This window comes from Tatumella ptyseos, from assembly GCF_030552895.1.
Classification (GTDB): Bacteria; Pseudomonadota; Gammaproteobacteria; order Enterobacterales; family Enterobacteriaceae; genus Rosenbergiella; species Rosenbergiella ptyseos_A.
On the sequence record NZ_CP130649.1, the window covers coordinates 807,402 to 1,038,087 of the forward strand.

Consider the following 230,686-nt stretch of genomic DNA (forward strand, 5'->3'; position numbering starts at 1 on the left):
ATAGTCACCGATAGCGTGCTGTTTCCAACGAATGGGATCATGTAACGTATGGGTTCGTGCATTACGCCAATGGCGGTCGAGACCATGCCGCAGTAGTGTTGCGCGGCTTCCTCCCCACTCTATTAACTTTTCACTGGCGCGTAAGGCGATCTCAGTAGTAAGAATTTTTGCCTCGGCTACCGCTATGGATGCTTGCGCACAGTTTTGAGCGTTAAGTGGAACCGCAGCGATACGGTCGAGTGTTTTCGCTGCACGAGTTAACACGGCATTGGCCGCGCTCAATTCGGTGCTCAGTCGTCCGACATCGGACAGTAGATAGGGATCTTCTGCATTACGTTCTACGGCGGCATCTATCCATGGGCGAGAACTTTTGTGAATAAAGCTGAGTGCATCGTTAAAGGCCCCTTCAGCGATCCCGGCATCAATAGAGGCTTGGATGAGTTGAGAGACGGCACCCCGTAAAGTGGGCTTATCGGGACTAGGTTGAGTAATGATCCAGTCGGGGTGGATTAAGACGTTAGTGAGTTTCACTGTTCCACTGGCGGTTGTGCGCTGGCCTATGCCTGACCAATCATCGATAATTTCAATACCCTTATCGGGTAACGGAATAAACACCATGACCGGTTTACCGTGAAAATTTGCCGCAGTCACGAGCGTATCAGCAAATAATGCGCCGGTTGAATAGAACTTCTCACCACTAAAGAGCAAACCAGCTTTCGTCTCGGTAATCTGCGCTTGTACCTCACGGGTATGACGACTATTTTTCTCAGGCCCACCATTACCAAATCGCTTTCCTGCAAGAACACCTTGTAAAAGATGTTGCTGTTGAGAAGGAGAGCCTTCAGCAAGAATAAATTGAATGATTCCAAAGTGGTTTTGTGGAATTTGTCCCAGTGAAGGATCACTAGCGGAAATAGTACGAAACACGTCGGCAAGCGTCTGAAAGGAGAGTCCAGCACCACCTAATGTTTTGGGAATTGTGATACCGCCTAATCCTGACTCTGAAAACTGTTGTAAGAGTTCAAGCGGATAGAGGCGTTGCTGATCACGTTCAATGGCGCCTTGTTTGGCTTGTTCGGCAATATGCTGCGCGACAAGCAGTGCATCCGCGCTATTTTTAAAGACGTTAACGCTTTTTGTCGCAGTCTCACTAGGAATCGTCATGATTGCTATCACCACCAGAATAAATATCAATGATTCTCACGCGGTGTAACACGTAAGTTTATGAGAACCTAAGGTAGGATTTGGATAGTAATTACAACAATAAACCAAGTAAATAGAATCACTTATGATATCTTTAGCATTCTAAATCATCTATTGAGCTAAGCCGGTGGTGTCCTAGATAAGGGGCCAGTCGGGAATGACAGTTCACTAGCTGCCAGGAAAAGTGGAGATTGCTAAGGGCAAGGTTTACCCAGCTGTTTTCATTGATCAAAAACTATGTCAGTTTATGAGTCTACTTAGGCTTTAACTAATGAGACGGTTTTGAACGAAATTATCATAGCAACAGTCGGGCTTATTACCGGTATGACCACCATAATGTTTGGTTTTGGCGGCGGCTTTGTGGTGGTACCTTTCGTTTATCAACTTTCTTTACGGCAACCGGCTATCGCCCCTAATGCGCTACATATTGCCGTGGCGACCTCAGCGGCGGTGATGATTTTCAATGCGGGATGGTCAACTTACATCCATCAACGCCGCGGAAATTTGTCCGCTAAACTTCTATTCCCTCTAACGCTTTTTATTGGCCTCGGTGCAGTGATCGGATCATTATTGGCGGGACTCTTCAGCGAAGCTACGATTCGCCACCTTTTTGTCCTCTATATGCTGGTCACTATTTTTGATTGTCTTTTCAGCCGCTACTTTCTTCAAGGGAGCGAGGCCCGCGCCTTATCGATGCTGACTAAAACGGCTGGTGGCACGGCGATAGGCATCGTAGCGGCCATGCTAGGAGTGGGGGGGAGTGTTATGACAGTTCCGCTGCTACGTAAACATGGCTTCAGTATGAAGCACTGTATCAGTCATGCTAATCCACTTTCTCTTCCAGTAGCCTTATGCGCAACCCTTGCTTACATAATGAGTGGCTGGGGGAAAATCCCAGAACACGGTTTTATGGGTTACGTTAGCCTGAGTACTCTCGCTATTTTAATCATAGCAGGGGGGCTAGGGATCTCGATTAGCCAGCGTTATTTTCCAAAGATCCCCGATAGGTGGCATGCCCGGCTTTATGTTTTATTGTTAATAGCGGTACTGGTGGCAATGCTGGTGTAAACCTCCAGTCAGTCTATGCCTAACTCTCTGGATAGCCTGGGAAATTACGGCCATAAAAGTTAAAGGTTTATCGGCATAAGTGAGTTACATAAGAGCACAGGAAAAGATGAAAAAACTTGGTCTAATTGGTGGTACAGGTCCATAGTCAACACTGCTCTACTATCGTAAATTTGTTTATCAGGCTAACAAGCGTAAAGGCGCATTATTTTTTCCTAAATTAACGATCGATAGTGTCAATGTCTACGACGTTCTGGCGATGTGTGAGCAACAAGATTACCGTGGATTAGTAGGTTATTTGGAGCAAGCAGTTCAGAATCTGGTGGCTGCAGGTGCAGAAGTGGTCGCCTTAACCGGAAATACGCCGCATATCGTATTTGATGCGTTGCAGGACCGAGTTTCAGTACCTATGGTCAGTATTATCACTTCGGTTAGCCAAAGGATTCGTCAGCGAGGTCTCCGCACTGTTGGGCTGATTGGTACTGGTTTTACTATGCGAGCGGATTTCTTCAAAAAACCGCTCAGGGAAGCAGGAATTAACGTTGTTATCCCTGCTGAGCATGAGATCACCTATATTGCCGATAAGATCCATGATGAACTTGAGCAAGGCATTATTGATCTTGAAACTAGAGATGAATTTATCGCTATTATTAAGAGAATGGCAGAGGAACAGGGGATTGAAGCCATTATTTTGGGCTGCACCGAACTTCCATTACTGTTCGATGGAATAAGCTTGCCTGTCACGCCGTTGGATACTGTCGAGATTCATATTGACGCGCTATTTAACGCTCTCGAGCAGTGAGTTTATTAAGGAGCACAGGAAAAAATGTGCTCCTCTCCAGATTTATTGAGGCCGCCATAAATCCATTCGTTGCGCCTCGGAAATACCGTAATACGCTGAAGGCCCTCCAGCACGCAGAAGCGGCATCGCCTCGACGGTTTGGTAAATACCTTGGTTGTCTAATAATGAGGTATCGATATGAATCATCACCACTTCGCCCAATACCAACCAACTTTCAATAGGTTTATCGTCGGTATCTCGCAGTTGAATCAATTGAGTTAGACGGCATTCAAAATGAACTGGGCTTTCAACGACCCGATCAACGTCTACGAGTTGGCCTTTTTCGGATGATAATCCCGCTAGGGTAAATTCATCTTGATCATGTGGTAGCGGGGCAGAGGTTTGATTCATTGCTTGCGCTAAGGGCTGTGTCACCAAATTCCATACAAACTCTTTGGTTTCGGCAATATTCGCTACGCTATCTTTCCATCCGCTACTGGCGAAACCGATGATAGGTGGATCATAGTTGAAGAGATTGAAAAAACTATAGGGTGCCAAGTTTCGTTGGCCCGCTTTACTGCACGAGGATATCCAGCCAATAGGTCGCGGCGCAATAATAGAATTGAGGGGGTCGTGGGCCAAGCCGTGACCCTGTTTGGGTTGATAACTGTGGGTTGTTCGGGTCACTGTTACGTTTCCTTTTTAGCACTTAAAGAGTAACAAAAGTATAGTGCAGACTGAAATCATAAGGCTAGTTGGAGCGAATCTATTCCCAAGGCATAAAACTATTGATAATGCTTTGAAAGTGAGCCAACTGCTCTGCATGGGGCGAGGGAGACGCTAGCGATAAGATCACTACATTTTTTTTGTAACGGTTAACCTCAGGATGCAGCGGAAGATGAATGAAGGCACAATATTGTGTAAACGGACAACCTTCATATAAAAATTTGTGTGTCTGCTGAATGATCGCACATTGTGCCGGTCCCAAGGTCGTAGGCGATGAATTCGCTTCTAAACAAAAGTCTGGGACTTGTCGCTGCATCTTTTCTACCTCTTGCTCGACGAATTGCGGTAAATCTTGGTTATCGGCTAAACGTCCGTGATTAATAATAATTTGATAGGTGACACCCTGCTTATCGATAAAATACAGCTGATGCACACTGCGGTTATCGAGGGGGACGGGAGTAAGAAAGTATCCGTCGGCAAATGGGTATTTAGAGGTTTGACCTTCCATGGTTAATCTTCCTTAAAGTAAACAATAAGGCCCGTCTTGCTCAGACCAAGGCCATTCGATAATAATTCCCCAACCTAACGCTTCCCACCAGCAGCCAAAGCGTATCAATGTGGGGGGACGATTAGGGGTAGACCAGCATTCAATAACGACTCTGCTAGCCTGCGCCATAATCTGCGAAGGCGTGTAGATGGATTGCATCAGCCGTGGTGTATTTAGGCCATAGAGATGGACAAACAGTTTATCGGGTAAAGCTGTACCAAAGAGCTCAGAGACGTCAACCTGCTTATGGTGATAAATACGGTGGGCATGGTTCCAAGCAACGTCGTCGAGCGGAAGTGGATAGATACTGCAAAAATGGGGGGCTAAACAGTCGACATAACAACTGGCTAATTGAAAATGTAGGCCGCACTGATATTCAAATTGCTGGCGTGTCCGCAGGGAGCCAAGCCTTTTCCCCTCTCTTGGAGGCTCAAGAGAGTGAGGCAGCCCTAATAACGCCTTAACATGTTCTCGCGAGAGAAATTCTCGTTGAATCCACACTAAGGGAACGTCGCCAGCCTCCTGTGCCGCGAGACTGTGATCGTGCCAAATCCGTGGTACATCGTCGCGAGTGTAGTGATGCCATAATGCGGGGAGGGTAGGATGATAAATATCGTACCCCCAACTGAATGCGCGCAGGGAAAGGGTGATTTCTTCACCCTCGAAAAAAATAGTAGGGTCATTACCGACTTCAGTGACAAAAGTGCCTTGAGTAAAAATAAATCCCGCGACTAAATAACTGCCTCTTTCTAAGTGTACGCTGGTGGATGCACGGTTAGCGAGAGTCGGTAACCCTTCTGCATTGAAGCCATTGAAGGTTACACGACTTGCCTGCTGGGCAAAAACAATCTGTCCTTGTGCAGTGTAATGATAGCTGGGAGGGTAGCTGCTCATCACTGGCTTTTCACTCTTTTGGTAAAGCTTAGTTAGCGTTTCAATCAGGTAATTATCCCAATGGTGCGCAAATAAGCTATGGGCATCAATCTGTAGAAACCATTGTTCCTGTCGAAATAACTTATCACAGAGTGCACGAGCAAAGCCTGCTCCCTGAGCTTGTTGATAAGGCATCATAATCAGTTCAACTAGTGCTTCACACCCCTCAAGTCGATAAACCTGGTATTCAGTGATTGAGGAAGATTCGACCGGTTTCCAGCCTTGTGACACAAGTCGATTACTATCGTTATCGTCTTGCCAACAGATAGCAATGTGTAATCGACTCGGTTCCGCTGCTTCAGTCATGAGGCTATCTAGCGTCTGCCAGAGTTCTGGATCGCGATAGCTGGCGATATTAATGAAAATGCGATTATCCATTATGACGTTACTCGATAGTAAACTGGATTTCTGCATAGGCGGTGAAGGGGCCGGCAGCCGGTGGACTTTTCAAGCCTGGTCTCAATACTGCCTGCCAAGAAAAATTAGCATCGCCGTTACTCGCGATATTGTTTAGGGCTTCCCCCGTCGTCCCATCGACAAAAAGTAGATTTTTATTACTGTCATACATCGAAATACGGAGTCGATCATCTTGACCTGCAGCATCGGTAACTTTTATGGCTTGGTGGTCACTACTCGGTGTTTGTGTACTGACCGAGGCACGGGTAGAGAAGCGTTGATAATCACTGCGGCAATTAATTTTAAAGTTGATATCTCGATAAACGCCTGAGGCTAGGCTGCTCGCATTGACACGATCGAAGTCGATAGTCTTACTCGAGTCCAGAGTACAAGTTGGGATACTCTTAAGAGTGATGGCACCTAAATTTAACTGCATTGAGTAATTGCTTGGCGTTGGAGTAAAAAGATAGTTATAAGCAACTATTCCCAGTGGTAGCAGTTGTGCGCTAGCGTTGCTCGATAGCGAGAGCGTTTCAGCGACTTTATAGAACTCTAGTCGGTAGGCTGAGCCAGGTTCATAATCGAATGTGCCTGTAGGCAAATTATTCTGGAACACCATAGTTTGTTTTTTCGGGTAGCCTCCATATTTTCCGCTACCATTGGTCCACAACACTTTTACCGCAATACCAGGTATATCAGTCGTATAGATTTGATTGCTAATCTCGCGATTTGCAAGATAAGTCAGTTGTCGTCCATATTCAGTCCCCCGATAGCAATCGTTATAGCCAATATTCGCCGTGATGGGTAAGCTATCGATTCGTGCAAAGGGCTGGTCTAAGCTCACGGGTGCATCAGCATCAATGGTTAAGGTTTGAGCCGGAATGGTCACAGTGGTTGGGGTGCCTCGAGCTATGTAGCAGGCGGCGTAGCTGTAGTTAGTCACAAACATGAGTAATAAAAATCCATATAACCCTTTCATTCTAAAATTCCTTCTTCAAGCGTGATCAGGGCGATTAATTCGCGCGGAAAACGTCGGCTAACCTGTTGATAATCGAGCCCAATACTGTGTTCTGCGAAGAATAAAAGCAGACTCAATGGGCTACTTGGCTCGTAATAAGCGAAGTTTTCACGGATTTCGCGTAATTTCGCTCTTGCTTCACTGCGGTACGCTAAGCTGTCCAGGGGTAAATGACCGTCAGTGATAAGCGGTAAACTGGGGGCGTCATCATTGTGGAGTAACACTGCATGTTGCTGACGCTGATGAAACTGACAGAAAGTATTGAGTAGTGCAGAAAGATGAGGGAAGGAAAGTGATTCGGTACCCAAACTACTAGGCATTAATAGTGCTAGCTGATTAAGTTGGTGTTGCGCGTCGATACAGGTTTGGAAAAAGCTGAGATGGGAAGCATAATGTTGCTGCAGGCGGGCCTTATCAGCCGAGGACAATGTGTTATCTCCAACTATCCATTGTTCGAGATTTGACAGGCAACATCCTTCTACTTCAGTAGTGGGGAAAGTGTAGCGTCGTAGTTCTGCGACACACCCCTCAATATCATCTAAGTCAGATAACGCGTTACTGCGAAATTCCGGGACATATTCACCTTCATCATCGCACTGTGGGTGTAATGCCTCCGGCCAACGTTTGAGCAGCCTAATTAATAGTGCGATGCCCTCTACGACAGCCGTCATCCCATGATGGGCTATATGCGCTCGGATAAGCAGAATAATCAGGCGAATATCTTTAGTTTGGGTACTTAAACGCTCAAGATCAGGTAATAAGGATGACCACTTGATGATTGGTGGGGATTGTATAAATGTGCCGTATTCAATTGATTGTGTTGAAGAAACCTGTTGTTGTAAAACTAAAAAATCAGGGTGGTAATCAATAGCCGGGCCGCAAGGTGACTCATCATTAACAGGGTCATCCAGCCATGAATATTTTGCGAAAATAGAAGGTAAAGCTGACATATTCTCTTCCTTGAGCCAATGCCGCGTGTTCACTAGTCGGCGCTAAGACGTGAGGTATAAATCATTCCTAATTGCGGAATATCCGTCGCTTCGTGCATTAACCAAGCATCGAAGCCGAGTTGTCGGTTACCCGAAAGGGTTGTCGAAAGTGTGTGAGGGACGGCGAGAACAAGATGTATATCGTAATGGTAGTTACCTCCTGTAAGGCGTTGGATAGTGTTGGAAATAGAGGCTAATTTCGGTTTGTCGGGGTGTAGACTGCAATATTGTTCATAACTTAAGGGACCACACCAAACCTTGAACCGGTGACCGGATTGGTAACTGGCTTCACCTAAGACAGCATTGATCCCTAATTGAGCCTGATGCGTTAGCTGACTCTGTTCTTTACCATTAAGATCAATCCAACCAGCTTGGAACTCTTCAATTTCGAAAGGTAGATGAAATAAGGCTTTAAGTGTCGAAACAAGGTCTTGCGGGGCGCAATTCTTACGTGCTAGGTGAAAAGCGGTGGAGAGTAACTGATGCTGCTCTCGCACTGGGGAAAGGGTATCGGATAACGATAACCCCGTTAAACAGCGAAGGTAAAAAGAAAACCGATCCTGAGTGGGGCGATCTAAGGATGCAGTATCTTGCGCGGCATGCCAGGCACGAAAGAATATCGCCATGCTACGGTGATGAAAGAGATCGATAAAGTCTATCAGTGCACTATCTTGCTGCTGAAAACGCGTTAACGCTAATTCTGAAAAATGCAGTGGCAACGGGCCCTGTGGCCCCCATACCCCTAGACTGAATAACTTGATGGCCAACTGATTCCTTTGCCAGCACATCGATGCCACCTCGCTGGCGGGAAACGCGAGGCTAACCGCTTGGCTTAATCGAAAGTTCTCCTCCTTACAGCTTAATGCATTGCCAGGTATAGGATTGTCCTGAGCAAGTGCTGAGAGTTGGCGTAACGTAGCGAGAAAGTTAGTGGCCCATGGCGTATCAAGGGGGAGATATTTTAAGGCTTTGGGTAAGAGAGCTGAAGATTGAGATGAACTCATAATCTCCCCCGTTGGCCAATAATTGCAGGCCAGCAATGCAGAGTCCCTCGTTGTAAAGATAAGAGTTCCATTTCTACAAAGCTATTGATAGTAGAATGAGTTGAGAGAAAGAGTGCGATAACGTGGCCAAATAAAAATGGACTATGACTCGAGAATAAACTCTCATCCACGGTAAGCTGGCATTTTACTCCACGGCTATTAAGTAATAAGTCATCTTGAGCTAATCGTTTCACAATGGGTTGGCAAGTCAAGCTCACCACACTGCGGATTATACCGTCAGAAAAATTATCTCCCTGACGTAGAAATAATTTTAATCTTTCTCGTAACTGCGTTGCGTTCTCTATCGGTTGATCGGTATCAAGAGGTTGATAGGTGCACTGTAAAAGATTAATCAATTTCCACGCTGAATCAGAATAGGCGAGTGAATCATAACGACGGCTGATAGCACTGACAAAAATCGCCCCTTTAGCCGGTATACTCTCCTCCAATTGAAGGTCATATCCTTCGTCATTGGGTTGTGGCAGCTTGCTTGGAAGATGGCGATTCGAGACTAAAGCGTCAATATGTAAACTTGCTAATCGCGGTGAGTGTGGGGGCTGTGACTGATCGACAAGACTGAGCCACACACCGCACTCTGTCGAGTGGCGCTCAGTTATATCGCCGATTAGGTGTGGGGTTCGCTCGACAGAAAAATAGCGGCCCTCATTATTTTCGCTGGTGACCGGTCCCTGATATAAGGGAGAGAATTTCGCTAAGAGTTCTCCTTCACTGCTAAAGCCGCTTACAGAACTCACTAAGCACACCTCATAGTCGGCAGGGCGAGTACGATCCACAATAATAGGGTGCTTTAGGGTGTTAGAACGCACATTCACTCTATCGACTTTGCCGGGAAAGAGATTAATAACCGGAACACAATGTAGACTAAAACGTTCAGCGTTAATGACCGACACGAGTTCGGCAGGAAAACAATCAAGTAAGAGTAAGATATCAAGCTGACTATCGTGACAGTGGTGTAATGCCGTGACGAGAGGTTTGATGGTAAAGAAATAAAACTGCGAGCGACAATCGAAAAAATCTTTTAGACATCGATAACCATGATGACCTTGCCATAAGGAAGAAGTTGCGGCGTAATTCTTGGGGTGGGCATCGACCAACGGCCCTGTGAGTTGCTTAGAAAAGTGCGCGCTGTATGAGGGAGACTTCACAACAATCCCAGAATAGTGACAGGCAATCAGCTCAAATAAATGGGAAGAAACTTGTTCGTCCCCTTTTAGGTAGATAGGAAGCTCATCACAATTTTTGAGCTGTGAAAAGCAAAGTTCATGAGAGAGTGACAAGGTTAGGCGGATGGCCGCTTTAGCAGTGAGTAGTGTGTCAGCTTGGCCTATTGCCGCCATCTCTTCAGGAGAAATTTGAGTCAAGACCGCCTGCTGTAGAGTGATGGGCCAAAGAGTGAGTGGGCGACATGTCCGAAATTCACAACGCGTACTTGATTTATCGACTGCCCGGCTCATCAATGACGTATTAGTAGGCAGGGTATAGCCTGCTGTTAACTCACCTTGCAGGGCGGAAGGAACTATGGCAACGACAGATTTGGCCGGTGTCGGCATGGTGTATTCTGGGGAGAGGCTGTTAAGTAGACGTTGAGTAAATGGCTCAAACTCAGCATCAATTTTTAACTGTGTTCTCGCCGTTAAGAAACAGAAAGAATCGATAAGGCGCTCAACCCAAGGGTCAGCAATCGTAGTACCGTGAATATTGAGTCGCTTAGCAATTTTCGGATGTTTGAGTGCAAAATCTGCCGCAATCTCTCGCATGAAAAGTAATTCTCTACGGTAGTAATTAAGAAACCGCTGGTCCATAAAATATTACTCCTAATAAAACAAATAGCGATTCTTTTATCTAAACCCTAAAAAGCTAAATAAACATCATGCATTAATCAATATATTAATGGTTTTTTGATTTTAATTAGGAATTTGAATCGGGCTTTTTTCTTAAATTACTGGTTTTATATGATTAGTTCTTTATCTTCTGGAAGTGTTGAATATTATCTTATGCCGCGGCTAGAGAAGTTGTGCTTATATCTATGGATTGAGTATAGATAGCTTAACTGGTGCGCAACCCTCCCTCATATTAATCGAGGGGTGGGAATAGAGTATATGAAATTATTTAGACTTATTATTAAAAAGGAATGCTTCTTTGTATTCTTGAAAGAAGTATGGTGAATACGTTATTCAAAGGAATGCTACATATGTCAAAAGCAAAAATTTTATTGTGCACCACACTACTATTTCCACTTTCACATTTTGCGCATGCCGCTGATCCAACGAAGTTAAGTGATCAGCAGGGACTTATTACTTTTACTGGTGAATTGACCGGTGAGACCTGTGAGATTGATGGCGCAAAAAACTTTACTGTTTTATTACCCAAGCTCTCAACGAGTACGCTTAAGGTCTCTGGTGCTGAAGCAGGCTCCAAAGAGTTTATCATCGCGGTTAAAAACTGTTCGAGCGGCCTGAAAAATATCGCCGTACATTTCGAAGCTGTTGGCGGTAGTGATAAAGACTCAGTAACGGGTAACTTAAAAAATAGTGTAGTCAGTACGAATAACGGGGCTTCGAATGTTCAAGTTCGCCTTTATCAAGAGCAAAAACAAATACGTTTAGGTGAGACGTCTTCACCGGTAGCACTGGTGAATAGTGCCGCAAAAATGAGTTTTGCTGGCGGATATTATGCGACAGGCGTGGCGACGGCAGGGCTTATTGAAGCTAAAGCTATCTACACCATCGCTTACCCTTAAAAAACTATTTACTGCCACCGCTTAGTGCTGTGGCAGTTTTATTTTACCGGAAATTGTTATGCAGCAAGCGATTAGGAACAGAGTAAGAGCATCAACACTTTTTTTTATTGTCAGCAGTCTATTATGGAGTCACTGCTACGCTGGGGTTACCCTTACGGGAACTCGTATTGTTTTTATTGAGGGACAACAGGAAAAAACGGTACGAACTTCTAACAAGGGAGATTCACCTGCACTCGTACAAGTGTGGATAGATGAAGGGCAACCAGCGATTGAGGGAACTGAACAAGAAACGCCTTTTATGGCCATTCCACCGCTATTTCGCATGGAACCCGGTAAAGGTCAGAGCGTCAGGGTACGCTACCTTGGGGAAGCACTCCCTAAAGATCGTGAGTCGCTGTTCTGGTTTAATTTACTTGAAGTGCCACCGAATAGTGCTCAAGGAGAACAAAGTGAGCGGCTTTCTTTAGCTTTCAAAACGCGTATTAAGCTCTTTTATCGTCCTGCAGCGTTAAAAGAGAATAGCGCTGACCAAGGAACAAAAATTGAATGGAAGCTTAATCGTAACGGCGCATTATGGGTTTCCAACCCGACGCCTTATTATCTCTCCTTTTATTCTGTTGAACTGAGTGCCGGAACGCAGAAGTACGATATTCCACTCACAATGCTCAACCCTTTTTCTGAGCAAGAAATACCGTTACCGGCAGCGCTAGGTAATAAAAAGGTAACACGTATTGCTTTTGAGCTTATTAACGACTTTGGTAATGGTAGCCAATATCAGGGTGGATATAGTGACGGTAAGGGATTTATTACTAGTAAAAAATAGTCACCATTGATTTATTAATTATTCAGGATGATGCATGGCTATGGATGAGCTAAAGCAGAATAGTGGGACTATAAAATTCATTAATAGAAGCGATATCGTTACGCGTTTCTCATGGCGAACAATGGTGTTAACTAGCCCTATCGTTGGTGGGCTGGTTTTATCTCCTATAGCGTGCGCAGTTGAGCAGCCTTTACCATCGATAGACTTGTCCCTTGAACAGAACGAAAAGCTATCCTTTGACTCACACTTCCTTCATGGGCAAAAAGTTGACTTAGGGGCTTTCGAGCATAGTAATCCAGTCACTGCAGGCGATTATCAAGTTTATATTACGGTTAATGGTCAACCACGCGGACAGTTTTTAATTACATTCCGTTCCACTAAAGGACAGCCAGAAGGGCGTGCTCAACCTTGCTTTACCCTGGTAACGCTCCAAAAATTAGGCATTATCCTTGGCGCAGCGAAGGAGAACAGTGTCAATACAGGTCAGTGCTCCAGGCTTGAACAGTGGATACCACGGGCTCGAACAAACTATGAAAGTGGTGATTTTTTACTTGAACTCACCGTTGGGCAGAAATATTTCCGACCTAATCAACCGGGTGACATTGCCCCTGAGCGTTGGGAAACGGGAAGTAACGTCGCCTTTATTGACTATAATTTCGATAGTTATAGTCAACGCACTTCGGCGTCAAACACTTCTTCTGTTACACAACAAAAAACCTTCAGTTTCAATTCGCTACTGGGTATCAATTTCGAAGGCTGGCGCCTGCGTTATAGACAAATGAGTCGTAAAGTCCACAATAACCCTTGGCGGTATCATGGTCAATCAGCCTATGCGGAGCATGATCTTACGGCACTAAAAAGCCAGTTTAGAGTGGGAGAAACGTGGTCTTCCGGAGAAGTGTTCGACAGCGTAACTTTTCGAGGTGCGCAGTTGCGATCAGATCATCGAATGCTGTCCTCGGCATTACGCTCTTATACGCCGCAGTTCTCTGGGATAGCTGAGACTAATGCCAAAGTTACGCTTTGGCAGCAAGGAGAGATAGTTCTACAAACCAGTATCCCTGCGGGACCTTTCGAGCTTGATTCCCCTAGTGTAGGGGGCTATGGCGGTGATTATACAATGGTGATAGATGAAGCGGATGGCAGAAAAAGAGTTTTTATTATTCCTAATTCTGCCCCGCCATTAATCCTTAATAAATCAGTCATTAAATACGAAGTTGATATAGGAAAAGTGAGTGGGATAACAACTTTACGTTCTCCTTATTTTTTTCAAACCAATTTTTTCTATGGATTAACTGAGAATTATACGCTGTATAGCGGAATACAAGCAGCAAATAGCTATCAAGGTTTCGCCATAGGTAATGCCGTGAATACCTTTTTAGGGGGGATTGCACTGACGGGTAATTTATCGCAAGATAATCGCATAAAACCCAGCACTAATAGTAAAGGTTATAAAGTTAACCTTTCCTACAGCAAATATCTCCATGATACCCAAACCAGTATTACTGCCTCAGTAGACCGAATCGTTTCCGGAAATTATCGAACTATCAATCAAAGTAGTAATGATAAAAGTGACTTAAATTATGGAATTTATCCTGTAATAAAACAACGGACATCACTTTCTGTAGGCCAGCCGCTGACTGAAAGTGTTAGCGTAAACCTTACCGCATCCGCCTATAAATACGTAAATCGTGAGTCTACTTACCATTACAGTTTTTCCATTAATAAGCAATTTAGCTCATTCAGCTTAGGTGCGGTGTTGTCTCGTAGTCATACCTATCAAGGTACCCCTGACAATACCCTTATGCTGTCACTTAATATTCCATTTGGAACGGGGCGTCAAACGCAACCACTATTTGATTCACTCTATAGCACTTATACACGTAATAGTGATAAGACGATGACGCTACAACAGACTATGAATGGCCATCATGGCGATGAAAGTAACCTGATGTATGGTGTGGGAATTAATAGTGAGAAAGTACGCACACAAAAGATGAATAATGGTTTACAAGCCAATATTGCCTATAACGCCTCTCAAGGACAATACAGTTCTTCTTTCAGCCGTAATCGTGGGTATCAGCAATATTCGTTCTCTGCTAACGGGAGTGTGGTTGCCCATTCAGATGGGGTACTGGCCGGAAGAACTCTGGGTAATAACCCTTTTGCTATCATCCAAGCTCAGGGGGCAAAAGGTGCGAAAATTATCAACGGACATGGCGCGACTATCAACCGTCAGGGTTACGGAATTCTGCCATCGCTCTCTCCCTACCAAGAAAATCGAATCGCCGTTAATCCAGAGGGGTTACCCCTGACAGTAACTATTGTTGAAAATGAAGTCACCGTTGTACCCAGGATGGGGGCTGCAGTAAAAGTTAAAATGAAAACTCAGTTAGGGAAGCCAATTTTATTGAAAGTCCGAGATAGGCACCATAAGCCTTTTGCCATGATGAGCCAGCTTTTTACCGAGCAATCCCCCCATTTAGCTTTTATCTCTCAAGCAGGCAGAGCCTTTATACAAGGCTGGGATCCTGAGCATGAAGCGCTCTTTGTTCGCGATAGTGTGACGAAAGTAACTTGTCAGATTCATGTGAGTCCAGACTTAATAGAGCAAGTGAATAAATCGAATACTGAAATTATTTACAAGGAGGTTAGTTGTCAATGAAGAAAAATAAAGTTATCGGCCATTGCAGTATTGGGATCATTTTACTCTTAACTACCTCGTCATCCATTGCCGTGACTACGACTTGTCGTGACAACTGTAAAATAGAACTATTGTTCAAAGGTCAATATGTAGCTGAGACCTGTCGACTAACTATCAACCAATCTTCTGCTCAAGAGACTATCAAACTACCCGATTTATCAATAAGTCAGTTCACCGCACAAGAAAATGAATTAGGAATAAAGCCCTTCACTATTCAATTAACTAACTGCCCTGAAAAACAGACCGTATTATTATCACTGCATGCTGAAAACGCATTTTATGATGCGTTAACCAATAATTTAAAAAATAGCCAAGGTGTAGGGATGAGTGAAAACATTCAAGTTAGAATTCGTAAAGAAAATGGTGAACAATTAAAAATAAATCAGCCTAATACCGGTCAGACTTATCAGTATGCAAGTGGGACAAATATCGAATCTCATCAATTTACAGCAAGTTATTATTCAACAGGGTTAGCCCCTACAGCGGGTAAATTAATGGTTAAGGCAACCGTTAATATCAATTATCCCTGAAATAATAGGATGTTGAGTATTTAATCACAAGGAGAGTTATCTATGAGCCATAAGGATTCTCAGAAATTTATTGCAAGAAATCGCGCGCCGCGTGTTCAGATTGAATATGACGTAGAAATTTACGGGGATGATAAAAAAGTCAATCTCCCGTTTGTAATGGGTGTCATGTCAGATCTTTCGGGTAAATCACTCATTAGCCAGCAATCGCTAAAGGAAAGAAAATTTCTTTCGATTGATATAGATAATTTCGATGATCGCATGAAGGCCCTACAGCCCAGAGTTTTGTTTAATGTTGAGAACACCTTGAGCGGTGATGGGCAATTACTTGTAGATTTAACCCTAGAGAGATTGTCTGATTTCTCGCCAGAGAATATTGCTAAAAAAGTGGCACCTCTCGCTCAATTACTAGAGGCTAGGACGCAATTAGCCAATCTACAGACCTATATGGATGGGAAAAGTGATGCGGAGAGTTTAGTGATGCAGTTTCTAAATGATCCTGACTTACTCACGGCGCTGGCTGCTCTCCCAGCTAAAGAAACGAGAGATAATCATGTTGTGCAAGAGGGCGAGTAAAAGATGAAACATGCTATTACGGCCCCCTTAGAGCAGTCACATCAGGTCTCGTCGGAGCTTCCGGCTCTACTACAAAAAGCTTTTCGTCCACAAACTGATGTGGCTCAACAGGCGGTAGAATCTGCGGTCAAGACCTTGGCACAGCAGGCATTGGAAAGTGCGGTTATCCTTTCAGAGGATGCCTATAAAAATATCGCCGCATTAATCGCCTCAATCGATCAGAAAATATCGGATCAAATTAATGGTATTTTGCATCATCCTGAATTCCAGAAATTAGAAAGTGCTTGGCGCGGCCTGCATTACTTAGTCACCCATACAGAGACTGACGAACAACTAAAATTACGTGTTCTTGATATTTCTCGCGATGAGTTAAGACGTAACTTGAAACACTATAAAGGGGCGAATTGGGACCAGAGTCCTATTTTTAGACTGATTTACGAAGAGGAGTATGGACAATTAGGCGGAGAGCCTTATGGCTGCCTAATGGGAGATTACTATTTCGACCACTCGCCAGAAGACGTTGATTTACTTACCTCGTTAGCAAAAATTGCCTCTTCTGCACATGTCCCTTTTATCTCTGGTGCAGCACCTTCAGTGATGCAGATGCAAAGCTGGCAAGAATTGGCAAACCCACGCGATATTACGAAAATTTTCACCCAAAATTTGGAATATATTGCGTGGAATAGCTTGCGCCAATCGGAGGACGCGCGTTACTTAGGATTGGCAATGCCAAGATTTTTAGCACGGTTACCTTATGGCGCACGGTCGAATCCTGTCGACGCTTTTGCGTTTGAAGAGGATACGGCAGGGGCGGATCACTGTCACTATATTTGGGCTAATGCGGCCTATGCGATGGCGGTTAATATTAACCGTTCTTTTAAACTGTATGGCTGGTGCACGATGATCCGCGGTGTAGAGAGTGGAGGTGTCGTGGAAGGACTACCATGCCATACCTTCCCAACGGATGATGGTGGAATTGATCTCAAATGCCCGACAGAGATTGCTATTTCTGATCGCCGAGAAGCCGAATTAGCAAAGAGTGGTTTTATTCCTTTAGTCCATCGTAAAAATACCGATTATGCCGCCTTTATCGGTGCCCAATCCCTACAAAAGCCTACTGAATATAATAATGATGATGCTACAGCTAACGCGTCGTTATCAGCACGACTTCCTTACCTCTTTGCTTGCTCGAGGTTTGCCCACTATTTGAAATGTATCGTGCGCGACAAAGTTGGTAGCTTTAAATCTCGTGAAGAGATGGAGCGATGGCTTAACGACTGGGTGATGAATTATGTCGATGGTGATCCTACAAACTCCTCTCAGCAGACTAAAGCGCGGCGTCCCTTGGCGGCGGCGGAGGTGAACGTTATGGATATCGAGGGCAATCCAGGTTTTTATCAAGCGAAATTCTATCTACGTCCACATTTTCAATTAGAGGGCTTGACGGTGTCACTGCGTATGGTGGCTAAGCTGCCTTCGGTCAAAGAGAGCCTTTAAATCTCTACAATAACCCTTAACAAGGAGTGTTCATGTCTCAAGATATTTTTATTAAATTTGATGGTATAGAAGGGGAGTCTCAAGATGCTCAGCATAAAGGAGAGATCGAGGTCTTAAGCTGGGGCTGGGGGTGCTCACAACATTCCAATATGCACCAAGGTTCTGGCGGCGGAGCAGGCAAGGCAACTGTCGATGACTTCTCCTTCGAGCACTATATTGATAGAGCCAGTCCAAATCTTTTAAGTTATTGCTTATCAGGTAAGCATATAAAAAACGTAAAATTCATTATTCGTAAAGCAGGTGGCGATCCACTGGAATATCTGACCATCAGCTTTAGTGATGTCATCATTACTCGCCTGACTAACACCGGTTCTTCTCAGGAAGAGGTTAGAGCGAGAGAGCAAGTGAGTTTTTCGTTTACGGCAGTAACTGAAGATTATGTCATGCAAAATGCTGAAGGCAGTAAATCGGGAGCGGTTACCGTTAGCTATAATGTGAAATCTAACACGCTGAATTAAAAGTCCTTAGAAAGAAATAACAGATTTCTAATTCTTTTTTGGAATCTGTTATTTCTCTCTCTCCAAATAAAGTTTTTATTCATATTTTTGTGAAGGGGGATGCTGTGCCTTTATTTTATTGCTGTATGTTTTTGCTACTATTTTTTCTCTCAGGTTGCACAATTAAACCGACAACCTATTCAAAAATTGACGCTCAGTTTCTTGCCGCGACGGATATTAATAAAAATACAAAGGGTCATCCTTCCCCGGTACAAGTTTTCATTTATCAGATATCGAATCTTGATAACTTTAGTGCCGAAAATCCACTCATGTTGATGTCATCGATCCCTATTAAGGAGAGTCATGATTATCGGCGTATCGGTGAGATCATCTTACAGCCAGGGCAACAAAAAACCGTAGCGATTCCGCTCGAAACCGGACGTAACACCTTGGCCTTTGTCGCGGCATTTCGGGATCTCTCGTCCCAACAGTGGTCGGTAATCCACACAATAGATAATCCTCAACGATTTTTTTGGGAAATATTCTTCAGGGATCGCCTAGCTCAGCCCGTCATTTTACTACAAGCCTCCACTCTCTCACTTTCAAAACAAGGTAAATGATGAAAACAAATAAAGTGGTTTGGAGCGAAGGGCTATTTTTAAGGCCTCAACTGTTCCAACAACAAGAGCGCTATTTTGAACATTTTGTTCATCAACGTGCGTCGATCCTTACGCCTTATCATTGGGGTTTTTCACATCTTAAGATTGATCAACAAGCGCTCAATTATGGTAAATTGATGATTAATTCGGCGAGGGGAATCTTCCCAGATGGGACGCCTTTTGCCTTCCCTGAAGAGTGTCCACCCCCACAACCCCTGACATTACAGCCGCAGTATTGTGGCCAACAACTTTGTATTGCATTGCCTTTGGCCATTCCAGGGCACGATGAGACGTCATTATCTTCTGCACAAGAAAATTCGTTGGCACGTTTTGTTGCGACAGAGCAGCTGGTCCACGATAGCAATGCCATACATCGGGAACCTCGGCATCTGTTAATGGCTCATCTGAATTTGCGCCTATTACCTGAATCAGAACTGAATGATACTTGGATCGGTATCCCTTGTACTAAGCTAAAACATATCGAATCGGATGGTAGGGCCATCCTAGTCGAAGAGGAATTTATTCCCCCCATTATCGATTCCCGCACCAGCACCACATTGATGAATGGTATTCAGCAGATCGCTGGACAGCTTAAGCATCGGGCTGATGCATTCGCTTCACCTTTGAGCGAACAAGGCCAGAGCGATGCACTCGCGGTTAAAATCGAGGAATACCTACTTTTACAATTGTGTAATCGCTATCAGGTCATTCTTGATTACTTGCTGCAACGACCTCTAGTACATCCGGAGAACTATTTCCGAGAGTTAAACGCCTTACAAGCCGAGTTAGCGACTTATTTAGGTCGTCAGCGGCGGCCACCACCAGAGGGCTTTCGCTATCAACATAAACAGTTAGCAGAGACATTTCGCCCTTTAATCGACGATATTAGTCAGCAACTTAATCTGTTACTCACCAAAGCGGGGGAATGTTTTGATTTTCAGCGTCAGACAAATGGGATTTGGGTGACAAGCAATCCGGACCTGAGGTTAGAAGATTATCAATCCATTATCGTGGCGGTAAAAGCTTCCGTTCCCCATCAGCAGATCATCAACCACTTTATTCAACAAAGTAAAGTGAGTGCCCCACGACAAATTTTTGATTTAGTCCGCTCCCACTTACCCGGTGTTGCGCTACAGCTCCTTGGGGCTCCACCTCGTCAACTCGCACACTGTTCAGGGACCCATTATTTCGAATTGGTCAAGCATGGTCGTGATTGGCAAAAAATTCTCGAGGAACAAGCGGTAGCACTCCATGTTGCGGGGAGCTTTACTGGGTTAACCCTTCGGCTATGGGGGCTACGTGATAGATGACCAAACTAGAATCCTTATCGACCGCCTCACTGAATACATCGGGTAGGGTAACGACTACCCTCGATACCATTGATAATGGGATAGAGAACATCACCCTAACGAAAAAGCATTTTATCGGCGAAACAGTCAGTCAACGATTAGCCCAAGTACAAATGAGCCAGTTTCCCTTATACCGTCTTGCGAAACCGCTGCTTAACGTCCTTAGCGAGCTACCCTCAAAGATTGATCCACTTACGTCAGTAGAGACATTACGGTCATGGTTAATTTATGAAGTCACGCTTTTTTCACAACTGTGTGAGCAAGTGAATATTCCGTGGCGGAAAATGACCATTGTGCGCTATTGCCTCTGTACCGCCATGGACGAGGCGATTCATACCACTGAGTGGGGAATAAAGAGTGGCTGGCCACAACAAAACTTATTGAATTATTTCGAAGAAGATAACGATGGAGGAAATAAATTTTTCCTCCTAGCGGGACGCTTGGCCATGAACCCCACTGAATACGCTGATGTGCTCAGGGTGATGTTACATTGCCTGAATTTAGGCTTTGAAGGTCGATATAGTATCCAGCAAGAGGGTAAAAAGCAGCTAACACAAATCCGACAACAGCTTTATAGGTTAATCGAACCTTACTTGGACCCCCCAACAACTCTCTTTACGGATTCCCCCCGATTAGCACAACCCACTCAGCTAAGACAACGATTATCCCGACGTGGGGCGAGTTTACTCAGCCTACTATTCGTCATGGGACTTTATGCTGCTTATCGATTACCGCTGGATTATCGACTCTCTCAATTGACGAACACCGCTTTACGTCTTTCTGACCACCAGCAATGGCAACCGATACAACAGGCAGCGTTGACCCTACCACAATTACTCAAGACGGATATCGAGCAAGGCAAGTTGACAGTAGAGAGGTTAACCCAAGGGGATCTCGTGAAAGTAGTCGATAGCGCGATGTTCGCTTCGGGTAGTGCCAAACTCCTCGCTCAGCATCACGCTTTAATTGCCCGCCTTGCGCAAGCGGTTAAGACGTTAGACGGAAAGGTTACCTTAATTGGCCATAGTGATAGCCAGCCGATAAAAAGCCAGAAAAATACCTCTAATCAGCAACTCTCTCTACAACGGGCAGAGGAGGTTGCGCAGATATTTTATCGCCATGGCTTTACTGACAGGCAATTACAACCCGTTGGCGCCGGTGAGCGCCAACCGCTTACCGCTAATCTTAATGCCGCACAGCGTAATCAAAACAGGCGTGTAGAGTTTTTTATTACTTATTAGGGAGAGTAGACAATGGAATTGTCGACGCCGGTGTTCACTAAGATCATGAGTCGATTCGCGCGAGTAAGTAGTGTGATAGCCGTTTGCCTTATTGTTGCGATCTATGGCGACCAATGGGCGATAGGAGAGGCTTATCCTCTTATCTCACCTTTTCACCGTGCGATGGTGATAGTGACGATTTTATTTATTGCGCTGACCTTTACCTATGGTTGGCCGCGATATCTGTTTATGGCATTGGTCTTAATTAATGTGGTGTGGTGGCTAGGGCCCTTTCTCACCTTAGGGACATCAACTCCCTTGGGACCTTTTTTATTAAGGCTGCTGATTTGTTCGTGTATTGCGCTGCTAGCAATAGGTTATTTTATTGCGAAACGGTTTGATGTGCTGCCGCCAAGGTTAACCTCATTCCCTTTTTTGCGGGGATCATCACCCACTCGTTTCCCTGAAATAGTTATTGGTCTAAAAGAGTGGCGCGCAATGCGACGTCACGCTAAGCGACAAATCCCTTTATATAAGCGTCTATTTTTCCGTACCGAGGCGTCGACGCTGCAACCCTGTGTGGTCATTGTTGGGCCGTCGAAAAGCGGTAAAACTGCAGCGTTGCAGAATGCGGAGCTCATCTGGACTTCACCTTCTCAGCAACAGGACGCGCGACACTCTTTAAGTATGACTAAGCATCCTCAGTTGTGGTGGGCGGAGGACGCCCTGTGGTGTGACACGCCCGGGCGATATTTTGATCCTGAGCAGATGACAGCCGAGACGTCAGAAGAGTGGCAAGCCCTCACTCAGCAACTCGTTTCACTGCAACCTGTTGCACGTATTGAAGCCGTCCTTTTTGTTATCGACTCTCCCCGCTTATTAACGTCAACGCCTCAACAGCTCACAGAATATGCGGCGCTGTGCCGCGCTCATTTACGGGAGTTATCGTTGAGCAGTGATCGACAACTTCCTCTTTACATTATGGTGAGCCAAATTGATCAGTTATCCGGTTTTCAAGAGTACTTTCATGATATTTCCTTAAAAGAGCGCTATCAGTTGTTAGGTGAAACATTTTCTCTCGACGCGAATAAGCCCATGTCGATAAAGACTATCCATCAACAACTCATCTCGATGAGTCAGCGAATTGAACACCAGGTATTGAATAAACAGCATCATTGCGAAGAGGCCGCAGATCGGCGGGGGATTGAGCGTTTTCCTGTCAATATTGATGCCTTAGTCACAGCATTAATGTGTTTTATCGAGCCGTTAGTCACTTGTCGTACTGAGCGCGTAACTCAGGACACTCCGGTCTTACAGGGCATCTATTTGGGCTGTAGCATGCTGAGCCAAGAAAGTCGTTATAGTCATCCTGATTCCTTGATTGCACAATGGTTAGACGATACTGACGGCAATGAGTCGGCTATCGCTAGCAAGCCGCCCGAGTCTCTTCCTGATCAAACGATGGAAACCTCACGGCCCTTATTTCAACACTATCTTATCAAACACCTTTTCCAGTATCGGATTATTGACGATTTTCGGCTACGCCAATCGTTATATCTCCATCGGTTTACCACCCGTTTTCGCCATAGTGCTGTCTTTGCGATAATCATAGTGGTCAGTACGCTAATGGTTTATGGCCTTACCCAAGCGTATTACGCGAATCAGCGCTTTCTCGCCGATTCTTGGCTGGCGTTGAACAGATTAGAGAAACAATTAATGTCGACGCAGATTCCACTGGATTCAGCGCTTAATAAACTTAATCAATTAGCCATGGCCTCTTATCCATCTCAGGTCCAGTCTCCTTTACGACTCAGTAATTGGGGGTTAGCGATGGATAAACGGTGGGCGGAGAAAATAGATTCTGTTTATGATCAGTGGTTACTGCAGCATTTACTTCCGATGCTGGAAAAGGTTGCTCATGAAGATTTAGCAAGGCAGTTAACCAAAGGTGAGCCACAGACATTATTGATAACGCTCAGCGCCTATTTGATGTTAATCGGTGAATTAGAGAGTGATCGCAGTTTTTTAGCAAAGCGGTTTTCTTCTCATCCGGCGTTGCTGTCGGTTGTTGAACGTGAGGACACTCTTCCACTTTTACTCCAGCGACTTTTTCGTATTAAAGGATGGCAAAGCTCCTCTCGCACTGTCGATAAATCGTTGATTGAGTCTACGCGGCAACAATTATTATTGCAGCCAGTCTCCGGCTATCTTTATTACGATATTCTGCAGCAACTTAAGGAGGTACCTTTACCCATCGCCGATCTACCTAAGCTTATTACCACGTCGCACCCCCTCCTTTTCGCTTTTCAGGGAGCTTCAGATCCTGCTGCTGGGCTCTACAACTTACAGGGGGTACAATATTGGGATAATCATGTCCCAACTAAACATTTTCCTGAATCTTTACGTCGTGTAGGAAATATTCTTTACGGTAAAAAATTGTCACCTCTTGATAGTGTGGTGCAGCAGCATTGGCAGCAAGTGTCACTGTTATTTTTACAAGCTTACCGGCGCCATTGGCAGGATTTTTTGAATGGGGTACAGCTCAGCTTTCCGCTCAATGAATACGACGCTAATCAAGGTCAGGGTAGCAATCGTATAGCATATGTCTTGAAAGATTTTACTCGGCAAGACTCTCAATTACGGCAGTTACTTATTAATGTTGCTAATCAGACGCAACTTACCGCGGCCCTAGGTAGGGATAACCCAAAGCTTTCTACAGATTGGGGGAAGCAGGGGGATGAAGAGAGGCAGCGGCGGCGCGATAATGTCGACCACTATTTTATGGCATTACATCGTTTTGTCGAACCACCTTCCTCAACGGTTACGTTTTCATTAGCGCAATTGGAAATAGCCTTGACCCAGCTCTATCTTACTCTTCAAGCGACCGGGATAGCGACGGAACATCAGTTTCGTGCATTAATGACTGAACAGGCCACTATACCGGGGGGGAATACGCTACTGCGTCATCTTGACCAGCTTCCACCACCCTTACCACGTTTATTTAACACATTACTGTCCGTTGCGCAGCGTCAGGTTACCCAGCACGCGTGGGCGATCAATGCTGAACGGATTGAGCAGGAAATTCTGCATCACTGCCGTCAACATTTGATGGGACGATATCCCTTTGCTTCATCAAATATTGAGGCCGATCCGGTTACGGTGGCAGAAATGTTTTCACCACAAGGGAAATTAGCCCGCTATTTCACTCAATATTTGGCCGATAAAGTCGATACCCATCATCGTCCTTGGCGTTTCGTGACAGCAGATCATGCTATCTCGCCACAATTATTGACGCTGTTTGAGCAAGGTAAGAAGATCCAGCAGTATTTATTTCCCTACTCTTCATCACCGCTAAGCGTGAACTTAACGTTATCTATCCACGAGCTGGCTAACGGTATAACTCAGTTAATGATTGATAACGATAAACAACACTTTCGTTATGTTCACGGTCCACTCTTGACGCACAAGATTCACTGGCCAGTTGCTAACCCTGCTGCCAGTTTTCAAATACGCGCCGTTGCCGCTGAAGGACGTTCCTTATGGAGTATTGAAGAGACGGGATTTTGGGGAGTATTGCGTTGGCTTGAGCGCAGTAAAAAAAAGTATGAGCCTCGTCGCCGAGAAACCGTTGTCACCTTAGGAGACGGGATGGGACAGGCTCGTCTCAAAGTAAATGGTTTAGGGACATCGGTGCCTTATCTTATCTCGCTGTTTCGGCAATTTGATTGTACGACCGCAGAGTAACCCTTAGCGCTTATCAAGGAAGAATATGGACAGAATACTCACATTAATTAATCATTCTGAGCACTCTCAACGGTTAATTATCACACGCTTAACAGGTAGTGAGGCGCTCTCAACATTGGGGCAGTATACCCTACAAGCCGAAACGGTCAGCCGGACAGGGAACGACCAAGATGATGCTACGGATATTGATTTACAGACGTTAATCGGCCAATCCGTTAGTGTTCGTATTGCATTAGAAGCGGAGCGACAGCCTAGCTCGTCGCAACCACCGATACGATGGATTAACGGGATAATTGAGAAGGCTCGCTATCTTGGCCACGATGCGCAACATTCACAATATGAACTCGTAATCTGCCCTTGGTTCTTTTTACTGAGTAAGACGATCGATTTTAAAATTTATCAGCAAAAATCTGTCGTCGATATTTTACACGATGTACTCAAAGATTATGGGTGCCCTTATGAGTGCAGACTGAGCGAGACCTATCCCTCTTTGGATTACCAAGTGCAATACGGGGAAAGCGATTATGATTTCGTGCAAAGATTGCTGGAGAAGTGGGGGATTTATTGGTTTATCGAGCATACCGAAATGAACCATAAAGTGGTCTTTGTCGACAGTCCGCATGCGCACCCACCTTTTAGTCATGACGGTTATCAGACACTGCCCTATCTTGCGCAGTCTCCTGCTTATCAAGCACCTTATATCCATACTTTCCATTATCAAGAAGCGCTAACGAGCGGCCACTGGGTAACGTCGGATTACGATTTCACCGCCTCCCGTAAAACGCTGTTGGTGAGTGAATTACAACCAAGAAATACTCATTTCAATAGTATGGAGATCTATGACTGGCCAGGAGACTTTACTGATACTGGGGTAGGTGAACATCTGGCAAAAATTAGGATTGAGGCATTGGGCGCACTGGGCCATCGCTGTACAGGGACGGCCGAATTAAGAGGGATGACGTGTGGAACTCAATTCTCCCTCTCGGGTTATCCAGTTGAAAAGGCCAATCGACCCTATTTTATTTTAAGTACTGACGTGGACATTGTGAATAATCGCCAGAGTTCCACCCTAGCCAGGGGTGAAACGACCTGTCATTTTACCGTTCAGCCACTCGCTAAACGTTACCGTCACCCTCAACTTACCCCCAAACCGAGAACTTTCGGACCGCAAACGGCGAAGGTCACTGGCCCTGCTGAGAAGGAAATTTGGACCGATCAATACGGGCGCGTAAAGGTGCGGTTTCAGTGGGATCGCTACGGTCAGAATAGTGAAGCCGATTCGTGTTGGTTACGCGTTAGCCAAGCTTGGGCCGGTAATCGCTTTGGTGGCATGTATATTCCCCGTGTCGGCCATGAGGTCATCGTCGATTTTATCCAAGGCGATCCGGATCGGCCTTTAATCATTGGGAGCTTATATAACGACAAATCGATTCCCCCTTGGACGTTACCCAATCATGGTAGCCAAAGTGGACTGGTTAGCCGAAGTGTAGGAGGAAATGACGCTAATTATAACGGTATCCGTTTTGAAGACCAGTTAGGACAGGAACAATACTGGGAACAAGCAGAGCGCAATATGCACCGTTTAACAAAACAAAATGAAGTACAAGTTATTGGTGCATCACAACAGATTGAGGTAGGCCAGGATCATCGTTCTACCGTCGCAGGGTCGAGTAACTATGCTATTGGCGCATCGCTAGGGGTGACTGTCGGCGGAGCACATCATACTACGGTCGGAGGCCTAATCAGTACCAATGCGGGGGCGGCAATTGGCATTAATGCAGGAGGGGCAATTGGAATCAATGCGGGAGGAGCGATTGGTATTGCGAGTGGCGGAGCCATGTCAATGGTAACCGGAGGAGCCATGGGTTTAGCGGTAGGCGGAGCATTAGGCTTAAGTTCCGGGGGCGATCTCGTTATTTCTGCTAGACGAATTCGGATCATTGCCGATAGCCAAATTATCTTACAAGCAGGACAGATTGATTTTAATCCCGGTGATGCTGGCCCACGTGGCGGAGGCGGAGGGGGCGGTGTCATTGGCCTGCCGGGTATTACTCCTACGGCAGGGTTATTTATTGAGAAGACATTACCACTACCGATCCCAACCATGACGGGAAGTATTAACCCCGATGTTTAAGTTTATAACAGGAGATGACTAATGCTAATGGCGAGGGTGGGTGATATCACTACACATGGTGGTACGGTAATCAACGGTTGTGTTGCAGTACGATGTATGGGGCTCCCTTTAGCACTAACGGGCGTGAGCCTCACAAGTTGCGCACTTTTACATGCGACAAGTCCAATAGTCACGGGCTCTACCGCAGTCTTTGTAACAGGCATCCCTGTTGCGCGGGTAGGGGATACGACAGGTTGTGGAGCGCAGATTATCAGTGGAGCAATCAATGTATTTATTAGAAATTGAACTATTGAGGCAGGAAAATCTTTTTCGGCAACACCAGGGGAGGAGCAGTTTTTGTGGAGAAGGCGACTATTATTTGGAGAGCTCTGGCGCTAAATATCCTTTACAGCAACTGGCAAGAGAATACTGGATATATCAGGAGCAGCCCTCTTACCAAAGTCGCACCTCGAGCTCGACACTTGAAGCGGATAGTGAGTCTTGTTTCCAGCAACAAATTAAAGCGTCAGCTTATCAACTGGTGACAACCCTCGCGCAAGCACCAGAAACGATTGCCCAGATCCTAAAGAGCCTTGAACAAGAGCTTCCAGAAACACTCCCCCTTGGTCTAGTAACGACTGGCAATGATATTTTAAACATTATTGAATGTCAGGGTGCTTTCGCCGATCTGGCATTAACAGTAAATAGAGGGAAATTACGATGAGTAATACCCAATGGTGTACACCTGTAACCTTATTTAAGTTATTAGATGATGTTCACTGCGATGATGGGGCTTTTTCGGTTGATGCCTCGATGATAAAGCAAATCCTCACTGAGGATTTAATGCAATTATTGAATAGCCAACCCCCAGAGCTACCTTGTCTAACTCGTGAAGAGCCTTTGATTGAATCATCGGTACTTAATTACGGATTGGGCATCACTATTGGTGAGGCCATCTCATCTCAGTGCTTTCCACAAATCGAACGGGCAATTAAAACGGCCATTATTCGCTTTGAACCTCGTATTGATTCTCAAACTCTAACGGTCTCCGTTGCGTCACTCGGTACGCCGGCACACTCAATGTCGCAACTGACATTAACGATCACTGCTCAAATCCTTTTTTACCCACAAAATATAACACTGCACTTAGCAGGTACTTATGATACGGCTTCAGCAAAGGCTTGGTTTGAATGAGGGGGTTAAACATTATACATATGAGATTATTGTATTCGGAATAATGAATAATAAATAAATCCTATTTCCATATATCTTTTTTTAATCTACTCTGGCTAACGTTTGTTAATTATTTTTAGGGGGTTATATTAATTTAATTAACATGTAAGGGCTTGTGGGTAAAAATGGAATCATTAATTGTCAGGGTGGTAGGTAATGATGCTTACTTCAAATTTGGGATTGTTTCATTGGTAATTGGACAATGGCGTGAAGGGATTAACGGAATAAAAATTGCTCCTGATGACTCGACAAGCTTCCACCTTAGTTTTGATTGTCGGGAAGAGGTCGTTATTATTAACCTCGCTGACATGATAGGCATTAGCAGTTTGCCTGAAGATAAAAAAATATACTGGGAGAATATTTATATTCCATTTAATTGCCGCCGAAGTACTTTAACGCAAATCGATGGTAAAATTTCGAGAATTTTGGCAGTGTTTAGTTGGAAAATATCGACTCATCTAGAGTTGGTTGATCTTGTTGCGCAAAATGATCTTAAACGCTATCAGCAATTGTCACCCACTGAGTTCAGGATCATTAACCTTATTGGCCAAGGGGCTGATTGCCATTTGATCGCAAAAAAAATGATGCGTTCTATTAAAACAGTTCGTACGCATTATCGAAGCGCTTGTCGCAAGCTAGGTTTTGATAACCAAGCAGATCTTTTCAGATTTGCTAGATATATCTCAAATAATAACTGCGGCTCAATTAATACGCTCTGCTTATAAAATAAGGACGTTACGATGAACAAAGGAATTTCATCTAGTACTAAGCGTGGGAGTTTAACAAAAAAACATCTCTTCTACTGTATGCTTTTTTTAGGACCTATTGAAGTCTCTGCGGAGGTTTATGAAAAACTCGTTATTGATAAGTCTGGATATTGGAAAGATATAGTCATAGATAATACTTCAACCACTAATGGTGCGCTTTTAATCCAGGACGGTGCAATAGTCAATATGCATAATGCCGACATTACAGTGGGGTTAATCAGTGGTACTGCAATAAGAACCTATTATGGAAATTTCTCTGCTGAGAATTTAAAAATAAAAGTTAAAGACAGTCAGGGAAGGGCGCTAGGGATTAGTATTGGTCCGACCAGTCAAGTTAACTTGAATAATATGACCTTGGTTAATGAAGGCAAAGGTGAGGGGATTTTTTTTAATACTGAAGAAAATACTCAATCGGGATTAAACCTTTCTAACAGTTCTATAGAAACGACTAATGGTGCTGGGATACTTTCGATGTTTGGTATTTTGGCAGTGAATAACGTCGACGTTTTAGCACGAGGTGATTTCGCTCACGCTATTAATATGAATACCGGTACGACAGACCTCACCATCTCTGATAGCACATTAAGCACGACGGGGGAGGAAAGTTATGGGGTCTGGATGATCCATAATGGCGGTAAAATGAATGCAGAGACGACATCGATAAGTACCTTAGGACGAAAATCGCATGGGGTTGTGTTACAGCGTACTCAGCCTACTGCGCCACTGAGTGAAGCCGTGCTAAAGAATATAAATATTGAAACCTCTGGAGAGGGAGCGCATGGTATTTACAGTGAAGGTAATATTGATGGCTCGAATATTTCTTTTCATACTTTCAATAAGGGATCTTACGGCGTTTTCTCTGTGGGGGAAGGTCGAGTAAATTTGAAAGACTCATCTATTTTCACATACAGAGATGATTCTTATGGCGTTGCTCTACTCAATGGTTCGAAGTTTGAAGGGGGCTCGCTCTATATTGTAACGCAAGGGAATGCTTCCCATGGTATTTACAACGATCGAGGCTCTTTTAAACTGAATAATAGTCATTTATTTATAATTGGAGGAAAATCTGCGGGAGTATTACTCAGTAGTGATAGATCAAAAAATAACTTTTCTTACACCGATCTCAGCCTCTTATCCCCTACAGCTGAAATTAATAATACATTAATCGAAACAAGTACAAATAACGCAGGAAATGGTATTGTAGTTGTAAACGGTGCATCATCGGTTAAATTAGTCGGGAGCAAGATCAATTATCGACAAGGTTATGCTCTCTCTGCACTAACGACCAGCGATAACCAGAATAACTCGTTCTCTTCAGCTCTATATGTTAATGCATTAAATAGCGTTATCTATGGAAACATCCTTGCTACAGATAATAATAAAATCTATTTGGATCTTAAGGGGGACGGAGGGTACTTAAGCGCCGCTGTTACTAATGTTGAGTTGATAAATTTACAACAAAGTCATTGGGACATAACCGGTACCAGTCAGGTTAAGTCGCTCAATAATGATGGTGATATTCGTTTTGATTCAGATAATCTCTCTGATCAGTTAATCATCGAGGGGAATTATAGTGGCAAAGGATCACTCTTGATGCGGGCAAACTTATCCGGTGACGATTCACCCGCTAATAAAGTGATTATTAAAGGGGACGTTTTATCGGGAAGCTCTACGGCGGTTAGTGTAGAAAACCTAGGGGGTTTAGGGGCAGAGACGATTAATGGGATTGAGTTAATCTCTGTCGGCGGTACTTCTTATGGCGAGTTCACTCAAGAGGGAAGGATTGTTGCGGGGGCTTATGAATACCACTTAACGAAACAAGCCGAAAGTTGGTATCTTCGTAATGACTCTCCCAAGCCGACGCCAGATCCTCAGCCACAACCGACGCCTGATCCCCAACCACAACCGACACCTGATCCACAGCCACAACCGATACCTGATCCACAGCCACAACCGATACCTAATCCACAACCACAGCCCCATCCAGATCCGACATATCGTGTTGAAGCAGGGAGCTATCTAGCCAATTATATTGCGGGTAATACCCTATTCACTACCTCACTGTTTGAACGAGAGTCCGATCCTTTTGACCATGAACAATCGCTTCTTGGCCAAAATAGCGCGACTTTATGGCTAAGACAGATGGGAGGACGCAGCAGCTGGTCTGACAGCAGTGGGCAACTAAAAACCAAGTCTAATCGTTATATCGCGCAATTAGGCGGGGCTCTACTACATATTGAGACACCCCAAGGTGGGCGTTGGAGCACTGGGGTTATGGCGGGTTATGGCCATCATCGTAATTCGACAATCTCTAACCGCGTTTCATATCGTGCAAAAGGGAGTGTGAATGGTTATAGCACGGGATTGTATTCAACTTGGATAAATGATAATTCCGGCAAAGGGGGGTACGTAGATAGTTGGTTACTTTATAACTGGTTCAATAATTCCGTTAAAGGGGATCAACTTCGTCCACAATATTATCGTTCCAAAGGGATTACCGCCAGTATTGAGGCAGGATATTTGTCTGAAGTAATGAAATTCAAAGGTAGTCTAGGATCCGAATACCGTTGGTTTATAAAACCGTCGGCACAACTCATCTATCAGGGCGTTAAGCACCACGATATCATTGAAGATAATAAGACACGCATCAGTAATGTGGGTAAAAATAACCTTCAAAGTAAACTCGGTTTTAGAAGCTGGATACGCGGTCGACATATTCTGGACGAAAAGACTGATCGTTATTTTCAGCCTTTTGCAGAGATTAACTGGATACGGAATTCAAAGCGTCATGGCGTTAAGATGGACGCAACTAAAGTGGAACTCGCCGGTGCAGAGAATCTGGCTGAAATGAAGCTGGGTCTTGAAGCTACTCTCTCTAAGCAAGCGAGCATTTGGGCGAATACGGCAGTACAGGTCGGTAATTATGGCTACAACGATAGCCGACTCACTGTAGGCGGTAAATGGCGTTTTTAAATAATCGCTATCTGTAGCGCGAGGGCGGAAATAGACTGTATAAGAAATATCCGGTTAATGCAGAAAGTTTCCGCCTTTTATATTATGCTAGGACACCAATATTCTTGCTTTCTTACTAATAAGAAAGTCGATGTTCTCGCTAGTGGAGCGCGCATGCGATTTAATTATCTTATCGTACCTATAATTACTCTTCTCTGTTCATGCAGTAGCCACTCGCACCGTTCAGATAACCAAACTGCTCCGCAAGGTGGCTTTTTATTGAAGCCTGCAACCTTGACCCAAAATGACTTAACCGGTGATTTTGCAGGAAATCCGCGAGCAGAACAATTCATTGATATGATGGTCGAAAAGCACGGGTTTAATCGCCAGCAACTTATCGCTTGGCTAAGCCAAACTCGCCGCTTGGACTATGTGTTGAGATTAATGGACCGTCAGGCACCTAATTACACGCCTGCCCCTGGCCCTAACGGCGCATGGATCCGTTATCGTAATAAGTTTATCACCGACTCCAACGTACAAAATGGCGTCGTTTTCTGGAATCAGTACCAAGATGCGCTGTCCAGAGCTGAAATCCAATATGGTGTCCCGGCAGAAATTATTGTTGGTATTATTGGGGTGGAGACACGTTGGGGCCGTGTGATGGGTAAAACACGCATTATCGATGGCCTTGCCACGCTCGCTTTTGATTACCCTCGCCGAGCAACCTATTTTAGTAGTGAATTAGAAACCTTCTTATTGATGTCGCAACATGAGCAAGATAATCCACTAACGTTAAGAGGTTCGTTTGCGGGCGCTATGGGGTATGGCCAATTTATGCCTTCAGCGTACAAACAGTTTGCGGTCGATTTTAATGGTGATGGCCATGTAAACCTGTGGGATCCCGTTGATGCGATTGGTAGTGTTGCACATTATTTCCAACAAAGCGGTTGGAAAACAGGACAACCTGTCGCAATTGTCGGCACTGGGCAAGCACCAGGTTTAGAAAACGGTTACTCAACCCGTTATACCGTTAGCCAATTACAAAATAGCGGATTGACGCCTCAACAAGCACTTCCTGGTTCACAAAAAGTCAGTCTATTGCGCCTCGATATGGGGAATAGTTACCAATATTGGTTCGGCTTACCGAATTTCTATGCGATAACCCGCTATAACCATAGTACACAGTATGCGATGGCCGTCTGGCAACTAGGTGAATCAGTGCGTGCTTCTAGACAGAACAACCTGTAACAGGAATCAATAATTGCGTGGCGACTAGTCAATTTTTTGTTCGCCACGTTGTTACTATTTCATAATGAGTAAATAATCGCCGTGACCACGGGATGAAGGAGAGGTTATGAGTGATAAAGTGACCCAGTTAAGTGAGTTACTCGGGCGCCACCTTTTACAATCTCACTCATCGATCACCACTGCAGAATCTTGTACGGGTGGGGGGATTGCCAAAGCGCTAACTGATATCAGTGGCTGCTCCTCGTATTTTGAGGGCAGTTTTGTCACCTATAGTGAACAGAGTAAACAGCGTTTTTTAGGCGTATCGTCCGCAACGCTACACCAATATGGTGTCGTCAGTGAAGCCATAGCTAGAGAAATGGCAGAAGGCGCTTGCCAAGCATATTCGGCCAACTATGCGATATCGGTCACAGGTTATGCAGGTCCAGGCGGTGGAAGCACGGATAAGCCTGTGGGAACGGTGTGCTTTGGATTTGCCTCAGTCACAGAAAAGACTAGCACTCGCCTCTGTCATTTTTCCGGTGATCGTGAGGCGATTCGCCAACAGGCAGTCGCTTTCGCCCTTGCCACAGCCTTGGAGATATTTTTCAAAATTAAACTTGATACTGTATGACTATACAGTATAATTAATCGCGTAGATGCATAAGCATAAAATCCCCTTGCTGGCGAAACCAGTACGATTAGGAGTTGAAATGGCTATTGACGAAAACAAACAAAAAGCACTTGCCGCTGCCCTAGGACAGATTGAGAAGCAGTTTGGTAAAGGCTCTATCATGCGTTTAGGTGAAGACCGGACGATGGATGTAGAAACCATTTCAACGGGATCATTATCTCTAGACATCGCATTAGGGGCTGGTGGCCTGCCAATGGGACGTATTGTTGAGATTTACGGGCCTGAGTCATCAGGTAAAACAACGCTAACCCTACAAGTCATCGCCGCTGCGCAACGTAAAGGGAAAACCTGTGCCTTTATTGATGCTGAGCATGCATTAGATCCGGTTTACGCTAAAAAATTAGGCGTGGACATTGATAACCTGCTTTGCTCTCAACCTGATACGGGTGAACAAGCCCTTGAAATCTGTGATGCCTTAGCGCGTTCAGGAGCGGTCGATGTTATTATCGTTGACTCCGTCGCAGCGCTGACACCGAAAGCGGAAATTGAAGGCGAGATTGGGGACTCTCACATGGGCCTAGCGGCGCGTATGATGAGCCAAGCTATGCGTAAATTAGCGGGTAATCTAAAACAATCCAATACGCTGCTTATTTTCATCAACCAAATCCGGATGAAAATCGGTGTGATGTTTGGTAACCCGGAAACAACTACCGGTGGTAATGCGTTAAAATTCTACGCCTCTGTTCGTCTTGACATCCGCCGTATCGGTGCGATTAAAGAAGGCGAAAATGTGGTAGGGAGTGAAACCCGCGTTAAAGTAGTGAAAAACAAAATTGCAGCCCCTTTCCGTCAAGCTGAATTCCAAATTATGTACGGTGAAGGGATCAACTTCTACGGTGAATTAGTTGATTTAGGTGTGAAGCACAAGTTTATTGAAAAAGCGGGTGCTTGGTATAGCTATCAAGGTGACAAAATTGGTCAAGGTAAGGCCAATGCAGGGAACTACCTACGTGAAAATCCGCAAATTGCCGCGGAGATTGAACAAAAACTGCGTGAAACCTTGTTAAACAATCCTACTCATGAGGGTGACGCTTCCCCAGAACATGAAATGTCTGGTGAGAATGACGAGCAAGATGAATTTTAATCTTGTATTCTGACCTGAGTAACGGGAGCCTGCTTATGCGGCTCCCGTTTTTCGTTATGGGGATTAAATGAAGAGGACATCAAATGGAGACTAACGTCCAGCAGAAAGAGGTAACCTATACAGAACTGTTGCAGCGCGCTGTATGGCTACTTGGTCAACGTGACCATGGAATCGAAGAATTACGGGAAAAGATACGACTAAGCGTGGCAAGGAAGTCATTGCGTGAACCCTCCTACCAGTTTTGGGCAGCCGAAGAGACGTTAGAAAGCGTTGTGCAATGGTGCCTGGAACAAGGCTATTTAAATGATGAGCGTTTTTGCAAACTATTTATTGTTCAGCGAAGTCGCCGGGGATACGGGCCTCAACGAATCAGCCTAGATTTGAAACGTAAAAAAATAGACTCTTCGACCATACAGCATGCCTTGCGCCATACCGACGTTGATTGGCAACAATGCACGCAAGAGGCTGCACAGAAGAAAGTCGGTCGACATTGGCCAACCAACTATCCAGAAAAGGCAAAATTACAACGTTATCTTTACAGCAGAGGCTTTCACAGCGAAGATATCCGTGCTGTTTTTGAAAATATTTCCTCGTGAATAAGATTGAGATTTTACTTCCCGGCAAAGAAAACTTATCTTATTGAGACTTTTAGTTCCCTATCATAAGTCGACTGTGAGCATTCCAGTGACCTAGATGTAACGGGACATCTGTTAAGCATGATACCAGGACATTTATGAGCAAGAGTACTGCAGAGATCCGCCAGACGTTTCTCGATTTTTTCCAAAGCAAAGGCCACCAAATTGTTGCTAGCAGCTCGCTGGTACCAAACAATGACCCAACGTTACTCTTTACTAACGCAGGGATGAATCAGTTCAAGGATGTGTTCCTCGGTCAAGACAAACGTGATTACTCACGCGCAACCACTTCACAACGCTGTGTCCGCGCCGGGGGGAAACATAACGACCTCGAAAACGTTGGCTACACGGCTCGCCACCATACTTTCTTCGAAATGTTGGGTAACTTCAGTTTCGGTGATTACTTCAAACGTGAAGCTATTTCCTTTGCCTGGGAACTACTGACCAGCGCGCAATGGTTTAATTTACCTAAAGAACGTTTATGGGTAACTGTTTACGAAACTGATGATGAAGCATGGAATATCTGGGAAAAAGAGATAGGTGTACCTGCTGAACGAATTATTCGTATCGGTGATAATAAAGGTAGTGCTTACGCATCAGATAACTTCTGGCAGATGGGCGACACTGGCCCATGCGGCCCTTGTAGCGAAATTTTTTACGATCATGGCGACCATATCTGGGGTGGTCCTCCAGGTTCTGCAGAAGAGGATGGTGATCGCTACATTGAAATCTGGAATATCGTCTTCATGCAGTTTAACCGTCAAGCAGATGGGACTATGCTGCCGTTACCTAAGCCTTCTGTCGATACAGGGATGGGCTTAGAGCGTATCTCTGCGGTACTGCAACATGTTAACTCTAACTACGATATTGATTTATTCCAAAAACTAATCTCTTCAGTCGCTAACGTGACTGGAACACAAGACCTAACTAATAAATCGTTACGCGTCATTGCAGACCATATCCGCTCTTGTGCATTTTTAATTGCCGATGGTGTGGTGCCATCTAACGAGAACCGCGGTTACGTGCTTCGCCGTATTATTCGTCGTGCCGTCCGTCATGGAAATATGTTGGGGGCGCAACAAAGTTTCTTCTACAAATTAGTTCAGCCGCTAATCGACGTGATGGGCAGTGCAGGTGACGAACTTCGCCAACAGCAGCAACACGTAGAGAGTGTACTGAAAGCTGAGGAAGAGCAATTTGCGAAAACCTTAGAGCGTGGCTTAGCACTACTTGATGAAGAGCTTGCGGCATTAAAAGGCGACACTCTACAAGGTGAAATCGTATTCCGTCTTTACGATACGTTTGGCTTCCCTGCCGATTTAACGGCAGATGTCTGTCGTGAACGTGATTTGAAAATTGATGAAGCAGGGTTCGAAGCAGCGATGGAAGCCCAACGTCAACGCGCTCGTCAAGCAAGTGGATTCAGTGCTGATTATAATGCGCAAATTCGTGTCGAGAAAGATGCTGAATTTAAGGGGTATGATCAGTTATCTTTCCCCGCTACGGTGAGCGAAATCTTTATTGACGGGCAATCCGTTCAGCAGCTACTTCCTGGGCAATCAGCGGTAGTGATCCTCGATAAAACGCCTTTTTATGGTGAATCGGGCGGTCAAGTCGGCGACACCGGTGTTATCTCTACTGCGCATGGCGAATTTAAAGTAGAAGATACTCAAAAATATGGGAAGAGCCCAGGTCATTTAGGACACCTCACTGCAGGCGAACTGAAAGTGGGGCAACAGGTTAATGCGCAAGTTGATGAAGACAGACGTGCTAAAATCCGCTTGAACCACTCCGCAACCCACCTATTGCATGCGGCGCTTCGCCAAGTGCTTGGGCCACATGTTGCTCAAAAAGGGTCTCTGGTCAACGATAAATACTTACGTTTTGATTTCTCTCATACCGAAGCAATGAGCGAACTGCAATTACGTCAAGTAACGGAAATTGTTAACCAACAAATCCGTTTAAACCTGCCAGTTACAACTGAAATTATGGACATTGAAGAAGCCAAACAAAAAGGGGCGATGGCCTTATTTGGAGAAAAATATGACCAGCAGGTAAGGGTGTTAACCATGGGCGACTTCTCTGTCGAACTCTGTGGGGGGACTCACGCACAGCGGACCGGTGATATTGGTCTTTTCGTATTGGATTCAGAGTCGGGTACAGCTGCGGGTGTACGCCGTATTGAAGCCTTCACCGGTGAGCGTGCATTAGAGACGGTATTTGCCGCCCAGGACCAACTGACGCAAATAGCACAGCTGATCAAAGCGAATAGCACTAATCTTAATGACAAGGTGAAAGCGCTAGCCGAACATACACGTGTGCTCGAAAAACAAATCCAGCAACTCAAAGACCAGCAAGCGGCTCAGAAAAGTGCCTCTTTAGCCGATCAAGTCACTGAGATTAATGGTGTAAAAGTACTTGTTAGCGAGCTACCTTCTATCGATCCTAAGCTTCTACGGACGATGGTTGACGATCTGAAAAATCAATTAGGCTCAGCGGTTATTGTTTTAGGGACAACCAGTGATGATAAAGTTTCATTAATCGTTGGTGTCACTAAAGATCTGACAGACCGAGTTAAAGCGGGTGAATTGATTGGACTCATTGCACCAAAAGTTGGGGGCAAAGGGGGCGGTCGACCGGATATGGCACAGGCAGGCGGTAATCAACCTGATGCGTTAACGGCTACGCTGGCTGAAGTTCCTGAAATTATTTGTAATAAATTACAGTAAGTTAACAAGGTTTTACTTTTAGCCCAACAGCTACTGTTGGGCATATTGTAAAATCATTTAATGAATCTCTTGAGAAAGTCAGGTAAGAACTGCGTATTTCGGCTAAACTATTATTTAGCATGAGTAATCAGGGATAGAATGAATTTTATTAATAAAATACTGTCCTAATTATTTAGTGTATTCGATGGATGTGCCGGGTTGCGCAGAGACCCGACTCTTTTAATCTTTCAAGGAGCAAAGAATGCTTATTCTAACTCGTCGAGTTGGTGAAACCCTCATGATTGGTGATGAGGTTACAGTGACAGTACTCGGTGTCAAAGGGAACCAAGTGAGAATTGGTGTTAATGCACCTAAAGAGGTTTCGGTGCATCGTGAAGAGATTTATCAACGCATCCAAGCTGAGAAAACTCAGGATCCTGAGTATTAATTTATCTGCACTCACCAGGGGCAGGTTATAAGACGGCTGTAAAACATCATTGTGTTTGCAGCCGTTTTTTTATGCATTATAAAAGAAAAACGTCGAGTAAATGCGCTAATTGCTGCGGTTTTGTGCAAACAAACAATCTTCTCGAAAAAGTGTTTGACTTATAAGTCGGGGAAAGTAATATGTGCGCCAACGCAGCAACGAACGGCAACGTAAGTTTCCTTAGATGCTAAGTTAAGAAGTAAATTGGTGAGGTGGCCGAGAGGCTGAAGGCGCTCCCCTGCTAAGGGAGTATGCGGTCAAAAGCTGCATCGAGGGTTCGAATCCCTCCCTCACCGCCATTTACGCATCCGTAGCTCAGCTGGATAGAGTACTCGGCTACGAACCGAGCGGTCGGAGGTTCGAATCCTCCCGGATGCACCATAATGGTTGTTACACGCTTCTTTGGTAAGTTTGTTACCTGTCAGTTACAAGAATTCTGCAATGCATCCGTAGCTCAGCTGGATAGAGTACTCGGCTACGAACCGAGCGGTCGGAGGTTCGAATCCTCCCGGATGCACCATTACTCATGTAGTTCCCCAGGCTATAACTCGCATTACCCCCTTTACTCTGCATCCGTAGCTCAGCTGGATAGAGTACTCGGCTACGAACCGAGCGGTCGGAGGTTCGAATCCTCCCGGATGCACCATACTCGTTGTAAATTTAGTACTACCCCGTTTTACCCCATACTCTGCATCCGTAGCTCAGCTGGATAGAGTACTCGGCTACGAACCGAGCGGTCGGAGGTTCGAATCCTCCCGGATGCACCATTTGCTTATCTTCATCTTCCCTAAAGCTATAATCTTTATTAAATAATTCAATTGTTCTGCGTTAAGATAGCTTTTTACAGTCATAGCATCTAAGGTTTACTCATGTCCGCGACAATTGGCTGACAATCGGCTAGAGTACTGTCTGACTAATGATTGAATTACAAAGACTTTCACCAAGGGAGGTGTCAGTGTTACCTGACGTTACTAACGCGTTACGCTGGCTACAACAACAGCCACAGCTCTTAACCGGGATTGGACGAGGCATCGAGCGGGAATCGCTACGAGTTCGGGCTGACGGCTCATTATCAGAACAAGGCCATCCTAAAGCGCTTGGATCAGCACTGACCCACGATTGGATAATCACTGATTTCGCTGAATCATTAATGGAATTTGTTACTCCTGTCGATCGCGATATCCCGCATCTGTTGACCTTTCTGCGTGATTTGCACCGGCATGTTGCGAAAAATATTGGTGATGAGAGACTCTGGCCGTTCAGTATTCCAGGCACGATCACTGATACGGAAACTATCGCATTAGCCGACTATGGTTCATCTAATCTCGGCACAATGAAGCATATTTACCGCCAAGGCCTCAAACACCGTTATGGCTCGCTGATGCAAGTTATTTCAGGCATTCACTATAACTTCTCCTTACCTACTGCTTTTTGGGAAGCGAGAGCTCTGGCCGATAACGATATTCGCCCTGTGCATGAAATCGCTTCTGAGGGCTATTTGCGGCTTATTCGTAACTATTATCGCTTTGGTTGGATAATTCCATATCTGTTTGGCGCTTCACCTGCTGTCTGCGAAAGCTTTTTAGGAGACAACCCCGTAGCCAAGGAGATGGAAAGCGATGGACAAGGGGCTCGTTGGTTCCCTTACGCAACATCGTTACGTCTTAGCGACCTGGGTTATACCAATAAGTCACAAAGCGGTTTGGAAATCTCTTTTAACTCCCTCGATAACTATGTCTCGGGCCTAAAAAAAGCCATTGCAACGCCTTCAGAAGCTTATGAGAAGATGGGATTATTTGACGCTCAACAGCGCCGTATCCAACTGAATACCAATGTCTTGCAAATTGAGAACGAACTTTATGCTCCTATCCGGCCCAAGCGTGTTATCCGTCGAGGGGAAGCCCCTTCGGATGCATTGAAGCGTGGAGGAATTGAGTATATTGAAGTACGCTCATTGGATATTAATCCTTTCTCTGCTACCGGCATTAGCGAAGAGCAGGTACGTTTTCTGGATTTATTCTTAATTTGGTGTGCATTGATCGAGTCGCCTGAAATGGATCAAGCACAGCTAAGCTTTGTCAAAGGCAATTGGAACACCGTCGTGTTAGAAGGGCGTAAGCCAGGCCTGACACTGCAAGCGGAGTGTGGGAAGCAGGATTTCACGCTGCAGGAGGCTGGATTAGCACTATTTGAGGGATTAACCTCAATTGCGAAAATTCTGGATCAGGGAACGGATTCAGCTTATCAGACGACTTGCCAGACATTACGTGGCATGATTACTGATCCTGAAATGACTTACTCAGGCAAAATCTTAAGTGTTATTAAACAAGAAGGGTTTATCGGTAGTGGGATAGCCTTGGCAGAGAACTACCGTCAAACGTTACTACAAGAACCTTTGGAAATCTTGAACGAAGCTATCTTCGCAGAGAAGGCTGAAGAGTCGATCGTTGAACAGCAGAATATTGAAGCTAACGATACGCTCTCGTTTGAAGAATATCTTGCTTCTCGTAAGGGTTAGCCGAAAAGCAGACAAGAAAAAGGCCACTTCATTGTGGCCGAATAACATCTTAGTTGTCAGGATGATGATAACAAATGCGCGTCTTTCATAAATTAAGACGTCGTGAATTGTAAAAAGTTCATCAAATCGAAAATTTTTTTTAGCGAGGTGAAATATGCCGTTATTGGATAGCTTTACAGTAGACCACACCCGTATGGCTGCGCCAGCAGTACGTGTGGCAAAAACCATGAATACTCCACATGGCGATACCATCACCGTATTCGATCTTCGTTTCTGTATTCCTAACAAAGAAGTCATGCCAGAACGCGGTATCCATACGTTAGAACATCTGTTTGCAGGCTTTATGCGTAATCATCTAAACGGTGATGGTGTAGAGATTATCGATATTTCGCCAATGGGATGCCGTACTGGTTTCTATATGAGCCTTATCGGTACACCAGCAGAGCAGCGCGTGGCGACTGCCTGGAAAGCTGCCATGGAAGATGTGCTGAAGGTTCAGGACCAAAAGAAAATTCCTGAATTGAACGAGTACCAATGCGGAACCTATGAAATGCACTCGCTGAGCGAAGCGCAAGATATTGCCCGCCATATCATTTCTCATGATGTGCGTGTCAATCATAACCAAGAATTAGAGCTTCCTCCAGAAACACTGAAAGAGTTAGAAATCTAACGCTTTTCAAGCTTAGCATTCAGTGATGAGCCGCGATCGGGAGCTACCGACTCGCGGTTTTTTTAATGATGCTCATAAACGGTGAAAATAACTATTATATGAGTTGTGAGTAGCCTGCTTAATATGCTTTGTAGACGAAAACGTGCAAGGCATGCACTGATCTCTGGCGTTACCAACACTTGTGGAGCACAAGGATGTTTACTGAATGATGATTTCCTCGCCTATACCCTCTTATTCGCCGAATCCTTATTTACTGTGGTGTAATGGTTATCTCACAAATGAGTTTGTGCTCTGCTGCGCGAGCCGCTACTGCACAGTGCGCAGAAATAAAATTCAGCTTGAGCCTGCAGGCTTCATTTGAGCGCCAAGCATGTGATGCCAGACTAACCTTACATAATGCTAGCCCTTTACCTCTGACCGACGTTAAGGTCGAATTACGCTTCTTAGATACGCAATTACAACCCGTTCTGGCTTCGATAGAAAGTGTATCAAGCCAGGCGAGTTTTTTATTAGTTGCTTGCTCCGACGACGGGTTTATCTACGGTTACGGCTCAGCACGTGGAGATGCGGCATTGGCAATTAATTCCGACCAAAAGGGCGCGGTGAGTGCCACGACGCGTGACTATCTGGCAGCAAAAGTCAGCTATATCCAAGGTGAAAGCCGAGAAGAGTTTGACATCCAGCCAATTACTATCGTGGTGAAGCCGCTGAAAATAATATTAATATTTGGACTGCGAAAGATAGGCATTAACTTGGTACTACGCCAGAAAAAGTGCACAATTCAATACTGCTAATATACATAATGTAAGGGGGCTAGTTAAGGAAGCATTAACTTCACCGAATGCTAAATTTATGGTTAATAATGAAGATAATTCTCTCAGGGTGGTCGCTGATATGGGTAGAGTAATTGGGACTTAAAAACAGATATCTATCAGGATTTCAATCGTGAGCGACGGTAAAATAGGGAATGCATTTCCTATCAATCATCATTAGTTAAGGATTACAATAATATGTATATAGGGGAGTTTAACCCTACTAATCAGATTTATTGCGAAGTCGATGGATGCGTTAATAATCTCTAAAGGCAATGAATATATTTTTTTTCAGAGGAAAATATCCTACTATTAGAATTTGTAAAAGCCTTAAATGCTTGGGGTAAGCAACCTGATCCAAACTTTTAGTATTACTCAATCGATTATGAGGAAGGGTCAACCGTTTATTTCAGACATGCAACCTCACAAAGTTGTTGTGTAGGAGCGGTTTGGCTGGAAGGTTTTTTACTATAAGTTTTGAAAGTGTAGAGTTAATATTGACGGGTGATGGTTTTGTTTGAAAAATTTTCAACGACCTCTTTCTAGAATAATTGAAATTTATTTTTTAATTTAATTTTTTCTATCAATTTAAAATTGTCACACTGATATAGCAGATGATTGAAAATTAAATTTTTATTTAACCACAATGAATATATTAGATGGTAGTGATTATATTGGGGGCAAAGGAAGTATTTTGGATTAAGTAGGGGGTATTGAATAAATTAAAAAGGGTGGGGGAGAAGGCAACCATAAAAAACCCATTAGGTAAAATTATAGCCATAAATTCTAGTCAATAAAATCGTCCAGTAAAAGCCTCTTTCCCTAGCACAAAATCATAGAAATTCTAGTTTTTATAAGGGATATTTTTTTGTTTTTTTTCTTAGCACTATTAAATTCTGTACTACACTTTTTGAGTGTTCAAAATAATCCCTTAAATTAATGAGGACTCTCAAATGGTAACTAAAGCTCAAATCCTAGATCATGCAGAAGTAGTTGATAAGAATGGCGACTTTGTGGGCGTTGTCGACCATTTTGAAAGTGAAGATCAAATTAAATTAGTTAAAAAAGCACCTAACGCAGACGGCAGCCACCACTTAATTCCCCTCGCGTGGGTAACCAGCGTGGACGATAACAAGGTTATCTTGTCTAAGACGCTACAAGAAGTTGAACAAGAGTGGAAGGCAGTATAAAGACTCTTGCTACCCGCCTTGGCGGGTAGCACCCTCTCTAACAGCCAGACAGCGGCTGATTACCTAGCGCTTGCGCCGCACAAATTAAAGCTAAATGACTTAATCCCTGTGGCAGATTTCCTCGCCATTCTCCGGTACGAATATCAAACATTTCATTGAAGGTCTCGACATTCCCTCTGTCACACAAAGTCTCAAGAATCGTTTCCATGTTTTGCTCGGCCAGTGCGTTTTCATCAAGCGCAGCCAGCGCCTCGACCATCCAAAATGAGCAGGCAACAAAAGTGCTCTCTTCTTTCTCAACATGACTGTAACGATAAAGATGTGGGCCGCCGTGCCCGAGCTCATCTATCATTGCACGATAGGTCGCAAGCATCCGTGATTTATTGATCCGGTCACCATAGCGATAGACCAAAGTTAAGGCTGCATCCAATTCATCGTTATCACCAGCATAAAACCGATAAGCTTGACGTGTTTCGGACCAGCAATGCTGTTCGACCCATTGTGCGATACTGTCGCGTTCAGTTGCCCAACGCTCGCGCCATGTCGCTTCAAGATGCCCCGCATCGGCAAGCTCTACTGCTACGTCCAAGGCTAACCAGCAGGCCATCTTAGAGTGTGTATAATGCTGCAATGTTGGCAATTCCCACATACCAGAATCTTTCAATCGCCAGCGATCGGCACATTGATTCGCTAAGCGACTCAATAACCGCGACGTTTCTAAATCAAGAATATGACCCGACTGGACAAATAATTGCCCGACGGCCAGCATATCTCCGTACATACTCAATTGACGCTGGTCACGAGCGTTATTCCCTTTGCGTACGGGTTGCGAATCCTTATAGCCTTGTAATGCTAAGTAGGTTTCAGCAGGAACCTCCCCTCCCTCTAAGGTATAGCAGGTGAGTAGTTCTTCGCCGTGACGCATAATCGTTTTCGAGAGCCACGAATAAGCAGCTTGGCAATCTTCTAACGCGCCTAAATAGACGAAAGATTTTATGATCAGGCAGGCATCACGGATCCAAGCATAGCGATAGTCATAGTTTTTCTCCCCGCCGATCCCTTCAGGTAGCGATGTGGTGGCAGCAGCAGCAAGGGCACCCGTTGGTGAAAACCAGAGAAATTTCAATGCGAGCGCGGAGCGGATAACATGTTGTGGGTAGCTTCCTTGATAATTCAAATTTTCTACCCAATTTTGCCAAGCTAGATGACTGGTCTCGATACGCTTATCAATCGCGTCGATGGTCGGAACAGCCAATGGCTCAGCTTGAGAGACGAGTAGGGCGCAGAGCGATGAGCTAGCAGGCTGGGTGGTGAATTGAGCGAGGACGCTATTGCCTTCACAGGTCACCATCTGGAAATCATCACTGCAACGTAGCATCACCATCAAGTCACCGATATGGAAAACATTACCTTGCGCGGTTGTATCGAGCCAAGGTGAGCGAGTTTCGACTTGGGTCCCAAACCGGATACTAAGTTGAAACTCAACGTTACCCTCTTTCCCCTCGATTCTTCTGGCTAATTCATTCCAAGGAAGGGGACCAGCGAGATTACTATTAATGGATTCAGTCACTAATGCCCGACCCGATGCAGTGATGAACTCCGTTTCCAAGATATTACTGTCTTCGCGATAATGTCGTTGAACGCGATACTCCTCAGTGGGAGTCAAACTGAAATAGCCACCAATATCGTTATCCAATATGCGGTCAAATAATGCAGGTGAGTCCATGTGAGGGACGCACCACCAGTCGATACCGCCATCCGGTGCAATCAATGCGACGGAACGGCCTTCGCCAATGGCGGCGTAGTCGCCAAGCCCGATAGTACCTTGCTGACGTACGGGGGAGTGATATTGACTATTCTTCAAGAGTTTCTCCTTGTGACGCGCGAACGAACTAAGTGAAATCTGATTTTTCGTTAAGTAAGTTAAGCATGGCACAGAAAGTGGGTTTGTCTTGAAAACAGCTTGGGATTTCGAAATAAATAAAAAACGCGACAGTATCGTCGCGTTTTAAGGAGAGGATTAACTTTGTTTAAGTGGCTTATTCGGGACGACTCGAACTTGCTTAACCATATTATCCTGTACATCGAGGATATCGATAGCAAAGGTTCCCAGTTTCACTTTAGTATTGGTCTCTGGGATCTCTTCGAGGAACTCAAGTAACATACCATTAATCGTACGTGCACCATCCTCTGGTAGCTCCCAATTGAAGGCTTTATTGATTTCGCGGACATTAGCGCTGCCGTCAATTAACACTGAGCCATCATTTTGTGGCATCACTTCTTCAGCTAAAGAAGGGGACATCGAGGTGGTAAAATCACCCACAATTTCTTCTAATATATCTTCGATAGTCACCAAGCCCTTAATATCACCGTATTCATCGATAACTAGGCCCGTTTTTTTCTTATTGCGTTGGAATTTCACTAACTGTTGGTTTAGCGCGGTGCCCTCAGGAATGAAATAAATCTCATCTGCTGCTCGTAATAAGTTCTCTTTAGTAAACTCACGCTTATCGTTCATGGTACGCCAAGCTTCGCGTACACGCAGCATACCGACGCAATCTTCAAGCGTGTCACGATAGAGCACCAAACGCCCATGAGGTGAGTGAGTGAGCTGACGACTCAACGTTTTCCAATCGTCGTTAACGTTAATGCCGACGATTTCATTACGGGGAATCATAATATCGTCAACAGTGACTTTTTCTAGGTCTAACACGGAAAGCAACATATCTTGATTACGGCGTGACATGAGATTACGTGACTCGTAAACAATGGTTCTCAGCTCTTCTTTGCTGAGTGCTGAACTCATTGACGTCTCGGTTTTAATGCCGACTAAACGCATAAGAAAGCGGGTAATTGTATTCAACAACCAGACGATAGGCAGCATGATGGTCTGAATAGGACCGAGTAACAGGCTACTAGGGTAAGCAACTTTTTCAGGATATAAGGCAGCAATTGTCTTAGGTAAGACTTCTGCAAAAATCAAAACCACGAAGGTTAATACGCCAGTGGCGATGGCAACACCGGCATTACCATACAGACGCATTCCGACAATGGTTGCCAGCGATGAAGCGAGAATATTGACTAAGTTGTTACCGATAAGTACCAAGCTAATCAACAAATCAGGACGCTTTAGTAGTTTCTCAACACGTTTAGCGGCTCGGTTTCCCTGCTTAGCATGATGACGCAATTTATAGCGGTTAAGCGTCATCATGCCGGTTTCAGAACCGGCGAACCAAGCAGAAACTAAAACCATAACAACTAAAATAATAATCAACGACGTGGTCGAGACAGAGTCCACTGAAACAATCCTTAATGAGTGAGTAATTGCTGGAGTACGCGGCTACCGAAATAGGCCATCGTGAGCAGAAGAGCACCACTACAGTTAAACCAGACGACGCGGCGTCCTCGCCAACCTTTTTGGTAATGCCCCCAAAGTAAAATGAGATAAACAAACCAGGCTAAGAAAGAAAGGATAGCTTTATCCATGTTCTCAGCACTAAAGAAATTCTGTAAGTAAAAAATACCACTGGCTAACACTAACGTCAGTAAGACAAATCCGACGGCTGTGATATGAAACATTTTACGTTCCAATACCATTAATGGCGGCATTTCATGATTAAAAGAGAGCTTCTTATTCTTAAGCTGGTAATCAATCCATACCAGTTGCAAGGCATACAACGCCGCGATGATCAGCGTTGCGTAGGCAAATAACGCTAAACCGATATGGACTAAGATGCCTGGCGTCGCTTCAAGATGCGTTAAGAAAGCATTCGGGACGAACGTAGCAAAAGCAAGGTTGATGAGGGCGAAAGTGTAGACAAAAGGGAGTAATAGCCAGCCGCGGTTACGTGAAGCAACGATGGTCATTACCGCACAGATAATCAGGCTTATCACTGAACCAATATTCAGTAGGCTAAAATTCTGACTACTTTCGAGATTAAAGATCCGTTGCTCAATCGCGACGCCATGACAAATAAGCGCCACAATCGCAGAAAACATAGCCATCATCCGCCAGCCATTACTGCGAGTCAGCAGGCTAGGTATGATTAGCGCAAGACTTAGGGAATAGGCGAGTAACGCCACTATCGCAAACAAAGACATAGATGATGGATTCGTTTAAATATTGCCAGTAAACGTCCAGTATAACGTTACCTGCTGCCTGCGCCAAACGATCTCAGTACAATTGCAGAGATCTCTGTAACTTCATGCTATGATACGCACAATATGTCTCACAGGCGGCTTCGCCAGCCTATATCTGAGTAGTGGATAATGTTTGATAACTTAACAGATCGATTGTCGCAAACATTGCGCAATATCAGCGGTCGCGGCAGGCTGACCGAAGAAAATATTAAAGAAACTCTGCGTGAAGTCCGTATGGCATTGCTTGAGGCGGATGTGGCGCTTCCCGTTGTGCGCGAGTTTATTGCCCGGGTAAAAGAGAGTGCAGTCGGGCATGATGTGAACAAAAGCCTTACCCCGGGACAAGAGTTCATCAAAATTGTACGTGATGAATTGGTCGCGGCGATGGGCGCGGAAAATAACGCCTTAAACCTTGCGGCACAGCCTCCCGCGGTAATCTTAATGGCTGGCCTACAAGGTGCGGGTAAAACTACCAGTGTCGGTAAACTTGGTAAGTTCCTGCGCGAAAAGCAGAAGAAAAAGGTTTTAGTCGTCTCTGCCGACGTATACCGCCCGGCAGCAATTCGCCAGCTTGAAACCTTAGCTGAGCAAGTGAATATCGATTTCTTCCCTTCTGATGTCAGTCAGAAGCCTGTAGATATCGTGAACCAAGCACTGAAAGAAGCAAAATTAAAATTTTATGATGTATTAATCGTCGATACCGCAGGGCGTTTACACGTCGACGAAGCGATGATGGACGAAATTAAAGAGGTTCACGCAGCGCTGAACCCAGTGGAAACACTGTTTGTCGTCGATGCCATGACGGGACAAGATGCGGCGAACACGGCAAAAGCCTTTAACGAAGCGTTGCCGCTAACTGGCGTGGTGTTAACCAAGGTTGATGGTGATGCGCGCGGTGGTGCTGCACTGTCAATTCGTCATATCACGGGTAAACCGATTAAATTCATGGGTGTCGGTGAGAAGACCGAAGCCCTAGACCCGTTCTATCCAGATCGTATTGCCTCGCGGATTTTAGGCATGGGCGACATGCTTTCTCTTATCGAAGATATTGAAAGCAAAGTTGACCAAAAAGAAGCCGAAAAACTGGCGAAGAAGCTTAAGAGTGGCGATGGTTTCGATTTAGATGACTTCCTGCAGCAATTAAAACAGATGCGTAACATGGGTGGACTGACTAGCCTGATGGGCAAATTGCCAGGCATGGGCCAGCTGCCAGATAACATGAAATCGCAAATGGACGATAAGGTGTTGGTCCGTATGGAAGCCATCATCAACTCCATGACGCGCCAAGAACGTGCTAAGCCTGAGATTATCAAGGGATCACGTAAACGCCGTATTGCGACAGGCTGTGGCTTACAAGTTCAGGATGTGAATCGTCTACTTAAGCAATTCGACGATATGCAGCGCATGATGAAGAAAATGAAGAAGGGTGGTATGGCCAAGATGATGCGTGGCATGAAAGGCATGATGCCACCTGGATTCCCTGGGCGCTAAGCCCAAAACGAAAAGACTCGAGCGATTTTACATTATCGGTTGCTTTTTACGCCAAAATAAGTAAAATTTTCGGGCTTTTATATTGCACCTGGGCCCCGTTCCTCGATGGGGCCCAGTTGTTTTATTAACTCAAGAGGATGTTATGGTAACAATTCGTTTAGCACGTCACGGCGCAAAAAAGCGTCCGTTCTACCAAGTGGTTGTCACTGATAGCCGCAATGCACGTAACGGTCGTTTTATCGAGCGTGTTGGTTTCTTCAACCCGGTTGCTTCTGGCCAGGCTGAAGGTCTGCGTCTTGATTTAGATCGCATTGAACACTGGGTTGGTCAGGGTGCAACTCTGTCTGATCGTGTGAATGCACTAGTCAAAGAAGCAAAAAAAGCAGCTTAATCTGTCACGGTGGTGAGCATGACCAAAACTAACTCCGCACAGCCTCCTGCTAACCCACTTATTTTGGGGAAGTTGGGTGCGCCCTACGGGATTCGCGGTTGGCTCAAAGTGTTTTCCTCCACCGAAAATGCTGAAAGTATTTTTGACTATCAACCTTGGTTTATTCAACACGCCGGTAAATGGCAGTTGATCGAACTGGAGAGTTGGCGTCATCACAATCAGGATCTGATTATCAAGGTCAAAGGTATTGATGATCGTGATGCAGCAGCCCAATTGACGAATGCCGAGATATCGGTTAACGCTGCTGACTTGCCTGCGCTGGATAATGGTGATTACTACTGGAAAGACCTAATGGGTTGCAAGGTGGTTAACCTCCAAGGCTACGAGATGGGGAAAGTCATTGATTTGATGGAAACCGGATCGAACGACGTATTAGTCGTTAAGGCAAACCTGAAAGATGCTTTTGGTGCGAAGGAGCGGTTAATTCCGTTTCTTGATGAACAGGTTATCAGAAAAGTCGATCTCGATACTTCAACCATTGAAGTCGATTGGGATCCTGGTTTTTGATCTCCGGATATCACGGTAACTGAGCAACGAAATATGTGGATTGGTGTTATCACCCTGTTTCCTGAAATGTTTCGAGCGATTACCGAGTACGGGGTAACTGGCCGAGCGGTCAAAAATGGCCTGCTAAACATTCAATGCTGGAGTCCTCGTGATTTCACGCATGACAAGCATCGTACCGTGGACGATCGTCCATATGGTGGGGGGCCTGGAATGTTAATGATGGTTCAACCTCTACGGGATGCCATTCATGCAGCACGTGCCGCAGCGGGTGATAACGCGAAAGTGATTTATCTCTCGCCTCAAGGTCGCAAACTTGATCAACAAGGGGTTTGCGAGTTAGCGACACAGCATAAATTAATTTTTGTCTGTGGGCGTTATGAAGGGATTGATGAACGTGTAATCAATGCCGAAATTGATGAAGAATGGTCAATTGGCGATTATGTGTTAAGTGGTGGGGAGTTACCCGCTATGACGATGATTGACTCAGTCTCCCGGTTTATTCCTGGAGTATTGGGTAAACAAGCGTCGGCAGACGAGGATTCTTTTTCTGAAGGTTTACTCGACTGTCCACATTATACCCGACCTGAGGTGTTAGAAGGTGAAGAGGTCCCAGCAGTATTGCTGTCGGGAAATCACGCTGAGATAAAGCGCTGGCGCATGAAACAGTCGCTAGGACGTACTTGGTTAAGAAGACCTGAACTTCTGGAAAACCTGGCTCTGACTGAAGAGCAAGTAAAATTGTTGAATACGTTCCGTAAGGAATATCAACAACAACATGATGATGAGGAAGTCTGACTTCCCTTAATATCAGTTTACCCAGGATAAGAGATACAATTATGAGCAACATTATTAAACAAATTGAACAAGAGCAGATGAAACAGGACGTACCTTCCTTCCGTCCAGGTGACAATGTGGAAGTGAAAGTATGGGTCGTTGAAGGTTCTAAAAAACGTCTGCAGGCATTCGAGGGCGTGGTTATCGCTATTCGTAACCGCGGTCTGCACTCTGCATTCACTGTTCGTAAGATTTCAAACGGCGAAGGTGTTGAGCGTGTTTTCCAAACTCACTCACCTGTTATTGACAGCATTACTGTCAAACGTCGTGGTGCTGTACGTCAAGCTAAACTGTACTACCTGCGTGAGCGTACTGGTAAGTCTGCTCGTATCAAAGAGCGTCTTAACTAAGGTCTCGCTAACGCGACATCGAAAAGTTAATAATGAACAAGGGGTTGGCCACTGGCCAGCCCCTTTTTTTTGGGATTAGAAATAGGAAAGACAAAATCAATAAATTCGAAATTAATAAAAGATAAGTAGTAGCGATCTTATAAACGAATACAGTAGGCAGTTGTAAGTAAATTACGCATTATTGAGAATCTTCTTACAATATTAAAAGTAAGAAAAAAGTGAAAAATAGAAATATCGGTTACTTAGTTTTTGATAGAAATTAATAATAGTAAGATAAGTAAAAAAATTAAAATTTTTAGTGAATATTAATGAAAATTAAAAATGGCCAATTATTATAAAACAATGGCTATACTACATTGATGATAATAATATATAGCTTAAAAATGAGATTAATAATGATATTAACAATTAAATTTTAACTCAATTGATATTTTAACGCTATAAAATCCATTTAATAATAAAAACAATAGGAATGGGCATTAATATTTATATAAGAAATAAGATTACGCAATAAGGAATTTATTATTTTATAGTGATTTAAGTTATGAATTAATTAGTAACTTAGTATTGGTTTTAAAGATAAATAATAATAGATTAGTTAATTAATTAAGCAATTAAAAATAAAGATAGAATCAATGTTTATTTGTAAAATTCTTATTTTAAAGATTACTACCTTCGTGTAAAGTCCGAAATTCTAAAAGTGGATTACAAAAAAATACCTTTATAATTGATATTATATTATTTAATACAAAGGTAACTATTATTTTTATGTCTATAAAAATCAGCACTTATATAGATGGTTAGAATGTATTGTTAATTAGATAATTTAGATAAGGAATCATATGAATTTTAAAACTAAGGTTGTAGTACTTTCAGCATTAATTACAGCATCTTTATTCTCAGGAAGTGCAGTAACAGCCAAGGATGGAACTATCACCTTCACTGGGCAAATATCGGATGCAACTTGTGATATTTCAGGAGGCGATGAGACCAATGCTAATCAAGGTCCAGATTTCAAGGTTACACTACCAACAGTCAGCACTACGGCACTCAAGGAAAAAGGGCAATATGCGGGCGATACTCCTTTTTATATCAATTTATCGGGGACTAAATGCCCTGAAGGGAAATTAGCAAATGTAGTATTCGAGCGAGCACAAAGTATGAATATCGATACTGAGACTGGTTTCTTGAAAAACCATACCATAACCGGTGCTGCTAAGAATGTTCAAGTAAGGATACTCAACAAAGATAAAAAGGCACTAGATCTAAATAAAATTAATGCTAGTCATCAACCAGTTACAATAAATAATAATACTGGAAGATTCGAATACTGGGGGCAATATGTAGCAACAGGGCAAGCTACGGCGGGTACAGTAGAAACGAACGTAGTATACAGCATCTCTTATAATTAATAGATAGAGGGGGAAACCCCTCAAATGTAGAGGGATCTACTATGAAAAGAATACTAATAGTATTAGTAATTTTGCTCGTGCCTTTTTATACAGTCGCATCAATTAGAATAATGACTACCCGAGTTATCATTAATGAGGCAGATAAAGAAAAAACATTCATAGTACGTAATATCTCAGAAAAAAATCCATCGCTTATACAAGAGTGGATATCAGAGCTTGAAGATACTGGTATGGATATTAACGAAAATGTTCCCTTTTTAATCACTCCTCCTATCGCCAAAATTAATAAAGGGAAAAGTAAAACATTACGAATAATACCCGTAGAAGAGCTTAGAGATAAATTACCTAAAGATCGAGAAAGTTCATTTTGGATAAATGTACTTGATGTACCACCGAGTAGTGACGTTAAAAATGATAATGAGATCAACCTTGCTTTCAGAACAAGAATAAAATTGTTTTACAGGCCCTCTACACTCAAAGGCTCTACTATAGAAGCTGTCGAGGATATGAAAGTTGATGTCAAAAAAAATTTAACAGGATATACCATAAAGCTGACTAATACACAGCCATACTTCATATCATTCGCAGGATTTAACTTAGTAAATGACAACAAAACAGTAGCCAGCAAACCAGGAAAAATGTTATCCCCCTATTCAGAGCTGTATCTAAACTTTGAAAATATTACAGAAAACGATCTAAAATTCAAAATTGAATATATCACTGAGTTAGGGGCATTTGTTGAGAAGCATTATAAATGAAAAAGATAAAAAAAAATAATTTAGTAATTAAATATAAAGTGTTATTAAACTTAATTCTAATATCTTTTTCTAATAATCTGTATGCAACTGAGAATGAGAGTAAAAAAATAAAATTCAATACCAGTCTACTAACAGATTTCAATAAAAATATAGATGTATCTTGGTTGGAAAACGACAATATACCAGATGTTTTTGGAAAACAGGATGTGGATATATTGTTGAATGGAAAAAAAATGGGTCTGTTTAGTATTCAATTTATAAATAATAAGGATGGTGTAGTTAAACCCTGTATACCAATAAAAATACTAAGGAAAGTGAATTTAAATCAAGAAGCATTTGAAAAAATTAAGAGCGAGAGTTGTATTATCGTCGAGGATGTGCTTCCAGGTGCAAGGAGCCACTACGAATATGATGACGAAAATGTAGAAATAACATTACCGCAGATATATCTCAAAGAGACTCCTGAGGGCTATGTTGATCCTGCATTATGGGAGGACGGTATTAATGCTTTGACGACAAACTATACGTTAAGTGCAAGTAATTTTTTTCAGAGGCAGAATAAGAGAGATAGCGCATATTATGGAAATGTCTTTAGTATTTTGAGATTTAAACAATGGAGATTTTTTTCTTATGACACCTTCAGTGGAGGTAACCAAAGAGAAAATAGAATAAACCATTTACAGACCTATGCTAAAAGACCAATTAGATCATTACGTGCGGAACTTTCCTTGGGTGACTTTTCGTCAACAGGCGAAAGATTTCCAAGCACTGCACTACGTGGCGTAGCACTCCAAACTGACGAGCGTATGTTTCCTTGGACACAAAAAGGCTATGCACCAACAATAAACGGTATAGCAAATAGTAATGCGGTGGTCACGATAAGTCAGAATGGTAATACATTATATGAAAGAAGCGTTCCACCGGGTGAGTTTAGAATAAATGATCTTTATGCATTGGGTTATGGTGGAGATCTGACAGTACAAGTGAAGGAGAGTGATGGCAAGGTAAATATTTACACCGTTCCATACAGTAATCTGCCTCAGCTTCTAAGGAAAGGATTCTATAAATACAGTCTAGTGAGTGGGAGGCTAGCGAATAAAGAAATTGAGGGTAGTACCATTGTTAATGAAGCAACCATTAGTTACGGAGTCTCGAACCAAGCCACTATTTTCGGAGGAGTGCAATATGTAACAGATAATACTTACAAAGCTGTTAATTCTGGCGTCGCGTTCAACACACCACTGGGTGCAATAAGCGGAGAAATGACACAGTCTTGGAGCGATAAGATAGAAGAAAAAAGTGATGGTAATAGTTTTAAAGATAGGACGTTATTTAAGATTAGTTTGGCAAAAGTTTTTGATGATACTAAAACAAATTTCAATATTGCCAGCTACTATCTATCGGGAAAGAACTACTATAATTTAAATGATGCAATATATAAAAGAAAATTATTATATAAAGATGAAAGTTGGGATGTTGATCGTTACAGAAATAGGTTTGAAGTTGTGCTATCTCAACAACTAACTGATTCACTTGGTAGTTTTTCTTTAAGCTATTTAAGAGAGAAGGGAAATTATTCCGGTAAAAAAAATGATAAAAAAAACTCTTATCTTATAGGTTACCGTAATAGTTATAATTCTCTAAGCTATAGTATAGGAATTAACAAAGCATTTACTAGTAATGGATATAATGAAACACAATATTATTTAAATCTATCAATGCCATTTGGATTTAAAGCTACACCAAGACCATCGTTAAATATGGGGTTGAGCTATAATAGCGACAACTCAACAGTCAGAACTTCAATTAACGGTACAGTGCAGCATCAATCTTCAACATCTAGTTTAAGTAGCTACTTTAGCCAATCATCAAAATACGGACCGGATTTTGGATTTAGCATAGGTAATACAGATTCATATTTACAAAAAAATATAAACTATAGTCAAGGTAAGCAAAGTTATTCTCTAGGGGCAAATTTAAGTGGGGGAATATTGATTCATTCCGATGCAATACAATTTAGTTCATATCTACCTGATACGCTAGCCCTAATAGAAGCTAAAGGTGCCGAAGGGGCAAAAGTTTCTGGAAATACACATTCTAAAATTGACCATAGAGGATACGGAATAAGTGGCGGTATTACTCCCTATCAAGAAAATATAATATTTTTACAAACTGAAGGTTCAAACCTGAGTTTTGATAGTAACGAGGATAGCCAATTGGCAATCCCAACTGCATCTTCGATAGTGAAAAAAACGTTCTCTAATAAAAATGAAAAAACCTTGGTTGTGAAAGTAAAAGGTAAAGATGATAAATGGTTACCTTTTGGAACTAATATTTATAGTGAAGGAAAGCTCGTTGGCACTTTAAGTCAAGGTGGCCTAGCACTTATTTCTTTAGATCATGGGATTGGTAATCTTAAGGTTAAAGGTATAAGAAATGGTCATAAGTTTGAATGCGATTTATTAATGGATAAAATTTCAATCGAGAAACTTAATGCTGTAAGTGGTTATAGTTTTAATTTATTAACTTGTGAATAGATTCGTAGGGGTTGATATGAGGCGATACAGTATTATCGCTTGTATGTTAATTATAATAATAAGTTATAGTCAAAACATACAAGCAAAATGTATGATTATGAGTGATGCTAAAACAATTTATTTTCCAGCAGTGACTTTATCAGCTTCTGAGAAAGGAACGGTTAATACTATATTATATCGATACTCCCTACCAATGAATGGTTTAAGCTATACTTGTGGGCAGGCCATAGTTTCTACTTGGAAATCTGAATTTTTAAGACCTGAATTTAATAGTACTAATATTCAAAATACATATACCACTGGAATACCAGGTATTGGAATAAGAGTAAAGTGGCCTGAGAGTCGGGGACAAAATGCATGGATACCAGGCTCATATAGTTGTACAGGATACTGTATGGAGCAACCTGATAATATTATAATCGAATTTATTCAGACAGGGACTATTAGGTCTGGGATACTGCAGGCAGGTGAATTAGCCAAAATCTCTCTTTTTGCAAATAATAATCCACAAGACAGTATATTAATGATGAATATTAATATTGGACAGGTCGACGTAAACGTCAGAAGTTGCTCGATATACGCGAGCAATAATTCAATAAACTTAGGTGATTATGTACTGACAGATGTTAAAAAAAATGGATTTCAAGGGGAAATGAAGGACTTCTCAATTACGTTAGACTGCCCTGAAAGGTCTTCAGCAAAAATTCAATTTGATGGTACGAATCCTTGGGGGATGAGTGGAGGGACGCTAGTTAGCAATGGTACAGCGAAATATGCTTATACACGCCTCTATTCTAAATTGGGAAGTCGCTATAAAGAATTAACATTAAATAGCTTGATAAGTTTTGGAAGTGTTGCCACTTTCACAGGAAGTAGACAAGTAGAATACGCTGCACAAATGTATTTTGATGACTCTAATAGAAGCGCAGTCACAGCGGGAAATGTGAACTCAAGTGTAGTCTACACGCTATCAATCGATTAAAAGGAATTATTGATGAGAAGCATTGCGTTTAAAATAACCTTCTGTATTGGGTTTATTATATCATTGCCAACTAATGCAGAATTATTCACGAGTGAAAACGATGCTAAGAGGAATATAGATCTCCTTGAAAGGCAACGATTACGTGAACAAGTAGAAGAAGAAAAAAAGCAAGAGAGAGAGTATTTAGAAAATAAAACCATCGAAAAAAACACTTTTAATAAAAACATCGGTGGTAATAACTATAAATTTAAAGTTACAAAAATAGAATTACTGAATGATAATGTTTACAACCTATCGTCCCAACGAAGTAATATAATAGAAAAATATATTAACACCGAGATGGGGAACGCAGAGATATTTAACTTGATTGCGGAGCTGACTAATTTTTATATAAAGAAGGGTTTTGTCACCACTCAAGTAACTGTTGTACCTAGCACTTTAAAAGATGGAGAGCTAACCCTACGTGTTTTATGGGGTACATTATTAAATTTCCAACATAACGGCAAAAATCCTGGAGTGAGAGAAAAAATTCGCTTATTTTCAGCAATGCCTTTTGCTGAAGGTAAACCTCTAAATATTTCAGATATTGACCAAGCATTAGATAATATTATGCGAGTTTCCCCGTCAGATCGATTACAGATAGCTGCTACTGATAAGACTGGGAAGTCAATCATTAATCATATAAGTGAACGAAATATTCCATTATCACTACATATGGGAATGAACAATTCAGGCTATAAAGATAGCGGTTGGAATCAGTACTATGCAAGTTCCACCTTAAAGAACATTGTGGGTATTAACGATCTCCTAAATTATTATTATTCCTATAATGACTTAAATAATAAAAACGATAAGCAGAACTCTAAAAGTATTTCTTATTCATTCCCTTTCGGATACTGGGTTGCTGATTTCTCCTATTACCAATCAAATTATATCAAGACTATAGGAGGAATGTATAATGGTGGTTATAAATCTGATGGGAGTTCAAGACGCTATACTTTAAAGATTTCTAATACTCTGTTTAGAAATGATAAAGGTAAGGTTACTGGATATCTAAAAACTGAGAGTAGAAAGAATAGTAATAATATAATGAATGTTCCAATCTCTGTATCCAGTAAAAATTATAGCAGCGTTAGTTCAGGATTGACTTGGGTTGGTCCATTTTCTAACGGCTGGGGATATACCGATCTAAGTATGACAATGGGTCGTCCCTGGTTCAATTCTGCATGGAAAAATGATCCGGATCTAAAGGGATTTGATATAAATTACAAGAAAATAAATGGAATTTTCAACTGGAACAAAAATCTCTTCGAATTAATTCCTGGTAAAGCAAGTATTGATTATGAATTTAACGGTGCATTTCAATATACAACTGATCAGCTTGTAAGTGATGCGAGATATACCATTGGTGATGAGTATACTATTAGGGGATATAAAGAGAATTCAATCTCGGCTGAACGAGTGGCATGGATCTCTAATACCTTTAAAATTCCAGTGAACGTCAATTACGCTACAATATATAAAATATCTCCTTTCGTAGGTATTGATCTCGGCATGGCGAGAAAGAATTGTTTATCAGATTCATCGTGCGATAAAGATTATTTAAGTGGTGCTGCAGCGGGTATTAAATTTAATAGTAAGTATTTTAATAGTTCTGTAAGTAGTGGTTGGCCGATGAAAAAGCCAAAATCTCTGCAAACGACTAAGTTAGATAATTATAATTTATATTTCAATTTCGACATTGGTTTCTAATCGATTATTTGGTGACAATAAATGAAAAGCCCTAAAAATTTTAAAGTTTCTCCTCTGTTTCTATCAATAACCTCTTTTTTTCCTATTTACGTTGATGCTCAAGTTATCGTTGATAACAAAGGGGCTAGTAATACATCAATAACAACTGCAGCGAATGGTGTTCCGGTAATCGATATTAATAACCCAGATAATTATGGTGTGTCACATAATAAATATACGGATTTCAATGTCGGTAAAGAAGGGATTATATTTAATAATAGTACAAAGGAAGGCGTCTCGCAAATTGGTGGTTTCGTTATTAATAACCCAAATATTAACAGAGAAGCTTCGGCTATCATTAATGAAGTCACTGGTGTAAAGGGGACTCAATTAAATGGAACAATGGAAATTTTTGGGCGTAAAGCCGATCTCATCATCGCAAATGAAAATGGGATTTCTGTTAACGGCTTAGCGACACTTAACACGAATAATCTTACTCTCTCAACAGGTAGCCTGCATCGAGGCTCAGATGGAAGTATCCTATTATCTGTCGAGCGAGGAAATATTTCCATTGAAGGTTTAGGCGTTAATACTGTAGGTGTCTCTTATTTTGATTTGATTAGCCGTACTGCTTTGCTTACCGGTGAAATTAACGGTCAAGCAAATTTAAAAATCGTTACTGGTAAGAACGATTACAATATTGAAAAAAGAGAACACTCCGTACGTGAACAGACTGCTGAGGATTCGCCAGCAGTCGCAATCAGTGCAAGCCAATTAGGCTCTATGTATGGAAATCGTATTCAATTGATAAGCACTGAAAGTGGGGCTGGGGTCCACCATGAGGGGAGTATAATCGGGGGTAAAGGTATTGAAATCACCGCTAATGGTGATATCCATTTAACTTCCTTAGCTACCGATGAAGGCAGTCTGCATGTAAGCGGAAATTCTATTTCTTTAACTAATAATGATACAGCAAAATTGGGTGGTATTAGTGCCCAGAATGATATTATTCTAAAAGCTCTATCTACTATAGATCTTAGGTCAGACATTGTCTCACATCAAGGCATGATAACTATCAATGCTAATGATTTGTTACAAACTTCAGCTAAACTCCTAGCAAATAAAGGTCTTACTAAGTCTAACGATATTCCTGGCATTAAAATTAATGTTGGCAATAAGTATTCACTAAAAGGGGATTTATATGCTGTAGACAGTAGTGGAAAAAAATTGAATGAAGCAAAGATAATATTAGAAAATGGTAATTATATAGTCAGCGTAAATAATGTAAAGATTACTGACGCACTAGTGTATTCAGATGCAAGTATTAGCACTTTAAACTCTAACATTGAAGTTACTGCTAACCACTTCGACAACCAAAGTGGGGTTATTTCAACTCGTAATGGTACGTTGGAGTTAACTATCAACGAAACACTTTTGAACAATGGTATTGTTCAAGCCAAGGGTTCACTAATCCTACATGGTAAAAAATTTAAAAATAATGGGGTTATAAATACTACTGGTCGATTACTATTCAAACTCGGTAGTTTAGATAATAACGGCTCGCTATTCGCTAACAATATAGATATCACGACGAATAATTTAAAAAACTCTGGAGTATTACTCTCTGAAAATGGTGATATTTCAATCGATGTGTCAGGTAGTGAGACTTTTGAGAATAGTGGTCTATTAAAAGGGAGTAACGTTAACTTAGCAATATCAGGGGAGTTAATAAATAGTGGCAATATTAATTCAAATAAGAACCTTTCAGTCAAGTCTAAGGCTTTAAAAAATACCAATAAAATTATTTCAGATAATGCGATCGATATTACTATTGATAACGGTCTTGTTAATAGTGGGAAAGACGCTTTTATCTCCTCAGGTAAGAGCCTTTCCATTGTAAAATCCAATAACGATAAAACGGCAAGTCTCTTCAATGATAGCCAAGCAGTACTACAGTCTGGAGGAGTAATATCAATTAATAATATTAATAGTATTACTAATGAAGGGTTGATCGCTGCTCAGGATAAGTTAGCCATGAATAATGGTGAAGAATTATCTAATGATAAAGGCCGTTTACAAGGTTCGACTATTAATATATCCAATTACGATGTTTTTTCTAATAAGGATAATGCTAAAGTTTTAGCTGCTAATGATATTAAAGTAAACGATGTCGATGTGGTTATAAATGATAAGTCGACTATCGCAGCCTATAACAATATTCTTATAGCGAATATCCTGGAATTTAAAAATAGTTTATCTGAATTATCAGCCACCTATCAATTGAATCTAAATAACATAGATAAGTTAGACAATAAAATATCAAGTGTATCCTCAACTTCTGGTGATATTTTTTTAAATTCGATTCATGAAATTAATAATACAGTTGGCAGTGTTTTATCTGCAGCCAATAATGTTCTTATAAAAGATAGTGGTGAAATACGGAACTCTGAAAATTCTTTTATTCAAGCCAATAATAACATCGAAATCAGCAATATTAATAATTTAAAAAATTACGGAAACCTTCTAGCACAAGCAGGCATGATAGTAAGAGATGTTACTAATTTAATAAACTCTGGCGATACAGCAATTATCCAAGCAACAAATATTTTGCTTGAAAAAATTAAGATAATTACCAATAAAAATACCGCTTCTATTTTGGCAGATAATACTCTCAATGTAGAAAAAACAGAAACTCTTTTAAATGATTTGTCAGCATTAATTCAAGCCAGTAAAGCAAATATCTCTGTCGAAGTTCTAAAGAATCAAGGTTATCAATCTTATATTATCTCAGATAGTGACCTTAACATCACTGCTGATTCAGTTAGTAATGAAAATGAAGCTGGTATTTTTTCAAATAATCTATTACATATTGAGGCTGCCGATGTCATCAACGGGGATAATAGTGATATCAATAGTTATCAATTCTCGATAGTATCAGATAATCTTGTCAATAAAGGGACAATATCCTCCCAAAATTCAATGTCAGGTGATGTGATCACGACTAGCTCTTTCGATAATAAATCAGGCAGAGTTTTATCTGACGGATCTCTCACTATTAATACCGGGGATTATATTGCTAATGATGCGAGTAGTATTTTTTCAGCGAAGCTATTATCTCTAAATCTCGTTAAGGATTTTAATAACGATCTAGCCGGTAGATTGACAACTAATGGGATGCTAAGTATTTCAACTTTAGGTGATATCAATATAAATAAAGTCATCGAGTCCCATGGAGGAGTAACGCTATCTTCTTCGGTTATTAATAATAATGCTGCTATCGTGAGTATGAATAATATCTACCTCAATGCAGCATCTATTATTAATGATATTAATTCTTTATTGTTTTCAATGAAAGATATCTATATTGAAGCTAAAAATGATGTCACTAATAATGCTGGTGCTAATATTCTAAGTCAGGGCAACCTAAATATTAAATCAGATGTTGTTAAAAACATTGCAGGCACAATTCGATCCCAAAGTGACGTTATTTTTGATGTTAACCAGTTAGATAATATAAGTTCATATAAAAATGAAAATTGGGATACCGGTTCTTTAGAGCAAGGTCGCGGTAGCTGGGTCTATAGTGAACCTTTTTATACTGAAAAGATTTATGCTACGGTCAATTTACCGATGCTCGTGTCTGATATTTCTTTAGATAAGAAAGCAGAAATTTCTGCAGGAGGTAGTCTTCATTTCAATAGCTTTAGGAAAGACGAGTCGCTAGGCTTATTAAATAATAGAGGTGGCATAATTCAGGCTAAGAAAAATATCAACATCTTAGGTAATGTGACCAACACATCTGGTTATTTATCTACTAATTATTATGATATATTGAAGTTGTCGAGTGGTAAAAATATCCAGCTATCTTTTGAGCATTATCAACCTTTTTATGACAATCTAGGTACGTTATCCTTTTCGAATATGTTTGAGGTTTTACGATATATTTATGGAAGAGATGGTAGTCATTCTGCAACGGGAGGGACAATATCGTTTAGTGGGAGTTATGGAAAATTCCACAATGCTTTAGTTGATTTGTCAGCGCGTCATTCTCGCTTAAACAATGTAATGAAAAGTATATTTGGAGAGTATTGGCGAACGGATAAATTTGATAGTTTAGTCGCTAAGTGGAAAGATCTTTCAACTAATTCTTTTCAAAATCTCAAAGATAAAAAATATTATTTTTTACCGGCAGACAAAGGTGAAATATCTGCCGGTGGTCATGTCGTAATTCTTGGTGGCAAGTTAAATAATGGTATTGATGCACAACTGGGTAGTGATATAAAACAATTAAATAACATGATTAACGTCGAGGTCGGAGATAAATCGGTATCTACCTTGGAACAGGGTTATGAGGTTGCTTTTAGTACTAAAAAACTTGAGGAAATCAAACAAGGTGTCAGTGTGTTACCCGCACTGGAGGATTTGATAAATATTAAGGGGTTGTTCCAACAATCGCAAGCCTTCCTCAATTTGGAAGATCTAACTATCAATACTGCAAATCGTAAAGACTCTATCATAGTCCCAATGTATGAAACACGGATAGAGATGATCGATATGAGTAACTATTATGGCTCTGATTATTTTTTCAATAAAGTGGGTTATCATCCTGATAAGCCTGTGATTGTTATTGGCGATGATTATTTCATTAATGAACTATTACGTCGCCAAATTAATAATACACTCGGCGCTGAGCTATCCAAAAAGTTTGGAGTTGAAGGTGCAGATTTAATAAAAACTCTCTTCGATAATACTGGGGTCTTAATCAAGTCTAGTAACAGTGGTTTTGAGGTCGGCCGAGCTCTAACTGCGGATCAAATTGACAATCTAACACAAGATGTCGTGTGGTTTGTTACTGAGAGTATTGATGGTATCGATGTACTTGTCCCGAAAATCTATTTAGCTAAAGCTACAATCGATTCATTATCTGACAACAATTCTTCGGGTGCTGCATCCATACAGGCCGGAGGCAATATCTCTTTAGAGGTAGAAGAATTTAATAACTATAATGGTTCAGTGAGTGGTTCGGGTGACGTTAATATTCAAGCTAAAGGTGATATTAATAATTCAAGTAGTGGGATGAGTTCGGGTATCAATGCTGGCGGTTCTGTTATGATGACAAGTACCGGAGGCAATATTAATAATAGTGGTGCTTATATTAAAGCTGAAGACACAATCAGCCTCACTGCCGATAGAGGTGATGTAAGTCTCATTTCAAGCGTTGGTAGAGATGCTAAAGGTGATCAAGTTATTGGCTCATACGATGACGGTGTTTCTGCAGGAAAAAATATTGATATCACTGCAAATAATATCGATGTTACTGCTGTTGAGTTAAGCACCGGTGACGATCCCAATAGTGTGATCTCTCTTACCTCTACGGAGGGAAGTGTCAGGTTTAATGATATTCATGAATTAAATTCAACTAGTGAACATTCCAACACACAAATAGATTTTCTTAGCCATAGAACAATCGATGAAATAGATATTTCTGCAAAATCTAAGGCTAGCTCTGTCAATACTAAAGGAAATCTTAATATCAACTCTAGTGAAGATATTGTTTTTACTGGAGGTGAGTATAATGCTGGAAGTGCCATTATTTCCGCAGATAAAAATATCACGGTAAAAACCTCGCAAGATCACCATATACATGAGAAAACGGTAACTGAAACGGATTTTGTTATCGATCTAAATCTTGATTTACCGGGAATGTCAAAAAAAGGATTAACTCACTCGACTCTTGATGGCACGACATATACTAATTCTCAAGATTATCAAAGTGGTGGTTCTACCGCGGAACTTAACACTGCGAGTGCTAAACGTCCTGGCGCAGCACCTACCGCTGATACAGCATCATTTAAAATTGGTGCGCAAAGCACGCAGTCAAAAACGACTGAATCGACAACTACCAATACCAACACTCAGTTTAATTTCGAAAATGGTACTTTGATTAAGGCTGGAGAGACTGCTGATATAGGAGGTATGGATCTTACTGTTTCTGACGCAGCAGCAGCCACTATCATGGCAGGGGATGTTCAATCTACCAAATACAATGACACCTATACCAAAGAGGACAGTTACAAAGAGACATTTGTTGGAATCAAGTCTGAAGCCCATAGTGCGATAGTTGATGCAGCTAATAAATATTCTAATCTTGGTAATAAATCAGAAAATCAGGATATGGAAGTTGATGCATGGCGTACAACGGCACAAGTTGTTGGAGATGTTACAAACCTCGTCACAAACGATTTAGCCGGTGGTTCCATCAAAGCAGGGTGGTCGGAAGTGACAACATCGGAATCTCAATCTAGTTCAGTCGAAAACAAAAACAGTATCACAGGTGGTCAGATAAATATCATTAGTGATAAAGATATTGTATTACATGGTACTGATGTCAATGCCGCACAAGTTAACATGAATGCTGGCGGCGACTTAACGCTTAAAGCGGCTGAAAAAATGGCAACATCTAGTTCAGCTCGCGCTACACATGATGCGGGAGTGAGTGTTTCAGCCGGTGTTTCCGCGATGGGTGCTGGAGTGGGTGTTTCCGTTGATTATTCTGGATCTGTCTCGTCTGGCAGTTCGGAAAGCAAGTCTTATGATAATTCAAAAATAAATGCACAACAGGTTAACGTTACTACCGGTAATAATGTCACCTTAGAAGGTGCCAATATTTCCGCAGTGGAAGCAAATATGGAGATTGGTGGTGATCTGACCATCCAGTCTAAACAAGATACAACGCTAGTTAAGGGAAATAGTGAAAGTTGGGGAGTTTCAGCAGGGGCGAGTGTGTCTACCTCTGGAATTCTTCCCAATGCATCCGGTCAATATGGGGGCGGGAGTGAGCGTCATGAAAGTGCTCTTACAAAAGAGCAATCAGGTATTGTTACTTCAGGCAGCGTCGATATACACACTCAAGGCAATTTAACGATGGCTGGCGGCCATATTATTTCGGGTAACGGCACAGGTGCTGTCACAGTCGAGGGGGATGTTAATACTTCGGTAGTCAAAGACTATATAGATTCAGAGGGTATGTATCAAGGCGGCGGCGGAGGTCTCAGCTATAAAGGTATGCCAACGGGTAACTATTACAATGATACTCTAGACGAAGTCCATATTAAAGCCGATCAGAATAATACAATAAATGTGAACACTAGTGTGAGTGGGCAAGTACAGGGTCACATTAATACCGATCTCGATAAGGCAGCGGTTATCACCGAAGAGAGTAAAAAAGCAGGCAATAATATATCTGTTACCCTAACTGTCCCTAACCTGACTTCCAAAAAAGGGTCCTATGACGTTAATACTGATAATATTCCTTCAAAATCTAGCAATGGCACTGACCAGAAAAAACCAAGTTCATCATCTAGTCAGAATTCAAACCAAGGGCAGGGCTCTAAAACATCCGATGCCTTACAAAGTTCAACACAATATACGCCAGCTCAAACCTCTACAACCTACTCAAATGTAGAGTATTCATCGATCAGTCATGGAGCAAAACCGAGCCAGAAACCCTCAACGAGCACGTCTTCTATACAGCATGGGAGTGTGACTACTCCACCTAAAAATGATAATAGTCATACTATTTCTCAAAATGGTACTTCACAACCTATTCAGGGAAGTTCTACGCCTTCCAAGGGTAAATGGCCAACGGTAAATCCTAGTACTGGGTATATTGGCGGTACAGGAAGTGCTTCGCGTCCAGATGGGATGAATTCAGGTAAATCTACGTCGACGAGTCACACTAGTTATTCATCGAACATTAGTGCTAACCCTTCCTCAGCGGTGAATAACAGTGCTAAGAAGCCGAGTTCGACACAAAACCGTCCTACTGGAGCCGATAATGCTGTAGTGACTCAAGGTAATAACTCAAAGCAAACTCCAGGTTCAACTTCAACTGATAAGGGTAAATGGCCAATCGTTAATCCGAGCACCGGGTTTATTGGCGGTACGGGAAGCGCATCTCGCCCTGATGGAATGAATTCAGGTAAATCTTCGCCTAACAGACAAAATGTTAACACCTCGAATGTGAGTGGAAGTCATACACTTTTCTCATCGGGTAATAGTAGTGCTAAGCAACCGAGTTCGACGCAAAATCGTCCTACTGGAGCCGATAATGCAGTAGTGGCTCAAGGTAATAACTCAAAACCGACTCAAGGTTCAACTTCAACTGATAAGGTTAACTGGCCAACCGTTAATCCGAGTACCGGATTTATTGGTGGTACGGGAAGTGCGTCTCGTTTAGATGGAATGAATTCCGGTAAATCTACACCTATCAGACAAAATGTTAACACCTCGAATGTGAGTGGAAGTCATACACTTTTCTCATCGGGTAATAGTAGTGCTAAGCAACCGAGTTCGACGCAAAACCGTCCTACTGGAGCCGATAATGCAGTAGTGGCTCAAGGTAATAACTCAAAACCGACTCAAGGTTCAACTTCAACTGATAAGGGTAAATGGCCAACTGTTAATCCTAGCACCGGATTTATTGGCGGTACGGGAAGCGCGTCTCGTCTAGATGGAATGAATTCAGCTGGAACTAAAATAGCAGCTCCTCACAATCCATCATCAAATTCGTCAGTGAAAAAAGGCAATATTACCGATAGCGTTACATCGGAGAATTCCACGCTTCAATATCGAGCAATTTCATCCAAGCAAAAGCTTCCATCACAAACATACGATGGTAAAAATTGGCCGTCTGTCACTGAGTCAAATAAGCTCATTGGAGGGACGGGAAGTTCATCTCGACTAGATGGAATGAATAGTAGTCGAATAAAAACGGGTGATAAAAATAGAAAAATAGAAATTGAGTGATCATAATATCAACTATTAGCCGTTTAATTGTTAAATAGATTGCGGGGGGTGATATAACTAATAATATATCGCTGATAAATATTTTTTTAGGAAATACATCGCGCTTTATTTTGTTTTATATTTTTTTAAATCAAGGGTTGTATTTTATTAATAAGTGACTTAGCATCGTCTTAGGTTAATTAAGTAATCGGTTCTAATTTTTATGATTATATATCATAAATCATGTGGATGCTTATTGTTAAGCCCACTATACTTTGAAGTTAAATATATAGGAGAAGTATTATGTCTAAAATGGAAATGACTTTAGAGCAATGCCAAGAGATTCGTGGTGGGGGTTGGGTTGGTGCGGCAATCGGTGGTGCCACCGGCGCGGTGCTTGGTGCAGTGGTAGGCGGAGGGCTAACCTTTGGAATCGGCACTATTGCTGGTGGTTTGGCTGGTACTGCTATTGGTTGTGCTGCAGGTGCGGGTATTGGAAATAAGACGGGTAAATCTTAATTAATTTCTAATTAATAACTAAATTGAGGTGTTTATAAATAACACCTCAATTTTTCTTATATTGGAGTTTGCCCAGGTCCAAAAGATGAATAATGAGTTAAGTAAATGTTTGGAAAAGTCTCCAATAGGTATTGGAGTATATACTTCTTTGCTTTTTTTTATTACATCAATCTTTATAGTTATCCTATTTAAAGGGAGCTACGGAAAGCAAGAGTTAGTGAAAGGGATAATTCGTCAGGAGTCTTTTTACCGTGTAAATTCTGATAAAGTGGGTAATGTTATCGATGTTTTTGTTCAAGAAAAAGATGAGGTAAAATCTGGAGACCCTCTATTTAAAATAGCATTGCCTTGGCAAGATGTTATCGATGTAGAGAGTGGTAACAGTATGTATACAGGCTCAGTGCAACGGCTCACCGAATCAAAGAACTATTTAACAAAAGAACAACAAGCTTTAGAAAAAGAAAGAATCAATTTGACCAAAAGTAAGCAGAACTTTGAGGATCATTACGCATCTAGGTTAAATGGCTTATCTGAAATTGAAGAACAATATAAAAAGAAAGGTGTTATTTATAGCACTCAATTAAAAGAACTGAAAATTTTATTAAAAAGTAAAGCTATAAATAAAACTGAAATAGAGTCTTTGAAACAAGCAATCATTGATAATGATATAGCCTTAAAGAAAATTATTGCGGATAAAAAAATATTCGCACAAGAGTTCAACGATAAAAACGATTATTATTTGCGCGCCGAACGGGAATTACTACAAAATGAAACATCTATTGAGCGACGTAAACAAGAAATAATAAATGACCTTAATAGGTTTAGATTACAGAAAGAGTACATTGTTTCGTCTCCAGTAGATGGAGTTATACACGATGTAGGAATTTTGAAAGGCGATTTTGTTGACGGTAATATTCCATCGATGATAATTACAAGGCCTAAAAATAATACCCACCTTGCTATTCTTTATCTGTCATCAAGCCAAATAGGACTCATTGACCCTAAAATACCGTTAACGTTGCGAGTTGACACTTTCCCATACGAAACCTTTGGAATACTTAAAGGGACTGTATTAAATATAGCCTCCACACCTACCCATATATCCATTGATGATAAAGATTCTTGGTTTCGAGTGAAGGTTAGAATCCATGATAACGAACCCAATACAAAGATCCCTTTAAACCAACTTGCTGATGGGATGACAGTCACTACGACGCTAAGAGAACCAAAGCAATCACTGATAGAATGGCTATTTTTGCCTGTTAAAAAAGCATTTATTCGTAATCCGGATTTTACTCAAAGATGACTAAAAAAATATACGTTAGCGATGTAATTCAGGATGAAGCCGTCGAGTGTGGGCTTGCTTGTGTGAGTTATATTGCGCAATATAATGGGAAAAAATTAACGTTACAGCAACTACGCCGTCAATACGAAGTCACTGCCGATGGGTTATCTTTTTTTCATTTAATGAAGATTTTTAACGATCATCAGCATGTTGCGACGGGTATTAAGGTCGATGCCGCTGATCTTAAAGAGGTGGCGACACCGGCAATTCTGCTTTGGAATAACTGCCATTTTGTAATATTGAAAAAAGTCACCTCCCGCTATATTGAAGTGATGGATCCTGCTGTCGGTAGCAGGAAGTACACCACTTCGGAAGTTAAACTTTTTTTTTCTGGTGTTGCATTAGAAGTCACCGTGAGTAGCGACTTTGTCCCATCACACCCCTCCGAGTGGCAAAAGAAGGAGTTAAACAAAGAACACTTTTATAGTCTGTCTAATTTTCGGAAAGGGATTGTTAAGTATTCAGCCTATATGATACCGCTAACGCTATTGGCAATACTGATTCAAATGACCAACGTTGCAATTCCTAAATTCATGACGTTGATATTTGATGAGGTCCTACCTAATAACGATAAAGACTTCTTGTTTTTATTGATTTATATTTTCTCCTTTGTCTATTTGTTGCAGTTATTGACTCAGTATTTAAAGGTGATTTTATCTCAGCGCCTAAGGCGTTATATTTCTCAATTTGAAGGGCTAGACATAGTTAGTCGAATGTTCTCAATGAATCTGAATTTTTTCAGTAAAAGATTACCGACTGATCTGTTGAGAAAAATTAAGTCTGTAGATGTGTTTCACGTTATTTTTACTCATGGTTGGATCGATATACTGATTGAATCTGTGTTTATTATCATATTCATTACTCTATTATTATTGATTAGCTTTAAGCTTGCCGTTTTAACGTTACTTGCAACCTGTGTAATGGTCTTTATACGTTTACTGTTCATTTCCCCCTTGATGTCACGACAATATTCATCGATTGATGCAGAGATACAACGTGATAACTCGTTACTTGAAACTATCGAGAATATAGATCAGGTAAAGTTAAATAATTCTGAGTCAGTTAAAATTGCTGACTGGTTTACTTATCATTCTCGTTTAGAGGATAACCGTGCAGGGATTGAAAAAATTCAGTCTCTTCTTGAGTTATCGCTGACTGGAATATCACATATTCAGACAATAGTAATCATGGGATACGGTGCATATTCCGTATTACAAGGGGAGAATACTGCGGGTCAATTGATTTCATTTATTTTCTATAAAGGATGTTTGATGGACAACATTCGCAGTGTTGTTGAAAAACATGTTTCTCTAAAACTATGTTCAGTAGAGGTGAATCGGTTAAACGATCTTATTGTTGAAAATGAAGAGGCCAAATTACTAGACAAAGCGGGTTTTAAATCCTCTGCCCTAACATTGAGAGAGGAGTTTACATCGATAGAGGTCAAAGAGTTAGTCTTTGGCTATACTAACCTAGAACAACCGATCCTAAGAAATATTAACTTTTCCCTCACTGAAGGACAGAAGTTAGTTATTACCGGGCCTTCGGGATGCGGTAAAACCACGCTAATACAAATTATTTCCGGTATGATTTCACCGACTAGTGGCGATATCCTCATTAATAACTTATCACTCCTACAGTTTGGTATAAAACAATATCAGGCGCAGATTGCCCACGTCTCAGTTAACGATAGCATAATGAACGGAAGTGTTATTGATAATATAATATATGAATGCGGAGACTATGATATGGCGCTATTGGAGTTCTGTATCGAGCGGTCAGGATTAATTGAAGTTATTAGGTGCCTTTCTGCAGGATTGAACACCCGTTTAGGCGTTAATGGTGCTCGTTTATCATCAGGGCAGACACAACGTCTATTAATTGCTAGAGCATTGTATCGGCGCCCACGTTTACTGCTTCTCGACGAGCCTACTTCACACCTTGATGAAGAGAGTGCGGATATTATCATTAATTTAATAAAAGGGTTACCGACTTCGTGCTTGATTGTCTCTCACGACAATAGACTAATTAAAGAAATTGGTAATGTATTCAAGTTGCCATCTCTGATCAGGGGGAAAGTATGAAGTTAAAAGAATTAATAGATAGGTTTGTTATCTTTTTCATTAATAACTCTTTTCACTTAATCATTAAGTTAACAAAAAACCTCCCCTTGAAAGGGGTTATGTCGGTTTTATATATTTATGGGGGGTGTTTTCTTGCACACTTTAGAAAACAATTTCGATCCGACAGTGCTAAGTTTCATGCCATTGAAATATGTCAAATACCCAGTAATAAGTTCATTTTGGAACATATTAGAAATCAATTATTCTCACAATATTTAAGAAGGTATTTATTTTTTTATCCAAAGAGTAAATGTGAAAGATTTGTACAGAGAAATATCGAGTGTTTAGTGGAAAAACCAAATGCGATTGCCGTAAAGCTTTACCTTTGCACTCATAGCGGTGACTATTGGCTAACTATCCTAAATATTGCTTACCAATACAGAAACAACTCATCGTCTATCAAGCAGTTAATTGTTCCGATCTACGAATTGATCACTGAGACAAATCGTGAGGTTTTTGCAAAAATTGAAATACCTGGTTTTGAGGTTATTTTTATTCATATCCATGAGCCGGGCGCATTGAAGAAAATCATGGCATACCTTCGTGATGATATCTCTGCTGTGGCGATATTTTATGATTTGTTTTGTTATGCTGCGGGTACATTGAATGGGGCTGTTGAAAATGTGCTATTTTTTGATCGACAAGCCTATATGACAACCGGCTTTTCGTCATTAATCGTACGTTTTAATTTACCGACTGTATTCGTTTCAACGCATTACTGCGCGAGGAATGGAAAGTTTATTACCTCGTTATCATCGGTTAAATATTTTGATAATGTAAAGGTATTAAGAGAGGAAATGGTAAGTTATATTGAAGAGTATATTAAAAAGTATCCAACACAATGGCACTTTATTTCTCACCTAGATACATTTTATCACTATCCTTTTATACAGTTAAAAAATTCTCAAGAAAATAAAATTAGTACCTATCTCCGCTTGCAGCATAAATATTTTGCATGAGATATCGAAATGAATAAAAATATTCTGTTGTGTTTAGTATTGACGACTCAAGGGTGTACTCTTTCACCACAATACATTCAACCCAGGACTGTTATTGACGATCAACATATTTTAATGAGCGGAAAATCCTATCAAGCATATCATTTCAAAGATTTATTCCAAGACGATCAGGCTTTGCAGGCATTGCTCATTGAAGCGTTGAAAAATAATTATGATTTACAGCAAGCGTTGATGAATATTCGGGCAGCAAATATCCTTAAATTATCTGCTTTATTTGATCTTATTCCTCAAGTGAGGGCTAGCGTTAATCATAGTACGCTGGTGAATACCCAAACTTCGCCATTCACGGGCGTAAAAGCGAAAACAAAAAATAAGTTATATCAAAGCTCACTTGGGGTCGATTCTTATGAAATCGACATTTGGGGACGCAAACAAGCATTAATAGAATCTAAAGGATTTCAAGAACAGGCAAGTTTAATTAGTTTTAACGCGGCTAAGTTAACCCTCTTGAATGAGTTAGCAAGTAGCTGGTATGAAACGCTTTCTTATATAAAAATTTGGCATTTTTTAAATGACAAACTTGAACGGATGAATGATATCCACCGGAAAATGCTTGTAATTGAGATTAGTGGACGTCTTGACCCCGTTATCCAAGCAAAATTCTTAAGGGGAAAGGCTACAGATGAGAACTCTAAACGTAAAATTGAGAAAGAAATTATCACACGCTTGCATAAATTACATTACTTAGCAGGGGCGGAGTCTGACTGGTTAAACCTATCTACATGGCGGACTATTGACCCAGACTACAGCATCAAAGACATTCCACAACAGATTTCATCTCAAGTCATATTTCAACGCCCCGATATAGTTGTCGCCGAAATGAATATTCGAGCGGAAAATGGCAATATTGGGGCAGCAAGATCAGCATTTCTTCCTATTTTCAATTTATTCGCTATGGCTAACCAAACTAGTGAGGATTTCGGTCATACTCTTGCTAACTTATCGAATAACTGGACGTTAACACCATCCGTATTTTTTCCGATTTTTAATATCCCCTCTAACTACGCTACGTTGCGTTACGCCAAGATTAAAAAAGAGTCCACGGTAATCGAATATCAACGTAGAGTTTCCGAAGCACTACTCGATATTAAGAATTCTGTGGCCAGTTTACATTCCGCTACCGAGTCAAGACTAGGACTTGAACACGAAGCAAAACTGCAAGCCGACGTTTTCACCAAAGTTCAAGCGAGACTCGATGCTGGGTATCTCGATCTTTATAGTTATTATGAGGCAATGGATATGAAATCTTTAGTGGATATTGAGCTTGAGTACAGTCGTCAACAATGCATGTTAGCCACTATAGTGTTATTAAAGGCGATTGGTGGATGATTTGACTAACGTCTTAAGTCATACCGGTAGCATATTTTAGTTAGTGAATTTTTTTTATTAAAAATACTAATATTTCAATCTTCGCAATTTGATCTTGATCAATCTAACTGAGGCGTAAAGACGTAGAGTGAAGGTGAATTGTTAATCACATTCACTGAGAGGTAGAGAGATGAAAGCTGCTGTAGTCACTCAAGATCATCGAGTCAGTATTGAAGACAAACAACTTCGACCCTTAGAGTATGGTGAAGCCTTACTTACCATGGAATGCTGTGGTGTTTGCCATACCGATTTACATGTGAAAAATGGGGATTTTGGCGATAAAACAGGCGTCATTCTTGGTCATGAAGGAATTGGTATTGTGAGTCAGCTGGGGCCAGGCGTTACTGCGCTTAAGCTTGGTGATCGGGCCAGTGTTGCATGGTTCTATCAAGGTTGTGGGCACTGTGAATATTGTAACTCTGGAAGGGAAACGCTTTGTCGCTCGGTAAAAAATGCGGGTTATAGCGTGGACGGGGGAATGGCGGAGCAATGTATTGTTCATGCCGATTACGCGGTCAAGGTGCCGGATGGACTGGATTCGGCTGCTGCCAGTAGTATTTCTTGTGCAGGAGTGACCACTTATAAAGGGCTCAAAGTCAGCGATATTCGGCCAGGAGAGTGGATTGCTATCTATGGTTTGGGTGGCTTAGGCAACCTTGCACTGCAGTACGCCAAAAATGTGTTCAACGCCAAAGTCATTGCAGTAGATATTAATGAGCAACAGTTAGCTTTAGCGTCTTCACTCGGCGCAGATATGGTAATCAATTCTCGGGATCAGGACGCCGCTAAGCTTATTCAAGAAAAATGCGGCGGAGCCCATGCCGCGTTAGTGACCGCAGTAGCAAAATCTGCATTCCAGTCAGCGGTATTTAGTGTGAGGGCAGGGGCGAGAGTTGTGGCGATTGGCCTACCGCCAGAATCTATGGCGTTGGATATCCCTCGTTTAGTTCTAGATGGGATCCAAGTCGTCGGATCATTGGTGGGGACTCGAACCGATTTGGCAGAAGCCTTTCAGTTTGCCGCAGAAGGAAAAGTGACCCCCAAAATTACATTACGCCCAATTGAAGCTATCAATTCGATTTTTGACGAGATGCACGCGGGAAAGATCACGGGTCGAATCGTTATTGATTTTAAAAATAAGGTAAACGCTTAGCTGAGGTTGAAGAATGGCTAATCACTTCTATACTGAGTGAAACATACTTTTAATAGGAGTGGTTATGACGATTCTGAAAAGTGGTTCAGCGCATTGGGAAGGTCCAATCAAAGAAGGTAAAGGCACTGTGAGCACTGAAAGTGGTGCATTATCGGAACAGCCTTACGGATTCAACACCCGCTTTGAAGGTAAAACGGGCACCAATCCCGAAGAATTACTCGGCGGTGCCCATGCTGCCTGCTTCTCAATGGCGCTGTCATTGATGCTTGGTAACGCCGGACATACTCCGAATAGCATTGATACCACCGCGACAGTGTCGCTGGATAAAGCAGGTGAAGGCTTTAAAATTACTAAAGTCGCGCTAAAAAGCAAAGTTGCTCTTCCAGGGATTGATGCGCAAGAGTTCGATAAAATTATCAACCAAGCCAAAGAAGGCTGTCCAGTTTCACAACTGTTCGACACTGAAATTACCCTCGACTATACGCTTAACGCCTAGTCTTTTAAGTGACGCTTAGGCGTCACTTTATTCTTCTCGTCCTCGTAATTTGTACTCTCTTAACCGAGCAACTGTCGTTGAGGTTGATATCAACGCTTTAGGCCTTTTCACGACTTTACTCGGGTCGGCTGCAACGTAGTCTAGCGTTGGTGAGCAATAGTAGGGCAGCCATCCACCATAGCTACTTTCCCATTCCCAATGTACCGGACAGGGCCAAAGCAGCCCCTCTTCGAGTGAGTAATATACCCAATGACCAGTAGGGCGACGTGGGCGGCGAGTCATCGCTTTCACCTGGTGGTATTCCGTGCCTTGCAACGAATCGTCAAACATAATTAATCTGGGTGGTCCCGATGAACCTCACCGCATAACAGCACAACATTGGGTCTTACCTTATGGACACGTGCTTCCATTTGTTGACACATTACAAGAGTCGGGTAAATAGTCTCTGTTACGGGTAAGGCATCGCAAGCATCATTTCCACAAGCACTCACCAGTAATACAAATCCTATTAGCATACCTGACTCCTGTGTGGGTTTTGGGGAAGACTCATTATGATAGAATAAGATATTCAGATTTTCACTGTCACTATTCTGCCAGAAAAGCGTCAATTGAGTTACACTATCCTTGCCATTACGATTAAGAAAAGAAGGTTTATTATGTCGGAGTTACCCCCACGTCCATTAGACAACGAAAATATTGCCCACCCAGATAAGCACCCTAAACAAGCCGCCTTGCAATTAGTCGTTGAACTAGTTCGCGCCGGAAAGTTGAGCCCTTTGCAAGGCGATGCCAACAACATGTTGTCTCTTTATGAACAGTTCAAAAAACATTTTGAACAGGATAGCGATCATTAATTTTTTTACTCGGGAGCCAAACGGACTTATCACTTAACTCTCGAGTGAGCTAACGTTTTTTTGAGGCCTTTATGAAACGTTTAACGCTAAGATTATGTTTTATTTCACTTTGTGCGGTACTTAGTGCTTGCAGCCATTCAGAAAAGAATACGAGTCCCCGCTATTTACCTGACGATGATATGTGTAGCGCATCGCAGTTTCAGAACTATGTAGGTAAACCTTTAACCACAGTTGATGAGTTACAACTCGAACAGCCTGTAAGGGCGATTCCCGCTTATGCTTCGGTTTCAATGGATTTTGTTTTACGTCGAATTAATTTTTTGGCCGATGATAAAGGTATTATTACCCGAGTGTATTGTGGTTAATGGGTTAACAGTGCAAGCATTGCATATGCCAAGTGTCGGTTTTGAGTAAAGTCGGGTTATAAAGTATTAACCTAAATCAGTTGCAGATTTTTCTGGTTCGTTCTCGAGATAGAATTCAATTTCTGAGAAAAAGAAGGATGTGCAGATGAAAACATTAATTAAATTTGTATCGGTGCTGGCACTCACCGTCAGCTTAAGTGGCTGCATTTTACCTCCTTGGGGAGGCCCAGGTGGTGGAGGCGGCGGCGGTGGTCGCGGTCCAGGTGGACCTCACTTTGGCTATAGCCAATCACGTTAATTAACAAATAGTTTCTTCGAAGCTTCATAAAACTTATGTATTCTGTTAAATAATTCTACAGGGTATCTGTGAATTACACTATTGACTCATAAGGAGAAGTAGAATGAAACAGATGTTAATGACGCTTGCCTTAGCAACGACCTTAGTCGCAGGTTACGCTTCAGCAGCTGAAAAGACCGCTCAACAACAAAAGATGACGGTTTGTAACCAGCAGGCGAGCTCGCAGAGCTTAAAGGGCGATAGCCGTAAAAGCTTCATGAGTAATTGTTTGAAAAAAGACAGTAAAGCTTCAGGCTTGACTGCTCAGCAGCAGAAAATGAAGACCTGTAATGCTACCGCTAAAGATAAGAAATTAGCTGGAGCGGAGCGTAAGTCATTTATGAGTAGCTGTCTGAAAAAATCTTAAAACTTAATCACCCAATACGAAAGACTTCGCATTGGGTGATTTCTTATAAGGTATCGGTAAAACCATGAGGATCAGTTGATACTGTATCCGCCACCTATTTCCCGACCCTTATTTTTTGCTAAGGGCATCTGACTTTTTAATACAGGCTTGCATTGCTTGTATAATTGATGAGCGGAATCCAGTCTCTTCCAACATTGCAACCGCTTCAATTGTCGTGCCGCCTGGTGAACAGACGTTATCTTTTAATTCACCGGGATGCTTTCCACTTTCTAATACCATCTCAGCGGAGCCTTTTACTGCCTGAGCAGCAAATTGATAAGCTTTTGCTCGAGGCATGCCCGCTAAGACCGCTGCATCGGCCATGGCTTCAATTAATATATAAATGTAAGCAGGTGCCGAACCACTCACACCGACCACGGCATGAATTAACGATTCGCTGACAACTTCTGCTTTACCGAACTGGCTAAAGATGGACAGTACCGTTTCAGTCTCTTGCTCGGTGACGTTATTATTGGGGGTGATAGAGCTCATTCCTTCGCCGACCAAGCATGGAGTATTTGGCATCACACGAATAATTTTTTGCTCTTTCGGCAGTGCAGAAGCTAAAGACTCCAAGGTTACTCCGGCAGCAACCGAAACAATGACGGTTTCTTTACGTAGATGACTAGAGAGCTTATCAAGTGTATCGAGTAAAGCGTTAGGTTTTACTGCAGCGATGAGATAGTCGGCTTTTGCGGCTAATTGGTTGGCGCTCTCCATCGCAGTTACCCCGAATTGGTCATGGAGAGCACTATTGGTTTTGGGCTTTCGGTCAAAGACGAGAATATTTTCAGCGGGTACGGACTGACTCTTGATCAAACCGCTGATCATCGCGCTGGCCATGTTGCCGCATCCTAAGAACCCGATCGTTACATTTTTCATATAGCTGTTAGACCTTATCTATGACAAATCCACAAGAAGTTATTACTATACACAATTATCTTTCACCATAAGTATAGATGGAGAATAAACATGATATGGGTTGATGCTGACGCTTGCCCAGTGGTCATTAAAGAAGTGCTTTACCGCGCTGCGGAAAGAACGCAAACGGTAGTCACCTTCGTCGCCAATCAATCTTTACGCGTTCCTTCATCAGAGTATTTACGTACGTTACGGGTCGCGGCTGGGTTTGATGTAGCAGATAATGAAATAGTGAAGCGTGTGGGACCGGGAGAACTCGTTATTACGAGTGATATTCCGCTCGCTGCAGAAGTGTTGGAGAAAGGAGGGGAAGCGCTAAATCCGCGTGGCGAACGCTATTCCCGTGAGACAATAAAACAACGGCTAGTGATGCGCGACTTTATGGAAACGCTGCGTTCCAGCGGTATACCGTCTGGCGGGCCCGCAGCGTTAAGTCAAAAAGATCGTCAGCTATTTGCTAACGAGCTTGATAAGTGGTTTCGTGCAAGGTAAGTCTCAGTCGTTAACTTATAAAAAGCTATCGTCGTCGTCACCGAAACTGCTATCGCCAAAGAAACTACTGTTATCGTCATTCTGTGGTGATTCCCAATCATTATTGAAATCACTGGAATCGGCTTGCTGATTGAACGTATCTAAGTTCTGATCGTAATTAGGTTGTTCAAGGGGAGGCTCATTAATGATGTTGACGATCTCCTCTGGTTGAGAGTGGTGGAACATGCTGGTCAACATATCTGCCATGACTACCCCTCCAGCCACACCTACCGCCGTTTGCAATGCTCCCCCTAAAAAGCCAGTGCCTCGCGCGGCGGGCTGTTGGGGGGCATTACTATAGCCCTGCTGTGGAGCAGCATTTTGAGTATTGCCCCCCCAGCCACTATTTTGTTGAGGAGCGCTTTGTGGACGGCTGTTCCCACCGCCAAACAGGCCAGAAAGGAAGCCACCACTACTTTGTTTAGGTTGTTCCGCTGCTTGGCGCTCGAGTTGTGCCACGCGATCATTCAATTTTTTTAAAGCGGCTTCTTGGATAATAATGGCTTGTGCCATGTAGTAAGGGGCATCTGGCTGGGACTGTAAATGCTGTTTTATACGCTGTTCTGCACCGCTATCACGTGCGCTGGACTGCGTTTCAGCTTGTTGCAGGCGACCAAACAGGTCATCGATGAGTTTTTGTTCTTCAGTTTGCATCAGAAACCTCTCTTTTCTTAAAACAACAAGATACTAAGGCACTCCTGCACAAGGCTGGAACGCTCTGCTTAGCTGATGATATGGGGATAATTAATTTAAAGGAAAGGGTTGAGGCGTAAATAAATGTGTTTTCTTAACCTAAGCGGGATAGCCGTTCACAATTAATCCAGTTATGATGCCTACAGATCACTTACTATGGAGACGTCCGCCAGCTGGCGGTAGAGGATGTTCTGATTATGTCATTTCCGGTATACCTAATCGGTGCCCGAGGCTGCGGTAAAACGACGGTAGGTAAAATACTCGCTCGTCAACTCAGTTATCATTTTTGCGATACGGACCAGCAATTACAGCAACAATTAGAACAAAGTATCGCAGACTACGTCGCAGAACATGGCTGGGATACCTTTCGGCAACAAGAACATCACGCACTGCTTACTGTGACGTCAGATAATACCGTAGTCGCCACGGGTGGCGGTATAATTCTTCGCGACGATAATCGTCAGCATATGCGTCAAAGCGGAACGGTCATTTGGCTAAGTGTTGATCATCAAGTCCTGGCTAACCGATTGACGGCAGATCCTGAAATAGGGCAACGCCCAACCCTTACCGGCAGGCCCATTACCGAAGAAATTTTTGATGTTCTACAACAACGGCTGCCTCTTTATCAGCAGGCGGCTCATCATACTATCGATGCCAATCAACCGCCGGAAAAAATAGTTATCGATATTCTAACGGCATTAAGCCGAGATTCATTGACGGCCTAATGTTAAGCACGCCCTGAAATCATTTATCTCTCACCCTTATTTCTAGAAAGGAAATAGTATGCTTAAAGCGAACGAGTATTTTGAAGGTAAAGTTAGATCGATTGGATTTGCCAATAGCCTTGCAGGCGAAGCCAGCGTGGGAGTGATGGAGACGGGTGAATACACCTTCGGCACAGCTAAAGCGGAGGAGATGACGGTCATCAGTGGTGCACTAAAAGTACTATTACCGGGAGAAACCGAGTGGCAGTGGTTTGAAGCGGGTACGGCGTTTAATGTTCCCGCACACAGCGAGTTTCACTTACAAGTGGCAGAGCCTTCGGCTTACCTTTGTCGCTATCTGTAAAGAAAAAATAGGCTGCCAACTTAAGGCAGCCTACTGTGAGGGATTAGTGTTCGGCCTCACCACCAAGACTTTCGGTCAATGAATCGATAAACTCCGCCAATTCGCCGGTCATTAGCACGAAATCAGCATCAAATCGTAGGTCAGCCTCTTCGCGGCTAATATCATCATTTTGCTCACGCAGTGTATCGCTAAACTTAATACGTTTGATTGACGCGTCTTCATTGAGCAAACATTGCATACGCTCTTGCCAATCAATGCCCAGTTTGGTCACGCGTTTTCCCGACTCTATATGATGGGCAATCTCGTCACACACTAACTCCTGTTTCTTACAGCGAATCACGCCACCTTCTTCTAAGGTCGCTTTTAATTCAGCCTCGTCCAGCAAAGTAAATCCAGCACTTGGCGTGCCAGAGCGTACCCACTCAGTAAGCGTAATCTCTATTGGAGTCTGAAGGGTAAGCGGTACAACTGGCAAAGAACCTAGGCTTTTACGTAATAAGGCCAACACATCTTCAGCTTTTTTAGCGCTACCACTATCTACGATAACGCGCTGATGTTGAACATCAATCCAAATCCATGTCTGGCTGTAGCGACTGAATGCACGGGGTAATAGGCTATGGATAACCTCATCTTTCAGAGAGTCTTTTTCTGCTTTCTTTAAACGGCGTTGTTGCTCCGTTTCGAGTTTCAACACTTTGGCCTCAAGCGCTTGCTTGATCACTGTGGCCGGTAGCATTTTCTCTTCTTTACGTGCACAGAGCAGAAGCTGACCTTGGCTAGCATGGACTAAGGTTTTTCCTTGTGGACCAAGGGGAGAAACCCAGCCCATAGCCAGTTTATCTTGGCTTGTGCATGGTGTGAACTGACTAGACGCTAATTGCGTTTCAATCTCTTCAGCAACTAGAGGGATCTCTCGGGTTAATCGGTAGACCATCATATTTTTAAACCACAACATTTTCTTTCCTCTGTTTGCTTTTGGCTGCGCGTATCATACTGAAATTACTTGGCGGTTTCAGCCACTATAGCATGGGCTTATTGGGTGATAGCCAAGGATGAAAAGCCTAAGCCATTCACCTTTTTAACGTTAATCTGGATCGGAATACGTTCTTTCATGGCCTCTACATGACTAATCACGCCAATCATTTTCCCCGAGGCATTAAGACTATCCAGCGCATCTAGCGCGGTATCCAAGGTGGCGGGGTCAAGCGTACCAAAGCCTTCATCTAAGAACAGCGAGTCGATATGATTTTTTTCACTCATTAAGTCCGATAGGGCTAGAGCCAGTGCAAGGCTGACTAAGAAGCTCTCCCCTCCTGAAAGGGTTTTAGTATCACGACACTCGTCAGCTTGCCATTGATCCACCACTTGTAATTCGAGTAAGTCTCGTTCGGTTCGTTGTAAACGATAACGGCCATGCAAGCGTTCCAACTGCTGATTGGCGAGCCACACGAGGTGTTCAAGCGTGAGACCTTGAGCGAAGCGTCGGAATTTATCACCGCTGGCGGAACCAATTAGCTCGTTAAGGTGATCCCAAGTCGCTAAATGAACTTGTCGTTCAGTGATCATCGCGATGAGGGAGGATTGCTGCTGAGTGAGTGTCTCGTCGGCTTGAAGCTGCTGAGCCACCTCACCTTGCTGAACTAATACCTGCTGATAACGCTCTTGTTGCTGGTGGCGTTGCGCGGACAGTATCTCGCCAGTCTCTTGCGCGAGAGGAGGAGGGGTTTGGTTGTGTTGCACTACCGCTTGTTCAGCTTGCTGCAGTCGCGTTTTAGCGCGGTCAATCTGCTGTTCAGCTTGTTCGATTTTATGCTGGTAGTCCTTAACGACCGATTCCGGCAGGATAGCCGCCATAAACTGTTGTTGGTCGGCGAAGCGTGACGCCTGTAAGGCTTCTACGAACTGTTGCTCAGTATGTTGACGCTGAGTCATCAGACTCTCGAGTTGCGTGATAAGCTGGCGCATCTCGCCATGAGTCTGTTGTTGTTGGTCCTTACAGCTTTGCCAGCGCTGCCGATGTTGCTGTTCATCAAGCCGATATTGCGCAGCACGTTCTTCGAGTGCTTGGCGTAATGCGCCGACTGACTGATCACCGACCAATGCCTGACGCTCTGTTCGGCATTGTTGGTAAGCCGACTGACCTGCAAGCAGCTGTTGCTCACGGTGGTGGATTTCCATTTCACGCTGAGTCTGTTCGCGCTGTAGGGATGCCAGCCGTTCTGTCAAAGTATGCAGGTCTGTTTCACAAGCGAGGCGTTCTTTCTGGTGTTCTTGATAGGTTCGCCAAATTTGTTGGTACTCGGTTAAGATCTCAGTCAGTTGTGCGATCGGTAGCGGCGGTAATTGATACTGTGCCAAATGTTGTAAGAGACTCTCCAACTTCTGTTGGAAATCTTCCTGTGCGCTGTGAGCCTGCTGCGTTAGCGTATCGAGTTGTTCCTGTTCTGACCGAGAGTGCTGGTCGGTTAACGCTGCAGCTTGCTGTTGCTGCTGTAGGTTTTGTTGATGTTGATAAAGTGTTTTCTCGAGTTGATTGCGCTGTGCGTGACGACGCTGTTGCTGTTCCAGAGCCTGCTGGTAACGCTGCTGAGAATCCTGCTGTTGGGCATAAGCCTGCTCTAGTTCTTCACGGTTCTCAATACTCAAAGGAATGCCATGTTGTGCGGTTTCCTGTTGCCATGTTGAGCGTAGGGCGATAATACGCTCCTCCCCTTGAGCAAGTAGCTGACGTTGATGCTGTGCCTCACGCTGACTATTGTGGCAGTCAGCCTCCAAGCGGGTAAGCACTTGCTTAATCCTGTCGACCGCTTCTCGCTGCTCATCACGGGCAGAAAAATGGTTGGAGGTAGGAACATTATCCGCGCTTTCTTGGTGACCTGGATGCGAAGTTGAACCACACACCGCACAAGGCTCGCCTTCTTGCAAACTTTCGCGCAGACGTTGTAAATCTGCAACCTGTTGCTCTAAAACACAGAGTTTCTCTAAAGCGTTGAGGTGCGCGGTTTCGGTTTCCAGCTGCCGTGTATGCTGGTTATGCTGCTGTTGCAAAGTGCTCAGCTGTTGTTCGCTATGAGTAAGCGCTTGTTGCGCCTGCTGAGCAGCGGATGTCTGCGTTTGCCACTGTTCAGAATAGCGTAATAATTGTTGATAGCAGGGCGTTAATTGTCCCTGTTGTTGGTGCCATTGCGTTAGGGCCTCGAAAGCCGACGTTTCCTCTTGTGCCAGGGGATGGTGTAGAAATGCAGTTAAGGCCGATTCGCTCGCGTTAACCAGGTGTAGCGCGTCATCAATCCGTTGCTGTTGGCCTGACCGTTCACGGCTTAGCGAATGCAGTGTGCTTTTTCGCTGTTCAATTTGTTTTATCATGGCTTGATGGGCGTTTTTCTCTCGCAACAGCTGCTCGGCTGTACGCTGCCAGCCACCCAGTTCCGGCCCCCAATCACTGAGCGTCGGATAGCGGTTTTGCCAATCCTTTATCACGCCTATACGTTGCTGCAGAGTTTCCGCTTGTTGCGTTATTAAGCCCAACTGCTGCCCTATCTCCTGATAGGTCAGTTGCAAGGGACGTTGATGCTGTTCGAGTTCGAGCTGTTGCTGAGCTAACTGTTTAATCCGTTCATCAAGGGGGATGATCTGTTCCACCAGTAATTGCTGTTGCTGCTGATGGTAGCCTTGGAATTGTTGTTCCGTTTGAACGCTATTTTGCCAGGCTTGATAGTGGGTCAATAATTGCTGTTCTTCTTGTTCCATCTGTTGTTGTAACGATGCTTGTTGCGTACGTGTCACCGTTAAGCTATGGGTAGATTGCTCCAAGGCTTGCCAAAAGGGTAATAGTTGCGCTGCAGGTTGGTAGGCGGCAAGTTGGTCTCGTAGCGGGACGACGGCCTCTGCTTGCTGTTGCGTCGTGATTAACGCCTGCTGGCTATCAGTGGCGTGTTGAAGAAGCTGTTGATGATAGTGTTGCCAATTCAGTGCATGGTGTAGCTGTTCAATGTGTTGATGTAAGGCATCACGTTCTTGTGCTAAATCTTTACGTTGTTGAAACAACGCGTCACGCTGCGAATCGTTAAGTAGCGTAACGCCAGAGAGCTTGGCCTGCAGTTGATCGAGCTCGATCTTATAGTGCTTATGCCGCTCATAAACCTGCTGTGACAGACGCCCATAGATATCCGTCCCTGTCAGTTCTTCAAGTAATTCAGCCCGTTCGGAGACGGGAGCGTTGAGGAAGGCGGCAAACTGCCCTTGAGATAGCATCATTGAACGAGTGAAACGCTGGAAATTGAGGCCAGATAAGGTTTCGATTGTCTTTAGTTTATCCGACACTTTATCCGCGACAATTTTATTATCGGCGCAGCGAGCCAGCTCTACTTTTGGGGGTTGTAACTTACCACGATGATCGTTTCTTGCTCGATTTTGACTCCAAAAGGCTCGCCAAACTTCCCCTTTAATCTCAAACTCAACTTCTGCTAAACAATCGCTGGTTCCACGGGTCATAAGCTGATTTTGTGTAGGGGAAATAGCCCCTAAACGAGGCGTCTGATGATAAAGCGCTAAGCATATTGCATCCAGTAACGTGGTTTTGCCTGCACCGGTTTCCCCAGTAATAGCAAATAATCCATTGTCGCTAAAAGGCGGTAAGGTAAAGTCGATAAACCATTCCCCGCGCAGGGAATTTAAATTTTTAAGGCGTAACGTTAATATTTTCATGATTTATCCCTGTTCCTCATTTAACTGGGCTGAGACTTCTCGGAACAGTTGTAGCATGCTGTGATATTGCGCCTCGTCCAACGGCTCTTGGGCTAAACGTCGGCGAAAAACTTCTTCTGGCGTAAGTTCATTCAAGGTTTCTTTCATTTTTATATTAACCGCTAGCGAGGACTGAAGTCGTTTACGCCGCAGTAAGAGAATTTCCACGGCGAGGCCCTCTGCCATTTTTTCTACCCGTTGTTGCAAATCGCTGAGATATTCCTCGTGGTGGATCTCGATATCAAGCCAGATTTTCTGCCCAGATATCGGCGCTTCTAAAGCTGCTAGCTGATCAGCAAGCTCACTTAAGCTTCCTTTCAAGCTGCGCATCGGTTGAAAACAGGGAATATCGACAGTTTGCCACTGTAATGGCTGGTCAGCTGTTAGGGTGATTAGGGTGATACTCTTTGACGAGCCGAGTTCGTCAAAACTCAACGGAATCGGTGAACCCGAATAGCGAATCGGTTTCTCGCCGCTAACATTTTGCGGGCGGTGGATATGGCCTAACGCAATATAATCCGCAGGCGGAAAGGCATTTGCAGGGAAGGCTTCCAAAGAACCAATGTAGATATCGCGAACAGAATCGCTCTTCGTCACGCCGAGTGCAGTAAGGTGCCCGGTTGCAATGATAGGTAGGCTTTCAAGCTGATGCTGCGCCGAGTAATCACAGGCTTGCTGGAAAATATCATGATAATAGCGCGTGATAGCTTGTAACAGGTCTTGTTGTTTCTCTTTGCCTGAAAGTCCGGCTTGGCTCAGTTGAATATCACGCGGGCGTAAATAAGGAATGGCACAGAGAATTGCCGCAATATTCCCGTTTCTCTCTTTCAAAGGAAAGAGAGGTGAGCCACCTTGCTCATCCGGACCCGTAATAATATGGGTATTAAGGCAGGCAACGAGTTCTCTTGATTCATTGAGCGTAGCGACTGAATCATGGTTACCTGCTAAAAGATAGAGCTGACAGCCGGTTTCTTGCAGGGACACAATAAATTGGTTTAAGAGTTCTCGGGCATAACTTGCTGGGGTGGCTGTATCAAAAATATCACCCGCCACTATGATGGCATCAACCTCTTGGTCGATGACTAACCTCTTCAGCCAGTGAAAAAAAGCCTGATGTTCTGCTGCACGACTTCGAGCATAAAAGAACTGGCCCAAATGCCAATCTGAGGTATGAACTATTTTCATCAGGCTTCGCTTTTTAAGGTTTAAAGGCAGGAGTATAGCCTTTACAGATAAGGCAAAAAAACACCTCAGGACAAACTTGCAATCATTAAGGGAAGATGATTAGTTACTATCGTTATTCATAAAACTGTAATAAAACTGACAGATAATGGCGAGCATATCTAAGTAAGTGGTTAATTTTGGAGATAAAATGGCCAAGCGGATCTTAGTAGTAGAAGATGAAGCCCCCATTCGCGAAATGATTTGTTTTGTACTTGAACAGAATGGTTATGAGGTAATCGAAGCAGAAGACTATGATCGTGCTCTCCGACAATTAATAGAGCCTTGGCCAGATTTAATCTTGCTGGATTGGATGTTACCAGGTGGCAGTGGTATTAATTATATTCGGCATCTAAAGAAAGAAGCCTTAACCCGAGATATCCCCGTGCTCATGCTGACGGCGAAAGGGGAGGAAGAAGATCGCGTTCGTGGACTTGATGCCGGAGCCGATGATTACATGCTTAAGCCTTTTTCCCCAAAAGAGTTGATCGCACGAATCAAAGCGATTATTCGCCGGACCTCACCCATGCCTGAAGATGAGGTTATTGATATTCAAGGACTGGTTTTAGACCCGAGTTCACATCGCGTGATGGTAGGTGAAATGCCAGTTGATATGGGGCCGACAGAATACCGCCTGTTACACTTCTTTATGTCCCATCCCGAAAAAGTCTATACCCGCGAACATCTATTGAATCAGGTCTGGGGGACAAACGTCTATGTGGAAGATCGAACCGTAGATGTTCATATACGACGCTTACGTAAAGCGCTGGAAGCTTCAGGTTATGAAAAAATGATCCAAACGGTACGCGGCGCAGGTTATCGTTTTTCGATACGCTATTAAAGGATGATGCGGTGCTTGATAAATTATCACTCAAAACACTTTTGCTTGAGCTATGTCTTGTTCTTATTGTAGCCTCGGTCATCGGATTTTTTTTTCATCAACCCGCCATTGCAATAATCATTGGGCTTTTGGGGCTTCTCGGGTGGCATTTTAAGCAACTTCTACGTCTCTCGCATTGGCTTTGGATGGATCGAAGTATGACTCCACCATCGGGGCGTGGCAGTTGGGAACCGCTCTTCTATGGTCTCCTCTTGATGCAACAGCGCAACAAGCGCCGGCGCAGTGAATTACGTTCCTTAATTCAGCGGTTTCGAAGCGGAGCCGAATCACTTCCTGATGCCCTAGTCTTGGTCACGGAAGAGGGGAATATTTTTTGGTGCAACGGCTTAGCACAACACTTACTTGGATTACGCTGGCCCGAAGATAATGGTCAAAATATTCAAAACCTCTTACGTTATCCTGAATTCACGCGCTATTTGCAGCAACGGCAATTTACACATCCCTTAGTACAAAGCTTGAATAATGGTCAACAGGTAGAGTTCAGAGTGATGCCTTATAGCGATCAACAATGGTTGATTGTTGGCAGGGACGTGAGTCAAATTCATCAACTCGAAAATATGCGTCGAAATTTTTTTGCCAATGTCAGTCATGAGTTACGAACCCCACTCACTGTACTCCAAGGCTATCTGGAGATGCTTGAAGGGGGGGCAATGCCGCCGGCAAGCCAGCAAAAGGCACTTGCCTCGATGCAAGCGCAAACGCATCGTATGGCTGAATTGGTCAAACAACTTCTGACCCTTTCAAGAATCGAAGCAACCCCCGCTTATGAGATGCGCCAACATATCGATATTCCCCGACTTCTCGAGCAGGTTTATCAGGATGCCATCGCACTTAGCGATGGACGTCACCAGTTGGTTTACGACGTAGATCAAAGCTTAACGGTGCGAGGAAATGAAGAGCAATTACGTAGTGCACTCTCTAATCTCGTGTTTAACGCAATCAACCATACGCCAAGCGGAACTGAAATTACGATCCGTTGGCAGAAAATTGCCACCGGTGCTGAATTTACCGTGAGTGATAATGGACCAGGAATAGCGCCTGAACACCTCTCTCGACTGACCGAACGTTTCTATCGTGTCGATGGATCACGATCGCGGCATTCTGGAGGAAGCGGATTAGGCCTAGCGATTGTTAAACATGCCTTAAGTCATCATGGCAGTAAGTTACGAATTGAGAGTCAACCTCATCATCTAACGCTATTCAGTTTCCAGCTGACGAAATCCTATATCCTCAATGACGAGTAATGATTTTCGAGAAAATCAAACCGGCACCTCGATAAAAGGGGCGTGGGGTAGAGGCTTTTCAGTACTGAAAGTAAATTAGATTTAGTAATATTAATCGCTCGTTGAGCCATGATGAACATGAAATGGCGGAACGCTATGGAAGTCTAAAAATCTGGGGGCAGAGTCTGTTCCCAGTCTATTAGGTTAATCTGGACAAAAAACACTCATATCATTTTCTAAATGTTTCACAATAGACTTGGCATAATTACTGCTTTATCCATCTTTTTTAGAATATCCTCCTGCTTTGTACTTGCTCTGTTGCCTTTGTTTGTTATAAAAGATTTACTTATGACCTTGACGGGGCTTGTGGCTCAACGCCATCTCACTTTTTATTCCCTCTGGCGTAAGCCTTTAGAAGGGAAAGTGATCGTCAATAAACTATAACTTTTATAAACGACAGGGCGACATAGAGTATTTATGATGAAACGTTTAACGACTAGGGACATTTTAGCGCTGGGGTTTATGACCTTTGCGTTGTTTGTCGGTGCCGGTAATATTATTTTCCCTCCAATGGTCGGTATTCAATCCGGCGAACATGTGTGGGTTTCCGCTATTGGTTTCTTGATTACAGCAGTAGGTTTACCCGTTGCGACCGTTATTGCACTGGCCCGGGTCGGTGGTGGGGTGGATAGCCTCAGTACACCTGTCGGTAAAGCGGCCGGTATTGTGTTGGCAATGGTCTGCTATTTAGCGGTTGGCCCACTCTTTGCGACGCCTCGTACCGCAACAGTTTCCTTTGAAGTGGGGATTGGCCCACTAGTAGGTGAGAATTCAATGGCACTGGCTATCTACAGTGCGATCTATTTCTGCCTCGTTATCGTGATTTCACTATTCCCTGGCAAACTTCTTGATACTGTTGGTCATTTCCTGGCTCCGGTTAAAATTGTTGCGCTAGCGATTCTGGGCATTGCTGCATTAATGTGGCCAGCAGGAAATAATCTCCCTGCAACAGAAGTTTATCAGCATGCGGCATTTTCTAATGGTTTCGTGAATGGTTATCTGACCATGGACACCTTAGGGGCCTTGGTATTTGGCATTGTTATTGTGAATGCTGCGCGTTCTCGGGGTATCGAGAGTCCACAATTACTGACGCGCTATACTGTGCTAGCAGGATTAATTGCTGGTGTGGGACTGACACTGGTTTATCTATCACTGTTTAAATTAGGTTCAGACAGCGGGAGTTTAATCAGCCAAACCGCAAACGGTGCAGCAATTCTTCACGCGTATGTGCAACATACGTTCGGTGCGGGTGGCAGCCTGTTCTTGGGAGTGCTGATCTTTATTGCCTGTATGGTGACTGCAATCGGCCTAACCTGTGCCTGTGCTGAGTTCTTTGCGCAATACATCCCACTGTCCTATAAGACGTTGGTGGTGATCCTTGGTGTATTTGCCATGATTATTTCAAATCTTGGTTTAACGCATCTGATCGCTATTTCGGTACCCGTGTTAACCGCTATTTATCCGCCGTGTATCGTATTAGTCCTACTAAGCTTTACCCTTAATTGGTGGCAAGAAGCGGGTCGAATCATCAAACCTGCGATGGCAGTTAGCTTAGTATTCGGGATTATCGATGGATTAAAAGCCAGTGATTTTAGTTCAGTCGTACCAGCAAGCCTGCAACATTTACCTCTGTCCGAACAAAATTTATCATGGTTACCTCCAGTGTTAGTCGTTATTATTGTGGCGGCTATCATTGATAGAATGAAGGGCAAGGCTGTCAGCGTGAAAACCACGCAGTAAACAGTGTTGAAGTGAACAACCACGGGCTAAGGCTCGTGGTTTTTATTTGTGGAATCGGAAAATTATGCAACAAAAAAATACCCTAAAACGGGGATTGAGTATTCGGCATATCCGTTTTATGGCACTAGGTTCGGCGATAGGAACGGGCTTATTTTATGGGTCTGCGGATGCGATTCGTATGGCTGGGCCAAGTGTCCTGTTAGCCTATATTATCGGTGGACTCGTCGCGTATATTATTATGCGAGCCCTTGGCGAAATGTCGGTCAATAATCCTTCAGCCAGTTCCTTTTCACGTTATGCCAATGATTATTTGGGGCCTTGGGCGGGGTATTTGACCGGCTGGACCTACTGTTTTGAAATCTTGATCGTGGGTATTGCCGATGTCACAGCATTCGGCGTTTATATGGGAGTTTGGTTCCCAGAGGTGCCCCATTGGATTTGGGTACTGAGTGTCGTCTTTATTATTGGCGCGATTAACATGATGAGCGTCAAAACCTTCGGTGAAGTCGAGTTTTGGTTCTCCTTCTTTAAAATTGCCACCATTACGTTAATGATTATCGCTGGCTTCGGTATGATCATTTGGGGCATAGGTAATGGGGGGCAGCCAACCGGTATCTCTAATTTATGGACACATGGCGGATTTTTTGCGCATGGTTTAGTAGGGATGTTACTTTCGTTGCAAATGGTCATGTTCGCCTACGGCGGAATTGAGATTATCGGGATCACCGCCGGTGAAGCCGAAAACCCCGAAAAATCAATTCCTAAAGCGATCAACTCCGTTCCTTGGCGTATTCTTGTGTTCTATGTCGCGACACTGTTCGTGATTATGGCAATCTATCCTTGGAACCAAGTCGGTACTCAAGGCAGTCCCTTTGTTCTAACGTTCCAGCATTTAGGGATTGCCGCAGCAGCCTCGATCTTAAACTTTGTTGTCATTACCGCTTCCCTTTCTGCCATTAATAGCGATATTTTTGGAGTAGGGCGTATGCTGCACGGATTGGCAGAGCAGGGACAAGCGCCTGCGATTTTCCGAAAGGTTTCCTCACGCGGCGCCCCAGCAGTGACAGTAGTCGTCATGATGGTGGCACTATTGGTTGCGGTATTGCTCAACTATTTAATGCCGGAAAAAGTCTTTTTAGTGATCGCTTCATTAGCGACCTTTGCGACGGTGTGGGTATGGATCATGATCTTACTTTCGCAAATTGCTTCACGGATCAAAATGGGGAAAGAGGCGGCTAAATCGCTGAAATTTGCTCTGCCTGGCGGTGTTATGCTGTCCAGTATAGCCGTGATCTTTTTGGTCTTTATTATCGCGTTGATTGGCTATTTCCCTGATACTCGCTTGTCATTATATGCGGGTGCAGTTTGGGTAGTGTTACTGATGCTAGGCTATCCATTGACCCGTCGTAATCGCTAGACGGGAAAGGAGTCGCTGCCGACGGTTCGGCAGCGATTTTTTTTAAGCAGGAATACGCAGCGATTGACCTGGATAGATTTTGTCGGGATGCGACAGCATCGGCTTATTCGCTTCAAAGATTTTATTGTATTGGTTAGCGTCACCGTAAACTTGCTTGGCAATACCACTTAGCGTGTCGCCTGACTTCACGGTATAGAACTTGCTTTCAGTCCCAGTATCGTTTGTTTTCACGTTATCTTCTACGTTACTAATCCCCGCGACATTACCAATAGCGACGAGTATTTTCTCTTTCAACTCTTGGCTAATTCCATCGCCATTAACGGTTGCTTTGTCGCCATCAACATTGACTTGCACTTTGTCAGCATCAGGAATCCCGAGTTTTTTTAAGTGATCTTGAATTTTGGTTGCCGCATCGTCGTGTGAAGAGACTGAATCCCAAATTTTTTCACCCGCTTCTTTAACAAAATCAAATAAGCCCATTACCAACTCCTGTTTTAGGTTATGAAAATTGAGAATGTTTCATCGTAAAGCATAGACTATTTACTTAACAATGAGAGATATCTGGCTGTAGCGAATAAATTTAGTGCTAAACGTTTCTGTCATCAGGGGTTCGCGCTACACTAGTTGACCCTACTGCCTCAGTTTAGGAGACACCATGTATTGCCCTTTTTGTAACGCTGTCGATACCAAAGTCATTGATTCTCGTTTAGTCAGCGAAGGGTCGTCAGTGCGTCGCCGTAGGCAGTGTTTACTTTGTAGCGAACGCTTTACCACCTTCGAAATCGCTGAGTTGGTGATGCCACGTGTCATCAAAAGCGACGAGGTTCGAGAGCCTTTTGATGAAGAAAAAATGATGCGTGGGCTGATGAAAGCCTTAGAAAAACGTCCAGTCAGTGCCGATGCTTTGGATAATGCAGTGCACCGAATCAAAGCGAGATTACGTGCGACCGGGGAACGCGAGCTGCCAAGTAAGGTGGTCGGGAATTACGTCATGGATGAATTGAAGCTATTGGATAAAGTCGCTTATATCCGCTTTGCTTCAGTCTACCGCAGTTTTGAAGATGTCCGCGAGTTCGGTGAAGAAATCGCTAAGCTGGGGAGCGAGTGATGTCAGATAAAAAATTTATGCAACAGGCTTTGCAGCTTGCCGCACGGGGACGTTTCACGACAAGCCCTAATCCTAATGTCGGATGTGTGATCGTTAAGGACGGCGAAGTCGTTGGTCAAGGCTGGCATAAAAAAGCGGGTGAGGGGCATGCAGAAGTGAATGCATTGCGTGAAGCCGGGGATAAGGCCCAAGGGGCAACAGCTTATGTTACTCTCGAACCTTGCAGCCATCATGGTCGAACCCCGCCCTGTTGTGAGGCCCTCATTGAGGCAGGGATCGCTCGAGTCGTCGTGGCGATGCAAGACCCCAACCCACAAGTAGCGGGCAGAGGCTTGCATCGTTTACGCCAAGCTGGGATTGAGGTTGAATTCGGCCTATTTGCGCAAGAGGCTGAAAAATTAAATCAAGGTTTCTTGAAACGGATGCGAACAGGCTTTCCTTGGGTACAGCTGAAAATGGCTGCTTCCCTCGATGGTCGCACCGCCATGGCAAATGGCGAAAGCCAGTGGATAACCTCTGCCGCCGCACGCCAAGATGTGCAAACGTTTCGCGCTCAAGCGTCAGCTATCCTCACTACCAGTAAAACCGTCCTCGCCGATAATCCGAGTATGAATGTACGCTGGGTAGAATTAACCCCTGAAATACAAGAAGCCATTGGTAGCGAGGAAAAGCTTCGCCAACCGGTACGTGTCGTACTGGATCGCCATCGCCAAGTGAACGACGATCAGACCCTATTTATGACGACTGAATCGCCGACTTGGCGCGTGGTGACTGAGCCTGCAGCAGATGCTTCATGCTGGGATAAAAGCCTGGTGGTTCCTGAACACCAAGATAATATCGACCTTGTCGCGTTAATGATGGTTCTGGGAAAACAGGAAATTAATAGTGTATGGGTTGAAGCCGGCGCTACCCTGGCAGGGCAATTACTCCATGCTGGTGTGGTGGATGAATTAATTTTGTATATGGCTCCCACCCTAATGGGAACCGATGCTCGTGGACTTTGTGTGCTGCCGGGCCTTGAGCACCTTGCTCAAGCCTTACGATTTGAGATACTAGATATCCAACAAATTGGCCCTGATATTCGTATTATTTTACAGCCAATTTCAGTGTCTGCGTAAAAGCCTAAGCAGTTCGTCAAACATTATGCTAGAATTCGCGCCCTGTTGGGCGTCTAACTCTTAACCTGAAGGATATTTATGAAAATTATCGAAGCGCCGGTTGCTACGCCAGAAGCAAATATTGCGATTGTTATCGCTCGTTTCAACAACTTCATTAACGATAGCTTGCTTCAAGGTGCAGTCGATGCGTTAAAACGCATTGGTCAGGTCAAAGACGAAAACATTACTGTTGTGTGGGTACCGGGTGCTTATGAACTGCCACTCGCTGCACGGACGTTAACCCATACTAAAAAATACGATGCCGTCATTGCGTTAGGTACCGTAATTCGTGGTGGTACTGCACACTTTGAATTTGTGGCAGGAGAAGCCAGTTCAGGTATTGCCAATGTGGCCATGAATAGCGACATCCCAGTTTCCTTTGGGGTATTGACGACCGAAAATATCGAGCAAGCTATTGAGCGTGCTGGAACTAAAGCGGGTAACAAAGGAGCAGAAGCTGCTTTGACCGCACTTGAAATGATTAACGTATTAAAAGCGATTAACGCCTGATTCTGAGGGGATTTTTGTGAAACCTGCTGCTCGCCGCCGCGCCCGGGAGTGTGCTCTCCAAGCACTTTACTCTTGGCAATTATCGAATAACGACATTGCTGATGTTGAATATCAGTTCCTAGCTGAAAACGACGTCAAAGACGTCGATGTGCTGTACTTTCGGGAGATCCTGACAGGCGTAGCGAACAACAGTGATTACCTTGATAAGCTGATGCAACCTCATCTGAGCCGTCGCCTTGATGAGCTGGGTGAAGTTGAAAAAGCTGCATTACGTATTTCGCTCTACGAGCTCAGTAAGCGTGATGATGTCCCTTACAAAGTTGCGATTAATGAAGGGATTGAACTGGCCAAAACATTTGGCGCAGAAGATAGCCATAAGTTCGTAAATGGCGTATTGGACAAGGTTGCTCCACAAATTAGACCTCGCCGTAAATAATGCTATGAGGCCGGATATTCCGGCCTTTTTTTATGGCTCAGTAAGATGAAAAGGTAAGCGTGATGGCTGGCGGAGAATTTGAGATTATTAGTCGTTATTTCAATCGTAAAACGACTTATAGACGAGATGTAGAAACAGGGATTGGTGATGACTGCGCATTATTAAATCTTGCTGCCAATCAGACATTAGCCATTAGTGTCGATACATTAGTAGAGGGTACTCATTTTTATCATGACATTGCCCCGGACGATTTAGCCTATAAGGCGCTCGCAGTTAACTTAAGCGATTTGGCGGCAATGGGAGCCGATCCGGCTTGGCTGACCTTAGCCATTAGTCTGCCAAATATCGATCACTCATGGCTTCAAGCTTTCAGTGATGCGTTATTCGAACAACTCGATTATTACCATATGCAATTGATTGGTGGGGATACCACGCGCGGTCCACTCTCTATGACTCTTGGGATCCATGGGGTAGTTCCTGCAGGTAAGGCGTTGAAACGAAGTGGTGCGCAACATGGTGATTGGATTTTTGTTACGGGGACCTTAGGCGACAGTGCCGCGGGACTGGCCCTGCTACAAGATAAATTATCGGTGGCGACCGTTGAGCAGCGAGATTATCTTTTGAAGCGGCATCTACGTCCTACACCGCGTATCTTACAAGGTCAGGCGTTACGCGACTTAGCCTCCTCTGCGATCGACATTTCAGATGGATTGTTGTCCGACCTCGGACATATTCTGCAAGCGAGCGGCGTTGGAGCGAAAATTGAACAGGATCATCTGCCACTCTCCACAACACTTCAAGATGTCGTGTCACGGGAAGAGGCAATTGCCTTTGCTTTGAACGGTGGCGAAGACTATGAACTCTGCTTTACGGTCCCGGAAGTGAATCGAGAAGCGATCATAGTCGCCTTAGCCAATTTAGGCGTGGAAGGGCACTGTATCGGACAGGTTCTACCGGCTTCTGAAGGGATAGCCTTATTTGATAACGGTAAGAAACTTCCCTACCAACCCAAGGGGTTTGATCACTTTCTTGGATAAAAAAAGCGCCGTTAGGCGCTTTTTTTTAGGCTGACCACTGCTTGTAGCTGTTGATAATACCTTGGCTATCTAAGCCGAGCGATGTTCTCACCTCTTCCTGCGTTCCCTGTGCAATAAATTCATCGGGTAATCCCAGGTTGAGGACCGGACGCATAAGTCGATGAGCCATCAGCAGTTCGTTGACTGCGCTACCTGCACCGCCTTTAATCGCCCCTTCTTCTAAGGTGATGAAGGTAGTATGTGTCTGGGCGAGTGTCAGGACTAACTGCTCGTCGAGAGGTTTAACAAAACGCATATCGACTAAGGTTGCACCTAACTGTTCAGCTGCGACTTTGGCTTCTTCAAGCAGTGTACCGAAGTTTAAAAGCGCGACATCTTCACCTTCTCGTACAACGTATCCTTTACCAATGGGTAATGTGCTTAAGGGACGTTCTGCTAAGCCGATACCGTTTCCGCGGGGGTAACGTACGGCGCTAGGACCTTCACGGTACTGGTAACCGGTATAAAGCATTTGACGACACTCGTCTTCATTGCTTGGTGTCATGATGATGAGATCTGGCACACAGCGTAGGAAGGCGATATCAAAAGCACCTTGGTGAGTCTGTCCATCTGCACCAACAATACCGCCACGATCGATAGCGAACAACACGGGTAGCTTTTGAATAGCGACATCGTGAATCAACTGATCATAAGCGCGCTGTAGGAATGTCGAGTAGATAGCAACCACTGGGTGGTAACCCCCAATGGCTAAGCCTGCTGCAAAAGTGACGGCATGTTGTTCAGCTATCGCGACATCGAAATATTGTTGGGGATATTCACGAGAGAAGCGAACCATTCCAGACCCTTCACGCATCGCGGGCGTTACCGCCATCAGCTTTGGATCTTGCGCGGCAACTTCACATAACCAGTCGCCAAATACTTTCGAATAGGTTGGCGCAATACTTGGTTTACTAGCGGGTAATACGCCACTCGCAGGATCGAATTTCGGTACAGCATGCCAGCTAATCGGATCTTTTTCTGCTGGAGCATAGCCTTTACCTTTCTGCGTGATGATATGCAGAAATTGCGGACCTTTCAGCTGACGCATATTGGTTAACGTACTCACCAGTGTTAACACATCGTGACCATCGACTGGGCCAATATAGTTAAAGCCTAACTCTTCGAACAAGGTTCCGGGAGAGACCATCCCTTTAATGTGTTCTTCGGTACGTTTGAGCAATTCTTTGATTGGAGGGAAGTTATCAAAGGCACGCTTACCGCTTTCACGCAGCTTAGAATAGGTTCGACCTGAAAGAAGTTGAGCGACTCGGTTATTGAGCGCACCCACATTTTCAGAGATAGACATATCGTTATCATTAAGAATAACTAACATATCGGGTTTGATATCACCGGCATGGTTCATAGCTTCGAAAGCCATTCCTGCGGTGATTGCGCCATCTCCAATGATACAGGCTACCTTACGGTCTTTCTGTTCTTTCTGCGCGGCGACCGCCAAACCAAGACCCGCACTAATTGAGGTTGAGGAGTGTCCGACACTTAATACATCATGTTCACTTTCTGCCCGCCAAGGGAAAGGATGTAGTCCATCTTTTTGACGAATAGTACCGATTCGGTCACGACGACCTGTCAATATTTTATGAGGGTAGGCTTGATGGCCGACATCCCAGATCAAATGGTCGAATGGCGTTTCATAGACATAGTGTAGTGCGACAGTAAGTTCAACGACACCGAGGCCAGAGGCAAAGTGCCCACTCGATTGACTCACACTATTGAGCAAATACGCGCGTAATTCTTCGCAAAGCTGTGGCAACTTCTCTTTAGGAAGTTGGCGTAATTGCTGAACAGTTTCAGCCAAGGCCAGAGTAGGATAAAGGGTATTGTCAAAACTCATCAGAGACTCATCATAAAATTTATTTATTACGCTCAACGATATAACTCGCTAACGCCTGTAATTGCTGGGTATTAAAGCCATGCTGTTCCAGCTGAGCCAAGGCATCAATAGCCTCTTGATAAAGCTCTTGGGCTTTACTTCGCGCTTGGTCAAGCCCTAGTAGTCCAGGGTACGTACTTTTGCCGTGAGCGATATCCATTCCTTGCTGTTTACCGGTGATTTGGCTATCACCGGTAACATCCAAAATATCGTCCTGCACTTGAAAGGCAAGGCCAATTGCCTCGGCGTAACGATCGAGTACTGGAAGATGTTGCCGGCTCTTTTCCCCGGCACTTAACGCGCCGAGGCGAATGGCGGCACGAATTAGCGCACCAGTTTTATGTCGGTGGATAGTTTCAAGGGCCGATAAATCCAACGTTTTACCTTCTGCCTGTAAATCCAACGCTTGACCAAGCACCATTCCCGCAGCGCCACTGGCACGGGCTAATTCGCTCACCATCGCAAGCCGTGTTTTATCTGAAACGCCTTGCATTGGGTTATCGCTTAAAATGGTGAATGCCTGCGTCAATAATCCATCGCCCGCTAGAATTGCGGTATCTTCACCAAAAGCAATGTGACACGTCGGCTGCCCACGGCGAAGGCTATCATCATCCATAGCCGGTAAATCGTCATGAATCAGAGAGTAAGCATGAATAAATTCAATTGCCGACGCTGGCACATCTAACACTTTAGGGTCGATACCAAACATCTCTCCAGTCGCGTAGACCAGAAAAGGACGCATTCTTTTCCCCCCTAATAGTACGCCATGATGCATAGCTTTATATAAGGGAATAGACTGAAAAGTAAGATTCTCTAAACATTCTTCGAGTACACGATCAATACGGGCACGATAATGTGTTAAGGTTGTGGCGAGATCCATGGTCACTTTTCCGGTGTGAACGTTGATAAATCAGCATGCTCGTCTTGAGAGAGGAGAATCTGCACCCGTTGCTCGGCTTGCTGTAATTGCTGTTGGCCTTGGCGTGCAAGCGTTACCCCTTTTTCGAATTCATTGAGGGCATCCTCTAGCGGTAATTGACCGCTTTCTAAGCGTTGGACAATGGCTTCCAATTCGGAAAGGGATTGTTCAAAGCTGATCGTCGACGCAGGTTTTTTAGGCATATACAGTACCGGCTTGGTGGGTGAACGATAATTGGGATATATGTTAGCTGACTAGAGGGTTTTCGCAAAATACTCTGTACCGCACGACTAAAACAAGCTATGACACCGTAATGATGATATACTGCGCGCGCTTAAATCAGCGGGTAACCCTGAAAACTATTTTAACATATAAACGATTAATAATTAACGTTTATTCCCACGTAAGTTAGTGTCATTATGAAGTTTATCGTAAAATTATTTCCAGAAATAACGATCAAAAGCCAATCTGTACGGCTGCGCTTTATCAAAATTTTATCCAGTAATATACGAAACGTGCTGAAAAGTGTTGATGAAGATATTGCGGTAGTCCGTCTATGGGACCATATTACGGTTCGCACACGCAAGCCAGAGCTCAGCTTGGCTGTAGCCGAAGCGCTGACCCGCATCCCGGGGATTCACCATGTGCTTGCTGTAGAAGATCGTAGTTTTACTAGTCTGCATGATATCTTTGAACAAACCTTGGCGATGTACCACACTCAACTTGAGGGGAAAACCTTCTGTGTACGGGCTAAACGTCGCGGTAAGCATGAGTTCACCTCACATGAAGTAGAGCGGTATGTCGGTGGGGGACTCAATCAACATATTGAGTCCGCCTCAGTTAAATTACAAAACCCAGATATGACGGTACACCTAGAGATTGATCAAGATCGTTTACTCCTGATCACTAACCGTTATGAGGGATTGGGTGGTTTCCCAATAGGGACACAAGAAGATGTTATCTCGTTAATCTCGGGCGGCTTTGACTCAGGTGTTTCGAGTTATATGCTAATGCGCCGTGGTAGCAGGGTACACTATTGCTTCTTCAATCTTGGCGGTGCGGCTCACGAAATTGGGGTTCGCCAAGTCGCTCACTACCTATGGAATACCTTTGGTCGCTCTCACCGTGTGAGATTCATCGCGATTGATTTTGAGCCCGTGGTCGGTGAAATTTTAGAGAAAGTTGATGATGGCCAAATGGGCGTTGTCCTTAAGCGAATGATGGTCCGTGCGGCATCGCACATTGCGGAGCGTTATGGCGTCCAAGCATTAGTGACGGGTGAAGCACTTGGCCAAGTTTCAAGCCAAACGTTAACCAATCTTAGATTGATCGATAATGTCTCAGATACGCTTATTCTACGTCCTCTTATTTCACATGATAAAGAACACATCATCAAAGTGGCTCGTCAAATCGGAACCGAAGATTTTGCGAAAACCATGCCTGAGTATTGTGGTGTGATCTCAAAGAGTCCAACCGTCAAAGCGGTTAAAGCTAAAATTGAAGAAGAAGAGAATAATTTTGATTTTAGTATTTTAGACCGTGTCGTTTCAGAAGCGCGTAATATCGACATTCGTGAAATCGCCGTCGAAACAACCGCTGAAGTGGTCGAAATTGAGTCTGTGAGCGAATTAACCGATCAGGATGCGATTCTGGATATCCGTTCAATCGATGAGCAAGATGATCAGCCACTCGAGCTCAGTGGTGTGGAAATCAAATCGATACCTTTTTATAAATTGAGTACTCAATTTGGTGATTTAGATCGTTCGCGTACTTGGTTACTGTATTGCCAGCGCGGGGTTATGAGTCGCTTACAAGCCCTATATCTGCACGAGCAAGGGTTCACTAACGTTAAAGTGTACCGACCCTAATAAATGAGGCCTCGATGATGAGGCCTTTTTTTATTCTTGATGATTATAAATCCCAATGGGGATGGCGAGATCGTGGGTAATGGCATGAGCATCTGCCTTACCTTTCAACAGCTCTATAATTTTTAGCGACATATCGGTCGCGCATAACGGCCCTTGGCCGCTTAGTAAGTAATAGCGTGGATCGACCACTACACGTCGCTCTTGCCATTGCGTCTGGTGTAGTAAAGTCTTTTGTTGTGCGAGGCAAGTCACATTCGCCCCTCGATAAGCGTCCAATTTATCGATTAATCCTGGCACGATATGGCTCATGGCCGCTACGTAACGTTGGCTAGCGCTGAATTGCCTGATGGATTCAATAATTAAGTCGCTTTCGGAGTATGTTTTACAACTCTCTTTGCCCCCAAGTAAAAGGAGTATGTCGTGAGCTTGATCGACTGCTTGGCAAAGTGGAATATCGGCTTGGAAAGTCAGTCCTTCTGCGCTGCGAAGAGTCAGTGCGCTATCCCCCTCGACACTCGCGACAGTGATATGAATGCCAGCACGCGGAAGTAAACTTAAAAATGTAGTAATCTCAATAGCATCATTACCATGAGCGAGGCAGAGTAGCACTGAGGGCATCGCCGACATATTCTGATTCCTTTTGTTTAATCCACTGGTATAGCGCCGAATGCTGGGGCAATGTTAACCCATAGCAGCGCGCCCGTCTAAGCAGATACCCATTGATATAATCGATTTCTGTTACGCGTTTTGCATGGATATCTTGTCGCATAGAGCTGCTATTCTCTGCGGTAAGTTGAATAACATTGACGACTGACTCGTATAACTGCTTGGCATCGGTATGAATATTTTCACGGTTCATAACCGTGGTAAGCTCATCACACAACCCCCTCACTTCGTCTAACACCGTCAGTAAATCACCATTATGACAATCATATTTCACCGTTAAAGGATTAATCACCGCATTGACCGCTAATTTCTTCCAGCCAGAAATTTTTATCTCATCATACCAAGCAACATCGGGTAGAGCTTGGTGGAGTATATCAGCGAGATGACTGACTGAGTGCGCTGCTGGATTTAACGGCCCGATTTGCGTTAATCCCCAGGCTTTATGGCGTGTTGCTGCTGAGGTACGGTAAGCGGCTTGTGTGGTCACCGCATGACAAAGTGGCTGAATGATGGTGGGAAGATCATCAATAACCCCCAGCCCGTTATGCATTAGGACGATAGGGCACTTTTCAGGGAGCAGAGGCAGTAGCGGTGTTAACCCTGATTGCAGTTGTTGAGCTTTCAGTGTAACCAGTAACAATTCACACTGTTGCAGAAGCGAGGCATCGTTAACCGTAACACTGTGCTGATAGGAGTCTTGTTCAGGACTAAAGACCTGTATTTGAAGCTGTGATTGCGGCACCTTTAGCCACCCTTGCACGGTATGGCCTTTTCTGGACAGAGCGGATAACCATATCTGACCTAAGGCTCCACAGCCCAAAACTGTTATTCTCATAAAAATTCCCTCGCAATCCATTGCCATTTTTTGCTGAATAGTTGTGTCGTCATTACAGATAGGTATTATGCATGTCAACGATTTAAGAGGAGAAGAAAATATGCCATCTTTCGATATAGTTTCAGAAGTTGAAATGCCAGAAGTGAAAAATGCGGTTGAAAATGCGAATCGTGAACTCTCAACGCGTTTTGATTTTCGCAATGTCACAGCAGAAGTGTCATTAAATGAAAAGAATGAAGTGATCACGGTGAGTAGTGAGTCTGATTTCCAAGTGCGTCAAATTGTCGATATTTTGCGCGAAAAGATGTTAAAGCGTGGTATTGAAGGGGCTGTGCTGGAGGTGCCTGAGGAGATTACCCACAGTGGTAAGAGCTGGAGCCTAGACATTAATATGAAAAAAGGCATTGAATCAGATATCGCCAAGAAAATTGTTAAAGCTATCAAAGATGCCAAATTGAAAGTGCAAACTCAGATTCAGGGTGAATCTTTACGTGTAACGGGGAAATCGCGTGATGATTTACAATCCGCAATGGCGACAGTCAAGGCGGCTAATTTGGGGCAACCTTTCCAATTTAAAAACTTCCGCGATTAAGAGTCGTTACCACTTACCTGAGCAATCGGTCAGGTAAGTGGTCGAGAGGGGAGGGGATTAATTTTCTGCGATCAACGCTTCAATTTCTTGGCGATTAGTCGTCTTACTGTCTATTTTAATGTAAGCCGCGCGCTCTTCAGGGATAATCAACACATTACTCACACCCGGTGCTTGGCGTAAGCGCTGTTCAAGCGATTGAGCGTTATCCGCACGGTCGAGCACCATGCGAAGACTGCTTACGTAAGGTGGCTCCTGCATGGTTAGACTCACTAATAACCATACGATGGCAATTCCGGCGCCAAGTAAGAAAACGGCTTGCGCATCCACATGTTGGAAAACCCATCCACCAACACTGCCGCCGATAGCAACACCGAGAAATTGGCTAGTAGAATAGATCCCCATTGCAGTTCCTTTATAGCCAGCAGGGGATTCTTTACTAATTAGTGAAGGTAAGATGGCTTCCATCAAGTTGAAGGCGAAAAAGAAAAGCTGAACCCCTACCACCAAAGTCCAGAAGTGTGCACCTGCTTGCCACAATACCAACTCTGCAATCAGCAATAGCACTACGCAACTCACAAAGACTAACTTCATTTTACGCTTAACTTCAGCGATGATGATAAAAGGGACCACACCGACGAACGCGATCAACATGGTGACTAAATAGACTTTCCAATGCTCGGAAGCTGGGAAACCGGCTTGTTCGAATTCACCAGGCAGCGCGACGAAGCTCGACATCAATAAGATATGTAGGAATAAGATACCGGCATTAAGTTTGAGCAGTTTAGGATTGGCGAGGACCTTACGAAAACTACCTTTTACCATGCCTGATTCACGGTTAAGCACATGCTCTGTCGTCGAGGGAACAATTAATAAGGTAATAATGATCCCAAGCGTTGCCAGCACGGCAATCATCCAGAACAGGGCGTGTAAGCCGAGAAGATGCGTCACTATTGGTCCTACCACCATCGCAATGGCAAAGGTTACTCCGAAGCTGACGCCAATAAATGCCATGGCTTTCGTACGATTTTGCTCGCGTGTGAGATCCGATAACAGCGCCATCACTGCGGCGGCGATCGCGCCAGAACCCTGCAAGGCTCGACCTAAAATAATCCCCCAGATAGAGGTAGTCGTCGCCGCCACAATGCTTCCCAACACAAAAACCAGTAAACCGCCGATGATGAGAGGCTTACGACCAACGCGATCTGAAAGTAAACCAAAAGGGATCTGAAATATCGCCTGTGCAAGGCCGTAAATACCAATTGCAAGCCCGATTAATCCTTCAGTCGCTCCTTGCAGAGCCATACCATAGGTCGTTAATACAGGCAGTACCATAAACATGCCAAGCATGCGTAAAGAAAATACCGTTCCCAATCCCCAGGTTGCTCGCAACTCGAGTGGGGTCATTTTATTATCGTTCATTACAACCTCTAATTTAATTCTGTTTATAGTCTAAGGAGTTGTGTAGGTTGGGTAAATGAATAGATCTTAAACTTACGTAACAAAAAGAAAAGGCGCGAAATTCGCGCCTTTAAAGCTAAGAGTGGGATTAGCGCACGTAGGTCAGTAACTCTGGAGAGCCAGGCCCCATAAAGTCGACAGACATCATTACACTCAGTGCAGTGATGGCGACAATGGAGAAGACAAATAGTTTACGCGCCCACACACGGTCATCATTTTCTGATTTATAGCCTGATAACGCCATGCCTAACCACCACAGGCTGACTGCTGCGGCTACCACTAAATATTTGTAGCCTGCATAGCCCCCTAACGAGAGCATTAATGTTGCCACCATAAACGCGATGATATACAGCGTGATATGGTTTTTGGCGACGGAGATACCTTTAACGACAGGTAGCACCGGAATATTAGCCGCTTGATAATCTTTAAAGCGGAAGATAGCGATGGCATAGGAGTGAGGCATCTGCCATAAGCTGAAAATTGCTAATAATATCAATGCACCGGCATCGAAATTGCCCGTGACGGCACAATAGCCAATCACGGGAGGTGCGGCGCCAGACAAGCTTCCAATTAACGTTCCGTAAACGGAATTACGCTTCATATAGAGGCTGTAGACACCGACATAAACCACGAAACCCATGACCGCTAGCCACATGGCTAACGGATTAGCACCAAAGTAGAGTACCGCAAATCCAGCAATACCTAACAAGGTGGCGTAGGCCAAGCTCACTTTTGTTGAGATGAGCCCCTTCACCAGAACTCGGTTTTTCGTTCTTTCCATCTTGTGGTCAATATCGCGGTCAATCACGTTGTTATAAACACAACCTGATGCGACAACGAGCGAGACGCCAATCAGTGAGACGAAAAATAAGCGGAAGTCGATGCTGCCTTTAGAAGCCAGCAGAAAACCCCCGATCACAGAAATTAAATTTCCGAAAATAATTCCTGGTTTTGTCACTTGTAGGTATTGCTTAATCATTACGGTTAACTCAGTTAGTGGGGCATCATGTTGTAGTTAAGGTTCCACATGATCCACAGTGAGCCGACCACAACAATCAAAATGATGATTGCTGAGAAGACAATGGCTACTAGGTTCCAACCGCCCTCAGACTTACTGTCGAGGTGGAGGAAATAGACCAGATGGACAATAACCTGAACTACGGCACAAATCACCACTACCGCGAGGGTAGTGGAGTGTGCAGAACTTCCATCCATTACCATCCAGAAAGGAATTCCTGTCAGGATGATAGAGAGGATGAAGCCAATCATGTACGACTTCACGCTACCATGCGATGCGCCATGTTCGGTTGCTGAGTGACTCATTACATGACCCCCATCAGATAGACAATGGTAAACACACAAATCCACACCACATCCAAGAAGTGCCAGAACAAGCTCAGACACATGATACGGGTGCGGTTAGTCGCGGTCAGACCACGTGTTGCGATCTGGAACATCAGGACCAACATCCAAATCAGACCACAGGTTACGTGAAGTCCGTGGGTACCGACCAAGGTAAAGAACGCAGACAGGAAGCCACTACGCTGAGGACCGAAGCCTTCAGAGATGAGGTGATGGAATTCGTTGATTTCCATACCGATGAATCCTAGACCGCAGAGGAAAGTTAAGACTAACCAAGCATTAACCGTTCCTTTATTACCTTTGTTCATCGCAATCACGGCCATGCCGTAGGTAATAGAACTCAGGAGGAGTAGGGCGGTTTCACCAAGAACATATGGCAGTTCAAAGATGTCACGTCCTGCAGGACCGCCTGCGGTGCTATTCATCATTACTGCATAGGTTGCAAACAAGGTTGCAAAGATAATGCAGTCACTCATCAGGTAGATCCAGAAGCCGAAAATCTTATTGGCTCCTGCATCGTGATGCCCATGCTCTCCATGGGCGTCGTGGTGTTTAGATAGAGAAGACATTATTTCACACCTGCTTTGCTAAGTTCTTCAAAGTGTTTGTTCTCAATCTGTTCGATTTCTTTAACGGTAACGTAGTAATCCACGTCTTCGTCAAAGCTCTTGATGATCCAGCTCGCCAAGATTCCAACAAAAGAGACAACCGCCAACCACCAGATGTACCAGATCATTGCGAAACCGAAGATAGTTGCGAAGGCAGCGATAACCACTGCAGCACCACTATTTTTTGGCATATGAATTTCTTCATAGTGCGCAGGTTTCTTGTAGGCTTCACCTTTTTGCTTCATTTCCCAGAAAGAGTCACGCTCATTGATTTCTGGAATCACCGCAAAGTTGTAGAAAGGAGGTGGAGAAGAGGTTGCCCACTCAAGAGAACGGCCACCCCATGGATCCCCAGTCAGGTCACGATTTAGTTCACGGTCACGGATAGAGACGTAGAACATGATCAGCTGGCAAAGGATACCCAGTGCGATCAGGCCTGCACCACAGGCTGCAACGACTAGCAGTGGGTGGAACTGTGGATCGATGTTTTGGCTTAAACGACGGGTCATACCCATGAAGCCTAATGCATACAGCGGCATGAAGGCAACGAAGAAGCCAATGATCCAGAACCAGAAAGAGCGTTTGCCCCACTTTTCGTCAAGCTTGAAGCCGAACGCTTTCGGGAACCAGTAAGTGACACCTGCCATACAACCGAAGACTACACCACCGATAATAACGTTATGGAAGTGAGCAATCAGGAATAGGCTGTTGTGTAATACGAAGTCAGCACCCGGTACCGCTAACAGAACACCCGTCATACCGCCGACCGAGAAGGTCACGATAAAGCCGATGGTCCACAGCATAGGCGCAGTCATTTCGATACGACCTTGGTACAGCGTAAACAACCAGTTGAAGATCTTAACCCCTGTAGGGATTGCGATAATCATTGTCATGATACCGAAGAAGGCATTGACGTTGGCACCTGACCCCATAGTGAAAAAGTGGTGTAACCAAACGATAAATGACAGGACGGTAATCGCAACTGTTGCCCACACCATTGAGGTGTAACCAAACATGCGTTTTTTAGCGAAGGTTGCAGTAACTTCAGAGAAGACACCGAACACTGGAAGCACAAGGATATAAACTTCTGGATGTCCCCAAACCCAAATTAGGTTTACGTACATCATCATGTTACCGCCCATTTCGTTAGTGAAGAAATGGAAACCAAGGTAACGGTCCAAGGTCAGCAGTGCTAAGGTTACTGTCAATACTGGGAACGCAGCGATAATTAGGACGTTAGTACACAGCGCGGTCCAGGTGAAAATTGGCATTTTGAACATAGTCATGCCAGGGGCACGCATTTTCAGAATGGTGACGAAGAAGTTAATCCCAGTCAGCGTTGTACCAATACCTGATAGCTGTAAACTCCAAATCCAGTAGTCAACCCCTACGCCCGGGCTGTATTCAGCACCCGACAGAGGAGGGTAGGCCAGCCAACCGGTCTGCGCGAATTCGCCCACACCTAATGACAAGTTTACCAAGATGACACCGATTGCCGTGAACCAGAAGCTTAAGTTGTTCAGGAATGGGAAGGCAACATCACGCGCACCGATTTGCAGCGGTACAGCAATGTTCATCAAACCAACAACGAAAGGCATCGCTACGAAGAAAATCATAATCACGCCGTGCGCGGTAAAGATTTGGTCGTAGTGGTGCGGCGGAAGGAAGCCTGCTTCACCAGCTGAGGCAAGAACCTGTTGGCTCCGCATCATGATGGCATCGGCAAAACCACGGAGCAACATGACGAAAGCCATGATGCAGTACATGATGCCGAGTTTTTTGTGGTCAATAGAGGTGAACCACTCTGTCCACAAGTACTTCCACTTACCGTAGTAAGTGATGGCGGCAACGAGTGCCAGACCAATAAGGATAATAGCGGAGATGGTCACCATGACGATTGGTACGTCTAGGGGAACCGCCGCTAATGTTAATTTTCCTAACATGATTATTCCTCTGCTCCGGCTGAAGCGGTGTGATTCATGTCCATACCAGCGTGAGCAGGCATGTTCATTTTTCCGTGGCTAGACATAAACTTGTCGACAACTTGTGTAAACAGTTCAGGGTTAGCATTTGAGAAATATTCTACTGGATGGTTTTCGCTTGGCGCAGCCAACGTCTCAAACTGATCCATGGTAGTCAGTGTATTAGGTGCAGTTTTGACCTTATCTACCCACTGCTGGAATTCAGCATTAGTGTTGGTTGCAATGGCTTTAAACTTCATGCCAGAGAATCCGCGACCACTGTAGTTAGATGAGATACCATCAAAAGTGCCTGCTTCATTAGCAATTAAGTTCAATTGCGTTCTCATTCCAGCCATCGCATAGATCTGGCTACCCAGAGTAGGGATAAAGAATGAGTTCATCACAGAGTTTGATGTGATATTGAAATGCACCGGAGTGTTAGCTGGGAAAGCGATCTCATTAACTGTTGCAATACCTTGCTCAGGGTAAATAAACAGCCATTTCCAGTCTAAAGCAACGACATCAATTTCGACAGGTTTTACATCAGAAACGAGAGGCTTGCTTGGTTCTAGAGAGTGAGTACTTTTCCAAGTCAGCACGCTTAAGAAGACAATAATCAGGATTGGAACCGTCCAAACTACAGCTTCTATTTTGTTAGAGTGTGACCAGTTAGGTGAGTATTTAGCATTTGTATTCGATGCCCGATATTTCCAGGCGAATGCAATTGCCATGAAGACTGCTGGAATAACGACAATTAACATCAAGCCGAAGGCTGTCAGTATTAATGAACGTTGCTCCAGTGCAATCTGACCTTTAGGATTTAAAAGTGCACTATCACAACCACTCATGAGCAAAGTGGCTGAAATTAATGACAAAATCCCCAAACTATTTTTGTATTTCTTGAGTCTCATTTAACGACCTCAATGACAAAGGGCTGTATTGTCGTTTAAGTGTATCTGTATTTTACGGTAACGTTGATGTAGTGTAAACCTGCTTGAGGTTCTGTCAGTAAAGTGTAGATGGTTATTTGAGACATTTAACAAATTTTATTCACGGAACGAAATTATCAACCGCATCAATCAGTTGGCTTTAATATAACAAAAGCCTATTGATTCTCTTCTTACTTCTTTTTAAGAGCTATAACCACGAAGTTTGTGTATCATTTTTTTAACATAAAAAATCATTTGTTGTATCATTCATTCACATTTTATTATCCCAATAAGTATTGAGCTGCTATTAAAAGGTGAATGAATAATAAGTTCGATAAATTGAATTTTTCCTAAGAATAAAAAAAATAGCATTTTATGCTGCTTTTTTCCGCGACAAGATATCGAGTGTGACGCCTACCAAGGTAGCGATGGTTGCGAGGATTAACCCATAGCGAATCAATGGTTGTGTAATAAACCACTCGGGTAGGTTGAACAGGAAGGCGATTAACATTGTCAACAACCCGAGCAGTGCCATAAACGCCCCGAGAAGAAATCCTTTAGTAGTCATCGAATAGCCATGGACATAATGACGTCGAGGCGCAAATTCAGAGGACTCAGCTAATTGAAGGAGTGAGGTTTTCGCCGCGCGTAACAGGAGCAAACCCGGCAGAGAGGCGAATACGGTAAAGGCGTAAAAACCTGACCAGTTCCATAACTCTACCAGCCAGCCAGCGATAGGTCCCACATAAACACGCCCCACCGCACTGAGTGCAGAAAGTAAGGCGAATTGCGTAGCAGAAAAACGGCGATTACACAGCGACATTAATAAGGCGACAGCGGCGGCAGTACCCATTCCCCCACATAAATTTTCGATGAAAACGGCGCTACCCATCGACCATAAATGGCTAGGGATCACGGTCAGGAGCCAGTAAGCTAAATTACTCAGAGCTTGCGCAATACCAAAAACCATCAAAGCTCGATATAAGCTCCACTTTCTCATGAGTGCACCACCTATCAGGGCACCTATAATCGTAGCGGCTAGCCCTAAGGATTTATTGACCAGACCCACATCGCCCGCGCTAAATCCCAGACCTCTGATTAGAAAAGAAGTACTCAGCGCACCGGCAAAGGCATCGCCCAATTTATAAAAGATGATAAGGGTAATCATTAACCAAGTATTGTTGCGCGTGAAAAAATCTTTCAGTGGGTCAACCACCGCATGTCGGAGTGATAAGGGTGCAGCGATAGATTGTTCAGGTTCTTTGGCAAGGAGCGTTCCAAGCAGGCCAAGTAACATCAGTCCAGCCATAAGAAAATAGACTTGATGCCAACCGAGGTAGCGGTCGGCGAGCCACAGTGCGAGGCCTCCAGAGACCAACATGGCAAGACGATAACCGAGTACCGTCAAGGCAGCCCCATTTCCGCGCTCTTCAGCAGACAATACGTCCGTTTTCCACGCATCAAACACAATATCTTGGGATGCTGAGCAAAAAGCGACTGCGACAGCTAATATGGCGAGTACCCATAGTCCAGATGTTGGATTAACGGTTGCCATCGTGGCTATCAAGAGGAGGAGTAAAAGTTGGCATACAGCAAGCCATCCGCGTCGGCGTCCGGTGAAGGGGAGAGAGTAGCGGTCCATCATGGGAGCCCAGAGGAATTTAAACACATAGGCTTGGCCGACCATTGAAAAGAAACCAATGGTTTTCAGGTCGATATTCTCCACCGTCATCCATGCCTGGAGGGTGCCGGAAGTAAGCGCTAAAGGGAGCCCCGAAGAGAAACCGAGCAGAAGCAGGACTAGAGTCGTACGTGAAAATGGGATAAAGCGTAAAGGTGAGGTCATGGTGAATGGCTGTATGCAGAAAACATACAGCCATTCTATCAGTTAGTGAGCGTTTTGTTTAATAAACTCATGAATTGAGGTGTCATCTGCCATATCGCTAATCACATCGCTTAGTGCACTATTTACAGCGGAAGTGATTTTGGCATTCGTTGCACTGAAAGGCCCCTGAATGCTATTGCTTTGACGATAGGTTTTCACCTGCTTGTTACCATTTTTCGCGGTTGCGATAATGGAGATGTCTGCTTGGGTAGTAATGCTGTATCGGACATTACCCTGAGTAACATCTGCATAAAGTTTGTTAACAATAATCTGCAGATCGACGGCGCCTGAAGGGCCAATCATATACCCACGCGCGGTCATTTGCTTTTCTAACACTTCTTGTAATAGAAAACGCAGATCGCGTGAAGGTGTCAAAGTCACTAATTGGCCGTCTCGATTCACTTTGGCCAAGGCTTGGTCAGAGCGCTGATCGGCACCATTAATACTAATAGTGACACCCATCAAGCTAGGATCTTGCTGAGGTAAACGGATTTGGGGAGTTACATCAATGGTATTGCTTGGTGCTGCGCAACCTGCCAGAAGAAATAAGGCGAGCAACGGAAAACCAAACTTTTTCAAAAGAGCCATGAATTTGCCACTCAATAGTTCATAAAGGAATTAAACCGCTTATGCGGAACCAGCACTAAAATAGCACGTTTTTTTTTCGTAAAAGTAGTATGTAACAAGAAATAAACGCTACAATTTATTAAAGGTCATTGGATGCCTTATTAGCGAGGGACTTATTATGATACGTCAGACGATCGAAGAGAAATTATATCAGGCTTTTTCACCTACTCATCTTGATGTACAGAATGAGAGCTATCGCCATAACGTACCAGCTGGTGCAGAAAGTCATTTTAAGGTGATTATTGTGTCAGAGCAGTTTGCTGACCAGCGTTTTTTGGCTCGGCACCGCTCTATCTATAGTGTGTTAAGTGCTGAATTGGCAGGTGGTGTCCATGCGTTAGCATTACATACCTACACACCTAAAGAGTGGGCGGGATTACAAGATACCGTATTATCTTCACCTGACTGCCGCGGTGCAGGAATGATTGCTTAAAAAAAAATCAGTTTGATCGATTATTTTCTGATTTGTCTCAAAATATACCTTTTATTGATAAAATTTTCGCAGAATCTCCCCTCGAAACCCTGCCAAATCTCGACTCATATCGTTGATGCCGCTATAATGCGGCGTCTATTTTTCCAGAATGTCTTCGTGACGCTTCTGGTAACAGGGATGTTGTTCAAACCGTATCAACATATTCTGTTGTTGAACAGTGAGGGTTCTTGCTGTTCTCCATGAAGCCAATCGAGCACGTGATTTTTTGAGGTAACAAGATGCAAGTTTCAGTTGAAACAACTCAGGGCCTAGGCCGTCGCATTACCATGACTATCCCTGCCGACAGCATTGAAGGTGCGGTAAAGAAAGAACTGGTTGATATCGCTAAAAAAGCGCGTATTGATGGTTTCCGTAAAGGCAAAGTGCCAATGACCATCATTGAAAAGCGTTACGGTGCTTCTGCTCGTCAGGATGTTCTGGGCGAACTCATGTCTCGTCACTTCATTGACGCGATCATCAAAGAGAAGATCAACCCAGCGGGCGCACCAAACTATGTGCCAGGCGAATATAAGTTAGGTGAAGATTTCACTTACTCTGTTGAATTCGAAGTTTATCCTGAAGTTGAATTAAAAGGATTAGAGAACATCGAAATCGAGAAGCCAGTTGTTGAGGTTAACGACGAAGACGTTGATGCAATGCTGGACACTCTGCGTAAGCAACAAGCAGATTGGAAAGAGACAGATAAAGCTGCTACTGCTGAAGACCGCGTTACTATCGATTTCTCTGGTTCAGTTGACGGTGAAGAGTTCGAAGGTGGCAAATCTTCTGACTTCGTTCTGGCGATGGGGCAAGGTCGTATGATCCCAGGCTTTGAAGAAGGCGTAGTCGGTCACAAAGCAGGTGAAGAATTTACTATCGACGTTAAATTCCCTGAAGAGTACCACGCTGAAACCCTGAAAGGGAAAGACGCTAAGTTCGATATCGTTCTGAAGAAAGTTGAAGAGCGTGAACTGCCAGAACTCACAGAAGAGTTCGTTAAGCGTTTCGGCGTTGCAGACGGTTCTGTTGATGGACTGCGTGCAGAAATCAGCAAAAACATGCAACGTGAGCTGAAAGGTGCGGTGCGTAACCGTATTAAGACCCAAGCTATCGACGGTCTACTGGCGCAAAACGAGATTGACGTTCCAGCCGCACTGATTGACGGTGAGATCGACGTATTACGTCGTCAAGCCGCTCAACGCTTTGGTGGTAACGAACAACAAGCGCTAGAACTGCCGCGCGAGCTGTTTGAAGAGCAAGCGAAACGTCGCGTTATGGTTGGATTACTGTTAGGTGAAGTGATCAACACTAACGAGCTGAAAGCTGACGAAGAACGTGTTAACACCATGATCGCTGATATGGCTGCAGCGTACGAAGATCCACAAGAAGTGATCGAGTACTACAGCAAAAATAAAGAGATGATGAACAACATGCGTAACGTTGCGCTAGAAGAGCAGGCTGTTGATTTCATTCTTGAAAAAGCTAAAGTTACTGATAAAGCGACTAAGTTCCAAGAACTGATGAACCAACCAGCTTAAGACGTAATAGTTTAGCTATTGAATTAGGCTCGTGATTTCAGGTCACGAGCCTTTTTTTTATGCTGCCCCCTTGAAAAGAATTTTCTGAACCGCAGTAATCTACTTCGCGTATTAATCAAAACCTTGTTATGCTTGAATGAATGTAAAATTACACTGCATTAGTGGCTGCTGTTAGTTAAGGCGACAAGCGTTGCTTAAGAAATTTACCCAGGAGATGGTTTATGTCATACAGTAATCAACCGGAAATGACGCCTGCCCAAATGGCTCTGGTACCAATGGTTGTCGAGCAAACCTCGCGTGGCGAACGTTCTTACGATATCTACTCACGCTTATTAAAAGAACGCGTTATTTTCATGACCGGTCAGGTTGAAGACCATATGGCAAACCTGATTGTTGCACAGATGCTCTTTCTTGAAGCCGAAAACCCTGAGAAGGATATTTATCTTTATATCAACTCGCCGGGCGGTGTGATCACGGCAGGCATGTCTATTTATGATACGATGCAATTCATTAAACCTGACGTCAGTACCATCTGTATGGGACAAGCCTGTTCTATGGGTGCGTTTCTATTAACAGCGGGTGCTGAAGGTAAACGTTTTTGTTTACCGAACTCGCGTGTAATGATTCACCAACCGTTAGGTGGTTATCAAGGACAAGCGACGGACATTGAAATTCACGCTAAAGAAATTTTGAAAGTTAAACAGCGCATGAATGAATTAATGGCCAAGCATACGGGCAAAACGCTGGAAGAAATCGAGCGTGATACTGAGCGGGATCGTTTCCTCTCGGCTGCTGAAGCCGTAGACTATGGTTTAGTCGATTCCATCCTGACTCATCGTAAATAGTGGCGCTAAGCTAAAAAATAGACCTAAATGCAGGGCATTATTGGTACTCGATGATGCTGGCATTGATAACACTGAAAAGAGGCTAACTGATGACTGATAAGCGCAAAGAGGGTTCAGGTAAATTGCTGTACTGCTCTTTCTGCGGCAAAAGCCAGCATGAAGTGCGTAAGCTAATTGCCGGACCGTCAGTGTATATCTGTGACGAATGTGTTGACTTATGTAATGACATTATTCGTGAAGAGATAAAGGAAGTTGCTCCACATCGCGAGCGCGATGCACTGCCGACGCCACGTGAAATCCGTACCCATCTCGATGATTATGTAATCGGTCAAGAAAAGGCTAAGAAAGTCCTTTCTGTAGCGGTCTATAACCACTACAAACGTTTACGTAATGGTGATACCTCCAATGGCGTGGAATTGGGTAAAAGTAATATTTTACTTATTGGGCCAACCGGTAGTGGTAAAACCCTACTCGCTGAAACGCTGGCGCGCTTACTGGATGTCCCCTTCACCATGGCTGATGCGACAACCCTGACTGAAGCCGGTTATGTGGGTGAAGATGTTGAAAACATCATCCAAAAGCTACTACAAAAATGTGATTACGACGTTGAGAAAGCTCAGCGCGGTATTGTCTACATCGATGAGATTGATAAAATTTCACGCAAGTCAGACAATCCTTCTATCACTCGTGATGTCTCGGGTGAGGGCGTGCAACAAGCTTTACTTAAGCTCATCGAAGGGACGGTCGCAGCAGTACCGCCACAAGGTGGTCGTAAACATCCACAGCAAGAATTTTTACAAGTCGATACCTCAAAAATTCTCTTTATTTGTGGGGGCGCGTTTGCTGGGTTAGACAAAGTTATTGCGCAGCGTGTTGAAACAGGTTCAGGTATTGGATTTGGTGCGACGGTAAAAGATCCTTCTAAGAAAGCAGCTGAAGGGGAATTATTAGCGCAAGCTGAACCTGAAGATTTAATTAAATTTGGATTGATTCCTGAGTTTATTGGTCGTTTACCTGTAGTCGCGACCTTAAGCGAACTGAGTGAAGAAGCCTTAATTCAAATATTACGTGAACCTAAGAATGCGCTAACCAAGCAATACCAAGCTCTATTCAATTTAGAAGGCGCAGAGTTAGAGTTCCGTGAAGAAGCCTTAGTGGCGATTGCTGAGAAAGCAATGAGCCGTAAGACGGGCGCACGTGGACTGCGTTCCATCGTCGAAGCTGCATTACTCGAAACCATGTATGAACTTCCTTCTATTGAAGGCGTTGAAAAAGTGGTTATTGACGAGAATGTTATTGCGGGTACCTCTGAACCGATGCTCATTTACGGTAAGCAAGAAGCGCAAGCCTCTGGCGAGTAATTGACGACGTTTGTAGAGTGATACGTTAATAAAGGGGAAATTTCATTTCCCCTTTATTTTTCTCACGTATAGGCCGTTGAATATCATAATATCATCCCCATATGTTGATCATCTAGACGTGGTAAGTCACAGAGTTAGGACTATCACACTCCAGCGGAAATTAAACTAAGAGAGAGCTCTATGACTTCTGAGCGTTCCGAACACATTGATATTCCCGTGTTACCTTTACGCGATGTAGTGGTTTATCCGCACATGGTGATACCGTTATTCGTGGGTCGCGAAAAATCTATTCGCTGCTTAGAGTCAGCGATGGATAATGATAAGAAAATTCTGCTGGTGGCGCAGAAAGAAGCGACAACTGATGAACCGAGTATTGACGATTTATTTACTGTCGGTACGGTGGCTTCGGTCCTACAGATGCTAAAACTTCCTGACGGTACGGTAAAAGTCCTCGTTGAGGGTGTACAGCGTGCAACACTCACCTCGCTTGATGATAGCGAAGAGTTTTTTACGGCTCAAATTGAGTATATCGAAAGCCCTGAAATTGATGAAAGTGAGCAAGAAGTATTGATTCGTGCTGCGGTCAGCCAATTCGAAGGCTACATCAAACTCAATAAAAAGATCCCACCGGAAGTGTTAACCTCTTTAAACAATATTGAGGATGCGGCACGTCTGGCGGATACCATCGCTGCTCATATGCCGCTTAAATTGGCAGATAAGCAATCAGTACTTGAAATGTCAGATGTAAATGAACGTCTTGAGTACTTGATGGCAATGATGGAATCGGAAATCGATCTGCTGCAAGTTGAGAAGCGCATTCGTAACCGTGTTAAAAAGCAGATGGAAAAAAGCCAGCGCGAGTACTATCTGAACGAGCAAATGAAAGCGATTCAGAAAGAACTTGGCGAAATGGACGATGTGCCAGATGAGTTTGAAGCACTGAAGCGCAAGATCGATGAAGCGAAAATGCCAGCGGAAGCTAAAGAAAAAGCAGAGGCTGAACTTCAAAAGCTAAAAATGATGTCACCAATGTCTGCTGAAGCGACAGTGGTACGTGGCTATATCGACTGGATGGTACAAGTTCCTTGGGTAGGCCGTAGTAAAGTTAAGAAAGACCTACGCAAAGCACAAGAAACCTTGGATAAAGATCACTTTGGACTGGATAGAGTCAAAGACCGGATCCTTGAGTACTTAGCGGTACAAAGCCGGGTTAATAAGATCCGTGGTCCTATTCTTTGCTTAGTGGGACCTCCTGGTGTCGGGAAAACCTCATTAGGCCAATCTATTGCGAAGGCGACGGGGCGTAAATATATCCGTATGGCACTTGGTGGAGTGCGCGATGAAGCAGAAATTCGTGGACATCGCCGTACCTATATCGGTTCTATGCCGGGTAAATTAATTCAAAAAATGGCGAAAGTTGGTGTTCGTAACCCACTATTCCTGCTCGACGAAATCGATAAAATGTCAGCAGATATGCGTGGTGACCCAGCTTCGGCACTATTAGAAGTGTTAGATCCTGAGCAGAATAATGCCTTCAACGATCACTACTTAGAAGTAGATTATGATCTGTCTGATGTGATGTTCGTTGCGACCTCGAACTCGATGAATATCCCAGGTCCTCTCCTCGACCGGATGGAAGTTATCCGTCTTTCTGGGTATACCGAAGATGAGAAGTTAAATATTGCTAAAGATCATTTACTTCCTAAACAGATGGAGCGTAATGCGCTTAAATCGGGTGAACTCACGGTTGAAGACAGTGCAATCATGGGCATTATTCGCTTTTACACCCGTGAAGCAGGCGTCCGTAGTTTAGAAAGGGAACTCTCAAAACTATGCCGTAAAGCTGTTAAAGCCTTGTTGCTGGATAAGAAGCTGAAGCATATTACGATTAATGCAGAGAATCTCAGTGAATATCTTGGTGTTCAACGCTTTGACTATGGCCGAGCTGACGAGAAAAATCGTATCGGTGAAGTAACCGGTCTGGCGTGGACCGAAGTGGGTGGGGATCTGTTAACGATTGAAACCGCCAGCGTACCGGGTAAAGGTAAACTCTCTTATACCGGTTCTCTGGGTGAAGTAATGCAGGAATCTATCCAAGCAGCGATGACGGTTGTCCGTTCGCGTGCAGAATCATTAGGTATCAATAATGATTTCTACGAAAAACGTGACATTCACGTCCACGTCCCTGAAGGTGCGACGCCAAAAGATGGTCCTAGTGCGGGGATCGCGATGTGTACCGCCCTCGTATCAAGTTTGACAGGGAACCCGGTTAAGGCAGAAGTTGCCATGACGGGAGAGATCACTTTACGCGGTCAAGTTCTACCAATCGGTGGTTTGAAAGAGAAACTTCTCGCAGCTCATCGTGGAGGGATTAAAACCGTATTAATTCCTTTTGAGAACAAGCGTGATCTGGAAGAGATCCCGGATAATGTCATCGCTGATCTGAAGATTCACCCTGTAAAAAATATCGAAGAAGTCTTAAAGTTAGCGTTAGAACGAGCTCCTGAAGGGATTGAAGTTGTCACTCCCTCAGCATAATATGGCTTATCAGTCGAATACCCTAAGGGTATTCGACGTAATAAATAGACTTTTGCAGGCTAATAAGAGCATTTACGTTGTTTCAAACGTCGATGCCTGCTATAACAAGCAGCTCATAAGTGAGAGAGGATACTCTCTACGACATGAAATAATAAAGGGGATGTTAACGTGAATAAATCACAATTGGTTGATAAAATTGCTGCTGATGCAGATATTTCCAAAGCAGCTGCAGGACGTGTTTTAGACGCATTTATCGGTGCGGTAACTGAATCATTAAAAGCTGGTGATGACGTTGCTCTAGTCGGTTTTGGAACTTTCGCGGTAAAAGAGCGTGCTGAACGTACTGGCCGTAACCCGCAAACAGGTAAAGAGATTACAATTCCTGCAGGTAAAGTCCCTGGCTTCCGTGCAGGTAAAGGATTAAAAGACTCAGTTAACTAAGTCTTATCCACATGGAACTATTTCTTCCATTGAATGAGGACGTGATAACGCTTCTCATGTAACATAGAGGCACATCAAGCGATGTGCCTTTTTTTCTGGCAAGTCATACTGTTTGCCCAAGGCCACATCGGTCAGCGTTAAATTTACACCACAGCGGAGTGTTGCCAAATCATGATGGACAATTTACGCTCAGCGTCTAATCACGTTGTGCTTAAAATCATACTGGGAATAATCATTATTTCGTTCGTACTGACAGGCGTCAGTAATTATTTGATCGGCGGAAATCATGATTATGCAGCCAAAATTAACGGTGAAACAATCAGCCGAGCGCAATTCGAAAATGCGTACAACAATGAACGTATGCGTCAGCAGCAACAATTGGGTGACCAATACGCACAGTTGGCAGGTAATGAACAATTTATGCAACAGCTTCGTCAACAAGCGCTTTCTCAACTTGTGGACCAAACGCTTTTACAACAATATGTTCATTCACTGAATCTTGCCGTGACCGATGAACAAATTAAGCAGGCTATCTTTGCTGTGCCGCAATTCCAAACTAATGGACATTTCGATAACGCACTCTATAACTCTGTATTAAGCAGTGTTAACTACACACCGGATAGTTATGCGGCATCATTGCGTAAAAGTTTGGCGAATCAACAATTGGCTCAAGCGGTAGGCAACACAGACTTCGTGCTAAAGAGCGAAGCAAACCGTATAGCTGATCTCGTTTCTCAGCAACGCCAAATCCGTCAAGCAACCTTAAACGTTGATACGCTAGCGGCTCAGCAAAAAGTCAATGATGCTGAGATTAAAGGCTATTATGATGCGCATCAAGATACGTTTAAGCTTCCTGAACAGTTCAAGGTTAGCTACATTAAACTTGATGCTAAGGCAATGCAGAAAGCGCCAACTGAGCAAGAGATTCAGGCATGGTACGATAGCCATAAAGCAGACTATACACAGCAAGCTCGTCAGCGCTTTAGCGTTATCCAAGTCAAAACAGAGCAACAAGCTAATGAGTTGCTCAAGCAACTACAGCAAGGTGCTAATTTCGCAGAAGTTGCCCGTCAACAGTCTCAAGACTCAGTCTCAGCAAAGCAGGGCGGGGATTTAGGTTGGATGGAACAAGATTCAGTTCCTGACGAATTGGCCTCAGCGAAACTCACTGAGAAAGGTGCGCTGTCGGGAGTAATCAAAAGCTCTGTAGGGTATCTCATCGTCCGGTTAGATGATGTCCAACCGGCACAACAACAAGCTCTTGCCGCTGTTCACCAAGCCGTTGCAGATAAAGTTCAACAAGAAACGGCAATTAGTCAATTCTTTGCACTGCAACAAAAAGTGAATGATGCAGCTAGCAACGATAATGACTCCTTAGCCGCTGCGGAACAAGTTGCGGGAACAAAAGCGGTTGAGACTTCATGGTTTAGCCAACAATCAGTACCTGATGCGTTGAATTTCGATCAAGTAAAAGAAGTCATCTTCAACGGTAGCTTACTTGGTGAGCAAGGCACACCAGGTAGTAATTCAAGTATTATCACCGTTGATGGTGATCGCGCGTTCGTCGTTCGTATCTCAGCGCATGAGCCTGCTAAAGTAAAACCTCAAGCTCAAGTGACTACAGAGATTACTGCTGCCATCAAACATGATAAAGCGGTTGCTGAAGCCAAACATCAAGCAGAATCTATCGTGACTGAGTTGCGTCAAGGGAAACAAACCCTTTTCACTCAAGCAGGACTCGCATTTGGGGCAGTACAGACCTTACAACGTAATCAACAATCACCTCTATCTGAGACCGTTTTTGGGTTAACGCCACCGAAAGGGACATCACCTAGTTACGGCTTTACCCAAGATAACAGCGGTAATATTGTTATTATTGCCTTGGATAAAGTGTTAACTGGCGAAATGCCGGCTGCTCAGAGAACGCAGATGATTAACGGTATTGCGGATAATAATGCTCAGCTTGCCTTCACCGCTCTACTCCAGCAATTACGTCAGGAAGCGAAGATTAAATACGGTGATGCAGTACAACTACAATAACGCTCACAAAAAATCTTTACCTCGATGATAACTTAAAGGCCGCTTATGCGGCCTTTTCCATTTTCAAGCTCACTTGCTTGGTATGTTTTTCCTTTCTGCATAGCCTGTAACTCCAATTAATAGGAGAACATCTATGACACGACAACAACTCACCCTCTTGGTCTTCTTATTCGCTACCTGTAGTTCCTTAACGCAGGCTGCCACGGTAAAGAAAGAGGGTAAAAATACCGAGGCTATCCAACAACAGGTTATTGATAAGGTTAATCTTAATACTGCAGACGCCGCAACCTTAGCTGCAAAGCTAAATGGGGTGGGATTACGAAAGGCTCAAGCTATCATTGAATACAGAGAAAAATACGGCTTATTCACGGATGTAAAGCAGTTAATTGAAGTGCCCGGTTTTGGTGAGAGCCTCGTCAACCGAGTCATATCTAAGCTGACTTTATAGCAAGCAAGGGGTTACCGTTGTAACCCCTATAGCTAATTAAGCTGATTTTTTTGCTTTAAGCTTTTCAAGGTTTCTTCCGGCGCCTTGAGGTATTCTTCAAGGCCTTTAGCCCGTAAGTGGCAGGCCGCGCAGTCACCGCATCCAGAACCAGCGATACCGTTATAGCAGGTTAACGTATGCGCTTTAACTAATGACAGTTGTCCCCAATAATCGGCAAGGGCCCATGTTTCGGCTTTATTCAGCCACATCAAAGGCGTTTCGAAACGAACATCTTTAGCCATTCCAAGTACAACAGCTTGATTCAGCGCTTTAACAAACTCATCACGGCAATCTGGATAGCCTGAGAAATCAGTTTCGCATACACCAGTGATCACCGCCTCAGCTTCAACTTGGTAGGCATAAATCGATGCTAAGGTGAGAAAAAGAATATTACGGCCCGGAACGAAGGTACTGGGAAGTCCGGTGGCATCGGGTTGGTACCCGGGTACAGGAATATTGTCGCGTGTCAGACTACTGATTGCCAATTCATTGAGCAAGGTCACATCCATAACCTTATGGGCTGCGACACCTAACCGTTCAGTCAGCTGCTTTGCAATATCGATCTCTTGTTGATGGCGTTGTCCATAATCAAATGTAATACAGTGCACTTCATCATAATGTTGCATGGCCTGTACTAAACAGGTGGTTGAGTCTTGGCCACCACTAAATACAACAACTGCCTTTTTCATCTTTTAGGCCTCTCAGTAAAATTTTGGCTATTTTACCTCGATCAGGGGAGTCTCAGCAAAATTAGCAGTATGATAGAACATATCGGCCCTGATGGTAGGCATATTTATGATAGATAAAATTGATCGTAAGTTACTTTCTCTCTTACAAGAAGATTGTACCCTTTCCTTACAAGCACTAGCTGACGCGGTAAACTTGACCGCAACTCCCTGTTGGAAACGGCTAAAAAAATTAGAGGAAGAAGGGGTGATTCTTAGCCAAGTAGCGCTACTGAATCCTGAAAAATTGGAACTCACCCTCACTGCCTTTATGTTCCTTAAAACCTTGCATCATAATCGTGAATGGTATGTCGATTTTGTTCAGCAAATTAACATGATGCCAGAAGTTTTAGCCTGTCATCGACTCACGGGTGAATATGATTATCTTTTGCGTGTACAGGTTAAGGATATGAAATGCTACGACAATTTTTATAAAATGCTGGTTAATAGCATCGATGGCTTGAGTGTGGTGACATCAAGTTTCTCAATGGAGGAAATTAAATACACCACGGCATTGCCATTATAATAGCATGCACCAAAATCGAGCTTATCACCCCAGTCTCGCACCAATCTGGTGCGTATGGTTTCCCCTTAGTGTTTCCCCTTAGTATAGTGCTAACGAGCGCCTATCATCCTTATCTTAATAATAAGAGTCATTAACAAGCTGGCACGCTTATTGCTTCGTAATAAAGAAATTGGGCAGGCTGTATGGGGATATAAATGAAACTAGTGACGGTAGTGATCAAGCCTTTCAAACTTGAAGATGTACGTGAAGCGCTATCTTCAATCGGTATTCAAGGATTAACAGTAACGGAAGTTAAAGGTTTCGGTCGCCAGAAGGGCCACGCTGAGCTTTACCGCGGTGCAGAGTATAGTGTGAATTTCCTGCCGAAGGTCAAAATTGATATTGCGATTGCTGAAGACCAGTTAGAGGAAGTCATTGAGGTCATTACCAAGGCAGCTTACACCGGAAAAATTGGAGACGGTAAAATTTTCGTCTCCAATTTGGAACGAGTTATTCGTATTCGCACAGGCGAAATCGATGAGTCGGCTTTGTAATTTTACGCAGCGATTGGGGAATAACATGAAAAAAATAGTTTCACTGCTAAGTTTATTTGCTGCATTAGGGCTGCCTAGTTTAGCCTTTGCTGCGCCTGAGCCTACTGCCAGTGGCGCAGATAACGGCTTTATGATGATTTGTACCGCGCTTGTCTTATTTATGACGGTTCCTGGTGTTGCCCTGTTTTACGGTGGTCTTATTCGGGGTAAAAATGTTTTATCGCTCATGACTCAAGTCTCCGTGACTTTTGCCTTGGTCTGTGTGGTCTGGGTGGTATATGGTTACTCACTGACCTTCAGTGAAGGAAACAACTTTTTTGGCGGTTTTCAATGGACGCTTTTAAAAGGTATTGAACTCAAAGCGGTGATGGGAAGTATTTATCAATATATTCATGTCGCCTATCAAGCTTCATTTGCCTGTATTACGGTAGCGCTAGTTGTCGGGGCGTTAGCGGAACGCGTACGTTTCTCTGCAGTATTAATATTTTCGCTGCTGTGGGTAACTTTCTCATATTTCCCTATCGCTCACATGGTTTGGGCTAACGGTCTTTTAGCAAAAGATGGCGCCTTGGATTTCGCGGGAGGAACGGTTGTGCATATCAATGCAGCAATCGGTGGCCTTGTGGGGGCTTGGGTGTTAGGTAAACGTAGCGGTTTTGGTAAAGAAGCTTTTAAACCTCACAACCTCCCTATGGTCTTTACAGGAACGGCGATTCTCTATATCGGCTGGTTTGGCTTCAATGCAGGCTCTGCAGCATCAGCCAACGAAATTGCGGCGCTCGCCTTTGTGAATACTATTGTGGCTACGGCTGGTGCTATTCTGTCTTGGACATTTGGCGAGTGGGCGATACGAGGTAAACCTTCACTGCTAGGTGCTTGTTCAGGGTTCATTGCCGGATTAGTCGCAATCACTCCAGCCTGTGGCTATGTTGGAGTGGGTGGCGCGCTAGTGATCGGGGTAGTAGGTGGATTGGCCGGTATCTGGGGTGTGACAGGATTAAAACGTTTCCTTAGAGTCGATGATCCATGTGATGTTTTTGGTGTACACGGCGTTTGCGGTATCGTTGGCTGTCTATTGACCGGCGTCTTTGCTTCATCTTCTCTAGGTGGAGTAGGCTACGCGGAAGGTGTAACAATGGGGCACCAAGTATGGATTCAGTTGTTAAGCTGTTTAGTCACTATCGTCTGGTCGGGTGTCGTCGCATTTATTAGCTTCAAAATTGCAGACATGACGGTTGGATTAAGAGTGAGTGAAGACCTAGAGCGCGAAGGCCTTGATGTGAACAGTCATGGCGAGAACGCTTACAACCAATAAGCATAAAGTAAAACCTTACTTTCAGCCTGGCATCAGTCCAGGCTGAATTTTTTTAAGATATTGTAACCCGCTGCCGTACAACGCCTTCCTGAGCGGTCGAGGCAATAAGATCGCCATGTTTATCGTAGAAAGCACCTCGCACAAAGCCACGACTATTTTGCGCTGAAGGGCTGTCGATATCATAGAGTAGCCAGTCGTTGAGATTAATGGGGCGATGGAACCAAATTGAATGGTCAACCGTCGCAACTTGCATATCCTCTTCTAAAAAACCTTTGCCGTGAGGTTGTAAGGCTACTGGAAGAAAATTGAGATCGGAGGCATAACCTAACAGGGCACTTTGAATGAACGAATTTTCGTCAATATGACCGTTCACCTTCAACCATAATTGACGCTTTCCTTCACTGACGTGGCCTTTTAAAGGATTGTAAGCCTGAACTGGTCGAATTTCTAAGGCTCGTTCTGCACTAAAAGCATTAACAAATCGTTTATTGATAGCGGTCGGCGAGAGTTGTCTTACAAGTTCTTGTTCAGTGGCCAAAGAGAGCGGGGGAGGGGATAAAGGCATCTCGGCTTGATGTGAGAAACCAGGCTCAACAGTATGAAACGAGGCGGTCATCGTAAAAATCAACTGTTCATTTTGTAGTGCTTTAACTCGTCTTGCGCTTAAGCTTCTGCCATCACGTAATATTTCTACTTCATAATCAATGGGTAGAGAGCTATCGCCAGGGCGTAAAAAATAGCTATGGCAAGAGTGAATGTGGCGTTCATCAATGATTGATTGTTGCGCCGCGCTAATCGCTTGAGCAATAACCTGCCCGCCGAAAACTTGGCGTAGTCCAAGATTCTCACACTGGCCTTTAAATTCCAAGGAACCGACTTTTGTTAGGCTAAGTAAATCGGTTAACGCGTTAAGTGCTTGGCTCATTACTTTATCCTCTTGATAACTCATCCCGCATTGCCTTAATTAAAATCAAAAAATAGCGGATTTAACAGGCATATTTTCGATTATGTGCCACAATTATTTTGTTACGATAGTTACTCTATTGGCAAAATTAAAACAATATTGTGATTAGATTGGTTCAAAAGGAGAAGACATCAATGAAAACTAAACAGATATTGGGCGGATTACTTATCTCATTAGCAGTCACATCCTGCGCGAGCCACAGCGGTTCACCTGTACCAATTGCTAACGATCCAACAACTAAAGCAGTGGCGCCATTCTCACTCAACGGTTCGGTGTTTGTTCGTCAACGTATGGCAATTCCAGCTAATGCTGTGTTAACCGTAACCTTATCTGATGCTTCAGGCGGGCCAGGGCAAACCAAGGTACTTGCGCAACAAGTTCAAACCTTATCCGGTAAGCAATCACCCTTTAATTATGTTTTACCGCTACAAGGTGTACAAATCGGAGCAACGACTCAAGCATTGCTAACGGCAGCAATCACCTTAAATGGTAAAGTTATTTTTGCTTCTGACCAATTGCAACCTATTACTAGCGTGGCAAGTCAGAAAAAAGATATCAACTTGGTGGCTGTTCCACAAATCGCCTTACCTGTCGCAGCGCAATAATTTATCCTCTTGCATCGTTGGTGGACTCTGGCCGCCAACGATACTTCTTCATATCTATTCTGCCTGTTTCGCTGATTACGATCCCTTCTTTGCGCAATACATCGCGCTGTGTAGCGCCACGTTCTCCTGATAACGATATAGTCCCCTGTTGGGCAATGACTCTATACCAAGGAAGCTGAGAGTGGCTAGGGAGATGCTTCAATATTCGACCTACTTGGCGTGCTGCGCGAGGGTGCCCTGCTAAAAGAGCAATGTCACCATAACTGGCAACTGTACCATAAGGGATAGCATCGAGGACGAGCCAAACGCGTTGTTCAAACGAGGGGGCTAATGAATACATTGAAGATGGCACCCGAATTCATTGGTATGATTAATAAAACAGCGGTCAGTGTGACTAAGCTTGCATTTCTAACGCCCATCTACCATAATCTCATTCGCTCTTAGGAGCAACTCAATGGGGACCTTGTTGGTTCTCCCGCAATGTTAACCTGTTAACCCGGTCAGGTCCGGAAGGAAGCAGCCGCAGCAGGTAACACATGTGCCGGGATGTCGCTGGCAAGGGCCCCACCCAATCAGCCACTCGTAATTATTCCTACTTTTACTATCACGGCATCCTTGCCTGTATATTCCAATCTATCGATGCTTAGCGAACGTATTTCCATACGGTTGCAGGAACTTTATCGTAGAGTTTGTTCATGGTTAATTCGGCAAGACGATGATCCGCGGCAGAGTAGAAAACTACCAGCTCGTCATCAGATAATTCGTATTTATTCTTCTCAATTACCCTTTCTAAGGTCTCGATAGAGCGGCAGCGTCTAAGACGCATTAAGTAATCATTCTTAGTCAACGGCAAAGTGTTGGTATTCATTATAATTAGTTACTCATACTTATTTATCGTTTTATTAAAAAATTGGAAAAGTGTTGCGGACAATTGTTTCCATTCTTTGATTTCTTTGGGTGTAACACCATAATTTCCCAGCAGCTGGGAAGAATGGTCTAAAAACTGATCAAGCGCTTCGATTAGTGCAGTATCTTGTGAATATTTAATTTTATAATTGATTCCTACATTAGCGATATGTTCAATAAAATCGTTTAATAATAGAGATTCTGTGGCAGTAGGATCGTTCACAGTAAATTGCGTATTTTCGCTGAGTAACGACTCACATTCGGTATAGAGTTTTTCACAAAGATATTCGAGTTGTGCCCTATCGAAATGTTTTGGCGTATATTCATCCATCATTCACCTCTTCATCTGCTGATTGAAAAGTGATCGCTTTAGTCACACCAAATATAATCGGTCATTCTCTCAGTGAATTAGGGATAACGATTAATTAAATCACTGACAATACTACTTCGATTATAGACGCTTTAATTTTCCAGATAGATAGATTTTAACTATCAACCACTACCATTTATTATAAACCACTTAACCAAAATCAAAAAGCTTCAGCCGAAATCCTCACTGTCAGATTAGTATATCGTGACCTTACTGAGAAGTATAAAAAAGGGCTGCCGGAGCAGCCCAATATGACAAGGAAGGAGGATTACTGCTTCTTCTCTTTTTGTCCACCGAAACGACGGCGAACCACAACGAAGAAGACAGGAACTAAGAAGATTGCTAAACAAGTAGCGGTTACCATTCCCCCAATAACCCCTGTACCGACAGCATTCTGAGCACCGGAGCCAGCACCTGAACTGATAGCTAACGGTAGAACCCCTAGCATGAAGGCCATAGAGGTCATCAAGATTGGACGTAAACGCATACGTACCGCATCAAGAGTTGCTTCCATTAGGCCTTTACCTTCCTTCATCAAGTCCACGGCGAATTCGACGATTAATATCGCATTCTTAGCCGAGATCCCGACAGTGGTTAAAAGCCCAACGACAAAGTAAACATCGTTACTCATTCCGCGCATCGTTGTGAAGGCGAGTGCACCGATAACCCCGAGCGGGACGACCAACATTACCGCGAAAGGTATTGACCAGCTTTCATATAGCGCAGCAAGACAGAGGAATACCACGATTAAGGAGATCGCATACAACGCTGGCGCTTGGTTTCCTGACATCCGCTCTTGGTATGACATACCAGTCCACTGGTAACCAATACCTTGTGGTAGCTTGGAAGCCAATTGTTCCATCAAGTTCATCGCCTCACCCGAACTCTTACCGGGAGCAGCTTGACCAAGAATTTCCAGTGAAGGTAAACCGTTATAACGCTCTAAACGTGGAGAGCCATACTGCCATTTAGCGCTGGAGAAGGCAGAGAAGGGCACCATTTCTCCATCGCCATTACGGACATACCACTTATTAATATCACTAGGTAGCATACGGGAGTCGGCTTGACCCATTACGTAAACTTTCTTCACCCGTCCACGGTCAATAAAGTCATTGACGTAGTTCCCCCCCCAGCTTGCACTGAGCGTAGTATTGATATCAGAAATGGATACGCCTAACGCACGGGCTTTCTCTTGGTCAATAATGAGTTTGTACTGCGGAGTATCTTCTAAACCATTTGGACGCATGCCGACTAATACATCAGGATGCTGAGCCGCCATACCAAGTAACTGGTTACGGGCTTGCATCAACTTATCATGTCCTAAGTTGGCATTATCGACCAATTCAAAGTCGAACCCTGTTGCGTTACCTAATTCAATAATGGCTGGTAAGTTGAAGGGAATAACGATGGCATCTTTAATTTTACCTAAAGCAACCATTGCGCGCCCAGCGATAGCATCCACTTTATCGGCGGCAGCTACACGATCTTCCCAAGGTTTTAAGCTTAAAAACGCGATACCGGTGTTTTGTCCACGTCCAGCAAAACCAAACCCATTTACGGTAAAGACGGATTTAACTGTGTCTTTTTCATGAGTTAGGAAGTAATCAGTAACTTGATCCAATACCTTTTCAGTACGCTGTTGCGTTGCACCGGCAGGGAGTTGCGCCTGAACCACTAATAAACCCTGATCTTCTTCAGGTAAGAAGGAGGTAGGTAGTTTCATAAATAGCCATACCATACCCGCGAAGATCACCACGTAAATGATCAAGTAGCGGCCAGTACGGCGAATAATATGACTAACACTGTTTACATAGTGGTTGGTGCTCTTGTCGAACATTCTATTAAACCAACCAAAGAAACCTTTTTCCTTATGGTCGTTATTATCATGTTTTTTGAGCAAGGTCGCACAGAGGGCAGGGGTTAAAATCATCGCAACCAGTACTGATAAGACCATTGCAGAAACAATGGTGATCGAGAACTGACGATAGATAACACCAGTAGAGCCTCCGAAGAATGCCATCGGAATAAAGACGGCAGATAATACAAGGGCAATACCAACGAGTGCACCTTGGATCTGCTCCATTGAGCGTTTAGTCGCCTCTTTAGGATCTAGTCCATCTTCTTCCATCACCCGTTCGACGTTCTCTACGACTACGATGGCATCATCGACCAACAGGCCTATGGCCAGGACTAGCCCGAACATGGTGAGGGTGTTTATCGAGTAACCGAATGCACTAATGATGGCAAATGTTCCCAATAAAACGACCGGTACGGCGATAGTAGGAATCAACGTAGCACGGAAGCTTTGTAAGAACATGTACATCACTATGAATACCAGTACGATGGCTTCGAATAGTGTTTTAACAACCTCAAAGATAGAGATTTTAACAAATGGTGTTGTGTCGTACGGGTAAACCAACTTCATGCCGTGTGGGAAGAATGGCTCCATCTCCTTCAGGCGAGCCTTGACCGCATTGGCAGTATCTAATGCGTTAGCGCCAGTCGCGAGCTTAATCCCTAAACCTGAGGCAGGATGTCCATTATAGCGGGCAATAACCTCGTAGTTTTCCCCGCCCAACTTGATAGTTGCTACGTCACGAAGACGGACCGTTGAACCATCTGTATTGGTCTTTAATAAAATTTTCCCAAACTCTTCAGGACTCGTCAGACGAGTCTGCGCGATGATCGATGCGTTTAACTGTTGATCGGCAACCGCTGGCGCTCCCCCCAATTGTCCAGCCGAAACTTGGGCGTTTTGGGCAGTAATTGCGGTAATGATATCACCGGGAGTGAGGTTATAATTCACAAGCTTTGCTGGATCCATCCAAATCCGCATCGCGTATTGCGCACCGAACAGCTGCGTGTCACCCACACCGGTTGTCCGACTGATAGGATCTTTGATATTAGAGGAGATGTAGTCGGCAAGGTCGTTCATATCCATACTACCGTCTTCGCTCACAAACCCTGCAACCATCAAGAAGCTACTAGAGGATTTTTGAACATTAATCCCCTGTTGTTGCACTTCTTGTGGAAGTAAAGGCATTGCCAGTTGTAGTTTGTTCTGAACTTGAACTTGCGCGATATCCGCATCGGTTCCTGAAGCAAAGGTCAGTGTTAATTGTAAGTTACCAGAAGAGTCACTGTTGGAGGACATATAGAGCAATCCGTCCAATCCGTTCATATTCTGCTCGATAACTTGAGTAACAGAGTCTTGCAATGTCTTTGCATCAGCTCCCGGATAGGCTGCGCGAATTTGCACGGCAGGGGGAGCAACTTCAGGGTACTGCTCGATCGGTAATTTCATGATCGAGAGCGCCCCGACCATCATAATAACGATGGCGAGTACCCAAGCAAATATGGGGCGATCTATAAAAAACTTAGCCATATGTCAGTGGCTCCTGTTAACGCATAAATTATTCAGACTGCGTCGAGGCAGCATCATCTTTCTGGTCGGCACTTACTTCTTTCGGTGACACTTTGGCACCTTGAGCAGCACGTTGAACGCCTACAGAAATCACTCGGTCACCTGCTTTAAGGCCTGAGGTCACCAGCCATTTGTCACCAATCGCCTCTTGAGCCGTTACTTGGCGAACATCGACTTTATCCTCGGCATTAACAACCATTGCGGTTGCATCACCTGTTGGTGTGCGAGCAATCGCTTGTTGCGGCACCAGAAGGGCATTTTGATTCACGCCTTCTTCTACGCGCGCGCGGACGAACATTCCTGGAAGCAAGCTATGATCAGGGTTCGGTACGATAGCTCGTAACGTGATAGAGCCCGTAGTTTGATCAACGGTTACATCAGAAAACTCCAACGTACCCTTTTGTTTGAGGGTCGTACCATCGTTCAAGATGATAGTGACTGGCGCTTTTCCTTTACCCTGAGTCAATTCACCGGACGATAATTGGCTACGCAAGCGCATAAAGTCATCACTGGATTGCGTTAAGTCGACATAGAGCGGGTCGAGCTGCTGAACTGTCGCTAAAGCAGTAGTCTGACCGTTTTGTACCAAAGCACCTTCAGTAACCGCTGTTTTCCCTATCCGACCGGAAATGGGTGACGAGACTTTGGTATAGGCGAGATTAATGCGTGCATTTTCTACCGCTGCCTGAGCGGAGCGGACGGCTGCATTATTTTGTGCCAAGGTAGCCGCGGCCGTATCGTAGTCTTGTTGGCTGATATATTTAGTACCTAACAAGGGTTTATAACGGTTAAGGGTAACTTGTGCGATGCGTGCATTCGCTTGAGCTTTAGCCAGATCGCCGACTGCGCTGTTATAGGTTGCTTGATACGGTGCAGGATCGATTTGATAGAGAGATTCACCGGCTTTGATATCGGTTCCCTCTACAAAATTACGCTTTAAGATAATGCCAGAAACCTGAGGACGGACTTCGGCTACACGGTAGGCAGAGGTTCTTCCTGGTAATTCAGTCGTCATATTGACTGGGGCGGCTTTTAAGGTGACAACTCCGACTTCAGGCGCAGATTTTTGTGCAGATTGTTGTGATTTATCATCACAACCACTTAACACAACTGCACCTGATAACATCAGGATTGCTGCCAGAGGTGTTAATCCTCTGTTCATTTTCATAGTAAAACCTCTACTCGTCCGGTATTAGGTACCCGACAATAAATGGTGTCGAGAAATGTGTGTAAAGATAAAGCGTGTTATAGTACATATATACACGAATGTATGTAAGCATTAGTGCAACAATTATTCTAACAATAACGCAGAATTTAAAGCTAAATTATTCACTATGGCACGAAAAACCAAAGCACAAGCGCAGGAAACCAAATCATTACTTATTGAAGCCGCTATCGATTGCTTTGCAAGTCGAGGCGTTTCTGCGACATCGTTGTCGGAGATTGCTGAACATGCAGGAATGACGCGGGGTGCTATTTACTGGCATTTCAAAAATAAGACAGAACTTTTTAAAGAGATTTGGTTGAGCAGCGACCAAGAAATTGATCGTCAGCACCTCGAGTTCGCCTCCCTCTATCCTAACGATCCCCTCGGCCAATTAAAGCACTTTTTAATCTACTTTTTGCAATCTTTAGTTCTAGACGAGCGGCGGCGCAAAATTATGGAAATTATTTACCATAAATGTGAGTTCGTAGGGGAGATGCAATCTATGAACCAACTTGATCAAAAGTTAATTTTAGAAGATTACCCTAAGATTGCAGAAAAATTATTACTTTGTGTTAACGCTCAGCAATTGCCTTCCAGCTTGGATACTCAGCGTTCAGCGGTGGTGTGTAGGGCTTATATTACCGGTGTCATTGAAAATTGGCTATTCTCACCGGCCAGCTTTGATATGCAGACACTTGCCCCAACTTTAGTGCAGACCATGATCGATCTTTTACTTTACAGCCCCTCTTTACGGAATGCCCCGCACTAACAATCGGTGGATGAATTTTCCTGGTTTAACTTGCGCTGAAAGTCTTTCTCAACGATTTTCAGCGCATCCAATACGGCCTGTGTTGGGAGATTATGGTTCTCCAATAACATAATAAGATCGATCGCGAGTTGCGTCTCTAGCGGGGCGGATTGTAATGACATAAGCAAATTGCCTGCAATATAAAGAGAGTTCGAAGTCCATCGTCACCGATATGTTCCGGTTTTCACCGTCACACTTTTCTTCCAAGAATAGTCTTTTTGCGCCGTTTGACAACGCTGAAGACGCTGTTGAGTGATCGCCAAGTTCGCAAGTAGTTGTTGTTGTTCTTGAAAACCGCTCGCTGTCGCCACTTGATACTCCAGATCGTTAACCATTTTTAATAGTCTGCGTTCGTAATCGGCAAGCTCTTCCTGACGAGTAGGGGGCCGCTTAGTGGGGGCAGGTAAAGTATTAACTACCTTCTGAATTGCCTGACACTGTTCTACCAGATGTTCAAGTTGCCACTGATACGAAGGCATACTTAATGAGTGATGCTCAAGCTTATTCAGTGTATTGACGCATTCTTGGAGATAATCGTTTAGCGTTGAATGATGATTTTTAAAGAGTTGTCGTTCGAAGTCGAGTGTTTTTAAGCGTGGATTACCCAGATCGCTAACCTGACAGCTAAGGTACGTTAAAAGTTTACGCAGCTGGTTAATGACGACTTTCTGGTTCATAGAGTTGCATTTATCCTTTACTTTGCTTAAATTTGACGGTTTTGATGCGTTAGCGGCAATCTTTACTTCGCATTTATCCTGTTTAGTACAGGGCGCCTCACACTTCACTTGTCACCAGGCATATTATCATGACCACTACAGACCACGCTCAACTCGCACTGATCAAAGACAGTATTTGCAGTGTACCCGACTATCCTAAGCCAGGCATACTCTTTCGCGATGTCACCAGCTTATTAGAAAATCCTCAAGCTTATGCGGCAACGATCTCGATGATCGCTGAACGTTATCGCGATAAAGGGATCACTAAAGTCATTGGCACTGAAGCGCGAGGATTTCTATTTGGCGCACCGGTCGCGTTAGAATTGGGCGTTGGTTTTGTTCCCGTACGCAAACCTGGCAAACTCCCCCGCGCCGTCTGGCAGGAAAGTTATATCCTTGAGTACGGGTCAGATGCTTTGGAAATCCATCAAGATGCCCTAAACGAAAACGATAAAGTCCTCGTTGTCGATGATTTACTGGCGACGGGGGGCACTATCGAAGCAACGGTCAAGCTCATTCGTCGTGCTGGCGCTTTGGTAGAGGACGCTGCATTTGTGATCAACCTTTTCGATCTTGAGGGTGAAAAAAGATTGAATCAGGTTGGCCTCAACTGCTTTAGTGTGGTTGATTTTCCCGGTCATTAATCCCCTGCGCGCGAACCTTAAAATAGATGGGCAACGCGCGATCAGACTGCTAAACTGAGTGCATTACGTAACGGTAAGCATCGTCATGTGACAACCGCGCGACGCGCGCGGTTGTCGATATTTAACTCCTATCAAGTGATACGATCTCCATGAGTTATCAGGTTCTCGCACGAAAATGGCGACCACAAATTTTTTCTGATGTTGTGGGTCAGGAACATGTATTAACCGCGCTAGCTAATGGGCTAAACCTTGGCAGACTGCATCACGCTTACCTTTTTTCTGGTACTCGCGGTGTAGGGAAAACGAGTATCGCCCGGCTTTTTGCCAAAGGCTTAAACTGCGAAACGGGTATTACTGCAACGCCTTGTGGAAAATGCGATAACTGCATTGAAATTGAGCAGGGGCGTTTTATCGATTTAATCGAGATCGATGCCGCGTCGCGTACGCGTGTCGAAGATACTCGTGAGCTTTTGGATAACGTGCAATATGCACCCGTCAGGGGACGCTTCAAGGTTTACCTGATTGACGAAGTGCATATGTTGTCGCGGCATAGCTTTAATGCTTTGCTTAAAACTCTCGAAGAACCCCCTGAGCATGTAAAATTTTTGCTCGCGACCACGGATCCGCAAAAGCTACCAGTTACTATTTTATCGCGTTGTCTCCAGTTTCATCTTAAAGCGTTAGATACCGAACAGATTCAGCAGCAACTTTCGCATATCCTCAATAGCGACCAGATCCACTTTGAGACTCGAGCACTGCAACATCTTGCTCGCGCGGCACAAGGGAGTTTGCGTGACGCTTTAAGCCTACTTGACCAAGCGATTGCTGCGGGAGATGGGCAGGTTACCGATCAAGACGTTATGCAAATGCTCGGCACCCTTGATGATGAACAACCGCTCGGATTAGTGGACGCAATCATTAAAGGCAATGGGGAGAGCGCCCTCTCGCTGGTGGCTGAGGCTGCAAGGCGAGCAACGGAATGGGATGCTTTGCTGGCAGAAATGCTCAGAATTTTACATACCATTGCCATGCTTCAACTGTTACCCGATTCCTTGAACGATGCCTATCGGCAGCATGAAACGCAATTACGTGAACTCGCGCGGCGTGCACCTCCTGAAGATATTCAGCTCTATTACCAAGTTATCCTTACTGGACGTAAAGAGTTACCCTTGGCGCCAGAAGCGCGTATGGGAATAGAAATGACGCTGCTACGGGCCTTAGCCTTTCACCCATTGAAGGTTGATGCACCTAAGGCCGCTCCCGCACCACAATCGCAAGCAGTCATCCCGGAAAGATCTGCTGTGGCAGTACCTGTGGAGGAGCCCACCCCATCACCAGCAGTAGGCAATGATGCAACGAGCCAATTATTGCAAGCCAGAACGGCATTAATGCGGCAAGGAGCTTCCCAAGCAAAAAAGAGTGAGCCGGTTGCGTCAAGTTCGCGACCGGCACAATCAGCGCTCGAGCGATTAGCGACGCTTACTGAACGTAAAGCGCCCGCAGCAGGTAAGTCGGTAAGCGAAAAAGCGGTTAAGAAAAAAGAGAGTTACCGTTGGACCTCGCAACGTACTGAGGAGCCTACTGTTCTCCCTGTTGCAACGCCTAAGGCGCTGCGTACGGCATTGGAGCACGAGAAAAATCCGGAACTGATGCAGCAATTGATCACTGAAACTTGCCAACGGGATCCTTGGGCCGCGCAAATTGCGAGGATGTCACTACCAAAATTGGTGCAGCAATTAGCCCTAAATAGCTGGAAACAGCAAGTTGAACAACAGATAGTGATCAAGCTACGCAGTCATCAGAAACATTTAAATTCGAACTCGGCACAGCAGGTATTAACCAACGCCTTCCAGCAGTTATTGGGAGAAACGGTTGAACTCACGATAGAGTCCGATGATAATCCTGAGCACTTAACGCCATTAGAGTGGCGTCAGGTCATTTATGAAGAGCGCTTATTACAGGCTAAAGAGGCTGTGATAAATGATTCACATATCCAAACCTTGCGTAAAATGTTTGATGCAGAGGTGGATGAAGATAGTATACGTCCCGTTTAATACCGCTACAGGTCATCATAGGATGGCTGTGGCCTTAGCAGAGAGAGAGCGATATGTTTGGTAAAGGTGGTCTGGGCAACTTGATGAAACAAGCCCAGCAAATGCAAGACAAAATGTCACAAGTTCAGGAAGAGATCGCTGCGTTAGAAGTAACGGGTGAATCCGGGGCTGGTTTAGTCAAAGTCACCATCAATGGTGCGCACAACTGTCGTCGCGTTGAGATCGATCCTAGCTTATTAGAAGATGATAAAGATATGCTAGAAGACCTAGTGGCCGCGGCCTTCAACGATGCAGCACGTCGTATCGAGGAAACCCAAAAAGAGAAAATGGCTTCAGTCTCTAGTGGGATGCAATTACCTCCCGGCTTCAAGATGCCATTCTAATGCAATCCAGCCCATTATTGGAAACATTGATGGAGTCCCTACGCTGCTTACCGGGCGTAGGGCCTAAATCTGCACAGCGAATGGCGTTTCATCTCCTACAGCGTGATCGTAGTGGGGGCATGCGCCTCGCGCAAGCACTAACCAATGCTATGTCGGAAATTGGTCACTGCCAGCAGTGTAGAACCTTTACTGAAAAAGAGGTCTGTGCAATCTGTACTAATAGTCGTCGTCAAGAAAACGGGATTATTTGTATTGTGGAAAGTCCTGCCGATATTCAAGCGGTCGAACAAACAGGGCAATTTGCTGGGCGCTATTTCGTATTGATGGGGCACCTCTCACCTTTAGACGGGATTGGTCCTGACGATATAGGCTTAGATATTCTTGAGAAACGGCTACAAACCGAGACGTTAACCGAAGTGATCCTCGCGACCAACCCCACCGTTGAAGGTGAGGCCACCGCAAACTTTATCGCCTCACTTTGTCGGCAGTATGGCGTGGAGGCTACGCGCATCGCACATGGTGTGCCAGTAGGGGGAGAGCTCGAGTTAGTGGATGGTACGACGCTATCTCATTCACTTGCTGGGCGTCAAAAGTTTAAATATTAATCACTTGCTGATGTTATTACTGACATCAGCTTGAAAAGCCTAAAACTGTCCCCATTTCCTTAACAACAATAATTAACCCGTCATTTTGTTGAGGATGAATAAAAAATGAAAGGACAAGAAACCCGTGGCTTCCAGTCAGAAGTAAAACAACTTCTGCACCTGATGATCCATTCTCTCTACTCAAATAAAGAAATTTTCCTCCGTGAACTGATATCCAATGCATCCGATGCTGCAGATAAATTACGCTTCAAAGCACTTTCTGATGCCAATCTTTACCAAGGTGATGGCGATTTACGTGTTCGTCTCTCCGTCGATAAAGAAGCCCGTACGCTAACCTTAAGTGACAACGGTATCGGTATGACCCGAGAAGAAGTCATTGAGAACTTAGGGACTATCGCAAAATCTGGAACAAAAGCGTTCCTCGAATCGATGGGCTCAGATCAAGTTAAAGATAGCCAATTAATTGGCCAGTTTGGTGTGGGCTTTTACTCTGCTTTCATCGTCGCCGACAAAGTTACCGTTCGTACGCGTGCGGCGGGTGTAGCAGAAGACCAAGCGGTTTACTGGGAGTCTGCAGGTGAAGGCGAATATACGCTAGCCGATATTGAAAAAGCGGACCGTGGTACTGAAATTACACTGCATCTGCGCGAAGGCGAAGACGAGTTTTTAGATACTTGGCGTGTTAAAAATATCGTGGGTAAATATTCCGACCACATCGCGCTTCCTGTAGAAATCGAAGAAAAAGATGAGGAAGCCGATACCACAACGTGGGAAAAAATTAACAAGGCTCAAGCTCTTTGGACCCGCAATAAATCAGAAATCAGCGAAGATGAATATAAAGAATTTTATAAACATGTTTCGCATGATTTTGCTGATCCCCTGATCTGGAGTCATAATCGTGTTGAAGGGAAGCAAGAATACACTAGCTTGCTCTATATCCCCGCTCAAGCACCTTGGGATATGTGGAACCGCGATCATAAGCACGGCTTAAAACTCTATGTCCAACGTGTGTTTATCATGGACGACGCTGAGCAATTTATGCCGACTTACCTTCGTTTCGTCCGCGGACTCATTGACTCCAATGATCTGCCACTCAATGTCTCTCGTGAAATCTTACAAGATAGCCGTGTTACACAAAGCCTACGCACAGCATTGACTAAGCGTACGCTGCAAATGCTTGAGAAGCTGGCGAAAGACGACAGTGAAAAATACCTGACGTTTTGGAAAGCATTCGGTATGGCACTGAAAGAGGGCCCTGCTGAAGATTCCGCGAACTTACCGACTATCGCGAAATTACTTCGCTTTGCTTCAACCAAAAATGATAGCGCTGAGCAAACTGTTACGCTGGAAGATTACGTTGCGCGTATGGCCGAAGGCCAAGAGAAAATCTACTTTATCACTGCAGACAGTTACGCGGCGGCGAAGAATAGCCCGCACTTAGAGCTATTCCGTAAGAAAGGGATTGAGGTATTACTCCTCTCTGACCGTATCGACGAATGGATGATGTCTTACCTCACGGAATTTGACGGTAAAATGTTCCAATCTGTGAGCAAAGCGGATGATTCTCTAGAGAAATTGGCGGATGAAGAAACTGACGCACAGAAAGAGAATGAAAAAGCGCTTGAGCCATTCGTTGAACGCGTGAAAACCTTACTGGGTGAGCGTGTCAAAGATGTGCGCTTAACGCATCGTCTTACGGATACCCCGGCTATCGTGGTCACTGGTGCAGATGAAATCAGCACGCAAATGGCGAAGCTTTTCGCTGCAGCGGGTCAAGAGGCCCCTGAGGTGAAGTACATCTTCGAGATTAATCCTGAGCACCGTTTAGTCAAACAGGCTGCTGAGACGCAAGATGATGCACACTTTGCTGACTGGATTGAACTTCTGCTCGACCAAGCGCTGTTCGCTGAGCGTGGAACCTTGGAAGATCCAAACCAATTTATTCGTAGAATGAATCAGTTACTCCTCGCGTAGTCCTCCTTCAAGGCGTCGTGAAAGCGACGCCTTATCTTGTGGTCAATGCAACATAGTGTTATTTTCCCACTTCATAAGTTTAAAGCAATTCGCAAGAGGTATTACGCAATGCGTATTATTTTGCTCGGAGCTCCGGGCGCAGGTAAAGGTACTCAGGCGCAGTTCATCATGGAGAACTACGGCATTCCACAAATTTCAACGGGTGATATGCTTCGTGCAGCAGTGAAAGCAGGGTCTCCATTGGGCCAGAAAGCTAAAGCGCTGATGGACGCTGGTAAGTTAGTGACCGATGAACTGGTTATCGCCTTAGTTAAAGAACGCATTGCCCAAGAAGATTGCCAAAAAGGGTTCTTACTGGATGGTTTTCCTCGCACAATTCCGCAAGCGGATGCAATGAAAGAAGCAGATATCGGAATTGATATTGTTCTAGAATTTGCGGTGCCTGATGAGGTTATCATCGGTCGTATCGCAGGTCGCCGTGTCCACGCTCCATCTGGACGAGTCTATCACATTGCTTATAACCCGCCTAAAGAAGCGGATAAAGATGATGTGACAGGTGAGCCGCTGACTATCCGCAAAGATGATGAAGAAGCTACGGTTCGTAACCGTCTCGTTGAATATCATCAAATGACTGCACCGTTAATTAACTACTATACTCAAGCTGCGGCAAACGGTGAGACGCGCTATGAAAAAATCGACGGTACTCAACCCGTCGCGCAAGTCAGTGCCCAACTTAAGTCGTTACTCGACTAATCTCCAGTGCCGGACTGTCATTAACTGTTCGGCATCTCACCACTCTTTGCCTTAACTGATTCGCTTTTTTTAAACCAGGAAAAGTATATGACCGTAGATAAACCGGGCGTGTTATTAGTTAATCTAGGCACACCCGATGCCCCAACGACTGCCGCGGTAAAGCGTTATTTAAAACAGTTTTTGAGTGATAAACGGGTTGTCGATGTGCCTGATCTGTTTTGGCAACCTATTTTGAGAGGTGCAATTTTACCGTTCCGTTCACCAAGAGTCGCCAAGCTCTATGCCTCGGTCTGGATGGAAGGGGGATCTCCACTGTTAGTCTTTAGCCAGCAACAGCGTGATGCCTTAGCGCAAAAAACCGATATGCCGGTCGCGCTGGGGATGAGTTATGGTAATCCTTCATTACAACACGCGGTAGATACGCTACTTGATCAGGGCGTAACGCGACTGATTGTATTACCGCTCTATCCACAGTTTTCGTCGTCGACAGTTTCCGCAGTATGGGATGGTCTCTATAACACGTTTCGTAAACGTCGCACCATGCCAGCGATTAAGTTTATCCGGGACTATGCAACTCACCCTCTCTATATCGAGGCACTTAAAGATTCTGTACAGCGTAGCTTCGCCGAGCACGGTAAACCTGATTTGTTACTACTATCATTTCACGGTATCCCTCAACGCTTTGCCGATCAAGGCGATGACTATCCCAAACGTTGTGAACAGACCTACCATGCTTTAGCAACAGCTTTAGGTTTAACGCCTGAGCAGATTATGATGACTTATCAATCCCGCTTTGGTCGTGAGCCGTGGCTAACGCCCTACACTGATGAAACTATCAAGACTTTGCCAGACAAAGGGATCCGTCATATTCAAGTCATGTCTCCTGGATTTTCCGCGGACTGTTTAGAAACTCTTGAAGAGATTAATGAACAAAACCGTGAGTTTTTCCTACACGCAGGGGGTGAAAGTTTCCACTATATTCCTGCGCTGAATGCCGATCCTTTGCATATTGATATGATGTTGGCATTGGTAAATCAATTCAAATGATCTCAACCTAACGAGATCACTTAGTAAAGAACAGGGGAATTATGCTACTATTCAGCGCCTATTTCCCCTGATTACACTGTACTATGAAATTTCCTGGTAAACGCAAATCAAAGCACTATTTCCCCGTCAACGCTCGTGACCCATTACTAATATCAGTACCTGTTGAGGCCGAATCGATGGGATGGTTGGTCGGCATCGATCAAACTATGGTAGATATTGAGGCCAAGGTCGATGATGAGTTTCTCAACCGTTATGGGTTAACTGGGGGATATTCTTTTATCCTTGAGGATGATGTCTCTGAGGCGCTCTACCAAGAACTTCGCGAACGTAATCTTCTTTCTCATCAATTTGCTGGCGGCACAGTCGGTAACACACTCCACAATTACTCTGTGTTAGCGGACGACAGGTCAATTTTACTAGGTGTTATTTGTAATAATATTCATATTGGCGACTATGCCTATCGGTATCTTTGTAATACCTCTAGCCGTATGGATCTTAACCACATGCAAGGGGTTGATGGGGCAATCGGTCGCTGTTACACCTTGATAAACTCAGCAGGGGAGCGTACTTTTGCTATCAACCCAGGGGATATCAATCAACTGCGGCCTGAAAGTATTCCCGAAGAGGTGATTGCAGGTGCTTCAGCCTTACTGCTCACCTCTTACCTTCTTCGAGCCAAACCCGGTGAGCCGATGCCTGATGCCGCCATGAAGGCTATTGAGTATGCGAAAAAACACCAAGTACCGGTAGTATTAACCCTTGGTACACGCCATATCATTGCTGATGATCCACAGTTCTGGCGCGATTTTTTACAAAATCATGTTTCCATTTTAGCGATGAATGAAGAAGAAGCGCTAGAACTGACCGGGGAAAATGATCCGCTATTAGCGACAGATAAAGCGTTAGACTGGGTGGATCTCGTGCTGTGTACCGCAGGGCCAGCTGGCTTATATATGGGCGGTTTTACTGAGGAAGCCAGTAAACGTAAAACAAATCTGCCACTGCTTCCGGGGGCGATTGCTGAATTTAATCAGTATGAATTCAGCCGGGCAATGCGAGCGAGCGATTGCGAACAGCCGTTAAAAGTCTACTCTCATATCGCTCCGTATATGGGGGGACCTGAGAAGATTATGAATACTAACGGGGCAGGTGATGGGGCATTGGCGGCTCTACTGCATGACTTATCGGCGAATATTTATCATCGCCAAAAAGTGCCTAATTCGAATAAACATCAGCACGCATACTTAACCTATTCATCCTTATCGCAAGTGTGTAAGTATGCCAACCGGGTGAGTTATCAAGTACTCAATCAACATTCGCCGCGATTGAGTCGTGGTTTACCCGAACGTGAAGATAGCCTTGAAGAGGCTTATTGGGACCGTTAAGTGATAGCTCCCGCCTAGCGGGAGCTATGTTAGTTTAGTGGGCAGAAGGCACTTTGTTGCTGAGGCAGCGTGCGTTGTACTGCTTGTTGGAGTCCATACGCAATTTCTCTTTCCCCCATCACGATATGGTCGCAGCCGTGAGCTTGGAGGTAGTTAACCTCATCATCATGGTGAGCTCGAGCGAAAATAGCGAGGTCAGGGCGCTTCTCGCGTGCGGTTGCGGCAATCTCTCCCGACTCATAGCCATTAGGAATAGTCAGTAACAACCATTGTGCGCAATCGAGTCGCATTAGCTCCATCACTTCAGGCCTCGCGGCATTCCCATAGATCGTTAAAATCCCTTTTTCACGCATTTCATCAATTCGACTACGATTATTTTCGACCACTACTACGGTCAGACCATCAGCGATAAGTTGTTCATAGAGCAGTCGACCGACTCTACCATAGCCTACAATCAAGGCATGATGACAAAGCGTGAGCGGAACTTGGGGTAACTCTTCCACCAATTCCACTTCTTTTTCTTCCTTGGTTTCATTCTTTTCTCGCTTCATCCAACGCTCTGCCAGGGTAAAGAGGATCGGGTTAAGCATAATGGAGAGGATTGCGGCGGCTAAAACGAGATTTTGTCCCTCTTTACTCAGTAGGTTAAGCGTGATCCCAAGCCCTGCGAGAATAAAGGAGAATTCACCGATTTGCGCTAAGCTGACAGCAATAGTCATGGCGGTGCGATTTGAGTGGCCTAAAATTTTCACGAGTAGCCATGCCGCGACGGATTTACCGAACAGGATGATCGTTAGCGCACCAATGATCGCAAAGGGGCGCTCTATAAGAATATGGGGATCGAATAGCATCCCCACAGAGACGAAAAACAGCACTGCAAAAGCATCTCGTAAGGGGAGGGTATCGTGGGCCGCGCGATGACTTAGTTCGGATTCGTTCAATACCATACCCGCAAAAAACGCTCCGAGCGCAAAGGAGACATCAAAAAGCTCAACGGCACCAAACGCAATACCTAAGGCAATAGCGAGTACCGAGAGCGTAAATAACTCTCTTGAACCCGTCGCTGCGCTACGTGAAAGGATCCAAGGGATAAGCCGACGCCCGACTATCATCATTAATAGCATGAAGGCGATCACTTTCCCGAGAGTGAGTAGTAGATCCCCTGCGAGCAAAGCAAAGTTGGCTTCGCCTTTTTCAAGTACTCCCGCCATGGCAGGGAGTAAAACTAAGGCTAAAACCATAACCAAATCTTCCACAATCAGCCAACCGATGGCGATACGGCCCCGCTGACTGTCTAGGAGTTGTCGCTCTTCTAAAGCCCGCAATAACACAACAGTACTTGCGGTAGATAAACATAGCCCGAAGACGAGCCCACTCATCAATGGCCATCCGAGTAATGAAGAGAGACCGATCCCGAGAAGCGTGGCGACAATAATTTGGGCAATAGCACCAGGAATGGCTATCGATTTTACCGACATCAAATCTTTGAGTGAGAAGTGCAGGCCTACACCAAACATCAATAAAATTACGCCTAGTTCAGCGAGTTCAGGAGCGAGATTGGTGTCAGCAACAAAACCTGGCGTGAAGGGGCCAGCCAGTACGCCTGCAAGTAAGTAACCTACTAAGGGAGAAATGCGCAGACGGTTGGCAAGCATCCCCAATAGAAAGGCAAGCACCAATCCGCCTACAAGTGTTGTGATCAAGGGGGTGGTCGAATGCATCTGCCTCTCCATTTTGCAGGGAATAATGTCATACCTTAGCAAAAAAAAGCGTTTAACAGGCGGTTGCGTGAGTAAGTATAAGTAAAGGTTACAAAGTGTGACATCTATTGAAACTTATTATTCAGTGACTTAATGACTCTTTACCGGCCTGCGTTCTAAGTAGTAGTTCACTGCACTGTCCCATATCCAGTTGAATAGATAAGTGTAAGGTAAATAAAACAGAAGTAGACCAATATCCATGATCAAAGCCTCTTTGAGAGACATATTCATAGACCATGCCGTTAACGGTAAGGCCATACTCAATAATCCCCCTTCGAAGCCGATTGCTTGCAAAGAGCGAACATAAAAGTTACGTGGCGCTCTGGGTGGATAAATACGATCAAAAAAACTGTTAAATACCATATTCCAAGCCATGGCTAACAGAGCGATCGCGAAAACGGTTATCCCAATATGTCCAACAGGACGTTGCAAAATAAGCGCTGCGCCTGGGATGGTGATCAATAGCGCGGTAACTTCATACCCCAGGGCGTGTAATACTCTTTCTTTAAGTGATTTGTGACTCATTGTGCCTCCCAGTTGATGAGCGTTATATTTTTAACTGTGAAGGTGTATAGTACAAATCAGCTAGTATCGTAAAAAGCGATAGGTAAACTATGTATTATTCTCCGGAATCTCTCGAAGCTTTTGTTCAATCTGTCGCAAGTGGCTCTTTTTCAGGTGCTGCGCGTGCGCTGAGTAAAAGCCAGTCAACCATAAGTGTGGCAGTCTCAAGTCTTGAGGATCATCTTGGTTTTGCACTCTTTGAACGCACGTCTAGAAACTTAGTCCTAACGGAAGAGGGGCGGCGCGTGTTAGCGCAAGTAAGAGAGATTTTAGCGGCAAATCAACGTTTGGACGATGTGGCTTTACGTTTGGCGCAAGGGATCGAACCACGGGTGACCTTAGCCATTTCCGACCATTGGCCAGCAGGGCATCACGATCAATTATTGAGCCATTTTGCGCATAAGTTCCCAGAGGTCGAATTTGAATGTTTAATTGCTGAAAATGAAGATGTTATTGAGCTTCTAAAAAATGGCCGTGCACAACTTGGCTTGATCACTAAGCAACCTAATAGTTCAACCGAATTGATAAGCCGAAGCCTGGCGATTTCAGGCCATACCGGTATTTACCTTGCTAAAAACCACCCCTTGAGCCAGCAAGGAGCAGTGACGCTCGATGATCTAAAAGGCATCCGTCAACTGCAACTGAATACTTGGAGCCGAGCGGGTATCCAACGCAGTGAAGGGCTGGTCTGGTCAGCCTCTTCTTATATTCTTTTGTTAGATATGGCACAGCAGGGTTTTGGCTGGGCAAAGTTACCTTGCTGGATGGTCGACTACTTTGGGAATGAGAGTCTAACCCTACTTCCGATAGCAGGCTGGCCGCAACAAATTAATCTTGAGATTATTTGGTCGGCTCGTCACGGTGTTGGCCCGGCCTGCTTGTGGATGATCGATCAACTCACTGCTGCTAAGGATTAGCGCTCGCGAGCAATATCGATGAAGTGAGCGCCCAGTTGGGCAGCTAAATCTTGTGGGGAAAGGCTGATATCAAGCCCTCGCTTGCCGCCAGAAATATAGATTACCAGTTGGTGTTCAGCACTGCTATCTATCACCGTCGGTAGACGCTTCTTCTGACCGAGTGGACTTATCCCCCCCACTTTGTAACCAGTTATTTTCTCCGCAATATTCGGGTCTGCCATATCGACTTTTTTACATCCTAATGCCTTTGCCACTTTCTTTAAGTCTAGCTGTGACGAGACAGGGGTTACGGCTACCGCTAACTGCTTAATATCGCCATTTATGGCGACTAACAAGGTTTTAAAGACGCTCGAGGCGATAAGGCCCAACTTTTCAACGGCCTCATCACCAAAGTGAGTGTTACTGGGATCGTGTTCGTAATGATGCTGTTGGTAAGCGATCTGCGCTTTCTCGAGTTGTAAAATAGCCGGGGTCATAGTGACGCTTCCTGTTTTGATGAAGTGATAAGGTCAATTAAATTATCGGGACCACTCAAATGAAGGGCGCCGACAGCCACTAGATATCGTCCTGGAGGAAGTGCGAGTAATTGTTGTACCCATTGTTTATTACGCTGGATAATAAACCTCTGTTGCAAATCGTTGCCAAAACTACGGGATAACGCAGGTAGTGGTGAATACGAGAGGTGATTTTTTGATAACCACCATTCGATCATTTTCTGTAACTGACGAGCATTGCTTCGCCAATGCGCCAAGCTATCGACCAGTAAATCGAGACCATGGTTAGGTAAGGTCGTCAGTAGCTGAAGTTGCTGTTGCTGACTTTCCAGAGCAATCACCGGTTGGTCTGCATGATGGGCAAGACTTAATAATTGATGATCCACGCCGAACTCCGGCCGGAGCCCCAACATCTGGGCTTGTTTCTGTTGTAAAGTCAGGCCAATTTGCCAAGCGGGATACTGGGCAAGCGTTAGGGGATCAAGCTGACACTCTTGGCAAGCTGCTTCAAATTGTCGCCATTGCTCGGTAGTTAACTGTTGCTGCAATATTGGCCCTGACGTTGACGATCCTATTTCTAAATTTTGGCTCTGTGTAAGATCGGCCTCAACGACTAATGCATGACAGTTTCGAAGCAATTTACGAAGGGCGTAGGGAAGGGGAGCCATCGCCGGTACGCCCATATGGATACTGCCAACAAGAATAAACTCTCTCTCTTTCAGCGGGCAGGTAAGCGAGAGCCATTCTTGGTTCGGCCCAAACCATTGGCGAATTTTTGCCAGAACGGAAGCGTTAGTCATCAAGGTGGGCGTGGTAGCCTTCGTCATCAATCACATCAATCAATACTTCCGGTGATGCAGTACTCACCACGGTAGCATGGTCGATACTTACCTGCGCCGAAGTGACATCGGAGCGTTGTTCGAGTATCTTTTTAACTTGTGAGACACAATGGTTACAAGATAGACCGCTGAGAGTGAATTGTAATGTTCTAGACATAGTCGCTCCTAATTCAGAGGGTGTTAAGTTTGTAGTGTAGACCTTACCCTTAGGGGGAGGTCAAGCCTTGCGCACAAATCTAGGAGTAAAAGATGAATATTAGCCAAGTAGCACAGCGGACGGGATTGACCAGCAAAGCGATTCGTTTTTACGAGGACAAAGGATTATTCACACCGCCCCCCCGAACGCTCAATGGCTATCGAGATTACCATGACCAGCATATTGAGGAATTGACCCTGATTAAGCAGGCCAAGGCCGCGGGATTTTCTTTAGATGAGTGTCGTGAGTTCGTTGGGCTTTATCGTGATCCCCATCGTCGGAGCGCGGATATTAAAGCGCGAACACTACAGAAAATTGAACAGTTGACACGTCAGCTCGAAGAAATTACCCAAATACGAGAGCGGTTAATGACTCTCGCGGCAAGCTGCCCTGGAGATGATAATGCAGAGTGTCCGATAATTTCTGGATGGACTAAGGGCTGTCATCAAAACACCCCTTAGTCCTGCGGTGCTAGTAAAGCAGAGAGTAAAGCTGGCGGCGGTAACGTGTAGCCAGTGCATCTCCGGTACCTAAAGCAGCAAGAATTTCTTGGAACGTTTTCCTTACTTGGCCTTCACCACATGCGAGATCTTTGCGTAGCAGGTTAAATAATAATTCTAACGCCTCTTCATGGCGACCTACTTGCTGTAATTGGATCGCAAGCTGGTTTGCAATATTTGCATTATCTGGGGCGGCGGCAAGCTCTGTCTGTAGCTGTTGAATCTGTGGCGAATCAGCCGCTTGCTTGAGTAAATCTATCTGCGCGAGTAATCCTTGGTAGCGACTATCTTGGTCTTGTAATGGCACGACATTCAAGACGTCTTCGGCTTCTTCACTGCGGTTCAGGTCCAGCAGAGTTTGTGCATAGAGGAAACCTATTTCACTGTTCTTTTCGCTTAGTTGCCAAGCATCACGCAGTAGGGGCAGAGCCTCCAGTGGTTTATTTTCAGCAAGTAATGCTTGTGCTTGTTGGACTTTAAGGTCTTCTTCGCGAGGTAGTACCTTAGCGAGTAATTCGCGAATAGTCGCTTCAGGTTGTGGTCCTTGAAATCCATCGACAGGTTGGCCATTTTGAAAGAGGTAGACTGTCGGAATTGCACGCAGACCAAATTGGCTCGCGATATGCTGCTGTTGGTCACAATCAAGGCGAGCGAGAATAAATTGTCCAGCGTACTCATTAGCCAGCTTTTCTAACACTGGGTTAAGCTCGAGACAATGTTGGCTCCGCTCCGACCAGAAGTAAAAGACCACCGGGACTTGAGCAGACTGCTGTAATACCTGTTGAAGATTACTCTCGTCGATTTCAATAATCGACGCCTGGGGTGACATCATAATATTCCTCATCTATTAACTCTTCGCTTAACGCTAAACATGGGGATCATTGGGCTCAGCTTCAAGCTATATTCACGATTTCTTACTTCGATTATTGAGAATTCTATCCATCAGACAGCTTGGTAGCAGGCGCTTGGCGATGGCCATCGCGTAAGTGACTAAGGTAACAGGATAGCGCCGGAGAGGGTAACGACTTTCCAGAGCATGACGGATTTTTGGAAGTAACGCTTCGGGGGGCAGAGCGAATCGTGCGGCTATGCCGGGGTTTTCGACAGGATTGGCGTGGTCACCTTGCTGAACATTACTCGAGAAAGCCGTGGTAATTGGCCCAGGTTCCAGTAAGCTCACCGTAATCGAATGTTCGGAGAGTTCCATTCTCAGCGTATCTGACCAAGCTTCTAAGGCATATTTGCTGGCAGCATAAGCGCCACGTCCAGGGGTAGCAATAAATCCCATTACGGAACTGGTGTTAAGTATACGCGAATGACCATTCGCTTTAAGCAGCGGCAACAAACCAAGGGTCAGCTGATGGACCCCAAAAAAGTTGGTTGAGAACTGACGTTCCATTTGTTGCCGGCTAATCGACGTTAACGGACCATATTGGCCGTAACCTGCATTATTAAACAGGGCAAAGAGTCTCCCATCCGTCAATGCTTTGACACTCTCGATGGCCTGTTCAACAGAGGAAGGATCATCCATATCAATCTGTAATGGCGTTAACCCCAACGCTTCTAGTCGAGACAAATCATCAGGTTTACGACATCCGGCAATAACACGGTAACCACGCTGATGGAGGTCGAGGGCGCTAATTAGCCCGATGCCGCTTGAGCAGCCAGTAATAAGGATATTTTTTTGCACGGGTCTATGGCTCATGAGGATGATAATCCTGCTACGCTAGCATAGAGGAAGGGCTAAGTGCTAGTTATGCTGGGGGGATCCCCCCAGCAAGGGTAACTATTGTTTTTTCGCCCATGCTAGCGCTGGGGCATACTCGGCGGGTAGCAAGCTAGCAAGTTGGGATAAGCTCTGTTGCAAGGCAGGCGCTTGTGCACTACTGAGAGTTAAGTGGCCGACTTTACGGCCCGCACGAACCTCTTTATCGTACCAATGTAAATGGATAAGAGGATCGACTAACCAACGATAATTGAGCTCACAACCAATGAGGTTGATCATTACCGCAGTCGACTCGACCACGGGACGCGGTAGTGGTAATCCACAGATGGCACGAAGATGCAGTTCAAATTGACTAATTGACGCACCATTTTGCGTCCAGTGGCCACTATTATGAACACGCGGAGCTAATTCGTTAATCAATAATCCATCAGGTGTGACAAAGCATTCCATCGCCATTACGCCGACATAGTTTAATTCTGTCAGGATAGCGGTCAGCATCGCCTCTGCTTGATGTTGATGAGCAGGGCTAGGCTGTGGGTGAGCGACGCTGGCAAAAAGAATCCCCTGCTGATGCAGATTATGCGTCACGGGATAAAATACAATTTCTCCCGCGGCGTTTCTCGCCCCGACCAGTGAAAGTTCCCCAGTGAAATTGATCGCTTGTTCAACAATGCATTCGCCATAACATTCTTTGGGCAATTCTTGGGTTGTCTGGTAAGTGAGCCGCCATTGTCCTCGACCATCATAGCCACCAGTTCGCCGCTTAATAATCGCCAGCTCTCCGTAGGCGGCAAAAATAGTCGGCCATTGCTCAGCAGAACTGAGTAATTGCCATGGAGCGGTGGCGAGACCTAGTTGATCCAGTAATTGTTTCTGAGGTAATCGGTCGGCTAATCGAGGAAATATATCCCGATTGATGAACGCATCGTGCAAGGCTAATTCGCGAGTAAGAGGGGTTTCTGGCCACCGTTCAATTTCAGCCGTGATGATACTTTGCTTAATGGGGAGTTCATTAGGGTTGGCATCAATCCCTACCGGATAAACGGCAATCCCTAAGGGTTCACCCGCTTGGCGCAACATCCTGCCTAATTGACCATTGCCGAGTACGCAGACTGACTTCATGCATCCTCCCGCGGATCCGGGTGTTGCAGTACGGCATCGGTCTGTTTAACGCGCCACTCAGCCAAACGTGAAGCGATCGGTGAATCATGCAGGGCAAGAATTTGTGCAGCTAATAACGCAGCATTCGCCGCACCAGCTTTACCGATTGCCAGGGTCCCGACGGGAATGCCCTTAGGCATCTGTACAATTGAGTAAAGGCTGTCGACACCACTCAACGCCGCGCTTTGTACCGGAACGCCTAAAACGGGAACGAGGGTTTTCGCTGCTAACATTCCAGGCAGGTGCGCTGCACCGCCTGCGCCGGCAATGATCACGTCAAAACCTTGCTGTTGAGCGTTTTCGGCAAAACTAAACAGTTTATCGGGGGTGCGGTGGGCGGAAACGACTTCTACGTGGTGGGCTATACCCAACTCAGTGAATACCTCAGCGGCAGACTGCATCGTAGCCCAGTCACTTTTTGAACCCATGACTATTGCGACTTTAGCGGGGGCAGAACTTAACGACATGAACTCAACTCCTCGATCCTAAAACGTACACAAGCTTCTCTGACTCGCGATAATTAGGGCGCAAGAATAACATGCCAACTCCGAGAGGAAAACGGTTGCGTAGTATTATTACCAAGGAAAATGGCTAAGGGTTAAGCCTTGTTCGCTCCATTCGATCAGCCATCCTTCATGGTGCCAAGCACCGAGTACGGCGCGTTGAGCTGACGAAGAGATCTCAGGAACGGGATGGATAGCTGGCTGGTGAGTATGACCATGCACGAGTAGGGTTGCGCGATGGCGCTGGAGAACCTCAATAACGGCTTGCTGATTCACGTCCATGATCGCCATGGCTTTATGTTGATTCGCCTGCTGACTGTTTTGTCGCATTTTACGAGCGATACGGAGCCGTAATGCAAGCGGTAAACGTAAAAAAAGCCATTGGATCCATGGAGTATGGACCTTTTTACGAAAGGCCAGATAGCCGACATCGTCGGTACAAAGTGTATCGCCGTGCATGATGACGAGTCGTTGACCAAAGCGCTCTAAGACGACTTCTTCAGGGAGTCGTTGCATACCAGCCTGCTGTGCAAACCGCTCACCCACTAAAAAATCACGGTTTCCATGAATAAAATAAACTGGGATAGGTAAAGCGGCGATAGCTTGGGCGATTTGCTGGTGGAGTGGCGCGGGATCATCATCACCAATCCAGGCTTCAAATAGGTCACCTAAAATATAGAGCTCACTACAGGTTAAGGCTTGATTGGAGAGGAAATGCAGAAAACCGGCAGTAATTGCCGGTTCTTCCTGACACAGATGGAGATCTGCGATAAACAGGATTCGTGACATTACTCAGTCACGATCGCTTTTTGAATCACAACATCTTCTTTTGGTACATCTTGATGCATACCACTACGGCCGGTTGAAACGGCTTTGATTTTTTCAACCACGTCCATACCTTCAACTACTTCCGCGAACACACAGTAACCCCAGCCTTGAACGCTTTCGTCACGGAAGTTGAGGAAATCGTTGTCCGCTACGTTAATAAAGAATTGTGCTGTCGCAGAATGCGGGGCAGAAGTACGAGCCATCGCCAGTGTACCGCGGGTGTTTTTTAGGCCATTGTTTGCTTCATTACGAATTTCTGCTTTGGTATTTTTCTGCTGCATACCAGGTTCAAATCCGCCGCCTTGAATCATAAAGCCATTGATTACACGGTGGAAAATGGTGTTGTCGTAAAAACCTTCGCTGCAGTAGCTTAAAAAGTTTTTTACTGTCTCTGGTGCTTGCTCATCAAAAGTTTTGATGACGATATCGCCAAAATTCGTTTGGAAGGTGACCATAATGATTTCCTGTCAGGGTTAAAATAAATACTTACTCGGTTTCTCTGGCCTTATGTGCCGCCAGAGACCCTATTTTATAACATAAATTGATGCATTACGTCAGTATTGTCCAAGACGCGGCGACAGGGCTTGCATTCATTCGCCCGAGGAATAAAAATACGGCACACTACGCAAAAAAGTCGCGACACATCATTACGGAAGAGTTACATGCTGAAAATTTTTAATACGCTAAGTCGACAAAAAGAAACTTTCACGCCAATTCATGCGGGGAAGGTTGGAATGTATGTCTGTGGCATTACGGTTTATGACCTCAGTCATATTGGACATGGTCGGACTTTTGTGGCGTTCGATGTAATTTCACGTTATCTCCGTTATAGCGGCTATCAGCTTAATTACGTACGCAATATCACTGATATTGACGATAAAATCATCAAACGCGCTAACGAAAACAATGAAACGATTGAGCAATTGACTGATCGAATGATTGCGGAGATGCACAAGGATTTCGCGGCACTGAATATTTTGCCACCCGATAGTGAACCCCGTGCCACGAAACATATCGATGACATTATTACGTTAACTGAGAAATTATTGGCGCGTGGCCATGCGTATGTGGCAGATAATGGCGATGTGATGTTTGATGTGATGACCAACAAAGCTTACGGCGTCCTCTCTCGTCAAGATCTTGAGCAGTTACAAGCAGGGGCTAGAGTCGAGGTTGCTGAAGTTAAAAAGAATCCTATGGATTTTGTACTGTGGAAAATGGCTAAGCCAAATGAGCCTGGTTGGCACTCCCCATGGGGGCTAGGTCGCCCAGGTTGGCATATTGAATGTTCTGCGATGAATTGCCAGCAACTCGGTACGCACTTTGATATCCATGGCGGAGGATCAGATCTGATGTTTCCTCACCATGAAAATGAGATTGCGCAATCGACCTGTGCTCATGATGGCCCTTACGTTAATTACTGGATGCACTCTGGTATGGTAATGGTTGACCGCGAAAAGATGTCTAAATCGTTAGGGAATTTCTTCACTATACGCGATGTGTTACGCCATTTCGATGCCGAAACGGTCCGTTACTTCCTGATGTCCGGGCATTACCGTAGCCAATTAAACTACGGTCAAGAGAACCTAGAACAGGCGAGAGCGAGCCTAGAGCGCCTCTATACGGCCTTACGTGGCACAGAATTACAGGCTACACCAATGGCCGACGCAAGCTATGAACAGCGTTTTCGTGAAGCGATGGATGACGATTTCAACACGCCAGAAGCTTATTCAGTCCTGTTTGATCTGGCGCGTGAAGTTAATCGCCTAAAGAATGAAGATATGGCATTAGCGAATGCCGCGGCGGCCAAACTTCGAGAACTTGCTGGGATACTGGGTATATTACAACAATTACCTGAAGTCTTCTTACAACATGGGACGCAAGAGGAAGATGTCGCGGAGATTGAGTCACTTATTGTGATGCGTAATCACGCTCGTCAAACCAAGGATTGGGCGCAAGCTGACATTGCACGTGACAGATTGAATGATCTAGGCATTATTTTAGAAGATAGTGCTCAAGGCACCACTTGGCGTCGTAAATAATCGTTCAAGCCATTCAAGGTTAAGCGACCTTGAATGGCTAATTCATTGCCATCCATTTCTCATTAGTCCCTCTGTTATTTCTCTCTAAATTTTCGTTTATTGCGAAGCCTCATCAATACAAATTATTAAAGTTGATGATAATTTATGTCTTAGGCCTTTCTGATATTCTTTTTATAGGAATAATCTTATACGCTTAAGGGCTTTTTAATTTTTTCAGTACAATCTTTTTGGGTTGGACTGTTTATTTACGGGATTTTATGGATATGAATCAGACTGCATCGCCAAAATTCAGCTGGAAAGCTTTAGGGATAGCACTTCTCTATTTTTGGTTTTTTTCTACGTTTTTACAGATTGTTATCGTTGCAAGCGGTTATAGCGGAACAAATGGATTACGGGATTCTCTTTTATTTAGCTCCTTATGGCTAATTCCCATTTTACTCTTTCCCCGTTTCACTAAGCTTTTGGCTGCACTTATTGGAATTGTGTTGTGGGTGGCTTCCGTTGCTGCCTTAGGCTATTACGTAATCTACGGGCAAGAATTTTCACAAAGCGTTCTTTTTGTCATGTTCGAGACAAATGCGAATGAAGCCAGTGAATATTTGAGCCAATACTTCAGCCTTAAAATGATTACAGTGGTAGTGGCCTACACCCTTATCGCACTATTTTTATGGAGCCGTTTACGTCCGGTTTATTTACCAAAAATTTGGCGTTGGGGAGTCAGTATTGCTCTGCTGTATGGCTTGATTTTAAATCCTATCGTTATCGATACGGGCATTAATCACAAGCCGATCGATAATACCTTAAATAATTTGGCATCACGGATGGAACCGGCTGCGCCATGGCAGTTTGTAACGGGATATTATCAGTATCGCCAGCAATTAACTGAAATGGATAAGCTGCTCAGTAAAAATAATCAGCTGCCCCCGCTAGCCAACTTGAGAGATAGTTCAGGTAACGCGCCGCGTACCTTAGTTCTAGTGATTGGTGAGTCAACGCAACGTGGAAGAATGAGCCTGTATGGTTACCCTCGCGAAACCACGCCAGGATTAGATGAATTACATAAGACCGATCCACGGCTTACGGTTTTCAATAACGTTGTGACCTCTCGTCCTTATACCATTGAGATACTACAGCAAGCCCTGACCTTCGCTGATGAACAGAATCCCGATCTTTATCTGACTAAGCCATCATTAATGAATATGATGAAACAAGCAGGATACAAGACCTTTTGGATTACTAACCAGCAAACAATGACCGAACGTAATACCATGCTGACAGTATTTTCAAAACAGACTGATCAGCAATATTATATGAATCAGCAACGGACGCAGAGTGCACGCGAATACGACACCAATGTATTAGGGCCTTTCCAAAAAGTCCTGAACGACCCCGCACCGAGAAAATTTATTATCATTCATTTACTCGGTACGCATATCAAATATAAGTTCCGTTACCCTGAAAATGAAGGTGTATTCGATGGCAATACCCAGCACCTTCCTGCTGGCCTCACCCCGGAACAAGTGGCAACCTATAATGATTATGATAGTGCTCAACACTTCAACGATAAAGTGGTGACACAGATTATTAAAGATTATCGTGCGACCGATCCGAATGGTTTCTTATTGTACTTTTCTGATCACGGTGAAGAAGTTTACGATACGCCACCGCACCAAACTCAAGGTCGTAATGAAGAAACGCCGACTCGGCATATGTATACCATTCCTTTCCTGGTCTGGACATCGACGTCTTGGCAAGCGACGCACCCACGTGATTTTTCGTCAGATATCAATCGCCAATACAGCAGTTCGCAGTTGATTCACACATGGTCTGATCTCGCAGGACTCAGCTATCAAGGCTATGATGCCACGCGTTCTATCGTTAGTCCTGAGTTTGTGAAAGTGACCCGTTGGATCGGTAACCCTTATAAAAAGAATGGGTTGAAGGACTACGATGCTTTACCTTTTGGTGACCAAGTCGGTAACCAATAAAGACTTCCCCCCTGCAAGGGGGGAATCATTCACAAAAAATGCACTAAGTTCCCCAGCATCTTTACTTTCGCACTTAATGTGTAACCTCGAAATTTTCATTTTTTACACTCTTAGTCATAAGATAAATCTGTTTATTTGGTGTTAAATATGAAACTTACCGAACCTCCATTGGTGCTTTCCGACTCGTTGTTAATCGCTAAAGGCCGCCATCGCGCCTGTTACCAACATCCCAAGCATCCTGAATTGTGTGTCAAAGTTCATTTAAACCCTCATGACGATTTAGAAACGCTGAGAGAGGTGCGTTATTTTAAATGGCTACATAGACGTAATGTTAAGTTGAATAGTATCGCTGACTATTGCGGGAAACACGCCACGACATTTGGGATGGGCTATGTGTATGAGTTGGTAAGAGATTACGACGGACAAGTTTCGAAAACGTTGGATCACTATCTAAGAAACTTTGAAATGACTGAACCACGAATCCATGCACTCTCTTCGGCTTATCAGGAGTTTAAACAGTCCTTTCATCGGCATTACATTACGATGATGAATTTAAAGGCCTATAACATAGTATTTAAACGCGAAAGTGAAACTTGTGGTCATTTCTATCTTATCGATAATTTAGGCTCTGCAAATTTACTACCCTTAAGTTATTTTTTTAAATCGATCGCTACTCGTATGCTCCAGCGTAAATTTATGCGTTTCGAGTCTTTGGTTCGAGAGCGCTATCATTTTTCAATTAATTCATGATGCTTAGGGAGCATGCTCCCTATCACTGCAAAATCCATCGTGGAGGTTGATCGGCCTAGTTCACGGCATGATTCTAAAATTGATAATTCTTGAGAGATTTTATTCTTTCAATATATGCTTTTATTAAGCATGCATTTTTATCAGTGTAAAAGGCAAAGCTTTCTATTTCATCTAAATAAGCTTGGGCCAAGCACTCTTGATCGATGAAATTTTGCCAATGTCTTTCTGATGTCGCCACAGCGTTTATAAAAAGAGTGTAGTTGTGGAACTGATCTTTTCGTTTCCAAGCATTCTCTAATAGGAGGTGATATTGTTTATCGTATTCTTGTTTTTTTTTATCAGATAGGTAAATCATGCAATTTTGCACAGCAGCTGACATCTTCTTCTGATAGCAACTCTCTAGTGTTTCGTTTTTAAAATAATCGCCATCCTTTTTTGCAGCGTAAGTGTTTAAGGAAAAAACCAGGGCGAGTAACAGTAATAAATTTTTTTTCATTTTATGGCGTTCTCTAAGAAACGGACTCTTTGCCGTCCACCTTCGTCAGAAGAAAGCTTGGCGCTATGAAGTATGAGGTTTATCACTCTATCAATCTCATTTTTTCCAAAAATGGGTATCATCGAGATTGCTAACCGACCTTGATATTTCATATCAATTAACACTTCTTTAAGTGGAGGTTTTAAGTTTTCCTACGTCACGCAATGAGGGCTTTTATATCGATGATAAAACCTTTGTGAATCATTGCTGTAATGAAGGTAAGTTTTTTCGAAAAGCCGTATTTGTTGAATTTCTGTTATTGCCTCAATAGCATCTCTATTTTTCATCACAAATTCGTGTGCTGAGCAATAACTTTTTTTAACTCCTTTTGCTATTTTTTTTGCTTTCTCTACACTGATACCTGAAGAGGTTAAGTCACTTATTACTTCAAGCTCAGTACGATATTTTAAGTCATAGCCTCTGCCTATGGTAACTCCGGAACCAAACTTCGAACATTGTGCGGCGTTACCAGGCCAGTGAATTTTTCTTGAGTAATACTTGCTGTGGGGGATGTTATCTCCCTCAGCCATATAGGTAAGTATTCCTTTCTTTGGTTTCATTGCAACAGTCTTCCTTGATAATAATGGTTAATTCCCTCGTTCCATTTTTCGAGTGGAAGAGTTTTTGCCTGTATAGGTTATTTTATCGCGCTACCCCTATGGTGCACTGGGTTAACGCGATATCGCGGTAATTGCTTACTTCGAGAATAATATTAGCGTAAAAATTGATCGAGCAGACTGACTGATCCTTGACCAAAATCAATCTTTATCCTGGTGCCTAGCGGCAAGGTGAGCATGGGGTGGGTATGGCAACAATCGAAGCCATTTACGATTGGCAGTTTTTGATCGTTAAGGACTTCTCTAAGTACATCGATAGGCTGTCGACCACTCCCTGCTGCATCAAAGAGCTCATGTTTACCTAGGATAATGGCGCTGACTTTATCGAAAATACCACTTAGCTTTAGGTGAGAGAATGAACGTTCAACGGTAGCAATGTTTTTTAAACTATCTTCAATAAATAGAATATCACCCTGAGCAATGTCTGGCATCCAAGGTGTACCAAAAATACCCGATAAAGTATTTAAGTTTCCGCCCAGTACACGTCCTTGAATAATGCCACTACCGATGAATTCGCAGTGATTCTTGTAAAGTGTTTTAGCTCTATCGACTTGAATATGATCCCAATTCAATCGCTCATCGGTCCAGTATTCCGGTAGTGAATAGCGATAGGGAAGGTTGGGGCGATTAAGGCAGAGGGAATGAAAACTTTGGTAGGTCTGTTCAACCAACGGAGCTCGCTCACCGAATGAGGCCACTAAAGCCGGACCATAAAAGGTAATTAGTCCGGTTTTGGCATAAATACCTGCCAACAACGCTGTGACATCTGAATAGCCAATGATGATTTTTGGGTCCTGGCGCAATGCATCGTAGTCGATATAGGGGAGCAGGGCGTTACTATTATTTCCGCCGATAGTCGACATAATACAGCGGACGTTGGGGTCGCGAATCAGTTGGTTTAGCTCGTCGGCACGTTCTTGAATGGTTCCCGAACGATAAAAATCGGCTTGTTCAGTGAGTCGTCCTGCCTGCAACACAAAGCCTTTCTGCTCCAAGAATTGTTTGGCACGTTTGAAACGTTCTGGTGCGGTAACGGTTACCGGAGAAGAGGGTGAAAAAAAGCCAATTGTTTCACCTAACGATAATCGTGGTGCGAGTAATGGAGCAGGTATGGACAAGGTTAAACTCTCAACGTCATCGACTAATACTTTCACCCTATAGTAGGCAGTCACGACAGTAAATAGCTAATGATGGGTTAGAGGGGATTTTAAAAGGTGCCGATAAGGGTAATGATTCGGTCCGAGAATGATCGTGCCGCTCTGCGGTTTATTATACACTAGGTTTTAGCATGGATTTCTGACCCTAGGATTTTTGTATGTCTTTAAAAAAGCTTTTGCATTCACCTCTAGCGGCTGGGGTTTTACTTATTATCACCTCTTTTGTCGCCATCATACTTTGTAACACTGGCGGCGAATCCTTCTACGTGAGCTTAATCCACAGCTCGATTGCTGGGATACCGGTTGAAAAATTCGTTAACGATGTCTTAATGAGCTTGTTTTTTTTAATGGTAGGCTTAGAGATTAAACGCGAGTTTTTAACCGGACAACTTGCAGAGTGGTCGCAGCGTATTTTACCTGGGGCAGCAGCAGTAGGAGGAATGATCGTCCCTGCCGCCATCTATTTATTAATTAACCGCGAACATCATCAAACTTTATCAGGGTGGGCAATTCCCTCAGCGACTGATATCGCTTTCTCTTTAGGGATATTATCGCTTCTCGGCAGTAAGGTGCCGACCTCATTAAAGGTCTTTTTAGCTGCCTTAGCCATCATTGATGATTTAGGGGCAGTCATCATTATCGCGTTATTTTACACGACTGGGATAAATATCGAGATGCTTAGTGGCGCGCTGATCACCACTATTGTTTTGGTCTTACTCAATCGCCGTGGCGTGATTGCCTTACCCATCTATTTAGTGCTTGGCGTTGTGTTATGGTATTTCATCTTTCAATCGGGGGTCCATGCAACAGTGGCAGGTGTGATCCTCGCTCTCTGTATTCCCCATTCTGGGCAAAAATTGGGCCAAGCGTCACCACTGCTTAGAGTAGAGCATCGTCTTGCTCCTTGGGTAAGCTTCCTGATCATCCCGATTTTTGGTTTCGTAAATGCCGGTGTCAGTTTCATCCATGCGACGTCAGAGCAACTCTTTAGTGCCGTGCCCTTAGGCATCATGCTTGGGTTATTCATTGGTAAGCAGGTGGGTATTGGACTTATCTCGTTTATATTAATCCGTCTTGGTATCGCACAGCTGCCTAAAGGGGCAACAAACCTCCAGTTTTATGGGGTGGCGATACTTTGTGGAATTGGCTTTACCATGAGCTTATTTATTGGTGGGCTAGCCTTCCCGAATGATCCTTTACTTTTGGACGAGGTGAAAATCGGGGTGCTAGGTGGGTCGTTACTTTCGGCATTGGTTGGTGTGGCGTTGCTTAACGTGGCTTACCGACGCAAAGAGACGGAGTAACATACAGGGGCTGATATCATTAGCCCCTTCTTATTGAAGGTACTCCTGACGCGGTGATTTATACCATAGGCCGCAGGTACGACACAGAAGGATCACATCGTCAGAAGGTGAAATATCTGTCACTAGAGCATGGCGAAAAGCGTGGATCCCTAACAGCTGTTCAATATTTCTTATCATAGAATCAGCGATTGGAAAGATGGCTCGAACAAACCCGCTGGAAAGCTTTCCATGGTGAGAATGAGTGAAATCACTCGTTTGAAAAAACGAGTTAAGCCTTTTTGCTCCACAGGCAGTGATTTTTTTACTGTTACATATCTGACATTTTTGCATCATGGTTACCTCTGTCGATAACCATAGTTGAATAAAAAATTATTACCAGATCTAAAGAATACAAATCTGATGCCCAACGCAAATAAGCGTAATATTTCTTCTTTAGCTGCTTGAATCAATTCAATTAGTGCAGCTAAGGAGTAATAACCGGTACTCACGCTGCGGTTAATACTGCTTGGAATTTTGTACAGGTCTATATTAATAATTGCTTTCGATTCCCAGCACATCAGCGTATCGTTTAAAAAAAGTCATTGATTACGTGGAGTAATGGTGCGGAAGGTGAAAAATAAGCAAAATTCTATCAGTCGTCGATTACGAAAACGCCAGCGAATAATGCACCGTCTCCTTACACGAGATACGGCATCCATTAAAATATTACTGTTGTCTGTCATCGTGGGGTGTTTGGTAGGGGGGATAGGCGTCGCTTTTGCCAAGACGGTAAATTATATCAGCTTTCACCGCGAACAACTCATCGAAGTAAGAGCAGGAGACACCTTGCAATGGGTACTCTTGGCATTTGTTACCTCATTTTTAATGGGCGGCCTGGGCTTCTTTTTGGTGAAGAAATTTGCCCCAGAAGCCTCAGGTTCAGGGATCCCTGAAATAGAAGGGGCACTCGAAGAGTTAAGACCTGTACGCTGGTGGCGAGTATTACCTGTCAAATTTATAGGCGGTATGATGACGTTAAGCTCAGGGATGGTACTCGGTAGAGAAGGGCCGACGATTCAAATGGGCGGTAACCTTGGACAGTTAGTTTTTGACCTCTTTAGGGTAAAAGATAAAGAAACACGACATAGTCTACTCGCAGTAGGGGCTGCCGCGGGACTGACTGCAGCATTCAATGCCCCGCTGGCAGGGATCTTATTCATTATTGAAGAGATGCGTGCACAGTTTCGCTATAACTTAATCTCGATAAAAGCGGTCTTTATTGGGGTAATTTGTGCGACGATCATCTATCGCTTATTTAATAGCGATCAACCTATCCTAAATTTAGGACAACTCGGGCAAGCGGGCACAGACAGTTTATGGCTATTTTTAGTTCTTGGTGTATTGGTAGGCGCAATAGGTTACTTATTTAATAAGCTTATTTTTACGGTACAAGATACTTTTCGGGCGATCTGCGGTCAACGACTTGTATTAAGTGTCATGATAGGCGCTCTGATTGCGGGGCTTTGCGGTGTGACTGTACTCTTCTTTCCCGCTGTGGTGGGAAGTGGGCATATGCTGATCCCGCAAGCGGCATTAGGCTTAATTTCCCTGCAGTCGCTACTCCTGATTTTAGTTGTGAGGATTTTTACAACGGTCGTCTGCTTTTCCTCTGGGGCGCCAGGCGGTATTTTTGCTCCTATGCTGGCGTTAGGTACGCTGATAGGGAGCGCCTTTGGTACTATAGCCCATCACCTATTTCCGTTTTATCACTTACCGATCTCGATCTTTGCTATCGCGGGAATGGGGGCGTTATTGGCTGCCTCGGTACGTGCCCCCCTTACCGGCATCGTCTTAGTTCTTGAGATGACCGACAATTATCAAATTATTTTAGCAATGATTATTACCTGCTTAGGCGCGACATTAATGGCGCAATTCTTGGGAGGAAAACCGCTTTACTCAGCAATTTTAGCCAGAACCTTAGCTAACGCTGAAACCGATATCTCAAAAGAAAATCGTCAACCTGCAAGCTCATGACATTGCCTATATCTTGGTCCCGAAAAATCCAGTGTAAATAGAAAAAATAGGGTGATAGTTATTGGATAATTAAATTAAGAAGCAGGATTTTTTGTAATCAGTAGCAGTTGGTGAACCGTTCGCAAGCAATACGTAGAGAGTCACGATATAGGGTTGATCCTGATCAGCGATCTTCTAATCGCGTTCAATACGACAGGAAAAACATCCTTGCTTTGCATTGTGCGCGAGGATGAACTCAACCTTATCATTGCTCAGCAGTGACAATATCTGTGCTGTAGCCTCTCCTCGCTGGGCCAAGCGGGCATCGATAAGCATGTCTTGACTATCGAATCCACGCAGAGAAAGTATTCTTCGTTCCATGATTTCAGGAAGGATATTTGAATACCTGCCCGCATCGAATTGTCCTTCCCAGATAAAGATTGCATGGGCACCTTTATAAGGCGATTGGGTATCTAGATACTGATGATTGAGTAATAGCGCGTTCTCACCCACGGGGATATCGCGCAACGTGATGCGATCTGGGAAACCGGGGTATTGGTCAACGCTTACCCTTAACGCACCTTGAGCAATAAGATCGTCACTGTTCAGTCCATAGAGGTGACTAAATTGATGGCCACTTAAGCCTGTAATAATAAATGACATCGCTCACTTCTACGCTTTAAAAAGAAGTGATAGTAGCCATCTCGAAGGACTTAAAAAATCCGTTTCTTAATATCTTCACGGTGATGATGAGGGGGAAGGACTCAAGAAGTTATATTCAAAGTATTTTATCGATAACTGAACGATTTTATTTTCTCATCATCAAAGCATAATATTCACACTGAGAAAAATGATCAGTTATACCACGCACTACTTTCTTTATATTGAGTAATAAAGTTGTTGATTAGAAAAGAAAGAATAATTTGTAGAACAGGTGTAAGGTAATTATTTGAACAGTTTCACGTCAGGGCAAGGGGGGGGTAGGGTAGGTGGTAAGGTAGGCGATTAATAAATTTTTTCTAAATATAGTTCCTGTAAAATTCAAATCTTCTAGCCAGTCTTCTATTCGCTATATAAGTTTTCATTTCAGTTTGTTACCAGCGCATAGATATCTCTCAGAAAATAACTACCATCATGGCGGAGATTCATCATTGTATGGCCATAAATGACTCATAACGTAGAAATCGTAAAAAAATTCTCAATCTATCTTACAAATAGATAATGTATAATCCTTAATCATTTTATAGAAAAGGGATTAATTTAAAATGAAAGAAAGCTACCAAAGACTGGTTATCTTCACTACAAAAAAAAGATTTAATGACAGAAATACCGATGATATGCAAAGTGGTGATATGGATGTTGATTTACTCAAAAGGCATTACCATCTCGGGCAAGTATCAACTTTTATCGATTGGACTACTTTTGTACCCTCCTATCAGCATCCTGCTACTAACTCTATAAAGCCAGTTAGCAGAGATAAAGCGATTGCGATGCTATATGATGAGCTACGATCTCAGTCCTATGTCTTTTCTTTGAGAGGGCCTTATCAAGGCTTAATCATGAATCTTTTGAATCACATGCAAAGTAGTAATGGAAATGACTTTCAACATCCTTTAATGAATAGTGCCTACAAAAATCTCATTTTGAGTGACCGCTCTATTGATAGCACATTATCCGTAATTAAAAAAACTCTCGAGCAATTTGATTTCAACAAGGGCCGATTGACGCAAGAATATTTTTCAACTGTATTATCTAAAAGTCATTTACCAAAATACACAAGATGGAAAGATTTCATCAATGGAATGGGCATTACTGTCCATGATATAAACAGCACAGAAATCTCTATAGAAAGATTGAGCTTCCATGGTAATAAATATATTGCGACTATCAAATACAGAGCACAAGATCATTTTGGATTAGATAAAGAAGACATCTTAAAATTTAAATTTAACTCTATTGCTTTCTTTAGAATATGGTTCGTTCTACAGAGAGCTGAGCACTTTGCTCAAAAGCCTTTTTTCACAAATTTCGACGCTACTATAACATTGACAGGAGAAAACAATGTTTAATTTTAAAAGGATTGCAGCGATTATAATTTTTTTAATAGTAGCGTATTGTATATCGATTGCTGCAAGACCAGCCAAAATAGTCAGAGTGGATAATAGTACGGTTTTTGTACAACACTTACCGATGACTGTAGAAGGAAAACTAAAGTGGTGGTTGAAAAATAGAGAATTACTTCAGAAGGAATATCAAATTATCGGTACCCCTGATAACTTCACAGTTATCATCATGAATTTCAGTGGTTATGAACGGTTACCAACCGGAACTCGAGATGGTTCCGTTGACGACTATACCTGTTTTGATGATGCTGACGATGGGCATAAAAAATGTGTTTATAACAGCATTGCAATTGTTATTAGAGGAGGCGTTGATAGCAAGGTGTTTGTAAATATAGGTGATAAAACCTATACACAAAGTTCTGATGGGTGGGTAATCTTAAAATAGAATCATTTATTAGAAAATCGCTTAATAATTGTAACGATCTTACCAAGTAAGCCAGGCTAATTTAATATTTGGGGACAGAGCCCTTTTTTAAATTTAACTTCTGTCCATTCTACGGAACGAATTTCAATCGTCCTGAATCCGGTCAGCATTAGAAGCTAAGTAGTGATTTCAGCAATTTTATTAGACTAAAAGTTTTCTAGATGTTTTGGAGCTGCCCTAGCTCATCTACTATATTGTGCTCTGCCTGAAATGACTGCATAGGTAAAGATTAAACGACATGCCTAGCGAGTTTTCCCGAGCTTATCGAGCATATTCTTTTTATTCATAAAGCGTTCCTGCTCTAGTCTTGGCCTCACAGCATTAACCAAGTAATAAAGCTTCGGCTGGCTGCGGTGTTGATTTTCGCTATATAGAGAATACGGGGATTTATCTTTATTCAGGGATATATTCGCTCAACACCCCCTAAATCTATCTATGTGCCAATGGAATACAGTGGGTATCGCTGGACGTTAGTAGACAAGGGATTGGCTAAGATACTTAATTTTATTAGGGAGAGTGGAAATTACTGGAGGGGTGTGGAGGTTGAAATGGTACGCCCTATAGGATTCGAACCTATGACCTACGGCTTAGAAGGCCGGTGCTCTATCCAACTGAGCTAAGGGCGCCCTGATTTCAGTCACGGATTATACGGCTGAAGGGTCTTGAGTCAATCACTTTACGCCTAGAATCAGTTTATTGCTGAAGCTTTGAGCATAATTAGCAAATCTTAACCTGACAGCGTAGCTTGCTTCTGACAAAATACAGTTATCCCCCCCAATAGCTTAAAAGTGGATTTTATCCGGATGTCAGCGAAAATTATTGATGGTAAAACGATTGCGCAGCAAGTTCGTGCTGAAGTAGCTGCAGGAGTTCAACAACGTCTTTCTGCGGGCAAGCGTGCACCTGGACTTGCCGTGATCTTAGTCGGGAGCGATCCTGCTTCCGAAATTTATGTCGGTAGCAAGCGGAAAGCTTGTGAAGAAGTGGGTTTTATCTCCCGTTCTTATGATTTACCGGCCACCACCAGTGAGCAAGCGTTACTGGAGCTTATCGACCAACTGAATGAAGACCAAGCTATTGATGGCATCTTGGTTCAACTTCCGTTACCCGAAGGAATTGATAACGTTAAGGTTCTCGAGCGTATCGCGCCGAGTAAAGATGTTGATGGATTCCATCCTTATAATGTGGGTAGACTTTGCCAACGCGCTCCTATTTTACGTCCTTGTACTCCACGGGGAATCATCACATTACTAGAGCGGAACAATGTCGATACCTTCGGCTTAAATGCGGTTATCGTCGGGGCGTCTAATATTGTTGGGCGTCCTATGGCGCTGGAGCTGCTGCTTGCAGGATGCACCACAACAGTCACACACCGTTTTACCAAAGATCTCCGTTCTCATATTGAACGCGCCGATCTGCTGGTAGTGGCGGTAGGTAAAGCTCATTTTATCCCTGGGGAATGGATCAAGCCCGGTGCCATTGTGATTGATGTAGGGATAAACCGTTTAGAGAGTGGAAAAGTAACTGGTGACGTAGATTTTGATTTGGCGTCTGAACGAGCCTCTCTGATTACTCCGGTTCCGGGGGGCGTTGGTCCAATGACCGTCGCCACATTGATTCAAAATACGTTAGAAGCATGTGAAAAATACCATAGTGGGAGTGATCAATAATGCAGCAATTTTCCTTAGGAAAACATCCACATGTTGATCTTTGTGATCTATTAAAATTGGAAGGCTTGACTGAGAGCGGGGCGCAGGCAAAGATCGTGATCGATGCCGGAGAAGTGACCGTAGATGGGAAAATTGAAACCCGTAAACGCTGTAAAATCCATGCAGAACAAGTAGTAAGCTTCGCTGGCCAGTCTATTCAGGTGATTGCTTAACTTCATGTAAACTACCGGTAAGTCACCTTATCGGTAGTTCTCTCAAAATGACGTCAGTTCAATTCAAAATCCACACTCTGCGCTATCCTAATTAAACAATATTGTTATAAGATTGTTTTAACTTTTAAACAGAGTCGGATAACCCAATGAAAAAGCTACTCTCTTCTTTGTTAATGATTGCAGCGGCAGGTAGCAGTGCCTATGCAAGTGCAGCGCCCTTTGTATTGACCTCGCCCGACTTCTCTTCAGGAAAACTCTTACCTGCTGCCGCAGGCGGTAAACCGGGGAATGATCCAGCCTGCCATGGGCAAAATATTTCTCCCTTACTGGCGTGGCAAAATGCACCAGCGGCTACCAAGAGTTTCGCGCTAATCATTCAAGACCCGCAAGGAAAAAATGGTTTGGGTGTGACACATCTCGTTGCCTATGGCATTCCAGCGACCACACAACGTTTAGAACGCACTGCATTGAGTAACGGTAAAGGGTTCGTGGGAGGATTAAATAGTAAAGGTAGCGAAGCCTATGTTGGACCTTGTCCTCCCCCTACACTCGATTTGCATTACTACACCTTTACGCTGATTGCGACCGATCTGCCGGCGAATGCCCTGCCCGCTGGATTATTAAGAGAAGAGTTACTTCATCGTTTAGAGGGGCATGCTCTGGCTGCAGCAGGTATGGTTGCAGGCTATCAAGCTAAAACCGCTCAATGATGCGCTAAGTGAGACTGCACTTGTGCTGATACTTTTAACGTTTTTAAGTAGCCTGTTATTACTATTAACTCTCGCACCGCTTTCGCACTGTCGTTATTGGTGGGTGAGGGTATGGGATTTTCCAAGAGTTCAATTATTAGCTATCGCGATAATGCTTGCATTGGCGTCTAGCTATTACGAGTTTGAGGCACCCTTATGGGTAAGTAGTCTACAAGTTATCACGCTAGGTTGTGCGGCTTATCAGCTCTTTTGGATCTACCCCTACACGATATTTTCTCGTAAACAAGTTGAAAATGCGCAGCCCGATTGGACAGGTACCACTTTAAAAATCATGGTATCCAATGTACTGACTCCTAATCGTCAAGCGAACAAACTACTGGCGTTAATGGAACAGGAGAAACCTGACGTCCTAGTTGCGGTAGAGACCGACCAGTGGTGGGAAGAGCATCTCAAGCCACTCGAACAGGACTATCCTTGGGTGATTCGCTGTCCACAAGATAATCTCTATGGCATGCATGTTTATTCGCGAGTAGAAGTCCGGGATGCGAAAATCCAATTCTTGGTCGATGAAACAATTCCTTCAGCTCATCTACTTTTAGTGATGGAGGATGGGCTTGAGGTGAGTTTACACTGCCTGCACCCAATGCCTCCAAGTCCAACAGAGAGCGATGATTCCATCGATCGTGATGCAGAATTAGTGATGGTCGGTAAAAGTGTTGAGCAACGAGATATACCCGTCATTGTCACCGGTGATATGAATGATGTGGCTTGGTCGCGGAGTACGCGTCTGTTTCTGAAAGTCAGCGGTTTAATGGACCCACGGCGGGGTAGAGGGATGTTTTCGACTTTCCATGCCAGTTATCCTTTTTTACGTTGGCCACTGGATCATGTTTTTCATAGTAAAGATTTTGTTCTTAAGGATCTGAGGCGTCTTTCTAGCGTTGGTTCAGACCATTATCCTTTCTATGTCGAGCTGCTTTATCATCCACAACAGGGCGCACAGCAGCAAAAGCTTGCGTGCACTCAGGACGATGAAAAACGGGCTAAAGAGGTATTGAGCCAAGTTGGCGGGCATGAACAACATGTTCATCGTCCTGGTGAATGAATAAAAAATCCTAATGACCAGTGATGACGGGAATGGGTTCGGTTCCATAAAACGGGCTTTTCACTGGGTGAATATCAATCAATTGCACAAAAAAACGATATTTATCACTTTTTCATCAGATCTTACTGGACAAATGGCTCCGCAATTGGTGTACTAGATACCGACACAGATTTAGTGTCTTTTTTAATGTAAAGGTAATATAGATGTCTAAGATTAAAGGTAACGTTAAGTGGTTTAATGAATCCAAAGGATTCGGTTTCATTACTCCTGAAGATGGCAGCAAAGATGTATTCGTACACTTCTCTGCTATCCAGAGCAATGGCTTCAAAACTCTTGCTGAAGGTCAACGCGTAGAGTTTGAAATTACTGACGGCGCTAAAGGCCCATCTGCTGCTAACGTTATCAGCCTGTAAGTTAACAGCCAGAATTTCAAAAACCCGCCGCTCTGGCGGGTTTTTTTTTACCTTTACGTTAAGTAGATGTTAATACGCAATCTGTTACAGATCATAATTGTGTTATAATCCTGTTCTATCATGATAGATAGAGTGTCCTGCTAAGTATTGAGGTTGAAAGAGAGTTATGGAAGGTATTAGCTTAGCCAAGTTGTTAATCATCGGCGCACTAATCGTTTTATTGTTTGGTACGAATAAGTTACGTTCTCTTGGTGGTGACTTAGGAAGTGCAATTAAAGGCTTTAAAAAAGCGATGAAGGATGATGACAGTGCGGGTAAAAATGCTACGGCTGAAGAGGTCACCGCAGACCGCGTTACTCATAAAGAGTAATTAGCCGATTACTTACTGTTTAGTGTAAGTAAATATAAAAAAAGCCAGTGCTCTGAAGAGGACTGGCTTTTTTGTATTTGGCATCAACTTATTTGATCTCGATACCCTGTGCCTGCATATCGGCATGGTATGACGAGCGAACAAACGGGCCACAAGCGGCGTGAGTGAAGCCCATTTCCATTGCTGCTTCTTTCATTTCATCGAACTCGGCAGGGCTGACATAACGTTGAACAGGAAGGTGATGGCGACTAGGTTGCAGATATTGACCTAGCGTTAGCATCGTTACACCATGTCGACGTAAGTCACGCATAACTTCAATAATCTCTTCGTTAGTCTCGCCAAGACCCACCATTAATCCAGATTTTGTTGGGATATTCGGGTGTGCCTGCTTAAATTTTTCGAGCAAGGTCAACGACCATTGATAATTGGCGCCTGGCCGTACTTGGCGGTATAAACGCGGCACGTTCTCCAAGTTATGGTTGAACACGTCCGGCGGTGTGGCCGAAAGGATCTCTAATGCCTTATCCATGCGACCACGAAAATCAGGGACCAAGGTTTCAATTTTTATCGTTGGGCTCTTCGCTCGAATTGCCGTAATACAGTCAGCAAAGTGCTGTGCTCCGCCATCCCGTAAATCATCGCGATCCACTGAGGTGATAACTACATAGCGTAACGCCATATCAGCAATCGTCTGACCCAACTTTTCTGGCTCATTGGTATCAGGTGCAACGGGTCGGCCATGGGCAACGTCACAGAAAGGACAGCGTCGGGTACAGATGGCCCCAAGGATCATAAAAGTTGCTGTACCATGGTTAAAGCATTCTGCAAGGTTAGGGCAGGAGGCTTCTTCACAAACCGAATGAAGACCATTTTTACGCATCGCAGCTTTGATGCCTTGAATACGGCTTGAATCAGCAGGAAGCTTGATCTTCATCCACTCGGGTTTACGCAGTATTTCTTGGCGTTCGGTTACCACGGTCTTCACCGGGATCAGTGCCATTTTATCGGCATCCCGATATTTAACACCGCGTTCCATTTGTATTGGTTTGCTCATAAGGTATTCCGCGTCACTGTCAGAAGAATCATGCTCGCAACCTCGCAGATTCAACTTTTCTGATAAATTTGCAAAAGTATATCACTCGGCCGCTGCTTAGACAGCTTTAAGCGCACAAAAGTTACAAAGTTGTAAAGGAAAGCGGGTGTTCGCTCGGCAGGGGGGTGTCACTCACCACCTGCTGATAAGGGATATAGTGGGTGAAATGCTTCACTAAATCTTGCGAGACTTGCGCTATTTTTCGCGAACTTCCATGATCTCTCAATTGCGTCATCGTTAAGTCAGCGTAACCGCAAGGGTTGATACGTGTAAAAGGGGAAAGATCCATATCAACGTTGAGAGCTAAACCATGGAAAGAACAGCCATGACGAATACGTAGCCCAAGTGAACAAATTTTCTGTTCAGCAAGATAGACACCGGGTGCGTCAAGTCGAGCGTAGGCTTGGAGTCCATCTTCGGCCAAGGTATCAATAACCGTATTTTCAAGTGCCGTTACAAGCTCACGTACCCCAAGTTTGCGACGGCGAATATCGATTAAGACATACATAATTTGTTGCCCTGGCCCATGGAAAGTCACTTGGCCGCCTCGATCGCTTTGCATGACAGGAATATTGCCTGGCGCTAACAAGTGCTCGGCTTTACCCGCTTGCCCTTGCGTAAAGACAGCAGGGTGCTCAACCAACCATAGTTCATCCGCGCTAAGAGCTGTCCGGTTATCAGTGAAGTGATGCATCGCCTCGGAAACCGACGCCCAAGGTTGTTGACCTAGTTGGCGGACAATTAGAGGGGGCAGCTTCATCGTCGTGGTTGGTTGGTCATGACACATTACATCACCATACGGACAATTTCGATATTCCCTAACTCTTCGTACAGAGTTTCAACTTGATCGATATGCGTTGCATTAATGGTGATAGAAACTGAGTGGTAGTTACCCTTACTGCTTGGGGTTATGGTTGGAGAATATTCACCCGGAGCGTGGCGCTGTACCACTTCAATAACTTGGTCAACAAGTTCAGGTTGTGCGAGACCCATCACTTTATAAGTGAAAGGGGTCGGGAACTCTAACAGTTCATTTAGTTTAGTTTTCATAATCACTCCAAATCAAAAAAGACTCCCGCAAGCGCGGGAGGTTATATTAATAATTATGTGGGGGCGAAGCGAAGAAAATCAAGCACTCTAGCCAAACCAATGATGGAACATCAGTTTGATATGGTCGACAATTTTACTGAAGAAACCGCCCTCGGGGACGGCGTTGAGCACCATTAACGGACGTTTATCAATAATTTTCCCGTCCAGTTGGAAATTAATGGTTCCCACTACCTGATTCTTTTGGAGTGGTGCGTGAAGTTCGCCTGAATCGAGCACATAGCTAGCTTTGAGATCTTTCATGCGTCCGCGTGGTACGGTGATGTACACATCTTTATTGACACCCAGCTCAGCTTTATCAGTATCACCAAACCAGACGGGTTCGGATGCGAAGTCTTTACCTGCTTTGATAGGGGAGATGGTTTCGAAAAAGCGGAAGCCCCAGGTCAGGAGTTTCTTACTTTCAGTTTCCCGGCCTTTATAAGTGTGGCCGCCCATGACTGCCGAGATCAGACGCATTTGACCTTCGGTTGCTGAGGCAACCAAGTTAAATCCGGCGGAATCAGTGTGTCCAGTTTTAATGCCATCAACATTCATGCTGGTATCCCACAGCAATCCATTACGGTTTTGCTGGCGGATATTATTAAAGGTAAACTCTTTTTCGTGATAAATGGCGTATTCGTCCGGTACATCTCTAATCAAAGCTTGGCCAATTAGCGCCATATCGCGAGCTGAACTATATTGTCCTTCAGCATCCAATCCGTGTACCGTTTGGAAGTGCGTATTTTTGAGACCCAATGACCTTACATAGTTGTTCATCAGACCGACAAAGGTCTCTTGACTGCCAGCAACATAATCAGCCATCGCTACACAAGCATCATTACCTGATTGCAGTACAATTCCGCGAGTTAGTTGTGAAACAGGTACACGATCGCCTGGCTTGAGGAACATTAATGATGAACCTTTAAAAACAGGATTTCCTGTCGCCCATGCATCTTGACCTACAGTCACCATATCATCTTGGTGGATCTTACCGGCTTTAACGGCTTGGCCGATAACATAACTGGTCATCATTTTGGTCAAACTGGCGGGGTCTCGGCGCGCGTCGGCATTTTTCTCTGCCAGGACTTTGCCTGAGTTATAATCCATGACGATATACGCCTCGGCATCGATATTCGGCACGCCTGGGATCATCGTCTGAACGATATTATCGTCTGCCATAGCAGAAGGGCCCAGTAGCACTGCCACCAGCGGGAGTAGGGTGAGACGCTTTAACATCTTTGGAGCGAGAGTTTTCTTCATTGTAACGTTCTCATTCAGAGGCAGTACAAAAATCCCCGCTAAACAGTGTTTAACGGGGAACCTTGAGGGGCTTAATTATTATTGGAAGTAATAAAAGAATTCACATTATCTTGGGCAAGTCGCTGTTGAAGTGCAGTTGCCTCATTGCGGCTACTGAAGCCACCAAGCTGAACGCGATAAACATTACCATTCACCGCTTCAACATGCCCGGCAACATTATAGTGTTGCGCTAATTTCTTCTGTAGCTCGTTTGCACGCTCAGCATTATTCACTGCAGCAACCTGAACCACAAAGCCCTTTCCATTACCGTGGCTTGCTGTGGTGGGTTTTGTTACAGGTGGATTGACGGCTGGTGTCGTATGGGGAGTACTTACGGCAACCGCCGCCGGTGCAGAAGATGCTTGAGGCGTCACTGGGGCTTGTTGATCTTCATCAGACTCTAATACACCACTGCGTAACGGCTGTGGAGCACCTTGTAAACCGTTGGTATGTACTGGGGCACCACTGTCCCCCTGACTTTGTAACTCACTATTGTCCACTGCCCGTACATTGCTTTCGGTGGCAGTGGTTGATGTGGTGACTGGAGGCAATGCTGTACTTCCCGATGAGGAGCTATCCCCCGAAGTCATGCCACCATCAAGATTAGGGCGTGGTGGAAGATCATAGCTCTGTTTTGCTACGCGGGTGCCGATCGTTCCTGGGCCTGATAGTGAGCCATCTGCCGCAACATTGATGACATCGATACGTACTCGACTGTTGTTAGAGGTGTTCAAGCGTGTAGCAGCAGCAGGGGAAAGATCGATGATTCGTCCAGGAATAAATGGACCACGGTCGTTAATCCGGACAACCAGTTGACGATTGTTGGCTAAGTTTGTGACACGGACATAAGAGGGAATCGGTAAAGTAGGATGCGCAGCCGTGAAAGCGTCTGAATCAAACGCTTCACCCGAGGCAGTACGATTTCCTTGTGCATCATCACCATAGATTGAGGCTAAACCAATTTGGCTGAAGTTTTGAGTATCAGTAACAATTTTGTAGCGAATACCATTGACGCTGTAATCATTGTTAGCGGTCGTATTGCGTGGCTCATACTTCGGTTCGATACCGGGTATCTCGACTACCGGTCCATTATAGGCAGGCAGTGGAGGGGCGGTATAATTCTGCTGTGACTGTTCAGATGAACAGGCCGCCAAGATTAATGATGCAAAGCTGATTCCAAGCCATTCCTTTCGCATGTCTGCCTCTTATACGCTTTTAGATAACATTTTTCGATGAGTATGAATTGACATTACAATGCCAAAACCTGCCATAAGCACCACGAGGGCCGAACCGCCGTAGCTAACCAAGGGCAAGGGAACGCCAACCACCGGAAGAATACCACTCACCATACCGATATTGACGAACACATAGACAAATAAGATTAGCATTAATCCTCCGGCCATCACACGGCCAAAGGTGGTTTGCGCGCGAGCCGCAATGATTAAGCCTCGAATAATCAAGAGTAAATAAAGCGCGAGTAAACCGAGTACGCCAATGAGTCCTAACTCTTCAGCCAAGACGGCGAAAATAAAGTCTGTGTGGCGCTCGGGTAAAAACTCAAGCTGTGACTGGGTACCGTGTAACCAGCCTTTCCCTCGTAGACCACCAGAGCCGATTGCAATTTTCGATTGAATAATATGATAGCCAGCACCCAGTGGATCGCTTTCTGGATTTAACAGCATCATAACGCGATCACGCTGATAATCATGCATTAAGAAGAACCATAAAATAGGAATAAATGCGGCAAGTAGCAGCACCGCTATACCAATCAATCGCCAGCTCATTCCCGCAAGGAAGAGAACGAAAATGCCTGAGGCAGCGATCAAAATAGCCGTTCCTAAATCTGGCTGTGCGGCCACTAATAAGGTGGGGAGCGCAATTAAGACTAATGCAATCCCCGTATTTTTTAGTGAGGGCGGGCAGACATCACGGTTAATAAAACGAGCAACCATTAAAGGCACTGCAATTTTCGCGATCTCTGATGGTTGAAAACGAATGACCCCTAGGTCAAGCCAACGTTGCGCCCCTTTACTAATGTGGCCAAACGCATCGACGGCAATGAGTAAAACAACGCTTAAAATGTAGAGATAGGGTGCCCAACTCTCATAAACACGCGGTGGGATCTGCGCTAAGGTCAGCATTAGCGCTAAGCCCATACCAATCTGACCAATTTTACGTTCCATCATTCCGGGGTCTTGGCCACTGGCGCTCCAGATAATAAATCCGCTGTAAGTGAGAAGCGTCAGGATAATAATCATAAACATGGGGTCAACGTGGATACGAGTCCAGATTGATTGTTTTTGTGCATGGTTACTCATTGGCATTACTCATCACCTTCATAGCCTGAAGGCAGGGGAGCCTCTGGCGATAATTGGGTATTATTGTCACCTAACATAATGTGGTCCAAAATTTGGCGCATAATGGTACCGACTGCTGCGCCGGAACCACCATTTTCTAAAATCATTGTGATGGCCACACGGGGATTATCATAGGGGGCGAAAGCGGTCATCAGCTTATGGTCACGCAAACGCTCAGAAATCTTTTGTGCATTATAGGTCTCGTTGGCTTTCAGTCCGTATACTTGAGCGGTACCTGACTTCGCAGCAATTTTATACGGGGCGCTAATAAAACTTTTATGCGCCGTTCCATTAGGCCGGTTAGCAACACCATACATTCCATCTTTAGCAATTTCCCAATAACCAGAATGCACATCGCCGATAGTGTCTGGAGCGGGCGGTTGATAGGGGTGGCTGGTACCTGACCGATTTGCCGACAATAATAAATGAGGCACTTTCAGTTCACCATCATTGATTAATGTCATCAATGCTTTATTCATTTGTAGTGGCGTTGCTGTCCAATAGCCTTGGCCGATTCCTACTGGGATTGTGTCACCTTGATACCAAGGTTTTTTGAAGCGATTCAACTTCCACTCCCGTGTTGGCATATTACCTGCGCTCTCTTGAGGGAGGTCAATCCCGGTTCGTTGACCATATCCAAATTTCGTCATCCATTCAGATAGACGGTCAATTCCTAAATCAAAGGCGACTTGGTAGAAAAAGGTATCCGCCGATTCTTCGAGCGACTTTGTCACATTAAGGCGTCCATGGCCCCATTTTTTCCAATCGCGAAAACGTTTCTCACTTCCCGGTAATTGCCACCACCCAGGATCGAATAGACTGGTATTTTTAGTAATGACCCCAGCGCTTAACGCCGAAACCGCGACAAATGGTTTTACGGTTGAAGCTGGCGGATAGGCTGCTTGAATGGCACGGTTGTACAATGGACGGTCTGGATTGGTCAATAATTCTTTATAATCTTTACTTGAAATGCCTTCCACGAACAAGTTGGGATCGTAGCTGGGCATCGACACCATAGCGAGAATTTCGCCATTGCGAGGGTCACTGACGACTACTGCTGCGCGGCTTCCTGCCAATAAGGTTTCGATATATTGTTGTAAGCCCAAATCCAGTGTGAGCGTAATATCTTCACCGGCTTGCGGGGTAACTTCATTCAGCTGCCGGACGACGCGACCACGGTTATTTACCTCAACCTCTTCATACCCGGTGTTACCATGCAAGGTATCCTCATAATAGGCTTCAACACCCAGTTTACCGATATCGTGGCTGGCACTGTAATTACCTGCTTTTTGCTCACGGGTTAAACGAGCCATATCTCGGTCATTAATTTTGGAAACATAACCAACGATATGAGTGAGGCTAGCGCCGTATGGGTAATAACGTCGCTGATAGCCCTTGATTTCGACGCCAGGAAAACGATATTGATTCACGGCAAAACGGGCAATTTGCTCGTCATTTAATTCGCTTTTAAGCACGACAGAAGTGAAGCGGCGGGCTTGCTTACGCTCCTTTTCGAAAGCTTGTATTTCTTCATCGGTCAACGATAAGACGGGTTTTAATGCTTCGAGTGTTTGTCTTAAGTTACCCACCTTAGCGGGTAATATTTCTGCTTGGTAGATGGTGCGATTCAGTGCGAGCGCAACCCCATTACGGTCGTAAATGATACCGCGACTTGGGGCGATGGGAACTAATTTAATACGATTCTGGTTAGAGCGGGTACGGTAGTCATCATAGTTAATGATTTGGAGATGACACATATTGGCAATAAGAATGGAGAGTAATAGAAAAACACCCACAAGTGCGATGGCGGCCCGTTTCACAAATAATTTTTGTTCAGCGCTATAATCGCGGAAAGCGTAGGCGGTCAATTTCATGCAAGTGTTTTCTACTTATTCAAGGTCGAGAGTTATTCGCGATGGTAAGGATGGTTAGTCGTAATACTCCAAGCGCGATAGAGGCTTTCAGCAACCAATACTCTGACTAATGGATGGGGTAAGGTCAATGGTGAGAGTGACCAACTTTGATCTGCCGCAGCTTTACACGCTGGGGCAAGCCCCTCTGGCCCACCAATGAGTAGACTGACATCTCGTCCGTCCTGCTTCCAACGATCAAGCTGTTGGGCAAGAACTGGCGTTTCCCATGGGGTTCCAGGAATGTCCAACGTCACGATCCGGTTACCTTTACCCACTACAGCTAACATCGCCTCACCTTCTTTTTCAAGGATCCGCTTAATATCAGCGTTCTTTCCTCGCTTCCCTGCGGGGATTTCGATTAGCTCAAAAGGCATATCGCGCGGGAAACGACGTAAATAATCCATGAAGCCGGTTTGTACCCAATCGGGCATTTTAGTGCCTACGGCGATGAGCTGTAATTTCACTCATTAACTCCAGAGTTTCTCAAGCTCATAAAGCTGACGAGCTTCTTCTTCCATAATGTGAACAATAACTTCACCTAAATCGACCACGACCCAATCACCAGAAACTTTACCTTCTGTACCCATCGGCTGTAAGCCAGCGAGTTTAGCTTCTTGTTTAAGATGATCCGCGATAGACATGACATGGCGAGAAGAGGTCCCGGTACAGATCACCATACAATCAGTGATACTGGATTTACCGTGAACATTAATAGAAATTATGTTTTGTGCTTTAAGATCGTCAACTTTGTCGACAACGAAAGCTTGGAGTGCTTGGCCTTGCAAAAGCTTCACCTTCGGTAATGATGGTTATAAAGTAAAATCCCTAGACATTAACATGGCGATGACTAGGGGTTGAGGCCTATTGTACCACGCTGTCAACGGGGGCGATATAAGCCTGTTTCAGCGATGTATTGAATGACCGCTTCGGGAAGTAAATCCTGACACGATAAGCCATGATGCAAGCGTCGACGAATGTCGGTTGCAGAGATGGTATATAACGAAGTATCTGCGAGAAATATCCCCCCGCATGGCCTGCTATGTAAGCTGGGTGCATCGGCGAGATGGCGTGTAATCCATGACTGAACTTTTGTCTCAGCGTGTTGGCTGGAGTACCCAGGTCGCTGTGCCACAACGAGATGACAATAATCCAAAATTTCTTGCCATCTTTCCCATTTGTTGAGATTGAGTAACGAGTCTTGACCAATAATAAATGCTAAAGGGGCATTTTCCCCAACCTCTGCGCGAAGCAGCATTAGCGTATCAATAGTCCATGACGGGGTATCTCGCTCAAGTTCTCGGCAGTCAATTGAAAATAGGGGGTCGTCTTGTATTGCCCTTTTGATTAATTCTACACGCTGTGTGGCACTCGCTTCGGGTTGGGGGCGATGGGGCGGCACATTATTGGGCATTAGTGTGATATTTTTGAGTTGCAGCAGTGTGGCGATTTCGCGTGCGCAATTCAAATGACCGTTATGGATTGGGTCAAAGGTTCCCCCAAACCATGCAGAGAGCTTAGACATGATAGAGTCCTATAGGAAACTGAGGTTGGCAAATGAGTACGCTTAAGGCATTTAATGCTGGCCAACACTCGGTAGAAAAATCTTTTTTCACTGCGATTTCCAATGAAGCTAAATGATGGACGATATGACGTAAGCGTACCCGATCAAGTCGCTGTAAAGCATTAGTATAGAGCTGACGTTTATTTTGCCAAACGCGTAGCTTATCCATGACTGCACGACGCGCATCCGCCGCGGTTGAGGAGATTTCCAGTAGGGTCATGATTTCTCGTTGCAGCGTTCTAATAAGGATAATGGGTTCCTGATCTTCCGACTGTAACTGCTGTAAAACGTGTAGGGCACGTTTACTCTTTCCTGCCAATAAGGCATCTATCCAATGATAGGGAGTGAAAATAGCCGCATCATAAACAGCTTCTTCTACTCTTGGCAAAGTCAGCACACCATCTGGCCACAATAATGACAGACGCTCTAAGGCTTGGGATAAGGCTAACAAGTTACCTTCATAATAATAACAAAGGAGACGTAACGCTGGCTCGTCAAGGGTTAATGACATGGCACGACACCGTTGCTGAACCCAACGTGGTAATTGTTGGTGATCGGGGGTAGTGCAGGTAACAAGTAGGCCGTTCTTAATCAGTGCTTTGTACCATGCACTGTTTTCTTGCGCCTTAGTTATTTTCGGCGCATGGATGATGAGTATTAAGTCGTTGTGAACTAAGGTAATAAGCTGTTCAAGATGACCGGCCTGTGCAGCATTCGGGCCATTTTCTGCCAGCTGTAATATAAATACTTGTCGCTGACTAAATAGGCTCATGGCTTGGCATTCACTAAAGAGTAAATCCCAATCAGTATGTTGATCTATCGAAAATGAGTGATGCTCAGTAAAGTCGTGCGAACGCGCGGCAATCAAAATGGATTGCTGACTCTCTTGGTGCAGAAGGGGATCGCTACCGACGACTAAATAGTAACGGCGCAACCCGTTATTGAGTTGCGCCGAAAGTTGCTCGGGGAACACTCTGGTCATTAGTTACCGAGCGCTACACCAGCATTGCTGCTTTGTTCTGAAGTACTAGTAATGACTTCAGGTTGCCCTAAAGCGGCGGCGGGAGCCGCAGGGGCAGTCCCGTTTATTTGTTGCTCTGCAGCATGAACTGCCAACAATTGACGTACCAATTGTTCAGATGCTCTGACACGCATTTCTTGACTGATCATACTTTGCTCTGAATCTGCGGCAAGCGGGTTACCTGAGTTATCAAAATAAGAACGATAAACGGTCGTGTGCAGTGGGAAGATTCCTTTACCAGGAATTAAAATTTGACCAGTGATCGTCATCACTAATTGATATTCCGCCCGGCTACCATCTAGAAACACAGAGGCTGTATCACGGTGATTGTTCTCACCTTCTAAGCGTAATGTAGGAACATTCACGCGCTGCGTAGCAGAATCTTCAACCAGTTTTATCCCGCTTAAACGTAATTGTTGACGTACAGCACGCGCGAGAGGGCCATAAGGATCATCACTCGTTAGGATCATCGTTTTCATTTCCGTAGGAAGTTTAGTGTTCCCGCGCGTATGAAAACCACAACCTGCGGTGCTAAGCACCGCAGTTACCATCATTAGGCAGAGTATAAAATGTCGCACATTTACCTCCGGGATTACCCGATCACTAGGTTTAACAGCTTGCCAGGGACAAAAATGGCTTTACGAATGGTCGCACCGTCTAAATATTTCGCGACCAAATGTTCCTCTGCAGCAAGGGCTTGTACTTGCTCTTGTGTGGCATCGGCGGCGACATTAATTTTGGCACGTACTTTGCCATTAATCTGAATCACCATCACGACACTATCCTCAACCATAGCGTCTTCATCAGCGACTGGCCATTGTGCTTCATCAATAGCTGTGGTTTGGCCCAAAGCTTCCCACAGTACGAAGCAGGCATGCGGCGTAAAGGGGTAGAGTAGGCGCACAACAGCGTTTAATGCTTCGTCCATCAACGCACGATCTTGCTCACTCTCTTGTGAAGCACGAGTAAGCTTGTTCATTAATTCCATCACCGCAGCGATTGCTGTGTTGAACGTTTGGCGACGCCCCACGTCGTCAGACACTTTAGCGATGGTTTTGTGCACTTCGCGGCGTAGTGATTTTTGTGCCTCATTTAGCGCATCAACATTTAAGGTTGCGGTAGCCCCTTTGCTGGTGTGCTCGTGCACTAAACGCCAAACACGTTTAAGGAAGCGATTAGCGCCTTCAACGCCAGATTCTTGCCATTCCAACGTCATCTCTGCAGGTGAGGCAAACATCATAAACAGACGCACGGTATCTGCGCCGTAACGTTCAACCATCAATTGTGGGTCGATACCGTTATTCTTCGACTTGGACATTTTGCTCATGCCCGCATAGATCACTTCACGACCAGTATTATCAGTCGCTTTAGTGACACGGCCTTTTTCATCGCGTTCAACGGTTACTTCGACAGGGGAGACCCAATTACGCTCACCATTTGCGCCAAGATAATAATAGGCATCCGCTAGCACCATACCTTGGCAAAGAAGGCGTTTCGCTGGCTCATTGGAATTTACTAAGCCTGCATCACGTAATAACTTGTGGAAGAAACGGAAATACATCAAGTGCATGATGGCATGTTCGATCCCCCCAATATATTGGTCAACCGGTAGCCAGTAGTTAGCTGCTGCCGGGTCGAGCATCCCTTTATCGTAGTTTGTGCAGGTATATCGAGCATAATACCAAGATGATTCCATAAAGGTATCAAAGGTATCTGTTTCGCGTAAGGCCGGCTGACCGTTAACCGTTGTTTTCGCCCACTCTGGGTCGGCTTTAATTGGACTGGTGATACCGTCCATGACAACGTCTTCAGGCAGTAAGACCGGTAGTTGGTCTTCTGGTGTTGGAACTACCGTACCATCTTCCAGTGTGACCATCGGGATAGGTGCACCCCAGTAGCGTTGGCGGGAAACACCCCAGTCACGCAGACGGTAATTAACTTTACGAACTCCTACGCCTTTTGCGGCGAGCGCCTCAGCAATCGCGTTGAAGCCTGCAGTATGGTCGAGTCCATCAAACTCACCAGAATTAATTAAGCGACCTTTGTAAGTCATCGCCTCGTGGCTGACATCAGGGACATTGCCTTCTTCGTCACAGACCACCGGTTTAATGGTTAATTGATATTTGCTGGCAAATTCCCAATCACGTTGGTCGTGAGCAGGAACAGCCATGACTGCGCCTGTACCGTATTCCATTAAGACAAAGTTAGCGACCCATAATGGTAATTTCTCACCCGTAAGAGGGTGAATAACATGGAAGCAGGTTGGGTGCCCTTTTTTCTCCATAGTGGCCATCTCAGCTTCGGCAACTTTGGTATTACGACACTCTTCGATAAAGGCAGCTAAAGCAGGATCTTGTGCCGCCGCTTCTTGAGCTAATGGGTGGCCCGCTGCGACAGCAACGTAGGTTGCTCCCATAAAGGTATCTGGGCGAGTAGTATAGACGGTCAAGGTATCAGTACGATCAGCGACAGCAAAGGTAATTTCCACTCCTTCGGAACGACCAATCCAGTTACGCTGCATGGTTTTAACCTGTTCAGGCCAACCTTCTAACGTATCAAGATCGTTAAGTAGCTCTTCTGCATAATCGGTGATTTTGATAAACCATTGCGGGATCTCTTTACGCTCAACTTTACTGTCGCAACGCCAGCAGCATCCATCTACCACTTGCTCATTTGCTAAGACGGTTTGGTCATTCGGACACCAGTTAACCGCGGAGGTTTTTTTGTAAACTAAGCCTTTCTCATAAAGCTTGGTGAAGAACCATTGTTCCCAACGGTAATATTCTGGCTGACAGGTCGCTAATTCGCGGCTCCAATCGTAACCAAAGCCCAGTAATTTTAACTGGTTCTTCATGTAATCGATATTTTCATAAGTCCAAGGCGCGGGGGCGGTATTGTTTTTAACCGCAGCACCTTCAGCCGGAAGGCCAAAAGCATCCCAACCAATAGGTTGAAGGACGTTTTTACCTTGGAGACGTTGATAACGGGCGATCACATCACCAATGGTGTAGTTACGCACGTGCCCCATGTGGAGTCGGCCAGAAGGATAGGGAAGCATCGATAGGCAGTAATATTTTTCTTTACCTTCTTGTTCTGTCACTTTGAAGGTTTCTTTTTCATCCCAATGGGCTTGAACGTGTGATTCTATCTCTTCCGGGCGGTATTGCTCTTGCATGGCGGCCAGTGATCCTTATTAATAAGCGCGGGGCTTGATACAATGACTTTACTTAGATCCGCATAGCATACCCATAAGGCTGCCGCGCAACAACTGCCAATTCTTGTAAGTCGTCATTTGTCGAGGGGAGAGCCTCCGAAGAGGCTCCCATTAGTGGGGCTTTTTACGCCGTTTAAGAGCGACGATAGCGCTAAGTAAGCTGATGACCCAAATGGTGATATTACCGGTCAAAGCATAAGGTGTCGCACCGCGTGTAGGCGTAATGTCTGCGGTAAGCACGTTAGGCTGGAACTGCGGCAATTGTTTGACCACCTCGCCATTTGACGCGATCACCGCGGTAATACCATTGTTGGTATCGCGTAACAGAGGTTTACCTAGTTCAAGCGCTCTCATCCTGGCCATCTGAAAATGCTGCCAAGGGCCAATCGAGTGGCCGAACCATGCATCATTAGAGACGGTCAGGAGAAAATCGGTATCTGGACGGAGGTTATCGCGTACCTGCTGACCTAAGACAATTTCGTAGCAGATTGCGGTGGTCAGCTGGTATCCCCCAAGATAGAGCGGGGATTGCGAGTAGGCGCCTCGACTAAAGCCAGACATCGGTAAATCGAAGAAGGGGGCAAGGGGCCGTAACAGTGAGGCCAAAGGAACGAATTCACCGAACGGAACGAGATGGTTCTTCTGATAGCGGTCAGGACTGTAATAGCTATAGGGCGATTGATTGCCTAAGGTAATGACCGTATTGAAATCATGATAACGGTTATCGGACATTAAACGTGAATCCACGATTCCTGTCGCTAATAAGCTCCCTCCTTGACGGAGTTCATCATCGAGTTGCTGTAAAAACGCTTGCTGATTACTTTCTAAATCGCTAATAGCCGACTCAGGCCAGATAATGAGTTTTGCATGACCAATTTGCGGTGCGGTTAAGCGAGTATAAGTCTGTAAGCTACGCGAAAGCTGCTGGGGATCCCATTTCATACTCTGAGCGATATCACCTTGTACTAAGGCGACGGTGGTTTTACGTTCAGGCTGTTCGTGGACCCAATGAATGTAGCGCAGCGGCCAACAAACGAGTAGTACGCCTACCGCCGCAATAAGGTAACGGATACGGCGTTGTTGGAGTGCGAGGACCAGTGCACCAGCAATCACCATCAACAGGAAGTTGATCGTTTCAACCCCAGCGAGAGGTGCAATACCTTTAAGTGGGCCATCAATTTGACTATAGCCAAATTGTAGCCAAGGGAAGCCCGTAAGTACCCAGCCACGTAAAAACTCCGTCACTTGCCATAATGCCGGCGCGGCCAATAGTAGGCGCGTGCTATTGGCTTTGGGCCAGAAGCGGTTTATGACTAAAGCGAAGAGTAAGGTAAAGAGCGATAGCCAAGCGGCTAACAGTATCACTAAAAAGACATTAACAGGGCCAGGCATCCCTCCGAACGTCGCAATACTGACATAGACCCAGTTAATTCCGCTACCGAATAACCCCATGCCCCAGCAATAACCAATTGCGGCAGCTTGTCCGGTTTTACGGTGAGTGGTAAGCCATTGCAACCCAAATAATGAAACGAGGGCAGCAGGCCAGAAATCAAAAGGGGAAAAAGCAAGGGTGCCAACGGCACCCGTAACTAGAGCAAGGAGAAGACGAATCGATTGTCTATCGATAAATTTACTGACTGCCATAAGCATTAGTCGTCGCTAAGAGTAATAGGGGGGGCATCCTCAGGAATGCGGACATGCACTTGAATGATACGACGACGATCGGCTACGGCGACTTTGAATTGGTAGCCGTCAATCGTGATACTCTCACCACGAGCGGGAAGGTGACCAAAGCTTTGCATCACGAGCCCTCCTACAGTATCCACTTCGTCATCGCTGAAAGTAGTATCGAATTGCTGATTAAAGTCGTCGATGGACATAAGCGCTCTTACCGTATAAGTGTGGCGACTGAGCTGACGGACATCAGCATCTTCGATGTCATCATATTCATCTTCAATCTCACCCACGATAAGCTCTAGGATATCCTCAATCGTTACCAGACCGGCGACACCGCCGAATTCATCGATGACAATAGCCATGTGATAGCGTTGTGAACGAAACTCTTTCAACATGCGGTCAACACGTTTACTTTCTGGAACGACGACCACAGGGCGAAGCACCTTCTCGATGCTAAAGGCTTCGGCATCGCTGCGCATGAAAGGCAGCAGATCTTTGGCCATTAAGATGCCTTCAACGTGGTCTTTATCCTCGCTGATGACAGGAAAACGAGAGTGCGCAGTATCAACAATGATATCCAAGCAGCTATCTAGTGTTTGATCACGTTTTAGTGTGACCATTTGTGAGCGAGGGATCATGATATCCCGAACCCGTTGCTGCGCGATATCCATCACGCCTTCGATCATGTCACGGGTATCTTCATCAATCAGATCTTTTTGTTCTGAATCTCGGATCAGTTCTAGCAATTCATCACGGTTTTTCGGTTCACCATGAAAAAGCTGATTGAGGAGTAATGAAAAAAATCCTTTTTTATTACTAGGGGTATCATTATTTTGAGAATGGTCGTCGCTCATGGCGGTTTTATTTAGATCTCTCGTTAAGTAAAATTTGGTGGCAAGGACAACGACACTTACCACCTCTTACAGCTTCTAGGCTTCTTTTTCAGAAATGTACGGATCAGTGTAACCCAGCGCAAGCATTATCTCGGTTTCCAAGGCTTCCATCTCTTCCGCCTCTTCATCGACAATATGGTCGTAACCCAGCAAATGTAGGCTACCATGGATCACCATATGTGCCCAATGCGCTTCAAGCGTTTTGTGCTGCTCCACCGCTTCTTGTTCAACAACTTGGCGGCAGATGATCAAATCGCCTAATAGCGGAAAGTCTTCAATGCCGGGTGGGGCCTCAAAAGGAAAGGATAGCACATTTGTCGGTTTATCCTTACCTCGCCAAGTATGGTTTAATTCATGGCTTTCTGCCTCGTCCACTAAACGGATAGTGACTTCACTCACTGGCTGAAACGGGCTGACAGCGGCAGTCAGCCAGCGATGAAATTGTGCCTCAGTCGGCAAACCTTCTACTGAGGCGCATACATTCTGTAGATCTAAAATAACGTCTTGTTCCATTAGTTTTCCTGAAGAGGGGCTTGTGCTTCACGCTTTCTTTCTTCCGCGCGTTCGGCACGGCGTTGCTGATCGGCTTCTTCCCATGCTTCATAGGCGGTCACGATACGTGCTACGACGGGATGCCGCACGACATCTTCACTATGGAAAAAGTTAAAGCTTAATTCCTTAACCTCTGATAGCACTTCAATAGCATGTTTTAAACCGGACTTAGCATTACGCGGTAGGTCAATCTGGGTGATATCTCCGGTGATGACCGCCTTAGAATTGAAGCCAATCCGCGTCAAGAACATTTTCATTTGCTCGATAGTGGTGTTTTGACTTTCATCCAAAATAATAAATGCATCGTTCAGCGTACGTCCGCGCATGTAGGCGAGGGGAGCGACTTCAATCACATTACGTTCGATTAACTTTTCGACACGTTCGAAGCCAAGCATTTCGAAGAGTGCATCATACAGGGGACGTAAGTAAGGATCGACCTTTTGACTCAAATCCCCTGGTAAAAAGCCGAGTTTTTCTCCTGCCTCTACCGCGGGGCGGGTGAGCAAAATACGCCGAATTTCTTGCTTTTCTAGCGCATCGACAGCGGCTGCAACAGCAAGGTAGGTTTTTCCCGTACCGGCTGGACCAATCCCGAAGGTAATATCGTGACCAAAAATATTGGCGAGATATTGAGCTTGATTAGGTGTGCGCGGTTTAATCACGCCACGACGTGTCTGAATATTAATGGCTTTACCAAAGTTAGGGACGCTATCGGCAGTCTGTTCTAGTACGCCACTCTCTTTAATCGCCAGATGGATATTCTCAGGTAAAATATCTTTAGTTTGACCGCGAACCGGTGCGGTATCGACGTAAAGATCTTTTAAGATATTTTCTGCTGCCGCGACGATTTGCCCACGACCGGCGAGTTTGAATTGATTATCGCGACGATTAATTTCGAGACCTAATCGGCGCTCAATGTGTTTCAGATTGTCATCAAAAGGCCCACAAAGGCTGAGTAAGCGCTGATTGTCGGCAGGTTCAAGTGTGATTTCACGGGTTTCAATAGTCAAATTTGTCCTCTTTTATCACTTGGGTCGATCGGTTACCGACGGTTGGAATGAAGCATAATAAGTAAGATTATTTATGCTGTGTGCATCGGATGCAAGCTATCTCCCAGAAGTGGGGGCACAATCTGTAAAAACAAGGTGAACCCTATTTCTGGCGTTCACCGCAGCGGCACTGGGGTAGCTATTCACTTTATTGGTGAAGCCTAGAAACCTTAATTTCCCCGATAGGTCGAGTAACCATACTGACTTAATAATAGAGGGATGTGGAGCTTTTCATTTTCCTGTGAGACGCTGAAAATGACTGGGATTTCAGGGAAGAAACTTGATTGCTTATGTTTCGTAAAGTAGTCCCCAGTTTCAAAAGTGACTTTGTAGACGCCTTTATCCATTGCAGAATCCTGCGGATACAGAGATTTGATACGGCCATTACTGTCGGTTTGAGCGGTTGCTAATTTCTGCCAACCTGTGTCAGTTTTCTTTTCGAGGATGACAGTGACCTCTGCAGAGGGTTTACCGGTTTGCTGGTTAAGAATATGTACGCTTAATGTTCCCTCAGGGGCCGCCATAGCGGCAGGCAACCAAGCTAAACAGAGTATTGGCATTAACGATGCTATAACTTTCATATGAGCCTCATAATGAAAAATAGGGTTTCTCCATTAGCATAGCGTTGAATAGCGGAGTCGTAAGGCATAGATTGCTTTTTCGTGACCTATTCATCATTTACCTTCCTCAACGCTGAGTTTTAGTATGCTTTCCCTAAGCATCGAGAGAGATTTTTATCTGCTTTTTTTAGGCGTTGAAGAGTAAGTCTACGCCTCTCGCAACGAGGATTAAACTTTATAGTGATTTAGACGGTAAATCGTCAGTAACACCCTATTGTAGAGGGTTAGGGGGCTTTGAGGATGATAGCTTGTGCAGCCATCATACATTGCTTTGCTGGGTCCCAGGCAAGGCAGGGAGAGCCATAGAGGACGTAGCCATTATCTAACATTTCAGATACTCGGCGACAAAAGCTGGCATCGTCGGGGCCGGTGAGAAGTCGATATTGCGGTAGTGGGCTGTCTTGTTCAGTCATTGTAGGTCCTTAATCTCGGTTAGGTTTACAAATTGATGACCACAGATACAAGAGTCAAGGGCATTAAAAAGCCCTGACTATCACAGGGCTTTATAAAGATGAGCCAATAAAACGTATTTCTTTCTATTAGCAACGAGTATTCAGACGAAGGATCAGGGCTGGAACACTCCTACGCCAAGCTCATTTTCTTTACGGGTACGGGCGATAACGGAAGCAGGGCTTTCAACGACACGCAGTCCCATCTCATCTTCTGTACGCACAACTTTACCGCGTAATGAGTTAGGCAGCACATCGGTGACTTCGATATCGACGAATTTACCAACCATATCTGGTGTTCCTTCAAAGTTCACTACACGGTTATTTTCGGTACGCCCTGAAAGTTCCATCACATTTTTACGCGACGTACCTTCTACTAAGACGCGTTGTTCCGTGCCCAACATACGACGGCTCCACGCCTGCGCTTGCTGATTAATACGATCTTGTAGGATATAAAGACGCTGTTTTTTCTCTTCATCGCTAACATCGTCAGGCAGGTCTGCAGCCGGGGTTCCTGGGCGAGCAGAATAGATAAAGCTGAAGCTCATGTCGAAGTTGACATCAGCAATTAACTTCATGGTCTGTTCGAAGTCTTCTTGTGTCTCACCAGGGAAGCCGATGATAAAATCGGAGCTGATCTGGATATTCGGACGTGCAGCACGAAGCTTACGAATAATAGCTTTAAACTCCAAGCCAGTATGCGCGCGCTTCATCAACATTAAAATACGGTCAGCCCCGCTTTGTACTGGTAAGTGCAGGAAGCTGACTAATTCTGGCGTATCGCGATAAACATCGATGATATCGTCAGTAAATTCGATAGGATGGCTGGTGGTGAAACGGATCCGGTCGATACCGTCAATGGCGGCTACTAATCGGATTAATTCAGCAAAGGTACAAATTGCACCATCATAATGTTCACCGCGATAGGCGTTCACGTTTTGTCCCAGAAGATTAACTTCACGAACACCTTGCGCCGCCAACTGGGCAATTTCAAACAGGATATCATCGCAAGGACGACTGACTTCTTCACCGCGGGTATAGGGCACAACACAGAAGGTACAATATTTATTACAGCCTTCCATAATTGATACAAAGGCAGTAGGGCCTTCAGCTCGTGGTTCTGGCAGGCGGTCGAACTTCTCGATTTCTGGGAAGCTGATATCAACGACCGGGCTCTTGTTTCCCCGCACGCTATTGATCATCTCTGGCAACCGATGCAAGGTTTGTGGGCCAAAAACAATATCAACATAGTGCGCACGTTGACGAATATGATCACCTTCTTGTGAGGCGACGCAACCGCCCACACCAATGATCAGTTCAGGATTACGCTCTTTTAAGGCTCTCCAACGACCAAGTTGGTGGAATACCTTCTCTTGGGCTTTTTCGCGAATGGAGCAGGTGTTAAGGAGTAACACATCTGCTTCTTCAGCATTTTCGGTTAAAGAAAAACCATGAGTACTGTTAAGGAGATCTGCCATTTTGGATGAATCGTATTCGTTCATCTGGCAGCCCCAGGTCTTAATATGTAATTTTTTCGTCATCGAACGGGCCATTGATTTAGTGCAAGGATCGGCTAGGCACATATTGTAATGCTTTGCTGCTGTTGTGACCAGTATAACGGATAATCTGTTTACCATGAAAATTACGGTACACTATAGAGATTAACTTACTTTTACTAAGCGCGAAGAAAGCGTTTCGTTGTAGAGGATATGCTATGCAGACAGCGCATTTTGATGTGGTAATCAACGGGGGAGGCATGGTTGGCGCTGCTTTAGCCTGTGGCTTAAGGCAACAAAACTTTAGTGTGGCCGTGATCGAACGCCGTGAGCCTGAACCCTATGATCCTTCCTCTCAGCCTGATGTAAGAATTTCTGCTATCAGTCGAACCTCTGTTGCCTTGCTGCAAGAGATTGGGGCTTGGTCAGAGATTCTGTCTAGGCGTTGTGCTCCTTACCGTCAATTAGAAACGTGGGAATGGCAAAGCGCTAAAACAGAATTTAGTGCGGCGCTTCTTAACTTGCCCGAATTGGGCTTTATGGTTGAGAACCAAGTATTGCAGCGGGTACTGTGGGAGCGGATGCAAGCCTTAGAAGTAACATTATTCTCCCCCGCGGCGCTCGATACCATGACCTATCTTCCTGATCAGGAAACCTGGGCTGTGACCTTAGATCAAGGCACTGAGATTAGCTGTTCGTTGTTAGTTGGAGCGGATGGCGCGCATTCTCAAGTTAGACAAGGCGCAGGTATTGGTATTCAAGGGTGGGATTATCAGCAAGCTTGCATGCTGATTTCGGTGGAGTGCGAAAATGATCCTGGAGATACGACTTGGCAACAGTTTACGCCGCACGGCCCTCGGGCTTTTTTACCCCTTTACGATCACTATGCATCGTTAGTGTGGTACGACAGTCCCGCGCGCATCGCACAACTAAATAAACTTACCCCAACACAATTAGATCAAGAGATCGTCCAGCACTTTCCCGCTTGTGTTGGAAAAGTGAAGACCTTACGCAGCGGTGCTTTTCCTTTAACTCGTCGGCATGCAACAGCCTATGTTAAATCAGGTATTGCATTAGTGGGAGATGCGGCTCACACCATTAACCCTTTAGCGGGACAGGGAGTTAACCTCGGCTATCGAGACGTGGATGCTCTGATTGATGTATTGGTTGCCGCGCGCCGTGCGACACTACCTTGGTGGCGGGTTGAGACATTAAAGCGTTATCAGCGCAAGCGCCACGCTGACAATTTGGTTATGCAAACAGGTATGGATCTATTTTATTTTGCCTTCAGCAACCAACATGCGCCATTAGAAATCATAAGGAATGTGGGTTTGATGGCTGCGCAACGTGGGGGATGGTTAAAACGTAAAGCCCTAAGTTATGCGTTAGGTTTATAAAAGCGATTAAACGTCAGCGAGAGTTGGCGTTTTTTTTGGCTGGGATACCTGGATTCGAACCAGGGAATGCCGGTATCAAAAACCGGTGCCTTACCGCTTGGCGATATCCCAATAGAATTTGATAGGGGGAGAGAAAAAATGAATGGCTGGGATACCTGGATTCGAACCAGGGAATGCCGGTATCAAAAACCGGTGCCTTACCGCTTGGCGATATCCCAATTGGATTCATTACAACTATTGGTATGTAAAATGGTGCGGAAGGCGAGACTTGAACTCGCACACCTTGCGGCGCCAGAACCTAAATCTGGTGCGTCTACCAATTTCGCCACTTCCGCATTAAAGATGGTGGCTACGACGGGAATCGAACCTGTGACCCCAGCATTATGAGTGCTGTGCTCTAACCAGCTGAGCTACGTAGCCTTTAATCAGTGCTATACAGTCGATGGCTGGGATACCTGGATTCGAACCAGGGAATGCCGGTATCAAAAACCGGTGCCTTACCGCTTGGCGATATCCCAATTTCGATAGTCTGTAAAACATTGATTGGCTGGGATACCTGGATTCGAACCAGGGAATGCCGGTATCAAAAACCGGTGCCTTACCGCTTGGCGATATCCCAACATGCTTCGCTTCTTAAGATAGTACAAAATGGTGCGGAAGGCGAGACTTGAACTCGCACACCTTGCGGCGCCAGAACCTAAATCTGGTGCGTCTACCAATTTCGCCACTTCCGCATTAAAGATGGTGGCTACGACGGGAATCGAACCTGTGACCCCAGCATTATGAGTGCTGTGCTCTAACCAGCTGAGCTACGTAGCCATCTTTATTCTTTTGCGCTACCTTTGTCGGCGTTGCGGGGCGCATTATGCTAATTTGCACTGACTCGGTCAACCACTTTTTTAAGCTTTTTATTAAATTAAGTTCTGTTTGGTTGCAGAATACGCAAGCTGATGGCAACTTAACCAAAATACTGAATTTATTCTGCTCTTTTCCCGAATCACAATAAAGCTAAGACGAAAAAAAACCCTCGTAACCGAGGGTTTAATGGGAGTTGGTAGGGAAACTTAGTAAGCGGATTGGTGAACACCCACTGCACGCCCTGATGGGTCATCCATTGTTTTAAATGCTTCGTCCCATTCGATGGCTTTTGCAGAAGAACAGGCAACAGAAGGGCCGCCAGGCACACATTCTGCCGCACTCGCCACAGGGAAGAGTGATTCAAAAATGTCGCGGTAAAGATACGCTTCTTTCGACACTGGGGTGTTGTAAGGGAAACGGTAGCTAGCTGTCGCCAATTGCTGATCCGTCACTTGCTGGGCGGCGACCTCTTTTAGAGAATCGATCCAGCTATAGCCGACACCATCAGAGAATTGCTCTTTCTGACGCCATGCAACGCTCTCTGGCAAGTAGCTACTAAAGCATTCACGCAAAATGTGTTTTTCCATTTTGCCGTTTTGGCCACACATCTTATCTGCAGGGTTGATACGCATTGCCACATCTAAAAACTGCTTATCTAAGAAAGGTACGCGTGCTTCGACCCCCCACGCTGACATCGCTTTGTTAGCGCGTGCGCAGTCATACATATGCAGTGCTGCAAGTTTGCGTACGTTCTCTTCATGGAACTCTTTAGCGTTAGGCGCTTTGTGGAAATAGAGGTAACCCCCAAAAATCTCGTCAGCCCCTTCGCCGGAAAGTACCATTTTAATCCCCATTGCTTTGATTTTACGAGACATCAAATACATTGGGGTTGAGGCGCGAATCGTTGTCACATCGTAGGTTTCGATGTGATAAATCACATCTTTGATGGCATCAAGGCCTTCTTGTACGGTGAAGTTAATCTCATGGTGGACGGTACCTAAGGCATCGGCGACTTCTTTCGCGGCTTTAAGATCTGGCGCACCTTTTAATCCTACGGCGAAAGAGTGCAGTTGTGGCCACCATGCATCGCTTTGATCAGCATCTTCCACGCGCTTAGCGGCGAAGCGCTTAGTAATAGCGGAAATGATTGATGAGTCCAACCCACCAGAGAGTAACACTCCATAAGGCACATCAGACATCAGGTGACTTTTTACCGACTCTTCCAAAGCATCTTTCAGTGCAGCTTTATCAGTCACAGCGTCAGCGACATTGTCGTACTCCATCCAGTCACGTTGATAGTAACGATGAATCTGATGATCTTCACTACTCATGTAGCTGCCAGGAGGGAATTCGTTGATAGTCCGACAGACTGGCACTAAGGCCTTCATTTCCGAAGCGACAAAGAGGTTACCGTGTTCATCATGGCCATAATACAGAGGAATAATCCCGATATGGTCACGTCCAATCAGCCAGCTTTGTTTGACCGTATCGTAAAGGATGAACGCAAACATACCTTGCAGGTCATCCAAGAAATCTAAGCCTTTTTCTTGGTAGAGCGCCAAAATGACTTCACAGTCAGAACCCGTTTGAAACGCGTATTTGTCTTGTAACGCACTGCGTAAGCTATGATGGTTATAAATTTCACCGTTAACGGCTAAGACATGCGTTCGATCAGCGTTATAGAGAGGTTGGGCACCATTATTTACATCGACAATCGAGAGGCGTTCATGCGCTAGAATAGCATGGTCGTCAGCAAAAATGCCTGACCAGTCCGGTCCACGATGACGCATTAATCCTGAAAGCGCTAACGCTTTCTTACGTAATTCAGTTGTCTCTGTTTGTAAATCCAGTACACCAAAAATCGAACACATATTTCTACTCCTGAACTCATCCAGTGATGATAGCTATTTTGCGTTTAAGTTATTGATTTGGGCCTTTCCCAGACACCTTGTATAAGAAAATGCGCTATTTGGGTGATTGAATGCAAGCAGTTTCACAAAAAAGAATAAAATAGATATGGCTCAAGGAGATTTATTTGATTTTATCTAATAAAAATACATTAAAATTAGATTTTATTTATTGAATGGCGTTTTTTATACAATTTTTATAAAAGAAGGCCTTTCGATTGAAAGGCCTAATAAACTTAATTTAGCTCGGCGAGATCAATACTGGCGACCGAAGGAAAAATCCAATCAGGACGGAAGGGGACATTTTCAACGTCTTGCTGTTGTGAGACACCGGAAAGTACCAGTGCAGTTTTCAAACCTGCTTGGAAGCCCGCGAGAATATCGGTGCGTAAATTATCACCAATAATGATAGTTTCTTCGGAATGCGCATGAATGCGATTCAACGCCGCACGGATAATATAAGGGCTAGGTTTACCGACATAGAATGGTGAACGCCCTGAAATTTTTTCGATACCAGCACATAGCGCTCCACAGCCTGGAACGAATCCTTTGGCATGTGTATCAGGATTCGTCGCAATAAAGCGAGCGCCGTTAGCAACGAAATAAGCGGCTTTGTGCATCATTTCCCAATTATAGGAACGAGTTTCACCGACGATCACGAAATCAGGATTAACATCAGTGATGGTAAAACCCGCTTTATACAGTTCATGAACCAGTGCACCTTCACCGATAACATAGGCTTTTTTACCGGGTTGTTGGCTGAGGAAATCGGCTGTAGCCATGGCGGAGGTATAAAACAGGGAGGCTGGAACTTCAATTCCCGCAGAGTGAAAGCGATTAGCAAGATCTTGTGCGGTCTGGGAAGGATAGTTAGTCAGTAATACTACAGGGACGTCGTTATCAATCAAGCGGTGCAAAAAAGCCCCAGCCCCTTCAACTGCTTTATTATCGTACATCAGTACGCCATCAATATCACAAATCACATTTTTAAGTGTCATATCCATCTTCCTAATAGTCCGGACTAGCTAGGGATTTTCCCCCCATCATCCAAAAGATGCTGGAGTAGTTTACCGTTTAACATAGCACGCTTTACCAATGCAAAAGCGCCGATTGCAGAACGATTACCGAGTTGGGAGCTGACGACGGGTAAATTTTCGCCAAAAGCATTAAGTGTCTGGGTATCGATACAGCGTTGTATGATAGGAAAAAGAATAGCATCTGCGGCAGTGATCTCCCCCGCGATAATCACTTTTTGGGGATTAAAGAGATTAATTGTGGAGGCAATGACTTTACCGAGGGTGAGTGCAGCATGTTTAAGTACTTCTGTCGCCAGTGGGTCGCCAAGGTTGGCGGCGCGACAGATATCGTGGATGGTACAGTTTTCTACGGTGAGATGGCTTTTATGCCCAGTTTGCAGAAGTTGTTTAACCTTTCTCTCAATAGCAGGATTCGAGACGACCGTTTCTAAACAACCGAAGTGGCCACAAGCGCATTGTTCACCAAGTGGGTCAACCTGTATATGACCAATTTCGACGGCATTACCATTACGGCCCACAAAAATATTTTCGTTAATGATTACGCCGGCACCAGCCCCGCGATGAATTCGCACCAATAATGAATCTGAACAATCGCTACCTGCGCCGAAATAGTATTCAGCAAGGGCAAGACTACGAATATCGTGTCCGACAAAACTCGCTAACGTAAAGGTTTTTTGCAGGGCTTCGACCAACGGCCACTGGTCGACCACGATATGAGGCATGTAGCGAACTTTACCATTTTCAGGGTCAACCAACCCCGGTAAAATCACTGATATGGCAATTAATTCACGAATAATACTTTTATTGTCAGCGATAAATCGCTCAATAATGGCGAACAGTTGCTGCTGTAATACTTCTTGAGTCTCTGCCTCTAGAGGATAACTCTGTTCAACGAGGATGTTACTTCCAAGATCAAATAGGGCAATGGTCGCATCTTTTCGCCCTAATCTGATGGCTACGGTATGAAAAGGGCGTGTCTCTGTAACAATAGATATGGCCCGTCTTCCTCCGGTAGAGGCTTGCTGTTCTACCTCTTTGATAAGGCCACGTTCCAATAATTGGCGGGTGATTTTGGTCACACTAGCGGGCGCCAATTGGCTTAACTCCGCGACTTGAATACGGGAAATCGGCCCATGCTGATCAATGAGGCCGTAAACTGCCGCGCCGTTGAGTTGCTTGACCAGGTCAACATTACCAATTTGTGCAGCACCGCTGTTAGGCATACCAATCATTACCTTTGATAAACTGTCTCACCATTGACGATGGTTTTAACTACTTCAAAACCGGATGTAAAAACAACGATATTGGCTATTTTACCCGCCTGTAGCGACCCTAATGTGTGATCAACGTTAATCGCTCTTGCGGGGTAGAGGCTTGCCATTCTTAATGCCTCATCAAGGGGAACGCCAAGATACTGGACGCTATTTTTAACCGCCTCAATCATAGTGAGAGCCGAACCACTTAATGTACCTTGGTCATCCACACACAAACCATCTTTATAATAAATGGTCTTACCTGCAAAGGTGAAATGGTCAATAGTCGATCCAGCAGGTGCCGTTGCATCGGTGACTAGAATTGCCTGTGCTTGTTTAAGTTTCTGTGCAGTACGTAGACTGGCGTAATGCACATGATGACCGTCGGCAATCATACCACAGTACACTGACGGGGAGTCGAATACTGCGCCTATCACTCCGGGCGCCCTACCCGCGGGGAGGGGCATCGCATTATATAAATGCGTAGCAAAAGTAATTCCCGCATCAAATCCCGCCATCGCTTGTTCATAAGTCGCGTTTGAATGACCGATAGCGACAATAATACCGGCGGCGACGAGTTGTTTAATTACTGAATGAGGGACACATTCTGGAGCAAGGGTAATTTTACTAATCGCTGCTGCATTCTCACACAGATAGTTCACCAATTCTGGGGTGGGGGAACGAATTAACGCCGCATCATGTGTGCCTTTTTTCTCTTTATTTAACCAAGGTCCCTCTAAATGTAAGCCTAGAGCTTGATTGGGATGGCGAGAAAGCCAGCAATGCAGAGTTTCCACGGCTTGCTTCATCATTTCATCACTGCTGGTGATAAGCGTGGGTAAAAAGCTAGTGCAACCTGAGGCTTCGTTAGTGCGCTGCATCTGGCTTAACGTGTCAATACTTAATGCACTCAGTTGCTCACTAAACTGCACGCCACCACAACCATTCAGTTGAAGATCGATAAATCCTGGCGCAATTAGCGCGCCAGCCACCGAGCGGCGCTCAATCGTCGAATCAAGATCGGTTATCGGGTAAATTCCGGCAATCTTCTCTCCATCAATCACCAGCGCATGATTATCAAATATTTGCGAGCCGCTGAAGATACGACCCTCGGTTAGTGCATACATTTTTTACTCCCAAGCGGATAATCTAGAGTTATCCGTTGTATCTAAACATTTTTGATATTATCGGCTTCCATCTCTTGGAAGTAATCTACCGTCTTGACTTTAAGCTCCATTGTTGCAGATTTATCACATATAATCAGTGATTTAGGATGGAGCTGTAAACAGCTGATGGTCCACATATGGTTAACATTACCTTCTACAGCCGCTTGCAGGGCAAGGGCCTTGGCACTGCCTGTCACCAAAATCATCACTTCTTGTGCGTCAAGTAACGTTCCGACGCCAACGGTTAGCGCATGCTTAGGTACGGCATTAATATCGTTATTAAAAAATCGAGAGTTAGCGAGTCGCGTTTCATGGGTCAAGGTTTTAATCCTTGTGCGCGAAGCGAGTGATGAAGCGGGTTCATTAAAAGCAATATGACCGTCATTACCGACTCCCCCCATAAAAAGGTGGATTTTACCGTAAGATTGGATCTTTTGTTCATACCGCTGACACTCTGCTTCGACATCCTCTGCATTGCCATCGAGTAAGTTAATATTCTCTTTTCGAATATTGATGTGATCAAAGAAGTTTTTATGCATAAAACTATGATAACTTTCAGGATGTTCTTGTGGTAATCCTACATATTCGTCCATATTGAACGTGACCACGTGCTCAAAGCTTACCTTTCCTGCTTGGTAGAGTGCGATTAACGCTTTATAGGTCTGTAGTGGAGTGCCCCCTGTCGGTAATCCTAAGACAAAGGGCGTCCCGGCGGTGGGTTGAAAAGCATTAATACGTTTGACGATATGATGCGCAGCCCATTGGCCAACTTGTTCCGCATAAGCGAGTGGAATCAATCGCATATTTACCTCGTTGATGCATGGAAAAAAGACTCGGTAACCGGAGAATTTCACACCCTGAAAATTGACGTACTGCCGGACGCGAGAAATGATATTTTTAATAATAAAATAAGTGGCCATTAAAGGCTACTTATATCCAGTTTTAAACATGAAATTGTTGATGGTTATCATAAAAATAGATAGTTTAATTTGCGAAGAAAATTAATTAACTCTTTAATAGGGTGTTGGTGAGTGGTGCAAAAGGGGTACGGCCATTCAGCCATTATCTTTATCATAATTCGTACGCAGCTGAGGGGTTCAAGGTGAGTTTATTAAATTATTTACAACGCGTGGGGCGGGCGCTAATGGTGCCAGTGGCGACCTTACCCGCAGCGGCAATACTAATGGGGATTGGTTATTGGATTGAACAAAGTAGTAGTCATCCCAATAATGCTATCGCTGCGCTACTCACCACATCGGGTATGGCCATTCTTGATAATATGCCAGCGCTTTTCGCAATAGGGATTGCTTATGGGATGTCCAAGGATAAAGACGGGGCGGCGGCACTGACCGGTTTTATCGGTTTTCTCGTCGTAACAAACTTATGTGCCCCGAACGCCGTGAGCTTAATCCAGCAAATACCAGTAGACCAAGTCCCCTTAGCTTTCCAGAAAATTAAAAATCCGTTTATCGGTATTCTAGTCGGTATTTGCTCAGCCGAGGTTTACAACCGTTACAGCCATGTAGAACTCCCTAAGGCACTTTCATTTTTTAGTGGTCGTCGTTTAGTACCGATCTTAGTGTCATTCTTAATGATCGTGGTGGCCTTCATTTTAATGTATATCTGGCCGTTAGTATTCAATGCCTTAGTCGAATTTGGTATTCACATCCAGAAAATGGGTGCACTCGGGGCGGGGATTTATGCCTTTTTTAACCGTATCTTAATTGCGGTAGGCCTCCATCACGCACTGAATGCCGTATTCTGGTTTGATGTTGCAGGCATAAATGATATTCCTAACTTCTTGGGAGGAGCGAAATCTATCGCTCAAGGAACCGGAGTTGTTGGGATAACGGGTCGTTACCAAGCAGGATTCTTCCCCGTAATGATGTTTGGCTTACCGGGCGCTGCCTTAGCGATTTGGCAATGTGCCCGCCCTGAAAACCGCGCCAAAGTAGGTAGTATAATGCTTGCTGCTGCATTTGCTGCGTTCTTCACAGGTATTACCGAACCGCTTGAATTTTCATTCATGTTCGTTGCGCCCGTTTTATTTGTTATTCACGCCGTCTTAACGGGGATCTCGGTCTTTATCGCGGCGTCAATGCATTGGATTTCTGGCTTCGGTTTTAGTGCGGGGTTAGTCGATATGATTCTCTCTTCTCGTAACCCGCTGGCTACCCATTGGTATATGCTGATTCCGCAAGGCTTGGCTTTCTTCGTTATCTACTACGTGGTATTCCGCTTCACTATCCTTAAGTTTGATCTTAAAACGCCGGGGCGAGAAACCGAAGCAGACATGGGTGAAATGGAAGGGGGTGAGGAGAGTATTAGCCAAGGCGAGGAAGGGGAGTCACGTAACGAATCGCTTGCGCGTCGCTACATTGCTGCGGTGGGTGGCTCAAGTAACCTGACAAACATTGATGCCTGCATTACGCGTTTACGTCTTTCAGTGGTTGATACCGACAAAGTGAATGATGCTTTGGCAAAAAAACTAGGGGCTTCGGGCGTTTTGCACCTTAACAAACAGAGTGTACAAATTGTCGTGGGGACCCAAGCGGAAGCTATTGCTGACGCGATGAAAGCGGTGAGTAAAAAAGGCCCAATTGGCGCGGTTTTACCGACGCAAACCGTTTCATCTAAGGTCGAAGAAGTTGTCGTGCCTGAAATGACAATCAACTCTCAGCTGCCAGCGCTAGCGACCTTAGTTGCCCCAGTTAGCGGTGAGATCGTCATGCTGGAACAGGTTCCTGATGCCGCTTTCTCATCCAAAGCGGTTGGTGACGGCGTCGCGATTAATCCAACGGATGAGCTGGTGGTGGCCCCCTTATCAGGAACCATTGTTAAAATTTTTGCCACAAATCACGCCTTTTGTCTCGAGTCAGAGGAAGGAATAGAAATCATCGTACATATGGGAATAGATACGGTAGCTCTTAAGGGAAAAGGATTTGAGCGGTTAGTGGAAGAGGGCGCTGAAGTCGTGCAAGGTCAACCGATTTTAAAAATGGACCTCGCTTTTCTCACTGAGCACGCTCCTTCAATGATTAGTCCAATTGTGGTCAGTAATAGCGAAGACTATGCTCACCTTACGTTAAAAGCAGAAAAACAGGTAGTCGCTGGACAAACGCCCTTGTTAGCGATTACAAAATAGCCGCTTAACGGTGAATGGCTAAAAGGCAGGGGATAATCCTGCCTTTTTTATCGCTGTTTATTAACTAACGGTTGTTTATCGGTCTAGCTTTATGGATCATAAGGTATAACAGTTAATACTAAGTACCGTTCACCGTAATTGAGGGATTTAAGATGAGTGAGGCTGAAGCCCGCCCAACCAACTTTATTCGTCAGATCATTGATGAAGATCTGGCGAGTGGCAAACATAACCAAGTTCATACTCGTTTTCCCCCTGAACCTAATGGTTATCTCCATATCGGCCATGCGAAGTCTATTTGCTTAAATTTCGGTATCGCTCAGGATTATCAAGGGCAGTGTAATTTACGCTTCGATGATACCAATCCAGTTAAAGAAGATGTGGAATTTATCGAGTCGATCAAGCGTGACGTCGAGTGGCTTGGATTTACCTGGCAGGGTGAACCTCGCTATTCCTCAGACTATTTCGATCGTTTGTATGGCTACGCGGTAGAGCTCATCAATAAAGGATTAGCTTATGTGGATGAGCTAACCCCTGAGCAAATTCGTGAATATCGCGGGTCATTGACCTCGCCAGGTAAAAATAGTCCTTACCGCGAGCGTAGTATCGAAGAAAACTTAGCACTCTTTGAAAAAATGCGTGCGGGTGATTTCGCTGAAGGGACGGCTTGTCTTCGCGCTAAAATCGATATGGCCTCTAACTTTATTGTGATGCGGGATCCAGTACTGTATCGAATCAAATTTGCTGAGCACCACCAAACCGGTAATAAGTGGTGTATCTACCCGATGTATGACTTTACTCATTGCATTTCAGATGCGATTGAAGGCATTACACACTCGCTTTGTACACTTGAATTCCAAGACAACCGTCGTCTTTATGATTGGGTGTTGGATAACATCACTATCGAAGCTCGCCCACGCCAATACGAATTTTCGCGCCTTAATTTGGAATATGCGGTGATGTCTAAGCGTAAGCTGACGCAACTGGTTTCCGAAAAAGTGGTTGAGGGCTGGGACGATCCTCGTATGTTAACGGTTTCTGGTTTACGTCGTCGCGGTTACACAGCTGCATCACTACGCGAATTTTGTAAGCGTATCGGTGTGACGAAACAAGATAACATCGTCGAAATGGCTTCTTTAGAATCTTGTATTCGTGATGACTTAAATGAAAATGCGCCGCGAGCGATGGCGGTATTAGATCCGGTAAAAATGGTCATTGATAATTTACCTGAAGATTTTCAACAGACATTGACTGTTTCTGAGCACCCGAACCGTAACGATATGGGGTCACGTGAGGTCACCTTCAGTCGCGAAATTTGGATCGATCGTGCAGATTTCCGTGAAGAAGCAAACAAACACTACAAACGTCTGGTCTTGGGCAAAGAAGTTCGCCTGCGTAATGCTTATGTGGTGAAGGCCGAGCGTATCGAAAAAGATGAGCAAGGTGAAATCACGGCGATTCACTGTACCTGCGATCTCGAGACGTTAGGTAAAGACCCAGCAGATGGACGCAAAGTTAAAGGCGTTATTCATTGGGTATCAGCCGTGACCGGATTACCGGCAGAATTTAGATTATACGACCGTTTATTTAGCGTACCGAATCCTGCGGCGGAAGACGATTTCCTCACGGCGATCAATCCAGAATCATTAGCAATTCGTCAGGGGTTTGTCGAGCAAAGTCTCGCGACAGCTCAAGCGAGTAAACCTTATCAGTTTGAGCGTGAAGGCTACTTCTGCGCTGACAGTAAGTATTCAACGGCTGATAATTTAGTTTTTAATCGCACTGTTGGATTACGCGATACTTGGCAGAAGACTGCTTAATCTGCCCACGCAGTAAGACACTTATTATTGGTGTCTTACTGCAATATCCTGCCTTTTCTCTCCCCATTTAGTCATTTTGTCCTCGTTCTTTTTTTCATTATTTTTCGATTTTTAATCTTATCTTAATCATCCGCGAGTAAAAGAGGATGTTGAGCTATGGTTTAAGCGTTCATTGCTACAAAGCAATGAGCAGAAATGATTGCGCGCCAATAAGCGTTCAGTGGGACGAATGAATGATGATAAAGACTGTATTAGCTGGATTTGAAAAACTAAGTCGTTTTAAAGATTTCTACTTCGGTATGAAGCCAGAAACCCTGCAGTTTTATCAGTTGGGTGAAGGCTATTTAACCTTGTTTTCCCATCTCTATCGTCAGACGGCGAATAGCCATTATTTGCATAGACCAGCTAGTGACCCTCTCGTCCACTCGACTTTATTGTTAAGTGCTAGACGTCTTAACCATAATGCACAAAAGGGGCAGCATGCGTTAGCGCAGCATAATCTGTCGGAAGTCTTAACCGCGATAGGGCGACAAATCATGCTAGCCACTGCAACAATCGCTTCAAGCGAAAAAGGTCTTTATTTAGCCGCGACACTCTATAATAAGGCGGAAAGTTTCGATAGATATCGTGCTTTTGTCGAGAGCGACCGCTCATTATCTGCTGGCATAGACACTTGGTTCGAAGAAGCTATCGCCCTGACAGCCTTACTTGCGACAAGTGAGCATGAAGAAGAAAGTCGAGTACCGATAAGACAAAAGTTTAGCGATTACCAACGCTATCGCCTGGTAATGAATAGGCTGTATGTATTAGTGAATCAAGGGCTTTATCTGTTGAATCGAGCTTCTGTCGATATTATGCCTTTTATTGCCACGCTACATCAAAGCCATCTTAGCGAGCGCTGGAATCTGACCCAACAACAGAAACTAAATTATTTCACACAGCAGCAGCGGGATATCCGTGAGGTTATCTTTATGGAGGCGAATGAAGGGGCGGAGCTTTGTTACCATTTAGAGAGTGGCCAACTTATCGAGCCACCGACGATGATGAAAGCCGATATCAGTCAAGCCGTACACGTTTTTGCCCATCAACTTCGTTCGACAGCTTCAGCTCATTCTCGACGGGAAAGTGTTAGAAAGAGGGGGCAGCTTAGAGGGATCAGCAGCCCCGTGACAGTATTGAAATAAGCGATAGATATAAAAAAACCCACGCCAGCGTGGGTCTTTTTTACAGATTAACTTAACGCTCTTCATGTAGCGTATCGTCTTTTCGACAATCGCCATCGGTGCAGTGACCGTAAAGATATAAGCTATGGTTAGTTAATTTAATACCAAAGCGCTTCGCGATATCGCGTTGACGAGTCTCAATAAATTCGTCTGAAAACTCAATGACACGACCACAGTCTAAGCAGATCAAATGATCGTGATGCTGCTGCTGGGTCAATTCGAAAACTGATTTTCCACCTTCGAAATTGTGGCGGGTAACGATGCCTGCATCATCAAATTGGTTAAGGACGCGATAAACGGTCGCTAAACCAATTTCTTCACCCATATCAATAAGCCGCTTATACAAATCTTCCGCACTGACGTGGTGACATTCTGGTTCTTGAAGCACTTCCAAAATTTTTAATCTTGGTAGCGTGACCTTCAGACCAGCTTTTTTCAGTGCAGAGTTGTTATCAGTCATGCAGTATTGTCCTGTTGCTTTATTAAAAGGGGCATTGAGCAGCCCCTCTTATATTTAAATTCGCCTATTACAGTAACACAATTGGTAGAAAAACCCCATCAAGCATTAAGGATTTCTTTTAGCTGCATCTCATCTGAAATCTGCTGCACCCAGCTTGTTACACGTTCATTCGTGAGTTCGGGTTGACGATCTTCATCGATAGCCAAGCCTAAGAAGTGTTTATCGTCGGCGAGTCCTTTCGACTCTTCGAAATGATAGCCTTCAGTTGGCCAGTGCCCAACAATGACCGCACCTTTAGGTTCAATAATATCTCGAATTGTTCCTAAGGCATCACAAAAGTATTCAGAATAATCTTCTTGGTCGCCGCAACCAAATAGTGCAACTAATTTGCCGGAAAAATCAATTTCTTCTAACGTTGGGAAGAAATCATCCCAATCACATTGGGCTTCACCGTAATACCAAGTAGGGATACCTAGCAGCATTATATCATAAGCTTCAAGATCCTCTTTGGCACATTTTGCAATATCGTGAACGTCCGCAACCTCTTTTCCAAGCTGCTTCTGAATCATTTTTGAGATATTTTCAGTATTGCCGGTATCACTACCGAAAAAGATGCCTACGATTGCCATGGGGAGGTTTACCTCTTGAATCTATGTTCTAAATAGGGTGGATAATTATTGCGACGATGATAACAGACCTGAAAATCTTGCGGAACTTGTAAAGTCTACAGATTTATCCGTGAGTGCGAATTAGCTGCGGCTGAGCGCGAGTTGAGAAGCGATCATTGTCTCGATTAATTCACTACGGCTCATATTATGTTGGTCTGCTAGCGTGTTCAGTGCTTCAACAATTTCACTGGGCATTTTCAGTTCAACGCGCTGTAAGCCCTTGTCTTTATCTCGTCTTAACTGATTACGCTTATTAATACGCAACTGCTCATCGCGTGTCAAAGGACTTGTCTTAGGGCGGCCAGGCCGGCGCTCTTCTGCAAACAAGTCTAGGGTTGTTCGATCAGTGTGTTCTTTTGCCATGATGAGAAAATAAGTACCTGCAGAACGTCTTAGAGTTAAGCCTTTGCTGCATCATGAAGTTGCGTAGATGCCTGCTAAAAATGAGCGCGCAATAATACTCTACCGCACCGCACAGCGCTATAGAAAATCGTGGTGGAACGTTTTTTTATCTGGGTATGGATAAAAAACGTTGCACTGCACGTTGTACTGCTTGGGGTTTTTCAGCATGAACCCAATGTCCCGCGCCTGAAATAACGTAAGCCTTGGCTTGGGGAAACTGCTTGATCAGCGGTACTTGGTAACACTCATCGAGGTAATTAGAATTTTTACCACGAATAAAAAGTACCGGCCTGTTCCACGAAGGGAGTGTTTTCCAATCGGAAATGGTGGAATAGTTATCCCACAGTGCAGGGATATTGAAACGCCACTCACCGTGGTGAAATGATTTTAGAAGAAACTGAATGACTTCTGGTTCAAAAAGGGTACGTTCCATTATGTTTTTTGCTTCCGGTCGTTCCGTTGCTCTAGCTTGAGTCACAGCATTCATCGCAGCAAACATAGCGTCGTGACGCCGGGTCGGGTAGTTGACGGGAGCGATATCAATAATGACAAGTTGCTTAATACGTAAAGGAGAGAGTGCAGTCATTGCCATCGCAATTTTTCCCCCCATTGAGTGCCCAATAACAATAACCTCTTTAAGCTGATGCGAGTCGAGCGTATCAAACATATCTTGGGCCATTGACGCATAATCCATCTGTTCGCTTCGCGGCGATAATCCATGATTACGGACATCCACCTGCAACACTGTATGGGTTTGTCGAAGTTCACGCGCTAAGATCCCGAGATTATCTAAACTTCCAAATAAGCCATGAATAAGAAGGATTGCAGGATGATGAGCAGCGAATTGCGCAGAATGCAGGCGGTTATTTAAAATCATCGTTAAAGATCTTACTGTTAATAGGGTAAGTTAAGGTATCATGAAATTGACCTTTACGCTTATTTGACCAAAGCTTAAGGCATTATCTGAGTTTTGACGAAGAATAGTTAAAAACTGTTGGTCAATATCAGTTTAAATTTATAATCACATTGACTTAATGCTTCTCTCATTCGAATAGCTTGAGTCTCAAATTTTTTTGCACGGACTACAATGAAAACGATTGAAATAGATGACGACCTTTATCGCTTTATCGCCAGCCATACTCAGCATATTGGTGAAAGCGCGTCTGAGATTTTACGCAGAATGTTAAAAGTCACTGACCAAGCATTGCAGGAAGCAGATTCCGCAGTTATTGCATCGGGGGACTTAGCTAAGGCGAAAGCGTCAATTGATAAGAAGCCTGTCGATCGTGTTCGTGCCGTGCGAGAGCTATTGCTTTCCGATGAGTATGCTGAGCAAAAGCGTGCGGTTAATCGGTTTATGTTAATCCTTTCCACTCTTTATCAGCTGGACGCCGAAGCGTTTGCTCAAGCGACCCAATCCATGCAAGGGCGGACGCGTCTCTATTTTGCAGGCGACGAATTAACGTTATTACAAAGTGGTAACCATACCAAGCCTAAGCATATTTCTGGCACGCCTTATTGGGTTATCACCAATACCAATACTGGACGAAAGTGCAGTATGGTTGAACATATTATGCAAACAATGAAGTTACCGCAGGAACTGACAGATAAGGTTTGCGGAACGCTCTAATAAAATAATTGTACCGGAGAAGGACTCATGGCAACTCACCCTAGAGCAGGGCAACCCGCTGGGCAACACGATCTGATTAACGTGGCGCAATTAACAGCCCAATATTATGTATTGGCGCCAGATTTATCTAACACGGAGCATGCGGTAAAGTTTGGCACCTCCGGGCATCGCGGTAGCGCGGTTCGTCAAAGCTTCAACGAAACTCATATCTTGGCGATCGCGCAAGCTATTGCTGAAGAGCGCAAAAAGCAGGGGATTACCGGTCCTTGCTACGTCGGTAAAGATACCCACGCGTTGTCAGAGCCGGCCATGATTTCGGTGCTTGAAGTCCTTCTCGCAAATGGTGTTGAAGTCATCATTCAGAGTGATAATGGTTATACGCCAACGCCTGCTATTTCTAATGCTATCTTAGAACACAATAAACACTCAGGCCCTCAAGCGGACGGGATCGTGATTACTCCTTCACATAACCCGCCTGAAGACGGTGGTATTAAATATAATCCCCCTAACGGTGGACCGGCGGATACCAATATTACTAAAGTTGTTGAGGACCGTGCTAATGCCTTGATCCAAGGTGGATTAAAGGGAGTTAAGCGCCTCTCTGTAGCAGACGTGAATGCTAGCCCTCTTTTAAAACAGTGTGATTTGATCCAACCTTATGTGGAAGGTCTTGCCGAGGTGATTGATTTTGCAGCTATTAAGAAAGCAGGCTTACACCTGGGTGTTGATCCTCTCGGTGGCAGTGGTATTGAGTATTGGAAACGTATTGCCGAGCATTATCAGCTCGACATTACTCTAGTCAATGATCATGTGGATCAGACCTTCCGCTTTATGCACCTTGATAAAGATGGCGCAGTGCGCATGGACTGTTCGTCAGAATCTGCCATGGCGGGATTGCTAGCTTACCGCGAGCAATTCGATCTGGCGTTTGGTAACGATCCCGATTACGATCGTCACGGTATTGTTACACCTGCGGGGCTGATGAATCCTAATCATTACTTGGCTGTCGCGATTAACTATCTATTTCAACATCGTCCACAATGGGGCCAAGATGTTGCTGTGGGTAAAACATTAGTATCCAGTGCGATGATTGACCGAGTGGTGAAGAATATTGGTCGTAAACTGATTGAAGTCCCCGTGGGCTTCAAATGGTTCGTGGACGGTCTTTATGAAGGTTCGCTCGGTTTTGGTGGTGAAGAGAGCGCGGGCGCCTCGTTCTTACGTTTTGATGGGACAGCTTGGTCTACGGATAAAGATGGCATCATCATGTGTTTACTGGCGGCTGAAATTACCGCGGTTACCGGTAAGAACCCTCAGCAACACTACGATGAACTGGCTGAACAATTTGGTTCTCCAAGTTATAACCGCTTGCAAGCCTCTGCGAGCTCAGCTCAGAAAAATGCACTTTCTAAACTCTCCCCAGAGATGGTGAGCGCGGATACCTTAGCGGGGGATCCCATCATTGCTCGTCTTACCCGTGCACCGGGTAATGATGCTCCAATCGGTGGCCTGAAAGTGATGACTGAGAACGGTTGGTTTGCGGCGCGCCCTTCTGGAACAGAAGATGCTTACAAGATCTATTGTGAAAGCTTCCTCGGAGCAGAACATCGTCAGCGCATTGAGAAAGAAGCTGTAGAGATAGTCAGTGAAGTGCTGAAAAACGCATAATGATAGTTTGATGATCAGGGCGCCTTAATGGCGCCTTTTTCATTTGTTGGCTACACTTTCGGGATAGTAATTACTGCTTAAGGGCAAACCTTTGGCCTGTTGATTGAAAAGGATGACAATGAATGAAGCTTACACTTGCCAGGTTTTACTGGCCTGCCGATGCTATAGTCGATCCCCTTAATTTTCCTTCTGCTTTTCAGAGTGAAGCTGGGACAGTGAACGTATCTATCGTTGATGTTCCTTTAACCCATAAAAGTATCGATGAACTTCTCACGCCACCGTTTCACTTAGAAAAATGGTTTCAAGGACAAGGATTATTTTTGGATACGCTCTGCGGAGTAGTTATTGATAACTATTACCCAGCAGACCATCCCGATAGCTCTAAAATTAGAAGGGTCTTCAGTTTACTGGCTGAAGAACTCGATGTCGTGCCTGTGATCAATAAGAATGATTTAGCAGATATTGCACAATGGAATCATTTTATAGAGCAGGTAAGTATTTTACATGAATATAATCAGTTGCTTAGCGATGCTTTATCGACGCATAAGCTTATCGAGTTTCATACGCGCTATAAAATGCAATTCTTGGCTCACTCTCAGCCCGCTTATCGGCAGCTCGGCCCCCTCATCGCTAACATTAAGCATGAACCTTCTTTATATGAATTTGCACACCAATACCGTCAGCATTTTATGCGGCTGCTACGCTATGCTGCTACGGTACAAAATCATACAAATGTTGTAATGCATTTGCAGGGGTATTTTCGTAAGAAAGTTGATGACGAGGCTCGACAACAACTTACCGCACTCATCCATCAATATCGTTTGGGCGAGGTCTCCTTGAGTGAGGTAAAGACAACGTTACGCACTATGCAAGCTGCCGCCCCCCATGGCTGGCTTGCTCAGCAACGGTATCTTTACCCTTGGTTCATTGAATACGATCTATAGGCTAAATAATATGTCGCAGCAACACCTAGTTTGGTTTCGTCACGATTTACGTTTAAGAGATAATCCTGCGCTTTCCGCCGCCTGTATGGATAATGAGGCAGAAGTCATTGCGCTTTGGTGTGTCACACCGGAACAATGGAAGCACCACAATGTCTCCGCTCGGCAGCTTAACTATCAATACGATGCACTCGTGATACTCCAGCAGGACTTGCAAGAGAGGGGGATCCCGCTGTTAATTATTAATTCGCCGGACTATCAAACGCTTGAAAAAGATTTCATGCAATTATGTGAAAAACATAAAATTGATAGGGTGTTCTATAACTATCAATACGAAGTCAATGAGCGTAACCGCGATAAAAAAATTGAAGCGCTCTGTCACCAACAGGATATAGTCTGCCAAGGATTTACTGACTCGACGCTTTTTTCCCCCGGCTCTGTCCTGACAGGACAAGGGAAGATGTATCATGTATTTACGCCATTTTCTCGCGCGGTACTGAAAAAACTGAGTACCGATGAGATTGAGTGCAGCACTCTACCTCATCAACGTAAATACCCGTCAGCCGTAAAGAGCTCAAAATTACCCGATTTTTCAACCAAAGCCGGTGAATATGACGCAAAAAGATTTCCCGTAGGTCACGACGCCGCATTAACAAGATTACGTGAGTTCTCGAAAAATAAGGTTGATGACTACGCTAAGCAGCGTGATCTGCCTGCTGAGGATGATACGAGCCGTTTATCAGCAGCCTTAGCCATCGGGCTACTTTCCGCTAAACAGTGTGTAAAACGTATTCTTGAAGATCACCCCAACGCCTTAGAACAGAGCGGTGGGGCGGCGACATGGTTGAATGAATTAATTTGGCGAGATTTCTATCGTCATCTATTAGTTGCTGAACCGCAATTATGTCGTTATCAACCTTTTCAAACCTGGACTGACCATATCGAGTGGAAGAATAATAAAAACCATTTTAATGCATGGTGCAAAGGTGAGACAGGTTTCCCCATTGTTGATGCAGGAATGCGCCAACTGAATAAAACGGGTTGGATGCACAATCGTTTAAGGATGGTCTGTGCGAGCTTTCTAGTAAAAGATTTATTAATTGATTGGCGGTGGGGAGAGCAATATTTCTCCGAACAGCTTATTGACGGTGACTTAGCGGCCAACAATGGTGGCTGGCAATGGGCTGCTTCGACGGGTACAGATGCGGCGCCCTATTTTAGAATTTTTAATCCGACTCGCCAAGGTGAGCGCTTCGATCCTGAAGGTGCGTTTATTCGTCAATGGCTGCCTGAGTTGAAAGAGGTACCTGAAAAAAATATCCATGAACCTTGGCTATGGGCGGATAAACAGAATAAGAAACTTGATTACTCACGACCAATTGTGGAACATCGCCAGGCTCGGGAAGCGACCTTGCAAGCATTCGAGCAGGCGCGAAAATATCGATAATCGTTAGAGTTAGGAATACGTATGAAAAACACGCTCTTAGAACAGCACATTGACCGTTATCTTAATAGCGCCCAGTTTAAGGACTATGCGCCCAATGGCTTACAAGTTGAGGGACGTGAGACAGTACAAAAAATTGTGACCGGTGTGACGGCTTGCCAAGCATTACTGGACCGAGCGGTGGAATTGGAAGCCGATGCCATTATTGTCCACCATGGCTACTTTTGGAAAAATGAGCCTGTAGTAATCAAAAATATGAAACGTCAACGGCTGAAGACGCTGTTAACCAATGATATTAATCTTTATGGCTGGCATTTACCTTTAGATGCTCACCCAGAAGTCGGGAATAATGTGCAGCTAGCAAAACTCTTGGGTATCACGGTTAGTGGTGAAATCGACACTTACCTACTTGAGGGTCACGTTGAGCAGCCTATTAGTGCACAACAGTTCTCGCAACGAATAGCTGAGCGTTTACAACGTCAGCCTCTCTATTGTGGCCCCGACGAGAAAGGAATGATTAGCCGGATTGCTTGGTGTACAGGCGGGGCGCCAGATTTTATTGAACAAGCCGCTGATGCGGGCGTTGATGCGTTTATTACCGGTGAAGTGTCAGAAAGAACAACACATATCGCTCGTGAACGAGGCATACACTTCTTTAGCGCTGGGCACCACGCCACCGAGCGAGGAGGGATAAAGGCCTTAGGTGAATGGTTAACGCGCACTCATGGTCTTGAGGTTACGTTTGTCGATATTGATAATCCAGTCTAAGTTAAGGTACTAACTAGCCTGTAAAAATAGGGTTTTATTCCTTACTCCTGTATCGAATTGCTGATAAGGTAATCTCACCTTTCATATACCTACTGTCGATATCATTAGGGGGTGAGCTTTGTCAGAGATGCGATTTTATATGTTGGGCGAAAGAGCCTTGGTCATTGAATCACGTCCTCCAGTATCGTTTCTACTTCAACAGCGTATTTGGGGATTAGCTCAGCAGCTCAGCCATGAACCGGCAGTGGCAGAAGTTGTCCCCGGAATGAATAATCTCACTCTGCATTTGCATGCTATCCCTTCCTCGAAAGAGGAGGCGATAGCTCAGCTTAAACAGTGGTGGAAAGCCGCAGCCTCTTTTACCCCTGACTCAAGAAGTATTGATATCCCAGTAATTTACGGTAAATCATCGGGCCCTGATTTACTCTCATTGGCTGAGACAGTTGGCCTGACGCCTAAACAAGTGGTTGAGGCGCACTGCGCTGAACGCTATACCGTATTTTTCATTGGCTTCCAACCTGGTTTTCCCTATCTTTCAGGATTGTCACCGCGTTTAGCCTGTCCGCGTCATCAAACGCCACGTCTTTCTGTACCCGCTGGCAGCGTAGGTATTGCAGGGAACCAAACGGGTATTTATCCACTGACCTCTCCCGGAGGTTGGCAGATCATCGGCCAGACCTCATCTCAATTATTCGATGAGAAACGTGAAGCGCCATTTTTGTTGCGCCCCGGTGATACGGTACGTTTTATTCCTCATAAGGATGGACTATGCTGACGGTCATTAAAGCGGGTTTTGCTACCTCCCTACAAGATGGGGGACGCTTCGGGTTAGCTCAGTATGGTGTGGGGCGTGGCGGAGCACTAGATCGTCCTGCCATGCAAACCGCAAATATGCTGGTGGGTAATGATAAAAATCGAGTAGTGGTAGAGATAACGCAAGGTAATGCACAATTTCGTTTCGAACAATCCTGTTGGTTCTCGTTAACTGGGGCTGATTGCCAAAGTCTATTAACAGAAAAGCCTGTGGCGACAGGCTGGCGGTATTTCGCTAAGGCTGGGCAAATTTTGCAATTACGATCTCCTCTAAGAGGGATGCGTAGCTATCTTGCTGTTAGCGGCGGTTTCGAAGTGCCTACAGTGATGGGATCGCAAAGTACTGATCTCACGGCTAAGTTCGGGGGCTTTGATGGCCGCTTTTTACTAAATGGTGATCGCTTACCCTTAGGCCCAGCTTCACGACAGTTTGAGCGTTCGGTAGGAGTGAGACAAATACTGTGGGGTAACCGAGTACGAGTGATACCCGGCCCTGAATTTAAGCAGTTCACCACAGAATCTCAGCAAGCATTTTGGCGAACAGGTTGGACTGTCACCTCTCAAAGTAATCGGATGGGACATCGATTAGAGGGGAGAGTATTAAAATTTGCGCATCGGGAAGAGTTACTTTCTCACGGTGTTTTACCGGGAACTATTCAAGTCCCTCCTAGTGGTCAGCCTGTTGTGTTATTAGCCGATGCGCAAACCACTGGAGGTTACGCGCGGATAGGGCAAGTCATCGAGTGTGACCTTTATCACTTGGCACAATTGCGCCCTCGAGAGCCACTACATTTTATCTATTGTACGTTAGCGCAAGCGCGCGAAGCGACCCTCGCTCAGCAGCAGGTATTGAACATGATCGAATGGGGGTTGACTCGACGGCCATGATAATAACGGCTTTACGTAAAAATTTTTTACGTTTTTTTAGCGCGAATATTCACCACTCACAAACTCGAGGCTGTTTATGTTGGCGCAGATTGACTACACTCATTTAAACACTTTAGAAAAACCGATCCAAAAAGGTACCGGTTCCATTCTTAAATTGACAAGGAGTTTCACGTGGCAAAAAACATCAACTTCCTGAGCGATCTAACGGGGTCTTTTTCTTCACCCTGTAGCGAAAACCCGACCGTCCGCATGATCGAGGCGAGTTATCAGAAAGAAGGGATGAATGCACGTTTCATTACCTGTGAAGTCGGCCCTGAGAAGCTAGAGCAATCCATCAAAGGCGCGATAGCCATGGGGTGGAAGGGTTTTAGTTGTTCGTTGCCTAATAAACAAGAAGTGATTCAATATCTTGATGAGCTCGATACCTCGGCCAAAGTCATTGGTGCCGTTAACTGCGTTGTCATCAAAGAGGGCAAGCTTATCGGCTATAATACTGACGGCCAAGGGTTTATCGAAGCACTGAGTGAAATCACGTCAGTCAAAGGAAAACATATCACGCTTCTTGGTGCGGGCGGTGCAGCACGTGCCATTGCCGTTGAAGCAGCCTTAGCTGGGGCAAAACACATCACGCTCATCAATCGTAACGAAGAACGGGGTCAAGATTTAGTTAAGCTTATCGAAGAGAATACCAAAGCTAAGGCTTCTTTTAAAAAATGGACTAAACAAGTGGCTATCGATAACCAAACCGAGATTCTGGTTAATGCTACGTCAATCGGTCTGAACGATGCGGAAGCTATCCCTGATATCGATCTTGCTTCGATTCAGAAAGAGATGATTGTGGCTGATGTTATCCCTAATCCTCCAGAAACCAAGTTATTGCGCGAGGCGGCTAACAAAGGATGTACCACTTTGAATGGCTTGAATATGCTGGTCAACCAAGGTGCGCAGAACGTTTATAACTGGTTCGGTAAAAAAGTCGATCGTGCGCCGATGAAGTCATCGTTAGAAGAGATATTTGACGCGAAGTAATTTTTAAAAAGGAGAGCAAAGCTCTCCTTTTTTATGAGTAAGAATATTAGCGTTTAGACTCGAACTTACGTTCTGTGTATCCGGTATAAAGCTGGCGTGGACGAGCGATCTTCATTCCTTCTTCGTGCATCTCAATCCAGTGAGAGATCCAACCAACGGTACGTGCCATAGCAAAAATGACGGTAAACATCGACGTAGGGATACCCATCGCTTTTAAAATCAAGCCAGAATAGAAGTCAACATTTGGATAGAGCTTGCGTTCGATGAAGTAGGGATCGTTTAATGCGATGTGTTCGAGTTGCATAGCAACTTCGAGCAAATCATCTTTCATTCCTAATTCTTCTAAGACTTCATGACAAGTCTCACGCATTACCGTAGCTCGTGGATCATAATTTTTATAAACCCGATGACCAAAGCCCATCAGACGGAAAGAGTCATTTTTATCTTTAGCTCTACGCACGAATTCAGGAATATGTTCGACGCTGCTTATCTCTTCGAGCATATGTAAGGTTGCTTCGTTCGCACCACCGTGTGCAGGTCCCCATAATGAAGCAATACCCGCTGCAATACAGGCGAAAGGGTTTGCTCCTGAAGAGCCAGCGGTTCTGACTGTCGAGGTTGAGGCATTTTGTTCGTGGTCAGCATGCAGAATTAGAATACGGTCCATCGCACGTTCAAGGACTGGATTGATTTTGTATTCTTCACAGGGTGTGGCAAACATCATATGCAAGAAATTACCGGCATAAGAGAGGTCGTTTCGAGGGTAAACAAAGGGTTGGCCAATGGAGTACTTATAACACATCGCCGCTACAGTAGGCATTTTTGAGAGTAGGCGGAAAGCGGCAACTTCACGATGGCGAGGATTGTTAACGTCCATTGAGTCATGGTAGAAGGCCGCGAGGGCGCCTGTAACGCCACACATTACCGCCATAGGATGCGAATCACGACGAAATCCATGGAATAGGCGAGTGATTTGCTCATGGATCATGGTATGGCGAGTGACTTGCGTTTTAAACTGTTGATACTGTTCAGCGGTTGGGACTTCACCGTTTAGAAGAATGTAGCAGACTTCTAGATAATCGGATTTCGTGGCTAATTCAGCAATTGGAAATCCGCGATGCAGAAGAATACCTTCCTCACCATCAATATAAGTAATTTTGGATTCGCAAGATGCCGTTGAAGTGAAGCCTGGGTCAAAAGTAAAAACACCGTGAGCTCCCAACGTACGTACATCGACTACATCTTGGCCTAATGTTCCTTTAAGTACATTCAGGTCGACGGCTGACTCATTTGAGTCGAGCGTAAGTGTCACCTTTTTATCTGTCATTTACTGCCTCCAAAAAGAACGATTGGAACGATATCCAAATATTGATTCGTGAATTTGTTAAAATTATGTCACCAATTTATATCAAAACTGAGTCAAGCAGTATAGCGCTCATCCACTGTAATACGCTGGATAATTCGAGGATAGAATAAGTGAACTATAGGATGCCTTTGTTTTAAAATAATTTTAGCCACTATGTGACATCATAATTCTTTCGTAAAAAAAATAAATTTAGTCCTTGAAGAGCTTATTGCATAACCTATAGTTATATGTTTAGCATTAATCTATAACATTTGGTGTTTTTAGCCTTTATTGTGACTAAATGTAAAATAAAGCCTTTATTTGCATCAAATCAGTGGATTAGCGTTAGATAAATATCGGTAATAGTGAGTTAGATCACTGATTTGTTTTAATTTACACAAAGAAATTGTAGAGTAATTGTAATAAGATTGTGATATCTCTATAATCCCTACTAGGTCTCCGGATTTACCTGTTTCAGGAGGCACCCAGCGTTTTTTTTCGTCTAACACTGGATGTGACTGTTCTGTGAGTGAGCTTCACCAGAAGTTGGCAAGCAGCAGGGCCGGAGGAGACATAATAAAAAAGAGCTGTGTGGGCAAAACCGTGAATAAACAAAGACCTGTCAACTTGGATCTCTCGACGATCCGGTTTCCCGTTACTGCAATAGCATCCATTCTCCACCGTGTCTCTGGCGTGATTACCTTTATCGCGTTGGGAATTCTACTGTGGCTGCTAGGGCTCTCTCTCTCATCTCCAGAAGGTTTCAATCAAGCTGCAGCCATCATGGGAAGTTTCTTCGTGAAATTCATCCTGTGGGCAATCTTGACTGCGCTGGCTTACCACATTGTCGGCGGAATCCGCCATCTGCTTGCAGATTTTGGCTTTATGGAAGAAACCATGGTGGCAGGTAAACGGAGTGCGGTAGCCTCCTTTGTTATCGCCGCCATTCTGTCGATTTTAGCGGGGGTTCTCGTATGGTAAACAATGTTTCCGCACTAGGAAGAAATGGAGTACATGATTGGCTATTGCTGCGTGCCGCCGCGATACTGATTGCACTCTATGTTGTGTATATTCTGGGCTTTTTTGTTGTTAGTGGCCCACTTACCTATGATATGTGGCGCGGCTTCTTTGCAATGCCTTTCACCAAGGTATTTACGCTCCTCACCCTATTATCCATTCTCATTCATGGCTGGATTGGTATGTGGCAGGTACTGACTGATTATGTCAAAAACCTCGCCGTCCGTCTGGTCGTGCAACTGATTATTATTATCGCATTAGCAAGCTATGCGATTTATGGCACATTTGTGGTATGGGGTGCGTAATGAAACTGCCTGTTAGAGAATTCGATGCGATTGTGATTGGTGCAGGTGGCGCAGGTATGCGTGCAGCATTACAAATATCACAGTCTGGTCAAAGTTGTGCATTATTATCAAAAGTCTTCCCAACGCGTTCTCACACGGTTTCCGCGCAAGGCGGTATTACTGTTGCGTTGGGGAACACCCATGAAGATAACTGGGAATGGCACATGTATGACACCGTGAAAGGCTCCGATTATATTGGTGACCAAGACGCGATTGAGTATATGTGTAAAACCGGTCCAGAAGCGATTTTAGAATTAGAACATATGGGGCTTCCGTTCTCTCGCTTAGAAGACGGACGTGTTTACCAACGCCCCTTTGGCGGACAATCGAAAAACTTTGGTGGAGAACAAGCGGCACGTACGGCAGCAGCAGCTGACCGGACAGGCCACGCTTTACTTCACACCCTGTATCAACAGAATTTGAAAAACCATACCACCATATTTTCTGAATGGTACGCTTTAGATTTGGTAAAAAATGCCGATGGAGCAGTTGTAGGCTGTACGGCAATTTGTATTGAGACCGGTGAAGTCGTGTACTTCAAAGCTCAGGCTACGGTGCTGGCGACGGGCGGAGCAGGGCGTATTTACCAATCTACCACCAATGCGCATATCAACACAGGTGATGGCGTGGGTATGGCGCTGCGCGCAGGTGTGCCTGTGCAAGACATGGAAATGTGGCAATTTCACCCAACGGGTATCGCTGGCGCTGGAGTACTTGTGACAGAAGGATGCCGTGGTGAAGGTGGATATCTACTGAATAAACATGGTGAACGTTTCATGGAACGTTATGCACCTAATGCTAAAGACTTAGCGGGCCGTGATGTGGTGGCTCGTTCGATGATGATTGAAATTCGTGAAGGTCGTGGTTGCGATGGTCCTTGGGGCCCACACCTAAAACTAAAACTCGATCACTTGGGAAGCGAAGTGTTGGAGTCACGCTTACCGGGAATTTTAGAACTGTCTCGGACTTTTGCACACGTAGACCCAATTAAAGAGCCTATTCCGGTCATTCCAACCTGTCATTACATGATGGGCGGTATCCCGACAAAAGTATCTGGTCAAGCGTTAACCGTCGATGAACAAGGCAACGACGTTGTCGTTCCAGGGCTGTTTGCTGTTGGTGAGATTGCGTGTGTATCGGTACATGGCGCTAACCGTTTAGGGGGGAACTCCCTCCTCGATCTCGTGGTGTTTGGCCGTGCAGCGGGCTTACACTTACAAGAATCAATCGCTTCGCAAGGAGCGCTGCGTGACGCGACTGAAGAAGAGATCGCGCAGGCAATGAGCCGTTATCAACGCTGGGAAGATAACCGTGAAGGTGAAGATCCAGCTGAAATTCGTAAAGCACTTCAAACCTGCATGCAACACAACTTCTCGGTATTCCGTGAAGGTGACGCCATGGCTAAGGGTCTGGAAGAGCTGAAGTCTATTCGCCAACGTCTACAGAATGCACGTCTTGACGATCGCTCCCCTGATTTCAACACTCAGCGTATTGAGTGCTTAGAGTTGGATAACCTGATGGAAACTGCCTTTGCAACGGCAGTCGCGGCAAACTATCGTACAGAAAGCCGTGGTGCCCACAGCCGCTTCGATTATCCAGACCGGGATGATGAGAAATGGTTATGTCATAGCCTCTATCTGCCACAGAGCGAGAGTATGACCCGACGTGAGGTGAACATGCAGCCAACATCACGCGAAGCATTCCCTCCTAAAGTGCGTACTTATTAATAGGCGGAAAGACTAATGAAACTCGAATTTTCGGTATATCGCTATAATCCAGAAGTCGATAATGCTCCGCGTATGCAAGATTATACGCTGGAGGCGGAAGAAGGGCGCGACATGATGTTGTTAGATGCGCTCATCAAACTCAAAGAGCAAGATCCGACGTTAGCCTTTCGTCGTTCTTGTCGCGAAGGAGTTTGCGGCTCTGACGGCATCAACATGAACGGAAAAAATGGACTTGCCTGTGTCACGCCGGTTTCCGCACTTTCAGGCAAGGGTAAAATCATTATTCGCCCACTACCTGGCTTACCCGTTATCCGCGACCTAGTGGTCGATATGGCGCAGTTTTATACTCAGTATGAAAAGATTAAACCTTTCTTATTGAACGATAATAAAAATCCTCCGGCACGTGAATTTTTACAATCTCCGGAAGATCGCGCACATCTTGATGGGCTATATGAGTGTATTCTCTGCGCCTGTTGCTCTACCTCCTGTCCGTCGTTCTGGTGGAACCCAGATAAATTTATTGGTCCAGCAGGATTATTGGCGGCTTATCGTTTCTTAATTGATAGTCGTGATACGGAGACTGAGTCACGGTTAGATAATTTAGACGATGCATTCAGCGTATTCCGTTGTCATAGCATCATGAACTGTGTCAATGTCTGCCCTAAAGGATTGAACCCGACTAAGGCGATCGGCCACATTAAATCCATGTTATTGAAACGTGGTGCTTAGCATTATTAAGCGGGGAGGCTAACTCCCCGCTGTTCCAGTGGTATCTTTGGCAATTTGACTGGCCTAAAAAAGTCGAATTGCCAAAGGTTCCCTACGGGGGCAGGACTTTTTGCACTCGTATCGCTGAACCGATTGAACAGAGCGGTCATCTGTTTGGGTATCTCCGTTTAACGGTGAATTATATTACGAAAAGCATAGCATTGCTTAAGGGATCACTATGCAGAATAGCGCAATGAAATCCTGGCTAGACTCATCCTGGCTGGCCGGCGCGAACCAGTCTTATATCGAGCAGTTGTATGAGGATTACCTCACCGATCCTGACTCGGTTGATAGTGTCTGGCGTGAAAGGTTCGCTCAATTCCCCGCGGACGCATTACGACCTGATCAATACCATTCCACGACACGTGAGTATTTTCGGCGGTTAGCCAAAGATGCCACCCGCTACACGACCTCGGTGAGTGACCCTGAAACCAACTCCAAACAGGTTAAGGTACTGCAGCTCATCAATGCTTTTCGTTTCCGTGGTCATCAGAAAGCTAATCTCGATCCATTAGGACTGTGGCAGCAAGAAGATGTACCTGATCTTGATCCTGCTTTTCACGGCCTAAGCGCCAGCGATTTCAATGAGAGTTTTAATGTCGGATCCTTTGCTTCAGGCAAAGAGACAATGAAACTTTCCGAAATTTTTGACGCACTGAAGCAGACTTACTGCGGATCAATCGGCGCGGAATATATGCATATTACCAATACCGAAGAGAAGCGTTGGATTCAGCAACGTATCGAGTCGGTAGCCGGTCAAGCAACCTTCAGTGCAGAAGAAAAGAAAAAATTCTTAAAAGAGCTCACTGCTGCCGAAGGGATGGAGAAGTATTTAGGGGCAAAATTCCCGGGTGCTAAACGCTTCTCACTGGAAGGTGGGGACGCACTCATTCCGATGCTTAGAGAGATGATCCGCCACGCGGGTAAACAAGGCACTCAGGAAGTTGTATTGGGTATGGCACACCGTGGTCGTCTAAACGTGCTAATCAACGTGCTAGGAAAGAAAACTCAAGATCTGTTCGATGAATTCGCGGGTAAACATCATGAACACTTAGGTGCAGGTGATGTGAAATACCACATGGGATTCTCCTCGGATTTGGAAACAGAGGGCGGGCTTGTTCACTTAGCCTTAGCGTTTAACCCTTCTCACTTAGAAATTGTCAGTCCAGTTGTGATGGGCTCTGTTCGCGCAAGACTCGACCGTTTAGACGAGCCTTCAGCCATCAATAAGGTCTTACCGATCACTATTCATGGTGATGCAGCAGTCATTGGGCAAGGTGTAGTTCAAGAGACGTTAAACATGTCTCAGGCTCGCGGCTATATGGTCGGTGGTACGGTACGTATTGTCATCAACAACCAAGTAGGCTTTACAACGTCGAATCCTAAAGATGCGCGTTCGACTCCTTACTGTACTGATATCGGTAAAATGATTCAGACGCCGATTTTCCACGTTAATGCTGATGACCCGGAAGCCGTCGCCTTCGTGACGCGTTTAGCATTGGATTACCGTAATACGTTTAAACGTGACGTCTTTATTGATCTGGTCTGTTATCGTCGTCATGGACATAACGAAGCTGATGAGCCGAGTGCAACTCAGCCAGTGATGTACAAAAAAATTAAGCAACACCCGACGCCGCGTAAAATTTATGCAGATAAATTAGCGGCCGCAGGAGTGGTGACCGCAGGTGAAATCACCGAATTGGTCAATATCTACCGTGATGCGTTGGATGCTGGCGAGTGCGTGGTAGAGGAATGGCGTCCAATGTCGCTAAATTCTTGTACTTGGTCACCTTATTTAAATCACGAGTGGGACGAAGCCTATCCGGCGACCGTAGATCAAAATCGCCTCAAACAAATGGCAGTGAATTTAAGCCAAATTCCTGCAGAGATTGAAGCGCAGTCTCGTGTGAAGAAAATCTATAATGACCGTCACGAAATGGCGGAAGGTAATAAAGCATTCGATTGGGGCGCCGCTGAAAACTTAGCTTATGCGACACTCGTTGATGAAGGCGTTTCGGTACGTTTATCCGGTGAAGATTCTGGACGCGGCACTTTCTTCCATCGTCACGCGGTGATCCACAACCAAAGTAATGGCTCGACTTTTACCCCTCTCCATCATGTCCGTAAAGGACAAGGCGTATTTAAAGTTTGGGACTCGGTCCTATCCGAGGAAGCTGTATTAGCCTTCGAATATGGTTACGCGACAGCAGAACCTCGTACCCTTACTATTTGGGAAGCACAATTTGGTGACTTCGCCAACGGTGCTCAAGTGGTGATCGACCAGTTCATCAGTTCAGGTGAGCAAAAATGGGGTCGGATGTGCGGATTAGTGATGTTGCTCCCACATGGATACGAAGGCCAAGGTCCAGAACACTCCTCAGCGCGTCTTGAGCGTTATTTGCAGCTCTGCGCCGATCAGAATATGCAGGTTTGCGTGCCTTCCACGCCGGCACAGGTCTATCACATGCTACGTCGCCAGGCGTTACGTGGTATGCGTCGTCCTCTCGTAGTGATGTCACCGAAATCATTATTACGTCATCCGTTAGCAATTTCGACAATGGACGAACTGGCGCAAGGCGAATTTATGCCCGCGATTCCAGAAATTGATTCGTTAGAGGCGCAGAAGGTTAAACGCGTTGTGCTCTGTTCAGGGAAGGTTTATTACGATTTATTAGAGCAACGTCGTAAAAATGAGCAGGATAACGTTGCCATTATTCGTATTGAGCAGCTTTACCCGTTCCCGCATAAAGCGGTGCAACAGGCGATTAGCGCTTACAGCCATGTCACCGATTTCGTATGGTGCCAAGAAGAGCCGTTAAACCAAGGTGCTTGGTATTGTTGCCAACATAACTTCCATGATGTTGTCCCTGCAGGGGCTAAATTACGCTACGCTGGACGGGCGGCTTCCGCTTCTCCAGCTGTGGGATATATGTCTGTTCACCAAAAGCAGCAGCAAGAATTAGTTAATGATGCGCTGAACGTTGATTGATAAAAAGGAAAGACAATGAGTAGCTTAGAGATTTTCGTTCCCGATTTACCAGAATCTGTTGCCGATGCCACCGTTGCAACGTGGCACAAACAGCCTGGTGACAGCGTCCAGCGCGATGAAGTGCTGGTAGAAATTGAAACCGATAAAGTGATCTTAGAGGTCCCTGCGGCAGCCGACGGTATTTTAGAGGCAATCGTTGAAGAAGAGGGCGCGACCGTGGTTTCTCGCCAGTTACTGGGCCGTCTTAAAGAAGGTAATAGTGCTGGTAAAGAGAGCTCAGCGGCTCCTGCTCCGGTTTCTACGCCGGATACTGCTGCCCCAACTGAAGAGAGCAGTGATGAGTCTAATGACTTCTTAACCCCTGCTATTCGCCGTCTTATCGCGGAACATACCCTAGATGCAACCCAGATCAAAGGTACAGGCGTCGGTGGACGTATCACACGTGAAGATGTAGAGAAGCATCTCGCTGCGACCAAATCAGCGCCGAAATCAGAAACCGCTACGCAATCTGCACCAGCCCCGCTTTCAAACCGTAGCGAGAAGCGTGTGCCGATGACACGTTTACGTAAGCGTGTTGCGGAGCGTTTACTCGAAGCTAAAAATAGTACGGCGATGTTGACCACTTTTAACGAGGTCAATATGAAGCCAATCATGCAAATCCGTAAACAATACGGCGAAGCATTTGAAAAACGTCACGGTGTTCGCTTAGGTTTCATGTCTTTCTACATTAAAGCTGTGGTGGAAGCACTCAAACGTTACCCAGAAGTGAATGCCTCTATCGATGGCGATGATGTGGTGTATCACAACTATTTTGATGTCAGCATCGCGGTATCTACGCCACGTGGTTTAGTTACCCCAGTATTGAAAGATGTTGATGCGCTGAGTATGGCTGATATTGAGAAGAAAATTAAAGAACTGGCCATCAAAGGACGTGACGGTAAGTTGACGGTGGAAGAATTGACCGGCGGTAACTTTACTATCACCAATGGCGGAGTATTTGGATCGCTGATGTCTACCCCGATCATCAACCCACCACAAAGTGCGATCTTGGGCATGCACGCTATCAAGGATCGTCCCATGGCGGTAAACGGCCAAGTTGAAATCTTACCGATGATGTATCTCGCGCTTTCTTATGATCACCGTCTGATCGATGGTCGTGAATCCGTAGGCTACCTCGTCGCGATCAAAGACTTACTTGAAGATCCTGCACGCTTGCTGCTGGATGTCTAATTTACTGTGGCGTGTACTCTGCACGCCTATTTTTTTGACCTGAATGGATAATACCCTATGAATTTACATGAATATCAGGCGAAACAGCTCTTTGCACGTTATGGCTTACCTGCGCCGTCTGGTTATGCTTGTACTACGCCTCGTGAAGCTGAAGAAGCTGCATCAAAAATTGGTAGTGGACCTTGGGTAGTAAAATGCCAAGTTCATGCGGGCGGCCGTGGCAAAGCGGGCGGCGTGAAAGTGGTAAAAAGTAAAGAAGAAATCCGTAGTTTTGCTGAAGGTTGGTTGGGTAAAAATTTGGTCACTTACCAAACGGATGCACAGGGTCAGCCTGTTAACCAAATTTTAGTCGAAGCGGCTACGGATATTGATAAAGAGCTTTACCTCGGAGCAGTGGTTGATCGCAGCACTCGCCGTGTCGTATTCATGGCCTCAACCGAAGGCGGTGTTGAAATTGAGAAAGTGGCTGAAGAGACACCACACTTAATTCACAAAATGGCGCTGGATCCCTTGACTGGACCAATGCCTTACCAAGGTCGCGAACTCGCGTTTAAACTCGGCTTGGAAGGTAAACAAGTCGGTCAATTTGCGAAAATTTTCATGGGTCTAGCCAAGCTATTCCTAGAGCGTGATTTGGCATTAGTTGAAATCAACCCGTTAGTCATCACTACAGAGGGTGACCTAATTTGCCTAGACGGTAAACTCGGTGCTGACAGTAACGCGATGTTCCGTCAACCAGAACTACGCGAAATGCATGACCCAAGCCAAGAAGATTCTCGTGAAGCGCATGCTGCACAATGGGAACTCAACTACGTTGCTTTAGAAGGTAACATCGGTTGTATGGTGAACGGTGCAGGTTTGGCGATGGGCACTATGGATATCGTTAAGCATCATGGTGGACAACCCGCTAACTTCCTAGACGTTGGCGGTGGCGCAACCAAAGAGCGTGTGACGGAAGCCTTTAAAATTATTCTTTCAGACGATGCAGTAAAAGCGGTGCTGGTAAATATCTTTGGTGGAATTGTTCGCTGTGATCTTATTGCAGACGGGATAATCGGAGCTGTTGAAGAAGTTGGCGTAAATGTTCCAGTTGTTGTTCGTCTTGAAGGGAACAATGCTGAATTGGGCGCACAGCGTTTAGCAGAAAGTGGTCTAAATATCATCGCAGCTACCAGTTTGACTGACGCTGCCCAGCAAGTTGTCGCTGCGGCGGAGGGTAAATAATGTCTATTTTGATTGATAAGAATACTAAAGTCATTTGCCAAGGTTTCACCGGTGGCCAAGGCACGTTCCACTCAGAACAAGCGATCGCTTACGGCACGCAAATGGTTGGTGGCGTTACACCAGGTAAAGGCGGGACGACGCACTTAGGCTTACCAGTATTCAATACGGTACGTGAGGCAGTCGAAGCCACTGGCGCGACAGCTTCGGTAATCTATGTTCCTGCACCATTTTGCAAAGATAGTATTTTAGAAGCGATTGATGCCGGGATTAAACTCATCATCACTATTACCGAAGGCATTCCTACCCTGGATATGCTTACTGTTAAGGTAAAACTGGACCAAGCCGGCGTAAGAATGATCGGTCCTAACTGCCCAGGCGTCATTACTCCAGGTGAATGTAAGATTGGTATTATGCCTGGCCACATCCACCAACCAGGCCGCGTGGGGATTGTTTCACGTTCAGGAACACTGACCTATGAAGCGGTTAAGCAAACTACCGATATTGGCTACGGTCAATCGACCTGTGTTGGCATTGGTGGTGACCCAATTCCAGGTTCAAGCTTTATTGATATCCTAGAATTATTCGAAAAAGATCCACAAACCGAAGCGATCGTCATGATCGGTGAAATTGGTGGTAGCGCGGAAGAGGAAGCCGCCGCTTACATCAAGGCACACGTGACCAAACCCGTCGTCAGCTACATTGCAGGTGTTACTGCCCCTAAAGGTAAACGTATGGGCCATGCGGGTGCCATCATTGCTGGTGGAAAAGGGACCGCTGACGAGAAATTTGCTGCATTAGAAGCTGCCGGTGTTAAAACTGTGCGTAGCCTAGCCGATATTGGTGATGCTGTGAAAGCGGTTTTACCTGCACGTTAAGTTAACGAAAACGATAAAAAAGCCACCGACTTATCGGTGGCTTTTTTTATTCATATAAAAAACATTTTTAACTATTAAATTTAACAATTACCTTTTCGGAAAATATACTTATAAGAATTTAGATCGAGATCAATTAACCTTTCGTTAGTTTCTAGAAATAATTAATCACTGGGATTACATTACCTTCCACTATCACCGTGAGCACTGTTCATTTTTTTATTAAGGGCGAAGGCTGTCATTTTAATAGAAAGAGTTGGGCACCGGCCGATAATAAGCAGCCTAATCATAATACCTCTCATTACTATTAAGCTGGATTATTAATTTTATCGATTTAGATTTCATTAAGTTTATTGAAATATTTTCCAGTAACTGGTGAAAACTAGAATGGAATAAGGAGTAAGAATGTTTGATATTGTCGAACTCTCTCGCTTACAGTTTGCGTTAACCGCAATGTATCATTTCCTTTTCGTCCCGTTAACTCTCGGTATGGCATTCTTGCTGGCGATTATGGAAACGGTCTATGTTTTTACCGGTAAGCAAATTTATAAAGACATGACGAAGTTCTGGGGGAAATTATTTGGGATCAATTTTGCCTTAGGTGTCGCGACTGGATTAACGATGGAATTCCAGTTTGGTACAAATTGGTCTTATTATTCTCATTATGTTGGCGATATTTTTGGTGCGCCATTAGCAATCGAAGGTTTAATGGCGTTCTTTTTAGAATCGACCTTTGTTGGGCTATTTTTCTTTGGATGGGACCGTTTAGGGAAAATACAACATTTGACGGTAACTTGGCTAGTCGCCTTGGGATCAAATTTATCGGCATTATGGATATTAGTCGCAAATGGTTGGATGCAAAATCCCGTAGCATCGGAATTTAATTTTGAAACCATGCGCATGGAAATGGTGAGTTTTTCCGAATTGGTACTTAATCCTGTGGCACAGGTTAAGTTTGTCCACACCGTCGCATCAGGTTATACCACTGGCGCCATTTTTGTGTTGGCAATCAGTGCATGGTACTTATTGAAAGGGCGTGATATTGCTTTTGCAAAACGCTCTTTTGCGATCGCGGCAAGTTTTGGTATGGCTGCCGTGCTCTCGGTCATTATTCTTGGTGATGAATCAGGATATGAAATGGGAGACGTACAAAAAACTAAGTTGGCAGCGATTGAAGCGGAATGGGAAACGCAACCTGCTCCGGCTGCTTTCACATTATTCGGTCTTCCTGATCAACAGGCTGAAAAGAATCATTATGCTGTTCAAGTTCCCTATCTCCTCGGCCTGATCGCAACCCGTTCTACCGACAAACCGGTATTAGGATTGAAAGATCTGTTAGCAGAGCACGAAATTCGAATCCGTAATGGGATGAAAGCCTATGCCTTATTGACGGAGTTACGCAGTGGTAATCAAGATTTGTCGGTACGGAAAGCCTTCGAACACCATAAAAAGGATTTAGGATACGGGCTGCTGCTCAAACGTTATACGCCTAATGTCAGTGATGCTACGGAAGCACAAATTCAGCAAGCTACGAAAGATTCCATCCCGAGTGTGGCCCCTCTCTATTTCTCCTTCCGGATTATGGTGCTCTGTGGTGTCCTCATCTTCTTAGTGATTGCGGCATCATTTGTCACTGTATTACGTAATCGTATTGGTAAGAATCGCTTTATTTTAAAGGCCGCAGTGTGCGCGCTCCCCTTACCTTGGATAGCGGTCGAGTCCGGATGGTTTGTTGCGGAATATGGACGGCAGCCTTGGGCAATAGGTGAGGTACTCCCTACGGCCGTGGCTAACTCTTCTCTGACTGTCGGCGATTTACTGTTTTCAATGGGATTAGTGCTAGGGCTTTATACCTTATTCATCATTGCAGAGATGTATTTAATGATTAAGTTCGCCCGCTTAGGTCCGTCGAGTTTGAAAACGGGTCGTTATCATCATGAGCACTCTACAGATAACGCTTCAGTGTAAATTATCGAGGACACATTCATGTTTGATTATGAAGTATTACGCTTTGTGTGGTGGCTACTTATTGGCATCCTCTTTATTGGTTTCGCAGTGACTGATGGCTTCGATATGGGGGTGGGGATGTTAGGGCGCTTAATCGGCCGTACCGACACCGAGCGCCGTATTATGATCAATAGTATTGCCCCTCACTGGGATGGAAATCAAGTTTGGCTGATTACTGCGGGGGGAGCATTATTTGCAGCCTGGCCAATGGTCTATGCCGCCGCATTTTCAGGATTTTATGTGGCGATGATACTGGTACTCGCGTCACTCTTTTTCCGACCCATTGGTTTTGATTACCGCTCCAAGTTGGAAAATCCAAAATGGCGAGGGATGTGGGATTGGGGGATTTTCATTGGGAGTTTTGTCCCCCCCTTAGTGATTGGTGTGGCCTTTGGCAACCTGTTGCAAGGTGTTCCGTTCCACTTTGATAATGACCTTCGCTTATTTTATACCGGAAACTTTTTCCAACTCCTGAACCCTTTTGCACTGTTAACAGGCGTAGTAAGCCTGACGATGATTCTGACACAAGGTGCGACCTATCTTATGATGCGCACGGATACTGTCTTACTCAAAAGAAGTCAGCGTTGTAGCCAAATCTCTAGCGCTATTATGTTGGTTTGTTTCGCACTAGCAGGAGTGTGGCTCGCTAATGGAATACAGGGGTATGAATTAGCTTCGCCTTTAAACCATGCAGCGGAGTCTAACCCTATAAATAAAGAAGTCGTTACAGGAGTCGGTTTATGGCTCAATAACTTTGCTAACGCCCCACTATTATGGGCTTTCCCTGTTGGGGGATTGATTTTTGCACTCATTACTTTTGTTTTTGCTTCAGCACAGCGAGGAGGGTGGGCATTTTTTAGTTCATCATTAACCATCGCATGTGTGATTATGACCGTAGGTGTAGCAATGTTTCCTTTTATCATGCCTTCCAGTACGGTTATTAATAATAGTCTGACAATGTGGGATGCGACGTCGAGCCAACTCACGCTGACCACCATGACGTTTGCGGCAATGATCTTTGTGCCTATTGTCTTAGCGTATACCATTTGGTGTTATTACAAGATGTTCGGGCGAGTGACTCATCAAGATATCGAGAAGAACACTCATTCATTGTATTAGGAGGGAAATCTTATGTGGTATTTCGCGTGGATCTTAGGAACATTACTAGCCTGCTCTTTTGGTGTAATGACGGCCTTAGCGCTTGAAAATAGTGAAAATGAGAAAACACCTAAATCTTGACACAGATTTAAAGAATTAATTTGTTTATCTTTACGACTGACCCTTCTGCAAAGATGCTGAAGGGTTTTTTTATGTCCTTAAGTAACCTCTTGATAAATAATTGTAATTTATTGTCTTACGGGTAGGTGGTCGACATAGATACGTAAAGAAAAATAATTATTTTATCAAGCAGACTTTGCCCCATTCCCAAGCTCATTGCTCTTGCGTATAGTAGCGGAGTTTAAACCAATATAGGGATGTGGAGTGAGTCAAATGCTGTTTCGTTGGCCAATCAGAGTTTACTATGAAGACACTGATGCCGGAGGCGTGGTTTATCATGCAAGCTATATCGCATTTTATGAACGTGCGAGAACAGAGATGTTACGTGCTAAAAAGATTAATCAACAATTTCTGCTCGAAAAACAAGTTGGTTTCGTTGTTCGAAGAATGAATGTGGATTATCGGGCGGCGGCACGTTTAGACGATATGCTTGAGGTGACGACTGAAATCGTCAAAATGACACGCGCTTCTATTACTTTTCTTCAACGTATTGTTAACGCTGAAGGGCAAGTAATTAATGAAGCAGAGGTGTTGATTGCCTGCATTAATTTACACCAGATGAAGCCGATAGCGCTTCCTACGTTTATTGTCGCGGAGTTTACGCAGTGACTGACATGAATATTCTTGATTTGTTCCTAAAGGCTAGCCTTCTGGTCAAATTCATCATGTTGATTTTAATAGCTTTTTCAATTGTGTCTTGGGCTATCATTATTCAACGTACTCGGATTCTCAATGCGGCATCTCGTGAAGTTGTCGAGTTCGAAGAGAAATTTTGGTCTGGTGTTGACCTCTCCAAGTTATACCAAGAAAGTCTCACTCGTCGTGACGAGTTAATGGGGACTGAACAGATCTTCTATTCTGGTTTTAAAGAATTTGCACGCCTGCACAAGATTAATAGTCCTGTTCCGGATGCGGTAGTGGAAGGAGCGACTCGTGCGATGCGTATCTCTACCAACCGTGAGTTGGAAACCTTAGAAGCGCATATTCCTTTCTTAGGGAC

The 230,686-nt window shown here is 44.6% G+C and carries 213 protein-coding genes, 14 tRNA genes, 1 other RNA gene and 1 other annotated feature (2 of these 229 only partly in view); of the genes, 133 read left to right on the top strand and 95 right to left on the bottom strand.

Translation table 11 applies throughout. The features are described from left to right. Positions 1–1,164, bottom strand: the 5' portion of a protein-coding gene (locus QJR74_RS03890; protein ID WP_304373308.1) for an SfnB family sulfur acquisition oxidoreductase. The gene continues 42 nt to the left of window position 1, outside the view; 1,164 of the gene's 1,206 nt are visible here — the first part of the coding sequence; it begins with the start codon at positions 1,162–1,164; the stop codon falls past the left edge of the window. A gap of 321 nt (positions 1,165–1,485) precedes the next feature. Here QJR74_RS03890 and QJR74_RS03895 point away from each other — a divergent pair, with 321 nt between their 5' ends. Then, a complete protein-coding gene (locus tag QJR74_RS03895) occupies positions 1,486–2,271 on the top strand; it encodes a sulfite exporter TauE/SafE family protein (protein ID WP_304373309.1) in 786 nt (261 codons plus the stop codon). A 151-nt stretch (positions 2,272–2,422) separates the two neighbouring features. Beyond that, positions 2,423–3,070, top strand: a complete 648-nt coding sequence (locus tag QJR74_RS03900) for an aspartate/glutamate racemase family protein (protein WP_304373957.1) — start codon at positions 2,423–2,425, stop codon at positions 3,068–3,070. Positions 3,071–3,112: 42 nt separating this feature from the next. Here QJR74_RS03900 and QJR74_RS03905 read toward each other — a convergent pair whose 3' ends face one another. The 7 genes from QJR74_RS03905 to tssF all read right to left on the bottom strand — a co-directional run bounded on the left by QJR74_RS03905 (position 3,113) and on the right by tssF (position 10,524). Next, positions 3,113–3,736, bottom strand: coding sequence for a flavin reductase family protein (locus QJR74_RS03905; RefSeq protein ID WP_304373310.1), 624 nt, complete (start codon positions 3,734–3,736; stop codon positions 3,113–3,115). Positions 3,737–3,815: 79 nt separating this feature from the next. Further along, the gene (locus tag QJR74_RS03910; RefSeq protein WP_304373311.1) at positions 3,816–4,283 is read right to left on the bottom strand and encodes a DcrB-related protein; all 468 of its coding nucleotides are present in this window, start codon (positions 4,281–4,283) and stop codon (positions 3,816–3,818) included. A 12-nt stretch (positions 4,284–4,295) separates the two neighbouring features. After that, positions 4,296–5,633 (bottom strand): GlcNAc-transferase family protein, encoded by a 1,338-nt coding sequence (locus QJR74_RS03915; protein ID WP_304373312.1) that lies wholly within the window; start codon positions 5,631–5,633, stop codon positions 4,296–4,298. Between the two features lie 7 nt (positions 5,634–5,640). Continuing rightward, positions 5,641–6,630, bottom strand: coding sequence for a fimbrial protein (locus QJR74_RS03920; protein WP_304373313.1), 990 nt, complete (start codon positions 6,628–6,630; stop codon positions 5,641–5,643). After that, positions 6,627–7,619, bottom strand: a complete 993-nt coding sequence (locus QJR74_RS03925) for an ImpA family type VI secretion system protein (protein ID WP_304373314.1) — start codon at positions 7,617–7,619, stop codon at positions 6,627–6,629. Before QJR74_RS03925 ends, QJR74_RS03920 begins: the two co-directional genes overlap by 4 nt. A 32-nt stretch (positions 7,620–7,651) precedes the next feature. Next, positions 7,652–8,662, bottom strand: a complete 1,011-nt coding sequence (gene tssG, locus QJR74_RS03930) for a type VI secretion system baseplate subunit TssG (protein ID WP_304373315.1) — start codon at positions 8,660–8,662, stop codon at positions 7,652–7,654. Further along, a complete protein-coding gene (gene tssF / locus QJR74_RS03935; RefSeq protein ID WP_304373316.1) occupies positions 8,659–10,524 on the bottom strand; it encodes a type VI secretion system baseplate subunit TssF in 1,866 nt (621 codons plus the stop codon). The genes tssG and tssF overlap by 4 nt, the downstream gene beginning before the upstream one ends. 389 nt (positions 10,525–10,913) lie before the next feature. On the opposite strand from tssF, the gene QJR74_RS03940 reads away from it, so the two are divergent. From QJR74_RS03940 to QJR74_RS04100, 33 genes are all read left to right on the top strand, one after another. Beyond that, positions 10,914–11,462 carry a fimbrial protein gene (locus tag QJR74_RS03940; protein WP_304373317.1) on the top strand — a complete coding sequence of 183 codons (549 nt, stop codon included), beginning with the start codon at positions 10,914–10,916 and terminating at the stop codon, positions 11,460–11,462. A 58-nt stretch (positions 11,463–11,520) separates the two neighbouring features. Next, positions 11,521–12,285, top strand: coding sequence for a fimbrial biogenesis chaperone (locus tag QJR74_RS03945; RefSeq protein ID WP_304373318.1), 765 nt, complete (start codon positions 11,521–11,523; stop codon positions 12,283–12,285). Between the two features lie 34 nt (positions 12,286–12,319). Next, positions 12,320–14,950, top strand: coding sequence for a fimbria/pilus outer membrane usher protein (locus QJR74_RS03950; RefSeq protein WP_304373319.1), 2,631 nt, complete (start codon positions 12,320–12,322; stop codon positions 14,948–14,950). After that, the gene (locus QJR74_RS03955) at positions 14,947–15,519 is read left to right on the top strand and encodes a fimbrial protein (RefSeq protein WP_304373320.1); all 573 of its coding nucleotides are present in this window, start codon (positions 14,947–14,949) and stop codon (positions 15,517–15,519) included. The genes QJR74_RS03950 and QJR74_RS03955 overlap by 4 nt, the downstream gene beginning before the upstream one ends. Positions 15,520–15,561: 42 nt before the next feature. Next, positions 15,562–16,092 (top strand): type VI secretion system contractile sheath small subunit, encoded by a 531-nt coding sequence (gene tssB, locus QJR74_RS03960; protein ID WP_304373321.1) that lies wholly within the window; start codon positions 15,562–15,564, stop codon positions 16,090–16,092. A gap of 3 nt (positions 16,093–16,095) precedes the next feature. Further along, positions 16,096–17,589 (top strand): type VI secretion system contractile sheath large subunit, encoded by a 1,494-nt coding sequence (gene tssC, locus QJR74_RS03965; RefSeq protein ID WP_304373322.1) that lies wholly within the window; start codon positions 16,096–16,098, stop codon positions 17,587–17,589. A gap of 32 nt (positions 17,590–17,621) precedes the next feature. Continuing rightward, positions 17,622–18,107, top strand: coding sequence for an Hcp family type VI secretion system effector (locus tag QJR74_RS03970; RefSeq protein ID WP_304373323.1), 486 nt, complete (start codon positions 17,622–17,624; stop codon positions 18,105–18,107). Positions 18,108–18,211: 104 nt separating this feature from the next. Beyond that, on the top strand, positions 18,212–18,706 hold the full coding sequence (tssJ, locus tag QJR74_RS03975) for a type VI secretion system lipoprotein TssJ (protein ID WP_304373324.1): 495 nt from the start codon (positions 18,212–18,214) through the stop codon (positions 18,704–18,706). Continuing rightward, the gene (gene tssK / locus QJR74_RS03980) at positions 18,706–20,055 is read left to right on the top strand and encodes a type VI secretion system baseplate subunit TssK (protein WP_304373325.1); all 1,350 of its coding nucleotides are present in this window, start codon (positions 18,706–18,708) and stop codon (positions 20,053–20,055) included. Before tssJ ends, tssK begins: the two co-directional genes overlap by 1 nt. Then, on the top strand, positions 20,052–21,335 hold the full coding sequence (gene icmH / locus QJR74_RS03985) for a type IVB secretion system protein IcmH/DotU (protein WP_304373326.1): 1,284 nt from the start codon (positions 20,052–20,054) through the stop codon (positions 21,333–21,335). The genes tssK and icmH overlap by 4 nt, the downstream gene beginning before the upstream one ends. 12 nt (positions 21,336–21,347) lie before the next feature. Beyond that, positions 21,348–25,058: a type VI secretion system membrane subunit TssM gene (gene tssM, locus QJR74_RS03990; RefSeq protein ID WP_304373327.1), complete on the top strand. Its 3,711-nt coding sequence runs from the start codon at positions 21,348–21,350 to the stop codon at positions 25,056–25,058. A gap of 25 nt (positions 25,059–25,083) precedes the next feature. Further along, positions 25,084–27,192, top strand: coding sequence for a type VI secretion system Vgr family protein (locus QJR74_RS03995; protein ID WP_304373328.1), 2,109 nt, complete (start codon positions 25,084–25,086; stop codon positions 27,190–27,192). A gap of 21 nt (positions 27,193–27,213) precedes the next feature. Beyond that, positions 27,214–27,477 carry a PAAR domain-containing protein gene (locus tag QJR74_RS04000; RefSeq protein WP_304373329.1) on the top strand — a complete coding sequence of 88 codons (264 nt, stop codon included), beginning with the start codon at positions 27,214–27,216 and terminating at the stop codon, positions 27,475–27,477. After that, positions 27,458–27,895: a hypothetical protein gene (locus QJR74_RS04005; protein ID WP_304373330.1), complete on the top strand. Its 438-nt coding sequence runs from the start codon at positions 27,458–27,460 to the stop codon at positions 27,893–27,895. Before QJR74_RS04000 ends, QJR74_RS04005 begins: the two co-directional genes overlap by 20 nt. Beyond that, on the top strand, positions 27,892–28,365 hold the full coding sequence (locus QJR74_RS04010; protein ID WP_304373331.1) for a type VI secretion system baseplate subunit TssE: 474 nt from the start codon (positions 27,892–27,894) through the stop codon (positions 28,363–28,365). The genes QJR74_RS04005 and QJR74_RS04010 overlap by 4 nt, the downstream gene beginning before the upstream one ends. A gap of 164 nt (positions 28,366–28,529) precedes the next feature. Next, positions 28,530–29,129, top strand: a complete 600-nt coding sequence (locus QJR74_RS04015) for a helix-turn-helix transcriptional regulator (RefSeq protein ID WP_304373332.1) — start codon at positions 28,530–28,532, stop codon at positions 29,127–29,129. 15 nt (positions 29,130–29,144) lie between these two features. After that, the gene (locus QJR74_RS04020; RefSeq protein WP_304373333.1) at positions 29,145–32,144 is read left to right on the top strand and encodes an autotransporter outer membrane beta-barrel domain-containing protein; all 3,000 of its coding nucleotides are present in this window, start codon (positions 29,145–29,147) and stop codon (positions 32,142–32,144) included. 153 nt (positions 32,145–32,297) lie between these two features. Further along, on the top strand, positions 32,298–33,371 hold the full coding sequence (mltB, locus tag QJR74_RS04025; RefSeq protein WP_304373334.1) for a lytic murein transglycosylase B: 1,074 nt from the start codon (positions 32,298–32,300) through the stop codon (positions 33,369–33,371). Between the two features lie 106 nt (positions 33,372–33,477). Further along, entirely contained in the window at positions 33,478–33,984 is a 507-nt protein-coding gene (gene pncC, locus QJR74_RS04030; protein ID WP_304373335.1) for a nicotinamide-nucleotide amidase, read from the top strand. A gap of 79 nt (positions 33,985–34,063) precedes the next feature. Further along, a complete protein-coding gene (gene recA / locus QJR74_RS04035) occupies positions 34,064–35,128 on the top strand; it encodes a recombinase RecA (RefSeq protein ID WP_304373336.1) in 1,065 nt (354 codons plus the stop codon). A gap of 83 nt (positions 35,129–35,211) precedes the next feature. Then, a complete protein-coding gene (locus QJR74_RS04040; protein WP_304373337.1) occupies positions 35,212–35,724 on the top strand; it encodes a regulatory protein RecX in 513 nt (170 codons plus the stop codon). A 137-nt stretch (positions 35,725–35,861) separates the two neighbouring features. Continuing rightward, the gene (alaS, locus tag QJR74_RS04045) at positions 35,862–38,492 is read left to right on the top strand and encodes an alanine--tRNA ligase (protein ID WP_304373338.1); all 2,631 of its coding nucleotides are present in this window, start codon (positions 35,862–35,864) and stop codon (positions 38,490–38,492) included. 241 nt (positions 38,493–38,733) lie between these two features. Further along, a complete protein-coding gene (gene csrA / locus QJR74_RS04050) occupies positions 38,734–38,919 on the top strand; it encodes a carbon storage regulator CsrA (RefSeq protein ID WP_304373339.1) in 186 nt (61 codons plus the stop codon). 245 nt (positions 38,920–39,164) lie between these two features. Beyond that, positions 39,165–39,257, top strand: a tRNA-Ser gene (locus tag QJR74_RS04055). Between the two features lie 5 nt (positions 39,258–39,262). Further along, positions 39,263–39,339: transfer RNA gene (locus tag QJR74_RS04060), tRNA-Arg, on the top strand. Positions 39,340–39,401: 62 nt separating this feature from the next. Further along, a tRNA-Arg gene (locus QJR74_RS04065) sits at positions 39,402–39,478 on the top strand. Positions 39,479–39,527: 49 nt separating this feature from the next. Beyond that, positions 39,528–39,604: transfer RNA gene (locus QJR74_RS04070), tRNA-Arg, on the top strand. 44 nt (positions 39,605–39,648) lie between these two features. Continuing rightward, positions 39,649–39,725: transfer RNA gene (locus QJR74_RS04075), tRNA-Arg, on the top strand. Positions 39,726–39,874: 149 nt separating this feature from the next. After that, on the top strand, positions 39,875–41,476 hold the full coding sequence (gshA, locus tag QJR74_RS04080; protein ID WP_304373340.1) for a glutamate--cysteine ligase: 1,602 nt from the start codon (positions 39,875–39,877) through the stop codon (positions 41,474–41,476). 154 nt (positions 41,477–41,630) lie between these two features. Beyond that, positions 41,631–42,146 carry an S-ribosylhomocysteine lyase gene (gene luxS, locus QJR74_RS04085; protein WP_092675735.1) on the top strand — a complete coding sequence of 172 codons (516 nt, stop codon included), beginning with the start codon at positions 41,631–41,633 and terminating at the stop codon, positions 42,144–42,146. 123 nt (positions 42,147–42,269) lie between these two features. Further along, positions 42,270–42,410: a hypothetical protein gene (locus QJR74_RS04090; protein ID WP_304373341.1), complete on the top strand. Its 141-nt coding sequence runs from the start codon at positions 42,270–42,272 to the stop codon at positions 42,408–42,410. Between the two features lie 14 nt (positions 42,411–42,424). After that, complete coding sequence (locus QJR74_RS04095; RefSeq protein WP_304373342.1) at positions 42,425–42,940, top strand: hypothetical protein; 516 nt, start codon at positions 42,425–42,427, stop codon at positions 42,938–42,940. 971 nt (positions 42,941–43,911) lie between these two features. Continuing rightward, positions 43,912–44,148, top strand: a complete 237-nt coding sequence (locus QJR74_RS04100; protein ID WP_048912534.1) for a DUF2171 domain-containing protein — start codon at positions 43,912–43,914, stop codon at positions 44,146–44,148. 37 nt (positions 44,149–44,185) lie between these two features. Here the strand turns inward: QJR74_RS04100 and QJR74_RS04105 are convergent, their stop codons facing one another. The 3 genes from QJR74_RS04105 to QJR74_RS04115 form a co-directional block, all read right to left on the bottom strand. After that, entirely contained in the window at positions 44,186–46,012 is a 1,827-nt protein-coding gene (locus QJR74_RS04105) for a glycoside hydrolase family 15 protein (RefSeq protein ID WP_304373343.1), read from the bottom strand. A gap of 156 nt (positions 46,013–46,168) precedes the next feature. After that, positions 46,169–47,446, bottom strand: a complete 1,278-nt coding sequence (locus QJR74_RS04110) for an HlyC/CorC family transporter (RefSeq protein ID WP_304373344.1) — start codon at positions 47,444–47,446, stop codon at positions 46,169–46,171. 11 nt (positions 47,447–47,457) lie between these two features. Continuing rightward, positions 47,458–48,249, bottom strand: a complete 792-nt coding sequence (locus QJR74_RS04115) for a cytochrome C assembly family protein (protein WP_304373345.1) — start codon at positions 48,247–48,249, stop codon at positions 47,458–47,460. Between the two features lie 168 nt (positions 48,250–48,417). On the opposite strand from QJR74_RS04115, the gene ffh reads away from it, so the two are divergent. The 18 genes from ffh (at position 48,418) to QJR74_RS04205 (ending at position 76,151) form a co-directional block, all read left to right on the top strand. Next, on the top strand, positions 48,418–49,779 hold the full coding sequence (ffh, locus tag QJR74_RS04120; RefSeq protein WP_304373346.1) for a signal recognition particle protein: 1,362 nt from the start codon (positions 48,418–48,420) through the stop codon (positions 49,777–49,779). A 142-nt stretch (positions 49,780–49,921) separates the two neighbouring features. Beyond that, a complete protein-coding gene (gene rpsP / locus QJR74_RS04125; RefSeq protein WP_048912529.1) occupies positions 49,922–50,170 on the top strand; it encodes a 30S ribosomal protein S16 in 249 nt (82 codons plus the stop codon). An 18-nt stretch (positions 50,171–50,188) separates the two neighbouring features. Beyond that, positions 50,189–50,737 (top strand): ribosome maturation factor RimM, encoded by a 549-nt coding sequence (rimM, locus tag QJR74_RS04130; protein WP_048912528.1) that lies wholly within the window; start codon positions 50,189–50,191, stop codon positions 50,735–50,737. 33 nt (positions 50,738–50,770) lie between these two features. Further along, the gene (gene trmD, locus QJR74_RS04135) at positions 50,771–51,532 is read left to right on the top strand and encodes a tRNA (guanosine(37)-N1)-methyltransferase TrmD (protein ID WP_304373347.1); all 762 of its coding nucleotides are present in this window, start codon (positions 50,771–50,773) and stop codon (positions 51,530–51,532) included. Positions 51,533–51,573: 41 nt separating this feature from the next. After that, positions 51,574–51,921 carry a 50S ribosomal protein L19 gene (gene rplS / locus QJR74_RS04140; RefSeq protein WP_048912526.1) on the top strand — a complete coding sequence of 116 codons (348 nt, stop codon included), beginning with the start codon at positions 51,574–51,576 and terminating at the stop codon, positions 51,919–51,921. A gap of 842 nt (positions 51,922–52,763) precedes the next feature. Then, positions 52,764–53,333: a fimbrial protein gene (locus QJR74_RS04145; RefSeq protein WP_304373348.1), complete on the top strand. Its 570-nt coding sequence runs from the start codon at positions 52,764–52,766 to the stop codon at positions 53,331–53,333. Between the two features lie 41 nt (positions 53,334–53,374). Further along, complete coding sequence (locus QJR74_RS04150; protein ID WP_304373349.1) at positions 53,375–54,091, top strand: fimbrial biogenesis chaperone; 717 nt, start codon at positions 53,375–53,377, stop codon at positions 54,089–54,091. Continuing rightward, entirely contained in the window at positions 54,088–56,628 is a 2,541-nt protein-coding gene (locus QJR74_RS04155) for a fimbria/pilus outer membrane usher protein (RefSeq protein WP_304373350.1), read from the top strand. Before QJR74_RS04150 ends, QJR74_RS04155 begins: the two co-directional genes overlap by 4 nt. A gap of 97 nt (positions 56,629–56,725) precedes the next feature. Beyond that, positions 56,726–57,610: a fimbrial protein gene (locus tag QJR74_RS04160; RefSeq protein WP_304373351.1), complete on the top strand. Its 885-nt coding sequence runs from the start codon at positions 56,726–56,728 to the stop codon at positions 57,608–57,610. A 12-nt stretch (positions 57,611–57,622) separates the two neighbouring features. Further along, complete coding sequence (locus QJR74_RS04165; RefSeq protein WP_304373352.1) at positions 57,623–59,362, top strand: ShlB/FhaC/HecB family hemolysin secretion/activation protein; 1,740 nt, start codon at positions 57,623–57,625, stop codon at positions 59,360–59,362. A gap of 21 nt (positions 59,363–59,383) precedes the next feature. Then, on the top strand, positions 59,384–68,149 hold the full coding sequence (locus tag QJR74_RS04170; protein ID WP_304373353.1) for a two-partner secretion domain-containing protein: 8,766 nt from the start codon (positions 59,384–59,386) through the stop codon (positions 68,147–68,149). A gap of 282 nt (positions 68,150–68,431) precedes the next feature. Continuing rightward, a complete protein-coding gene (locus QJR74_RS04175) occupies positions 68,432–68,647 on the top strand; it encodes a hypothetical protein (RefSeq protein ID WP_304373354.1) in 216 nt (71 codons plus the stop codon). Positions 68,648–68,732: 85 nt separating this feature from the next. Continuing rightward, positions 68,733–69,953, top strand: a complete 1,221-nt coding sequence (locus QJR74_RS04180; protein ID WP_304373355.1) for an HlyD family secretion protein — start codon at positions 68,733–68,735, stop codon at positions 69,951–69,953. Then, complete coding sequence (locus QJR74_RS04185; RefSeq protein ID WP_304373356.1) at positions 69,950–72,076, top strand: peptidase domain-containing ABC transporter; 2,127 nt, start codon at positions 69,950–69,952, stop codon at positions 72,074–72,076. The genes QJR74_RS04180 and QJR74_RS04185 overlap by 4 nt, the downstream gene beginning before the upstream one ends. Then, positions 72,073–73,074, top strand: coding sequence for a hypothetical protein (locus tag QJR74_RS04190; protein WP_304373357.1), 1,002 nt, complete (start codon positions 72,073–72,075; stop codon positions 73,072–73,074). The genes QJR74_RS04185 and QJR74_RS04190 overlap by 4 nt, the downstream gene beginning before the upstream one ends. Positions 73,075–73,083: 9 nt before the next feature. Next, positions 73,084–74,463 (top strand): TolC family protein, encoded by a 1,380-nt coding sequence (locus tag QJR74_RS04195; protein WP_304373358.1) that lies wholly within the window; start codon positions 73,084–73,086, stop codon positions 74,461–74,463. Between the two features lie 169 nt (positions 74,464–74,632). Beyond that, a complete protein-coding gene (adhP, locus tag QJR74_RS04200) occupies positions 74,633–75,655 on the top strand; it encodes an alcohol dehydrogenase AdhP (RefSeq protein WP_304373359.1) in 1,023 nt (340 codons plus the stop codon). Positions 75,656–75,719: 64 nt separating this feature from the next. Next, complete coding sequence (locus QJR74_RS04205; RefSeq protein ID WP_304373360.1) at positions 75,720–76,151, top strand: OsmC family protein; 432 nt, start codon at positions 75,720–75,722, stop codon at positions 76,149–76,151. Positions 76,152–76,178: 27 nt separating this feature from the next. Here QJR74_RS04205 and QJR74_RS04210 read toward each other — a convergent pair whose 3' ends face one another. After that, positions 76,179–76,481, bottom strand: a complete 303-nt coding sequence (locus tag QJR74_RS04210; RefSeq protein WP_369685583.1) for a hypothetical protein — start codon at positions 76,479–76,481, stop codon at positions 76,179–76,181. A gap of 2 nt (positions 76,482–76,483) precedes the next feature. Next, positions 76,484–76,666, bottom strand: a complete 183-nt coding sequence (locus tag QJR74_RS04215; RefSeq protein WP_099825749.1) for a hypothetical protein — start codon at positions 76,664–76,666, stop codon at positions 76,484–76,486. 141 nt (positions 76,667–76,807) lie between these two features. On the opposite strand from QJR74_RS04215, the gene QJR74_RS04220 reads away from it, so the two are divergent. From QJR74_RS04220 to QJR74_RS04235, 4 genes are all read left to right on the top strand, one after another. After that, positions 76,808–77,005, top strand: coding sequence for a hypothetical protein (locus QJR74_RS04220; protein WP_304373361.1), 198 nt, complete (start codon positions 76,808–76,810; stop codon positions 77,003–77,005). A 71-nt stretch (positions 77,006–77,076) separates the two neighbouring features. Then, complete coding sequence (locus QJR74_RS04225; RefSeq protein ID WP_304373362.1) at positions 77,077–77,370, top strand: I78 family peptidase inhibitor; 294 nt, start codon at positions 77,077–77,079, stop codon at positions 77,368–77,370. Between the two features lie 145 nt (positions 77,371–77,515). Next, positions 77,516–77,668 (top strand): hypothetical protein, encoded by a 153-nt coding sequence (locus QJR74_RS04230; protein WP_304373363.1) that lies wholly within the window; start codon positions 77,516–77,518, stop codon positions 77,666–77,668. A 103-nt stretch (positions 77,669–77,771) separates the two neighbouring features. Beyond that, the gene (locus tag QJR74_RS04235) at positions 77,772–78,074 is read left to right on the top strand and encodes a PsiF family protein (RefSeq protein WP_304373364.1); all 303 of its coding nucleotides are present in this window, start codon (positions 77,772–77,774) and stop codon (positions 78,072–78,074) included. 108 nt (positions 78,075–78,182) lie between these two features. Here the strand turns inward: QJR74_RS04235 and proC are convergent, their stop codons facing one another. Continuing rightward, positions 78,183–78,995 carry a pyrroline-5-carboxylate reductase gene (gene proC, locus QJR74_RS04240; protein ID WP_304373365.1) on the bottom strand — a complete coding sequence of 271 codons (813 nt, stop codon included), beginning with the start codon at positions 78,993–78,995 and terminating at the stop codon, positions 78,183–78,185. Between the two features lie 90 nt (positions 78,996–79,085). On the opposite strand from proC, the gene QJR74_RS04245 reads away from it, so the two are divergent. Further along, positions 79,086–79,526, top strand: a complete 441-nt coding sequence (locus QJR74_RS04245; protein WP_214219702.1) for a YaiI/YqxD family protein — start codon at positions 79,086–79,088, stop codon at positions 79,524–79,526. 15 nt (positions 79,527–79,541) lie between these two features. Here QJR74_RS04245 and QJR74_RS04250 read toward each other — a convergent pair whose 3' ends face one another. Then, positions 79,542–80,219: a DUF2076 domain-containing protein gene (locus QJR74_RS04250; RefSeq protein WP_304373366.1), complete on the bottom strand. Its 678-nt coding sequence runs from the start codon at positions 80,217–80,219 to the stop codon at positions 79,542–79,544. Between the two features lie 236 nt (positions 80,220–80,455). On the opposite strand from QJR74_RS04250, the gene aroL reads away from it, so the two are divergent. Continuing rightward, complete coding sequence (gene aroL, locus QJR74_RS04255; protein ID WP_304373367.1) at positions 80,456–80,983, top strand: shikimate kinase AroL; 528 nt, start codon at positions 80,456–80,458, stop codon at positions 80,981–80,983. A 58-nt stretch (positions 80,984–81,041) separates the two neighbouring features. After that, positions 81,042–81,326, top strand: a complete 285-nt coding sequence (ppnP, locus tag QJR74_RS04260; RefSeq protein WP_304373368.1) for a pyrimidine/purine nucleoside phosphorylase — start codon at positions 81,042–81,044, stop codon at positions 81,324–81,326. A gap of 43 nt (positions 81,327–81,369) precedes the next feature. On the opposite strand, the gene rdgC is transcribed toward ppnP, so the two are convergent. The 3 genes from rdgC to sbcD all read right to left on the bottom strand — a co-directional run bounded on the left by rdgC (position 81,370) and on the right by sbcD (position 87,257). Continuing rightward, on the bottom strand, positions 81,370–82,281 hold the full coding sequence (rdgC, locus tag QJR74_RS04265; RefSeq protein ID WP_304373369.1) for a recombination-associated protein RdgC: 912 nt from the start codon (positions 82,279–82,281) through the stop codon (positions 81,370–81,372). Between the two features lie 77 nt (positions 82,282–82,358). After that, on the bottom strand, positions 82,359–86,033 hold the full coding sequence (locus QJR74_RS04270) for an AAA family ATPase (RefSeq protein ID WP_304373370.1): 3,675 nt from the start codon (positions 86,031–86,033) through the stop codon (positions 82,359–82,361). A gap of 3 nt (positions 86,034–86,036) precedes the next feature. Then, a complete protein-coding gene (sbcD, locus tag QJR74_RS04275; protein WP_304373371.1) occupies positions 86,037–87,257 on the bottom strand; it encodes an exonuclease subunit SbcD in 1,221 nt (406 codons plus the stop codon). A gap of 187 nt (positions 87,258–87,444) precedes the next feature. Here sbcD and phoB point away from each other — a divergent pair, with 187 nt between their 5' ends. The 4 genes from phoB (at position 87,445) to proY (ending at position 92,634) form a co-directional block, all read left to right on the top strand. Further along, entirely contained in the window at positions 87,445–88,134 is a 690-nt protein-coding gene (gene phoB, locus QJR74_RS04280; protein WP_304373372.1) for a phosphate regulon transcriptional regulator PhoB, read from the top strand. Between the two features lie 11 nt (positions 88,135–88,145). Further along, positions 88,146–89,438, top strand: a complete 1,293-nt coding sequence (gene phoR / locus QJR74_RS04285) for a phosphate regulon sensor histidine kinase PhoR (protein ID WP_304373373.1) — start codon at positions 88,146–88,148, stop codon at positions 89,436–89,438. 456 nt (positions 89,439–89,894) lie between these two features. Beyond that, on the top strand, positions 89,895–91,217 hold the full coding sequence (gene brnQ, locus QJR74_RS04290; RefSeq protein WP_304373374.1) for a branched-chain amino acid transport system II carrier protein: 1,323 nt from the start codon (positions 89,895–89,897) through the stop codon (positions 91,215–91,217). A 64-nt stretch (positions 91,218–91,281) separates the two neighbouring features. Then, a complete protein-coding gene (proY, locus tag QJR74_RS04295; RefSeq protein ID WP_304373375.1) occupies positions 91,282–92,634 on the top strand; it encodes a proline-specific permease ProY in 1,353 nt (450 codons plus the stop codon). Positions 92,635–92,676: 42 nt separating this feature from the next. On the opposite strand, the gene lysM is transcribed toward proY, so the two are convergent. Continuing rightward, complete coding sequence (gene lysM / locus QJR74_RS04300; protein WP_304373376.1) at positions 92,677–93,114, bottom strand: peptidoglycan-binding protein LysM; 438 nt, start codon at positions 93,112–93,114, stop codon at positions 92,677–92,679. 175 nt (positions 93,115–93,289) lie between these two features. On the opposite strand from lysM, the gene nrdR reads away from it, so the two are divergent. The 5 genes from nrdR (at position 93,290) to thiL (ending at position 96,882) form a co-directional block, all read left to right on the top strand. Further along, the gene (gene nrdR, locus QJR74_RS04305; RefSeq protein WP_092675629.1) at positions 93,290–93,742 is read left to right on the top strand and encodes a transcriptional regulator NrdR; all 453 of its coding nucleotides are present in this window, start codon (positions 93,290–93,292) and stop codon (positions 93,740–93,742) included. Further along, positions 93,742–94,860, top strand: a complete 1,119-nt coding sequence (gene ribD, locus QJR74_RS04310; protein WP_304373377.1) for a bifunctional diaminohydroxyphosphoribosylaminopyrimidine deaminase/5-amino-6-(5-phosphoribosylamino)uracil reductase RibD — start codon at positions 93,742–93,744, stop codon at positions 94,858–94,860. Before nrdR ends, ribD begins: the two co-directional genes overlap by 1 nt. A gap of 78 nt (positions 94,861–94,938) precedes the next feature. Further along, positions 94,939–95,409: a 6,7-dimethyl-8-ribityllumazine synthase gene (gene ribH, locus QJR74_RS04315; RefSeq protein ID WP_304373378.1), complete on the top strand. Its 471-nt coding sequence runs from the start codon at positions 94,939–94,941 to the stop codon at positions 95,407–95,409. 16 nt (positions 95,410–95,425) lie between these two features. Further along, positions 95,426–95,845 (top strand): transcription antitermination factor NusB, encoded by a 420-nt coding sequence (gene nusB, locus QJR74_RS04320; RefSeq protein WP_048911678.1) that lies wholly within the window; start codon positions 95,426–95,428, stop codon positions 95,843–95,845. A gap of 62 nt (positions 95,846–95,907) precedes the next feature. After that, positions 95,908–96,882: a thiamine-phosphate kinase gene (gene thiL, locus QJR74_RS04325; protein ID WP_304373379.1), complete on the top strand. Its 975-nt coding sequence runs from the start codon at positions 95,908–95,910 to the stop codon at positions 96,880–96,882. A 25-nt stretch (positions 96,883–96,907) separates the two neighbouring features. Here thiL and dxs read toward each other — a convergent pair whose 3' ends face one another. The 3 genes from dxs to xseB are packed head-to-tail and all read right to left on the bottom strand — an operon-like array spanning position 96,908 to position 99,934. Continuing rightward, a complete protein-coding gene (gene dxs, locus QJR74_RS04330; RefSeq protein WP_304373380.1) occupies positions 96,908–98,773 on the bottom strand; it encodes a 1-deoxy-D-xylulose-5-phosphate synthase in 1,866 nt (621 codons plus the stop codon). Positions 98,774–98,792: 19 nt separating this feature from the next. Beyond that, a complete protein-coding gene (ispA, locus tag QJR74_RS04335) occupies positions 98,793–99,692 on the bottom strand; it encodes a (2E,6E)-farnesyl diphosphate synthase (protein WP_304373381.1) in 900 nt (299 codons plus the stop codon). A gap of 2 nt (positions 99,693–99,694) precedes the next feature. Then, on the bottom strand, positions 99,695–99,934 hold the full coding sequence (xseB, locus tag QJR74_RS04340; RefSeq protein ID WP_304373382.1) for an exodeoxyribonuclease VII small subunit: 240 nt from the start codon (positions 99,932–99,934) through the stop codon (positions 99,695–99,697). A 216-nt stretch (positions 99,935–100,150) separates the two neighbouring features. On the opposite strand from xseB, the gene thiI reads away from it, so the two are divergent. Further along, positions 100,151–101,599 carry a tRNA uracil 4-sulfurtransferase ThiI gene (gene thiI / locus QJR74_RS04345; protein ID WP_304373383.1) on the top strand — a complete coding sequence of 483 codons (1,449 nt, stop codon included), beginning with the start codon at positions 100,151–100,153 and terminating at the stop codon, positions 101,597–101,599. A gap of 30 nt (positions 101,600–101,629) precedes the next feature. Here the strand turns inward: thiI and QJR74_RS04350 are convergent, their stop codons facing one another. Both QJR74_RS04350 and panE read right to left on the bottom strand, forming a co-directional pair. After that, a complete protein-coding gene (locus QJR74_RS04350; protein WP_304373384.1) occupies positions 101,630–102,226 on the bottom strand; it encodes a DJ-1/PfpI family protein in 597 nt (198 codons plus the stop codon). Then, positions 102,183–103,100: a 2-dehydropantoate 2-reductase gene (gene panE / locus QJR74_RS04355; protein ID WP_304373385.1), complete on the bottom strand. Its 918-nt coding sequence runs from the start codon at positions 103,098–103,100 to the stop codon at positions 102,183–102,185. The genes QJR74_RS04350 and panE overlap by 44 nt, the downstream gene beginning before the upstream one ends. 100 nt (positions 103,101–103,200) lie before the next feature. Here panE and QJR74_RS04360 point away from each other — a divergent pair, with 100 nt between their 5' ends. Further along, the gene (locus QJR74_RS04360) at positions 103,201–103,692 is read left to right on the top strand and encodes a YajQ family cyclic di-GMP-binding protein (protein WP_304373959.1); all 492 of its coding nucleotides are present in this window, start codon (positions 103,201–103,203) and stop codon (positions 103,690–103,692) included. Positions 103,693–103,749: 57 nt separating this feature from the next. Here the strand turns inward: QJR74_RS04360 and QJR74_RS04365 are convergent, their stop codons facing one another. The 8 genes from QJR74_RS04365 to QJR74_RS04400 all read right to left on the bottom strand — a co-directional run bounded on the left by QJR74_RS04365 (position 103,750) and on the right by QJR74_RS04400 (position 112,483). Continuing rightward, positions 103,750–105,111, bottom strand: coding sequence for an MFS transporter (locus tag QJR74_RS04365; protein WP_304373386.1), 1,362 nt, complete (start codon positions 105,109–105,111; stop codon positions 103,750–103,752). Between the two features lie 127 nt (positions 105,112–105,238). Continuing rightward, positions 105,239–106,129 (bottom strand): heme o synthase, encoded by an 891-nt coding sequence (gene cyoE / locus QJR74_RS04370; RefSeq protein ID WP_048911688.1) that lies wholly within the window; start codon positions 106,127–106,129, stop codon positions 105,239–105,241. Between the two features lie 14 nt (positions 106,130–106,143). Next, positions 106,144–106,473 (bottom strand): cytochrome o ubiquinol oxidase subunit IV, encoded by a 330-nt coding sequence (locus tag QJR74_RS04375; protein ID WP_092675588.1) that lies wholly within the window; start codon positions 106,471–106,473, stop codon positions 106,144–106,146. Then, a complete protein-coding gene (locus QJR74_RS04380) occupies positions 106,473–107,081 on the bottom strand; it encodes a cytochrome o ubiquinol oxidase subunit III (RefSeq protein ID WP_048911690.1) in 609 nt (202 codons plus the stop codon). Before QJR74_RS04380 ends, QJR74_RS04375 begins: the two co-directional genes overlap by 1 nt. After that, on the bottom strand, positions 107,081–109,063 hold the full coding sequence (gene cyoB / locus QJR74_RS04385) for a cytochrome o ubiquinol oxidase subunit I (protein ID WP_048911691.1): 1,983 nt from the start codon (positions 109,061–109,063) through the stop codon (positions 107,081–107,083). Before cyoB ends, QJR74_RS04380 begins: the two co-directional genes overlap by 1 nt. Positions 109,064–109,065: 2 nt before the next feature. After that, positions 109,066–109,992, bottom strand: a complete 927-nt coding sequence (gene cyoA / locus QJR74_RS04390; RefSeq protein WP_304373387.1) for a cytochrome o ubiquinol oxidase subunit II — start codon at positions 109,990–109,992, stop codon at positions 109,066–109,068. Between the two features lie 391 nt (positions 109,993–110,383). After that, positions 110,384–111,856 carry an AmpG family muropeptide MFS transporter gene (locus tag QJR74_RS04395; RefSeq protein WP_304373388.1) on the bottom strand — a complete coding sequence of 491 codons (1,473 nt, stop codon included), beginning with the start codon at positions 111,854–111,856 and terminating at the stop codon, positions 110,384–110,386. 42 nt (positions 111,857–111,898) lie between these two features. After that, positions 111,899–112,483, bottom strand: coding sequence for a lipoprotein (locus QJR74_RS04400; RefSeq protein WP_304373389.1), 585 nt, complete (start codon positions 112,481–112,483; stop codon positions 111,899–111,901). A 157-nt stretch (positions 112,484–112,640) separates the two neighbouring features. Between QJR74_RS04400 and bolA the strand changes: the two genes are divergently transcribed. From bolA to QJR74_RS04440, 8 genes are all read left to right on the top strand, one after another. Further along, a complete protein-coding gene (gene bolA / locus QJR74_RS04405; RefSeq protein ID WP_304373390.1) occupies positions 112,641–112,955 on the top strand; it encodes a transcriptional regulator BolA in 315 nt (104 codons plus the stop codon). Positions 112,956–113,233: 278 nt separating this feature from the next. Beyond that, positions 113,234–114,532: a trigger factor gene (gene tig, locus QJR74_RS04410; protein WP_304373391.1), complete on the top strand. Its 1,299-nt coding sequence runs from the start codon at positions 113,234–113,236 to the stop codon at positions 114,530–114,532. Between the two features lie 221 nt (positions 114,533–114,753). Then, positions 114,754–115,377, top strand: coding sequence for an ATP-dependent Clp endopeptidase proteolytic subunit ClpP (gene clpP / locus QJR74_RS04415; RefSeq protein ID WP_048911697.1), 624 nt, complete (start codon positions 114,754–114,756; stop codon positions 115,375–115,377). An 89-nt stretch (positions 115,378–115,466) separates the two neighbouring features. Continuing rightward, a complete protein-coding gene (gene clpX / locus QJR74_RS04420; protein WP_304373392.1) occupies positions 115,467–116,738 on the top strand; it encodes an ATP-dependent protease ATP-binding subunit ClpX in 1,272 nt (423 codons plus the stop codon). 180 nt (positions 116,739–116,918) lie between these two features. Further along, a complete protein-coding gene (gene lon, locus QJR74_RS04425) occupies positions 116,919–119,276 on the top strand; it encodes an endopeptidase La (protein ID WP_304373393.1) in 2,358 nt (785 codons plus the stop codon). Between the two features lie 168 nt (positions 119,277–119,444). Next, positions 119,445–119,717 carry a nucleoid-associated protein HU-beta gene (gene hupB / locus QJR74_RS04430; RefSeq protein WP_048911701.1) on the top strand — a complete coding sequence of 91 codons (273 nt, stop codon included), beginning with the start codon at positions 119,445–119,447 and terminating at the stop codon, positions 119,715–119,717. A gap of 171 nt (positions 119,718–119,888) precedes the next feature. Further along, positions 119,889–121,757: a peptidylprolyl isomerase gene (gene ppiD, locus QJR74_RS04435; RefSeq protein ID WP_304373394.1), complete on the top strand. Its 1,869-nt coding sequence runs from the start codon at positions 119,889–119,891 to the stop codon at positions 121,755–121,757. A gap of 133 nt (positions 121,758–121,890) precedes the next feature. Beyond that, on the top strand, positions 121,891–122,205 hold the full coding sequence (locus QJR74_RS04440) for a ComEA family DNA-binding protein (protein WP_304373395.1): 315 nt from the start codon (positions 121,891–121,893) through the stop codon (positions 122,203–122,205). Between the two features lie 32 nt (positions 122,206–122,237). Here QJR74_RS04440 and queC read toward each other — a convergent pair whose 3' ends face one another. Beyond that, complete coding sequence (gene queC, locus QJR74_RS04445) at positions 122,238–122,933, bottom strand: 7-cyano-7-deazaguanine synthase QueC (protein WP_304373396.1); 696 nt, start codon at positions 122,931–122,933, stop codon at positions 122,238–122,240. 106 nt (positions 122,934–123,039) lie between these two features. Here queC and QJR74_RS04450 point away from each other — a divergent pair, with 106 nt between their 5' ends. The 3 genes from QJR74_RS04450 to amtB all read left to right on the top strand — a co-directional run bounded on the left by QJR74_RS04450 (position 123,040) and on the right by amtB (position 125,343). After that, complete coding sequence (locus QJR74_RS04450) at positions 123,040–123,495, top strand: Lrp/AsnC family transcriptional regulator (RefSeq protein WP_304373397.1); 456 nt, start codon at positions 123,040–123,042, stop codon at positions 123,493–123,495. Between the two features lie 194 nt (positions 123,496–123,689). After that, positions 123,690–124,028 carry a P-II family nitrogen regulator gene (gene glnK / locus QJR74_RS04455; RefSeq protein WP_092675984.1) on the top strand — a complete coding sequence of 113 codons (339 nt, stop codon included), beginning with the start codon at positions 123,690–123,692 and terminating at the stop codon, positions 124,026–124,028. A gap of 25 nt (positions 124,029–124,053) precedes the next feature. Continuing rightward, the gene (gene amtB, locus QJR74_RS04460) at positions 124,054–125,343 is read left to right on the top strand and encodes an ammonium transporter AmtB (RefSeq protein ID WP_092675981.1); all 1,290 of its coding nucleotides are present in this window, start codon (positions 124,054–124,056) and stop codon (positions 125,341–125,343) included. A gap of 52 nt (positions 125,344–125,395) precedes the next feature. Here amtB and QJR74_RS04465 read toward each other — a convergent pair whose 3' ends face one another. Further along, a complete protein-coding gene (locus QJR74_RS04465; RefSeq protein ID WP_304373398.1) occupies positions 125,396–126,268 on the bottom strand; it encodes an acyl-CoA thioesterase domain-containing protein in 873 nt (290 codons plus the stop codon). 173 nt (positions 126,269–126,441) lie between these two features. Between QJR74_RS04465 and QJR74_RS04470 the strand changes: the two genes are divergently transcribed. Continuing rightward, complete coding sequence (locus QJR74_RS04470) at positions 126,442–126,912, top strand: YbaY family lipoprotein (RefSeq protein ID WP_304373399.1); 471 nt, start codon at positions 126,442–126,444, stop codon at positions 126,910–126,912. 1 nt (position 126,913) lies between these two features. Here QJR74_RS04470 and QJR74_RS04475 read toward each other — a convergent pair whose 3' ends face one another. Next, the gene (locus QJR74_RS04475; protein WP_304373400.1) at positions 126,914–127,252 is read right to left on the bottom strand and encodes an MGMT family protein; all 339 of its coding nucleotides are present in this window, start codon (positions 127,250–127,252) and stop codon (positions 126,914–126,916) included. A 124-nt stretch (positions 127,253–127,376) separates the two neighbouring features. Here QJR74_RS04475 and ffs point away from each other — a divergent pair. Next, positions 127,377–127,473: signal recognition particle sRNA small type (gene ffs / locus QJR74_RS04480), an RNA gene on the top strand. Positions 127,474–127,555: 82 nt separating this feature from the next. Here ffs and QJR74_RS04485 read toward each other — a convergent pair. The 4 genes from QJR74_RS04485 to QJR74_RS04500 all read right to left on the bottom strand — a co-directional run bounded on the left by QJR74_RS04485 (position 127,556) and on the right by QJR74_RS04500 (position 132,780). Continuing rightward, the gene (locus tag QJR74_RS04485) at positions 127,556–127,780 is read right to left on the bottom strand and encodes an HHA domain-containing protein (protein WP_048911711.1); all 225 of its coding nucleotides are present in this window, start codon (positions 127,778–127,780) and stop codon (positions 127,556–127,558) included. A gap of 9 nt (positions 127,781–127,789) precedes the next feature. Next, positions 127,790–128,152 carry an Hha toxicity modulator TomB gene (gene tomB / locus QJR74_RS04490; RefSeq protein ID WP_304373401.1) on the bottom strand — a complete coding sequence of 121 codons (363 nt, stop codon included), beginning with the start codon at positions 128,150–128,152 and terminating at the stop codon, positions 127,790–127,792. Positions 128,153–128,456: 304 nt separating this feature from the next. Continuing rightward, positions 128,457–131,573, bottom strand: coding sequence for an efflux RND transporter permease subunit (locus tag QJR74_RS04495; RefSeq protein ID WP_304373402.1), 3,117 nt, complete (start codon positions 131,571–131,573; stop codon positions 128,457–128,459). A 28-nt stretch (positions 131,574–131,601) separates the two neighbouring features. After that, the gene (locus tag QJR74_RS04500) at positions 131,602–132,780 is read right to left on the bottom strand and encodes an efflux RND transporter periplasmic adaptor subunit (protein WP_304373403.1); all 1,179 of its coding nucleotides are present in this window, start codon (positions 132,778–132,780) and stop codon (positions 131,602–131,604) included. Between the two features lie 166 nt (positions 132,781–132,946). On the opposite strand from QJR74_RS04500, the gene acrR reads away from it, so the two are divergent. Further along, entirely contained in the window at positions 132,947–133,588 is a 642-nt protein-coding gene (gene acrR / locus QJR74_RS04505; protein ID WP_304373404.1) for a multidrug efflux transporter transcriptional repressor AcrR, read from the top strand. Here acrR and QJR74_RS04510 read toward each other — a convergent pair. Both QJR74_RS04510 and priC read right to left on the bottom strand, forming a co-directional pair. Then, positions 133,585–133,749 (bottom strand): DUF2496 domain-containing protein, encoded by a 165-nt coding sequence (locus QJR74_RS04510; RefSeq protein ID WP_304373405.1) that lies wholly within the window; start codon positions 133,747–133,749, stop codon positions 133,585–133,587. The genes acrR and QJR74_RS04510 overlap by 4 nt on opposite strands. Before the next feature lie 42 nt (positions 133,750–133,791). Continuing rightward, entirely contained in the window at positions 133,792–134,304 is a 513-nt protein-coding gene (gene priC, locus QJR74_RS04515; RefSeq protein ID WP_304373406.1) for a primosomal replication protein PriC, read from the bottom strand. Between the two features lie 128 nt (positions 134,305–134,432). Here priC and apt point away from each other — a divergent pair, with 128 nt between their 5' ends. The 8 genes from apt (at position 134,433) to QJR74_RS04555 (ending at position 143,188) form a co-directional block, all read left to right on the top strand. Beyond that, positions 134,433–134,987 (top strand): adenine phosphoribosyltransferase, encoded by a 555-nt coding sequence (apt, locus tag QJR74_RS04520; RefSeq protein WP_304373407.1) that lies wholly within the window; start codon positions 134,433–134,435, stop codon positions 134,985–134,987. A gap of 149 nt (positions 134,988–135,136) precedes the next feature. After that, the gene (gene dnaX / locus QJR74_RS04525) at positions 135,137–137,041 is read left to right on the top strand and encodes a DNA polymerase III subunit gamma/tau (RefSeq protein WP_304373408.1); all 1,905 of its coding nucleotides are present in this window, start codon (positions 135,137–135,139) and stop codon (positions 137,039–137,041) included. Beyond that, positions 136,380–136,441, top strand: a sequence feature (DnaX frameshifting element). (Overlaps the previous gene by 62 nt.) Positions 137,042–137,094: 53 nt before the next feature. Beyond that, positions 137,095–137,424, top strand: a complete 330-nt coding sequence (locus QJR74_RS04530) for a YbaB/EbfC family nucleoid-associated protein (protein ID WP_048911719.1) — start codon at positions 137,095–137,097, stop codon at positions 137,422–137,424. Then, positions 137,424–138,029, top strand: coding sequence for a recombination mediator RecR (recR, locus tag QJR74_RS04535; RefSeq protein WP_304373409.1), 606 nt, complete (start codon positions 137,424–137,426; stop codon positions 138,027–138,029). The genes QJR74_RS04530 and recR overlap by 1 nt, the downstream gene beginning before the upstream one ends. Before the next feature lie 105 nt (positions 138,030–138,134). Continuing rightward, a complete protein-coding gene (htpG, locus tag QJR74_RS04540) occupies positions 138,135–140,003 on the top strand; it encodes a molecular chaperone HtpG (protein WP_304373410.1) in 1,869 nt (622 codons plus the stop codon). A 108-nt stretch (positions 140,004–140,111) separates the two neighbouring features. Next, positions 140,112–140,756: an adenylate kinase gene (gene adk, locus QJR74_RS04545; protein WP_304373411.1), complete on the top strand. Its 645-nt coding sequence runs from the start codon at positions 140,112–140,114 to the stop codon at positions 140,754–140,756. Between the two features lie 87 nt (positions 140,757–140,843). Then, on the top strand, positions 140,844–141,803 hold the full coding sequence (gene hemH, locus QJR74_RS04550) for a ferrochelatase (RefSeq protein WP_304373412.1): 960 nt from the start codon (positions 140,844–140,846) through the stop codon (positions 141,801–141,803). Positions 141,804–141,886: 83 nt separating this feature from the next. Next, positions 141,887–143,188 (top strand): inosine/guanosine kinase, encoded by a 1,302-nt coding sequence (locus tag QJR74_RS04555; protein WP_304373413.1) that lies wholly within the window; start codon positions 141,887–141,889, stop codon positions 143,186–143,188. 29 nt (positions 143,189–143,217) lie between these two features. On the opposite strand, the gene ybaL is transcribed toward QJR74_RS04555, so the two are convergent. Beyond that, on the bottom strand, positions 143,218–144,909 hold the full coding sequence (ybaL, locus tag QJR74_RS04560) for a YbaL family putative K(+) efflux transporter (RefSeq protein WP_304373414.1): 1,692 nt from the start codon (positions 144,907–144,909) through the stop codon (positions 143,218–143,220). A gap of 129 nt (positions 144,910–145,038) precedes the next feature. Next, positions 145,039–145,473, bottom strand: a complete 435-nt coding sequence (locus QJR74_RS04565) for a PACE efflux transporter (protein ID WP_304373415.1) — start codon at positions 145,471–145,473, stop codon at positions 145,039–145,041. Positions 145,474–145,562: 89 nt separating this feature from the next. Here QJR74_RS04565 and QJR74_RS04570 point away from each other — a divergent pair, with 89 nt between their 5' ends. Further along, entirely contained in the window at positions 145,563–146,429 is an 867-nt protein-coding gene (locus QJR74_RS04570; protein ID WP_304373416.1) for a LysR family transcriptional regulator, read from the top strand. Here QJR74_RS04570 and ybaK read toward each other — a convergent pair. Genes ybaK through QJR74_RS04585 form a run of 3 tightly spaced genes read right to left on the bottom strand, consistent with a single transcriptional unit; the run spans position 146,426 to position 147,919 of the window. Next, on the bottom strand, positions 146,426–146,905 hold the full coding sequence (gene ybaK, locus QJR74_RS04575) for a Cys-tRNA(Pro)/Cys-tRNA(Cys) deacylase YbaK (protein WP_304373417.1): 480 nt from the start codon (positions 146,903–146,905) through the stop codon (positions 146,426–146,428). The genes QJR74_RS04570 and ybaK overlap by 4 nt on opposite strands. Next, complete coding sequence (locus tag QJR74_RS04580) at positions 146,902–147,750, bottom strand: TraB/GumN family protein (RefSeq protein WP_304373418.1); 849 nt, start codon at positions 147,748–147,750, stop codon at positions 146,902–146,904. The genes ybaK and QJR74_RS04580 overlap by 4 nt, the downstream gene beginning before the upstream one ends. Continuing rightward, positions 147,716–147,919, bottom strand: a complete 204-nt coding sequence (locus QJR74_RS04585) for a cation transporter (RefSeq protein ID WP_304373419.1) — start codon at positions 147,917–147,919, stop codon at positions 147,716–147,718. The genes QJR74_RS04580 and QJR74_RS04585 overlap by 35 nt, the downstream gene beginning before the upstream one ends. A 92-nt stretch (positions 147,920–148,011) precedes the next feature. On the opposite strand from QJR74_RS04585, the gene cueR reads away from it, so the two are divergent. Then, entirely contained in the window at positions 148,012–148,419 is a 408-nt protein-coding gene (gene cueR, locus QJR74_RS04590) for a Cu(I)-responsive transcriptional regulator (protein ID WP_304373420.1), read from the top strand. A 10-nt stretch (positions 148,420–148,429) separates the two neighbouring features. Here the strand turns inward: cueR and QJR74_RS04595 are convergent, their stop codons facing one another. The 6 genes from QJR74_RS04595 to ppiB form a co-directional block, all read right to left on the bottom strand. Further along, positions 148,430–149,287, bottom strand: coding sequence for a co-chaperone YbbN (locus QJR74_RS04595; RefSeq protein ID WP_304373960.1), 858 nt, complete (start codon positions 149,285–149,287; stop codon positions 148,430–148,432). Positions 149,288–149,362: 75 nt separating this feature from the next. Next, on the bottom strand, positions 149,363–150,148 hold the full coding sequence (locus tag QJR74_RS04600) for an SDR family oxidoreductase (RefSeq protein ID WP_304373961.1): 786 nt from the start codon (positions 150,146–150,148) through the stop codon (positions 149,363–149,365). A gap of 96 nt (positions 150,149–150,244) precedes the next feature. Then, positions 150,245–151,306, bottom strand: a complete 1,062-nt coding sequence (gene purK, locus QJR74_RS04605; protein ID WP_304373421.1) for a 5-(carboxyamino)imidazole ribonucleotide synthase — start codon at positions 151,304–151,306, stop codon at positions 150,245–150,247. Next, complete coding sequence (gene purE, locus QJR74_RS04610) at positions 151,303–151,812, bottom strand: 5-(carboxyamino)imidazole ribonucleotide mutase (protein WP_304373422.1); 510 nt, start codon at positions 151,810–151,812, stop codon at positions 151,303–151,305. Before purE ends, purK begins: the two co-directional genes overlap by 4 nt. Before the next feature lie 108 nt (positions 151,813–151,920). Next, positions 151,921–152,637: a UDP-2,3-diacylglucosamine diphosphatase gene (locus QJR74_RS04615; RefSeq protein WP_304373423.1), complete on the bottom strand. Its 717-nt coding sequence runs from the start codon at positions 152,635–152,637 to the stop codon at positions 151,921–151,923. Beyond that, a complete protein-coding gene (ppiB, locus tag QJR74_RS04620) occupies positions 152,637–153,131 on the bottom strand; it encodes a peptidylprolyl isomerase B (protein ID WP_048911738.1) in 495 nt (164 codons plus the stop codon). The genes QJR74_RS04615 and ppiB overlap by 1 nt, the downstream gene beginning before the upstream one ends. 207 nt (positions 153,132–153,338) lie before the next feature. Between ppiB and cysS the strand changes: the two genes are divergently transcribed. The 3 genes from cysS (at position 153,339) to QJR74_RS04635 (ending at position 157,456) form a co-directional block, all read left to right on the top strand. Then, a complete protein-coding gene (gene cysS / locus QJR74_RS04625; RefSeq protein ID WP_304373424.1) occupies positions 153,339–154,718 on the top strand; it encodes a cysteine--tRNA ligase in 1,380 nt (459 codons plus the stop codon). 263 nt (positions 154,719–154,981) lie between these two features. Continuing rightward, on the top strand, positions 154,982–156,706 hold the full coding sequence (locus QJR74_RS04630; protein WP_304373425.1) for a phosphoethanolamine transferase CptA: 1,725 nt from the start codon (positions 154,982–154,984) through the stop codon (positions 156,704–156,706). A gap of 147 nt (positions 156,707–156,853) precedes the next feature. Then, entirely contained in the window at positions 156,854–157,456 is a 603-nt protein-coding gene (locus tag QJR74_RS04635; RefSeq protein ID WP_304373426.1) for a YrbL family protein, read from the top strand. A 73-nt stretch (positions 157,457–157,529) separates the two neighbouring features. On the opposite strand, the gene QJR74_RS04640 is transcribed toward QJR74_RS04635, so the two are convergent. The 3 genes from QJR74_RS04640 to QJR74_RS04650 all read right to left on the bottom strand — a co-directional run bounded on the left by QJR74_RS04640 (position 157,530) and on the right by QJR74_RS04650 (position 159,726). Continuing rightward, entirely contained in the window at positions 157,530–157,952 is a 423-nt protein-coding gene (locus QJR74_RS04640) for a lysozyme inhibitor LprI family protein (RefSeq protein ID WP_304373427.1), read from the bottom strand. Positions 157,953–158,143: 191 nt separating this feature from the next. Next, the gene (locus QJR74_RS04645) at positions 158,144–158,551 is read right to left on the bottom strand and encodes a hypothetical protein (protein WP_304373428.1); all 408 of its coding nucleotides are present in this window, start codon (positions 158,549–158,551) and stop codon (positions 158,144–158,146) included. Positions 158,552–158,703: 152 nt separating this feature from the next. Then, entirely contained in the window at positions 158,704–159,726 is a 1,023-nt protein-coding gene (locus tag QJR74_RS04650) for a S66 family peptidase (protein ID WP_304373429.1), read from the bottom strand. A 197-nt stretch (positions 159,727–159,923) separates the two neighbouring features. Between QJR74_RS04650 and nhaA the strand changes: the two genes are divergently transcribed. Both nhaA and clcA read left to right on the top strand, forming a co-directional pair. Further along, the gene (nhaA, locus tag QJR74_RS04655; protein WP_304373430.1) at positions 159,924–161,069 is read left to right on the top strand and encodes a Na+/H+ antiporter NhaA; all 1,146 of its coding nucleotides are present in this window, start codon (positions 159,924–159,926) and stop codon (positions 161,067–161,069) included. A gap of 597 nt (positions 161,070–161,666) precedes the next feature. Further along, positions 161,667–163,082, top strand: coding sequence for a H(+)/Cl(-) exchange transporter ClcA (gene clcA / locus QJR74_RS04660; RefSeq protein ID WP_304373431.1), 1,416 nt, complete (start codon positions 161,667–161,669; stop codon positions 163,080–163,082). A 174-nt stretch (positions 163,083–163,256) separates the two neighbouring features. On the opposite strand, the gene QJR74_RS04665 is transcribed toward clcA, so the two are convergent. Then, the gene (locus QJR74_RS04665) at positions 163,257–163,724 is read right to left on the bottom strand and encodes a DUF1203 domain-containing protein (RefSeq protein WP_304373432.1); all 468 of its coding nucleotides are present in this window, start codon (positions 163,722–163,724) and stop codon (positions 163,257–163,259) included. A gap of 602 nt (positions 163,725–164,326) precedes the next feature. Here QJR74_RS04665 and QJR74_RS04670 point away from each other — a divergent pair. Both QJR74_RS04670 and QJR74_RS04675 read left to right on the top strand, forming a co-directional pair. Continuing rightward, positions 164,327–165,130: a DUF3289 family protein gene (locus QJR74_RS04670; RefSeq protein WP_304373433.1), complete on the top strand. Its 804-nt coding sequence runs from the start codon at positions 164,327–164,329 to the stop codon at positions 165,128–165,130. Further along, positions 165,123–165,569, top strand: a complete 447-nt coding sequence (locus QJR74_RS04675) for a DUF943 family protein (protein ID WP_304373434.1) — start codon at positions 165,123–165,125, stop codon at positions 165,567–165,569. The genes QJR74_RS04670 and QJR74_RS04675 overlap by 8 nt, the downstream gene beginning before the upstream one ends. Before the next feature lie 588 nt (positions 165,570–166,157). Here the strand turns inward: QJR74_RS04675 and QJR74_RS04680 are convergent. Next, positions 166,158–166,234: transfer RNA gene (locus QJR74_RS04680), tRNA-Arg, on the bottom strand. A gap of 177 nt (positions 166,235–166,411) precedes the next feature. On the opposite strand from QJR74_RS04680, the gene folD reads away from it, so the two are divergent. The 6 genes from folD (at position 166,412) to tatE (ending at position 170,088) form a co-directional block, all read left to right on the top strand. Then, a complete protein-coding gene (folD, locus tag QJR74_RS04685) occupies positions 166,412–167,278 on the top strand; it encodes a bifunctional methylenetetrahydrofolate dehydrogenase/methenyltetrahydrofolate cyclohydrolase FolD (RefSeq protein ID WP_241624712.1) in 867 nt (288 codons plus the stop codon). Continuing rightward, positions 167,278–167,490, top strand: a complete 213-nt coding sequence (ybcJ, locus tag QJR74_RS04690; protein WP_304373435.1) for a ribosome-associated protein YbcJ — start codon at positions 167,278–167,280, stop codon at positions 167,488–167,490. Before folD ends, ybcJ begins: the two co-directional genes overlap by 1 nt. Before the next feature lie 146 nt (positions 167,491–167,636). Further along, positions 167,637–168,200 (top strand): YbhB/YbcL family Raf kinase inhibitor-like protein, encoded by a 564-nt coding sequence (locus tag QJR74_RS04695; protein WP_304373436.1) that lies wholly within the window; start codon positions 167,637–167,639, stop codon positions 168,198–168,200. Positions 168,201–168,225: 25 nt separating this feature from the next. Beyond that, complete coding sequence (locus tag QJR74_RS04700; RefSeq protein WP_441007645.1) at positions 168,226–169,305, top strand: endonuclease/exonuclease/phosphatase family protein; 1,080 nt, start codon at positions 168,226–168,228, stop codon at positions 169,303–169,305. Positions 169,306–169,508: 203 nt separating this feature from the next. After that, positions 169,509–169,718: a transcription antiterminator/RNA stability regulator CspE gene (gene cspE, locus QJR74_RS04705; protein WP_006118399.1), complete on the top strand. Its 210-nt coding sequence runs from the start codon at positions 169,509–169,511 to the stop codon at positions 169,716–169,718. A 166-nt stretch (positions 169,719–169,884) separates the two neighbouring features. Then, entirely contained in the window at positions 169,885–170,088 is a 204-nt protein-coding gene (gene tatE, locus QJR74_RS04710; RefSeq protein WP_304373438.1) for a twin-arginine translocase subunit TatE, read from the top strand. 88 nt (positions 170,089–170,176) lie between these two features. Here the strand turns inward: tatE and lipA are convergent, their stop codons facing one another. The 20 genes from lipA to miaB form a co-directional block, all read right to left on the bottom strand. Continuing rightward, a complete protein-coding gene (gene lipA, locus QJR74_RS04715; RefSeq protein ID WP_304373439.1) occupies positions 170,177–171,142 on the bottom strand; it encodes a lipoyl synthase in 966 nt (321 codons plus the stop codon). A gap of 121 nt (positions 171,143–171,263) precedes the next feature. Further along, entirely contained in the window at positions 171,264–171,941 is a 678-nt protein-coding gene (gene lipB, locus QJR74_RS04720) for a lipoyl(octanoyl) transferase LipB (protein WP_304373962.1), read from the bottom strand. A gap of 26 nt (positions 171,942–171,967) precedes the next feature. Continuing rightward, a complete protein-coding gene (ybeD, locus tag QJR74_RS04725; RefSeq protein ID WP_071434586.1) occupies positions 171,968–172,231 on the bottom strand; it encodes a DUF493 family protein YbeD in 264 nt (87 codons plus the stop codon). A gap of 87 nt (positions 172,232–172,318) precedes the next feature. Continuing rightward, positions 172,319–173,506, bottom strand: coding sequence for a D-alanyl-D-alanine carboxypeptidase DacA (gene dacA / locus QJR74_RS04730; RefSeq protein ID WP_441007646.1), 1,188 nt, complete (start codon positions 173,504–173,506; stop codon positions 172,319–172,321). A gap of 95 nt (positions 173,507–173,601) precedes the next feature. Beyond that, positions 173,602–174,765, bottom strand: coding sequence for an endolytic peptidoglycan transglycosylase RlpA (gene rlpA, locus QJR74_RS04735; RefSeq protein ID WP_304373441.1), 1,164 nt, complete (start codon positions 174,763–174,765; stop codon positions 173,602–173,604). 9 nt (positions 174,766–174,774) lie between these two features. Continuing rightward, positions 174,775–175,833, bottom strand: a complete 1,059-nt coding sequence (mrdB, locus tag QJR74_RS04740; protein ID WP_441007647.1) for a peptidoglycan glycosyltransferase MrdB — start codon at positions 175,831–175,833, stop codon at positions 174,775–174,777. 59 nt (positions 175,834–175,892) lie between these two features. Further along, positions 175,893–177,800 (bottom strand): peptidoglycan DD-transpeptidase MrdA, encoded by a 1,908-nt coding sequence (mrdA, locus tag QJR74_RS04745; RefSeq protein WP_304373442.1) that lies wholly within the window; start codon positions 177,798–177,800, stop codon positions 175,893–175,895. 32 nt (positions 177,801–177,832) lie between these two features. Beyond that, positions 177,833–178,303: a 23S rRNA (pseudouridine(1915)-N(3))-methyltransferase RlmH gene (gene rlmH, locus QJR74_RS04750; protein ID WP_048911754.1), complete on the bottom strand. Its 471-nt coding sequence runs from the start codon at positions 178,301–178,303 to the stop codon at positions 177,833–177,835. 3 nt (positions 178,304–178,306) lie between these two features. Continuing rightward, the gene (gene rsfS, locus QJR74_RS04755) at positions 178,307–178,624 is read right to left on the bottom strand and encodes a ribosome silencing factor (RefSeq protein ID WP_241585365.1); all 318 of its coding nucleotides are present in this window, start codon (positions 178,622–178,624) and stop codon (positions 178,307–178,309) included. 92 nt (positions 178,625–178,716) lie between these two features. Then, entirely contained in the window at positions 178,717–179,361 is a 645-nt protein-coding gene (gene nadD / locus QJR74_RS04760) for a nicotinate-nucleotide adenylyltransferase (RefSeq protein WP_304373443.1), read from the bottom strand. Further along, complete coding sequence (gene holA, locus QJR74_RS04765) at positions 179,354–180,382, bottom strand: DNA polymerase III subunit delta (RefSeq protein ID WP_304373444.1); 1,029 nt, start codon at positions 180,380–180,382, stop codon at positions 179,354–179,356. The genes nadD and holA overlap by 8 nt, the downstream gene beginning before the upstream one ends. Then, positions 180,382–180,999, bottom strand: coding sequence for an LPS assembly lipoprotein LptE (lptE, locus tag QJR74_RS04770; RefSeq protein WP_304373445.1), 618 nt, complete (start codon positions 180,997–180,999; stop codon positions 180,382–180,384). The genes holA and lptE overlap by 1 nt, the downstream gene beginning before the upstream one ends. A gap of 14 nt (positions 181,000–181,013) precedes the next feature. Then, positions 181,014–183,596, bottom strand: a complete 2,583-nt coding sequence (gene leuS / locus QJR74_RS04775; protein ID WP_304373446.1) for a leucine--tRNA ligase — start codon at positions 183,594–183,596, stop codon at positions 181,014–181,016. 150 nt (positions 183,597–183,746) lie between these two features. Next, positions 183,747–185,279 (bottom strand): apolipoprotein N-acyltransferase, encoded by a 1,533-nt coding sequence (gene lnt / locus QJR74_RS04780; RefSeq protein WP_304373447.1) that lies wholly within the window; start codon positions 185,277–185,279, stop codon positions 183,747–183,749. A gap of 5 nt (positions 185,280–185,284) precedes the next feature. Beyond that, the gene (gene corC / locus QJR74_RS04785) at positions 185,285–186,166 is read right to left on the bottom strand and encodes a CNNM family magnesium/cobalt transport protein CorC (protein ID WP_304373448.1); all 882 of its coding nucleotides are present in this window, start codon (positions 186,164–186,166) and stop codon (positions 185,285–185,287) included. Between the two features lie 75 nt (positions 186,167–186,241). Continuing rightward, positions 186,242–186,718 (bottom strand): rRNA maturation RNase YbeY, encoded by a 477-nt coding sequence (ybeY, locus tag QJR74_RS04790; RefSeq protein WP_304373449.1) that lies wholly within the window; start codon positions 186,716–186,718, stop codon positions 186,242–186,244. Then, entirely contained in the window at positions 186,718–187,767 is a 1,050-nt protein-coding gene (locus QJR74_RS04795) for a PhoH family protein (protein ID WP_304373450.1), read from the bottom strand. The genes ybeY and QJR74_RS04795 overlap by 1 nt, the downstream gene beginning before the upstream one ends. Positions 187,768–187,976: 209 nt before the next feature. Further along, a complete protein-coding gene (gene uraH, locus QJR74_RS04800) occupies positions 187,977–188,387 on the bottom strand; it encodes a hydroxyisourate hydrolase (protein WP_304373451.1) in 411 nt (136 codons plus the stop codon). 263 nt (positions 188,388–188,650) lie between these two features. Beyond that, entirely contained in the window at positions 188,651–188,839 is a 189-nt protein-coding gene (locus QJR74_RS04805; RefSeq protein WP_304373452.1) for a DUF1737 domain-containing protein, read from the bottom strand. A gap of 152 nt (positions 188,840–188,991) precedes the next feature. Then, complete coding sequence (gene miaB, locus QJR74_RS04810) at positions 188,992–190,416, bottom strand: tRNA (N6-isopentenyl adenosine(37)-C2)-methylthiotransferase MiaB (RefSeq protein ID WP_304373453.1); 1,425 nt, start codon at positions 190,414–190,416, stop codon at positions 188,992–188,994. Between the two features lie 173 nt (positions 190,417–190,589). Here miaB and ubiF point away from each other — a divergent pair, with 173 nt between their 5' ends. After that, the gene (gene ubiF, locus QJR74_RS04815) at positions 190,590–191,768 is read left to right on the top strand and encodes a 3-demethoxyubiquinol 3-hydroxylase (RefSeq protein WP_304373454.1); all 1,179 of its coding nucleotides are present in this window, start codon (positions 190,590–190,592) and stop codon (positions 191,766–191,768) included. A 36-nt stretch (positions 191,769–191,804) separates the two neighbouring features. Here ubiF and QJR74_RS04820 read toward each other — a convergent pair. The 13 genes from QJR74_RS04820 to nagB all read right to left on the bottom strand — a co-directional run bounded on the left by QJR74_RS04820 (position 191,805) and on the right by nagB (position 198,792). After that, a tRNA-Gln gene (locus tag QJR74_RS04820) sits at positions 191,805–191,879 on the bottom strand. Between the two features lie 32 nt (positions 191,880–191,911). Continuing rightward, positions 191,912–191,986 (bottom strand) — tRNA-Gln (locus QJR74_RS04825). 32 nt (positions 191,987–192,018) lie between these two features. Next, a tRNA-Leu gene (locus QJR74_RS04830) sits at positions 192,019–192,103 on the bottom strand. Positions 192,104–192,111: 8 nt separating this feature from the next. Further along, positions 192,112–192,188 (bottom strand) — tRNA-Met (locus tag QJR74_RS04835). Positions 192,189–192,211: 23 nt separating this feature from the next. Further along, a tRNA-Gln gene (locus tag QJR74_RS04840) sits at positions 192,212–192,286 on the bottom strand. Between the two features lie 26 nt (positions 192,287–192,312). After that, a tRNA-Gln gene (locus tag QJR74_RS04845) sits at positions 192,313–192,387 on the bottom strand. A 30-nt stretch (positions 192,388–192,417) separates the two neighbouring features. Beyond that, a tRNA-Leu gene (locus tag QJR74_RS04850) sits at positions 192,418–192,502 on the bottom strand. An 8-nt stretch (positions 192,503–192,510) separates the two neighbouring features. Continuing rightward, positions 192,511–192,587 (bottom strand) — tRNA-Met (locus tag QJR74_RS04855). Positions 192,588–192,832: 245 nt separating this feature from the next. Continuing rightward, a complete protein-coding gene (gene asnB, locus QJR74_RS04860) occupies positions 192,833–194,497 on the bottom strand; it encodes an asparagine synthase B (protein ID WP_304373455.1) in 1,665 nt (554 codons plus the stop codon). 272 nt (positions 194,498–194,769) lie between these two features. Further along, positions 194,770–195,531 (bottom strand): HAD-IIA family hydrolase, encoded by a 762-nt coding sequence (locus tag QJR74_RS04865; RefSeq protein WP_214221460.1) that lies wholly within the window; start codon positions 195,529–195,531, stop codon positions 194,770–194,772. 23 nt (positions 195,532–195,554) lie between these two features. Beyond that, a complete protein-coding gene (gene nagC, locus QJR74_RS04870; protein ID WP_304373456.1) occupies positions 195,555–196,793 on the bottom strand; it encodes a DNA-binding transcriptional regulator NagC in 1,239 nt (412 codons plus the stop codon). An 8-nt stretch (positions 196,794–196,801) separates the two neighbouring features. Further along, positions 196,802–197,950: an N-acetylglucosamine-6-phosphate deacetylase gene (gene nagA, locus QJR74_RS04875; protein ID WP_304373457.1), complete on the bottom strand. Its 1,149-nt coding sequence runs from the start codon at positions 197,948–197,950 to the stop codon at positions 196,802–196,804. Positions 197,951–197,991: 41 nt separating this feature from the next. Then, positions 197,992–198,792 (bottom strand): glucosamine-6-phosphate deaminase, encoded by an 801-nt coding sequence (nagB, locus tag QJR74_RS04880; protein ID WP_304373458.1) that lies wholly within the window; start codon positions 198,790–198,792, stop codon positions 197,992–197,994. Positions 198,793–199,133: 341 nt separating this feature from the next. Between nagB and nagE the strand changes: the two genes are divergently transcribed. The 3 genes from nagE to QJR74_RS04895 all read left to right on the top strand — a co-directional run bounded on the left by nagE (position 199,134) and on the right by QJR74_RS04895 (position 204,135). Beyond that, positions 199,134–201,134, top strand: coding sequence for an N-acetylglucosamine-specific PTS transporter subunit IIBC (gene nagE / locus QJR74_RS04885; RefSeq protein WP_304373964.1), 2,001 nt, complete (start codon positions 199,134–199,136; stop codon positions 201,132–201,134). 152 nt (positions 201,135–201,286) lie between these two features. Continuing rightward, on the top strand, positions 201,287–202,951 hold the full coding sequence (glnS, locus tag QJR74_RS04890) for a glutamine--tRNA ligase (protein ID WP_304373459.1): 1,665 nt from the start codon (positions 201,287–201,289) through the stop codon (positions 202,949–202,951). A 233-nt stretch (positions 202,952–203,184) separates the two neighbouring features. Further along, the gene (locus tag QJR74_RS04895) at positions 203,185–204,135 is read left to right on the top strand and encodes a hypothetical protein (RefSeq protein ID WP_304373460.1); all 951 of its coding nucleotides are present in this window, start codon (positions 203,185–203,187) and stop codon (positions 204,133–204,135) included. 52 nt (positions 204,136–204,187) lie between these two features. Here QJR74_RS04895 and fur read toward each other — a convergent pair whose 3' ends face one another. The 4 genes from fur to QJR74_RS04915 form a co-directional block, all read right to left on the bottom strand. After that, positions 204,188–204,634: a ferric iron uptake transcriptional regulator gene (fur, locus tag QJR74_RS04900; protein ID WP_048911775.1), complete on the bottom strand. Its 447-nt coding sequence runs from the start codon at positions 204,632–204,634 to the stop codon at positions 204,188–204,190. 98 nt (positions 204,635–204,732) lie between these two features. Then, a complete protein-coding gene (gene fldA, locus QJR74_RS04905; protein WP_304373461.1) occupies positions 204,733–205,263 on the bottom strand; it encodes a flavodoxin FldA in 531 nt (176 codons plus the stop codon). A gap of 120 nt (positions 205,264–205,383) precedes the next feature. Then, positions 205,384–205,665 carry a LexA regulated protein gene (gene ybfE / locus QJR74_RS04910; protein ID WP_304373462.1) on the bottom strand — a complete coding sequence of 94 codons (282 nt, stop codon included), beginning with the start codon at positions 205,663–205,665 and terminating at the stop codon, positions 205,384–205,386. 145 nt (positions 205,666–205,810) lie between these two features. Then, positions 205,811–206,581, bottom strand: coding sequence for an alpha/beta fold hydrolase (locus QJR74_RS04915; RefSeq protein WP_304373463.1), 771 nt, complete (start codon positions 206,579–206,581; stop codon positions 205,811–205,813). A gap of 210 nt (positions 206,582–206,791) precedes the next feature. Between QJR74_RS04915 and seqA the strand changes: the two genes are divergently transcribed. The 8 genes from seqA to aroE all read left to right on the top strand — a co-directional run bounded on the left by seqA (position 206,792) and on the right by aroE (position 214,885). Then, entirely contained in the window at positions 206,792–207,334 is a 543-nt protein-coding gene (gene seqA, locus QJR74_RS04920; RefSeq protein ID WP_304373464.1) for a replication initiation negative regulator SeqA, read from the top strand. A 27-nt stretch (positions 207,335–207,361) separates the two neighbouring features. Next, the gene (pgm, locus tag QJR74_RS04925) at positions 207,362–209,002 is read left to right on the top strand and encodes a phosphoglucomutase (alpha-D-glucose-1,6-bisphosphate-dependent) (protein ID WP_304373465.1); all 1,641 of its coding nucleotides are present in this window, start codon (positions 207,362–207,364) and stop codon (positions 209,000–209,002) included. A gap of 122 nt (positions 209,003–209,124) precedes the next feature. Further along, a complete protein-coding gene (locus QJR74_RS04930; RefSeq protein ID WP_304373466.1) occupies positions 209,125–209,946 on the top strand; it encodes a YbgA family protein in 822 nt (273 codons plus the stop codon). A 10-nt stretch (positions 209,947–209,956) separates the two neighbouring features. Beyond that, a complete protein-coding gene (phrB, locus tag QJR74_RS04935; RefSeq protein ID WP_304373467.1) occupies positions 209,957–211,390 on the top strand; it encodes a deoxyribodipyrimidine photo-lyase in 1,434 nt (477 codons plus the stop codon). A gap of 21 nt (positions 211,391–211,411) precedes the next feature. After that, a complete protein-coding gene (locus tag QJR74_RS04940; RefSeq protein WP_304373468.1) occupies positions 211,412–212,155 on the top strand; it encodes a type 2 GTP cyclohydrolase I in 744 nt (247 codons plus the stop codon). A 118-nt stretch (positions 212,156–212,273) separates the two neighbouring features. Continuing rightward, on the top strand, positions 212,274–212,930 hold the full coding sequence (gene pxpB, locus QJR74_RS04945; RefSeq protein ID WP_304373469.1) for a 5-oxoprolinase subunit PxpB: 657 nt from the start codon (positions 212,274–212,276) through the stop codon (positions 212,928–212,930). Then, positions 212,924–213,856 carry a biotin-dependent carboxyltransferase family protein gene (locus tag QJR74_RS04950; protein ID WP_304373470.1) on the top strand — a complete coding sequence of 311 codons (933 nt, stop codon included), beginning with the start codon at positions 212,924–212,926 and terminating at the stop codon, positions 213,854–213,856. The genes pxpB and QJR74_RS04950 overlap by 7 nt, the downstream gene beginning before the upstream one ends. A 171-nt stretch (positions 213,857–214,027) precedes the next feature. Further along, positions 214,028–214,885: a shikimate dehydrogenase gene (gene aroE, locus QJR74_RS04955; protein WP_304373471.1), complete on the top strand. Its 858-nt coding sequence runs from the start codon at positions 214,028–214,030 to the stop codon at positions 214,883–214,885. A gap of 46 nt (positions 214,886–214,931) precedes the next feature. Here the strand turns inward: aroE and QJR74_RS04960 are convergent, their stop codons facing one another. Continuing rightward, on the bottom strand, positions 214,932–216,212 hold the full coding sequence (locus QJR74_RS04960) for a citrate synthase (protein WP_304373472.1): 1,281 nt from the start codon (positions 216,210–216,212) through the stop codon (positions 214,932–214,934). Between the two features lie 609 nt (positions 216,213–216,821). Here QJR74_RS04960 and sdhC point away from each other — a divergent pair. From sdhC to tolQ, 13 genes are all read left to right on the top strand, one after another. Further along, positions 216,822–217,211 carry a succinate dehydrogenase cytochrome b556 subunit gene (gene sdhC / locus QJR74_RS04965; RefSeq protein ID WP_304373473.1) on the top strand — a complete coding sequence of 130 codons (390 nt, stop codon included), beginning with the start codon at positions 216,822–216,824 and terminating at the stop codon, positions 217,209–217,211. Next, on the top strand, positions 217,205–217,552 hold the full coding sequence (gene sdhD / locus QJR74_RS04970) for a succinate dehydrogenase membrane anchor subunit (RefSeq protein ID WP_048911794.1): 348 nt from the start codon (positions 217,205–217,207) through the stop codon (positions 217,550–217,552). Before sdhC ends, sdhD begins: the two co-directional genes overlap by 7 nt. Beyond that, positions 217,552–219,318 (top strand): succinate dehydrogenase flavoprotein subunit, encoded by a 1,767-nt coding sequence (sdhA, locus tag QJR74_RS04975; protein WP_304373474.1) that lies wholly within the window; start codon positions 217,552–217,554, stop codon positions 219,316–219,318. The genes sdhD and sdhA overlap by 1 nt, the downstream gene beginning before the upstream one ends. Before the next feature lie 15 nt (positions 219,319–219,333). Then, positions 219,334–220,047, top strand: a complete 714-nt coding sequence (locus tag QJR74_RS04980; RefSeq protein WP_304373475.1) for a succinate dehydrogenase iron-sulfur subunit — start codon at positions 219,334–219,336, stop codon at positions 220,045–220,047. Positions 220,048–220,264: 217 nt separating this feature from the next. Then, complete coding sequence (gene sucA, locus QJR74_RS04985) at positions 220,265–223,075, top strand: 2-oxoglutarate dehydrogenase E1 component (protein WP_304373476.1); 2,811 nt, start codon at positions 220,265–220,267, stop codon at positions 223,073–223,075. A 15-nt stretch (positions 223,076–223,090) separates the two neighbouring features. Beyond that, positions 223,091–224,305, top strand: coding sequence for a 2-oxoglutarate dehydrogenase complex dihydrolipoyllysine-residue succinyltransferase (gene odhB / locus QJR74_RS04990; RefSeq protein WP_304373477.1), 1,215 nt, complete (start codon positions 223,091–223,093; stop codon positions 224,303–224,305). A gap of 57 nt (positions 224,306–224,362) precedes the next feature. Beyond that, positions 224,363–225,529: an ADP-forming succinate--CoA ligase subunit beta gene (gene sucC, locus QJR74_RS04995; RefSeq protein ID WP_304373478.1), complete on the top strand. Its 1,167-nt coding sequence runs from the start codon at positions 224,363–224,365 to the stop codon at positions 225,527–225,529. Then, entirely contained in the window at positions 225,529–226,404 is an 876-nt protein-coding gene (gene sucD / locus QJR74_RS05000) for a succinate--CoA ligase subunit alpha (protein WP_062812403.1), read from the top strand. Before sucC ends, sucD begins: the two co-directional genes overlap by 1 nt. A 402-nt stretch (positions 226,405–226,806) precedes the next feature. After that, on the top strand, positions 226,807–228,369 hold the full coding sequence (cydA, locus tag QJR74_RS05005; protein WP_304373479.1) for a cytochrome ubiquinol oxidase subunit I: 1,563 nt from the start codon (positions 226,807–226,809) through the stop codon (positions 228,367–228,369). 18 nt (positions 228,370–228,387) lie between these two features. Beyond that, positions 228,388–229,527 (top strand): cytochrome d ubiquinol oxidase subunit II, encoded by a 1,140-nt coding sequence (gene cydB / locus QJR74_RS05010; protein WP_304373480.1) that lies wholly within the window; start codon positions 228,388–228,390, stop codon positions 229,525–229,527. A 12-nt stretch (positions 229,528–229,539) separates the two neighbouring features. Beyond that, positions 229,540–229,647 carry a cytochrome bd-I oxidase subunit CydX gene (gene cydX, locus QJR74_RS05015; RefSeq protein WP_304373481.1) on the top strand — a complete coding sequence of 36 codons (108 nt, stop codon included), beginning with the start codon at positions 229,540–229,542 and terminating at the stop codon, positions 229,645–229,647. 252 nt (positions 229,648–229,899) lie between these two features. Further along, positions 229,900–230,295 carry a tol-pal system-associated acyl-CoA thioesterase gene (gene ybgC, locus QJR74_RS05020; RefSeq protein ID WP_441007629.1) on the top strand — a complete coding sequence of 132 codons (396 nt, stop codon included), beginning with the start codon at positions 229,900–229,902 and terminating at the stop codon, positions 230,293–230,295. After that, positions 230,292–230,686 carry the 5' portion of a Tol-Pal system protein TolQ gene (tolQ, locus tag QJR74_RS05025; protein WP_048911805.1) on the top strand. 292 nt of this gene lie beyond the right edge of the window, so the window shows 395 of its 687 coding nt (coding positions 1–395); the start codon lies at positions 230,292–230,294; the stop codon falls past the right edge of the window. The genes ybgC and tolQ overlap by 4 nt, the downstream gene beginning before the upstream one ends.

Excerpts from the sequence above, each read along its gene's own strand:
- sdhD (WP_048911794.1), top strand. The coding sequence starts at position 217,205 with ATGGTAAACAATGTTTCCGCACTAGGAAGAAATGGAGTACATGATTGG.
- QJR74_RS04580 (WP_304373418.1), bottom strand. The coding sequence starts at position 147,750 with ATGACGAAGGCTACCACGCCCACCTTGATGACTAACGCTTCCGTTCTG.
- ribD (WP_304373377.1), top strand. The coding sequence starts at position 93,742 with ATGTCAGATAAAAAATTTATGCAACAGGCTTTGCAGCTTGCCGCACGG.
- QJR74_RS04595 (WP_304373960.1), bottom strand. The coding sequence starts at position 149,287 with ATGTCACCCCAGGCGTCGATTATTGAAATCGACGAGAGTAATCTTCAA.
- ybgC (WP_441007629.1), top strand. The coding sequence starts at position 229,900 with ATGCTGTTTCGTTGGCCAATCAGAGTTTACTATGAAGACACTGATGCC.
- sucD (WP_062812403.1), top strand. The coding sequence starts at position 225,529 with ATGTCTATTTTGATTGATAAGAATACTAAAGTCATTTGCCAAGGTTTC.
- amtB (WP_092675981.1), top strand. The coding sequence starts at position 124,054 with ATGAAAAAAATAGTTTCACTGCTAAGTTTATTTGCTGCATTAGGGCTG.
- xseB (WP_304373382.1), bottom strand. The coding sequence starts at position 99,934 with ATGCCTAAAAAACCTGCGTCGACGATCAGCTTTGAACAATCCCTTTCC.
- lnt (WP_304373447.1), bottom strand. The coding sequence starts at position 185,279 with ATGGCAGTCAGTAAATTTATCGATAGACAATCGATTCGTCTTCTCCTT.
- tssM (WP_304373327.1), top strand. The coding sequence starts at position 21,348 with ATGGAATTGTCGACGCCGGTGTTCACTAAGATCATGAGTCGATTCGCG.
- QJR74_RS04210 (WP_369685583.1), bottom strand. The coding sequence starts at position 76,481 with ATGTTTGACGATTCGTTGCAAGGCACGGAATACCACCAGGTGAAAGCG.
- QJR74_RS04670 (WP_304373433.1), top strand. The coding sequence starts at position 164,327 with ATGAAAGAAAGCTACCAAAGACTGGTTATCTTCACTACAAAAAAAAGA.
- rplS (WP_048912526.1), top strand. The coding sequence starts at position 51,574 with ATGAGCAACATTATTAAACAAATTGAACAAGAGCAGATGAAACAGGAC.
- QJR74_RS04940 (WP_304373468.1), top strand. The coding sequence starts at position 211,412 with ATGAAAAACACGCTCTTAGAACAGCACATTGACCGTTATCTTAATAGC.
- purE (WP_304373422.1), bottom strand. The coding sequence starts at position 151,812 with ATGTCGTTAAGTTCTGCCCCCGCTAAAGTCGCAATAGTCATGGGTTCA.
- proY (WP_304373375.1), top strand. The coding sequence starts at position 91,282 with ATGCAACAAAAAAATACCCTAAAACGGGGATTGAGTATTCGGCATATC.
- tssK (WP_304373325.1), top strand. The coding sequence starts at position 18,706 with ATGAAAACAAATAAAGTGGTTTGGAGCGAAGGGCTATTTTTAAGGCCT.
- adhP (WP_304373359.1), top strand. The coding sequence starts at position 74,633 with ATGAAAGCTGCTGTAGTCACTCAAGATCATCGAGTCAGTATTGAAGAC.
- QJR74_RS04495 (WP_304373402.1), bottom strand. The coding sequence starts at position 131,573 with ATGGCTAAGTTTTTTATAGATCGCCCCATATTTGCTTGGGTACTCGCC.
- QJR74_RS04565 (WP_304373415.1), bottom strand. The coding sequence starts at position 145,473 with ATGAGTCACAAATCACTTAAAGAAAGAGTATTACACGCCCTGGGGTAT.
- sucA (WP_304373476.1), top strand. The coding sequence starts at position 220,265 with ATGCAGAATAGCGCAATGAAATCCTGGCTAGACTCATCCTGGCTGGCC.
- QJR74_RS04675 (WP_304373434.1), top strand. The coding sequence starts at position 165,123 with ATGTTTAATTTTAAAAGGATTGCAGCGATTATAATTTTTTTAATAGTA.
- QJR74_RS04630 (WP_304373425.1), top strand. The coding sequence starts at position 154,982 with ATGAATCAGACTGCATCGCCAAAATTCAGCTGGAAAGCTTTAGGGATA.
- ppnP (WP_304373368.1), top strand. The coding sequence starts at position 81,042 with ATGCTTAAAGCGAACGAGTATTTTGAAGGTAAAGTTAGATCGATTGGA.
- QJR74_RS04475 (WP_304373400.1), bottom strand. The coding sequence starts at position 127,252 with ATGTATTCATTAGCCCCCTCGTTTGAACAACGCGTTTGGCTCGTCCTC.
- csrA (WP_304373339.1), top strand. The coding sequence starts at position 38,734 with ATGCTTATTCTAACTCGTCGAGTTGGTGAAACCCTCATGATTGGTGAT.
- QJR74_RS04230 (WP_304373363.1), top strand. The coding sequence starts at position 77,516 with ATGAAAACATTAATTAAATTTGTATCGGTGCTGGCACTCACCGTCAGC.
- QJR74_RS04635 (WP_304373426.1), top strand. The coding sequence starts at position 156,854 with ATGAAACTTACCGAACCTCCATTGGTGCTTTCCGACTCGTTGTTAATC.
- QJR74_RS04960 (WP_304373472.1), bottom strand. The coding sequence starts at position 216,212 with ATGACAGATAAAAAGGTGACACTTACGCTCGACTCAAATGAGTCAGCC.
- QJR74_RS04485 (WP_048911711.1), bottom strand. The coding sequence starts at position 127,780 with ATGAATACCAACACTTTGCCGTTGACTAAGAATGATTACTTAATGCGT.
- QJR74_RS04205 (WP_304373360.1), top strand. The coding sequence starts at position 75,720 with ATGACGATTCTGAAAAGTGGTTCAGCGCATTGGGAAGGTCCAATCAAA.
- QJR74_RS04015 (WP_304373332.1), top strand. The coding sequence starts at position 28,530 with ATGGAATCATTAATTGTCAGGGTGGTAGGTAATGATGCTTACTTCAAA.
- QJR74_RS03955 (WP_304373320.1), top strand. The coding sequence starts at position 14,947 with ATGAAGAAAAATAAAGTTATCGGCCATTGCAGTATTGGGATCATTTTA.
- QJR74_RS04095 (WP_304373342.1), top strand. The coding sequence starts at position 42,425 with ATGAGTTTGTGCTCTGCTGCGCGAGCCGCTACTGCACAGTGCGCAGAA.
- dacA (WP_441007646.1), bottom strand. The coding sequence starts at position 173,506 with ATGTTAAAGCGTCTCACCCTACTCCCGCTGGTGGCAGTGCTACTGGGC.
- QJR74_RS04500 (WP_304373403.1), bottom strand. The coding sequence starts at position 132,780 with ATGAAAATGAACAGAGGATTAACACCTCTGGCAGCAATCCTGATGTTA.
- nagB (WP_304373458.1), bottom strand. The coding sequence starts at position 198,792 with ATGCGATTGATTCCACTCGCTTATGCGGAACAAGTTGGCCAATGGGCT.
- tatE (WP_304373438.1), top strand. The coding sequence starts at position 169,885 with ATGGAAGGTATTAGCTTAGCCAAGTTGTTAATCATCGGCGCACTAATC.
- QJR74_RS04020 (WP_304373333.1), top strand. The coding sequence starts at position 29,145 with ATGAACAAAGGAATTTCATCTAGTACTAAGCGTGGGAGTTTAACAAAA.
- pgm (WP_304373465.1), top strand. The coding sequence starts at position 207,362 with ATGGCAACTCACCCTAGAGCAGGGCAACCCGCTGGGCAACACGATCTG.
- phoB (WP_304373372.1), top strand. The coding sequence starts at position 87,445 with ATGGCCAAGCGGATCTTAGTAGTAGAAGATGAAGCCCCCATTCGCGAA.
- QJR74_RS04450 (WP_304373397.1), top strand. The coding sequence starts at position 123,040 with ATGATAGATAAAATTGATCGTAAGTTACTTTCTCTCTTACAAGAAGAT.
- cspE (WP_006118399.1), top strand. The coding sequence starts at position 169,509 with ATGTCTAAGATTAAAGGTAACGTTAAGTGGTTTAATGAATCCAAAGGA.
- clpP (WP_048911697.1), top strand. The coding sequence starts at position 114,754 with ATGTCATACAGTAATCAACCGGAAATGACGCCTGCCCAAATGGCTCTG.
- QJR74_RS04145 (WP_304373348.1), top strand. The coding sequence starts at position 52,764 with ATGAATTTTAAAACTAAGGTTGTAGTACTTTCAGCATTAATTACAGCA.
- QJR74_RS03950 (WP_304373319.1), top strand. The coding sequence starts at position 12,320 with ATGGCTATGGATGAGCTAAAGCAGAATAGTGGGACTATAAAATTCATT.
- QJR74_RS04090 (WP_304373341.1), top strand. The coding sequence starts at position 42,270 with ATGCTTTGTAGACGAAAACGTGCAAGGCATGCACTGATCTCTGGCGTT.
- QJR74_RS04175 (WP_304373354.1), top strand. The coding sequence starts at position 68,432 with ATGTCTAAAATGGAAATGACTTTAGAGCAATGCCAAGAGATTCGTGGT.
- QJR74_RS04040 (WP_304373337.1), top strand. The coding sequence starts at position 35,212 with ATGGAGACTAACGTCCAGCAGAAAGAGGTAACCTATACAGAACTGTTG.
- lipA (WP_304373439.1), bottom strand. The coding sequence starts at position 171,142 with ATGAGCAAACCAATACAAATGGAACGCGGTGTTAAATATCGGGATGCC.
- QJR74_RS04180 (WP_304373355.1), top strand. The coding sequence starts at position 68,733 with ATGAATAATGAGTTAAGTAAATGTTTGGAAAAGTCTCCAATAGGTATT.
- nrdR (WP_092675629.1), top strand. The coding sequence starts at position 93,290 with ATGTATTGCCCTTTTTGTAACGCTGTCGATACCAAAGTCATTGATTCT.
- corC (WP_304373448.1), bottom strand. The coding sequence starts at position 186,166 with ATGAGCGACGACCATTCTCAAAATAATGATACCCCTAGTAATAAAAAA.
- QJR74_RS04150 (WP_304373349.1), top strand. The coding sequence starts at position 53,375 with ATGAAAAGAATACTAATAGTATTAGTAATTTTGCTCGTGCCTTTTTAT.
- gshA (WP_304373340.1), top strand. The coding sequence starts at position 39,875 with ATGATTGAATTACAAAGACTTTCACCAAGGGAGGTGTCAGTGTTACCT.
- QJR74_RS04470 (WP_304373399.1), top strand. The coding sequence starts at position 126,442 with ATGAAAACTAAACAGATATTGGGCGGATTACTTATCTCATTAGCAGTC.
- ybaL (WP_304373414.1), bottom strand. The coding sequence starts at position 144,909 with ATGCATTCGACCACCCCCTTGATCACAACACTTGTAGGCGGATTGGTG.
- QJR74_RS03995 (WP_304373328.1), top strand. The coding sequence starts at position 25,084 with ATGGACAGAATACTCACATTAATTAATCATTCTGAGCACTCTCAACGG.
- QJR74_RS03925 (WP_304373314.1), bottom strand. The coding sequence starts at position 7,619 with ATGTCAGCTTTACCTTCTATTTTCGCAAAATATTCATGGCTGGATGAC.
- QJR74_RS04400 (WP_304373389.1), bottom strand. The coding sequence starts at position 112,483 with ATGGCTCTTTTGAAAAAGTTTGGTTTTCCGTTGCTCGCCTTATTTCTT.
- acrR (WP_304373404.1), top strand. The coding sequence starts at position 132,947 with ATGGCACGAAAAACCAAAGCACAAGCGCAGGAAACCAAATCATTACTT.
- QJR74_RS04555 (WP_304373413.1), top strand. The coding sequence starts at position 141,887 with ATGAAATTTCCTGGTAAACGCAAATCAAAGCACTATTTCCCCGTCAAC.
- mrdB (WP_441007647.1), bottom strand. The coding sequence starts at position 175,833 with ATGTTTATGATTATTATCCTGACGCTTCTCACTTACAGCGGATTTATT.
- hemH (WP_304373412.1), top strand. The coding sequence starts at position 140,844 with ATGACCGTAGATAAACCGGGCGTGTTATTAGTTAATCTAGGCACACCC.
- cydB (WP_304373480.1), top strand. The coding sequence starts at position 228,388 with ATGTTTGATTATGAAGTATTACGCTTTGTGTGGTGGCTACTTATTGGC.
- proC (WP_304373365.1), bottom strand. The coding sequence starts at position 78,995 with ATGAAAAATGTAACGATCGGGTTCTTAGGATGCGGCAACATGGCCAGC.
- QJR74_RS04510 (WP_304373405.1), bottom strand. The coding sequence starts at position 133,749 with ATGTCATTACAATCCGCCCCGCTAGAGACGCAACTCGCGATCGATCTT.
- QJR74_RS04375 (WP_092675588.1), bottom strand. The coding sequence starts at position 106,473 with ATGAGTCACTCAGCAACCGAACATGGCGCATCGCATGGTAGCGTGAAG.
- ribH (WP_304373378.1), top strand. The coding sequence starts at position 94,939 with ATGAAAATTATCGAAGCGCCGGTTGCTACGCCAGAAGCAAATATTGCG.
- QJR74_RS04805 (WP_304373452.1), bottom strand. The coding sequence starts at position 188,839 with ATGACTGAACAAGACAGCCCACTACCGCAATATCGACTTCTCACCGGC.
- rpsP (WP_048912529.1), top strand. The coding sequence starts at position 49,922 with ATGGTAACAATTCGTTTAGCACGTCACGGCGCAAAAAAGCGTCCGTTC.
- QJR74_RS04190 (WP_304373357.1), top strand. The coding sequence starts at position 72,073 with ATGAAGTTAAAAGAATTAATAGATAGGTTTGTTATCTTTTTCATTAAT.
- tomB (WP_304373401.1), bottom strand. The coding sequence starts at position 128,152 with ATGATGGATGAATATACGCCAAAACATTTCGATAGGGCACAACTCGAA.
- QJR74_RS04170 (WP_304373353.1), top strand. The coding sequence starts at position 59,384 with ATGAAAAGCCCTAAAAATTTTAAAGTTTCTCCTCTGTTTCTATCAATA.
- QJR74_RS04270 (WP_304373370.1), bottom strand. The coding sequence starts at position 86,033 with ATGAAAATATTAACGTTACGCCTTAAAAATTTAAATTCCCTGCGCGGG.
- QJR74_RS04005 (WP_304373330.1), top strand. The coding sequence starts at position 27,458 with ATGTATTTATTAGAAATTGAACTATTGAGGCAGGAAAATCTTTTTCGG.
- luxS (WP_092675735.1), top strand. The coding sequence starts at position 41,631 with ATGCCGTTATTGGATAGCTTTACAGTAGACCACACCCGTATGGCTGCG.
- tssF (WP_304373316.1), bottom strand. The coding sequence starts at position 10,524 with ATGGACCAGCGGTTTCTTAATTACTACCGTAGAGAATTACTTTTCATG.
- nadD (WP_304373443.1), bottom strand. The coding sequence starts at position 179,361 with ATGTCTAAGCTCTCTGCATGGTTTGGGGGAACCTTTGACCCAATCCAT.
- QJR74_RS04640 (WP_304373427.1), bottom strand. The coding sequence starts at position 157,952 with ATGAAAAAAAATTTATTACTGTTACTCGCCCTGGTTTTTTCCTTAAAC.
- trmD (WP_304373347.1), top strand. The coding sequence starts at position 50,771 with ATGTGGATTGGTGTTATCACCCTGTTTCCTGAAATGTTTCGAGCGATT.
- apt (WP_304373407.1), top strand. The coding sequence starts at position 134,433 with ATGACCACTACAGACCACGCTCAACTCGCACTGATCAAAGACAGTATT.
- QJR74_RS03945 (WP_304373318.1), top strand. The coding sequence starts at position 11,521 with ATGCAGCAAGCGATTAGGAACAGAGTAAGAGCATCAACACTTTTTTTT.
- QJR74_RS04930 (WP_304373466.1), top strand. The coding sequence starts at position 209,125 with ATGAAGCTTACACTTGCCAGGTTTTACTGGCCTGCCGATGCTATAGTC.
- mrdA (WP_304373442.1), bottom strand. The coding sequence starts at position 177,800 with ATGAAATTGACCGCCTACGCTTTCCGCGATTATAGCGCTGAACAAAAA.
- nagE (WP_304373964.1), top strand. The coding sequence starts at position 199,134 with ATGGTGCCAGTGGCGACCTTACCCGCAGCGGCAATACTAATGGGGATT.
- recR (WP_304373409.1), top strand. The coding sequence starts at position 137,424 with ATGCAATCCAGCCCATTATTGGAAACATTGATGGAGTCCCTACGCTGC.
- QJR74_RS04010 (WP_304373331.1), top strand. The coding sequence starts at position 27,892 with ATGAGTAATACCCAATGGTGTACACCTGTAACCTTATTTAAGTTATTA.
- cyoB (WP_048911691.1), bottom strand. The coding sequence starts at position 109,063 with ATGTTAGGAAAATTAACATTAGCGGCGGTTCCCCTAGACGTACCAATC.
- QJR74_RS04570 (WP_304373416.1), top strand. The coding sequence starts at position 145,563 with ATGTATTATTCTCCGGAATCTCTCGAAGCTTTTGTTCAATCTGTCGCA.
- icmH (WP_304373326.1), top strand. The coding sequence starts at position 20,052 with ATGACCAAACTAGAATCCTTATCGACCGCCTCACTGAATACATCGGGT.
- QJR74_RS04235 (WP_304373364.1), top strand. The coding sequence starts at position 77,772 with ATGAAACAGATGTTAATGACGCTTGCCTTAGCAACGACCTTAGTCGCA.
- ybeY (WP_304373449.1), bottom strand. The coding sequence starts at position 186,718 with ATGGAACAAGACGTTATTTTAGATCTACAGAATGTATGCGCCTCAGTA.
- QJR74_RS04250 (WP_304373366.1), bottom strand. The coding sequence starts at position 80,219 with ATGCAAACTGAAGAACAAAAACTCATCGATGACCTGTTTGGTCGCCTG.
- dnaX (WP_304373408.1), top strand. The coding sequence starts at position 135,137 with ATGAGTTATCAGGTTCTCGCACGAAAATGGCGACCACAAATTTTTTCT.
- pncC (WP_304373335.1), top strand. The coding sequence starts at position 33,478 with ATGAGTGATAAAGTGACCCAGTTAAGTGAGTTACTCGGGCGCCACCTT.
- QJR74_RS04645 (WP_304373428.1), bottom strand. The coding sequence starts at position 158,551 with ATGAAACCAAAGAAAGGAATACTTACCTATATGGCTGAGGGAGATAAC.
- QJR74_RS04915 (WP_304373463.1), bottom strand. The coding sequence starts at position 206,581 with ATGATTTTAAATAACCGCCTGCATTCTGCGCAATTCGCTGCTCATCAT.
- sucC (WP_304373478.1), top strand. The coding sequence starts at position 224,363 with ATGAATTTACATGAATATCAGGCGAAACAGCTCTTTGCACGTTATGGC.
- cydA (WP_304373479.1), top strand. The coding sequence starts at position 226,807 with ATGTTTGATATTGTCGAACTCTCTCGCTTACAGTTTGCGTTAACCGCA.
- QJR74_RS03970 (WP_304373323.1), top strand. The coding sequence starts at position 17,622 with ATGTCTCAAGATATTTTTATTAAATTTGATGGTATAGAAGGGGAGTCT.
- phrB (WP_304373467.1), top strand. The coding sequence starts at position 209,957 with ATGTCGCAGCAACACCTAGTTTGGTTTCGTCACGATTTACGTTTAAGA.
- thiL (WP_304373379.1), top strand. The coding sequence starts at position 95,908 with ATGGCTGGCGGAGAATTTGAGATTATTAGTCGTTATTTCAATCGTAAA.
- nagC (WP_304373456.1), bottom strand. The coding sequence starts at position 196,793 with ATGCCTAACAGCGGTGCTGCACAAATTGGTAATGTTGACCTGGTCAAG.
- glnS (WP_304373459.1), top strand. The coding sequence starts at position 201,287 with ATGAGTGAGGCTGAAGCCCGCCCAACCAACTTTATTCGTCAGATCATT.
- QJR74_RS04360 (WP_304373959.1), top strand. The coding sequence starts at position 103,201 with ATGCCATCTTTCGATATAGTTTCAGAAGTTGAAATGCCAGAAGTGAAA.
- ppiB (WP_048911738.1), bottom strand. The coding sequence starts at position 153,131 with ATGGTCACCTTCCAAACGAATTTTGGCGATATCGTCATCAAAACTTTT.
- QJR74_RS04100 (WP_048912534.1), top strand. The coding sequence starts at position 43,912 with ATGGTAACTAAAGCTCAAATCCTAGATCATGCAGAAGTAGTTGATAAG.
- QJR74_RS04220 (WP_304373361.1), top strand. The coding sequence starts at position 76,808 with ATGTCGGAGTTACCCCCACGTCCATTAGACAACGAAAATATTGCCCAC.
- QJR74_RS04615 (WP_304373423.1), bottom strand. The coding sequence starts at position 152,637 with ATGTCACGAATCCTGTTTATCGCAGATCTCCATCTGTGTCAGGAAGAA.
- purK (WP_304373421.1), bottom strand. The coding sequence starts at position 151,306 with ATGAAGTCAGTCTGCGTACTCGGCAATGGTCAATTAGGCAGGATGTTG.
- rimM (WP_048912528.1), top strand. The coding sequence starts at position 50,189 with ATGACCAAAACTAACTCCGCACAGCCTCCTGCTAACCCACTTATTTTG.
- sbcD (WP_304373371.1), bottom strand. The coding sequence starts at position 87,257 with ATGAAAATAGTTCATACCTCAGATTGGCATTTGGGCCAGTTCTTTTAT.
- QJR74_RS04895 (WP_304373460.1), top strand. The coding sequence starts at position 203,185 with ATGATGATAAAGACTGTATTAGCTGGATTTGAAAAACTAAGTCGTTTT.
- holA (WP_304373444.1), bottom strand. The coding sequence starts at position 180,382 with ATGACCAGAGTGTTCCCCGAGCAACTTTCGGCGCAACTCAATAACGGG.
- ispA (WP_304373381.1), bottom strand. The coding sequence starts at position 99,692 with ATGGATCTCGCCACAACCTTAACACATTATCGTGCCCGTATTGATCGT.
- QJR74_RS04160 (WP_304373351.1), top strand. The coding sequence starts at position 56,726 with ATGAGTGATGCTAAAACAATTTATTTTCCAGCAGTGACTTTATCAGCT.
- QJR74_RS04950 (WP_304373470.1), top strand. The coding sequence starts at position 212,924 with ATGCTGACGGTCATTAAAGCGGGTTTTGCTACCTCCCTACAAGATGGG.
- QJR74_RS04665 (WP_304373432.1), bottom strand. The coding sequence starts at position 163,724 with ATGTCATTTATTATTACAGGCTTAAGTGGCCATCAATTTAGTCACCTC.
- folD (WP_241624712.1), top strand. The coding sequence starts at position 166,412 with ATGTCAGCGAAAATTATTGATGGTAAAACGATTGCGCAGCAAGTTCGT.
- htpG (WP_304373410.1), top strand. The coding sequence starts at position 138,135 with ATGAAAGGACAAGAAACCCGTGGCTTCCAGTCAGAAGTAAAACAACTT.
- QJR74_RS04185 (WP_304373356.1), top strand. The coding sequence starts at position 69,950 with ATGACTAAAAAAATATACGTTAGCGATGTAATTCAGGATGAAGCCGTC.
- mltB (WP_304373334.1), top strand. The coding sequence starts at position 32,298 with ATGCGATTTAATTATCTTATCGTACCTATAATTACTCTTCTCTGTTCA.
- QJR74_RS04000 (WP_304373329.1), top strand. The coding sequence starts at position 27,214 with ATGCTAATGGCGAGGGTGGGTGATATCACTACACATGGTGGTACGGTA.
- lon (WP_304373393.1), top strand. The coding sequence starts at position 116,919 with ATGACTTCTGAGCGTTCCGAACACATTGATATTCCCGTGTTACCTTTA.
- ybcJ (WP_304373435.1), top strand. The coding sequence starts at position 167,278 with ATGCAGCAATTTTCCTTAGGAAAACATCCACATGTTGATCTTTGTGAT.
- QJR74_RS03910 (WP_304373311.1), bottom strand. The coding sequence starts at position 4,283 with ATGGAAGGTCAAACCTCTAAATACCCATTTGCCGACGGATACTTTCTT.
- recA (WP_304373336.1), top strand. The coding sequence starts at position 34,064 with ATGGCTATTGACGAAAACAAACAAAAAGCACTTGCCGCTGCCCTAGGA.
- QJR74_RS04865 (WP_214221460.1), bottom strand. The coding sequence starts at position 195,531 with ATGACACTTAAAAATGTGATTTGTGATATTGATGGCGTACTGATGTAC.
- aroL (WP_304373367.1), top strand. The coding sequence starts at position 80,456 with ATGTCATTTCCGGTATACCTAATCGGTGCCCGAGGCTGCGGTAAAACG.
- QJR74_RS04155 (WP_304373350.1), top strand. The coding sequence starts at position 54,088 with ATGAAAAAGATAAAAAAAAATAATTTAGTAATTAAATATAAAGTGTTA.
- QJR74_RS04365 (WP_304373386.1), bottom strand. The coding sequence starts at position 105,111 with ATGAACGATAATAAAATGACCCCACTCGAGTTGCGAGCAACCTGGGGA.
- seqA (WP_304373464.1), top strand. The coding sequence starts at position 206,792 with ATGAAAACGATTGAAATAGATGACGACCTTTATCGCTTTATCGCCAGC.
- tig (WP_304373391.1), top strand. The coding sequence starts at position 113,234 with ATGCAAGTTTCAGTTGAAACAACTCAGGGCCTAGGCCGTCGCATTACC.
- QJR74_RS04115 (WP_304373345.1), bottom strand. The coding sequence starts at position 48,249 with ATGTCTTTGTTTGCGATAGTGGCGTTACTCGCCTATTCCCTAAGTCTT.
- fur (WP_048911775.1), bottom strand. The coding sequence starts at position 204,634 with ATGACTGATAACAACTCTGCACTGAAAAAAGCTGGTCTGAAGGTCACG.
- adk (WP_304373411.1), top strand. The coding sequence starts at position 140,112 with ATGCGTATTATTTTGCTCGGAGCTCCGGGCGCAGGTAAAGGTACTCAG.
- fldA (WP_304373461.1), bottom strand. The coding sequence starts at position 205,263 with ATGGCAATCGTAGGCATCTTTTTCGGTAGTGATACCGGCAATACTGAA.
- QJR74_RS04395 (WP_304373388.1), bottom strand. The coding sequence starts at position 111,856 with ATGACCTCACCTTTACGCTTTATCCCATTTTCACGTACGACTCTAGTC.
- alaS (WP_304373338.1), top strand. The coding sequence starts at position 35,862 with ATGAGCAAGAGTACTGCAGAGATCCGCCAGACGTTTCTCGATTTTTTC.
- QJR74_RS04530 (WP_048911719.1), top strand. The coding sequence starts at position 137,095 with ATGTTTGGTAAAGGTGGTCTGGGCAACTTGATGAAACAAGCCCAGCAA.
- bolA (WP_304373390.1), top strand. The coding sequence starts at position 112,641 with ATGATACGTCAGACGATCGAAGAGAAATTATATCAGGCTTTTTCACCT.
- rlpA (WP_304373441.1), bottom strand. The coding sequence starts at position 174,765 with ATGCGAAAGGAATGGCTTGGAATCAGCTTTGCATCATTAATCTTGGCG.
- sdhA (WP_304373474.1), top strand. The coding sequence starts at position 217,552 with ATGAAACTGCCTGTTAGAGAATTCGATGCGATTGTGATTGGTGCAGGT.
- lysM (WP_304373376.1), bottom strand. The coding sequence starts at position 93,114 with ATGGGCTTATTTGATTTTGTTAAAGAAGCGGGTGAAAAAATTTGGGAT.
- odhB (WP_304373477.1), top strand. The coding sequence starts at position 223,091 with ATGAGTAGCTTAGAGATTTTCGTTCCCGATTTACCAGAATCTGTTGCC.
- QJR74_RS04215 (WP_099825749.1), bottom strand. The coding sequence starts at position 76,666 with ATGCTAATAGGATTTGTATTACTGGTGAGTGCTTGTGGAAATGATGCT.
- nagA (WP_304373457.1), bottom strand. The coding sequence starts at position 197,950 with ATGTATGCACTAACCGAGGGTCGTATCTTCAGCGGCTCGCAAATATTT.
- miaB (WP_304373453.1), bottom strand. The coding sequence starts at position 190,416 with ATGACGAAAAAATTACATATTAAGACCTGGGGCTGCCAGATGAACGAA.
- thiI (WP_304373383.1), top strand. The coding sequence starts at position 100,151 with ATGAAGTTTATCGTAAAATTATTTCCAGAAATAACGATCAAAAGCCAA.
- lipB (WP_304373962.1), bottom strand. The coding sequence starts at position 171,941 with ATGAAGCTGCCCCCTCTAATTGTCCGCCAACTAGGTCAACAACCTTGG.
- cydX (WP_304373481.1), top strand. The coding sequence starts at position 229,540 with ATGTGGTATTTCGCGTGGATCTTAGGAACATTACTAGCCTGCTCTTTT.
- QJR74_RS04695 (WP_304373436.1), top strand. The coding sequence starts at position 167,637 with ATGAAAAAGCTACTCTCTTCTTTGTTAATGATTGCAGCGGCAGGTAGC.
- QJR74_RS04245 (WP_214219702.1), top strand. The coding sequence starts at position 79,086 with ATGATATGGGTTGATGCTGACGCTTGCCCAGTGGTCATTAAAGAAGTG.
- cyoE (WP_048911688.1), bottom strand. The coding sequence starts at position 106,129 with ATGATTAAGCAATACCTACAAGTGACAAAACCAGGAATTATTTTCGGA.
- QJR74_RS04165 (WP_304373352.1), top strand. The coding sequence starts at position 57,623 with ATGAGAAGCATTGCGTTTAAAATAACCTTCTGTATTGGGTTTATTATA.
- QJR74_RS03920 (WP_304373313.1), bottom strand. The coding sequence starts at position 6,630 with ATGAAAGGGTTATATGGATTTTTATTACTCATGTTTGTGACTAACTAC.
- uraH (WP_304373451.1), bottom strand. The coding sequence starts at position 188,387 with ATGAAAGTTATAGCATCGTTAATGCCAATACTCTGTTTAGCTTGGTTG.
- brnQ (WP_304373374.1), top strand. The coding sequence starts at position 89,895 with ATGATGAAACGTTTAACGACTAGGGACATTTTAGCGCTGGGGTTTATG.
- priC (WP_304373406.1), bottom strand. The coding sequence starts at position 134,304 with ATGAACCAGAAAGTCGTCATTAACCAGCTGCGTAAACTTTTAACGTAC.
- clcA (WP_304373431.1), top strand. The coding sequence starts at position 161,667 with ATGGTGCGGAAGGTGAAAAATAAGCAAAATTCTATCAGTCGTCGATTA.
- cyoA (WP_304373387.1), bottom strand. The coding sequence starts at position 109,992 with ATGAGACTCAAGAAATACAAAAATAGTTTGGGGATTTTGTCATTAATT.
- glnK (WP_092675984.1), top strand. The coding sequence starts at position 123,690 with ATGAAACTAGTGACGGTAGTGATCAAGCCTTTCAAACTTGAAGATGTA.
- QJR74_RS03940 (WP_304373317.1), top strand. The coding sequence starts at position 10,914 with ATGTCAAAAGCAAAAATTTTATTGTGCACCACACTACTATTTCCACTT.
- QJR74_RS04465 (WP_304373398.1), bottom strand. The coding sequence starts at position 126,268 with ATGAGCCAAGCACTTAACGCGTTAACCGATTTACTTAGCCTAACAAAA.
- QJR74_RS04585 (WP_304373419.1), bottom strand. The coding sequence starts at position 147,919 with ATGTCTAGAACATTACAATTCACTCTCAGCGGTCTATCTTGTAACCAT.
- ybfE (WP_304373462.1), bottom strand. The coding sequence starts at position 205,665 with ATGGCAAAAGAACACACTGATCGAACAACCCTAGACTTGTTTGCAGAA.
- QJR74_RS03915 (WP_304373312.1), bottom strand. The coding sequence starts at position 5,633 with ATGGATAATCGCATTTTCATTAATATCGCCAGCTATCGCGATCCAGAA.
- clpX (WP_304373392.1), top strand. The coding sequence starts at position 115,467 with ATGACTGATAAGCGCAAAGAGGGTTCAGGTAAATTGCTGTACTGCTCT.
- tssG (WP_304373315.1), bottom strand. The coding sequence starts at position 8,662 with ATGAGTTCATCTCAATCTTCAGCTCTCTTACCCAAAGCCTTAAAATAT.
- QJR74_RS04440 (WP_304373395.1), top strand. The coding sequence starts at position 121,891 with ATGACACGACAACAACTCACCCTCTTGGTCTTCTTATTCGCTACCTGT.
- ffh (WP_304373346.1), top strand. The coding sequence starts at position 48,418 with ATGTTTGATAACTTAACAGATCGATTGTCGCAAACATTGCGCAATATC.
- rdgC (WP_304373369.1), bottom strand. The coding sequence starts at position 82,281 with ATGTTGTGGTTTAAAAATATGATGGTCTACCGATTAACCCGAGAGATC.
- leuS (WP_304373446.1), bottom strand. The coding sequence starts at position 183,596 with ATGCAAGAGCAATACCGCCCGGAAGAGATAGAATCACACGTTCAAGCC.
- QJR74_RS04195 (WP_304373358.1), top strand. The coding sequence starts at position 73,084 with ATGAATAAAAATATTCTGTTGTGTTTAGTATTGACGACTCAAGGGTGT.
- ubiF (WP_304373454.1), top strand. The coding sequence starts at position 190,590 with ATGCAGACAGCGCATTTTGATGTGGTAATCAACGGGGGAGGCATGGTT.
- queC (WP_304373396.1), bottom strand. The coding sequence starts at position 122,933 with ATGAAAAAGGCAGTTGTTGTATTTAGTGGTGGCCAAGACTCAACCACC.
- nhaA (WP_304373430.1), top strand. The coding sequence starts at position 159,924 with ATGTCTTTAAAAAAGCTTTTGCATTCACCTCTAGCGGCTGGGGTTTTA.
- ppiD (WP_304373394.1), top strand. The coding sequence starts at position 119,889 with ATGATGGACAATTTACGCTCAGCGTCTAATCACGTTGTGCTTAAAATC.
- dxs (WP_304373380.1), bottom strand. The coding sequence starts at position 98,773 with ATGAGTTTTGACAATACCCTTTATCCTACTCTGGCCTTGGCTGAAACT.
- tssB (WP_304373321.1), top strand. The coding sequence starts at position 15,562 with ATGAGCCATAAGGATTCTCAGAAATTTATTGCAAGAAATCGCGCGCCG.
- ybeD (WP_071434586.1), bottom strand. The coding sequence starts at position 172,231 with ATGAAAACTAAACTAAATGAACTGTTAGAGTTCCCGACCCCTTTCACT.
- QJR74_RS04980 (WP_304373475.1), top strand. The coding sequence starts at position 219,334 with ATGAAACTCGAATTTTCGGTATATCGCTATAATCCAGAAGTCGATAAT.
- QJR74_RS04380 (WP_048911690.1), bottom strand. The coding sequence starts at position 107,081 with ATGTCTTCTCTATCTAAACACCACGACGCCCATGGAGAGCATGGGCAT.
- panE (WP_304373385.1), bottom strand. The coding sequence starts at position 103,100 with ATGAGAATAACAGTTTTGGGCTGTGGAGCCTTAGGTCAGATATGGTTA.
- cysS (WP_304373424.1), top strand. The coding sequence starts at position 153,339 with ATGCTGAAAATTTTTAATACGCTAAGTCGACAAAAAGAAACTTTCACG.
- cueR (WP_304373420.1), top strand. The coding sequence starts at position 148,012 with ATGAATATTAGCCAAGTAGCACAGCGGACGGGATTGACCAGCAAAGCG.
- ybaK (WP_304373417.1), bottom strand. The coding sequence starts at position 146,905 with ATGACCCCGGCTATTTTACAACTCGAGAAAGCGCAGATCGCTTACCAA.
- asnB (WP_304373455.1), bottom strand. The coding sequence starts at position 194,497 with ATGTGTTCGATTTTTGGTGTACTGGATTTACAAACAGAGACAACTGAA.
- tssC (WP_304373322.1), top strand. The coding sequence starts at position 16,096 with ATGAAACATGCTATTACGGCCCCCTTAGAGCAGTCACATCAGGTCTCG.
- QJR74_RS04225 (WP_304373362.1), top strand. The coding sequence starts at position 77,077 with ATGAAACGTTTAACGCTAAGATTATGTTTTATTTCACTTTGTGCGGTA.
- QJR74_RS04350 (WP_304373384.1), bottom strand. The coding sequence starts at position 102,226 with ATGTCGGCGATGCCCTCAGTGCTACTCTGCCTCGCTCATGGTAATGAT.